The organism is Streptomyces sp. NPDC032126, assembly GCF_055580085.1.
On record NZ_JBVIMA010000006.1, the window covers coordinates 404,982 to 624,436 of the forward strand.

At 71.0% G+C, this 219,455-nt stretch carries 191 protein-coding genes and 4 pseudogenes; 109 read left to right on the plus strand and 86 right to left on the minus strand.

Features of this window, described 5'->3' with window-relative positions:
• Window positions 1-114: 114 nt before the first annotated feature.
• Window positions 115-924 carry a L,D-transpeptidase family protein gene (locus ACZ5NW_RS24250; protein WP_468745969.1) on the minus strand — a complete coding sequence of 270 codons (810 nt, stop codon included), beginning with the start codon at window positions 922-924 and terminating at the stop codon, window positions 115-117.
• Between the two features lie 232 nt (window positions 925-1,156).
• Between ACZ5NW_RS24250 and ACZ5NW_RS24255 the strand changes: the two genes are divergently transcribed.
• Both ACZ5NW_RS24255 and leuE read left to right on the plus strand, forming a co-directional pair.
• The gene (locus tag ACZ5NW_RS24255; protein WP_468745970.1) at window positions 1,157-2,737 is read left to right on the plus strand and encodes an acyl-CoA mutase large subunit family protein; all 1,581 of its coding nucleotides are present in this window, start codon (window positions 1,157-1,159) and stop codon (window positions 2,735-2,737) included.
• Window positions 2,738-2,749: 12 nt separating this feature from the next.
• Window positions 2,750-3,391 carry a leucine efflux protein LeuE gene (leuE, locus tag ACZ5NW_RS24260; RefSeq protein WP_468745971.1) on the plus strand — a complete coding sequence of 214 codons (642 nt, stop codon included), beginning with the start codon at window positions 2,750-2,752 and terminating at the stop codon, window positions 3,389-3,391.
• A 1-nt stretch (window position 3,392) separates the two neighbouring features.
• Here leuE and ACZ5NW_RS24265 read toward each other — a convergent pair whose 3' ends face one another.
• Window positions 3,393-4,706: an FAD-dependent monooxygenase gene (locus ACZ5NW_RS24265; RefSeq protein WP_468745972.1), complete on the minus strand. Its 1,314-nt coding sequence runs from the start codon at window positions 4,704-4,706 to the stop codon at window positions 3,393-3,395.
• Window positions 4,707-4,776: 70 nt separating this feature from the next.
• Here ACZ5NW_RS24265 and ACZ5NW_RS24270 point away from each other — a divergent pair, with 70 nt between their 5' ends.
• Window positions 4,777-5,427, plus strand: coding sequence for a TetR/AcrR family transcriptional regulator C-terminal domain-containing protein (locus ACZ5NW_RS24270; protein ID WP_468745973.1), 651 nt, complete (start codon window positions 4,777-4,779; stop codon window positions 5,425-5,427).
• A 268-nt stretch (window positions 5,428-5,695) separates the two neighbouring features.
• On the opposite strand, the gene ACZ5NW_RS24275 is transcribed toward ACZ5NW_RS24270, so the two are convergent.
• Together ACZ5NW_RS24275 and ACZ5NW_RS24280 are read right to left on the minus strand one after the other, a co-directional pair.
• Window positions 5,696-6,148: a DUF6234 family protein gene (locus tag ACZ5NW_RS24275; protein ID WP_468745974.1), complete on the minus strand. Its 453-nt coding sequence runs from the start codon at window positions 6,146-6,148 to the stop codon at window positions 5,696-5,698.
• Window positions 6,149-6,170: 22 nt separating this feature from the next.
• Window positions 6,171-6,341 (minus strand): hypothetical protein, encoded by a 171-nt coding sequence (locus ACZ5NW_RS24280; protein ID WP_468745975.1) that lies wholly within the window; start codon window positions 6,339-6,341, stop codon window positions 6,171-6,173.
• A gap of 430 nt (window positions 6,342-6,771) precedes the next feature.
• Between ACZ5NW_RS24280 and ACZ5NW_RS24285 the strand changes: the two genes are divergently transcribed.
• Window positions 6,772-8,592: a hypothetical protein gene (locus tag ACZ5NW_RS24285; RefSeq protein WP_468745976.1), complete on the plus strand. Its 1,821-nt coding sequence runs from the start codon at window positions 6,772-6,774 to the stop codon at window positions 8,590-8,592.
• A 34-nt stretch (window positions 8,593-8,626) separates the two neighbouring features.
• On the opposite strand, the gene ACZ5NW_RS24290 is transcribed toward ACZ5NW_RS24285, so the two are convergent.
• Window positions 8,627-9,868, minus strand: a complete 1,242-nt coding sequence (locus ACZ5NW_RS24290) for an amidohydrolase (RefSeq protein WP_468746177.1) — start codon at window positions 9,866-9,868, stop codon at window positions 8,627-8,629.
• A gap of 351 nt (window positions 9,869-10,219) precedes the next feature.
• Here ACZ5NW_RS24290 and ACZ5NW_RS24295 point away from each other — a divergent pair, with 351 nt between their 5' ends.
• A complete protein-coding gene (locus ACZ5NW_RS24295) occupies window positions 10,220-10,525 on the plus strand; it encodes a hypothetical protein (RefSeq protein WP_468745977.1) in 306 nt (101 codons plus the stop codon).
• Between the two features lie 100 nt (window positions 10,526-10,625).
• Here the strand turns inward: ACZ5NW_RS24295 and ACZ5NW_RS24300 are convergent.
• Both ACZ5NW_RS24300 and ACZ5NW_RS24305 read right to left on the minus strand, forming a co-directional pair.
• Window positions 10,626-11,007 (minus strand): annotated as a pseudogene (locus tag ACZ5NW_RS24300) (HAD family hydrolase); the annotation flags it as partial.
• A gap of 63 nt (window positions 11,008-11,070) precedes the next feature.
• Window positions 11,071-11,418 (minus strand): DUF1330 domain-containing protein, encoded by a 348-nt coding sequence (locus ACZ5NW_RS24305; protein ID WP_468745978.1) that lies wholly within the window; start codon window positions 11,416-11,418, stop codon window positions 11,071-11,073.
• A 183-nt stretch (window positions 11,419-11,601) separates the two neighbouring features.
• Between ACZ5NW_RS24305 and ACZ5NW_RS24310 the strand changes: the two are divergent.
• Window positions 11,602-11,982, plus strand: a pseudogene (locus tag ACZ5NW_RS24310) (P-loop nucleotide/nucleoside kinase family protein); the annotation flags it as partial.
• A 54-nt stretch (window positions 11,983-12,036) separates the two neighbouring features.
• On the opposite strand, the gene ACZ5NW_RS24315 reads toward ACZ5NW_RS24310, so the two are convergent.
• Entirely contained in the window at window positions 12,037-12,837 is an 801-nt protein-coding gene (locus tag ACZ5NW_RS24315) for an alpha/beta fold hydrolase (protein ID WP_468745979.1), read from the minus strand.
• Between the two features lie 306 nt (window positions 12,838-13,143).
• Between ACZ5NW_RS24315 and ACZ5NW_RS24320 the strand changes: the two genes are divergently transcribed.
• The 7 genes from ACZ5NW_RS24320 (at window position 13,144) to ACZ5NW_RS24350 (ending at window position 21,742) form a co-directional block, all read left to right on the plus strand.
• Window positions 13,144-14,217, plus strand: coding sequence for a BMP family lipoprotein (locus ACZ5NW_RS24320; protein WP_468745980.1), 1,074 nt, complete (start codon window positions 13,144-13,146; stop codon window positions 14,215-14,217).
• Between the two features lie 357 nt (window positions 14,218-14,574).
• The gene (locus tag ACZ5NW_RS24325) at window positions 14,575-15,621 is read left to right on the plus strand and encodes a BMP family lipoprotein (RefSeq protein WP_468745981.1); all 1,047 of its coding nucleotides are present in this window, start codon (window positions 14,575-14,577) and stop codon (window positions 15,619-15,621) included.
• 344 nt (window positions 15,622-15,965) lie between these two features.
• Window positions 15,966-17,594: an ABC transporter ATP-binding protein gene (locus tag ACZ5NW_RS24330; protein ID WP_468745982.1), complete on the plus strand. Its 1,629-nt coding sequence runs from the start codon at window positions 15,966-15,968 to the stop codon at window positions 17,592-17,594.
• Window positions 17,594-18,718: an ABC transporter permease gene (locus ACZ5NW_RS24335; RefSeq protein WP_468745983.1), complete on the plus strand. Its 1,125-nt coding sequence runs from the start codon at window positions 17,594-17,596 to the stop codon at window positions 18,716-18,718. The genes ACZ5NW_RS24330 and ACZ5NW_RS24335 overlap by 1 nt, the downstream gene beginning before the upstream one ends.
• Window positions 18,718-19,980 (plus strand): ABC transporter permease, encoded by a 1,263-nt coding sequence (locus tag ACZ5NW_RS24340; protein WP_468745984.1) that lies wholly within the window; start codon window positions 18,718-18,720, stop codon window positions 19,978-19,980. Before ACZ5NW_RS24335 ends, ACZ5NW_RS24340 begins: the two co-directional genes overlap by 1 nt.
• Window positions 19,977-20,381 (plus strand): cytidine deaminase, encoded by a 405-nt coding sequence (locus ACZ5NW_RS24345; RefSeq protein WP_468745985.1) that lies wholly within the window; start codon window positions 19,977-19,979, stop codon window positions 20,379-20,381. The genes ACZ5NW_RS24340 and ACZ5NW_RS24345 overlap by 4 nt, the downstream gene beginning before the upstream one ends.
• A gap of 68 nt (window positions 20,382-20,449) precedes the next feature.
• Window positions 20,450-21,742: a thymidine phosphorylase gene (locus ACZ5NW_RS24350; RefSeq protein WP_468745986.1), complete on the plus strand. Its 1,293-nt coding sequence runs from the start codon at window positions 20,450-20,452 to the stop codon at window positions 21,740-21,742.
• Between the two features lie 90 nt (window positions 21,743-21,832).
• Here ACZ5NW_RS24350 and ACZ5NW_RS24355 read toward each other — a convergent pair whose 3' ends face one another.
• Window positions 21,833-22,753: an AEC family transporter gene (locus tag ACZ5NW_RS24355; RefSeq protein ID WP_468745987.1), complete on the minus strand. Its 921-nt coding sequence runs from the start codon at window positions 22,751-22,753 to the stop codon at window positions 21,833-21,835.
• Between the two features lie 67 nt (window positions 22,754-22,820).
• Here ACZ5NW_RS24355 and ACZ5NW_RS24360 point away from each other — a divergent pair, with 67 nt between their 5' ends.
• Window positions 22,821-23,207: an STAS domain-containing protein gene (locus ACZ5NW_RS24360; protein ID WP_468745988.1), complete on the plus strand. Its 387-nt coding sequence runs from the start codon at window positions 22,821-22,823 to the stop codon at window positions 23,205-23,207.
• Here ACZ5NW_RS24360 and ACZ5NW_RS24365 read toward each other — a convergent pair.
• Window positions 23,091-24,107, minus strand: coding sequence for a sigma-70 family RNA polymerase sigma factor (locus ACZ5NW_RS24365; protein ID WP_468745989.1), 1,017 nt, complete (start codon window positions 24,105-24,107; stop codon window positions 23,091-23,093). The two genes, ACZ5NW_RS24360 and ACZ5NW_RS24365, sit on opposite strands and share 117 nt — an antisense overlap.
• Before the next feature lie 148 nt (window positions 24,108-24,255).
• The gene (locus ACZ5NW_RS24370) at window positions 24,256-25,521 is read right to left on the minus strand and encodes an MFS transporter (RefSeq protein WP_468745990.1); all 1,266 of its coding nucleotides are present in this window, start codon (window positions 25,519-25,521) and stop codon (window positions 24,256-24,258) included.
• A 63-nt stretch (window positions 25,522-25,584) separates the two neighbouring features.
• On the opposite strand from ACZ5NW_RS24370, the gene ACZ5NW_RS24375 reads away from it, so the two are divergent.
• A complete protein-coding gene (locus tag ACZ5NW_RS24375; RefSeq protein ID WP_468745991.1) occupies window positions 25,585-26,538 on the plus strand; it encodes a LysR family transcriptional regulator in 954 nt (317 codons plus the stop codon).
• Here the strand turns inward: ACZ5NW_RS24375 and ACZ5NW_RS24380 are convergent.
• Complete coding sequence (locus ACZ5NW_RS24380; protein WP_468745992.1) at window positions 26,527-27,288, minus strand: alpha/beta hydrolase; 762 nt, start codon at window positions 27,286-27,288, stop codon at window positions 26,527-26,529. The genes ACZ5NW_RS24375 and ACZ5NW_RS24380 overlap by 12 nt on opposite strands.
• A gap of 113 nt (window positions 27,289-27,401) precedes the next feature.
• On the opposite strand from ACZ5NW_RS24380, the gene ACZ5NW_RS24385 reads away from it, so the two are divergent.
• Together ACZ5NW_RS24385 and ACZ5NW_RS24390 are read left to right on the plus strand one after the other, a co-directional pair.
• Window positions 27,402-28,565: an adenosine deaminase gene (locus tag ACZ5NW_RS24385; protein ID WP_468745993.1), complete on the plus strand. Its 1,164-nt coding sequence runs from the start codon at window positions 27,402-27,404 to the stop codon at window positions 28,563-28,565.
• 150 nt (window positions 28,566-28,715) lie between these two features.
• Window positions 28,716-29,066 (plus strand): ATP-binding protein, encoded by a 351-nt coding sequence (locus ACZ5NW_RS24390; protein ID WP_468745994.1) that lies wholly within the window; start codon window positions 28,716-28,718, stop codon window positions 29,064-29,066.
• 90 nt (window positions 29,067-29,156) lie between these two features.
• On the opposite strand, the gene ACZ5NW_RS24395 is transcribed toward ACZ5NW_RS24390, so the two are convergent.
• The 7 genes from ACZ5NW_RS24395 to ACZ5NW_RS24425 form a co-directional block, all read right to left on the minus strand.
• Window positions 29,157-29,363 carry a PspC domain-containing protein gene (locus ACZ5NW_RS24395; protein ID WP_468745995.1) on the minus strand — a complete coding sequence of 69 codons (207 nt, stop codon included), beginning with the start codon at window positions 29,361-29,363 and terminating at the stop codon, window positions 29,157-29,159.
• A gap of 92 nt (window positions 29,364-29,455) precedes the next feature.
• Entirely contained in the window at window positions 29,456-30,010 is a 555-nt protein-coding gene (locus ACZ5NW_RS24400; protein WP_468746178.1) for a VanZ family protein, read from the minus strand.
• Between the two features lie 187 nt (window positions 30,011-30,197).
• Window positions 30,198-30,854 carry a hypothetical protein gene (locus ACZ5NW_RS24405; RefSeq protein ID WP_468745996.1) on the minus strand — a complete coding sequence of 219 codons (657 nt, stop codon included), beginning with the start codon at window positions 30,852-30,854 and terminating at the stop codon, window positions 30,198-30,200.
• Entirely contained in the window at window positions 30,851-32,434 is a 1,584-nt protein-coding gene (locus ACZ5NW_RS24410; protein ID WP_468745997.1) for an ATP-binding protein, read from the minus strand. Before ACZ5NW_RS24410 ends, ACZ5NW_RS24405 begins: the two co-directional genes overlap by 4 nt.
• On the minus strand, window positions 32,431-33,108 hold the full coding sequence (gene afsQ1, locus ACZ5NW_RS24415; protein WP_468745998.1) for a two-component system response regulator AfsQ1: 678 nt from the start codon (window positions 33,106-33,108) through the stop codon (window positions 32,431-32,433). The genes ACZ5NW_RS24410 and afsQ1 overlap by 4 nt, the downstream gene beginning before the upstream one ends.
• Window positions 33,109-33,183: 75 nt before the next feature.
• On the minus strand, window positions 33,184-38,676 hold the full coding sequence (locus tag ACZ5NW_RS24420) for a tetratricopeptide repeat protein (protein WP_468745999.1): 5,493 nt from the start codon (window positions 38,674-38,676) through the stop codon (window positions 33,184-33,186).
• Window positions 38,670-40,106 (minus strand): esterase/lipase family protein, encoded by a 1,437-nt coding sequence (locus ACZ5NW_RS24425; RefSeq protein ID WP_468746000.1) that lies wholly within the window; start codon window positions 40,104-40,106, stop codon window positions 38,670-38,672. The genes ACZ5NW_RS24420 and ACZ5NW_RS24425 overlap by 7 nt, the downstream gene beginning before the upstream one ends.
• A 314-nt stretch (window positions 40,107-40,420) precedes the next feature.
• On the opposite strand from ACZ5NW_RS24425, the gene ACZ5NW_RS24430 reads away from it, so the two are divergent.
• Window positions 40,421-41,164, plus strand: coding sequence for a SigE family RNA polymerase sigma factor (locus tag ACZ5NW_RS24430; RefSeq protein WP_468746001.1), 744 nt, complete (start codon window positions 40,421-40,423; stop codon window positions 41,162-41,164).
• 203 nt (window positions 41,165-41,367) lie between these two features.
• Here ACZ5NW_RS24430 and ACZ5NW_RS24435 read toward each other — a convergent pair whose 3' ends face one another.
• On the minus strand, window positions 41,368-42,084 hold the full coding sequence (locus ACZ5NW_RS24435) for a uridine kinase family protein (RefSeq protein ID WP_468746002.1): 717 nt from the start codon (window positions 42,082-42,084) through the stop codon (window positions 41,368-41,370).
• A 59-nt stretch (window positions 42,085-42,143) separates the two neighbouring features.
• On the opposite strand from ACZ5NW_RS24435, the gene ACZ5NW_RS24440 reads away from it, so the two are divergent.
• The 5 genes from ACZ5NW_RS24440 to ACZ5NW_RS24460 all read left to right on the plus strand — a co-directional run bounded on the left by ACZ5NW_RS24440 (window position 42,144) and on the right by ACZ5NW_RS24460 (window position 55,124).
• Window positions 42,144-42,551, plus strand: a complete 408-nt coding sequence (locus ACZ5NW_RS24440) for a hypothetical protein (RefSeq protein ID WP_468746003.1) — start codon at window positions 42,144-42,146, stop codon at window positions 42,549-42,551.
• 591 nt (window positions 42,552-43,142) lie between these two features.
• A complete protein-coding gene (locus tag ACZ5NW_RS24445; RefSeq protein WP_468746004.1) occupies window positions 43,143-46,688 on the plus strand; it encodes a LamG-like jellyroll fold domain-containing protein in 3,546 nt (1,181 codons plus the stop codon).
• Between the two features lie 3,821 nt (window positions 46,689-50,509).
• Window positions 50,510-53,809 (plus strand): polymorphic toxin-type HINT domain-containing protein, encoded by a 3,300-nt coding sequence (locus ACZ5NW_RS24450; protein ID WP_468746179.1) that lies wholly within the window; start codon window positions 50,510-50,512, stop codon window positions 53,807-53,809.
• Window positions 53,810-53,893: 84 nt separating this feature from the next.
• Complete coding sequence (locus tag ACZ5NW_RS24455; RefSeq protein ID WP_468746005.1) at window positions 53,894-54,259, plus strand: DUF2750 domain-containing protein; 366 nt, start codon at window positions 53,894-53,896, stop codon at window positions 54,257-54,259.
• A gap of 505 nt (window positions 54,260-54,764) precedes the next feature.
• Window positions 54,765-55,124 carry a hypothetical protein gene (locus ACZ5NW_RS24460; protein WP_468746006.1) on the plus strand — a complete coding sequence of 120 codons (360 nt, stop codon included), beginning with the start codon at window positions 54,765-54,767 and terminating at the stop codon, window positions 55,122-55,124.
• Between the two features lie 850 nt (window positions 55,125-55,974).
• Here ACZ5NW_RS24460 and ACZ5NW_RS24465 read toward each other — a convergent pair.
• The 4 genes from ACZ5NW_RS24465 to deoC form a co-directional block, all read right to left on the minus strand.
• Window positions 55,975-56,229 (minus strand): type II toxin-antitoxin system prevent-host-death family antitoxin, encoded by a 255-nt coding sequence (locus tag ACZ5NW_RS24465; RefSeq protein ID WP_468746007.1) that lies wholly within the window; start codon window positions 56,227-56,229, stop codon window positions 55,975-55,977.
• A 73-nt stretch (window positions 56,230-56,302) separates the two neighbouring features.
• A complete protein-coding gene (locus ACZ5NW_RS24470) occupies window positions 56,303-57,217 on the minus strand; it encodes an aldehyde dehydrogenase family protein (RefSeq protein WP_468746008.1) in 915 nt (304 codons plus the stop codon).
• The gene (locus ACZ5NW_RS24475) at window positions 57,210-58,646 is read right to left on the minus strand and encodes an aldehyde dehydrogenase family protein (RefSeq protein WP_468746009.1); all 1,437 of its coding nucleotides are present in this window, start codon (window positions 58,644-58,646) and stop codon (window positions 57,210-57,212) included. The genes ACZ5NW_RS24470 and ACZ5NW_RS24475 overlap by 8 nt, the downstream gene beginning before the upstream one ends.
• Before the next feature lie 5 nt (window positions 58,647-58,651).
• Complete coding sequence (gene deoC / locus ACZ5NW_RS24480) at window positions 58,652-59,605, minus strand: deoxyribose-phosphate aldolase (RefSeq protein WP_468746180.1); 954 nt, start codon at window positions 59,603-59,605, stop codon at window positions 58,652-58,654.
• 203 nt (window positions 59,606-59,808) lie between these two features.
• On the opposite strand from deoC, the gene ACZ5NW_RS24485 reads away from it, so the two are divergent.
• Window positions 59,809-60,501 carry a PH domain-containing protein gene (locus ACZ5NW_RS24485; RefSeq protein ID WP_468746010.1) on the plus strand — a complete coding sequence of 231 codons (693 nt, stop codon included), beginning with the start codon at window positions 59,809-59,811 and terminating at the stop codon, window positions 60,499-60,501.
• Window positions 60,502-60,550: 49 nt separating this feature from the next.
• On the plus strand, window positions 60,551-62,194 hold the full coding sequence (locus ACZ5NW_RS24490; protein ID WP_468746011.1) for a hypothetical protein: 1,644 nt from the start codon (window positions 60,551-60,553) through the stop codon (window positions 62,192-62,194).
• Between the two features lie 118 nt (window positions 62,195-62,312).
• On the opposite strand, the gene ACZ5NW_RS24495 is transcribed toward ACZ5NW_RS24490, so the two are convergent.
• The 4 genes from ACZ5NW_RS24495 to ACZ5NW_RS24510 all read right to left on the minus strand — a co-directional run bounded on the left by ACZ5NW_RS24495 (window position 62,313) and on the right by ACZ5NW_RS24510 (window position 66,978).
• Entirely contained in the window at window positions 62,313-63,560 is a 1,248-nt protein-coding gene (locus ACZ5NW_RS24495) for a hypothetical protein (RefSeq protein WP_468746012.1), read from the minus strand.
• Between the two features lie 195 nt (window positions 63,561-63,755).
• On the minus strand, window positions 63,756-65,387 hold the full coding sequence (locus tag ACZ5NW_RS24500; protein WP_468746013.1) for a phospho-sugar mutase: 1,632 nt from the start codon (window positions 65,385-65,387) through the stop codon (window positions 63,756-63,758).
• A 160-nt stretch (window positions 65,388-65,547) separates the two neighbouring features.
• On the minus strand, window positions 65,548-66,372 hold the full coding sequence (locus ACZ5NW_RS24505; RefSeq protein ID WP_468746014.1) for a purine-nucleoside phosphorylase: 825 nt from the start codon (window positions 66,370-66,372) through the stop codon (window positions 65,548-65,550).
• Window positions 66,373-66,540: 168 nt separating this feature from the next.
• Window positions 66,541-66,978, minus strand: a complete 438-nt coding sequence (locus ACZ5NW_RS24510) for a gamma-glutamylcyclotransferase (RefSeq protein WP_468746015.1) — start codon at window positions 66,976-66,978, stop codon at window positions 66,541-66,543.
• Window positions 66,979-67,075: 97 nt separating this feature from the next.
• Between ACZ5NW_RS24510 and ACZ5NW_RS24515 the strand changes: the two genes are divergently transcribed.
• Both ACZ5NW_RS24515 and ACZ5NW_RS24520 read left to right on the plus strand, forming a co-directional pair.
• Window positions 67,076-68,524: an NAD(P)H-quinone dehydrogenase gene (locus ACZ5NW_RS24515; protein WP_468746016.1), complete on the plus strand. Its 1,449-nt coding sequence runs from the start codon at window positions 67,076-67,078 to the stop codon at window positions 68,522-68,524.
• A gap of 123 nt (window positions 68,525-68,647) precedes the next feature.
• On the plus strand, window positions 68,648-69,589 hold the full coding sequence (locus tag ACZ5NW_RS24520; protein WP_468746017.1) for a DeoR/GlpR family DNA-binding transcription regulator: 942 nt from the start codon (window positions 68,648-68,650) through the stop codon (window positions 69,587-69,589).
• Between the two features lie 153 nt (window positions 69,590-69,742).
• On the opposite strand, the gene ACZ5NW_RS24525 is transcribed toward ACZ5NW_RS24520, so the two are convergent.
• Window positions 69,743-71,515 carry an acetyl/propionyl/methylcrotonyl-CoA carboxylase subunit alpha gene (locus tag ACZ5NW_RS24525; protein ID WP_468746018.1) on the minus strand — a complete coding sequence of 591 codons (1,773 nt, stop codon included), beginning with the start codon at window positions 71,513-71,515 and terminating at the stop codon, window positions 69,743-69,745.
• Window positions 71,516-71,891: 376 nt separating this feature from the next.
• Between ACZ5NW_RS24525 and ACZ5NW_RS24530 the strand changes: the two genes are divergently transcribed.
• The gene (locus tag ACZ5NW_RS24530; RefSeq protein WP_468746019.1) at window positions 71,892-72,407 is read left to right on the plus strand and encodes a hypothetical protein; all 516 of its coding nucleotides are present in this window, start codon (window positions 71,892-71,894) and stop codon (window positions 72,405-72,407) included.
• On the opposite strand, the gene ACZ5NW_RS24535 is transcribed toward ACZ5NW_RS24530, so the two are convergent.
• From ACZ5NW_RS24535 to ACZ5NW_RS24550, 4 genes are all read right to left on the minus strand, one after another.
• On the minus strand, window positions 72,376-72,993 hold the full coding sequence (locus ACZ5NW_RS24535; RefSeq protein WP_468746020.1) for a Maf family protein: 618 nt from the start codon (window positions 72,991-72,993) through the stop codon (window positions 72,376-72,378). The genes ACZ5NW_RS24530 and ACZ5NW_RS24535 overlap by 32 nt on opposite strands.
• Before the next feature lie 37 nt (window positions 72,994-73,030).
• On the minus strand, window positions 73,031-73,159 hold the full coding sequence (gene mmpB / locus ACZ5NW_RS24540) for a morphogenic membrane protein MmpB (RefSeq protein ID WP_468746021.1): 129 nt from the start codon (window positions 73,157-73,159) through the stop codon (window positions 73,031-73,033).
• A gap of 105 nt (window positions 73,160-73,264) precedes the next feature.
• Window positions 73,265-73,474, minus strand: coding sequence for an acyl-CoA carboxylase epsilon subunit (locus tag ACZ5NW_RS24545; protein ID WP_468746022.1), 210 nt, complete (start codon window positions 73,472-73,474; stop codon window positions 73,265-73,267).
• Between the two features lie 9 nt (window positions 73,475-73,483).
• Window positions 73,484-75,094, minus strand: a complete 1,611-nt coding sequence (locus tag ACZ5NW_RS24550) for an acyl-CoA carboxylase subunit beta (protein ID WP_468746023.1) — start codon at window positions 75,092-75,094, stop codon at window positions 73,484-73,486.
• A 110-nt stretch (window positions 75,095-75,204) separates the two neighbouring features.
• Here ACZ5NW_RS24550 and ACZ5NW_RS24555 point away from each other — a divergent pair, with 110 nt between their 5' ends.
• Window positions 75,205-76,083 carry a biotin--[acetyl-CoA-carboxylase] ligase gene (locus ACZ5NW_RS24555; RefSeq protein WP_468746024.1) on the plus strand — a complete coding sequence of 293 codons (879 nt, stop codon included), beginning with the start codon at window positions 75,205-75,207 and terminating at the stop codon, window positions 76,081-76,083.
• A 209-nt stretch (window positions 76,084-76,292) separates the two neighbouring features.
• Window positions 76,293-77,426 carry an adenylate/guanylate cyclase domain-containing protein gene (locus tag ACZ5NW_RS24560; RefSeq protein WP_468746025.1) on the plus strand — a complete coding sequence of 378 codons (1,134 nt, stop codon included), beginning with the start codon at window positions 76,293-76,295 and terminating at the stop codon, window positions 77,424-77,426.
• 67 nt (window positions 77,427-77,493) lie between these two features.
• Here ACZ5NW_RS24560 and ACZ5NW_RS24565 read toward each other — a convergent pair whose 3' ends face one another.
• Complete coding sequence (locus ACZ5NW_RS24565) at window positions 77,494-78,168, minus strand: hypothetical protein (protein ID WP_468746026.1); 675 nt, start codon at window positions 78,166-78,168, stop codon at window positions 77,494-77,496.
• Window positions 78,169-78,393: 225 nt separating this feature from the next.
• On the opposite strand from ACZ5NW_RS24565, the gene ACZ5NW_RS24570 reads away from it, so the two are divergent.
• The 3 genes from ACZ5NW_RS24570 (at window position 78,394) to hutH (ending at window position 82,168) form a co-directional block, all read left to right on the plus strand.
• On the plus strand, window positions 78,394-79,194 hold the full coding sequence (locus ACZ5NW_RS24570; RefSeq protein ID WP_468746027.1) for an enoyl-CoA hydratase/isomerase family protein: 801 nt from the start codon (window positions 78,394-78,396) through the stop codon (window positions 79,192-79,194).
• A 201-nt stretch (window positions 79,195-79,395) separates the two neighbouring features.
• Window positions 79,396-80,553 (plus strand): GGDEF domain-containing protein, encoded by a 1,158-nt coding sequence (locus tag ACZ5NW_RS24575; RefSeq protein ID WP_468746028.1) that lies wholly within the window; start codon window positions 79,396-79,398, stop codon window positions 80,551-80,553.
• Window positions 80,554-80,629: 76 nt separating this feature from the next.
• Window positions 80,630-82,168 (plus strand): histidine ammonia-lyase, encoded by a 1,539-nt coding sequence (hutH, locus tag ACZ5NW_RS24580; protein WP_468746181.1) that lies wholly within the window; start codon window positions 80,630-80,632, stop codon window positions 82,166-82,168.
• 92 nt (window positions 82,169-82,260) lie between these two features.
• On the opposite strand, the gene ACZ5NW_RS24585 is transcribed toward hutH, so the two are convergent.
• Window positions 82,261-83,061, minus strand: a complete 801-nt coding sequence (locus ACZ5NW_RS24585; RefSeq protein WP_468746029.1) for a hypothetical protein — start codon at window positions 83,059-83,061, stop codon at window positions 82,261-82,263.
• Window positions 83,062-83,123: 62 nt separating this feature from the next.
• The gene (locus ACZ5NW_RS24590; RefSeq protein ID WP_468746030.1) at window positions 83,124-83,459 is read right to left on the minus strand and encodes a hypothetical protein; all 336 of its coding nucleotides are present in this window, start codon (window positions 83,457-83,459) and stop codon (window positions 83,124-83,126) included.
• A 108-nt stretch (window positions 83,460-83,567) separates the two neighbouring features.
• Here ACZ5NW_RS24590 and ACZ5NW_RS24595 point away from each other — a divergent pair, with 108 nt between their 5' ends.
• From ACZ5NW_RS24595 to ACZ5NW_RS24610, 4 genes are all read left to right on the plus strand, one after another.
• Complete coding sequence (locus ACZ5NW_RS24595; RefSeq protein WP_468746031.1) at window positions 83,568-83,912, plus strand: hypothetical protein; 345 nt, start codon at window positions 83,568-83,570, stop codon at window positions 83,910-83,912.
• A 226-nt stretch (window positions 83,913-84,138) separates the two neighbouring features.
• The gene (locus ACZ5NW_RS24600) at window positions 84,139-85,404 is read left to right on the plus strand and encodes a L,D-transpeptidase (RefSeq protein ID WP_468746032.1); all 1,266 of its coding nucleotides are present in this window, start codon (window positions 84,139-84,141) and stop codon (window positions 85,402-85,404) included.
• Window positions 85,405-85,572: 168 nt separating this feature from the next.
• The gene (locus ACZ5NW_RS24605; protein WP_468746033.1) at window positions 85,573-87,024 is read left to right on the plus strand and encodes an ABC transporter permease; all 1,452 of its coding nucleotides are present in this window, start codon (window positions 85,573-85,575) and stop codon (window positions 87,022-87,024) included.
• A 33-nt stretch (window positions 87,025-87,057) separates the two neighbouring features.
• The gene (locus ACZ5NW_RS24610; protein WP_468746034.1) at window positions 87,058-87,738 is read left to right on the plus strand and encodes an ABC transporter ATP-binding protein; all 681 of its coding nucleotides are present in this window, start codon (window positions 87,058-87,060) and stop codon (window positions 87,736-87,738) included.
• Between the two features lie 40 nt (window positions 87,739-87,778).
• On the opposite strand, the gene ACZ5NW_RS24615 is transcribed toward ACZ5NW_RS24610, so the two are convergent.
• Window positions 87,779-88,705, minus strand: coding sequence for a helix-turn-helix domain-containing protein (locus ACZ5NW_RS24615; protein ID WP_468746035.1), 927 nt, complete (start codon window positions 88,703-88,705; stop codon window positions 87,779-87,781).
• Window positions 88,706-88,890: 185 nt separating this feature from the next.
• Between ACZ5NW_RS24615 and ACZ5NW_RS24620 the strand changes: the two genes are divergently transcribed.
• Window positions 88,891-89,934 carry an NAD(P)-dependent alcohol dehydrogenase gene (locus ACZ5NW_RS24620; protein WP_468746036.1) on the plus strand — a complete coding sequence of 348 codons (1,044 nt, stop codon included), beginning with the start codon at window positions 88,891-88,893 and terminating at the stop codon, window positions 89,932-89,934.
• A gap of 56 nt (window positions 89,935-89,990) precedes the next feature.
• Here the strand turns inward: ACZ5NW_RS24620 and ACZ5NW_RS24625 are convergent, their stop codons facing one another.
• The 3 genes from ACZ5NW_RS24625 to ACZ5NW_RS24635 all read right to left on the minus strand — a co-directional run bounded on the left by ACZ5NW_RS24625 (window position 89,991) and on the right by ACZ5NW_RS24635 (window position 93,576).
• The gene (locus tag ACZ5NW_RS24625; RefSeq protein ID WP_468746037.1) at window positions 89,991-91,403 is read right to left on the minus strand and encodes an FAD-binding protein; all 1,413 of its coding nucleotides are present in this window, start codon (window positions 91,401-91,403) and stop codon (window positions 89,991-89,993) included.
• 309 nt (window positions 91,404-91,712) lie between these two features.
• The gene (gene msrA / locus ACZ5NW_RS24630) at window positions 91,713-92,381 is read right to left on the minus strand and encodes a peptide-methionine (S)-S-oxide reductase MsrA (RefSeq protein ID WP_468746038.1); all 669 of its coding nucleotides are present in this window, start codon (window positions 92,379-92,381) and stop codon (window positions 91,713-91,715) included.
• A 76-nt stretch (window positions 92,382-92,457) separates the two neighbouring features.
• Window positions 92,458-93,576 (minus strand): hypothetical protein, encoded by a 1,119-nt coding sequence (locus ACZ5NW_RS24635; RefSeq protein WP_468746039.1) that lies wholly within the window; start codon window positions 93,574-93,576, stop codon window positions 92,458-92,460.
• Window positions 93,577-93,688: 112 nt separating this feature from the next.
• Between ACZ5NW_RS24635 and ACZ5NW_RS24640 the strand changes: the two genes are divergently transcribed.
• On the plus strand, window positions 93,689-94,846 hold the full coding sequence (locus tag ACZ5NW_RS24640) for a cystathionine gamma-synthase (RefSeq protein WP_468746040.1): 1,158 nt from the start codon (window positions 93,689-93,691) through the stop codon (window positions 94,844-94,846).
• A gap of 8 nt (window positions 94,847-94,854) precedes the next feature.
• On the opposite strand, the gene ACZ5NW_RS24645 is transcribed toward ACZ5NW_RS24640, so the two are convergent.
• The 3 genes from ACZ5NW_RS24645 to ACZ5NW_RS24655 form a co-directional block, all read right to left on the minus strand.
• Window positions 94,855-95,109 carry a hypothetical protein gene (locus ACZ5NW_RS24645; RefSeq protein WP_468746182.1) on the minus strand — a complete coding sequence of 85 codons (255 nt, stop codon included), beginning with the start codon at window positions 95,107-95,109 and terminating at the stop codon, window positions 94,855-94,857.
• 40 nt (window positions 95,110-95,149) lie between these two features.
• On the minus strand, window positions 95,150-95,653 hold the full coding sequence (locus ACZ5NW_RS24650; RefSeq protein ID WP_468746041.1) for a sigma factor-like helix-turn-helix DNA-binding protein: 504 nt from the start codon (window positions 95,651-95,653) through the stop codon (window positions 95,150-95,152).
• A 153-nt stretch (window positions 95,654-95,806) separates the two neighbouring features.
• On the minus strand, window positions 95,807-96,331 hold the full coding sequence (locus ACZ5NW_RS24655; protein ID WP_468746042.1) for a MarR family winged helix-turn-helix transcriptional regulator: 525 nt from the start codon (window positions 96,329-96,331) through the stop codon (window positions 95,807-95,809).
• A 162-nt stretch (window positions 96,332-96,493) separates the two neighbouring features.
• Between ACZ5NW_RS24655 and ilvA the strand changes: the two genes are divergently transcribed.
• The 3 genes from ilvA to ACZ5NW_RS24670 all read left to right on the plus strand — a co-directional run bounded on the left by ilvA (window position 96,494) and on the right by ACZ5NW_RS24670 (window position 99,763).
• Window positions 96,494-97,723 carry a threonine ammonia-lyase gene (ilvA, locus tag ACZ5NW_RS24660; protein WP_468746043.1) on the plus strand — a complete coding sequence of 410 codons (1,230 nt, stop codon included), beginning with the start codon at window positions 96,494-96,496 and terminating at the stop codon, window positions 97,721-97,723.
• Window positions 97,724-97,931: 208 nt separating this feature from the next.
• Window positions 97,932-98,909 (plus strand): ATP-binding cassette domain-containing protein, encoded by a 978-nt coding sequence (locus tag ACZ5NW_RS24665; protein WP_468746044.1) that lies wholly within the window; start codon window positions 97,932-97,934, stop codon window positions 98,907-98,909.
• A complete protein-coding gene (locus ACZ5NW_RS24670) occupies window positions 98,906-99,763 on the plus strand; it encodes an ABC transporter permease (protein WP_468746045.1) in 858 nt (285 codons plus the stop codon). Before ACZ5NW_RS24665 ends, ACZ5NW_RS24670 begins: the two co-directional genes overlap by 4 nt.
• 92 nt (window positions 99,764-99,855) lie before the next feature.
• On the opposite strand, the gene greA is transcribed toward ACZ5NW_RS24670, so the two are convergent.
• Window positions 99,856-100,356 carry a transcription elongation factor GreA gene (gene greA, locus ACZ5NW_RS24675; RefSeq protein WP_468746046.1) on the minus strand — a complete coding sequence of 167 codons (501 nt, stop codon included), beginning with the start codon at window positions 100,354-100,356 and terminating at the stop codon, window positions 99,856-99,858.
• A 177-nt stretch (window positions 100,357-100,533) separates the two neighbouring features.
• The gene (locus ACZ5NW_RS24680) at window positions 100,534-100,935 is read right to left on the minus strand and encodes a DUF4307 domain-containing protein (protein ID WP_468746047.1); all 402 of its coding nucleotides are present in this window, start codon (window positions 100,933-100,935) and stop codon (window positions 100,534-100,536) included.
• Between the two features lie 146 nt (window positions 100,936-101,081).
• Here ACZ5NW_RS24680 and mca point away from each other — a divergent pair, with 146 nt between their 5' ends.
• Both mca and ACZ5NW_RS24690 read left to right on the plus strand, forming a co-directional pair.
• A complete protein-coding gene (gene mca, locus ACZ5NW_RS24685; protein WP_468746183.1) occupies window positions 101,082-101,942 on the plus strand; it encodes a mycothiol conjugate amidase Mca in 861 nt (286 codons plus the stop codon).
• Entirely contained in the window at window positions 101,935-102,207 is a 273-nt protein-coding gene (locus tag ACZ5NW_RS24690; RefSeq protein ID WP_468746048.1) for a hypothetical protein, read from the plus strand. Before mca ends, ACZ5NW_RS24690 begins: the two co-directional genes overlap by 8 nt.
• Before the next feature lie 392 nt (window positions 102,208-102,599).
• Here the strand turns inward: ACZ5NW_RS24690 and ACZ5NW_RS24695 are convergent, their stop codons facing one another.
• Window positions 102,600-105,797 carry a tetratricopeptide repeat protein gene (locus ACZ5NW_RS24695; RefSeq protein WP_468746049.1) on the minus strand — a complete coding sequence of 1,066 codons (3,198 nt, stop codon included), beginning with the start codon at window positions 105,795-105,797 and terminating at the stop codon, window positions 102,600-102,602.
• 236 nt (window positions 105,798-106,033) lie between these two features.
• Here ACZ5NW_RS24695 and ACZ5NW_RS24700 point away from each other — a divergent pair, with 236 nt between their 5' ends.
• The 5 genes from ACZ5NW_RS24700 (at window position 106,034) to ACZ5NW_RS24720 (ending at window position 114,746) form a co-directional block, all read left to right on the plus strand.
• A complete protein-coding gene (locus ACZ5NW_RS24700) occupies window positions 106,034-108,061 on the plus strand; it encodes a thioredoxin domain-containing protein (RefSeq protein ID WP_468746050.1) in 2,028 nt (675 codons plus the stop codon).
• Window positions 108,062-108,263: 202 nt separating this feature from the next.
• The gene (locus ACZ5NW_RS24705; protein WP_468746051.1) at window positions 108,264-109,532 is read left to right on the plus strand and encodes a glycosyltransferase; all 1,269 of its coding nucleotides are present in this window, start codon (window positions 108,264-108,266) and stop codon (window positions 109,530-109,532) included.
• Window positions 109,529-111,178, plus strand: a complete 1,650-nt coding sequence (locus tag ACZ5NW_RS24710; protein WP_468746052.1) for an ArnT family glycosyltransferase — start codon at window positions 109,529-109,531, stop codon at window positions 111,176-111,178. Before ACZ5NW_RS24705 ends, ACZ5NW_RS24710 begins: the two co-directional genes overlap by 4 nt.
• Window positions 111,175-112,341 (plus strand): glycosyltransferase, encoded by a 1,167-nt coding sequence (locus tag ACZ5NW_RS24715; RefSeq protein ID WP_468746053.1) that lies wholly within the window; start codon window positions 111,175-111,177, stop codon window positions 112,339-112,341. The genes ACZ5NW_RS24710 and ACZ5NW_RS24715 overlap by 4 nt, the downstream gene beginning before the upstream one ends.
• Complete coding sequence (locus tag ACZ5NW_RS24720; RefSeq protein ID WP_468746054.1) at window positions 112,338-114,746, plus strand: galactose oxidase-like domain-containing protein; 2,409 nt, start codon at window positions 112,338-112,340, stop codon at window positions 114,744-114,746. Before ACZ5NW_RS24715 ends, ACZ5NW_RS24720 begins: the two co-directional genes overlap by 4 nt.
• Here the strand turns inward: ACZ5NW_RS24720 and ACZ5NW_RS24725 are convergent.
• The 4 genes from ACZ5NW_RS24725 to trhA form a co-directional block, all read right to left on the minus strand.
• Entirely contained in the window at window positions 114,734-115,465 is a 732-nt protein-coding gene (locus ACZ5NW_RS24725; protein ID WP_468746055.1) for a Mut7-C RNAse domain-containing protein, read from the minus strand. The genes ACZ5NW_RS24720 and ACZ5NW_RS24725 overlap by 13 nt on opposite strands.
• Window positions 115,466-115,498: 33 nt before the next feature.
• Window positions 115,499-116,128: a TetR/AcrR family transcriptional regulator gene (locus ACZ5NW_RS24730; RefSeq protein ID WP_468746056.1), complete on the minus strand. Its 630-nt coding sequence runs from the start codon at window positions 116,126-116,128 to the stop codon at window positions 115,499-115,501.
• A gap of 22 nt (window positions 116,129-116,150) precedes the next feature.
• A complete protein-coding gene (locus ACZ5NW_RS24735; RefSeq protein WP_468746057.1) occupies window positions 116,151-117,728 on the minus strand; it encodes an MFS transporter in 1,578 nt (525 codons plus the stop codon).
• 156 nt (window positions 117,729-117,884) lie between these two features.
• Window positions 117,885-118,634: a PAQR family membrane homeostasis protein TrhA gene (gene trhA, locus ACZ5NW_RS24740; protein ID WP_468746058.1), complete on the minus strand. Its 750-nt coding sequence runs from the start codon at window positions 118,632-118,634 to the stop codon at window positions 117,885-117,887.
• A gap of 278 nt (window positions 118,635-118,912) precedes the next feature.
• On the opposite strand from trhA, the gene ACZ5NW_RS24745 reads away from it, so the two are divergent.
• Window positions 118,913-120,736 (plus strand): phosphoenolpyruvate carboxykinase (GTP), encoded by a 1,824-nt coding sequence (locus ACZ5NW_RS24745; RefSeq protein WP_468746059.1) that lies wholly within the window; start codon window positions 118,913-118,915, stop codon window positions 120,734-120,736.
• A gap of 183 nt (window positions 120,737-120,919) precedes the next feature.
• Here the strand turns inward: ACZ5NW_RS24745 and ACZ5NW_RS24750 are convergent, their stop codons facing one another.
• From ACZ5NW_RS24750 to ACZ5NW_RS24775, 6 genes are all read right to left on the minus strand, one after another.
• Complete coding sequence (locus ACZ5NW_RS24750) at window positions 120,920-121,507, minus strand: hypothetical protein (protein ID WP_468746060.1); 588 nt, start codon at window positions 121,505-121,507, stop codon at window positions 120,920-120,922.
• Window positions 121,494-123,038 carry a vWA domain-containing protein gene (locus ACZ5NW_RS24755; protein WP_468746061.1) on the minus strand — a complete coding sequence of 515 codons (1,545 nt, stop codon included), beginning with the start codon at window positions 123,036-123,038 and terminating at the stop codon, window positions 121,494-121,496. Before ACZ5NW_RS24755 ends, ACZ5NW_RS24750 begins: the two co-directional genes overlap by 14 nt.
• Window positions 123,035-124,210, minus strand: coding sequence for a toxic anion resistance protein (locus ACZ5NW_RS24760; RefSeq protein ID WP_468746062.1), 1,176 nt, complete (start codon window positions 124,208-124,210; stop codon window positions 123,035-123,037). Before ACZ5NW_RS24760 ends, ACZ5NW_RS24755 begins: the two co-directional genes overlap by 4 nt.
• 16 nt (window positions 124,211-124,226) lie before the next feature.
• Window positions 124,227-125,291, minus strand: a complete 1,065-nt coding sequence (locus ACZ5NW_RS24765; protein WP_468746063.1) for a hypothetical protein — start codon at window positions 125,289-125,291, stop codon at window positions 124,227-124,229.
• A 171-nt stretch (window positions 125,292-125,462) separates the two neighbouring features.
• Window positions 125,463-125,879, minus strand: a complete 417-nt coding sequence (locus tag ACZ5NW_RS24770) for an SCO4983 family protein (protein WP_468746064.1) — start codon at window positions 125,877-125,879, stop codon at window positions 125,463-125,465.
• A gap of 103 nt (window positions 125,880-125,982) precedes the next feature.
• Window positions 125,983-127,194, minus strand: coding sequence for a pyridoxal phosphate-dependent aminotransferase (locus tag ACZ5NW_RS24775; protein WP_468746065.1), 1,212 nt, complete (start codon window positions 127,192-127,194; stop codon window positions 125,983-125,985).
• Window positions 127,195-127,320: 126 nt separating this feature from the next.
• Between ACZ5NW_RS24775 and ACZ5NW_RS24780 the strand changes: the two genes are divergently transcribed.
• Window positions 127,321-128,037, plus strand: coding sequence for a hypothetical protein (locus tag ACZ5NW_RS24780; RefSeq protein ID WP_468746066.1), 717 nt, complete (start codon window positions 127,321-127,323; stop codon window positions 128,035-128,037).
• A 220-nt stretch (window positions 128,038-128,257) separates the two neighbouring features.
• The gene (locus ACZ5NW_RS24785; protein WP_468746067.1) at window positions 128,258-129,157 is read left to right on the plus strand and encodes a S1 family peptidase; all 900 of its coding nucleotides are present in this window, start codon (window positions 128,258-128,260) and stop codon (window positions 129,155-129,157) included.
• Window positions 129,158-129,163: 6 nt separating this feature from the next.
• On the opposite strand, the gene ACZ5NW_RS24790 is transcribed toward ACZ5NW_RS24785, so the two are convergent.
• Together ACZ5NW_RS24790 and ACZ5NW_RS24795 are read right to left on the minus strand one after the other, a co-directional pair.
• On the minus strand, window positions 129,164-130,780 hold the full coding sequence (locus tag ACZ5NW_RS24790; protein WP_468746068.1) for an N-acyl-D-amino-acid deacylase family protein: 1,617 nt from the start codon (window positions 130,778-130,780) through the stop codon (window positions 129,164-129,166).
• 31 nt (window positions 130,781-130,811) lie between these two features.
• Entirely contained in the window at window positions 130,812-132,089 is a 1,278-nt protein-coding gene (locus ACZ5NW_RS24795; RefSeq protein ID WP_468746069.1) for an amino acid deaminase, read from the minus strand.
• A 226-nt stretch (window positions 132,090-132,315) separates the two neighbouring features.
• Between ACZ5NW_RS24795 and ACZ5NW_RS24800 the strand changes: the two genes are divergently transcribed.
• The 3 genes from ACZ5NW_RS24800 (at window position 132,316) to ACZ5NW_RS24810 (ending at window position 134,153) form a co-directional block, all read left to right on the plus strand.
• Window positions 132,316-133,077, plus strand: a complete 762-nt coding sequence (locus ACZ5NW_RS24800) for an IclR family transcriptional regulator (protein ID WP_468746070.1) — start codon at window positions 132,316-132,318, stop codon at window positions 133,075-133,077.
• Entirely contained in the window at window positions 133,074-133,484 is a 411-nt protein-coding gene (locus tag ACZ5NW_RS24805; RefSeq protein ID WP_468746071.1) for a RidA family protein, read from the plus strand. The genes ACZ5NW_RS24800 and ACZ5NW_RS24805 overlap by 4 nt, the downstream gene beginning before the upstream one ends.
• 102 nt (window positions 133,485-133,586) lie before the next feature.
• Window positions 133,587-134,153 (plus strand): hypothetical protein, encoded by a 567-nt coding sequence (locus ACZ5NW_RS24810; protein WP_468746072.1) that lies wholly within the window; start codon window positions 133,587-133,589, stop codon window positions 134,151-134,153.
• Window positions 134,154-134,162: 9 nt separating this feature from the next.
• Here ACZ5NW_RS24810 and ACZ5NW_RS24815 read toward each other — a convergent pair whose 3' ends face one another.
• On the minus strand, window positions 134,163-135,500 hold the full coding sequence (locus tag ACZ5NW_RS24815) for a M14 family metallopeptidase (RefSeq protein ID WP_468746073.1): 1,338 nt from the start codon (window positions 135,498-135,500) through the stop codon (window positions 134,163-134,165).
• A 258-nt stretch (window positions 135,501-135,758) separates the two neighbouring features.
• On the opposite strand from ACZ5NW_RS24815, the gene ACZ5NW_RS24820 reads away from it, so the two are divergent.
• The 3 genes from ACZ5NW_RS24820 to ACZ5NW_RS24830 all read left to right on the plus strand — a co-directional run bounded on the left by ACZ5NW_RS24820 (window position 135,759) and on the right by ACZ5NW_RS24830 (window position 139,879).
• Window positions 135,759-138,380, plus strand: coding sequence for an ATP-binding protein (locus tag ACZ5NW_RS24820; protein WP_468746074.1), 2,622 nt, complete (start codon window positions 135,759-135,761; stop codon window positions 138,378-138,380).
• 18 nt (window positions 138,381-138,398) lie between these two features.
• Window positions 138,399-139,316, plus strand: a complete 918-nt coding sequence (locus ACZ5NW_RS24825) for an anti-sigma factor RsbA family regulatory protein (protein ID WP_468746075.1) — start codon at window positions 138,399-138,401, stop codon at window positions 139,314-139,316.
• A 152-nt stretch (window positions 139,317-139,468) separates the two neighbouring features.
• Window positions 139,469-139,879: an ATP-binding protein gene (locus tag ACZ5NW_RS24830; protein WP_468746076.1), complete on the plus strand. Its 411-nt coding sequence runs from the start codon at window positions 139,469-139,471 to the stop codon at window positions 139,877-139,879.
• A gap of 77 nt (window positions 139,880-139,956) precedes the next feature.
• Here ACZ5NW_RS24830 and ACZ5NW_RS24835 read toward each other — a convergent pair whose 3' ends face one another.
• The gene (locus ACZ5NW_RS24835) at window positions 139,957-141,201 is read right to left on the minus strand and encodes a hypothetical protein (protein WP_468746077.1); all 1,245 of its coding nucleotides are present in this window, start codon (window positions 141,199-141,201) and stop codon (window positions 139,957-139,959) included.
• A gap of 67 nt (window positions 141,202-141,268) precedes the next feature.
• Window positions 141,269-141,775: a SigE family RNA polymerase sigma factor gene (locus ACZ5NW_RS24840; RefSeq protein ID WP_468746078.1), complete on the minus strand. Its 507-nt coding sequence runs from the start codon at window positions 141,773-141,775 to the stop codon at window positions 141,269-141,271.
• 144 nt (window positions 141,776-141,919) lie between these two features.
• Here ACZ5NW_RS24840 and ACZ5NW_RS24845 point away from each other — a divergent pair, with 144 nt between their 5' ends.
• A complete protein-coding gene (locus ACZ5NW_RS24845; protein ID WP_468746079.1) occupies window positions 141,920-142,294 on the plus strand; it encodes a hypothetical protein in 375 nt (124 codons plus the stop codon).
• A gap of 81 nt (window positions 142,295-142,375) precedes the next feature.
• Here ACZ5NW_RS24845 and ACZ5NW_RS24850 read toward each other — a convergent pair whose 3' ends face one another.
• Window positions 142,376-144,067, minus strand: a complete 1,692-nt coding sequence (locus ACZ5NW_RS24850; RefSeq protein ID WP_468746080.1) for a chitinase — start codon at window positions 144,065-144,067, stop codon at window positions 142,376-142,378.
• A 281-nt stretch (window positions 144,068-144,348) separates the two neighbouring features.
• Here ACZ5NW_RS24850 and ACZ5NW_RS24855 point away from each other — a divergent pair, with 281 nt between their 5' ends.
• From ACZ5NW_RS24855 to ACZ5NW_RS24925, 15 genes are all read left to right on the plus strand, one after another.
• Window positions 144,349-145,182 (plus strand): hypothetical protein, encoded by an 834-nt coding sequence (locus tag ACZ5NW_RS24855; RefSeq protein WP_468746184.1) that lies wholly within the window; start codon window positions 144,349-144,351, stop codon window positions 145,180-145,182.
• An 83-nt stretch (window positions 145,183-145,265) separates the two neighbouring features.
• Complete coding sequence (gene cpaB, locus ACZ5NW_RS24860; RefSeq protein ID WP_468746081.1) at window positions 145,266-145,973, plus strand: Flp pilus assembly protein CpaB; 708 nt, start codon at window positions 145,266-145,268, stop codon at window positions 145,971-145,973.
• A gap of 13 nt (window positions 145,974-145,986) precedes the next feature.
• Complete coding sequence (locus ACZ5NW_RS24865; RefSeq protein ID WP_468746082.1) at window positions 145,987-147,228, plus strand: AAA family ATPase; 1,242 nt, start codon at window positions 145,987-145,989, stop codon at window positions 147,226-147,228.
• A gap of 1 nt (window position 147,229) precedes the next feature.
• Complete coding sequence (locus ACZ5NW_RS24870) at window positions 147,230-147,610, plus strand: TadE/TadG family type IV pilus assembly protein (RefSeq protein WP_468746083.1); 381 nt, start codon at window positions 147,230-147,232, stop codon at window positions 147,608-147,610.
• 1 nt (window position 147,611) lies between these two features.
• Window positions 147,612-147,983: a TadE/TadG family type IV pilus assembly protein gene (locus ACZ5NW_RS24875; RefSeq protein WP_468746084.1), complete on the plus strand. Its 372-nt coding sequence runs from the start codon at window positions 147,612-147,614 to the stop codon at window positions 147,981-147,983.
• Window positions 147,984-147,999: 16 nt separating this feature from the next.
• The gene (locus ACZ5NW_RS24880) at window positions 148,000-149,337 is read left to right on the plus strand and encodes a CpaF family protein (protein WP_468746085.1); all 1,338 of its coding nucleotides are present in this window, start codon (window positions 148,000-148,002) and stop codon (window positions 149,335-149,337) included.
• A 6-nt stretch (window positions 149,338-149,343) separates the two neighbouring features.
• A complete protein-coding gene (locus ACZ5NW_RS24885) occupies window positions 149,344-150,285 on the plus strand; it encodes a type II secretion system F family protein (protein WP_468746086.1) in 942 nt (313 codons plus the stop codon).
• A gap of 8 nt (window positions 150,286-150,293) precedes the next feature.
• On the plus strand, window positions 150,294-151,181 hold the full coding sequence (locus tag ACZ5NW_RS24890) for a DUF5936 domain-containing protein (RefSeq protein ID WP_468746087.1): 888 nt from the start codon (window positions 150,294-150,296) through the stop codon (window positions 151,179-151,181).
• A gap of 12 nt (window positions 151,182-151,193) precedes the next feature.
• Window positions 151,194-152,468 (plus strand): sensor histidine kinase, encoded by a 1,275-nt coding sequence (locus tag ACZ5NW_RS24895; RefSeq protein ID WP_468746088.1) that lies wholly within the window; start codon window positions 151,194-151,196, stop codon window positions 152,466-152,468.
• 23 nt (window positions 152,469-152,491) lie between these two features.
• The gene (locus ACZ5NW_RS24900; protein ID WP_468746185.1) at window positions 152,492-153,187 is read left to right on the plus strand and encodes a response regulator; all 696 of its coding nucleotides are present in this window, start codon (window positions 152,492-152,494) and stop codon (window positions 153,185-153,187) included.
• 135 nt (window positions 153,188-153,322) lie between these two features.
• Window positions 153,323-153,532 (plus strand): Flp family type IVb pilin, encoded by a 210-nt coding sequence (locus ACZ5NW_RS24905; protein WP_468746089.1) that lies wholly within the window; start codon window positions 153,323-153,325, stop codon window positions 153,530-153,532.
• Window positions 153,529-154,131, plus strand: coding sequence for a pilus assembly protein TadG-related protein (locus ACZ5NW_RS24910; RefSeq protein ID WP_468746186.1), 603 nt, complete (start codon window positions 153,529-153,531; stop codon window positions 154,129-154,131). The genes ACZ5NW_RS24905 and ACZ5NW_RS24910 overlap by 4 nt, the downstream gene beginning before the upstream one ends.
• A 34-nt stretch (window positions 154,132-154,165) precedes the next feature.
• Window positions 154,166-154,750, plus strand: coding sequence for a hypothetical protein (locus ACZ5NW_RS24915; protein ID WP_468746090.1), 585 nt, complete (start codon window positions 154,166-154,168; stop codon window positions 154,748-154,750).
• Window positions 154,751-154,763: 13 nt separating this feature from the next.
• Window positions 154,764-155,372, plus strand: coding sequence for an OmpA family protein (locus ACZ5NW_RS24920; RefSeq protein WP_468746091.1), 609 nt, complete (start codon window positions 154,764-154,766; stop codon window positions 155,370-155,372).
• Window positions 155,373-155,461: 89 nt separating this feature from the next.
• Window positions 155,462-156,136: a hypothetical protein gene (locus tag ACZ5NW_RS24925; RefSeq protein WP_468746092.1), complete on the plus strand. Its 675-nt coding sequence runs from the start codon at window positions 155,462-155,464 to the stop codon at window positions 156,134-156,136.
• On the opposite strand, the gene ACZ5NW_RS24930 is transcribed toward ACZ5NW_RS24925, so the two are convergent.
• Window positions 156,133-156,510, minus strand: a complete 378-nt coding sequence (locus tag ACZ5NW_RS24930) for a DUF192 domain-containing protein (RefSeq protein WP_468746093.1) — start codon at window positions 156,508-156,510, stop codon at window positions 156,133-156,135. The genes ACZ5NW_RS24925 and ACZ5NW_RS24930 overlap by 4 nt on opposite strands.
• 116 nt (window positions 156,511-156,626) lie before the next feature.
• Here ACZ5NW_RS24930 and ACZ5NW_RS24935 point away from each other — a divergent pair, with 116 nt between their 5' ends.
• The 6 genes from ACZ5NW_RS24935 to ACZ5NW_RS24960 all read left to right on the plus strand — a co-directional run bounded on the left by ACZ5NW_RS24935 (window position 156,627) and on the right by ACZ5NW_RS24960 (window position 164,051).
• Window positions 156,627-157,505, plus strand: coding sequence for an LLM class flavin-dependent oxidoreductase (locus tag ACZ5NW_RS24935; protein ID WP_468746094.1), 879 nt, complete (start codon window positions 156,627-156,629; stop codon window positions 157,503-157,505).
• A gap of 732 nt (window positions 157,506-158,237) precedes the next feature.
• Window positions 158,238-159,011, plus strand: coding sequence for an isoprenyl transferase (locus tag ACZ5NW_RS24940; RefSeq protein WP_468746095.1), 774 nt, complete (start codon window positions 158,238-158,240; stop codon window positions 159,009-159,011).
• 333 nt (window positions 159,012-159,344) lie between these two features.
• Window positions 159,345-160,670: a PhoH family protein gene (locus tag ACZ5NW_RS24945; RefSeq protein ID WP_468746096.1), complete on the plus strand. Its 1,326-nt coding sequence runs from the start codon at window positions 159,345-159,347 to the stop codon at window positions 160,668-160,670.
• 412 nt (window positions 160,671-161,082) lie between these two features.
• Complete coding sequence (locus tag ACZ5NW_RS24950; RefSeq protein ID WP_468746097.1) at window positions 161,083-161,757, plus strand: aggregation-promoting factor C-terminal-like domain-containing protein; 675 nt, start codon at window positions 161,083-161,085, stop codon at window positions 161,755-161,757.
• 58 nt (window positions 161,758-161,815) lie between these two features.
• Window positions 161,816-162,520, plus strand: a complete 705-nt coding sequence (locus ACZ5NW_RS24955; protein ID WP_468746098.1) for an aggregation-promoting factor C-terminal-like domain-containing protein — start codon at window positions 161,816-161,818, stop codon at window positions 162,518-162,520.
• A gap of 136 nt (window positions 162,521-162,656) precedes the next feature.
• Window positions 162,657-164,051 (plus strand): AI-2E family transporter, encoded by a 1,395-nt coding sequence (locus ACZ5NW_RS24960; RefSeq protein ID WP_468746099.1) that lies wholly within the window; start codon window positions 162,657-162,659, stop codon window positions 164,049-164,051.
• A gap of 25 nt (window positions 164,052-164,076) precedes the next feature.
• Here ACZ5NW_RS24960 and ACZ5NW_RS24965 read toward each other — a convergent pair whose 3' ends face one another.
• Together ACZ5NW_RS24965 and ACZ5NW_RS24970 are read right to left on the minus strand one after the other, a co-directional pair.
• The gene (locus ACZ5NW_RS24965) at window positions 164,077-164,616 is read right to left on the minus strand and encodes an alkyl hydroperoxide reductase (protein ID WP_468746100.1); all 540 of its coding nucleotides are present in this window, start codon (window positions 164,614-164,616) and stop codon (window positions 164,077-164,079) included.
• A 3-nt stretch (window positions 164,617-164,619) separates the two neighbouring features.
• Window positions 164,620-165,174, minus strand: a complete 555-nt coding sequence (locus ACZ5NW_RS24970; RefSeq protein WP_468746101.1) for a peroxiredoxin — start codon at window positions 165,172-165,174, stop codon at window positions 164,620-164,622.
• A 136-nt stretch (window positions 165,175-165,310) separates the two neighbouring features.
• On the opposite strand from ACZ5NW_RS24970, the gene ACZ5NW_RS24975 reads away from it, so the two are divergent.
• From ACZ5NW_RS24975 to ACZ5NW_RS24990, 4 genes are all read left to right on the plus strand, one after another.
• Window positions 165,311-166,267, plus strand: a complete 957-nt coding sequence (locus ACZ5NW_RS24975) for a LysR substrate-binding domain-containing protein (protein ID WP_468746102.1) — start codon at window positions 165,311-165,313, stop codon at window positions 166,265-166,267.
• A gap of 173 nt (window positions 166,268-166,440) precedes the next feature.
• Window positions 166,441-167,313, plus strand: coding sequence for a MarR family transcriptional regulator (locus ACZ5NW_RS24980; protein ID WP_468746103.1), 873 nt, complete (start codon window positions 166,441-166,443; stop codon window positions 167,311-167,313).
• A gap of 110 nt (window positions 167,314-167,423) precedes the next feature.
• Window positions 167,424-167,810, plus strand: coding sequence for a roadblock/LC7 domain-containing protein (locus ACZ5NW_RS24985; RefSeq protein ID WP_468746104.1), 387 nt, complete (start codon window positions 167,424-167,426; stop codon window positions 167,808-167,810).
• A 3-nt stretch (window positions 167,811-167,813) separates the two neighbouring features.
• A complete protein-coding gene (locus ACZ5NW_RS24990; protein WP_468746105.1) occupies window positions 167,814-168,242 on the plus strand; it encodes a hypothetical protein in 429 nt (142 codons plus the stop codon).
• 67 nt (window positions 168,243-168,309) lie between these two features.
• Here ACZ5NW_RS24990 and ACZ5NW_RS24995 read toward each other — a convergent pair whose 3' ends face one another.
• From ACZ5NW_RS24995 to ACZ5NW_RS25015, 5 genes are all read right to left on the minus strand, one after another.
• Window positions 168,310-170,649 (minus strand): ABC transporter permease, encoded by a 2,340-nt coding sequence (locus ACZ5NW_RS24995; RefSeq protein ID WP_468746106.1) that lies wholly within the window; start codon window positions 170,647-170,649, stop codon window positions 168,310-168,312.
• Window positions 170,646-171,335, minus strand: coding sequence for an ABC transporter ATP-binding protein (locus ACZ5NW_RS25000; RefSeq protein WP_468746107.1), 690 nt, complete (start codon window positions 171,333-171,335; stop codon window positions 170,646-170,648). The genes ACZ5NW_RS24995 and ACZ5NW_RS25000 overlap by 4 nt, the downstream gene beginning before the upstream one ends.
• On the minus strand, window positions 171,332-171,859 hold the full coding sequence (locus tag ACZ5NW_RS25005; protein WP_468746108.1) for a PadR family transcriptional regulator: 528 nt from the start codon (window positions 171,857-171,859) through the stop codon (window positions 171,332-171,334). The genes ACZ5NW_RS25000 and ACZ5NW_RS25005 overlap by 4 nt, the downstream gene beginning before the upstream one ends.
• Window positions 171,860-171,964: 105 nt before the next feature.
• Window positions 171,965-172,210, minus strand: coding sequence for a type II toxin-antitoxin system antitoxin (locus ACZ5NW_RS25010; protein ID WP_468746109.1), 246 nt, complete (start codon window positions 172,208-172,210; stop codon window positions 171,965-171,967).
• On the minus strand, window positions 172,207-173,154 hold the full coding sequence (locus tag ACZ5NW_RS25015) for an SPFH domain-containing protein (protein ID WP_468746110.1): 948 nt from the start codon (window positions 173,152-173,154) through the stop codon (window positions 172,207-172,209). Before ACZ5NW_RS25015 ends, ACZ5NW_RS25010 begins: the two co-directional genes overlap by 4 nt.
• Before the next feature lie 277 nt (window positions 173,155-173,431).
• Between ACZ5NW_RS25015 and ACZ5NW_RS25020 the strand changes: the two genes are divergently transcribed.
• Complete coding sequence (locus ACZ5NW_RS25020) at window positions 173,432-175,849, plus strand: transglycosylase domain-containing protein (RefSeq protein WP_468746111.1); 2,418 nt, start codon at window positions 173,432-173,434, stop codon at window positions 175,847-175,849.
• Between the two features lie 94 nt (window positions 175,850-175,943).
• On the opposite strand, the gene ACZ5NW_RS25025 is transcribed toward ACZ5NW_RS25020, so the two are convergent.
• From ACZ5NW_RS25025 to ACZ5NW_RS25040, 4 genes are all read right to left on the minus strand, one after another.
• Window positions 175,944-177,959, minus strand: a complete 2,016-nt coding sequence (locus ACZ5NW_RS25025) for a SpoIIE family protein phosphatase (RefSeq protein ID WP_468746112.1) — start codon at window positions 177,957-177,959, stop codon at window positions 175,944-175,946.
• Window positions 177,960-178,235: 276 nt separating this feature from the next.
• Entirely contained in the window at window positions 178,236-178,937 is a 702-nt protein-coding gene (gene fomD, locus ACZ5NW_RS25030; protein ID WP_468746113.1) for a cytidylyl-2-hydroxypropylphosphonate hydrolase, read from the minus strand.
• Between the two features lie 74 nt (window positions 178,938-179,011).
• Window positions 179,012-180,397, minus strand: a complete 1,386-nt coding sequence (locus ACZ5NW_RS25035) for a class II fumarate hydratase (protein WP_468746114.1) — start codon at window positions 180,395-180,397, stop codon at window positions 179,012-179,014.
• A gap of 107 nt (window positions 180,398-180,504) precedes the next feature.
• Window positions 180,505-182,172: a fumarate hydratase gene (locus ACZ5NW_RS25040; RefSeq protein WP_468746115.1), complete on the minus strand. Its 1,668-nt coding sequence runs from the start codon at window positions 182,170-182,172 to the stop codon at window positions 180,505-180,507.
• Between the two features lie 145 nt (window positions 182,173-182,317).
• On the opposite strand from ACZ5NW_RS25040, the gene ACZ5NW_RS25045 reads away from it, so the two are divergent.
• Window positions 182,318-183,022 (plus strand): DUF1707 SHOCT-like domain-containing protein, encoded by a 705-nt coding sequence (locus ACZ5NW_RS25045; RefSeq protein ID WP_468746116.1) that lies wholly within the window; start codon window positions 182,318-182,320, stop codon window positions 183,020-183,022.
• 213 nt (window positions 183,023-183,235) lie between these two features.
• On the plus strand, window positions 183,236-183,613 hold the full coding sequence (locus ACZ5NW_RS25050; protein WP_468746117.1) for a WhiB family transcriptional regulator: 378 nt from the start codon (window positions 183,236-183,238) through the stop codon (window positions 183,611-183,613).
• Window positions 183,614-183,727: 114 nt separating this feature from the next.
• Here ACZ5NW_RS25050 and glpX read toward each other — a convergent pair whose 3' ends face one another.
• Complete coding sequence (gene glpX, locus ACZ5NW_RS25055) at window positions 183,728-184,759, minus strand: class II fructose-bisphosphatase (protein ID WP_468746118.1); 1,032 nt, start codon at window positions 184,757-184,759, stop codon at window positions 183,728-183,730.
• A 124-nt stretch (window positions 184,760-184,883) separates the two neighbouring features.
• Here glpX and ACZ5NW_RS25060 point away from each other — a divergent pair, with 124 nt between their 5' ends.
• A complete protein-coding gene (locus ACZ5NW_RS25060) occupies window positions 184,884-185,408 on the plus strand; it encodes a DUF4245 domain-containing protein (RefSeq protein ID WP_468746119.1) in 525 nt (174 codons plus the stop codon).
• A 119-nt stretch (window positions 185,409-185,527) separates the two neighbouring features.
• On the opposite strand, the gene ACZ5NW_RS25065 is transcribed toward ACZ5NW_RS25060, so the two are convergent.
• The 3 genes from ACZ5NW_RS25065 to xseA form a co-directional block, all read right to left on the minus strand.
• Window positions 185,528-186,118, minus strand: a complete 591-nt coding sequence (locus tag ACZ5NW_RS25065; protein ID WP_468746120.1) for a malonic semialdehyde reductase — start codon at window positions 186,116-186,118, stop codon at window positions 185,528-185,530.
• Window positions 186,119-186,245: 127 nt separating this feature from the next.
• The gene (locus ACZ5NW_RS25070) at window positions 186,246-186,485 is read right to left on the minus strand and encodes an exodeoxyribonuclease VII small subunit (RefSeq protein WP_468746121.1); all 240 of its coding nucleotides are present in this window, start codon (window positions 186,483-186,485) and stop codon (window positions 186,246-186,248) included.
• Between the two features lie 10 nt (window positions 186,486-186,495).
• On the minus strand, window positions 186,496-187,704 hold the full coding sequence (gene xseA, locus ACZ5NW_RS25075) for an exodeoxyribonuclease VII large subunit (RefSeq protein ID WP_468746122.1): 1,209 nt from the start codon (window positions 187,702-187,704) through the stop codon (window positions 186,496-186,498).
• A gap of 150 nt (window positions 187,705-187,854) precedes the next feature.
• On the opposite strand from xseA, the gene ACZ5NW_RS25080 reads away from it, so the two are divergent.
• A complete protein-coding gene (locus ACZ5NW_RS25080) occupies window positions 187,855-188,871 on the plus strand; it encodes a 4-hydroxy-3-methylbut-2-enyl diphosphate reductase (protein WP_468746123.1) in 1,017 nt (338 codons plus the stop codon).
• Between the two features lie 29 nt (window positions 188,872-188,900).
• Window positions 188,901-189,647, plus strand: coding sequence for a polyphosphate--glucose phosphotransferase (gene ppgK, locus ACZ5NW_RS25085; protein WP_468746124.1), 747 nt, complete (start codon window positions 188,901-188,903; stop codon window positions 189,645-189,647).
• A 4-nt stretch (window positions 189,648-189,651) separates the two neighbouring features.
• Here the strand turns inward: ppgK and ACZ5NW_RS25090 are convergent, their stop codons facing one another.
• Entirely contained in the window at window positions 189,652-190,371 is a 720-nt protein-coding gene (locus ACZ5NW_RS25090) for a DUF6542 domain-containing protein (protein ID WP_468746125.1), read from the minus strand.
• A gap of 186 nt (window positions 190,372-190,557) precedes the next feature.
• Between ACZ5NW_RS25090 and ychF the strand changes: the two genes are divergently transcribed.
• Window positions 190,558-191,646: a redox-regulated ATPase YchF gene (gene ychF, locus ACZ5NW_RS25095; protein ID WP_468746126.1), complete on the plus strand. Its 1,089-nt coding sequence runs from the start codon at window positions 190,558-190,560 to the stop codon at window positions 191,644-191,646.
• A gap of 611 nt (window positions 191,647-192,257) precedes the next feature.
• Here ychF and ACZ5NW_RS25100 read toward each other — a convergent pair.
• Entirely contained in the window at window positions 192,258-192,557 is a 300-nt protein-coding gene (locus tag ACZ5NW_RS25100) for a hypothetical protein (RefSeq protein ID WP_468746127.1), read from the minus strand.
• 139 nt (window positions 192,558-192,696) lie between these two features.
• On the opposite strand from ACZ5NW_RS25100, the pseudogene ACZ5NW_RS25105 reads away from it, so the two are divergent.
• Window positions 192,697-193,192 (plus strand): annotated as a pseudogene (locus ACZ5NW_RS25105) (CbrC family protein).
• A gap of 126 nt (window positions 193,193-193,318) precedes the next feature.
• Here the strand turns inward: ACZ5NW_RS25105 and ACZ5NW_RS25110 are convergent.
• Window positions 193,319-193,426 (minus strand): DUF6000 family protein, encoded by a 108-nt coding sequence (locus ACZ5NW_RS25110; RefSeq protein WP_468746187.1) that lies wholly within the window; start codon window positions 193,424-193,426, stop codon window positions 193,319-193,321.
• Window positions 193,427-193,477: 51 nt separating this feature from the next.
• Window positions 193,478-194,059 carry a Uma2 family endonuclease gene (locus ACZ5NW_RS25115; protein WP_468746128.1) on the minus strand — a complete coding sequence of 194 codons (582 nt, stop codon included), beginning with the start codon at window positions 194,057-194,059 and terminating at the stop codon, window positions 193,478-193,480.
• A gap of 194 nt (window positions 194,060-194,253) precedes the next feature.
• On the opposite strand from ACZ5NW_RS25115, the gene ACZ5NW_RS25120 reads away from it, so the two are divergent.
• A complete protein-coding gene (locus tag ACZ5NW_RS25120) occupies window positions 194,254-196,437 on the plus strand; it encodes a DEAD/DEAH box helicase (RefSeq protein ID WP_468746129.1) in 2,184 nt (727 codons plus the stop codon).
• Between the two features lie 8 nt (window positions 196,438-196,445).
• On the opposite strand, the gene ACZ5NW_RS25125 is transcribed toward ACZ5NW_RS25120, so the two are convergent.
• Window positions 196,446-197,438, minus strand: coding sequence for an ATP-grasp domain-containing protein (locus ACZ5NW_RS25125; RefSeq protein WP_468746130.1), 993 nt, complete (start codon window positions 197,436-197,438; stop codon window positions 196,446-196,448).
• A 401-nt stretch (window positions 197,439-197,839) separates the two neighbouring features.
• Between ACZ5NW_RS25125 and ACZ5NW_RS25130 the strand changes: the two genes are divergently transcribed.
• The 9 genes from ACZ5NW_RS25130 to ACZ5NW_RS25170 all read left to right on the plus strand — a co-directional run bounded on the left by ACZ5NW_RS25130 (window position 197,840) and on the right by ACZ5NW_RS25170 (window position 208,308).
• A complete protein-coding gene (locus ACZ5NW_RS25130; protein WP_468746131.1) occupies window positions 197,840-198,760 on the plus strand; it encodes a LuxR C-terminal-related transcriptional regulator in 921 nt (306 codons plus the stop codon).
• A 391-nt stretch (window positions 198,761-199,151) separates the two neighbouring features.
• Window positions 199,152-200,018, plus strand: coding sequence for an AfsA-related hotdog domain-containing protein (locus ACZ5NW_RS25135; protein WP_468746132.1), 867 nt, complete (start codon window positions 199,152-199,154; stop codon window positions 200,016-200,018).
• Window positions 200,015-202,750 (plus strand): PEP/pyruvate-binding domain-containing protein, encoded by a 2,736-nt coding sequence (locus ACZ5NW_RS25140; protein ID WP_468746133.1) that lies wholly within the window; start codon window positions 200,015-200,017, stop codon window positions 202,748-202,750. The genes ACZ5NW_RS25135 and ACZ5NW_RS25140 overlap by 4 nt, the downstream gene beginning before the upstream one ends.
• The gene (locus tag ACZ5NW_RS25145; RefSeq protein ID WP_468746134.1) at window positions 202,747-203,634 is read left to right on the plus strand and encodes a hypothetical protein; all 888 of its coding nucleotides are present in this window, start codon (window positions 202,747-202,749) and stop codon (window positions 203,632-203,634) included. Before ACZ5NW_RS25140 ends, ACZ5NW_RS25145 begins: the two co-directional genes overlap by 4 nt.
• Before the next feature lie 61 nt (window positions 203,635-203,695).
• On the plus strand, window positions 203,696-204,322 hold the full coding sequence (locus ACZ5NW_RS25150) for a hypothetical protein (protein WP_468746135.1): 627 nt from the start codon (window positions 203,696-203,698) through the stop codon (window positions 204,320-204,322).
• 14 nt (window positions 204,323-204,336) lie between these two features.
• Entirely contained in the window at window positions 204,337-205,056 is a 720-nt protein-coding gene (locus tag ACZ5NW_RS25155; RefSeq protein ID WP_468746136.1) for a DUF6182 family protein, read from the plus strand.
• 14 nt (window positions 205,057-205,070) lie between these two features.
• Window positions 205,071-205,967, plus strand: a complete 897-nt coding sequence (locus ACZ5NW_RS25160; RefSeq protein WP_468746137.1) for an HIT family protein — start codon at window positions 205,071-205,073, stop codon at window positions 205,965-205,967.
• Entirely contained in the window at window positions 205,964-207,175 is a 1,212-nt protein-coding gene (locus tag ACZ5NW_RS25165) for a cytochrome P450 (RefSeq protein WP_468746138.1), read from the plus strand. Before ACZ5NW_RS25160 ends, ACZ5NW_RS25165 begins: the two co-directional genes overlap by 4 nt.
• A complete protein-coding gene (locus tag ACZ5NW_RS25170) occupies window positions 207,121-208,308 on the plus strand; it encodes a hypothetical protein (protein WP_468746139.1) in 1,188 nt (395 codons plus the stop codon). The genes ACZ5NW_RS25165 and ACZ5NW_RS25170 overlap by 55 nt, the downstream gene beginning before the upstream one ends.
• On the opposite strand, the gene ACZ5NW_RS25175 is transcribed toward ACZ5NW_RS25170, so the two are convergent.
• The gene (locus tag ACZ5NW_RS25175) at window positions 208,206-209,180 is read right to left on the minus strand and encodes a LysR family transcriptional regulator (RefSeq protein ID WP_468746140.1); all 975 of its coding nucleotides are present in this window, start codon (window positions 209,178-209,180) and stop codon (window positions 208,206-208,208) included. The two genes, ACZ5NW_RS25170 and ACZ5NW_RS25175, sit on opposite strands and share 103 nt — an antisense overlap.
• 114 nt (window positions 209,181-209,294) lie before the next feature.
• Between ACZ5NW_RS25175 and ACZ5NW_RS25180 the strand changes: the two genes are divergently transcribed.
• From ACZ5NW_RS25180 to ACZ5NW_RS25210, 7 genes are all read left to right on the plus strand, one after another.
• On the plus strand, window positions 209,295-210,125 hold the full coding sequence (locus ACZ5NW_RS25180) for an oxidoreductase (RefSeq protein ID WP_468746141.1): 831 nt from the start codon (window positions 209,295-209,297) through the stop codon (window positions 210,123-210,125).
• Between the two features lie 240 nt (window positions 210,126-210,365).
• On the plus strand, window positions 210,366-211,637 hold the full coding sequence (locus ACZ5NW_RS25185) for a DUF4190 domain-containing protein (protein ID WP_468746142.1): 1,272 nt from the start codon (window positions 210,366-210,368) through the stop codon (window positions 211,635-211,637).
• Window positions 211,638-211,783: 146 nt separating this feature from the next.
• Window positions 211,784-212,536: a GntR family transcriptional regulator gene (locus tag ACZ5NW_RS25190; RefSeq protein ID WP_468746143.1), complete on the plus strand. Its 753-nt coding sequence runs from the start codon at window positions 211,784-211,786 to the stop codon at window positions 212,534-212,536.
• Window positions 212,537-212,912: 376 nt separating this feature from the next.
• Window positions 212,913-213,146, plus strand: a complete 234-nt coding sequence (locus ACZ5NW_RS25195; protein ID WP_468746144.1) for an SPOR domain-containing protein — start codon at window positions 212,913-212,915, stop codon at window positions 213,144-213,146.
• A 30-nt stretch (window positions 213,147-213,176) separates the two neighbouring features.
• A complete protein-coding gene (locus ACZ5NW_RS25200) occupies window positions 213,177-213,674 on the plus strand; it encodes a (deoxy)nucleoside triphosphate pyrophosphohydrolase (RefSeq protein WP_468746145.1) in 498 nt (165 codons plus the stop codon).
• 117 nt (window positions 213,675-213,791) lie between these two features.
• Entirely contained in the window at window positions 213,792-214,223 is a 432-nt protein-coding gene (locus tag ACZ5NW_RS25205) for an ATP-binding protein (RefSeq protein ID WP_468746146.1), read from the plus strand.
• Window positions 214,224-214,436: 213 nt separating this feature from the next.
• Window positions 214,437-217,097: a SpoIIE family protein phosphatase gene (locus ACZ5NW_RS25210; protein ID WP_468746147.1), complete on the plus strand. Its 2,661-nt coding sequence runs from the start codon at window positions 214,437-214,439 to the stop codon at window positions 217,095-217,097.
• 27 nt (window positions 217,098-217,124) lie between these two features.
• Here the strand turns inward: ACZ5NW_RS25210 and ACZ5NW_RS25215 are convergent, their stop codons facing one another.
• Both ACZ5NW_RS25215 and ACZ5NW_RS25220 read right to left on the minus strand, forming a co-directional pair.
• Window positions 217,125-217,988 carry an immunity 49 family protein gene (locus tag ACZ5NW_RS25215; protein ID WP_468746148.1) on the minus strand — a complete coding sequence of 288 codons (864 nt, stop codon included), beginning with the start codon at window positions 217,986-217,988 and terminating at the stop codon, window positions 217,125-217,127.
• A gap of 12 nt (window positions 217,989-218,000) precedes the next feature.
• Window positions 218,001-219,455 (minus strand): annotated as a pseudogene (locus ACZ5NW_RS25220) (hypothetical protein); the annotation flags it as partial.

Consider the following 219,455-nt stretch of genomic DNA (forward strand, 5'->3'; position numbering starts at 1 on the left):
TCGATGGCCCGGAAAAGGGGTCGGGGTCCCCCCTTGGCTTTTTGTTTGGGGCGTGGGGGGGGGGGGGCCCCCCCCCCCCCCCCCCCCCCCCCGCCCCACACACCTCACCCCGCCTCACCAGGACACGACGACCTTGTCGCCGGTCCGCACCTGGGCGAAGAGATCCGCGATCGCCGCCTCGTCCCGTACGTTCACGCAGCCGTGCGAGGCACCCGCGTATCCGCGTGCCGCGAAGTCCGCCGAGTAGTGCACCGCTTGGCCGCCGCTGAAGAACATCGCGTACGGCATCGACGAGTGGTAGAGCGTGGACACATGGTGGCGTGACTTCCAGTAGACCCGGAACACACCCTCACGTGTGGGGGTGTACTGCGAGCCGAAGCGGACCGACATCGTCGACAGGGTCTGGCCGTCCACCATCCAGCGCAGCGTGCGGGTCGTCTTGTCGATGCACAGCACGCGGCCCGTCAGACAGCGCTCGTCCGGCGGGGCGGCCTCCTGCCCGCCCATGAGATACAGCTCCCACTGGCCGGGCTCGTGCGTCATGCCGAGCAGCCGCTGCCAGGTGACCGCGTCCGTCTTGCCCGTCCTCGGCAGGCCCCGCTTGCCCTGGAAGCCGCGTACCGCCTGCTCGGTGGTCTCGTCGTACCGGCCGCTGGGACCGTCGTAGAGCCAGGCGAGCTGGCGCAGGCGGGCCTGGAGTTCGCGGATGTCGCGGCCCTGGTCGCCGGGCTGCCAGAGGACGCGGGCCGGGGTGGGGGCCGGGGGTTTCGGCGTGGGGGTGGGGGTCGGGGCGGCCGGCGCCGGTCGGGCCGGTTTCGCGTCCGTCTCCGTCGTCCGCACCGTGCAGGCGCAGAGCAGGGCGAGGGCGGTCAGGCCGCCCGCCGTCGCCGCCGTCACCGATCTGCCCATGCCCCTGATACGCATCACGGACCCCCGTCGTCTCGCGGTCTGCACCGATGTACGCAGGGATGCTCCCCCGGCCCGACGGTTCGCGAACGGTCCAGGCGAATGGTTGTGAGCCGCGTGCGTGACTGCTCGCAACGGACGCGGCATCGTGGTGGGTAACCGAAGAGATCACCACGCGGAACAGCACGCGAATCACGACGCGAGACACGACGCGAAACACCACGCGAATCACGAGCGCGGAGGCGACACCATGGCACGCGAGTCCGAGTCCGGACTGCCGATCGAACCGGTCTACGGCCCCGACGCCCTCACCGGCTGGGACCCCGCGGAGAAACTGGGCGAGCCGGGCGCGTACCCCTTCACGCGCGGCGTCTACCCGTCGATGTACACCGGCCGCTCCTGGACGATGCGTCAGTACGCGGGCTTCGGCACCGCGACGGAGTCCAACGCCCGCTACCGCGACCTGATCGCCCACGGCACGACGGGCCTCTCCGTCGCCTTCGACCTGCCCACCCAGATGGGCCACGACTCCGACGCGCCGATCGCGCACGGCGAGGTCGGCAAGGTCGGTGTCGCCATCGACTCGATCGACGACATGCGGGTGCTGTTCGGCGGGATCCCGCTGGACAAGGTCTCCACGTCGATGACGATCAACGCGCCCGCCGCGCTCCTGCTCCTGCTGTACCAACTGGTCGCCGAGGAACAGGGCGTCAGCGCGCACCAGATCACCGGCACGATCCAGAACGACGTGCTGAAGGAGTACATCGCGCGCGGCACGTACATCTTCCCGCCGAAGCCCTCCCTGCGGCTGATCGCCGACATCTTCCAGTACTGCCGGGCCGAGATCCCGAAGTGGAACACGATCTCGATCTCCGGCTATCACATGGCGGAGGCCGGCGCGTCCCCCGCCCAGGAGATCGCGTTCACACTCGCCGACGGCATCGAGTACGTCCGTACGGCGGTCGAGGCCGGTATGGACGTCGACGACTTCGCGCCCCGCCTCTCCTTCTTCTTCGTGGCCCGTACGACGATCCTGGAGGAGGTCGCGAAGTTCCGCGCCGCCCGCCGGATCTGGGCGCGGGTGATGAGGGAGGACTTCGGCGCGCGGAACCCCAAGTCGCTGATGCTGCGCTTCCACACGCAGACGGCGGGCGTCCAGCTCACGGCCCAGCAGCCCGAGGTCAACCTCGTCCGTGTCGCCGTCCAGGGCCTGGCCGCCGTGCTCGGCGGCACCCAGTCCCTGCACACCAACTCCTTCGACGAGGCGATCGCCCTCCCGACCGACAAGAGCGCCCGCCTCGCGCTGCGCACCCAGCAGGTCCTCGCCTACGAGACCGACGTGACCGCGACGGTCGACCCCTTCGCCGGCTCGTACGTCATCGAGCGGATGACCGACGACGTCGAGGCGGCCGCGCTGGAGCTGATGCGGAAGGTGGAGGACCTCGGTGGCGCGGTCGCCGCGATCGAGCAGGGCTTCCAGAAGAGCGAGATCGAACGCAACGCCTACCGCATCGCCCAGGAGACCGACTCCGGCGAGCGGGTCGTGGTCGGCGTCAACCGCTTCCAGCTGGACGAGGAGGAGCCGTACGAGCCGCTGCGGGTGGACCCGGCGATCGAGGCCCGGCAGGCCGAACGCCTGGCCGCGCTGCGCGCCGGGCGCGATCAGCGGGCGGTGGACACGGCCCTCGCCGCGCTGAAGAAGGCCGCCGAGGGCGAGGACAACGTCCTGTATCCGATGAAGGACGCCCTGCGGGCCAGGGCGACGGTCGGTGAGGTGTGCGGCGCCCTGCGGGAGGTCTGGGGGACGTATGTCCCCTCCGACGCCTTCTGACACACTCCTGCCATGTTCGGCGTCATAGATCTCCCCACCTACCTGGCGGGACTCGTCCTCATCGTCCTCCTCCCCGGCCCCAACTCCCTCTACGTCCTCTCCGTCGCCGCCCGCAAGGGCGTACGGACCGGGTACGCGGCGGCGGCCGGGGTGTTCACCGGGGACACCGTGCTGATGACGCTGGCGGCGCTCGGGGCGGCGTCCGTGCTCAGCACCACGCCCCTGCTGTTCCTCGTCGTGAAGTACGCCGGTGCCGCGTATCTGGCGTGGATGGCGTACGGGATGCTGCGGTCCGCGCGGGAGATGTGGAAGGGGCGGGGCGGTGAGGAATCGGCCGTCGTCGACGTGGCCGATGAGCGGCCGTACCGTCGGGCGCTGGTCGTGTCGCTGTTCAACCCGAAGGCGATCCTGTTCCTGATCTCCTTCTTCGTGCAGTTCGTCGATCCGCACTACGCCTACCCGGCGCTGTCCTTCGTCGTGCTGGGCGCGCTGCTGCAGACGGCGAGCTTCCTGTATCTCTCGCTGCTGATCTTCAGCGGGACGCGGTTGGCCGAGGCGTTCCGGCGTCGGCGGCGGCTCGCGGCCGGTGCCACCTCTGCCGCGGGGGCGCTGTTCCTCGGGTTCGCGGTGAAGCTGTCCACGGCCAGTGCGTGAGTCAGGCGCCGACGCGCGTCCGGTACTCCGGCAACCCCTTCTCCGTCTCGCCCGCCCAGCCGACATAGCCGTCCGGGCGGACCAGATACACCCCGGTGCCCAGGGTCACCAGCGTCCACCGCGGGCCCCGCACCCGGTCGGGGTCCGGGAAGCGGTCGCCCGCCCGTAGCTCGCCCGGAGCCCGACGGGTCTCCTCCGACAGTGACGACTCCCGGTAGTTGAGGCCGAGTTGGCGGGTCGCGGCCCCCCGCCTCGCCTCGTCGCGGTGGATCGCCGTGGACAGGCCGAGCATCCTCGCCGCGTTCGGGCGGCGTTCCTCCTCGTAGGTGTCCAGAAGGGCCTCGGGGGCGTCGCCCCCGATGACCGCGGCCAGCTTCCAGCCCAGGTTGTAGGCGTCCTGGACGCTGGTGTTCAGGCCCTGGCCGCCGGCGGGGGAGTGGACGTGGGCCGCGTCGCCCGCGAGGAAGATCCGGCCGGCGCGGAAGCGGTCGGCCAGGGCGGCGCGGGGGCGGAAGTCGGAGGCCCAGCCGAGGCCGGTCACGTCCGCCGCCGCGAGGTGGGTGCGCTCGGCGACGACCTCGCGGATGCCGTCGAGGGACAGGTCGAGCGCGGTCCCGTCGGGGAACTGCGCCACCAGCTGGAAGTCCTCCGTCCCGGCGAGCGGGCACAGCGCGAGGAAGCCGGAGCCCTCCCCGCGCGGCGGGAAGATGTGCCACCCGTCCCGGGCGAGCGCCGGGATCCGCACGTCCGCCACCAGGAACGGGTCCGGGTCCACGGTCTCGCCCGTCATGCCGATCCCCAGCGCCCGCCGCACCGCCGAGCGGCCGCCGTCGGCCGCGACCACGTACCGGGCGCGCACCGGGTCGCCGGTGGTGAAGCGGACGGTGACGCCGTCCGCGTCCTGGTCCAGGGCCACGGCCTCCCGGCCGAACGCGATCCTTCCGCCGAGTTCGGCGAGGCGGTCCCGCAGGATCTCTGCGGTGCGCCACTGCGGCACCATCCACGGGCCGGTGAAGCGGGAGTCCTCCTCGCCGTCCTCGGCCGGGTCGAACATCCGGTGTTCCCCGGCCCGCTCGCCGTCCTGCCAGATCACGCCGACCGGGTAGGGGCCGCCGACCGCCAGTACGGCGTCCAGCACGCCCAGGTCGTCGAACACCTCCAGGGTGCGCGGCTGGATCCCCTTGCCGCGCGAACCGGGGGCGAGCCCCTCGCCCCGCTCCACGATCAGCGCGTCCACTCCACGCCGGGCCAGGTCGATCCCGAGGGCCAGGCCGGTGGGGCCCGCGCCCACGATCAGCACGTCCGTCTGTCGCATCCCACATCTCCTTAACGTTGTTAAGTTCCCGTGCTCAGAGCTTGGCCTTAACAGCGTTAAGCTGTCAAGCGTGAACACCGAACGACGCACCCCCCTCGACCGCGCCCGCGTCGCGGACACCGCGCTGAGACTGCTGAACGAGACCGGCCTCGACGGACTGACCCTGCGCGCCATCGCCAAGGAACTCGACGTCAAGGCGCCCGCCCTCTACTGGCACTTCAAGGACAAGCAGGCCCTGCTCGACGAGATGGCGACCGAGATGTACCGCCGGATGGTCGCCGGCGCCGCCCTCGACCCCGCCGACCCCTGGCAGGAGCGGCTGCGCAAGGTCGGCCGCGGGCTGCGCGGCGCGCTCCTCGGCTACCGCGACGGCGCCCGCGTCTTCAGCGGCTCCCGCTTCACGGGCACCGACCACGCCGTGCAGATGGAGGACAACCTGCGCGTCCTCACCGGCGCCGGCCTCACCCTCGCCCAGGCCGTGCGGGCGGCGGCCACGGTGTACTCGTACACCATCGGCTTCGTCATCGAGGAGCAGGGCGTGCGGCCTCTGCCGGACGAGCGGCGTGAGGGCTTCGACCTCGCGGAACGGGCCCGGCGGATGGCCGACTTCCCGCTCTCCGCGGCGGCCGGCGCGGAGATCTTCGAGGATTACGAACAGCATTTCGAGGAAGGTCTTGAGGTGGTGATCTCGGGAATTGAGGCGAGATATACGCGGCAATAGGCGGCCCCTCGATTCGCCGCATGCCCCCGCTCACGGCGCGTTCGGGGCGCGTTCACGCCCCGTCAGCGGTCCGTCATTTCCAGGCGGAACTCGTGGCGGCCCTCGGTGAACGCCCCGAGTTCGCCTACGAGTTGATCTACGTCAATGACGGATCCGCCGACGGCACACTCATCGTCGACCTCGCCCGCGACTTCGGGCACCAGATGGCCATCACGGCCGGAATCGACGAGGCGCTCGGCGATGCCGTGATCGTCATGGACACCGACCTCTACCTGGCGATGGCCCTCGCCGACACGGAGGTCCGGGGCGTAGCGGCCCGGTCCTCATGGGTCTGCGCGGCGGCGCCGCCGAAACAGAGGGTGGCGACGAGCAGCACCATGAACCCCTGGGAGACGACGGTGACGAGGGCCCGCGCCCGCGCGGCGATCACGGCGGCGAGAAGGGCGAAGGCCCCGACCCCGCCGGCGGCGGCGAGATACCCCCACAGGGAGTCGGCCTCGACGGTCCTCCCGGGATCGAAGTTCACCCCGGACAGAAACCACATCCCGAAGATCACCCCCAGGGCGACCAGCTCCACGAACACCAGCCCACACCCGGCCCCCACATCCGCCCCGAGGTCAGCCCGCCGCCCCTCCCGGGACCCCTGGGTGGCATCAAACGCAGGCGGCGCGACAGGCAGTTCCATGCCCTCACCGTCCCGCACTCCTGGAACAGCCGTCATGAGTACGCGTACTCAGCAGCCCCTACAACTGATCCCGCCACCAGGGCACTCCCCCGAGACCGTCGACCTGGATGCCCATCGCCCGCCGGAGAATCCTGTCGTCGAGAGCGGCGACGAGCACCCGCAGCTCACGCGCGCTCTTCTTGGGCAGGGCGTGCAGCACGGCCTCCAGGTGATCCCGGAAGTACGCCACGTCACAGCAGCCGGGGCTCCCGCACCGCTGAGCCGTCGGGGGATCCGCGATGAGCCGAAGCGGCCCGTGAGCGAGGTCCCGCCACCGCCGAAACGCCTCCACGGTCTCGTCGAACGGGAACCGGGAACGCTCCAGCCGCCGCAGATCGGCGACACACGCTCCGGACAGCCGATCGATACCCCGACGCCTTCGCTGCCCCGCGCTGTCACGCGCACGGACCGGCCTCTCACGCCGCAGGGCGGAAGGGCGCCTACGCGGCATCGCCCCCTGAGAAGTTGGTCATCCGCCCAAGCTACAGCGCACCCGCGCCGCGCTGCCATCGGATAGGCGGGCGCTCGGGTTGTCACCCGTTCGCAGTAGTGGAGGTGCTGCCGGCGGGCGGGGGTGGGGGGAGTGGCCTATCAAGGCAGGTGGGGTGGCTTATCGGAGGGTGGCTGAGAGCGTGGTGATCAGCGGGAATCCGGACTTCACACTCAAGGCGCTGGGGCTGGACGTCGACCCGAAGGGTGACCCCCTGACCTATCCGGGAGCGCAGCCGGCGGGTTCGGGGCTGCTCGTCGAGGGGTTCTACTACCCGTTGCGCCCCGAGGAGGGGCGTCGGCTCGGGCAATGGGTCGTGGACGCACCGATGGAGGACGCGGCGGGCGAGAAGCGCTGCGGCCGTCTCGACCATGTGCTGCTGTGCCACAACCACGCGGCGTCCGGGCAGCGCTACCCCGTGCTGGCGATCGGCTCCAACTCCTCGCCCCAGCAACTGAAGAACAAGCTGGCGTCGAACGACGTGTCGTCGACCGTCCTGCCCATGACCGAAGCGACGGTCTCCGGTCTCTCGCTGGCCGTGTCGGCGCACATCAGCCCGCCCGGGTACATCCCCTTCACGCCGGTCGCCGACCCCGAAAGAGTGGGAGCCCGGCATTTCATCGCCTGGTTCACCCAGTCGCAGCTCGCGACGATGGACGAGACGGAGCCGAACTACATCCGGGTCCGCATCCCGGGAGACCGGTTCCGGGTGACCCTGTCCTCCGGCGAGACCCTCGGATCCTGCTACGTCTACGTCAGCAAATGGGGCTACGTCCGGGGCGAGAACGGCTCTCCGCTCACACCCGGCAAGAACCAGTCGGAGATCCTCTACGGCCTCTTCGGCCGCTCCCGCCGGCTCTACGACGCGTTCGGTCCGGACGTCGAGTCGGTGACCCGCAGATGGGCCGGGAACAAGAGTGACCGCGACCTGGCAGCCGCCATCCTCCGAGAAGAGGGCCTGGTGGGGAACGAGCGCCACGTGAGGGGAGAGCAAGGCATCTTGATCCCCTACGACGGGATCCAGCCCCTCGACCCCTTGGGGGACGCCGGATATCGCGTCGCCGCCACTCCGGCAGAGCACTTCGACCGTCACGGCCAGGCCAGCGTGAGACTCCCGTCCGACTGGGCCGACGCCCACGACCCGTACCCGGAACTGGTGGCGGTCCGTCCCGCGAACCATGGGACGCCCGGCATTTCCGTCGTCGCCCGTGTCTCCGACGAGCGCGTGGACGGTGGCGACCTCGTCGAGTTGGACCAGATCGTGAGGAACGCGATCGGGGTCGAGGTCGGTGAGTCCGTGGAGATCCTTCCGGTCGCCCTGAAGCGGGTCAGATGGATGGACCGGATCATCGGCGGTCCGACATACGTGACCTGCAGGGTGCAGAGCGCCGATCTCACCTCGGTGGAGATCGAGGTCTGCCTGCTCGACGAACTGACCATGGACGTGCTCGGTATAGAGAACGGGGACGAGGTCATCGTCGAAGGCGACCCCCGGCAGGCACGCCGGCAGGAGATCCCGCAGATCAGGGTGAAGGCGTTCAAGAGCGACAGCGTGCGCGAGAGGCGCGAGCAGCTGCACGGCGGCGGAATGGAGTCCAGATTCCCCAGCGCCCTGGACGCACTCGGCGTATTCCCCGACCTGCCGTGGGTGTTCCTCGACGAGGCGAGCCGCGCGGCCCTGGGGCTCACGAGCAAGCTCGGCGCGGTGCGCATCAGGCCCAGCCGGTCCTACCAGGCCCAGAAGGAACTCCGGGAGATGCTCCTGCTCCTCGCGGTGGCCTTCCTCGGCGTGGCGACGATCATCACGAACTCGGTCCAGCGGAGCTTCACGCTGGCTGTGCTGGTCCTGATAGCGGCCTTCACCGTCGCCGTACGGATGCGAGGCCGCCTCAGGCGGTACATGAAGCCACTGAAACGAAGGGGACGGGGGCCCGACCGGCACGCCCGGTGACGAGCCCCGACGCGCGGGCCGGTGTCCTTGCCCCTCAGGACTCCCTGGTCGCCGTGTCCAGCAGCGCCGCCGCCGTGAACAGCTCCACGCCGACCGTGATCGCGTGCTCGTCGGCGTCGAAGTCCCCCTGGTGCAGGTCGCGGACCGTGCGCTCACCCGGCGGGCGGACGCCGAGACGGGCCATCGCGCCGGGCACATGCTCCAGATACCAGGAGAAGTCCTCGCCGCCGAGGCTCTGCTCGGTGCCCTCGACCGCGTCCTCACCGAACCGCGTGGTCATCGCCCCGCGCAGCAGTTCGATGACGTCCGGGTGGTTGACGACGGGCGGCACGCCACGGACGTAGGTGATCTCGGACTTCGCCCGGTGCAGGTTCGCCACCTCGTCGATCGCGGCGACGACGATGTCCGGCGCCTGCCGCCACGCCTCGATGTCGAGGCAGCGCACGGTGCCGGAGAGCTCGGCGTGCTGCGGGATGACGTTCGGCGCGTGGCCGCAGTCGATCCGGCCCCAGGTGACCGCCAGCCCGGCCCGGGTGTCCACCCGCCGCCCGACCAGCGCCGGCACATCGGTGACGACCCGCGCCGCCGCCGTGACCAGGTCGGTCGTCAGATGGGGGCGGGCGGTGTGGCCGCCGGGACCGTCCAGCGCGATCTCCAGCCGGTCGCAGGCCGAGGTGATCGCGCCCACGCGCAGCCCGATCCGCCCCGCGTCGACCCGCGGGTCGCAGTGCACGGCGATGATGCGCCCGACGCCCTCCAGCGCCCCGCCCTTGATCGCGTCGGCGGCGCCGCCCGGCAGCACCTCCTCGGCCGGCTGGAAGATCAGCCGTACCGGACGCGGCAGCAGCCCCTTGCGGTGCAGGTCGGCGAGGATCAGTCCGGCGCCGAGCACCACGGTGGTGTGCACGTCGTGACCGCAGGCGTGGGCCCGGTCGGGCACGGTCGAGCGGTACGAGCACTCACTCTTCGTGTCCGGGATGGGCAGCGCGTCGATGTCGGCGCGCAACGCGAGCATGGGCGCCCCGCCGGCCCACGTCCCGTCGTCGGTGCCGATGTCACAGATGAGCCCGGTGCCTACGGACAGTACGCGCGGCGCGAGCCCCGCCTTCTCCAGGCGGGCCTTGATCGCGGCCGTCGTACGGAACTCCTGGTTGCCGAGCTCGGGGTGCATGTGCAAGTCGCGTCGGAACGCGACGAGTTCGGCGCGCAGGGCTTCCGGAAGGGTGCCGGGGAGCAGCGCTGTTCCGGCGGAATCGGCCTCGGACTCTCGGGACATCAGTTGCTTCACCCTCTGAAGGGTAGGACGCCGGGACGGTCAACTGACCCACGATCAACAAAAGTTCAACCCGTTAGGGGAAGAAAAGTTGGCCGCACGGCGCATGTCTGCTGTCTGGGGTGGGTAAACTCGCCCGCTCTCGCGGCCGAGTCGATCATGGGATCCACCTCTTCCTCTCTCTCACGGATACCACGGTCCGCTCCAGGAACGCTGGAGTTGTCCACGGACCGGGATCGAGCGGCCCCGGCGGGGGCGGCGGACGATCACCGCCCGGTTCCGGAATCATTACCGCCACGCGGCGGTTCGGCCACACAGCGTGACCATTCGGGGGGTGTGGGGCACGGTCCCCTCATGACGACCCCTACGACGGCACCGCCCCCGGATCAGCTGTGGGCGTGCGGCTGCGGCGAGGAGAACATCCCCGGCTTCCTGGCCCGCGTCGGCGTCCTCGGCACGGTCGCGCTCGTCTTCGCCATGCTCTTGACCATGGGTTTCGTGGCCGCGCTGCTCGCGGGCGCGGTGTGGCTGGCCACCCTGCCCGGCCGCCGGTCCCGGGAGAGACGGTCCCGCCCGGTCCCGCCCCACGAGGCCCCCGAGACGGACGCGGGCCGACTGCTGTCCCGCTTCACCTGGCAGGAGGACGAGCCACCGCCATGAGCGGCCACCGATGCCGTACGACGGCTGCGGGCCGGCGAGAGCGATGTGACCCCCGCCGGTCGGCAGGTGGGCAGGCCGGGGAGGGCCACGCCGACGGCACCTACGCGTCGCACACCCGCATTCCCTCCGTCGTGCGGCCCGCAATGGCGACCAACTGTGTGAGGCTGCCGATGCGCCCATCGGCCGCTGCGATCACGTCCGGATCATGCGCCCACAGATACCCCCACGGGCCGCCGACGTGCACGGTCGCGTCCGGCGGAGCCTGCGCCACCTCCAGCAGTCGACGGAAGAACTGCGGCTGCGGCTTGGCCCCCCAACTCTCCCGACGCGACCACGAGGTCTGCGGGCAATTCCAGGGCGCGCAGGAGTTCAGCCGCCCGTACTGTCTGGTTCCCGGCGATGATCACCCGTACCCCGGCTTCTCGCAGAGCGGTCAGAGCCGGGCGCACATCGTCGTAGAGATCGCTCTCGTCGAGGTCATCCCGCGTGATCGTCTCGCCGACATCGCCGGCGGCAGCCGCAGAGCCGCGCTCCGCAGCGCCTGATCAGCCGGCCGTGTGGACCGCACGGAGTTTGGTGGCCAGCTCGCTCGGGTCGTAGCCCAGGGGCACGCCGTCCACGAGGATGAGGTCGCCGGGGATGTGGTCGGTGCGCAGGCGCAGGATCTCCTGGTAGGCGGGCGAGGCGTACCACTCCCGGGCCTCGGCGATCCCGGGGAAGCCGATCACCACGAGATTCCCGGGCCAGCTCCCCTCCATCACCTCGACCCGGGCACCGTGCACGAGAAATCGCCCGCCGAAGGGGTCGAGGGTGGCCTGGATGCGCTCCATGTACTCCAGGATGTCGGCGTGCAGCGGGCTGTCCTGGAGGTGAGCGAGGGCGTAGGCGGTCATGCGAGGCTCCTTCGTTTCTCCGCTTCCTGCGGGATGCCTCGAACGTAGAGGGGCATGCGGGGGCGGTGCGATTACCTCGGGGGTAAGGCGCCGGCCGTGGTGCGGGATGCGCTGTCCGGCCACCCCCACCGTCATAGCCGGAACCCGTGGCGGAGCCAGTGAGCACGGTGGACCACCTACGCGCGGGAGTCGGTGCGGCGCGGGTTCGTTCGGTTGTCCATCGACGAGGTCGTGTGGGAGCGGCTCGGCGGGCGGGAGGCCGGGGTGGTGCTGGACGTGGACGCGTTCGACCGGCTCAAGGAGGACGTCCGGAGCGAACAGCAGGGGCAACTCGCCGAGTTGATGCGCGCGGGGCGGGACGTCGTCGTGGACTACAGCTTCCGGAGCCGCGCCGCCCGCGACGACTACAAGGCATTGGTCGAGGCGCACGGGTGCCGCTGGGAGCTCGTGTACCTCAAGGCCGACCGGGCCAGGCTGGAGCGAGGGCTCCAGGTGCGCAACGGTGAGGACGGCGCCAACTCGGTGACCGTGGAAGGGGAGTTGTTCCGCCGCTATCTGTCCCTCTTCGAGGAGCCGGACGGCGAGGGCGAGCAGGTCCTCACGCAGCCCCCGCCCCGCCTACACCTCACTCGTCGCCCCCGCCCGCCGCACCGGGAACATCGTCGGTGTCGGTTCCTTCCCCAGGAAGTCCAGGATCAGGCGGTTGACCAGGTCCGGCTTCTCCAGTGGGACCGCGTGGGACGTGCCGGGCAGGATGGCCAACTCGGCGTCGGGGATGGCCTCGTAGAGGGTCGTCGTGTGGTCCAGCGTCATCATGTCGTCGTCGCCGGCCAGGATCAGCGTGGGCGCGCTGATGCGGCCCAGGTCGGCCGTCGTGAGCGTGGGCTCCCTGCGGAACATGTCGACCAGCTTGCCGACGACCACCGGCCAGTGATCGGGGCCGTCGGGCGAGACCGACCCGTACATCTCGCGGAACATCGCCAGGAAGGGGCTGTCCGGCTCCATCTGGTCGAGCATCCCGGGCTGCACCGCGCACTCCGGCGTGGGCCGGAAGTTGGCGCCGATCGCCACCACCTTGCGCACCAGCTCGGGTCGGGCGAGCGCGACGAGCAGCGCGACGATCCCGCCGTCGCTCCAGCCGACGAGGTGCGCGGGGCCACCCACGATCACCTCGATGAAGTCGGCGGTGTCGTCGGCCATGTCCTGGTAGGAGAGGGGGCCGTCGACGTCCGGCGTGTGGCCGTGGGCCCGGCGCTCGGGGAGGAAGAGGTGGTGGCGGCCGGCCAGATCGGACCGCTGGGCGTGCCAGCTCTCGTTGGTGACCATGCCGCCGTGCAGCAGGACCAGCGGCGGATCCCCGATCTCGCCGTCGGTCTCGTACCACGTTCGTACGCCGGGGAGTTCCACGTAGTCGCCCATGGCGGTTCCGGGCCTTTCCGATCGCCCCCGCACCCCTTCAGCCAGTGTCTTCCGTCCACCGGGAGACCGCCACAGCACCGACCGGCCCGGCGTCCCCTACACCCCCCTTCCTCCCCTTGTGACATTCGGCCGTAACCGCCAGGACTCGCCTGTAACGCAAGGGCGGCACGAATCGATAACGGCCCGCAGAAACACCGTTCCCCTCCCCTTCTACGCGCGTTACTGTGCGCCGGAATCGCCACCGTCGGCGGCGGAACGGGGATGCGGGCCGGTGTTCGGTGCCGTGGGGATGAAGGGGTGCAGCACATGCGTCTGATAGCCCGGAGGACGAGGTTCTCCCAAGCAGCGGTGGCCGTCGCGGTCGTCGCGTTCGCGGCCGCCGGCTGCGGTGAGTCCAGCAGCAAGTCGAGCAGCAGCACCGCGAGCGAGTCCGGCAAGTACTCCGGCAAGGGCATCGGTCTGGCGTACGACATCGGCGGCAAGGGCGACCAGTCCTTCAACGACGCCGCGTACGCCGGTCTGCAGAAGGCCGAGAAGGACTTCAACATCAGCGGCCGGGACGTCGAGCCGGCCGAGGGCGAGACCGACGCGGACAAGATCCAGCGCCTGACCCAGCTGGCCCAGGCCGGCTACAACCCGGTCATCGGTGTCGGCTTCGTCTACGCGCCGGCCGTCAAGGAGGTCGCCGCGAAGTTCCCGAAGACCACCTTCGGCATCATCGACGACGAGCAGATCAAGGCCGACAACGTCGCCGACATGGTCTTCCACGAGGAGCAGGCGTCCTACCTCGCGGGCGTCGCCGCCGCCAAGGCCTCCAAGGCCGGCCACATCGGCTTCATCGGCGGTGTCGACATCCCGCTGATCCACAAGTTCGGCGCCGGCTACATCCAGGGCGCCAAGTCGGTCAACCCGAGCATCAAGATCGAGTCGCAGTACCTGACCCAGACCCCGGCCGAGGGCGGCTTCTCCAGCCCCGACAAGGGTGAGAGCGCGGCCGACGGCCAGATCGACGCGGGCGCCGACGTGATCTACCACGCGGCCGGCCTGTCCGGTCAGGGCGTGATCAAGGCCGCGGCGAGCAAGAAGATCTGGGCGATCGGCGTCGACTCCGACCAGTACAGCCAGAGCTCGCTGGCCGCGTACAAGGACTACATCCTCGGCTCCGCCCTGAAGAACGTCGGCGGCGCGGTCTACGACCTGGTGAAGTCCGTCTACGAGGGCAAGCCGCTCAAGGGCGTGGTCCGCGGCAGCCTCTCCAACAACGGTGTCGGGTTCGCCGACTCCAACCCGAAGTACAAGGCCATGACCGATGTCGTCGCGGCCGTCGAGAAGGCGAAGAAGGACATCGTCGACGGCAAGGTCACCGTCAACACCCAGTGACGTCCCGCGTCGCACATCGCCCGCGATAAGGCCGACTTTTTCCGGGCGACCCCCGCGTCCTTATTAAGTAGGACTTTTTCGGGGTCGCCTCTAGGCCCTCCGGGTGTCACTCTCTAGGCCCTACGGGTGTCACCCGCTAGGCCCTCCGGGCGTCGTCGCCCCCTTGCGCCCCCTGCCTCCCGCAGGGGGCGCACTGCTTTCCTTAGTCTGACAAGAGTCTGGCAACAGTCGGACAAGCAACTGCGGCCACAGCTCGATAACGGACCGGACAGATGGGTTTTTCCTACCGGTCTACGCGCGTTACGCTGCGGCGGAACCAGCGCCTGGTTGGGCGCTTGCACAAAGGAGTCTCGTTCCATGCGCCGGGTGTCCCGTATCGCGGTCGCGGGTGTTGCGACCGCAGCCCTTGCCGTCACTGTTTCCGCCTGTGGAAGCTCGTCCTCGTCGTCCTCCTCCAGCGGGGACAAGAACCTGGGCCTCGCGCTCGCGTACGACGTCGGTGGCAAGGGCGACCAGTCCTTCAACGATGCCGCCACCGCGGGCATGGAGAAGGCCGACAAGGAGTTCGGTTACAAGTCCACCGCGGTCGAGCCCCAGGACGGAGAGTCCGACGCGGACAAGGTCCAGCGCCTGGAGACCCTCGCCAAGCAGGGCTACAACCCGGTCATCGGTGTCGGCTTCGCCTACGCGCCCGCCGTCAAGGAGGCCGCGGCCAAGTTCCCGAAGACCACCTTCGGCATCATCGACGACGAGCAGACCAAGGCCGCCAACGTCGCGGACATGGTCTTCTCCGAGGAGCAGGCGTCCTACCTGGCCGGCGTCGTCGCCGCCAAGGCCACCAAGACCAACGTCGTCGGCTTCATCGGCGGTGTGGACGTCCCCCTGATCCACAAGTTCGAGGCGGGCTTCAAGCAGGGCGTCCAGGACACCAAGAAGGGCGTCACGGTCAAGTCGCAGTACCTGACCCAGACCGCGGCCGAGGGTGGCTTCTCCAGCCCGGACAAGGGTGAGAGCGCGGCCGAGGGCATGATCGACGCCAAGGCGGACGTCGTCTACGCCGCCGCCGGTCTGTCCGGCCAGGGCGTCATCAAGGCCGCCAACGCCAACAAGGTGTGGGCGATCGGCGTCGACTCCGACCAGTACAAGCAGGACGCGCTGGCCGCCTACAAGGCCTCGATCCTGACCTCCGCCATGAAGAACGTCGAGGGCGCGGTCTACGACCTGGCCAAGTCGGTCAAGGACGGCAAGCCGCTGTCCGGCGTCGTCCGCGGCGACCTGAAGAACGGTGGCGTGAGCCTCGCGACCTCCAACCCCGCGTACTCCTCCAACAAGGAGATCACGGACGCCGTCGCGAAGGCCGAGGAGGCCATCAAGAACGGCACCATCACGGTCAAGACCTCTTGATCCCCCGGTGGTCGCGGGCCGGTTCCCGAACGGGCCCGCAACCGCCTCCGGGGCCGGTCCCACGGCCGCCCCGGGCCGCTCGGCCCATGGCCGAAAGTACGCTGTGATGGCAGCGTTACGACATCGGAACGGGGTGCCTGGAGGATCACCTCCGTGCACCCCGTTCGCGCGGCAGAATGCTCGGAACGGATCGAGAATGAGTCCGACTGCGACTCGACGTCGGTCAGGTCCGGGCACTATTTAAAGCAGGGGCGCTACGCGCGTAGAGCGGCCCCTTTCCCTGAGGAGAGTGCGCCATCGACGCGTCCAGCAGCCCTCCGCTCACCGCTCCGTCGACCCTCGCGGTGGAGCTCGCGGGCATCACCAAGCGATTCCCGGGTGTCGTCGCCAACCACGACATCCATCTGACGGTCCGCAAGGGCACCGTGCACGCCCTCGTCGGCGAGAACGGCGCCGGCAAGTCGACCCTGATGAAGATCCTCTACGGCATGCAGAAGCCGGACGAGGGCACCATCGCGATCGACGGCGAGCAGGTCAGCTTCTCCAGCCCCGGCGACGCCATCGCCCGCGGCATCGGCATGGTCCACCAGCACTTCATGCTGGCCGACAACCTGACCGTCCTGGAGAACGTCGTCCTCGGCAGCGAGAAGCTGTACGGCATCGGCGGCGGCGCCCGTAAGAAGATCAAGGAGATCTCCGACCGCTACGGCCTCGGGGTGCGCCCCGACGCCCTGGTCGAGGACCTCGGTGTCGCCGACCGGCAGCGCGTGGAGATCCTCAAGGTCCTCTTCCGCGGCGCCAAGACCCTCATCCTCGACGAGCCGACCGCCGTGCTCGTCCCGCAGGAGGTCGACGCCCTGTTCGACAACCTGCGCGAGCTGAAGTCCGAGGGCCTGTCCGTCATCTTCATCTCCCACAAGCTGGGCGAGGTGCTGTCCGTCGCCGACGACATCACCGTCATCCGCCGCGGCACCACGGTCGGCACCGCGATCCCCTCGCAGACCACCGCCCGCCAGCTCGCCGAGATGATGGTCGGCAGCGAGCTGCCCACCCCGGAGACCGCCGAGTCCACGGTCACCGACAAGCCCGTCATCGAGGTCCGCGACCTCACCGTCTACGCCAGCGGCGGCGCCTCCCTCGGCGTCGAGGCCGAGCCCGCCGTCGAAGGCGTCACCGGCTCGCTCGCCGAGGCCGGCGGCGAGATCAAGAAGGCCCTCGACGGCGTCACCTTCACCATCCACGCCGGCGAGGTCATGGGCATCGCCGGTGTCGAGGGCAACGGCCAGACCGAGCTCATCGACGCCCTGATCGGCACCAAGAACGCCGACTCCGGCACCATCGCCTACCTCGGCGAGGACATCACCGGCTGGGCCACCCGCAAGCGCCGCGAGTCCGGCATCGCGTACATCCCCGAGGACCGCCACCGCCAGGGCCTGCTCCTGGAGGCGCCGCTGTGGGAGAACCGCATCCTCGGCCACGTCGGCGAGAAGCCCAACTCCCGTGGCAAGCGCGGCTTCTGGCTCGACCCGAAGGGCGCCCAGGCCGACACCCGGCGCATCATCGAGGAGTACGACGTCCGCACCCCGGGCATCGACGTCACCGCCTCCTCCCTGTCCGGCGGCAACCAGCAGAAGCTGATCGTCGGCCGCGAGATGAGCCACAGCCCCAAGTTCCTGATCGCCGCCCACCCCACCCGCGGTGTGGACGTCGGCGCCCAGGCCGCCATCTGGGACCACATCCGCACGGCCCGCCGGGAGGGTCTGGCCGTGCTGCTGATCTCCGCCGACCTGGACGAGCTGATCGGCCTGTCGGACACCCTGCGGGTCATCTACGACGGCAGGCTGGTCGCCGACGCCGACCCCGCCACCATCACCCCGGAGGAGCTCGGCTCGGCCATGACCGGCGCCGCGACCGGGCACCTGGAGCACGAAGAAGTCAGCGCGGACGAAGCCGCCCCGGAGGACGAGGCCTGATGAAGAAGTTCGACAAGGAGCGGGTGCTCCTCGCCCTCGCGGGCCCGGTCCTCGCGCTCGTGTCGGCGATCCTGCTGACGTCCATCGTGCTGCTGGCCTCGGGCCGCAGCCCGATCGAGCCGTACCGGCTGATGCTGGAGCAGATCGGCTACTCCGACGTCCAGGTCCTGATCGTCAACCAGGCCACGCTGTACTACATCGCGGCCATCGCGGTGGCCATCGGCTTCCGCATGAACCTGTTCAACATCGGCGTCGACGGCCAGTACCGCCTCGGTGCCCTGATGACGGCGATCGTCGGCGCGAACGTCGCCCTGCCGTCCTTCCTCCAGGTCCCGCTGCTGCTGCTGGTCGGCGCGCTGACCGGCGCCATGTGGGCCGGCATCGCGGGCGTCCTGAAGGTCACCCGCGGCGTCAGCGAGGTCGTCGCGACGATCATGCTGAACGCGATCGCGACCAGCGTCATCAGCTACCTCACCCTCACCGACCAGTTCGGTGTCCTGGTCGGCGACAACGTCACGACCGGCATCATGCACAAGTCCGGCTGGGTGCCCGGCATCGACCTCGGCGAGGACGTCGGCGAGATCTACGGCCTGGTCTTCCTCGCCATCGCCATCGGCATCGGCTACTGGGTCATCCTCAACCGGACCCGCTTCGGCTTCGACCTGCGCGCCACCGGCGAGTCCGAGACCGCCGCCGCGGCCTCCGGCGTCGACGCCAAGAGGATGGTGCTCACCGCGATGCTGATCTCCGGCGGCCTGTCCGGCCTCGCCGGTCTGCCGCTGCTGCTCGGCGACGCCCACACCTACAGCCTGAGCTTCCCGGCCGGTGTCGGCTTCACCGCCATCGGCATCGCCCTCCTCGGCCGCAACAACCCCGGCGGCATCGCGCTCGCCGCCCTCCTGTGGGCCTTCCTCGACAAGGCGTCCCCCGCTCTCGACTACGCCACCCCGACGGCGTACGAGAAGGAGATCGCCACGATCATGCAGGGCGTGATCGTCTTCACCGTCGTCATCTCCTACGAGTTCGTACGGCAGTGGGGTCTGCGCCGCCAGCAGAAGCGGGTCGGTGAGCAGCTCGCCGCCGAGGCCGCCAACAACAACGCCCACAAGGAGGTGGCTGCCTGATGAGCACCGCGACCGTCGCGAAGACGCAGGCGAAGCAGCCCGGCAAGGGCAGCCGCCGTATGTCCCTCCCGGTACTCCTGCTGGTCATCTCGGGTGTACTGGTCCTCGTCTCGATCACCCGGCTGATCTCCGGCGCCGACGGCATCACCTCCGTCGGCCAGACCTCCACGGCCCTCCGCCTCGCCGTGCCGATCGGCCTCGCCGGTCTCGGCGGCCTGTGGGCCGAGCGCGCGGGCGTCGTCAACATCGGCCTTGAGGGCATGATGATCCTCGGCACCTGGTTCGGCGCCTGGGCCGGCTACCAGTGGGGTCCGTGGACCGGTGTCGTCTTCGGCATCATCGGCGGCGCGCTGGGCGCCGTCCTGCACGCCATCGCCACCGTCACGTTCAACGTCAACCACATCGTCTCCGGTGTGGCGCTGAACATCCTCGCCCTCGGCACCACCCGCTACCTGTCGAAGTTCACCTTCGAGGACGCCCCGCAGGGCTCCGCCAAGCAGTCCCCGCCGATCGACTCGCTGGGCACCTTCGACATCCCCGGACTGTCCGACTGGCTGCAGACGCTGAACGACAAGCACTGGTTCCTGATCTCGGACATCGCCGGCCTGCTCGGCGGCCTGGTCACCAACCTGTCGCCGCTGACCGTCATCGCCGTCGCCCTCGTCCCGGCCACCTGGTGGGTGCTGTGGCGGACCCCCTTCGGCCTGCGGCTGCGGTCCTGCGGTGAGAACCCGGTGGCGGCCGAGTCCCTCGGCGTGAACGTCTACAAGTACAAGTACATCGCCGTGATCATCTCGGGCGGCTTCGCCGGCCTCGGTGGCGCCTTCCTGTCGATCGTCGCGTCGAACATCTACCTCGACGGCCAGACCGCCGGCCGTGGTTACATCGGTCTCGCCGCGATGATCTTCGGCAACTGGATGCCGGGCGGCCTCGCCCTCGGCGCCGGTCTGTTCGGCTACACCGACAGCCTCAACCTGCGCGGCGGCACCACCAACGTGCACGCGCTGATCCTGCTGCTGGCGATGCTGCTGGTGGTGGGCGCGGTGTACCTGCTGTGGCAGAAGAAGTACATCAGCAGTGCCATCACGATCGTCATCTCCGCGCTGATGTTCCTCTGGTACACCGGCACCGACGAGGTCCCGAGCCAGGTCGTGAAGGCCGCCCCGTACGTCGTCACCCTGCTGGTGCTGTCGCTGTCCGCGCAGCGGCTGCGCATGCCGAAGGCCGACGGTCTGCCCTACCGGAAGGGACAGGGCAAGTGACCCCGTCGACGGACGGCTGCGACTGGGAGACGCTGCGCGCGGTGGCCCGCGAGGCCATGACCCACGCCTACGCCCCCTACTCCGGCTACCCCGTCGGGGTCGCGGCCCTGGTCGACGACGGCCGCACGATCTCCGGCTGCAACGTCGAGAACGCCTCCTACGGGCTCGGCCTGTGCGCCGAGTGCGGGCTGGTCTCGGAACTCCAGCGCACCGGCGGCGGCCGACTGACGCACTTCACGTGCGTCGACGGCAAGGGCGAGATCCTCGTCCCGTGCGGCCGCTGCCGCCAGCTGCTGTACGAGTTCGGCGGCCCCGAGCTCCTGCTGGAGACACCGGCGGGCATCCTGCCGCTGTCGGAGATGCTCCCCCAGGCCTTCGGCCCGGACCATCTCACCAAGTAACTCCCGTGCGGCCCCTCCGAAGTGATCGGAGGGGCCGCGCACTTCCCGGAACTTTCGGAAGGAACGCCATGACTGGCTTTTTGGCGGACGCCGTCTCCGTCATCCGCACCAAGCGGGACCGCGGGGAACTCAGCGACCAGCAGATCGACTGGGTCATCGACGCGTACACGCGCGGCGAGGTCGCCGACGAGCAGATGTCGTCGCTCGCGATGGCGATCCTGCTCAACGGCATGAACCGCCGTGAGATCGCCCGCTGGACGGCCGCGATGATCGCCAGCGGCGAGCGGATGGACTTCTCCTCCCTCTCCCGCCCCACGGCCGACAAGCACTCCACCGGCGGCGTCGGCGACAAGATCACCCTCCCGCTGGCCCCGCTGGTCGCGGCCTGCGGTGCCGCCGTCCCGCAGCTGTCGGGCCGCGGCCTCGGCCACACCGGCGGCACCCTGGACAAGCTGGAGTCCATCCCCGGCTGGCGCGCCCTGCTCTCCAACGAGGAGATGCTGCACGTCCTCGACACCACCGGCGCGGTGATCTGCGCGGCGGGCGACGGCCTGGCCCCCGCCGACAAGAAGCTGTACGCCCTGCGCGATGTGACCGGCACGGTCGAGGCGATCCCGCTGATCGCCTCCTCGATCATGTCGAAGAAGATCGCCGAGGGCACCGGCTCCCTGGTCCTGGACGTGAAGGTCGGCACGGGCGCCTTCATGAAGACGCTGGAGGACGCCCGCGAACTGGCGACGACGATGGTCGGCCTGGGCACGGACCACGGCGTGAAGACCGTCGCCCTCCTGACGGACATGTCCACCCCGCTGGGCCTCACGGCCGGCAACGCCCTCGAAGTCCGCGAGTCCGTGGAGGTCCTCGCGGGCGGCGGCCCGGCGGACGTGGTCGAGCTGACGATCGCGCTGGCCCGCGAAATGCTGGACGCCGCGGGCGTGCGGGACGCCGACCCGGCGAAGGCGCTGGCCGACGGCTCGGCGATGGACGTCTGGCGCCGCATGATCGCGGCGCAGGGCGGCGACCCGGACGCGGCCCTGCCGGTGGCCAAGGAGCAGCACGTGGTGAAGGCGACCGCCTCCGGCGTCCTGACCCGCCTCGACGCCTACGACATCGGCATCGCCGCCTGGCGCCTCGGCGCGGGCCGGGCCCGCAAGGAGGACCCGGTGCAGGCGGGCGCGGGCGTGGAGATGCACGCCAAGCCCGGCGACACGGTCACCGAGGGCCAGCCCCTGCTGACCCTCCACACCGACACCCCGGAGCGCTTCGACTACGCCCTCCAGGCGGTCGAGGGCTCCTACGACATCGCGGCCCCGGGCACGGAGTTCACCGCGTCGCCGGTGGTGCTGGAGCGCATCGCCTGACCCGCCCCGCGGCCGGAGGCCGCTGAGGGTTCTTGCGGGTGAACGGGACCGGTGGATCGCCACCGGTCCCGTTCGGCTACCGGGGCGGCCTCACCCCAGCACCGTCGCCACCCCCGCCAGCACCGGTACCGACACCACCGTCGACAGCAGGATCGACTCCCTCGCCAGGGACTCCGCCACGCGGTAGCGGCTGGCGTAGGTGAAGAGGTTCTGGGCGGCCGGGAGGGCCGAGGTGACCACGACGTCCAGCAGGGGCGCGCCGCGCAGACCGAAGAGGGTCGTCGCCAGCGCGTACGCCGCCAGGGGCTGGCCCAGCGACTTCAGCGTCACCGCCAGCAGGACCGGACGGCGGTCCCGTCCCCGTGCGGGGGCCGCGCTGCCGTGCAGGGACATGCCGAAGACCAGCAGGGCCGCCGGGACCGACATGTTGCCGATGAGGGTCAGCGGATCCATCACCGGGCCCGGTACGCGCAGGCCCGCCGCGGACACCGCCACGCCCGACAGCGAGCCCACCGCGATCGGATTGCGCAGCGGGGTCAGCAGCCGCCGCCCCACCGTGCCCTTCTCGCCCTTGCCGGACAGGTCCAGCACCGTCAGCGCGACCGGCGTGACCAGCACGACCTGGAAGAGCAGCACCGGCGCCACCAGGGACGCGTCGCCGAGAACGTACGCGGCGATGGGGATGCCCAGGTTCCCCGAGTTGACGTAGCCCGAGCACAGGGCGCCGATCGTCGTGCGGCCCACACCCCAGCCCCGTAGCGCACCGACCGCGATGAAGGCCCCGGCGGCGGCGAAGGTGCTCAGCGCCGTCACGAGCAGGCGGCCGGAGAACAGCACCCCCAGGTCGGCCCGCGCCAGCGTCGTGAAGAGCAGCGCCGGTCCCGCCACGGTGAACGCCAGCGCGGTCAGCACCTCACCGCCCCGCTCGCCGAGCGAACCGAGTCGCCCGAGCACATACCCCACCCCGATGACGACCGCGATCACCGCGAACCCGCTCAGCACCCCCTGCACACCGCCCACCCTCAGGGGCGGGCCGGAAACGGGTCAAGGTGATCCGCGCCGCAGCGGCCGGTCCCCGATGAGTTCACCGCGCGCCGTCGGTCTACAGCACGTGGACCCCATGACACCGCCCGTGCTCACACTGACCGGCCCCGCCACCCGGACCGAGGTGGCGGGACTCTGCGACGAGCTGCGCGCGCTGCTGACGGCGAGCCGCGCCGGGGTGGTCGTCGTGGACGTCGGCGGGGCCGGGCCGCCCGGGCTGACGACCGTCGACCTGGTGGCCCGGCTCCAGCTGGCGGCCCGCCGGGCCGGGGGACACATACGCCTGCGCGCCCCCGACCCCGGACTACGCGCCCTGCTCGATCTCGTCGGCCTCCCCGTCCAGGTGGAGGGGGACCCCGAAGAGCGGGAACCACCGCTGGGTGTCGAGGAAGAAGTGGAAACCGGTGAGGCGGCCCTCTGATATCTCCAGGATCTGGATCGACCAGGGGGAGTAGCCGCCCTTCTCCGGGTCGGGCTTGTACTGGGCGAACCCCGGCAGGCCGTTGACCTGCACCGGCAGCAGCCGCGAGCCCTCGCAGGCCGCGCCGTGCGTGGTCATGAAGCCGGTGATGTCGTCGTGGCCGGTCAGCCACAGGTCGAACGGCGGCATCGTCATGACCGCGTCCTCGTGCAGCAGCGCGGTCAGGGCCGTCATGTCATAGCCCTCGAAGGCCGCGACATAGCGCTCCAGCAGCTTCTGCTGTTCCGCGTCCAGGGGGTCGGAGACCGCCGCGTCCGCCGCCTTGTCCGAGCGCTCCGCGAGCGTCGCCCGCGCCCGCTGCAGCGCGCTGTTGACCGACGCGACCGAGGTGTCCAGCAGTTCGGCCACCTCACTGGCCCGCCACGCGAGGACCTCGCGCAGGATCAGCACCGCCCGCTGCTTCGGCGGCAGTTGCTGAAGGGCCGCCATGAAGGCCAGCCGGATCGACTCCTTCGCCACGGCCGCCTCCGCCGGGTCCCCCACGGTCGGGAGCACGCGCGTGTCCGGCACCGGCTCCAGCCAGGTGTGGTCCGGGCGGGGCGCGAGGGCCGCCTGGGCGAGCGGCGTCGACTCCGTCAGGTCCATCGGCCTGGCCCGCTTGTTGCCCGCGTTCAGCATGTCCAGGCACACGTTCGTCGCGATGCGGTACAACCACGAGCGCAGGCTGCTGCGGCCCTCGAACTTGTCGTAGCTCCGCCAGGCGCGCACCAGGGTGTCCTGCACCGCGTCCTCGGCCTCGAAGGTGGAGCCGAGCATCCGGTAGCAGTAGCCCGTCAGCTCCACCCGGTGCCGCTCCAGCCTCGTGTCGAGGTCCTCGACCGTCGCCGTGCCGTCAGTCATCGTCGTCCACCCACCCCTGGGGCCGTTCCGTCCGTACCTCTCAGCACTTCGGAAGCTACCGCAGCCCACTGACAACGGCCCCCCGAGTGGGGGAAACAGCAGGTCGGAGCAGGTGATTCACGCAGGTCGGAGCACGTGATTCACGGCCTCAGTGCGCGGCGACCGGCTGCCGGCGGGCGGCCCGCGTGCCGAACACGGTGATCGTCACGACGCCCAGCACCGCCAGGACGCCGACGCCGACCGTGCCGGCCCAGCCGCCCGAGTGGAAGGCCATCGCACCGATCGTGCTGCCCGCGCTGGAACCGATGTAGTACGCCGACTGGTAGAGCGCCGACGCCTGGGCGCGGCCGGTCGTGGCCGTCCCGCTGACCGCCGAGGACGCCACCGCGTGGCCCGCGAAGAAGCCCGCGGTGATCAGGACCAGGCCCAGCAGGACCAGCGGCAGCGCGTCCGCGAGGGACAGCAGCAGGCCCGCCGCCGTCGTACCGCCGGCCAGGTACAGGGCGCCCCGGCGGCCGAGGCGGCCCACCAGACGGCCGGACGTCGACGCCGACACCGTACCGACCAGGTACACCAGGAAGATCGAGCCGACGACGCCCTGCGGCAGACCGAAGGGCTCCTCCGTCAGGCGGTAGCCGATGACGGTGTACACGCCGCCGAAGACGGTCATGAACAGCGCGCCGATCGCGTACAGCCGGCACAGCAGCGGGTCGGCGAGGTGCTCGCGGACCGTGTCGAGCAAGGCCCGGGGGCGCAGCGAGCCCGGTGTGAAGTGCCGAGGTGCCGGCAGCAGCACCCGGAAGGCCACCGCGCAGACCACCGCGAGGACGCCGATCACGCCCACCGCCACCCGCCAGCCCCACTCCTGCGCGACCCAGCCGGTGATCACCCGGCCGCTCATCCCGCCCACGCTGTTGCCCGCCACGAACAGACCGATCGCCGTGACCAGCGCCTTCGGGCGGACCTCCTCCGCGAGATACGCCGTCGCCGACGCCGGAAGTCCCGCCAGCGCCGCGCCCTGCACCGCCCGCAGCACCACCAGCGCGCCCAGCGACGGCGCGAAGGGGACCAGCAGACCGACGCCCACCGCGACCGCCAACGACGCCGTCATCACCGTGCGGCGGCCGTAGCGTTCGGACAGGGCGCTCATCGGCAGCACGAACAGCGCGAGCCCACCGGTCGCCGCCGCCACCGTCCAGCTCGCCTCGCCGGCCGCGACCCCGAGATCGCCGGAGATCAGCGGCAGCAGCGCCTGGGTGGAGTACAGCAGCGCGAAGGTGGCGACGCCCGCGAGGAACAGCGCGAAGCTCATCCGGCGGTAGCCGGGACCGCCAGGGGCCATACGGGAGTCGGGGAGGGGAACGGACGAAGCGGCGCCCACGACGGTGGACGCCCCGGTACTGGCGGGATTCATGTCCCCGACGCTAGGGCCGCCTGCCTCATGCGTCCAATGCACGGAATCGCGATAATCGTTCCCATGGAGCATCAGCAGAGGTCACAGGCTCGACTGTCACCGTCCGGTGACACAGAAGACATGGTCATGTCGCTGGCGCCGCGCCTCGCCTACTTCGCCGGCGTGGCCCGCCACGAGCACGTCACCCGCGCCGCGCAGGAGATGAACGTCCCGCAGTCCACCCTCTCCCGGGCGATGGTCCGCCTCGAACAGGACCTGGGCGTCGACCTGTTCGCCCGGCACGGCCGCACGGTGTCCCTCACCCCCGCGGGCCGTACGTTCCTGGCCTCCGTGGAACGCGCCCTCGCCGAGATCGACCGCGCCGCCGACGAGGTCCGCGCCGACGCCGACCCCGCCACCGGCAAGGTCGCCTTCGGCTTCCTGCACACCATGGGCGCGGAGACCGTCCCCGGCCTCCTGCACGCCTTCCGCGCCGACCATCCCGGCATCCGCTTCAGCCTCGTCCAGAACTACGGCGAGGCCATGCTGGAGCGGCTGCGCGCCGGCGAACTCGACCTGTGCCTGACGTCCCCGGTCCCGGACGCCCCCGACCTGGTCGCCCGCCGCCTCGACGAACAGAAGCTCCGCCTGGTGGTCCCGGCGGACCACCGCCTGGCCTCCCGCCGCCGCATCCGCCTGGCCGAGGCGGCCGACGCGACCTTCGTGACGCTGGAACCCGGTTACGGTCTACGGCGCATCACCGACGACCTGTGCCGGGAGGCCGGCTTCAAGCCGAGGGTGGCCTTCGAGGGCGAGGAGGCGGAGACGCTGCGGGGTCTGGTGGCGGCGGGTCTGGGGGTGGCCCTGCTGCCACCGCCCGCCGTACCCCGCCCGGGAGTGGTGGAGCTGACGGTGACGGCGCCCCGGGCGGTACGCGAGATCGGCGTGGCCTGGCTGGCGGGCAGACCGGACACACCCCCGGTGGCGGCCTTCAAGAAGTTCCTGCTGTCGAAGCGGGGCTCCTTGCTACCTGCCTAGCCCCCGCCCGAACCCCGCGGCCAACGGCATCCGCAACCCGATCGGCGGCGGAGCGGCGAACGCGTCCACCACGGGCCGGGCGAACCCCCTGCCGAACAACACCCCCATCACGAAGTCCTCGGCCAGCGCCAGGACTTCCCCCCGGTGCTGATGCAACCCGTGCCCGTCGCTGTGCACCTCGAACCGGCACACGTCCCGGTTCACCTTCTTCGCCCGTGCCGCCAAGCGAAACGACAACTCCGGATCGGTGCGCTGGTCGTTCGTCCCGTGCACGATCAGCACCCGCCGCCCCACCAACTGCTTCACCGGTTCGGGTGGCGCGGCCACGTCCTCCTCCGGCAGCCACGGAGCCAGCACCAGCACGGAGTTGACGGCCTCGTGCCCGGCGGAGCGCAACGCCGCCCGCCCGCCCATGTCGAACCCGGCCAGACACACCGGCACATCGCCGTACCGCCGTACGACCTCCTCGACGGCCCAGTCCGCGTCCTCGGCGAGATGCGCCGCGCCGCCGTTCCAGCCGCGGTAGCGGTAGTGCACGACATGCACGGCCAGCCCCTCCGCGCGGCCCGCGCGGGCGAGCCTGCGGCCGAGGGCGCGGACGGCGGGGGACGCCCACACGGGCGACGGTCTGCGCGCGGAGACCTCGTCGCCGCCGGGGAGCAGCAGCACCGCCCCGCTGATCGCCGTCGGTTCGGGGCCGATCGCCCTTCCCAGGCGGGCCGTTCGAACCGCCGTCGCATTGTGTGCCATGACAGAACAGTGTCAGAAGCGCCGGGGTTCCCGACCCGTCCGTGCGGTCACCGTTGGGTATCGACGCCGTGCGGCGCCGCGCCGTCTACGCGCGTAGGAGTTACAGTGCGGAAATGACGAGCCAGAGCATCGCGACGGGCGCCACTCCCAGCTCGGACCAGATCCGCCGGGCGCCCAAGGTTCTGCTGCACGACCATCTCGACGGCGGGCTGCGTCCCGGCACGATCGTCGACCTCGCCCGTGAGACGGGCTACCCCCATCTTCCCGAGACCGACCCCGACAAGCTCGGCATCTGGTTCCGCGAGGCCGCCGACTCCGGTTCCCTGGAACGGTACTTGGAGACCTTCTCGCACACCGTCGGCGTGATGCAGACCAGAGACGCGCTGGTCCGGGTCGCCCGCGAGTGCGCCGAGGACCTCGCCGAGGACGGCGTCGTCTACGCCGAGGTGCGCTACGCCCCCGAGCAGCACCTGGAGGGCGGACTGAGCCTCGAAGAGGTCGTCGAGGCCGTCAACGAGGGCTTCCGGGACGGCGAGCGCATCGCCCGCGAGTCCGGCCACCGCATCCGGGTGGGCGCCCTGCTCACCGCCATGCGGCACGCCGCCCGCGCCCTGGAGATCGCCGAACTCGCCAACCGTTACCGCGACCTGGGGGTCGTCGGCTTCGACATCGCGGGCGCCGAGGCCGGCCATCCGCCCACCCGTCACCTCGACGCCTTCGAGTATCTGAAGCGGGAGAACAACCACTTCACCATCCACGCCGGCGAGGCGTTCGGACTGCCGTCCATCTGGCAGGCCCTCCAGTGGTGCGGCGCCGACCGGCTCGGGCACGGGGTGCGCATCATCGACGACATCGAGGTCGGGGCCGACGGCAGCGTCAAGCTCGGCCGGCTCGCCTCCTACGTCCGCGACAAGCGGATCCCGCTGGAGATGTGCCCCAGTTCCAATCTCCAGACCGGCGCGGCGGACTCGTACGCCGGACACCCGATCGGGCTGCTGCGCCGGCTGCACTTCCGGGCGACCGTGAACACCGACAACCGGCTCATGTCAGGCACCAGCATGAGCCGCGAATTCGAGCACCTTGTCGATGCATTCGGTTACACGCTCGACGACATGCAGTGGTTCTCCGTCAATGCGATGAAATCAGCGTTCATTCCTTTCGATGAACGACTCGCCATGATCAATGACGTCATCAAGCCCGGATATGCCGAGCTGAAATCCGAATGGCTGTTCCAGCAGACCTCGTCCACCAGCGGTTCTGTGGGTGGCGAGAGGTAGTCGCCGGGGTTTCCTGGGCGCGGAATGCGGACGGGCTTTCACAATCCGTCCGCATTTCGATGTTTGCGGTGGGTGGGTGCACGTGTTTACGGTCGAGAACCGCTCAGTTCCGTGTATCCCATCCCCGATCCATTCGAGGACGCATTCATCATGAAGCAGTCTGCTGCCAAGACCCTCGGCGTCGCCGCTCTCGGTGCCGCTATCGCCGCTGTGGGCGCCGGTGCCGCGAACGCCGCCCCGGCCGAGACCGCGGGCCAGGTGCTGGACACCGTCAGCCAGGCGCTCCCCGCCGAGAAGGTCGACCAGGTCGTGCCGGGTGCCGGTCAGGCGCTGGAGGCGGCCAAGCCGGCCCTCGGTGCCGGGGTCGCCGCGGCGCAGCCGGCCGCGCAGAAGGTCCTCGCCGAGGGTCCCACCGCGCCGGTCGCCGGTCTGCTCGGCGGTCTGCCGCTGCAGGGCCTGCCCACGCACGGCCTGCCCGTGAACGGGCTCCCGCTGGGCTGACCGCTCGCCGAGACCCCGTCGGGGCGCACCTGGTGACTCCGGGTGCGCCCCGACGGCGTTCCCGCACGGCACGGACCCGCCCCCGCTTGCTCACCAGGCGGCGCGGGCGTCCTTCGCCTCCTCCGACGGCAGCAGGATCCACAGGGCTATGTAGAGCAGGAACTGCGGTCCCGGCAGCAGACAGGACAGCAGGAAGATCACCCGCATCGTCGTGGCGGAGGTCCCGAAACGGCGGGCCAGCGCGGCGCACACGCCGCCGATCATGCGGCCGTGGGTGGGGCGGGCGAGGCTGGACATCTGCGGCTCCTCGGTGAGCGTGGCGGGAGGGGCCCGCGTGGCCCCTCATCTCTGACTCCACGCTACGGAGACGAACCGGACGAAGCGTCGCTCTACGGGGCGATCCCGACCCTGGGAATCGTCGGGGTCCTACCCTGAGCCGGCTCCTCCTGACGCGGGGCCGCCGTCGTGCCGCCCCGCCGCGAGCCGCGGCGCAGCGCCGCGCGGGCGGCCGGGACGACGGCCAGATGGGCCAGGGCCACGCCGAGCGTGTTCAGCAGGATCGAGTCGACGTCCACCACCCGGCCCGGTACGCCGGTCTGGAGCAGCTCGATGTTCAGGGACAGCAGGCAGCTCGCGGCGACCGTACGGATCAGGGAGACCGGCGCCGAGACCTGGAGTCTGCCGTGCGCGAGCGGCAGCAGGACGCCCAGCGGGGCCAGCAGGGCCAGCTCACGGCCGATCCGGTGCGCCGCCTCGGGCCAGCCCGCCCTCAGGTCGGCGCGGATACCGGCGAAGGGGTGCAGATTGGCGGGCATCACCCAGGGGACGTCCAGGGGACGCAGCGTGTACCAGGCGACGAAGACGAGATGCGCGGCCAGGAGGACGATCCCGGTCGCGCGGAGCCGGACGCGCCGCGCTCGAAGCGCTGTTCGGAGGCCGCGGATGGTCCGTGGCTGGTCGCGCAGTTCCCCACGCCCCTCGCGGGCCGCTGTACCGCACCGGACTCCACCGGCTCCGCTCACACGCTGCACGCCCCCCAAGACGCCACCGCCGGGAGGATCGGTTCCGGCGCCGCCGCAATCGGGTTCCGGGCCCCCGCTTTCGGATGTCGCCGGGGTCGAGAGAAGGGTCCTAGGCCCCCGCCACTTCCTTCGACGGCGGTTGCTTGGTGCCCGGGCGGGAGCGGACCTCGTCCGTGCACTCGTAGCGGCGCAGCGGCTTGTCGTCGGGGCCGCCGAGGACCACCGAGCCGTCGCCGTCGGCGGCCGCCGAGTCGGAGAACGTGCAGACGATCTGGGCGAGCGCGGAGGAGGTCAGGCTCTGCGGGGCGGCGCTCAGCCGGAGCGCGTCGTCCGGGTCGCCCTGGCGGGGGCCGCCGACGGTCATGCCGTCGCGTACGTCCGTCGTGTAGCCGGCCTCCTTCTCGGCCGCCGTGGGGACCCGCGCGAGCTGGTCCAGCAGCCCCTGCGCGACCAGCCCGCGCCGGGCCGCGTCCGAGGCGCCCTCGGGTACCGACACCACCCGGTCCACGGCCACCAGCGACGACCCGCACAGCAGGAACACCTGCACGGGCACCCCGCGCCCGGCCTGCGTCGCCACATCCGGCTCGGACAGCGAGCACCGCACCCGGGACGGCGCCGGCCCGAAGTCGGTCGGAACCTCGGTCGCCCGGATCCCGCACCCGGCGAGCACAACCGGCAGAGCGACCAGGGCGAACAGCCCCCGCACAAGGGCACGCCGCCCCCGATGGTCCCCCCGGTCGTTCGGGTGGTGTGACCGTGCGGTCATGAGGGGTTCCCCTTGTCGTTCTCGGGCTGCTGCGGCCGCTCGGGCTGTTCCGTCAGCGGGGAGGCGTCCCGGGGCAGGCGCAGGGTGAACACCGCGCCGCCCTCGGGCGAGTTGGCCGCCGTGATGTCGCCGCCGTGGATGTGGGCGTTCTCCAGGGCGATCGACAGGCCGAGCCCGCTGCCCTCGGAACGCGGGCGCGAGGCGCTGGCCTTGTAGAAGCGGTCGAAGACATGCGGCAGCACGTCCTCGGGGATGCCCGGCCCGTGGTCGCGCACGGCGATGACGATGTCGTCGTCGGTCTGCCGCACCGACACCCGCACCGGGGACCCGCCGTGCTTGAGGGCGTTGCCGATGAGGTTGGCGAGGACGACGTCGAGGCGGCGCGGGTCGATCCGGGCGTGCATGCCGCGCTCGGCGTCCAGGTCCACCGCGTCCAGCCAGGCGCGGGCGTCGATGCACGCGGTGATCTGGTCGGCGATGTCGACGTCGTCGAGGACCAGCCGGGCGGTGCCCGCGTCGAAGCGGGTGACCTCCATGAGGTTCTCGACGAGGTCGTTGAGGCGGCGCGTCTCGCTGACGACCAGCCGGACGGCGGGCTCGATCATCGGGTCCATCGACCCCGTCTCCGCCTCCAGTTCCTCCTCCAGGATCTCCGTGACGGCGGTGATCGCGGTGAGGGGCGTCCGCAGCTCGTGGCTCATGTCGGCGACGAACCGCCGGGACGCCTCGTCCCGCGCGGCCATGTCGTCGACCCGCTTCTCCAGCGCCTCGGCCGCGTCGTTGAACGTCCGTGACAGATCGGCGAGTTCATCGGTCCCGGACACCCGCAGCCGGGTGTCCAGCTTGCCCTCGCCGAGCCGCCGCGCCGCGACACCCAGCCGGTGCACGGGCTTGAGCACGGTCGTGGCGGCGGCCTGCGCGAGCAGCGCGGCGCCGATCAGCGCGAGCCCCGTCGCGATCCCCAGCGACCAGGCGAGGGAGTTGAGGTCCTTGGCCTCCGGCTCCAGCGACTTGCGCAGATAGCCGGTCGGCCCGCCCCCGATCACCCGCGTCCCGGCGACGAGATACGGGGTGCCGTCCTCGACGACCCGCTGCCAGTACAGGTGGTACGGCGACTTGTTGCCGTCGGTGACCTCCTGCTGCTTGTTCACCGCCGTACGCAGCGACTTGGGCACGTCGTCCAGGGAGAACCCGCTCAGACCGCCGGAGTTGCCGTACACCGTCCTGCCGCCGTCGTCGGTGGCGACGAGCAGCACGCTGAAACGCTGGCTGCTGTTGGCCATCTGCCCGGCGGTGTGCTGCAGTTCGTCCTGCGAGGGATGCTCGGGCAGCGCACCGGCCCGGTTCTGCATCTCCTGCTGGAAGTCCCGCAGCACCGCGCTCTGGGTACGGGTGAGCACGGCCTCGCGGTTGAGCCAGTACGCGATGCCGGACGCGGAGACGGCGGCGGTCAGCGCGACGAGCCCGAAGACCACGACGAGCCGCAGGCGCAGGCTGGTGAAGCGCAGCCGTGACAGATGTGACAGGTGTCCCTTGCGAGCCGCGGACTCGCCGCGGACCCCCCCTTGCGCTTCGGTCACTGAGGCGCGTCCAGGCGGTAGCCGACGCCACGCACGGTACGGATGAGGGTCGGCGACGAGGGCACGTCCTCGACCTTGGCCCGCAGCCGCTGGACGCACGCGTCCACCAGCCGGGAGTCACCGAGGTAGTCGTGCTCCCACACCAGCCGCAGCAGCTGCTGCCGGGACAGCGCCTGCCCCGGCCGCCGGCTCAGCTCAAGGAGCAGTCGCAGCTCGGTCGGCGTGAGCTGCAGGTCCTGCCCGTTCTTGGTGACGGTCATCGCGGCCCGGTCGATGACCAGGCTGCCGAAGGTGGCCGAGTCGTTGGACTCGCGCTCGCCGCGGCGCAGCACAGCGCGGATACGGGCGTCGAGCACCCGCCCCTGGACGGGCTTGACGACGTAGTCGTCCGCGCCCGACTCCAGCCCGACCACCACGTCGATGTCGTCGCTGCGCGCGGTCAGCAGAATGATCGGCAGCTGGTCGGTGCGCCGGATGCGGCGGCACACCTCGAAGCCGTCGATGCCGGGCAGCATCACGTCCAGAACGATCAGATCAGGCCGCTGCTCGCGCAACAGCTTCAGACCGTCCTCACCGCTCGCAGCGGTCGCCACGCGGTGCCCCTGGCGCGTCAGTGAGAGCTCCAGGGCCGTACGGATGGCGTCGTCGTCCTCGATCAGCAACAGGGAAGGCACGGGCTCATTCTGGCCCATGGGGGTGCTCCGGATCGACCTGTGGGGTGGAGAAGGGGAGTGCGGGCGGTTTCGTGGTCATTCGGGAACAGCGCTCTCCGCCTCCGCCTCCGCCTCCGCCTCCGGCGATCCGGCCGGGGCGGCGGCCAGGGCGTCGGCCAGCTCGGTGAGTACGGCGGCGTCCTCGGGGCGGCGCCTGGCGAGCCGTCGGAGGCGGTTGACGCCGGCCACCCGCTGGACCTCGGTGCCGTGCGGGGCGGCCTGTCTCAGCAGGTCGGCGGGGGCCGGGAGAGCGGATTCGGGGTCCGCGACGTCGAGGAACAGCGCGACGTGGACGGCCAGCAGGTACGGCGCGTAGAAGGGTTCGCCGTACAGCTCGGGCACGGCGAGGAAGAGGGGCTGCAACGCCCCGAAGTCGCCGCGGTCCAGGAGATCGGTGGCGGTGTCGATCGCGGTCGCCAGGTCCAGGACGGCGTCGTAGACCTGGTGCGCTGGGAGCCGGTCGAGCAGTTCCAGGATCCCCAGGTGCCGCAGCGCTTCCAGGTCCTCCGGGTCGGCGGCCAGGAGCCCCCGCACCTCGGGGTCGCCGGACAGCCGCACCCGGTGCTCCTGGAGGAACGCCAGGTCCTCGCTCCAGGAGGGGGTGGCCAGCCACCGCCGCACGAGATCCGTGCGCTCGTTGCCGGCCCGGACTCCCGACAGCGTCCGCTCCAGCCCGTACTCCCGGCTCATGGCGAGCAGCTCGACGAGCAGATCGAGCCGTCCGGAATCGGGGCGCAGTGCCCGCAGCACCTCCAGCGAGGCCGGCCCGTCGTCGCCCTCCAAGAGGGGGAGAGCCTCCCGGAACAGCGTCTCGTACTCCTCCCAGCCGTTCGCGTCGTCCCACGCCGTGAGGAAGGTCTCGATGCCGGCGTTCACCGGTGTCGCGGCCCATGATGGCAGCTCGGGCAGGACCCGGTCGTACGCCTCGCGGGCCGCTGCCTCCTCCTTGAGGACGTCGGCCAGCCAGCGCACGAATCGTCGGGCCACGCCCGCCCACTCGGGGCCGCTCTCCTCCTCGCTCCGCCGGGCGGCCCGCAACAGGTCGTCGGCCGCTCCCTCCGGATCGCCCGTGTCGAGCCGCCAGAAGGCCCGCGCCGTGAGCAGCTGCGCCTGCGGTCCCGCCGGGAACCCGGCCATGCACCGCTCCATGAGGCCCAGGGCCGCGTCGGTGCCCGAGACCTCCCGCTGGCGGGTGGCGAGGTTGGTGAGGGTGCCGGCCAGCTGGGGGAGGTGGGCGACGGGGTTGGCCAGGGCCAGGGTGCGGTAGTGCTCGACGGCTTCCGAGCCGGCGGTGATCGCCTCCTCGCGATGCCCGTCGCGGGAGTGCTGGTTGGAGAGGTTGTTCAGGGCCAGGGCGAGCTTCGGGAGGAACACGGCGGGGTCGGTGCCGGCCAGGGTGCGGTAGTGCCGGACGGCTTCCGTGGCGGCCGCGAGCGCCTCGGCACGGTGCCCGTTCTCGCCCTCCCAGGTGGCGAGGTTGTGGAGGGATCCGGCGAGGTCGGGGAGGTGGGCGCCGGGGTTGGCGGCGGCCAGGGCGCGGCGGATGGCGACGGCTTCGGTGATGGCGGCGAGCGCGGCCTCGGGGTGTTCGCCCCGGCCCTCGTGGAAGGCGAGGTTGTTGAGGCACATCGCGAGGCTGGGCAGGAAGGCGCCGGGGTTGGCGGCGGCCAGGTCGCGGCGGATGGCGACGGCTTCGGTGATGGTGCGCAGGGCCTCCTCGTGGAGTTCGCTGTCGCCCTGCCGGTTGGCGAGGTTGTTGAGGGCTCCGGCGAGGTCGTGGCGGTACGCGCCGGAGTTGGCGGCGGCCAGGGTGCGGTAGTGGGCGACGGCCTCTTCGGCGGTGGCGAGGGCCGCGTCGTGGAGCCCGTTGTCGGCCTGGTTGTTGGCGAGGTTGTTCAGGGACAGGGCGAGGTCGGCGAGGTGGGCGCCGGGATTGGCGGCGGCCAGGGTGCGATAGAGGTCGGCGGCCTCGATGACCGTGGCCAGCGCTTCCTGGTGGAGGCCGTTGCCGTTCTGCTGGTTGGAGAGTGTGTTGAGGGCGCTGGCGAGAGGGGGGCGGAACGCGCCGGGGTTGGCGGCGGCCAGGGCGCGGAAGTGGCCGACGGCCTCGGTGGCGGAGGCGAGTGCCTCCCCGCGGTGGCCGTTCTCGCTCTGCTGGATGGAGAGGTTGTTGAGGGCCAGGGCGAGGTCGGGGCGGAACGCGCCGGGGTTGGCGGCGGCCAGGGCGCGGCGGATGGCGATGCCTTCGGCGGCGGTGGCGAGGGCCGCTTCGTGGTCGCCGTTGTGGCTGTACCGGTTGGACAGCGTGTTGAGGGCTCCGGCGAGGTCGGAGAGGTAGGCGGTGGGGTTGCCGGCGGCCAGGGTGCGGTAGTGGCCGACGGCCTCCTCGGCGGTGGCGAGGGCCGCTCCCCGCAGGCCGTTGTCGCTCTGCTGGATGGACAGGTTGTTGAGGGTCATGGCGAGGTCGTGCAGAAAGATGCCCGGGTTGGCGGCGGCCAGGGTGCGGTAGTGGTCGACGGCCTGGGAGATGGTGTCGAGCGCCGCTTCCGCCTGTCCGTTGGCGCTCTGGAGGTTGGCGAGGTTGTTGAGGGACCCGGCCAGTTCGTGGAGGTGGACACCGGGGTTGTCGTCGGCCAGTTCGCGGCGGATGGCGACGGCCTCGGTGATGGTGGTGAGCGCTTCCTCGCGGTGGCCGTTGTCGCCCAGCTGGTTGGCGAGGTTGTTGAGGGACATGGCCAGGTCGGGCAGGAAGATGTCCGGGTTGGCGGCGGCCAGCGTGCGGTAGTGGCCGACGGCCTCCGCGCCGGAGGCGAGACCGCCCTCACGATCCCCGGCCCTGCTCTGCTGGACGGCCAGATTGTTGAGGGAGCCGGCGAGGGTGGGGAGATGGGCGGCGGGGGCGTCGGCGACGAGGGCGCGGCGGATCGCGACGGCCTCGGTGACGGCGGCGAGCGCTTCCTCGTGGTGGCCGTTGTCGCTCTGCTGGATGGACAGGTTGTTGAGGGTCATGGCGAGGTCGGGGAGATAGGTGTCGGGGTCGGTGACCGTCAGGGTGCGGTAGTGGCCGACGGCGTCGGTGATGGAGGTCAGCGCCCCCTGCCAGTCCCCGACCTCGCTCTGCCGGTTGGCGAGGTTGTTGAGGGCCCCGGCGAGGGGGGAGCGGAAGGCGTCGGGGTCGGCGGCGGACAGGGTGCGGTAGTGGGCGACGGCCTCGGTGATGGTGGCCAGCGCCCCCTCGCGGTCGCCCGCCTCGCCCTGCTGGACGGCCAGGTTGTTGAGGCTGGTGGCCAGGTCGGGCAGGAAGGCCTGGTCGGTCTCGACCAGGCGCCGGTGGAGGGCGACGGCCTCGCTGGACGAGGCGAGTGCCGCCCGCCACTCCCCGGCCTCGCTCTGCCGCACGGAGAGGTTGTTCAGCCAGGTGGCGCGGGTCGCCAGCCCCATCTCGGAGCCGTCGTCGGCCGCCTGCGGCCCCGACCGCTGGGTGGCGATCAACGCGAACCGCCGCAGGTGCGTGTTCGCCGACGGCAGGGTCGCCGCCAGCTCCGCCAGAGGCAGCCATGTCTCCTCCGCCGAGGCGACCTCCTCCAGCGCCGCCACGAACGGCCCGCCCTGCGCGCCGGCCACCAGCAGGGCCGGCATCCACAGCCGCTGGACGCCGGTGAGCGCGGCCTTCGCCAGGCTCTCCGCCGGCGCCCGGTCCTCCGGCGTACCCATCCGCGACAACGCGACACAGGCGTTCAGCAGCTCGGCGTCGTCCGCCTGCTCCAGGCACCGCCCCAGCAACTCCCGGTCCGCCCCGAACTCCCGCCCCGCCAGATGCGCCCCCACCGGGTCCGGCCGCACCGCGAGCGTCCCGTCCTCCGGGGTCACCGGCAGCAGGTCCGCGAAGAGTTCCGCGACCTCGCTGCGCCACTTGGGGGCCCCCGCTAGGACGTCGACCGCCTTCAGCGTCTCCGCCAGCCGCTCCTCGCGCGGTGTCAGCAGGCTGATGCACGCCCCGGCCGCCCGCAGCAGCTTCTCCGACGGCTTGCCGATCTCCGCCGCGTAGGCACGCTTCCAGTAGCTCAGCTCATGGCCGAGCACCTTCTCGTACAACTCCTCCTCGGAGGTGGGCGGTTCGCCCGCGTTCTGCCGCGCCGCCAGCCAGCCCAGCATCACCAGGTCCAGGGTCGTCCAGCGCCGGGCGTACGGGTCGGGCGGCGGGGTGCTCTCCTGCGCCCGCTCCCGTGGCACGCCGAAGCTGCGCAGCGCCGAACGGTAGACGTCGTTCTGCCGGGGGTGGCGGGGCAGCAGCGCGGCGTCCCTGAGGTCGTACGGATGGCCTTCCTCCCGCAGCGCCTGCGCGATCTTCTCGTCCCACCAGTCGCTCACCGTCCGCGCCGTCAGCAGCAGACACGTCGGCGCCTCCCGTCCGCGCAGCTCCCGCAGCAGCCGGATCACGTCGTCGGACTTCGCGTCCTCCGCGTAGTCGACGACCACGAGCAGCGGTGACACCACGCCGGCCAGCCACTCCAGGTCCGCGTCCTTGGGGGAGCGGACCAGGAAACCCGCGTACCAGCCCTCGCCGGCCAGCCGGCTCGCCAGCTCCGCCGCCAGCCGCGTCTTGCCCGCCCCGCCCTGTCCGTGCAGCAGCGCGATCCGGGTGCGCGGGCCCTCGTCCGCCTCCGGGGACTGGAAGAAGTCCTGGAGATAGTCCAGTTCGTCCCGGCGCAGGAACGTGATCACGTCATGCCGGGCCCACAGCTGCTGCAACGGCCCCTTCTCGCCGTCCAGCGGCAGGTACGGCGGCGTCAGCAGGTCCGTGTCCGGGCTCGGGCCGTACGGCAACGGGTAGGGCTCGTTGAGGCTGTACCCGAGACCCACGTCGATCGTGACGCTCCAGCCCGCCGGGTCCGAGGCGCGCAGCAGCTCCGTGCCGTACGCCACCGCCTCCGCCCAGCTCTGCCGCTCGCGCCGCCGTGGATCGCCCGCCCCCGCGCGCGAGGAGACCCCCGTGACGTCGATGGCGAGATACGCGCCGGGCGCGTCCGCGTCGTCGGCCAGATCCGCCACGAAGTTCGGCGGGAGAGTGTCCCAGTCCGCGTTCTCGCCGCGCCGGTAGGCCGCGTCGGCCCGCCCCGACCAGCCCCCGTACCGCCACACCGCCACCACCGCGTGCGCGGGCGCGCCCGGAGTGGCCCCCGGCAGCACGATGATCAGCGGATGCAGACCGGCGTACAGGCACGCGCCCGCGAAGGTGACCGCCAGGTCCAGGCAGGTGCCGTGCCGGGGGCCGCCCAGCACCTCGTGCGGCGGGCGGATCGCCTGCAGGCCCTGCCCGCTGCTGGTCGGCTCGTCGACGTACTGGACGCCGCGCGCCGCGAACGCCTCGTACAGCGCGCGGGCCCGCACCGCGACCGGGTCGTCGGACGGGCCCGGCATCCCCGTGCCCAGGTAGGCGGTCGCGGCGTCCCGCCGCACGTACTGGATGAGCGACCTCGACTGGTGCGTGGGCGACCAACGCGGCCAGGACACCGACGACTTCACCATGACCCGCCCTCCGTCCCGGGACCGACCACACCCAGGCTGTCCGTCACACGGACCACCTCCCCACCCCGCACCCCGGACGCCTGCGCCTCCACGGTGTACAGGCCGGGCGGCAGCGGCCCCGTGAACTCCGCCACCCAGCCGGTGCCGTCCGTGCCCACGGGGACGGCGGGCACCCACCGGGTGTCGTACGGCGGACGCCCGGCCGTCGCGACCGCGCGCACATGCACCCGCGTGCTCTCCTCGGGCGGCGCGCCCAGCAGGGTGACACCCACCGGCACCGGCGCGCCCGCCGGCACCGACTCGTCGAGGTCCAGGCCGAGCCACGGCCGCTCCGGCTGCTCGCCGCCCCGGATCGCGGCCATCGACCCGCCCGAGTAGCTGGTCAGGACGTCCACCACCGCCGAGCAGGAGGCCAGCGGGAGATGCCGCTCCGGCTGCCCCCGCCAGGTCGCCCGCCGCTCGTCCTGCTCCAGCGGCACCGCCGAGTACGCCGGCACCGAACCGTCGCCCAGCCAGGCGGAGTTGGGCAGCCAGGGCGCGGCGTCCTTCGTCACCGTCAGCGTGCCGTCGGCGTTCAGCACCGCCTGGTCGGGCGTGGCGTGACCGCGCGCGTAGGCCGGGATCACGTCGGGCAGCGCGCGCGGATCCGGCGCCTCGCTCCACGCCGTCTCGATGTCGAGATGCGCCTGGTACGACGCCTTCGCCTGCGCCGGCCCGGGGAGTAGGCCGTCGAGTTCGTACGGGTACAGCGTCCGCCCGTCGTCCGCCCGCCGCACCGCCGGAAACCGCGGCAGCAGGTCGTACACCCCCGGCCAGCCGCGCAGCAGCCGCGTCAGGTCGTCGAACCGCAGCGAGCCCGCCCGCACCCCGTTGACCAGCAGATCGAGCGCCTTGGGCGCGCCGCGGTGCGGGGTGCCCAGGGTGAGCAGCAGGGCGCAGTCGGGGGCGCCGCCGAGCGGGCCCAGCCAGTAGCGGGCGACCAGACCGCCCATGGAGTGCGCCACGACGATCACCCGCCGGCGCCGCCCCTCGGCACTGAGGGCGCGCAGCCGCGCGTCGATGTCCGCCGCCAGCCGCCGCGCCGCCCGTACGACGCCCTGCCGGAAGTCGTACGGGAAGAGCACCAGGTCGGCGTACGGGTCGGGCTCCTTGCCGGGGACGGCGACGTCGGTGCGCACGTCGGCGAAGGAGTCCTGGATCTGCCGTACGAGACCGTCGTAGCCGGGAAGCACGAAGGGGCCGGCGAGCCGGATGTCCGGTAACAGGCCGACCGGGACCAGCTCCGTGTCGAGGGACAGCGACTCGGGCCGCCGCGCCGCCCGCCCCAGCCGGCGTCGGTGCTGGTCCCAGCGCGCGGTCCCGTCCGGGGCGCGCAGCACGCTGCCCCCGATGCCCGGGACCACGACCACGACATGCCGCAGCCGCTCCATCGCGACCTCCCCCGTTCCCCGGGCCTTTGCCCGGCGCCGTTCGTCACTCTGTGCGAAGTCCGCTGCCGGCCCAGGCCGTTGAGACCACGACGATAGACCCGCGAAGGCCGCGTCCGGGAGCTTTCCGGCACTACTCGCCGTCGCCGTGCGGCCGCTGTGTCCCGGCGGCGACCGACCCCTGTGACAGCTCTGTGACAGTCGGCGGACACGGCCATGAAGGTCCCCCGGCAAGCTTTTCGGCACAGGCGGGGAAACACGCCGAAGCAGGCCGCACACAGGCCGAACACCTGGAAGTCCACGACGGGGGGCGCGAGATGAACACGCTGCACAGCATGAGCAACAGCGCAGTTGTCACGCGTCTGCACGACGTGCACCGGGGTTCCGAGAAGTCCGGTGTCGTGAGCGGGCGGGGGTGCGCTCGCGGCACCGGGCGGCAGCACACCACCTCTTACATGACGGTGGTGGACGCCGGTACGGGGGAATCGGCTCACGGGGGAGCCGCGTACAGGGAGGACTCGGGGGAGCGCCGCTCGCTGACGGAGGCGGAGTTCACCGCCTACGTCCAGGAGCGCCGCGCCTCCCTGTACGCCACCGCCTACCACCTCACCGGTGACCGCTTCGAGGCCGAGGACCTGCTGCAGAGCGCCCTCTTCTCGACGTACCGGGCGTGGGACCGCATCAGCGACAAGGCCGCGGTCGGGGGCTACCTCCGCCGCACCATGACGAACCTGCACATCAGCGCGTGGCGCCGCCGCAAGCTGAACGAGTACCCGACCGAGGAACTGCCGGAGACGCCCGGCGACACGGACGCGATGCGCGGCACCGAACTGCGCGCGGTCCTGTGGCAGGCGCTGGCCCGGCTGCCCGAACTCCAGCGGACGATGCTGGTCCTGCGCTACTACGAGGGCCGCACCGACCCGGAGATCGCGGAGATCCTCGACATCAGTGTCGGCACGGTGAAGTCCAGCATCTGGCGGTCGCTCCGCCGGCTGCGCGAGGACGAGGTCCTCAGCTTCGGCCGTGACGAGGAGGACGCCTTCGGGGAGCTTGTCGCCTGAGGGTCATGGGGGGCACGGGGGAGCCGTAACGGGGGTTACGGGGACAGCGGTACCGGGACCTGACGGGGGACGTCGAGGGAGCGGTACCGCGGTGGTACGGGGGAGCACCGAGGAGAGCGGGACTGGAGGGCCGGGGGGTCCGTCCAGTCCCGCTTTTCTTTGTGCCTCTGCTTCTTATTACGTGGTCTGCTTACGTGGTCTGCTTACGTGGTCTGCGCGGCCGGGCGGGAAGCGGCCGTGCACCGGCCGGCGGCCGCTGCCGCGAGGCGGCCCATCGCCTCGTCGCGGTCACAGGCGTAGGCGCCCAGCGCCGTCTGACGGGCCACGATCGACCGCTCGGCGCGCATCAGTCGCCAGCCGCGCCGCAGCAGGAAGGGCACCGACTTGCGGCCCTCGCGCAGATCGCGCAGGAAACGGCGGCGGAACGTCTTCACCGCGCCCCGGTTCAGGCACAGCGCGTCGGCCAGCACACCCAGCTCACGGCAGCGCTCCACGATCTCCGCGGCGAAGATGCCCTCCGCGATGAACAGCGGGGTGCGCCCGATGTCGATGGCGTCCGCGCCGGTGCGGGCGCTGAGGGAGATGTCGTAGACGGGGACGTTCGTACGACCCGTGCGGCACAGCTCGGTGATCGCCGCGACGGCGACGTCCGCGTCCCATGACTCGGGGTGGTCCCAGTCGATGTCGGAGCTCCCCGCCACCAGCGGCAGCGTGGGGTCGTCGCCTTCCTTGTAGAAGTCGTCGAGGCGCAGCACCGGGAGGCCGGAGCGGGCCGCGAGAAGGGACTTGCCGGAGCCGGAGGGGCCGCACAGCAGCACGACGCGCGCAGGTATGGACGAAGGGGAACTCACGGGACACCAGTGTGAGGCATTCACCTGCTGTTCAACGACCCCGCGGGTCGGCTTTGAAGCGCGCGTCACATCTCAACTACCCTCTGCGTCGACCTGATTACCCAGCGCAGCAGAAGGTGGCACCGCCGATGGCCCGACACGCTTCCCCCCACACCTCCAACGGCCGACGCGCCCTGGCCGCCCTCGCGACGGCGGGTGTGGCCCTGGCCGCGGGCGCGGGCGCCGCGGCCGCCGACGACGCGCTGCCCGGCGTGAGCGCGGTACAGAGCAGCCCGACGTCCCTCGGCCACATCGATCCGCAGGCGGGCCTCCAGGGCGCGGTGGCGGCGTTGCCGTACGCCACGGGAGCGATCTCCGGCCTCAAGCCGAACCCCCTGGCCGGCACGGGCGTAGACCCCCTGGACAACGGCGTAGGCACCCAACTGGCCGACTTCCAGCCCCTGACGTCCCAGGCCCTGACGGGGCCGGTGGCCCAGGCGCAGTCGATCGGGAGCATGCCGTTGGTGGGGCAGGTTGCGGGGTTGTTGGGGGGCTGAGGGGCGCGCCGATACGGGGCCGGAGGGAATGGTTCACGCCCGCTCCCTCCGGCCCCGCCGTGGTGCGGCCGCGGCTGTGTCGCTGGTGGCTGAAAGTGGGTGGGTGCGGGGCGGTTCGAGGGGGTGACGGGCGGGCGGTCGCCGGGGGCAGGGTGTTGTGCGCCCGGGGCTGTTTTCCGTTGTGCCGGTGGGGTGTTGATCTCTTGACAGGCGACTCGGTGATGCCGCGCCCGGTGGCTGGCGCTCGCCCCACGTCCAGCACGTCATTCGAACGTAGATTCAATTTGGCTGGTTCGCGATGCCTCGAGGGCGAGGTTGTTTGGGTGGCTGTGAGGCAATTGGACGCTGTTGCGCACAGTGCTAATTCGTTGACGGAAGGTAAGGGCGAAGTTTGAATGTGAGCCGAATTTGAAGATCTTGTGAGCGGGGGGCGGGGCTGTCGTGATGCGTGGAGTGTGGCGTCGCAGGCGTCGGAGAACGGTCGTGTGCGCGGCCGTGGCGATCGTGGCCTCGCTACTTCCCCCCTTGGCGGGCCAGGCCTCTGCGCGGCCGCCGGCGGCTTCCACGGCTTCGGCTCAGGACGCTTCGGCGTTGGCGGCCGAGACAGGTGCGCCGGTCGAGGTGGTTTCGGAGCGCACCGAGTACTCCAGGACCGAGGCGAACCCTGACGGAACGTTCACGCTGACGCAGTCGACGACGCCTCAGCGGGTCAAGGCCAAGGACGGCTCCTGGCGCGCTGTGGATCTGACGCTGGAGCGCCGGGCGGACGGGACCGTCGGGCCGAGGGCTTCCGTGGTGGACCTGTCGTTCTCCGCGGGCGGCAGCGGCACCGGCATGATCCGTATAGCCGAGCCGCAGGGCTCGGTGACGCTGGGATGGCCCGGTCAGCTGCCGAAGCCCACGCTGCAGGGTCCGACGGCCACCTACCCGGAGGTCTTCAAGGGTGTGGACCTCCAGCTCACGGCGACATCCGAGGGCTACCGTCAGGTGCTGGTCGTCAAGACGGCAGAGGCGGCGGCGAACCCGCAGCTGAACGAGGTGAACCTCACCACCACCAGCGCCGGTCTGACGCTCGCCCCGAGCGGCGGCGGAGGACTGCGCGCGTTCGACGGGAACGGCAACACCGTCTTCAACGGTCCGGCCGGCCTGATGTGGGACTCGGCCGCCGACGCCGGCGTCCAGACGCAGTTGCTCACCACCTCTGCCGCGAGCGCTTCCGGTGAGCCTGCCGAAGGAGACATGCCGGAGTCGCAGGCGCCGGACAAGGGCGACGCCACCGCCGTCCTGCCCGTACAGGTCACGGACGGCGAGATAGCCGTGAAGCCCGACGCGAAGGTGCTGCGGGGCGCGGACACCGTCTACCCCGTTTACATCGACCCCTCCATGGGGCTGACGGTCTCCGAGCGCACGGTGCTGTCCTCGGACGGGGACACCTTCTGGAACTTCAGCGGTGACTACGGTGTCGGCAACTGCAGCCACTTGGGCCCCTGGTACTGCGGTACGGACTACACCAACCGCATGTACTTCGAGTTCTCGCCGACCAAGCTGACGGGCAAGTACGTCATCGACGCCACCTTCCGTGCCTATGAGACGTGGTCGTTCTCCTGCTCCCCGCAGTGGCTGGAGCTGTGGCGCACGAACAACATCTCCAGCGCCACCCATTGGCCCGGGCCGTCGCAACTGGACCTGATGGGTGACCGGCAGGTTTCCGCAGGACGGGGCGATCTCTGCTCGCCCTCCCAGGCGGACTCCTGGGTGGAGTTCAACGACAATCCCGATGAGACGGACGAGAACCTGACCAAAACGGTCCGCTCGTTCGCCGACGGCAACTTCTCCCGACTGACGCTGATGCTGCGGGCCAAGGACGAGAACGACCCGGACGCCTGGAAGCGTTTCAAGGAGAACGCCGACCTTCAGGTGGTCTACGCCCCCAAGCCCGGATACCCGATCAACGTCGGTGCGATACCGGGAGACGGCACCGAGGCGCACTGCTCGGTCGACGGCAACAACCCTGATGTCGCCACCCGTGTCGACCCCACGCTGCAGGGCAGGGTCCGAACTCTGTACCCGCCTGGGTCGGATGCCGAGAAGGGCTCCCTGCGATCCCACTTCTACGTGGAGAAGAAGACATCCTCAGGCTTCGTCCAGCACTGGCAGGTCAACGCACCAAGCGCCGGCTACGACATCAACGGCGACCTGGAGAAGGTGCTGCTGGCCGGGGGCGCCGACGGCACGGTGTATCGCTTCAAGGTGCTCACACAGTCGTTCTGGACGTACGAGGGCGTCACCACGGCGATCTCCTCCGGCTACTCCCACTGGTGCTACGTCAAGATCGACCTCGACGCCCCCAAGCCTCCCGTGATCGAGCCGGGCACCCCTTACACCGCATCCTGCGTGGATACGGGCTGCGGCGAGCCCGGCGTGGCCGGTTCCTTCACCTTCAAGCCCAACCCCGAAGACGCCAGTGACACCACCGACCCGGACATCACCGGCTACCGCTGGAGCCTGTCGACCCAGGCAGGGGCCAAGGAGGTGGGCTCTTCTGACGCCAACGGGGATGTCGTCACCGTCAATGACGTGATACCGCCCGTGGCCGGTACCACCGTGCTCAGCGTTGCGGCCAAGGACGTCCGTAACCGGTACGGGCCGGTGTCGACCTTCACGTTCAAGGTGGAGCAGCCGAGCGGGCCTGTCGGACGCTGGCACTTCGACGACGGCACCGACAGCGCGACTGAAGGAACCAGCCGCCACAAGATGTTGCTGCAACCGCCGGGAGAAGGGGCCGCAATCTGGCAGGGCCAGGGGCGCCGCGGGAAAGGCGATCACTCGCTGCGGCTCAACGACCACGTCACGGACCCAGCCCGGCAGATCGGTTACGCCTCCACTGAGGGCGGCGCGCCTGTCGACACCGCCAAGTCGTTCACCATTTCGGCATGGGTGATGCTGACCGACGCCACCAAGACCAGAGTGGTTGCCTCGGCTCCCGGCACCTACTCCTCGGCCGCGTTCAACCTCTTCTACTCGGCCACTGCCAAGAAGTGGGCGTTCAACAAAGCGGTCGCCGACTCCTCGACCCCGGCCTACGTCAGCGCTGTCGCGGATACCTCGAATCCGCCCACCGGAGTATGGACGCACCTTGTCGGCGTTTTCGACACCAAGAGTGACCAGGACAAGACGAACGACACGATCCAGTTGTTCATCAACGGCCGCCCTCAAGGGCCCGCGGCCGGCGTGGTTCTGTCGAGCGTGAGCGCCGCGTACGCGCCGTGGACATCGACGCAGAACATGCGGGTGGGGGCATCGAAGGCCGGCGAGTACTTCATGGGCAAAGTCGACGAACTGGCGGTATGGCAACGTGCCCAGTCACGCCCGCTGATCTCGGACGAGGCCAAGTTGAAGGAGAACAGCGAGGAAGCCACCGCCCTCATAGCTTTGTGGGATGCGGCTGGTGCCACCGACGGCGTGGTCAAGGACACTTCCGAATACGAGAAAGCGGCCTTGAACCTGGCCGACGGCGCGAATCTTCAGGGCGATCAGGGCATCGTGCTGAACGGCAGCTCCGCTTACGCGTCGACCCCCGGTCCGGTGGTCGATGAGACGGGTTCTTTCACCGTCTCAGCCCGGGTCAGCCTGGACAAGTCGAACCTTGATACGAAGCCGGTCGGCTACAAGGCGCAGATCGCCGGACAGCGCATCGGCGGGGAATCCTCGTGGGCCCTGTGGGTGATCAAGCTTCCCGACGGGGGCTACCAATGGATGTTCACCAGAACTGCCGTGGATGGCGCGGGTCGGGTGGTGCAGAGCGCGCAGGTTGCGCGGCTCCTCGAAGAGACTGACCTCGCTGGCCAGCCGGTCGAAGTGACCGGTGTGTTCGATGCCCAGGAGATGGATCCGCAGCTGAACGATGCCTACGGCAAGCTGCGCCTCTACATCGGCACCTCACCCGTGACGGACGGCGATGCCCAAGACACCTTCACTGCGGTGCAGCAAGGCAGCGGTGAACTGGCTGTCGGCCGTGGCATCACAGGAGGGACCACCGGGCACTTCCTGCCCGGAGCACTGCAGAAGCTCCGCGTCTGGACCGGAGCTATGTCGTGGGCACAGATCGTGAATCAGATTCCGGATCCCATCGTCTAGCGGCTCAGGAAACACGGCGGGACCGGGCCCAGGGCTGCCCGGTCCGCCTCGACCAGCGCAGGCACACGCATCGACTTGGCCCGTAGGACCGTGCACAAGCCGCAGCCCACCGGGGCCGCACTCAACAGGGGTAGGGGATGACGAACTTCGGTAGGGCTCGGTCAAGCGCACACATACGGGGTTTCAGAAGACGATGGCCACGGCTGGTTGCCGCGCTCGTCGGTTTCACCATGGTCCCCGGATTTCTCACCCCGGTGGCCTTCGCCGCCGATCCGAAACGACTGGGCGCCCCCGACCTGCCGAAGTTCACGCCCGCCAAGGTCTCGCCGTTCACGCCCAAGGTGGACAAGAAGATCGACGCGACCATGAAGAAGGCTGCGGCCGCCGACAGAACAGAGATAGCCCGCGCAAAGAAAGACCAGGCGAGAAACGTAACTTGGCCTACGGCTGGACAGGCCGAGCTCACCCTGCCGACCACCGGATCCGCGAAGGCGGCCCCCGGGGCCCTCCCCGTGACCCTCGCGCGTCCTGAACTCCGCAAGGGTGACGGCAAGAAGCAGCTCCCGATAGCCTCCTCCGTCAGCGTCAGCGTTCTGAACCAGAAGCAGGCCGCTGAGCTGGGCGTCAAGGGCGTAGTGCTGACCGCGACCGGGCCCACCTCCGGCGGCGCGGCCGAACTCGGCATCGACTACTCAGCCTTCGCCTCCGCCTACGGCGGCGACTGGGCCGGCCGACTGCAAGTGCTGCGCCTGCCCACATGCGCACTCACCAACCCCTCGGCGACGCAGTGCCGTACCCGCACCCCGCTCGAGTTCACCAACCACCGCAAGAGGCAAAGCCTCGACACCCGGCTGACGTTCACCGCTACGACCGGCACCGCGGCGAAGTCCGTTGCGGTTGCCGCAGGCAGCCAGACCATGGTCCTGGCGCTCGCGGCCGGCACGAAGTCCGGCGGCGGCGACTACAAGGCCACCTCCCTGGCCTCTTCCTCCACGTGGGAAGCGGGCGGTTCCTCGGGCACCTTCACCTGGTCCTACCCGCTGCGGGTTCCGCCCGCCGCGGCCGGACCCACGCCGCAGGTGTCCATCTCCTACGATTCGGGTGCCGTCGACGGCCGGACCGCGTCCACGAACAACCAGGGCACGGTGATCGGCGAAGGCTTCGACATCACCTCCTCCTACGTCGAGCGCAAGTACGGCGTCTGTGACGACGACGGCCAGACCGACAAGTTCGACCTGTGCTGGAAGTACGACAACGCCTCTCTCGTCCTGAATGGCAAGGCCACCGAGCTCGTCAAGGACGACACCAGCGGCAAGTGGCGGCTGAAGAACGACGACGCCTCCACCGTCACCGTGGCCACGGGAGCGGACAACGGCGACGACAACGGCGAATACTGGACCGTCACCACTGGCGAGGGCACCAAGTACGTCTTCGGCCTGAACAAGCTCGACGGCGCCGGAGCCAACGACCGCACCAACTCGGTGTGGACCGTTCCGGTCTTCGGCGACGACGCCGGCGAGCCCGGCTACGCCGACGGCAGCACCTTCGCCGACCGGTACAAGGAGAAGCAGGCATGGCGGTGGAACCTCGACTACGTCGAGGACACCCACGGCAACGCCATGTCGTACTGGTACACCGCCGAGGCCAACCACTACGACATGCTCGGCGATGACACCAACGGCACCGCCTACATCCGTGGCGGCTACCTGAACGAGATCCGCTACGGCCAGCGCGCCGGAGCCCTCTTCTCCGCCACCCCCGCCGCCTCGAACAAGGTCGTCTTCGGCTATGCCGAGCGGTGCGAGACGGACTGCGGTTCCCTGACCGACGCGACGCGTGACAACTGGCCCGACGTGCCCTTCGACGCCGAATGCAAGGCCGACCAGAAGTGCACGGGCAACGTCAGCCCCACCTTCTACACCCGCAAGCGCATGACCGGTATCGCCACCCAGGCATGGGAAGCCGCTGCCGCCACCCCCGCCTACGCCTCGGTGGACGCGTGGGCCCTGAAGCAGCACTACATCGACCCCGGTGACACCGGCGACTCCACCGACCAGACCCTGTGGCTCGACGAGATCCGGCACACCGGCAAGCGCGGTACGGACCTTACGCTCGACCCGGTCAAGTTCGACCACGAGTCCCGTCCGAACCGGGTCGACGGCGCCACCGACGACATCCTGCCGCTGACCAAGCCCCGTCTGAAGGCCATCACTTCGGAGACCGGCGCGCAGACGACGATCAGCTACATGCAGGCGGACTGCCTCGCCGGCCAGAGCATGCCGAAGGTCGACGCCAACACCCGCCGCTGCTACCCCGTGTACTGGTCCCCGAACGGCGAGAAGGACCCGATCCTCGACTGGTTCCACAAGTACCCCGTCGAGGTCGTCTCCACGAAGGACACCTACGGCGGCGCAGTGGCCGTCCAGCACACCTACAGCTATTCAGGTGCCGCCTGGCACTACAACGAGGACCCGCTCGTCAAGGAGAAGGAGCGCACCTGGTCGGTCTGGCGCGGATTCCAGAAGGTCACCCACCTCACCGGCCAGTCCGGCAAGACCCAGTCCAAGACCGTCTCCGTGTACCTGCAGGGCATGAACGGCGACCGCGTCCTCGGCACGGGCGGCAAGCTGCCGGACCCAGACGCACGCAAGAGCGTCCAGGTCACCGGCATCAAGGCACCGGCGGTCACCGACGCCGACCAGTACGCCGGTTTCGCCCGCGAAGTCGTCACCTACAACGGGTCCCAGGAAGTCTCCGGCACTGTCAACGACCCCTGGTCCAAGCGCACTTCGACTCAGCACAAGTCGTACGCCGACACCGAGGCGTACTACGTCCGCACCGCCGCCAGCCACGCGCGGACCAACATCACCACAAGCGGCACCTCGGTCGACCGGGTCCGCTCCACGGTGACCACCTACGACGACTACGGCATGGCCGTGAAGGTCCTGGACAAGGGCAACGACACCACGCTGGGTGACGAGACCTGCACCCGCACGTGGTATGCCCGCAACAGCACGGCGGGCATCAACGGCCTTGTCTCTCGCATCCGGGTCACCTCCAACGTCAAGCCGACCCCGGTAGCCGACCCCTGCGCCCTCACCGACGATGAACTCGACCTGCCCGGGGACTCGTCCCGCTCCGGTGACGTCATCGCCGACACGGCCACGACGTACGACGCGGCCACGGAGTGGACCGAAGCCCAGACGCCGACAAAGGGCGAGGTGCGCTGGACAGGCCGGGCGGCCGGCTACGGATCGCTGCACCAGCCGATCTGGCAGAAGGTGTCCACCACCGACTACGACACCCTCGGGCGCCCCCTGACCGTCAAGGACGCCAACGACACCACGACCGCCACCACCACCTACACCCCTGCTACGGCCGGGCCGCTGACCTCGGTGGCGGTGGAGAACGCCAAGCTCCACAAGGCCACCACACTGATCGACTTCGCCACCGGCGCCACGACGAAGGTCACCGACCCGAACGGCAAGGTCACCGAATCCACGTATGACGCGCTCGGCCGGGTCAGCAGCGTCTGGCTGCCAAACCGCCCGCGCGTGTCGAACGCATCCCCCAACTACACCTACACCTACAGCATCACAGCCACCGCTGTGCCGTGGGTGGCCACCGCAACAGCGCGTGGCGACGGTTCCGGCTACAACACCACTTACGAGATCTACGACTCGCTTATTCGCCCCCGGCAGGTTCAGAAGCCCTCTCCGTCCGGCGGCACCATCGTCTCGCAGACCGTCTATGACGACCGCGGACTCGCGGTGATGGAGTCGGGCGATTTCTGGGCGAACACCGTCAACCCATCCGGAAAGATGGTTCAGCTCGACGGCGGCCAGGCACCCATCGAGACCGTCACGACGTACGACGGCGCGGCACGCCCGATCAGCACGATCACGCAGAGCCACAACGTCCGGCTCTGGGCGACGAACGCCACGTACACCGGTGACACCGTCACCACCAGCGCCCCAGCTGGCGGCCAGGCCGTCGCCGTAGTCACCAACGTGCTGGGCCAGACCACCGAGCGCCGCGAGTATGCCGGTCCCCAACCCACAGGCGACTTCACCAAAACCGTCTTCACATACACGCCCGCGGGCCAGCAGAAGACGATCACCGGCCCCGACCAGACCACCTGGTCCTACGGCTACGACCTGTTCGGCCGTCAGGTGAGCGCGAGCGACCCTGACAAGGGCGCCTCCGCCACGGAGTACAACAACCTCGACCAGGTCATCAGCAGCACCGACTCCCGTCCTGGCAAGAAACTCCTCTACGAGTACGACGTCCTCGGCCGTCAGACCGGCCTGTGGGACGGCACCAAGACGGACGCCACCAAGCTGGCCGCCTGGACGTTCGACGTCCTGAAGAAGGGCCAGCTGGATACCGCCGTCCGCTATGACGGCGGCCTGACCGGCAAGGCGTACACCAACAAGGTCACCGGGTACGACAACCTGTACCAGGTCACCTCAAGCCAGCTGATCCTCCCCGACAGCACCAAGGAACCCCTGGTCGCCGCCGGCGTCCCGCAGACGCTGTCGTTCTTCACCAACTTCAACCTCGACGGCACCGTTGCCTCGTACAGCAGTCCGGCTGTCGCAGGACTGCCCTTTGAAGGCATTGAGAACGACTACAACTTCACTGGCGTCGGCCTGCAGCAGACGGCCAAGGGCATCCTCCAGGCCGGGTATTACTCACCGCTCGGCGACCCGATCCGCCTGGACCTCGCGACCGACCTCACGTCCACGAAGAAGGCTTACCTCAACTACGCGTACGAGGACGGCACGCGCCGTCTGACGAACTCCTTCGTCACGACCAACATCCACAGCTATCGCCTGCAGGACCTGGCCTTCACGTATGACGAGGCAGGCAATGTCACCAAGCTCTTCGACAACAGCACCCTTGGCGGCACCGGCAAGGCCGACTACCAGTGCTTCACCTACGACGGCCACCGCCGTCTGACCGAGGCGTGGACCCCGAAGACCGCTGACTGCGCCTCATCCGGCCGCACCGCGGCCAACCTCGACGGCGCAGCCCCGTACTGGAGCAGCTATACATACACGGCCTCTGGCCAGCGCAACACGGAAACCCAGCACACCACCACGGGCGACAAGGCCACCACCTACGCCTACACCACCCCGAACCACCCGCACGCGCTGTCCGCGACGACGGGTGCCAAGGCCGCGACGTACACCTACGACGAAACCGGCAACACGCGAACCCGCCCCGGCACCCAGGCCCAGCAGACCCTGACCTGGAACACCGAAGGCCGACTCGCCGCCACGACCGAACCCGCCGCAGGCACCAAGCCGGCGCTCGGCACGAGCTACCTCTACGGCGCGTCCGGCGATCTCCTGATCCGCCGCACCACCACGCCGGACGGCGACACAGTCCTGTACGCCGGCGACACCGAGATCCGCCTCACCACCAAGGGCACCACCAAGACCCTCACCGGCACCCGCTACTACACCGCCGCAGGCCAGACCATCGCCATGCGGACGGCAACCGCCGGCGTCACCGGCAACAAACTCAGCTTCCTGGCCGCCGACCACCACGGCACGTCCAGCCTCGCCCTCGACGCCACCACCTTGGCGATCACCAAGCGCTACACCACCCCCTTCGGAGAAGTCCGCGGGACGCCGCTGTACGGCCCCTGGCTCGACGACAAGGGCTTCCTCGGCAAGACCAGGGACACCACCACCGGCCTGACCCACATCGGCGCCCGCGAATTTGATCCGATCATCGGCCAGTTCATCAGCGTCGACCCCATCCTGGACGCCACAGACCACCAATCCCTCAACGGCTACAGCTACGCCGACAACAGTCCCGTCACCAACAGCGACCCGTCGGGCCTGTGGCTTGACGACGGAACCGGCAAGAGCGAGCCGCGCAGCGACGGTGCAACCGGCGCACAGAATCCGACGCCAGGAGTTCCTCGGGGTGGGACTGGCAAGAGCAATGATGAAGGGCTTCTCGGGCAGACCCGCGATGAGGTACGTGACGCGCAAGAGCAGATTTACGACGCGGTCGACCTCTACAGCACTACACGGAGCCAAAGGGAGGCCTGGTACGACGCATACCGGTCCGAGATGCAAGAGCAGTACGAGCAGTATAGAAATTATGTCGATGCGAATTCAGCCGTTGCGACAGCTGCGAATATCTGTTTCTCTCACGCGGAGATTAAATGCTCCAAGGAGATGAAGAGGTACTTCAGTGACGTCAACCTCGCACGCATGGCTCAGATTGGCGCAGCACCAAACGGCCCCCTTCAGGCTGGAGTCAGGCTGAGCGTCGGGAAATCGAGCGAGCTGGGGCGAGCCCTGAGGGTCCGGCCTTCCGGACGTTTGGTCGGCTGCAAATGCTTCTTGGCTGGCACGGACGTCCTCATGGCTGATGGCACAACCAAGGACATCGAAGACGTAAAGCTGGGTGACGAGGTCCTGGCGACAGACCCGGAGACCGGCGAGACGGCCCCCAGGATTGTCACGGGCCTGATACGCACCGAGGGCGACAAGAACTTCAACGAGCTCTCCATCGCGACTGAAGACGGAATCGAGAAGCTCACCGCGACGCATGAGCACCCCTTCTGGTCCCCGTCGGAGCACGACTGGGTGCCGGCTGGAGAGCTCAAGCCCGGCATGACCCTGCGGACGGATGAAGGCGGCACGGTGATCGTCACCGGCAACCGGTCCTTCACCAAGCAGGCGCGCACCTACAACCTCACCGTCGACGAACTCCACACGTACTATGTGCTGGCGGGCGAGACGCCGGTTCTCGTTCACAACAGCAGCTGCGGTGGGCGTTGGAAAGTGGGCGAAGATTATTCCAAGCCCAATAAGAATGGCGTCGCTCCATCCATGTCCACCATGCGTAAGCGGTTTTGGAAGAACGAAGCGGCGGAGCCAGACGCCGCGGACCAATACGGTGTCGCGAACATCAGTCGCATGAAGCGCGGGTTGGCTCCACAGCGACAGCGTCCGGACGGTTCGTGGGAATCAATGGAGCTGAGCCATGAACCTATTCCCGAACGGGATGGCGGCATGTTGCTAACACCGCGATGGCCAGAGGACCATGTCCTCATGGATCCTGGCGGATACCGTAGGCTCCCGCCTGGTTACTAACGTTTGCGAACGGGCGCGGCGCTGGGGCCTCCAGCGCTGCGCGCAAGTGTGACGCGTAAGGCGGGACGATCTAGGAGGAATCAGGTGAGCGTAAGCGGGGCTCAGGCAGCGGCCTTCTTCCGTGAGATCGTTCAAACTCGTACCGTTTGGTGGGTTCGGGACGACGATGGCAGTCCAACCCCGGTCTCAAGTTCTGGGCGACCAGCTTTTCCCTATTGGTCGTCGGAGGCCCGGGCGCAGCGCGCTGCTCAGCTTTGGGGACCTCAATTTCGTGCTGTTTCAATGCCGCTGGATCATTGGCGAAGCGCGGCTTTGCCGGATCTAGCCAAGGATGACTTCCGGGTCGGGATTAACTGGAGTGGACAGCGCCTAACTGGATGGGACTTCACTGTCGACGAAGTGATCAATCGTCTAATTCACGCGATCGGCGAGCCACCGTACAACCGGTAGATTTCGGGCGAGTGACGACTGTCGTGGCTGGGGGGCGTCCGGTGATGGTGAGGCCTGCGCCGTAGGCTGAGCGTCCCCTTGTCTGCGAGTCTCGCCCGACACCCATCTTCGTCGAGACAGCAAATCTGACGCCCTGCCAAGTGAGACTGGTGGGGCGTCAGTGGTGTTGCCAGCAGACGGCGACGGACTGACAACTCAGGGCCGACCTGCGAAAACCTAGCTCGGAAGAGCACGTCTTCCACACGTACTGGCAACACGCCCGTCCTCGTTCATAACGCGGGCTGTGATGAATGGGCCGCGAAATTTACAGCTAAGAATGGTGGAGAAATTAAGACCTTTACTGGCCCTGACGGTAAGGATTGGCCGTTGAGGCCGTATAAGCCAGGGGGAAGGGAGGTTGAGGAAACCTGGTTCCATCACACCGTGGTAGTCAGGGACGGGAAGGTGTTTGATCAGTGGCATCCTGATGGTATCGATAGCGAAGAATTCAAGGGCTTGTGGACCTATGGAGATGATATCGATTTCGGATTCTGAGAGCGGTCGCGCCATGTTTGAATTCATTTCCACGCTCAAGAAGTATCACGGCGTCTATGTGATGCAAAGAACCTATGAAGGAACCTGCGCCTTCCTGGATGGGTATGAGAAGGGGGCTGGGTCTCGGATTCTAAAGGAGTTCCATGAGTGGCTGGTCGCTCGCGGGAAAGGGCGCCCCGAGCTGTATTGGCCGCTGCTGGTCCTGTGTGAAATTTATGAGGACGGTGCGTTGCCGGATCTCCGCTATTTCACTCCGGAGGAAGATGAGCGAGCGGTTGCCGTACTGTTCGTTCTGCTTGACGAATTCGCCGAATCCTGCTGCGATCGATAATCGCCGCACGGCGTTCGTTCGAGTCGCGTGCTGCGTGAGGGGATGCGGGAGTAGGCTACTGGTGGTGACACCTCTGACGGTCTAAGTTCGCGCGGCTGTGGACAAGCGACTAGGCGGCGCTGGCAGCGAGCTCCTTTGAGGTGAGTATTTCGGCCTGAAGAGTCCTGCCATTCGCCCCGTGTCAGCGGGCCGTAACGAGCTGGCGGGATTCTGACTGAAGAAGTCAGGTGAAAAGCGAGGAGCCTCGCCGGAGTTATCTGGCGAGGCTTCTGTGGTTCTTGACGGCGACGCTGACGTTGAGGTCGAAGGGGTGGGGTGACCTCGTTACAGAGGCGCCGTACAGGTCGCGGGCGGAGTGGAAGGGGTCGAGATCACGGGCGGCTGGGTCATGGGCCGTGCTCACTTGCTGTTCCGTGTATCCCAAGGGAACGGGTCGCCCCTCCAAGGTAGTTGCGCTTGGTGACAGTCTGGGCGCGACACCGAAGTGGAGCAGGTGGGAGTCGTTCCGTTGCTCAGTCTGGAAGACTGTCATCCTGTCCAACGGCGGCCTCCGGCCCCCTGGCTGTTGCCGTGAACAGTGAGTACGTGCAGCGCGTCGCGTTGGATGAAGTCCGGCTCTCTGTCGATCAACTCGCCCATGACACACGGCGGGAAAGGCGTGGGGCGTCATGGATCATCTCGAGGGGTTCGTGTGGCTGCGTCCGGAGCGGGGCGGTACGGAGGGGACGGCGCTTCCCCATGTGCAGCCGCTGCTCAGAGTTAGGGAGCAGGCCAAAGCCCTGATGTGGGCGCGGGTGGCCAGTGCGAATGCCCGAAGTAAGGCGAGGTCTTGTTGGGGGAAGATGGCAGGTCACTGCTGTTCCAGCCCCAGCCGCCTGCGCACCTCCTCCCTGGGGATGCCCGGTTCAAGCGTCCCCTCCGCCTTACGGAGCCGATAGTCGATGACTGCCAGGGCGTCCTCGTAGTCCTGTAGGACGTGCGGGGAAATCAGTAGGGCGGCGACTTGGCCCTGATCGGTCAGGGTGATGACCTCGCGGTCGTAGGCGACTCGGCGAACCAGTTCGTCGAGTTGGGAGGCGGCGGCGCTGACGGTGATCTCGACCACGCGCCCACGCTTGCACAGCAAGAAGCCGCGCCACCCCCGGACGGAGGGGTGGCGCGGCTCGTTCAGGGGCGGCTCAGTACGACGAGCCCGAGGCGCCCAGGGAACCTGTCGGGTGCCAGACCGTCTTGGTTTCCAGGAAGGGCGTCATGCGGTCGATGCCCGGGTCCGCCGACCAGTCGTCCACAGGCTGTGGACGCAGGACTCGCTTCAGGTTGTCCGCTGCCGCGATCTCCAACTCCTTCGCCAGGGCCTCGTCCGCGCCCGCCAAGTCGATCGCGTTGACGTCCTGGTGTGCGGCCAGGGGTGTTGCGATCTCCGATGTGCGGCCGGAGAGGATGTTGACCACTCCGCCCGGGAGGTCCGACGTGGCCAGGACCTCGCCCAGGGACAGGGCCGGGAGCGGGGCCTTCTCGGAGGCGATGACGATCGCCGTGTTGCCGGTCGCGATGATCGGGGCGACGACCGACACCAGGCCCAGGAACGACGACTCCTGGGGGGCCAGGACCGCGACCACGCCCGTCGGCTCCGGGGAGGACAGGTTGAAGTACGGGCCCGCCACCGGGTTCGCGCCGCCCACCACCTGGGCGATCTTGTCCGTCCAGCCCGCGTACCAGACCCAGCGGTCGATCGTCGCGTCGACCACCGCCGACGCCTTCGACTTCGACAGGCCCTCCGCGTCGGCCACCTCACGGATGAACTGGTCCCTGCGGCCTTCCAGCATCTCCGCGATGCGGTACAGGATCTGGCCCCGGTTGTACGCCGTCGCGCCGGACCAGGCGCCGAATGCCTTGCGGGCGGCGACCACCGCGTCACGGGCGTCCTTGCGGGACGACAGCGGGACGTTCGCCAGCCAGTTGTCCTTCGTGTCGGTCACTTCGTACACCCGGCCGCTTTCGGAACGCGGGAACTTCCCGCCCACGTACAGCTTGTAGGTCTTGAAGACCGACAGACGGTCCACACGCTCGGTCTTCTCGGACTTCTCAGACATCGAGGTACGCCTCCAGGCCGTGGCGGCCGCCCTCGCGGCCGAAGCCCGACTCCTTGTAGCCGCCGAACGGCGAGGTCGGGTCGAACTTGTTGAACGTGTTGGACCAAACGACGCCTGCGCGGAGTTTGTTCGCCACTGCCAGGATCCGGGAGCCCTTTTCCGTCCAGATGCCGGCGGAGAGGCCGTACTGGCTGTTGTTGGCCTTGGCCACCGCCTCGTCCGGCGTGCGGAAGGTCAGGACGGACAGGACCGGGCCGAAGATCTCGTCGCGGGCGATCCGGTGCGCCTGGGTGACGTTCGTGAAGAGCGTCGGGGCGAACCAGTAGCCGGACGTCGGGATCTCGCAGGCCACGGACCAGCGCTCGGCGCCCTCCGCCTCGCCCTGCTCGACGAGCGAGGTGATGCGCGAAAGCTGCTCCTCGGAGTTGATCGCGCCGATGTCCGTGTTCTTGTCCAGCGGGTCGCCCAGGCGGAGGGTCGAGAGCCTCCTCTTCAGGGAGTCCAGCAGCTCTTCCTCGATCGACTCCTGGACCAGCAGACGGCTGCCCGCGCAGCACACCTGGCCCTGGTTGAAGAAGATCCCGTTGACGATCCCCTCGACCGCCTGGTCGATCGGGGCGTCGTCGAAGACGATGTTCGCGCCCTTGCCGCCCAGTTCGAGCGTCAGCTTCTTGCGGCTGCCCGCGACCGTGCGCGCGATCTCCTTGCCCACCGCCGTCGAGCCCGTGAACGCCACCTTGTTCACGTCCGGGTGCGCGACCAGCGCCGCGCCCGTGTCGCCGTAGCCGGGGAGGATGTTGACGACGCCCTTCGGCAGGCCCGCCTGGCGGCAGATGTCCGCGAAGAACAACGCCGAGAGGGGTGTGGTCTCCGCCGGCTTCAGGACGACCGTGTTGCCGGTCGCGAGCGCCGGGGCGATCTTCCACGCCAGCATCAGCAGGGGGAAGTTCCAGGGGATGACCTGGCCCGCCACGCCCAGCGGACGCGGATTCGCGCCGAAGCCCGCGTGGTCGAGCTTGTCCGCCCAGCCCGCGTAGTAGAAGAAGTGGGCCGCCACCAGGGGGAGGTCGGCGTCCCTCGTCTCCTTGATCGGCTTGCCGTTGTCCAGGGTCTCCAGGACCGCCAGCTCACGGCTGCGCTCCTGGATGATCCGGGCGATGCGGAACAGGTACTTCGCGCGCTCGGCGCCGGGCAGCGCCGACCACTTCTCGAACGCCTTGCGGGCGGCCCTCACCGCACGGTCCACGTCCGCCTCGCCCGCCTGGGCGATCTCGGACAGGACCTCCTCCGACGACGGCGAGACCGTCTTGAAGACCTTGCCGTCGGCCGCCTCCGTGAACTCGCCGTCGATGAACAGGCCGTAGGAGGGCGCGATGTCGACGATCGAGCGGGACTCGGGCGCCGGCGCGTATTCGAATGCGGATGCCATGGTGATCAGTCCACCGTCACGTAGTCGGGGCCGGAGTAGCGGCCGGTGGCCAGCTTCTGACGCTGCATCAGCAGGTCGTTCAGGAGCGAGGAGGCGCCGAAGCGGAACCAGTGGTTGTCCAGCCAGTCCTCGCCGACCGTCTCGTTCACGAGCACCAGGAACTTGATCGCGTCCTTGGTCGTGCGGATGCCGCCGGCCGGCTTCACGCCCACCTGCACGCCGGTCTGGGCGCGGAAGTCGCGGACCGCCTCCAGCATGAGCAGGGTGTTCGCCGGAGTCGCGTTCACCGCGACCTTGCCCGTGGACGTCTTGATGAAGTCGGCGCCCGCCAGCATGCCGAGCCAGCTGGCCCGCCGGATGTTGTCGTACGTCGACAGCTCGCCGGTCTCGAAGATGACCTTCAGCCGGGCGTCCGCCCCGCAGGCCTCCTTCACGGCGACGATCTCGTCGTACACCTTCATGTAGTCGCCCGCGAGGAACGCCCCGCGGTCGATGACCATGTCGATCTCGTCGGCGCCGGCCGCGACGGCGTCGCGCACGTCGGCCAGCTTCACGGAGAGGGCGGCGCGGCCCGCCGGGAAGGCGGTGGCGACCGAGGCGACCTTGACGGTCGAACCCGCGACGGCCTCCTTGGCGGCGGCCACCATGTCGGGGTAGACGCAGACGGCCGCGGTCGCCGGGGTCGTACGGTCGGTCGGGTCGGGGTGGACCGCCTTGGCGCCGAGCGCCCGGACCTTGCCCGGGGTGTCCGCGCCTTCCAGCGTCGTCAGGTCGACCATCGAGATGGCGAGGTCGATGGCGTACGCCTTCGCGGTGGTCTTGATGGAACGGGTGCCGAGCGAGGCGGCGCGCGCCTCCAGGCCGACCGCGTCGACGCCGGGCAGCCCGTGGAGAAAGCGGCGCAGCGTGCTGTCGGACGCGGTGACGTCAGCGAGAACAGCGGGTGCAGTACTGGGCATGGTCACCAGACGAGCATATCTACGCGCGTAGCGGCTGTACACCCCCGCATGCTCATCCGTGCTCGGACGCCACGTATGAGCGTGCCGGACGCCACGTATGAGCGTGCGCGGGCACCTTCCCGGATGTGGGCGGGCACCTCCCCCGGGCGTGCCGCGGGCACCTCCCCGGGGGGCGGGCCGACGGGTCGTGCAGAATCGGGGCCATGACGACCCCCGATCAGCAGTCGCCCGCGCCGCAGCCCCCGGAGTCCGTGGACCAGGTCCACCGCTCGTCCGGCGGTATCGCGGGTGGCGTGGTGCTCCTCGGCATCATGGCCTGGCTCGGTATCGACGCGATCGTCACCGGTGACGGCCGGACGCCCTGGCTCGCGCTGGCCGCGCTCATCTTCACGGTGCCCCTGGTGGTGGCCTTCACCCTGCGGCCCGCGGTGTACGCCAACCGGGAACGGCTGCGGGTGCGCAACCCCTTCCGGCTCATCGTGCTGCCCTGGGGGCAGGTCGGCGCGCTGAAGTCCGGCTACTCCAACGAGGTCGTCGCCGCGGACGGGAAGAAGTACCAGCTGTGGGCCATCCCGGTGTCCCTGCGGGCCCGCAAGCGGGCGGCACGGCAGGAGACCCGGGCCGCCGCCGACCGCGCGGACGGGCGGGGCGGGCTGTCCCGGGGCGGCCTCGGTGGGCTGCTGCGAGGCGGCGCGGGTGCGGGTGCCGGTGCGGCCCAGGCCGGGCCTCCGCGCGCCTCCACCGACAAGGTCATGGACGATCTGCGCCAGCTCCAGGAGGAGCGGGGCGGGGCCGAGAGCGCGCAGGGCGAGGTGACCGTGCGCTGGGCCTGGGAGATCCTCGGGCCGGCGCTCGCGGGTGCCGTGGTGCTGGCGATTCTGCTCGCGGTGGGGTGAGGCGGGGCCGCCTCTGGCCGGGGCCGACGAGGGGCGTAGGAGTGGGTGGATGAGTGTGTCTTCCGGTGAGCCGGCGCGGCTGCCCGCTTCCGTCGTGCCCGCCGGGTGCCGGGACTGGGACGGGGCCGCGGCAGCGGAGTGGGCGCGGGTCGCCGGGCCCTGGTGGCTGCCCGTGGGGGACCGGCTCGGGCTGGTCGTGGGGTTGCTGGTCGCCGGTGCGGGGGCGGGCTGGGGGCTGACCGAGTACGCCGCGTTCCCCGCGTGGGCGGCCGCCGTGATCGCCGTTCAGCCGATGTGGACCGCGCTGCGGCCGGAGTCGGCGCGGTTCGCGGCGCCGGTCGCGGTGGGGTCGGCCCTCGCCGCGCAGGACGCCACCTGGCCGCTACGGGCCGCGGTCACCGTTCTCCTGCTCGCGCTGTGGGCCGTCACCGAGGTCCGCCTGGCCGCCGGACGGCGACAGAAGGCCGCGGCCCTCGCGGCGGCCGGGGGCGTTACGGCACCCGTGCCCAGCGTGGGGAAGCTGCGGCGAGGCGCGCTGCTCGGCGCCGTCGGAGCGGTGGTGTGCGCGGCCGGTGCCGGGGTGCTCGCGCTGACCGGGCCGGACATTCTCGGCTGGTATCCGGTCGCCCTCGGCGTGACCGTTCTGCTCTCCGCCGCCGTCGCCCGCCTGCGCACCCGACGGCTCGTCGGCGCGCCCGCCCCCGTCCTGCGCGTCCTCGCCCGCGACAACGCCGACCTGGACGTCGAGATCTACGCCGTCGACGACCCGGCCGGCCTGCACCCGCTCCTCGTCGTTCCCACCTTCGAGGTGCCGGACGAGGACGAGGGGACGTACGAGGGCGGCGGGGCGGACTTCCTGAACGACGGCGTCAGCGCCGAAGAGTCCGACGCCGACGACGAACCCGACCTCGACGACCTCCTCGACTCCTTCGGCGCCGGGCCCGTGGGCGAGGCGCTGCTGTACGGCGTGCCGTACGACGGGGCCGAGCTGGTCCTCGTCCGCGCGGCCGAGGACGCCGGCGACCCGCCCACGACCGAGCGGTCGACCGGGCCCGTACGACCGGTCTCGGCGTTCGCGGCGCGGCGCCGGAGCGCGGCGGCCGGCGCCGAGGCGGCCCATCGGGCGCGGCTGGCGGACCGTGCGGCCGCCGCGGCGCGGGCCCGGGCGATACGGCGGTGGCGTGCGGGATGGGGCGACCGGGTGACCGTGCTGCTGCTCGCGCTGTGGGCCCTCTCCTACGCCACGGACGAGCCCGGCCTGTGGACGTTCCTCGCCGGCGCCGTGCTCGGCTCGGCCGGGGTGCTGCTGGTGCCGCGCCGGCTGGCCTGGCGGGTGACGGCCGACCGGCACGGACTGTGGTTCAACGGGCTGCGCGAGCCCCGGCTCGTCACCTGGGAGCAGCTGCGGTCCGTGCAGGTGCGGGGCGCGCGGCTGAGCATCGCCGGCTGCCGGGGCGACGCCCGGGACTGGACCGTGCACAGTCCCCGCTGGCCCTGGCTGGAACGGCGGCTGGGGTTGCCGCACCCGTACGAGCGGATGGCCGCCGAGATCACCGAGATGTGGCGCGACCCCGCTCTGCGGCCGGACGAGGAGACCGACGCGGCGGAGCGAGGGCGCCCGCTGTGGCCGCTGGCGGTGGTGCTGGGCGTGGTCTGGGTGACGGCGGTGGGGCTGGCGGCGCTGGCGGCCTGAGGGCGGGTGGGGGCGCCGCTGTGTGTCTCACGCGGGCTCGGTCGCCCGGCGCCATGGCCGCGCCGAGGGCGCTGTGTGTCTCACGCGCGCTCGGCCACCAGCGCCCTGGACGGGCCGATCACGGTGCGCTCGGCCACACCAGCACCATGTAGGCGCCCCCGTACGCGCCCACCGCCACCGCCAGCGCGAGCGCCTGCGCGCGGAGGCGTCGGGGGGCCCGGTTGAGGTGCAGGGCGAGGGGCAGCAGCAGCGGGAAGCCGGGCAGCAGGAAGCGGGCGCGCGGGAAGTACACCCCGCCGCTGCCGAGCACGATGAGCAGCAGCACGCCGGTGAAGACCAGCAGGGGCAGCGGCTGGCGGTCGGCCAGCGACAGGCCGTAGAGGACGACCGACGCCAGCAGGGTCACCGTCACCATCACCAGGAACAGCGGGGGTGTGGGGTTCTGGCCGAGGAACTCCCGGACGCGGCGCAGGGTCTCGCGGCCGCCGTCCCACTCGTTGTGCCACAGCCGCTGTACGGCGAAGTAGCCGTCCCAGCGGTGCAGCCGCAGGCCCACCCAGCCGATGTAGCCGCACCAGCCGAGCGGGGCGAGCAGGGCCGCGACGAGCGCCCGGGGCTGGCGGCGCGCGGCGAGGAGGGCGGCGACGGTGACCGCCGCCGCCACGGCGACGCCCGTCGGCCGGGTCAGACCGGCCAGGGTCGCCAGCGTCCCCGCCGCCACCCAACGGCGGGTGAGGACGGCGTACAGCGACCAGGCGGCGCAGGCCGTGAACAGGGACTCCGTGTAGCCCATCCACTGGACCAGGCCGACCGGGAGCGCCGCCCAGAGGGTGGTGAGCAGGATGCCCGTACGGCGGTCGCGGAGGTGCTCGCCGACGGCGAAGACGCCCCACGCGGCCACGAGGGAGGCGATCACGGCCAGGCCGAGGCCCGTGGTGGCGCGGCTGCCGGGGGTGAGGACGGCCAGCGCCTTCACCAGCAGTGGGTAGAGCGGGAAGAACGCCAGGTTGTTCGCGTCGTAGGCGGTGCCGAGGGTGTGGGTGTAGCCGTGGTCGGCGATGCCCAGGTACCACTTGGCGTCCCAGTGGGCCGCCAGGATCGGCCACACACCGTGGTGGCGGCGATGTGCCCAGACGGTGAGGACCAGCAGGCCCACGAGGCGTACGGCGAGGTACGCGCGCAGGGCGGGGGCGGCGCGCCGGAAGGAGTCGCGGACGCCCAGGACGGCCCGCATGACGGGGGAGGCCAGCGAGGCGCACGCGGCGCACGGGACCGGGGAGGGGGCGGCGGGCCCGGGGGGCCGGCGGGAGCCCGGGACGGTGCCGGGGTGGGTCCCGGGGACGGTGCCGGGGGTGGCGGAGGACACGGCGGCGGCTCCGGACGAGGGGGGCGGGGCTTACCGTCCCACCGTTGCCCGCGGCCGCCGCCCTGAGGGGCGCGCGGCCGCGCTGTCGGCCCGAAATCACCCGATGGGGTGCCCCCTGTCCGGCCAGGAGTCACCCCATCGAGGGAACAGCGGGTCGCTACGGCTCACACACCGACCCAGCCGCTGTCCTACGACTCAGATGCCGGCCGCCGTCGACAGGTCCCGCTTGATCGTCTCCAGCAGGTCCGCCGCCTTCGCGCGGGCCGCCGGGAGGTCGGCGTGCGTCGCGACGGGGACGACGACCTCCAGGTAGCACTTCAGCTTCGGTTCCGTGCCGCTCGGGCGGACGATGACGCGGGCGCCGTCGAGGGTGTAGCGCAGGCCGTCCGTGGGCGGGAGCGTGTCCGTGCCCTTCGTGAGGTCCTCGGCCCGGGTGATGGGCAGGCCGGCGAGGGCCGTCGGGGGCTGCTCGCGCAGCCGGAGCATCGCGTTCGCGATGACCGACAGGTCCTGGACGCGGACCGAGAGCTGGTCGGTGGCGTGCAGACCGTGCTCCACGGCGAGGTCGTCGAGGAGGTCGAGCAGGGTGCAGCCCTCCTCCTTGAGGACCGAGGCCAGCTCGGTGATCAGAAGGGCGGCGGTGATGCCGTCCTTGTCGCGCACACCCTCGGGGTCGACGCAGTAGCCGAGGGCCTCCTCGTAGCCGTAGCGCAGGCCGTCGACGCGGGCGATCCACTTGAAGCCGGTGAGGGTCTCCTCGTAGGGCAGCCCGGCCTTCTCGGCGATCCGGCCCAGGAGGGAGGAGGAGACGATGGACTCCGCGAAGGTGCCCTGGGCGCCGCGCCGGACGAGGTGCGCGGCGAGCAGCGAGCCGACCTCGTCGCCGCGCAGCATGCGCCACGCGCCGGCGTCCTGCACGGCCACGGCGCAGCGGTCGGCGTCCGGGTCGTTGGCGATGATCAGGTCCGGGTCCGTCTCGCGCGCCTTGGCGAAGGCCAGGTCCATCGCGCCCGGCTCCTCCGGGTTGGGGAAGGAGACGGTCGGGAAGTCCGGGTCGGGCTCGGCCTGCTCGGCGACGAGGACCGGCTCCGGGAAGCCCGCGCGGGCGAAGGCGGCGAGCAGGACGTCCTTGCCCACGCCGTGCATCGCGGTGTACACCGTGCGGGCCGTGCGCGGGGAGCCCTCGGCGAGCACGGCGTCGGTGCGGGCGAGGTAGGCGTCCAGGACCGCGTCGTCAAGTGTCTCCCAGCCCTCCGTGGGGCGGTCGACGGTGGTCAGGCTCGGGATCGCGGCGATCTCGGCGGCGATGTCCACGTCGGCCGGCGGGACGATCTGGGAGCCGTCGCCGAGGTAGACCTTGTAGCCGTTGTCGCGGGGCGGGTTGTGGCTGGCGGTGACCTCCACGCCGGCGACCGCGCCGAGGTGCCTTATGGCGTAGGCGAGGACGGGGGTGGGGAGCGGGCGGGGGAGCACGGCGGCCCTGAGCCCCGCGCCGGTCATCACCGCGGCGGTGTCACGGGCGAAGTCGGCGGACTTGTGGCGGGCGTCGTAGCCGATGACGACGAGGCCGTCGGTGTGGCCCTGCTTCTTCAGGTACGCGGCGAGGCCGGCGGCGGCGCGGATCACGACCGTGCGGTTCATGCGCATCGGGCCGGCGCCGAGTTCGCCTCGCAGGCCGGCGGTGCCGAACTGGAGGGTGCCGGAGAAGCGGGCGGCGAGTTCCGTGACGTCCCGGGCCTCGATGAGCTTGGCGAGCTCGTCGCGGGTCTCGGGGTCGGGGTCCTCGGCGAGCCATGTCCTGGCCTTGGTGATGAGGTCGTCGTGCACCGGGTCAGCCTCTCGTCGTCGTGTTCGGTGCGGGTGCGTGGGGGTTGCTGTCCCTGGGGCTCTGCCCCAGACCCCGTTTCCCACCCGCCCACCCGACCGAGACGGGTGGGTGTGGTGGGCAATCGGGGGTCCAGGGGGCGGAGCCCCTGGGACGGCCCAGTCAGATGCGGCCCAGCACCTGGGCCAGGAGAGCGCCCATCTGCGTCGCCGAATCCCGGCCCGCCTGGAGCACCTCTTCGTGGTTCAGCGGCTCGCCCGTCATGCCCGCGGCGAGGTTCGTCACCAGGGAGATGCCCAGCACCTCGGCGCCCGCCTCACGCGCCGCGATGGCCTCCAGCACCGTCGACATACCGACCAGGTCCGCGCCGATGACCCGGGCCATGCGGATCTCCGCCGGCGTCTCGTAGTGCGGGCCGGGGAACTGGGCGTAGACGCCCTCCTCCAGGCTCGGGTCGATCTCCTTGCACAGCGCCCGCAGTCGCGGCGAGTACAGGTCGGTCAGGTCCACGAAGTTCGCGCCGACGATGGGGGAGGTCGCCGTGAGGTTGATGTGGTCGCTGATCAGCACCGGCTGGCCGGGGCGCATGCCCTCGCGCAGGCCGCCGCAGCCGTTGGTCAGCACGACCGTCTTGGCGCCCGCGGCGACGGCCGTACGCACGCCGTGCGCGACCGCGGCGACGCCCCGGCCCTCGTAGTAGTGCGTGCGGCCCAGGAAGACCAGCGCGCGCTTCTCGCCGATCTTGTACGAGCGGATCTTGCCGCCGTGGCCCTCGACCGCCGGGGGCGGGAAGCCGGGCAGCTCGGTGACCTGGAACTCGGCGTCGGGCGCGCCGAGGGCGTCCACGGCCGGTGCCCAGCCGGAGCCCATCACGAGGGCGACGTCGTGGGTCTCGGCGCCCGTCAGTTCGCGCAGGCGAGCGGCGGCGGCGTCGGCGGCGGCGTGGGGGTCGCCCTGGATGTCGTCCGGAAGAAGAGATGCGTTCACGCCGACGAGCGTAGCCGGTCCCGGCCTACGCGCGTAGATGACAGGACGGACGGGATGGCGATCGTTGTCTTGTCGTTTCCAACGAGGCGCTGTGACGTGCCCGACGAGGGTGTGTGACGCGTGCCCGACGAGGCCAATGTGACACCAGGGGCATCTGTGGCCCATGGGTCAGCAGGGACGCTTGCGCAGCTCCATCACATAGTCGTGCGGGGCGCCCGCCGACTCCGCCGCGTCGGCGACCTCGCCCAGGTAGCGGGCCGACGGCAGGCCGCCCTCGTAGCCGTTGAGCACGTACACCCACGCGCTCTCCTCGCCGTCGAGCGTGTGCACGCGTACGCGTACCCGGCGGTAGACGCCGAGGCCGACGCCCTCCCAGCGGTCCAGCGACTCCTCGTCCATGGGGGCGATGTCGTACAGCCCGACGAACACCTGGGCGCCGGGCTCCTCGACGATCGTCGCCAGCGCGCCGTCCCAGCCCATCTGCTCGCCGCCGAAGGTCAGCCGCCAGCCGTTCAGCCAGCCGGTGGCGCGCAGCGGCGAGTGGGGGGCGCGGCGGGACATCAGCCGCGCGTCGAGATTGCCGGCGTACGCGGCGTAGAGCGACATGCGACGAGGGTACGGCAGGCGGCACAGGCGTCTCTCAGGTAACGGTGCCGCTTCGGGCTCCGCCCCGGGGCGGTACCACCGGGGCGCGTGCGGGACAATGGAGTACGTGACTCGGATCGTGATCATCGGTGGCGGACCCGGCGGATACGAAGCGGCGCTGGTCGCCGCGCAGCTCGGCGCGGAGGTGACCGTCGTCGACTGCGACGGCCTGGGCGGGGCGTCGGTGCTGACCGACTGCGTGCCGTCGAAGACCCTCATCGCCACGGCCGAGGTGATGACCACCTTCGACTCGTCGTACGAAGAGCTCGGCATCATCGTGGCCGACGACACCCCGTACATCGACACCCCCGCGCGGGTCGTCGGCGTCGACCTGGGCAAGGTCAACCGCCGGGTGAAGCGGCTCGCGCTCGCGCAGTCGCACGACATCACCGCGTCGGTCACGCGCGCGGGCGCCCGGGTCATGCGCGGCCGCGGCCGCCTGGAGGGCATGCAGGCCCTCGACGGGTCGCGCAAGGTCGTCGTCACCTCCGCCGACGGCACCGAGGAGACCCTGGTCGCCGACGCGGTCCTCATCGCCACCGGCGGTCACCCGCGCGAGCTGCCCGACGCCCAGCCCGACGGCGAGCGCATCCTGAACTGGACCCAGGTCTACGACCTCACCGAGCTCCCCGAGGAGCTCATCGTGGTCGGCTCCGGTGTCACCGGCGCCGAGTTCGCCGGCGCCTACCAGGCCCTCGGCTCCCGGGTCACCCTCGTCTCGTCGCGCGACCGCGTGCTGCCCGGCGAGGACCCGGACGCCGCCGCCGTCCTGGAGGACGTCTTCCGCCGCCGCGGGATGAATGTGATGGCCCGCTCCCGCGCCGAGTCCGCCAAGCGCGTCGGCGACCGCGTGGAGGTCACCCTCTCCGACGGCCGGGTCATCTCCGGCACCCACTGCCTCATGGCCGTCGGCGCCATCCCCAACAGCGCGGGCCTGGGCCTGGAGGAGGCCGGCGTCCGGCTCCGGGAGTCCGGCCACATCTGGACCGACAAGGTCTCCCGCACCACCGCGCCCAACGTGTACGCGGCCGGCGACGTGACCGGCGTCTTCGCCCTGGCGTCCGTGGCGGCGATGCAGGGACGTATCGCCATGTACCACTTCCTCGGCGACGCGGTGGCCCCGCTGAACCTCAAGACGGTCTCCTCCAACGTCTTCACCGACCCCGAGATCGCCACCGTCGGCTACAGCCAGGCCGACGTCGACGCCGGCAAGATCGACGCCCGGGTCGTCAAGCTGCCGCTGCTGCGCAACCCGCGCGCCAAGATGCAGGGCATCCGCGACGGCTTCGTCAAGATCTTCTGCCGTCCGGGCACGGGCATCGTCGTCGGCGGTGTGGTCGTGTCGCCGCGCGCCTCGGAACTGATCCATCCGATCTCGATCGCCGTCGACAACAATCTGACGGTCGAGCAGATCGCCAACGCGTTCACCGTGTACCCGTCGCTTTCGGGCTCGATCGCCGAGGTGGCGCGGCAGTTGCACACGCGGAAGACCGCCGCCGAACTCTGACGCACGCGGGCAGGGTGCGGGAATTGGTCCCCTATACCACTTCCCGTCCTGCCGTGCGAACAACTTCTGTTATTCGGCGCAAAGAGCTGAAAGCAGACGGTCGCCCGCGTTACTGTCAGTTTCGTGTTCGCTGCAGAACGTCGCCAATTGATCCTCGAAATGGTGCGAGCGAACGGAGCCGTGTCGCTCCGAGAACTCGCCCGCGTCGTCCAGACCTCCGAAGTGACCGTACGGCGGGACGTGCGTGCACTGGAGGCAGAAGGACTCCTCGACCGCCGGCACGGCGGTGCGGTACTGCCGGGCGGGTTCACGCGGGAGTCCGGCTTTCCGCAGAAATCCCATCTCGCGACCGCCGAGAAGACGGCCATCGCCGACCTCGCCGCGAATTTCGTGGAAGAGGGCGAGGCGATCGTCGTCGGAGCGGGTACCACCACCCAGGAGCTGGCGCGCCGGCTCGCCCGGGTGCCCGGTCTGACCGTCGTCACCAACTCCCTTCTCGTGGCACAGGCGTTGGCCCATGCCAACCGGGTCGAGGTCGTGATGACCGGCGGTACCCTGCGCGGCTCCAACTACGCGCTCGTCGGCTCCGGAGCGGAGCAGTCCCTGCAAGGGCTGCGGGTCTCGCGGGCCTTCCTCTCCGGCAGCGGGCTGACCGCCGAGCGGGGGCTGTCCACGTCCAACATGCTGTCGGCGTCCGTCGACCGGGCGCTGGTGCAGGCCGCGTCGGAGGTCGTCGTCCTCGCCGATCACACCAAGCTGGGCACGGACACGATGTTCCAGACCGTGCCGACGGATGTGATCACCCGGCTGGTGACCGACGAGCCGCCCGTGCATGACGACCGGGCGCAGACCGAGCTGCAGGCGCTCGCCGATCAGGGGGTGCAGATCGCTGTGGCGGGCGCTTCGGGAAACGGTGAGAGTCCCTCCGGGCGGCAGCAGCAGCGGAGGGATGTGCCGCCGTTGCCTGGGCCTCGGCGGGGGCAGATGCCGGGGTTGAGGGCGGCGAATGTGTTGGCTGAGCCTGGGGCTGAGCGGGCTCGGGTTGCTGATCTGCGCCGGCGGTAGGGGCTGGTTCGGATACGTCGGCGGGTGCGGGTTCGTCGTGGCTTGTCGCGCAGTTCCCCGCGCCCCTTTCGCGGTAAGCGCCTTGCCCGGGACATGAGAAGCGCCCGGAGACGGGGTGAGCCAGTCTCCGAGCGCCTCTGAGAGTCGGGTCGGTCAGTCCTTGATCTCGCAGATCGGGGCGCCCGACGTGATCGAGGCGCCTACCTCCGCCGACAGGCCCTTGATGGTGCCGGCCTTGTGGGCGTTCAGGGGCTGTTCCATCTTCATGGCCTCCAGGACCACGATCAGGTCGCCCTCGTTGACCTCCTGGCCCTCCTCGACCGCCACCTTCACGATCGTGCCCTGCATCGGGGACGCGAGGGTGTCGCCCGAGGCGACGGGGCCCGACTTCTTCGCCGCGCGGCGCTTCGGCTTGGCGCCCGCCGCGAGGCCCGTGCGGGCCAGGGTCATGCCCAGGCTGGCCGGGAGGGAGACCTCCAGACGCTTGCCGCCGACCTCGACGACGACCGTCTCACGGCCCGCGTCCTCGTCGGCCTCCGCGTCCGCGGGGGCGGTGAAGGGCTTGATCTCGTTCACGAACTCCGTCTCGATCCAGCGCGTGTGGACCGTGAACGGGTCGGTGGAACCGTCGAGTTCCGGAGCGAACGCCGGGTCGCGCACCACCGCGCGGTGGAACGGGATCGCCGTGGCCATGCCCTCGACCTGGAACTCCTCCAGGGCGCGGGCGGCCCGCTGGAGCGCCTGCTGACGGGTCGCGCCGGTCACGATGAGCTTGGCGAGCAGCGAGTCCCACGCCGGGCCGATGACCGAGCCGGACTCCACACCGGCGTCCAGGCGGACACCGGGGCCGGACGGCGGGTTGAACGTGGTGACCGTACCCGGGGCGGGCAGGAAGTTGCGGCCCGGGTCCTCGCCGTTGATGCGGAACTCGAAGGAGTGGCCGCGCAGCTGCGGGTCGCCGTAGCCGAGCTCCTCGCCGTCGGCGATGCGGAACATCTCGCGCACCAGGTCGATACCGGCGACCTCCTCGGTGACCGGGTGCTCCACCTGGAGACGGGTGTTGACCTCCAGGAAGGAGATCGTGCCGTCGTTGCCGACGAGGAACTCGACCGTGCCGGCGCCGACGTAGCCGGCCTCCTTCAGGATCGCCTTCGACGACGAGTACAGCTCGGCGACCTGCTCGTCGGAGAGGAACGGCGCCGGGGCCTCCTCGACCAGCTTCTGGTGGCGGCGCTGCAGCGAGCAGTCACGCGTCGACACGACGACCACGTTGCCGTGGGTGTCGGCGAGGCACTGGGTCTCCACGTGGCGCGGCTTGTCGAGGTAGCGCTCGACGAAGCACTCGCCCCGGCCGAACGCGGCGACCGCCTCGCGGACCGCCGACTCGTACAGCTCGGGGACCTCTTCGAGGGTGCGGGCGACCTTCAGGCCGCGGCCGCCACCGCCGAAGGCGGCCTTGATCGCGATCGGCAGCCCGTGCTCCTCGGCGAAGGCGACGACCTCGTCGGCGCCGGAGACCGGGTCGGGCGTGCCGGCGACCAGCGGGGCGCCCGCGCGCTGCGCGATGTGGCGGGCGGCGACCTTGTCACCGAGGTCCCGGATGGCCTGCGGCGGCGGGCCGATCCAGATCAGGCCCGCGTCCAGCACCGCCTGGGCGAAGTCGGCGTTCTCCGAGAGGAAGCCGTAGCCGGGGTGGATGGCGTCCGCGCCGGACTCCCGGGCGGCGTTGAGCACCTTCTCGATATCGAGGTAACTGGTGGCCGGTGTGTCACCGCCCAGGGCGAACGCCTCATCCGCGGCGCGGACATGCAGAGCGTCCCGATCCGGGTCGGCGTATACGGCCACGCTCGCGATACCGGCATCCCGGCAGGCCCGGGCCACGCGGACAGCGATTTCGCCACGGTTGGCGATGAGCACCTTGCGCACGATTGAGGCTCCCTCCTTGAAACAAGCCGAGTTTAGGGACTGCCGACACGGCACTTCGAGGCGTCCCCAAAGGTGAGCTTGCCCACACGGAGTGTGATGCGAGGCTCGCTCGACCCGCGAAATCCCTAGTGGCACGGCGGTGCGCGGGACTCCTCGGGGCAACCCTAGCCCTCCGATGTGGTCAAGGTCTCTGTGAGGGCGTGCTGCGGCCCACTCTGTTTCTTTGTGGAGTCCCTACGAATGGCCCAACGATTCTTTGCCCTCGCCGGAACCCTTGTCCCTGGGTTTACCCGTTAGTAGCGTTCGCGATGTCTCGAACCTACTGGGGGTAAGGGCACTTCCGCACGAGCAGCGCGGTCGAAAGGGTGGGGACCTGATGGTGCGCAGGCCGGTGGCGTGGATCCTGGCGGTCGTCCTGTTCATGGAGGCGTTCGTCATCGCCGTCGTGAACTGGACCCTCGGCAGCCTCGTCGACCGGCAGAACATGTCGCTGGCCGGTCTGGACCCGGACATGATGTCGACGTCGTCGAAGGCCGGCGGGATCGTCTTCGGCCTCTACTTCGCCGGGTGCGGCGTGGTGGCCCTGCTGGTGGGCATACGCGGGCGGCGGCCGGCCGGCTTCGGCCGAGTGCTGCTGATCAGCGCGGCGGTCGTGCACGGGCTGCTGGGCGCCTTCGCCTGGGGCCTGATGGGCTGGCCGGCGTTCCTGTTCATGATGGTCGTGCTCGCGCTGATCGTGCTGCTGCTGATGACCTACGACCCCGAGGAGCGCAAGGCGGCCGCGGCCGGTCCCGCCGAGGGGAACGGCGACGGGGACGGCGGCGCGTCCCCGGGCGAGGCGCCGCAGGGCGGAACCCCGCTCACTCCGCCGCCGGCGCCCACAACTCCGTGATGCCGACGCCCAGTCGGGCCAGCAGCTTGCGTACGAGGGGCAGGCTGATGCCGATGACGTTGCCGTGGTCGCCGTCGATGCCGTCGATGAACGGCGCCGAGCGGCCGTCGAGGGTGAACGCCCCGGCGACATGGAGGGGTTCGCCGGAGGCGACGTACGCCGCGACCTCCTCGTCCGTGGGCTCGCCGAAGCGGACCACCGTGGACGCCGTGGCGGAGGCGTAGCGCCCGGTCGTGGTGTCGTAGATGCAGTGGCCGGTCTGCAGGGTGCCCGCGCGGCCGCGCATCGCCTTCCAGCGGGCGGTGGCCTCCTCCGCGTCGGCGGGCTTGCCGAGCGCCTGGCCGTCCAGGTCGAGGACCGAGTCGCAGCCGATCACGATCGCGCCCTTGACCTCCGGCCGCGCCGCCACGACGGACGCCTTGGCCTCGGCGAGGGCGAGGGCCAGCTCGGCCGGGGTGGGGGCGTGGACCGCGTCCTCGTCGACGCCGCTCACGATCACCTCGGGGTCCAGCCCGGCCTGCCGCAGCAGGTTCAGACGGGCGGGGGACTTCGAGGCGAGCACGAGGCGGCGGCGCTGAGCAGTCATGCGGTCAGCCTAGCGGCGTACGAGTCCCTCCGGGGGTCTATCGGAGGCCGGCGACGATCATCGCGAGGACCATGGCGACCGCCATGAAGATGCCGAGCCTGCGCAGCATGTCCTGCATGTCGCGGAGTTCTTTGGGGGGCTCGTCTTCGGGGTCGGACCACAGCATGCCACCAGCGTGGGGCTTGGCCGTGCCGGGCGCCTGAGTATGCGTACCTAAATAGGCGCCCGGCGTTGTCCTACTGTGCGCGGTTCCTCGCGCCCCTTTCTGTCCTTAGGCAGGCCAATAAGTGCGGGTCCATGCTGTTCGGCCCGGGCTCGGCAGGCGGTGTGATGCGATGCGGGACGGGTCCGACCAGGAGTCGCGGTCCGTGGGGGCGCCGGGCGGGATCGAGGCTGCCGCCGCGGCGCGGGCCCTGACCACCGCCAGGGCGGCGGCCAGCTCCTCCGGGGTCGGGTTGCCCCGTACGACCTTGATGTTCATGGACGGCTCCTACAGAGGGATGTTGCCGTGCTTCTTCGGGGGCAGGGATTCCCGCTTGGTGCGCAGCTGACGCAGGCCGCGTACGACGTGCCGGCGGGTGTCCGACGGCATGATCACGGAGTCGACGTACCCGCGCTCGGCCGCGATGTACGGGTTGAGGAGGGTGTCCTCGTACTCCTGGATCACCCGGGCCCGGGTGGCTTCCACGTCGTCGGCCTCGGCGATCGTGCGGCGGTGCAGGATGTTGACCGCGCCCTGGGCGCCCATGACGGCGATCTGGGCGGTGGGCCAGGCAAGGTTGAGGTCGGCACCCAGGTGCTTGGAGCCCATGACGTCGTAGGCGCCGCCGAAGGCCTTGCGGGTGATGACGGTGATGAGAGGGACGGTCGCCTCGGCGTAGGCGTAGATCAGCTTGGCGCCGCGGCGGATGATGCCGGTGTGCTCCTGGCCGACGCCCGGGAGGAAGCCGGGGACGTCCACGAAGGTGATCACCGGGAGGTTGAAGGCGTCGCAGGTGCGCACGAAGCGGGCGGCCTTCTCGGACGCGTCGATGTCCAGGCAGCCCGCGAACTGCATCGGCTGGTTGGCGACGATGCCCACCGGGTGGCCCTCGACCCGGCCGAAGCCGGTGAGGATGTTCGGCGCGAACAGCGGCTGCGTCTCGAAGAACTCGGCGTCGTCCAGGATGTGTTCGATCACCGTGTGCATGTCGTACGGCTGGTTCGCGCTGTCCGGGACGAGCGTGTCCAGCTCGCGGTCCTCGTCCGTGACGGAGAGGTCCGCCTCCTCCGGGAAGGCCGGGGCCTCCGAGAGGTTGTTGGACGGCAGGTACGACAGCAGCTGCTTGACGTACTCGATGGCGTCCTTCTCGTCGCCCGCCATGTGGTGGGCCACACCGGAGACGGCGTTGTGGGTGCGGGCGCCGCCCAGCTCCTCGAAGCCGACGTCCTCGCCGGTGACGGTCTTGATGACGTCCGGGCCGGTGATGAACATGTGCGAGGTCTGGTCGACCATGACCGTGAAGTCGGTGATCGCCGGGGAGTACACGGCTCCGCCCGCGCACGGGCCGACGACCAGCGAGATCTGCGGGATGACACCGGAGGCGTGGGTGTTGCGGCGGAAGATCTCGCCGTAGGCGCCGAGCGAGGCGACGCCCTCCTGGATCCGCGCCCCGCCCGAGTCGTTGATGCCGATGACCGGGCAGCCGGTCTTCAGCGCGAAGTCCATGACCTTGACGATCTTCTGGCCGTAGACCTCGCCCAGCGCGCCGCCGAAGACGGTGAAGTCCTGGGAGAACACGGCCACCGGGCGGCCGTCGACGGTCCCGTAGCCGGTGACGACGCCGTCGCCGTAGGGGCGGTTCTTCTCCAGGCCGAAGTTGGTGGAGCGGTGCCGGGCGAACTCGTCGAGCTCGACGAAGGAGCCCTCGTCGAGGAGCAGGTCGATGCGCTCACGGGCCGTCAACTTGCCCTTGGCGTGCTGCTTTTCGACGGCGCGTGCGGAGCCGGCGTGCGTCGCCTCGTCGATGCGCCGCTGGAGATCCGCGAGCTTGCCCGCGGTGGTGTGGATGTCGATCCCTTGGGTCTCTTGGATCTCGTGACGCTCTTCCGGCTCGGACATCGGGATGCGGCTCCCTGCCTGCTCAAAAGGGGGGACGGTTACTCATCCGTAGCGTAGTGCGGTGCCATCGACTCAGCGATGCGGCGTTTCCCACACCTAGGGTGGCTTGCATGACGCCGCGAGATGCATCAGACAACAGCCGTTGGTCCGATCTGGACCGCCCGCCGCTGAACGCGGGGGCCCTGCGCAGGGGCCTGCTGCGGGAGGGCGGGCTGTGGTCGGAGGTGGAGGTGGTGCAGCGCACCGGGTCCACCAACAGCGACCTGGTGGCCCGGGCCGCCGCGGGCAAGGCGGCCGAGGGGGCGGTCCTCGTCGCCGAGGAGCAGACGGCCGGGCGGGGCCGGCTGGAGCGGCAGTGGACGGCACCGGCGCGGTCGGGGCTGTTCTTCTCCGTGCTGCTGCGGCCAGCCGAGGTCCCGGTGGCCCGCTGGGGCTGGCTGCCGCTGCTCACCGGGGTCGCGGTGGCGACGGGGCTGTCGCGGGCCGCGGGAGTGGACACGGCACTCAAATGGCCCAACGACCTGCTGGTCACCGTGGGGGGCGAGGAACGCAAGGCCGGCGGGATCCTCGCCGAGCGGGCCGGTGAGGACGGGGTGGTCATCGGCGTCGGCGTCAACGTCACCCTGCGCGCGGAGGAACTGCCGGTGCCGCAGGCGGGGTCGCTGGCGCTGGCCGGGGCGGTGAGCACGGACCGGGATCCGCTGCTGCGGGCGGTGCTGCGGGCCCTGGAGGAGTGGTACGGGCGGTGGCGGGCGGCCGGGGGCGACCCGGTGGCGAGCGGCCTCCAGGAGACCTACGCGGCGGGCTGCGCGACGCTGGGCCGGGTGGTGCGGGCGGAACTCCCCGGCGACCGTTCCGTGGAGGGCGAGGCAGTGGCCCTGGACGCCGACGGCCGCCTGATCCTGGCCACGGAGGAGGGGGTCAGGGAGCCGGTGGGAGCGGGCGACATCGTGCACCTGAGGGGTGCCACGGGAGGGGGCGGACTGTGAGGCGGAACGCGCGCGGGCTCTGAAAGCGACGCGCGTCTGAAAGGGGCGCGGGGAACTGCGCGATCAGCCCCCACCGCCCCGCAGACGACACACGGCGCAAAACCCACCGCACCCCCGCGGCCCAACCCAACGGAGTGAGCTGGCGCACACCTGCCGTAGAGTTGAGGCCGGTCGATACCTGACCGCGGTAGATCGGAAGGGCAGCAGGCGTGACCGTCGACGACACGGGCGGCTCCGGCACGGACGCTCGCGGCCGAGTGGACATGCCGTCGGCCGCCGACCCCGGCGAGGACCCCCTCGCCCTGCGCCTGGAACAGCTCATCCTGGGCGCCGAGCGCCGCTACACCCCGTTCCAGGCGGCCCGCAGCGCCGGCGTCTCCATGGAACTGGCCTCGCGCTTCTGGCGCGCCATGGGCTTCGCCGACATCGGCCAGGCCAAGGCCCTCACCGAGGCCGACGTCCTCGCCCTGCGCCGCCTCGCCGGCCTGGTCGAGGCCGGGCTGCTCAGCGAGGCCATGGCCGTGCAGGTCGCGCGGTCCACCGGACAGACCACCGCCCGGCTGGCCGAATGGCAGATCGATTCCTTCCTGGAGGGCCTGACCGAGCCGCCCGAGCCCGGCATGACCCGCACCGAGGTGACGTACCCGATCGTCGAGCTGCTCCTGCCCGAGCTGGAGGAGTTCCTCGTCTACGTCTGGCGCCGGCAGCTCGCCGCGTCGGCCGGCCGGGTCGTCCAGACCGGTGACGACGAGGAGATGGTCGACCGCCGGCTCGCCGTCGGCTTCGCCGACCTCGTCGGGTTCACGCGACTGACCCGCCGTATGGAGGAGGAGGAGCTCGGCGAGCTCGTCGAGGCCTTCGAGACCACCGCGGCCGACCTCGTCGCCGCGCACGGCGGCCGGCTCATCAAGACCCTCGGCGACGAGGTCCTCTACGCCGCCGACGACGCCGGTACGGCCGCCGAGATCGGGGTGCGGCTCGTCGAGACGATGGCCAGCGACGAGACGATGCCGGAGCTGCGCGTCGGCATGGCGTTCGGCACGGTCACCACTCGTATGGGTGATGTCTTCGGTACGACCGTCAACCTCGCCTCCCGGCTCACGTCGATAGCGCCCCGGGACGCCGTCCTCGTCGACACCGCCTTCGCGGAGGAGCTGATCCGTACCGGTGACGCCCCCGCGTCGGAGTCGGAGGCCGCCGAGGCGGCCGCGGCCGCGGAGAAGGAGGGCGAGGAGCCGCCGACGTACCGTTTCGCGCTCCAGCCCATGTGGCAGCGCCCGGTCCGCGGCCTCGGCGTGGTCGAGCCCTGGCTCCTCAGCCGCCGCGACGGCACCACGGGCTGAGCGTCCTGGCGCCGCTGCGGCGTGGCGTGTCGTTACGGCGTCGGCGTGTCCTTCGTCGCGCGTGTCGCTACGGCTTCGGCGTGGCGAGCACGTTGTCGACGCACAGGCCGATCACCGGGACGCACAGGCCGTGGTCGGCCGGTGGCTGTGGCGGGGCGGGGGCGGTGGTGGTGGGCGCGGGGTCGGTGGGCGGTGTCGGGGCCGTCCCCGTGGGGCTGGTCGACGGTTCCCGTGGCTCGCGTGTCTCTGCTGTCCCGCCGGACGCGCCCGAGTCCGCCGCCCTCCCGGCCCCGCCCCGTGGCAGCACGGTCACCGATGTGTCTCCCGCTCGCGGGGACGGGGACGCGGCGCCGGTGCCGACCTTGGGTGAGCCGGCCGTGGGGCCGGGGGCGGCCGCCGTCGGCGTGGTGGCGGCGGGGAGGGTGACGGCGGCGGGCGTGGCGCGTCCGGTGCTGGTGCCCGTACCCACACCCGTACCGGAGTCCAGGTCCGGGCCGGCCTCGGCGGTCCCGATGCCGCCGATGCCCGAGTCCGGGGACAGGCGCAGCAGGCTCAGTACGCCGGCGGCGACGGCGAGGCCGCCCGCGGCGAGGAGGATCTTGCGGGGCCGGGGGCGGCGGTGCCGGCCGCGTGGTCCACGGATCCGGAGGGCGCCGGGGCCGGCGTCATGGGCCCGCGCCTCCTCGTCCTGACGTGCCGCGTCTCGCGGTCCGGTGTCCGTACTCGTCGGCGTGTTCGCCATCGTGTTCCCTCCCCGATGCGTTCGCGCCCCCGATGCGCCGTGGCTGTGGCACGTTATGCGCTCCTGTGGGTGATCGGGGTGGAGTCGGGCGAGATGTCACTCGAACGGGTTGTCGGTGGGGGATTTCGGGAACGAACGGCGGGGCTTTCCCCCGCGGGGTCCGGCTGCGATGATCGGGCGAGCTGGAGTTGTTAACCCGCGTTAACGCGTCGTCCGGAGGGTGTCATGAGCGAGGAGCGGTTCGGGGAGTTCGTGCTGGTGCGGCGGCACGGGGAAGGGCATGTGGCGGAGCTCGCGCTCGACCGGCCGAAGGCGATGAACGCCGTGTCGAGCGAGATGGCGCGATCGATCGCGGGGGCGTGCGCGGCGCTGGGCGCGGACCGGGACGTACGGGTGGTGGTGCTGACCTCGACGCATGAGCGGGCGTTCTGCGTCGGGGCGGACCTGAAGGAGCGGAACTCCTTCAGTGACGCCGATCTGGTGCGGCAGCGGCCGGTGGCCCGGGGGGCGTACACCGGGGTGCTGGAGCTGCCGGTGCCGACGGTGGCGGCGGTGCACGGGTTCGCGCTGGGCGGCGGGTTCGAGCTGGCGCTGTCGTGCGATGTGATCGTGGCGGACCGTACGGCGGTGGTGGGGTTGCCGGAGGTGTCGGTGGGGGTGATCCCGGGCGGGGGCGGTACGCAGTTGCTGCCGCGGCGGGTGGGGGCGGCGCGGGCGGCCGAGCTGATCTTCACGGCGCGGCGGGTCGAGGCGGCCGAGGCGCGGGAGCTGGGGCTGGTGGATGTGCTGGTTGAGGAGGGGCGGGACCGGGAGGAGGCGCTGGCGATGGGGGCGCGGATCGCCGGGAACTCCCCGGTGGGCCTGCGGGCGGCGAAGCGGGCGCTGCGGCTGGGGCACGGGCTGGACCTGCGGGCGGGCCTGGAGGTGGAGGACGCGGCATGGAGGTCGGTGGCGTTCTCGGGAGACCGCGCGGAGGGAGTGGCAGCCTTCAACGAGAAGCGCAAGCCGGAGTGGCCGGGGGAGTGAGACGGCGCAGTGTGAGGGGCGTGACTGTCCCGACCCGAAGGGGGCGCGGGGAACTGCGCGACCAGCCCCCACCCACCCGTCACCCGACCGACGACCCCACCACCCCCCACCCGCCCGGCACCCCACCCGCCCCCACCCCCTCTTCACCCCTTGCGCCGCATCAACGCCCCTTTTCCACGCAAATATCCCTAGCCTGGAGTGATGGGTGAGGACAGACGCCTCGCGGCCGTTGTCGCGCTGGCGCAAGGGATGGCCGCGGCGCACAGCCCGAGGGAGACCTGGCGGGCCGCCGCCTTGGGCGCCTGCCGCGCCCTGGCCGGAAGTTTCGCCGCGCTCTCCGTCTGGGAGCGCGACCTCGGGTGCCTCCGGGTCCTCGTCAACGTGGGGGACCGCGCCCCCGGCGAGGAGGAGTTCCCCGAGGACGAGGCGTACCCGGTGCACCGATTTCCCGAGATCACCGAGTTCCTCCATGAGCGCTGGGTCGAGGGCGGTGAGCCCAACGCCTGGGTGGAGACCGCCGACGGCCCCGATCCCACCGCCGGCGACCCGGGCTTCTGCCATCAGCGGGTCGCCGCCCTCCGCCGCCGCAACCGCGGCTCCTGCGTCGTCGCCCCCGTCGTCCTCAACGCCCGCGCCTGGGGCGAGCTCTATGTCGCCCGTTCGACCGGCACCCCCGTCTTCGACCGCGCCGACGCCGACTTCGCCACGGTCCTCGCCTCGGTCGTCGCCGCGGGTCTCGCCCAGACCGAGCGCCTGGAGGAGGCCCGCCGCCTCGCCTTCACCGACGCCCTCACCGGCCTCGCCAACCGCCGCGCCGTGGACGTGCGCCTGGACGAGGCGGTCGACCGGCACCGGCGTGAGGGGGCCGTGGTCAGCCTCGTCGTGTGCGACCTCAACGGGCTCAAGCGGGTCAACGACACCCTCGGGCACGCCGTCGGCGACCGTCTCCTGGAGCGCTTCGGCTCGGTGCTGTCGCTGTGCGGCGCCATGCTGCCCGGCGGGCTCGCCGCCCGTCTCGGTGGTGACGAGTTCTGTCTGCTCGCCGTCGGCCCGCCCTCCGACGACGTCGTGAAGGTCGCCGACGAGCTGTGCCGCCGCGCCGCCGAGCTGGAACTCGGCGACGGGGTCGCCTGCGGGGTCGCCTCGACCGGCGACGCCATCGGACCCGTGCGTTCCGCCCGCCGTCTCTTCCGGCTCGCCGACGCCGCCCAGTACCGCGCGAAGGCCGAACGCGCCGACCGGCCCGTCGTCGCCGGGCGGGCCGGCCCCGACGACCCGGTCGTCCGCCTCGCCGACGAGCCCTCCCCCGAGGCGCCCCCCGAGCGCCGCCGCTTCCGGGGGCACCGGCCGCCGGTGTGACGCAATCGGTAAGGGGCGGACCCGCGCCCCACTGGTGACATCTTCGAATTCACTGCGTACGCTCCTGAATATGGATATGCACACTGTGGTGGTGGGGACGTCCGGAGTGACCGCGTCCGACGTTCTCGCCGTGGCGCGCGACAACGCCCGGGTCGAGCTCTCCGCCGAGGCCGTGGCCGCCCTCGCGGCCGCCCGCGAGATCGTGGACGCGCTCGCGGCCAAGCCCGACCCCGTCTACGGCGTCTCCACCGGGTTCGGCGCCCTCGCCACCCGGCACATCAGCCAGGAGCTGCGCACCCAGCTCCAGCGCAACATCGTCCGCTCGCACGCCGCCGGCATGGGCCCGCGCGTCGAGCGCGAGGTCGTCCGGGCGCTGATGTTCCTGCGGCTGAAGACCGTCTGCTCGGGACACACCGGCGTCCGCCCCGAGGTCGCGCAGACCATGGCCGACATCCTCAACGCGGGCATCACCCCCGTCGTCCACGAGTACGGCTCCCTCGGCTGCTCCGGCGACCTCGCGCCGCTGTCCCACTGCGCCCTGACGCTCATGGGCGAGGGCGACGCCGAGGGCCCCGACGGCACCGTACGGCCGGCCGCCGCGCTCCTCGCCGAGCACGGCATCGCCCCCGTCGAACTGCGCGAGAAGGAGGGCCTCGCCCTCCTCAACGGCACCGACGGCATGCTCGGCATGCTGGTCATGGCCCTCGCCGACCTGGACACCCTCTACAAGTCCGCCGACATCACGGCCGCCCTGAGCATGGAGGCCCTGCTCGGCACCGACAAGGTCCTCGCGCCCGAGCTGCACGCCATCCGCCCGCACCCGGGCCAGGGCGCCAGCGCCGCCAACATGCTCGCCGTCCTCAAGGGCTCCGGCCTCACCGGCCACCACCAGGACGACGCGCCCCGCGTCCAGGACGCCTACTCCGTGCGCTGCGCCCCGCAGGTCGCCGGCGCCGGACGCGACACCATCGCGCACGCCCGGCTCGTCGCCGAACGCGAGCTGGCGTCGGCCGTCGACAACCCGGTCGTGCTGCCCGACGGACGCGTCGAGTCCAACGGCAACTTCCACGGCGCACCGGTCGCCTATGTGCTGGACTTCCTCGCCATCGCCGCCGCCGACCTCGCCTCCATCGCCGAGCGCCGCACCGACCGGCTGCTGGACAAGAACCGCAGCCACGGCCTGCCGCCGTTCCTCGCGGACGACGCCGGCGTCGACTCCGGCCTGATGATCGCCCAGTACACGCAGGCCGCGCTGGTCAGCGAGATGAAGCGGCTGGCCGTACCGGCCTCCGCGGACTCCATCCCGTCCTCCGCCATGCAGGAGGACCACGTCTCCATGGGCTGGTCCGCCGCGCGCAAGCTGCGTACCGCCGTCGACAACCTCGCCCGGGTGATCGCCGTCGAGCTCTACGCCGCCACCCGCGCCGTGGAGCTCCGCGAGGGACTGACCCCCGCTCCGGCCACCCGGGCGGTCATCGAGGCCGCCCGCGCGGCGGGCGTGGCCGGCCCCGGCCCCGACCGCTTCCTCGCCCCCGACCTCGCGGCGGCGGACGCCTTCGTCCGCGACGGCCACCTGGTCACCGCGGCGGAGACGGTCACGGGACCGCTCCAGTAGGACGACCGGGACCGTTCCCCAACGCGGGCGGACGACAGGAGCCCTGCCGTGGCGCTACGGCAGGGCTCCTCGCGGTTCTACGGGCGGACCGGCTACTTCAGCTTGCCCACCTGCGCCTTGAGCACGGCGGCCGGGATCTGCGTGGCCTTGCCGGACTCGAACGCCGCGAAGTCCACCGTGTAGAACGTGGCGAGGGTGCCGCCCTTGCGCACCACCTCGGCGGTGAACCGGGCCGTGCCGTCGCCGTCCATGTCGACGGACTCGACGAACGCCACCGACTCGTCACCGAGCCCGCTGCCCTTCGCCGGGGCAACCTTGGTGACCTTCGAGGTCTCGCCCCCGGCCGCGATGCCGTAGCCGCCGGCGCAGGCCGTCACGCCGTCGGAGACCGCCTTCAGCGCCTTCGCCGCGCCGTCGCCGTCGTACGAGGAGAGGCCCACGAAGGTCATGCTGACGTTGAAGCCCTTGGCGAAGTCGTCCTTGCCGATGTCCTCCAGGGAGGTGGGCGCGGACGACGCCTTCGCCTCCGTCACGGTGTTGCCGGCGTTGGCGTCCGTGTCGCCCGGGGCGAGCGTGGCCGTCGCCCAGGCGAGCGGGTCGCAGGCCGGCTTGTCGGTCTTCACCGCGCTCTTGGACTTCGGGATGGTGTCGTCGCCCGAGTCGACGGTGAAGCCCTTGACGTCGCCCGTGGTGAGCAGCAGCTTCTCCAGCTCCGCCGAGGTCAGCGCCTTCGTGCCGGGAGCGGCCGAGGCGCTCGCGGAAGCCGGGCCGGAGGCCTTGTCCTTCGTGTCCTTGGAGTCCGAACCGTTGTCGGAGCAGCCCGTGATGAGGGCGAGCGACAGAACGCTCACCGCGGCCGTGGCGCACAGCCGCGCCCCCGAAGATCTCTTCATGGGGGGACTATGAAGATTCCGTCAAAGGAACGTCAAGTTAAATCAAAAAACCGGGCGTTGGTCTAAAAACCCAGACGTTCCCGGCGAACGGAATACGCCACGAAGCACGCGCCCAGGGCGAGCAGACCGGTGCCACCGACCACGTACGGGGTGGTGTCGAAGCTTCCGGTGTCGGCGAGCCGGGTATCGTCCGCGGACACCTGGTCGGCGCTCCGCGCGCTCTCCCGCACGGCCGTGGACGCGACCCGCGCCTGCGTCGTGACCTGCGAAGTCACCTGTACGGGCGTGGAGTTGCCGGTCGCGTCCTGGGTCGCGTCGGCGTTGGGGACGAACCACAGGGCGCACAGCAGCGTGCCCGCGGCGGTGGCGGTCAGCAGTGGACGGCGAGCGGATGACACAGAATCGATCCCCTTGTGGCGCTGGCGAATTGGGGCCTGTGGGCAGATGTTAGTGAAAGCCGCGGGTCACGGGAAAGTCACGGGAGCCATGAGCCTTACGCTCGCGGCATGAGCACTGAAGAGACATCACGGTTTGTACGGCTTCGGGTGGAGCTGGTCCTGGAGATCGAGGAGGCGGAGGCCCTCACCGAGGCCGCGGTGCGGCGTATCGCGGAGGATCCGGAGCTGCCGGACGACGAGCGTACCCACGCGGAGAGCGCTGTGACGGAAGACACCGCGGAGGCGCTCGCGTACCTCGTCGATCCCTTCGACCTGGTCGGAGACGTCCCCGGGGTCGTGCTCCAGCAGGCCTCCTGGTCCAGCGAGCAGATCGACTACGACCCCGATTCGCCGGACTGGGACCTGGATGACGATGATGTCCGGGAAGATGACGACGAGGACGACGTCGGCTGAGTGTTCGGGGAACTGGTGACCCCGGACGGCAACCGCCGACCGGGGTTTCGTCGTCTCAAGGGGGGCACTGAGTCCCAAGGGGCGCACTGACCGACACCCGCACCACCCGCCGCGCGCCGGCCGGACGTGGTGTGCCCCACACATCCGCGCGATGTGGAACGGGAGGCACCGGTCGTAGCGTTGAAGGTCTTGACGGGGACTCTCGGGTATTCGGGAATCGGCAACGATGGAGAAGCGTGTGATGACGAACAGTAAGCGGCGCAAGGGTCTGATGGCCGCGTCCGCGCTGCTCGGCGGCGTACTGGTGCTCTCCGCGTGTTCGGGCGGCGACGACAACGCCTCCGACAGCGGCGGCAACGGCACCTCGCAGGCCAAGGTCGACGAGGCCGCGGCCCAGAAGACGTCCGAGGCCCAGATCAAGATCACGCCCGCGGACGGCTCCAACAACGCCTCCATCAACAACTCCGCCACCGTCACCGTGAGCAAGGGCACCCTCACCGAGGTGACGATGACCACCGCCGACGGCACCGCCGTCAAGGGCGAGCTGTCGGCCGACAAGACCAGCTGGAAGCCCAGCGGCCAGCTGGAGCGCTCCACCACCTACAAGGTGGCCGCCAGCGCCAAGGACGCCAACGGCCGCGAGGCCCACGAGAACTCGTCCTTCACCACCGTCTCCCCGGCGAACAGCTTCATAGCCAACTTCACCCCGGAGAACGGCTCCACGGTCGGCGTGGGCATGCCGGTGTCGATCAACTTCAACAAGTCGATCGCCAACAAGGCCGCGGTGCAGAAGGGCATCACCGTCACCTCCAGCAGCGGTCAGGAGGTCGTCGGCCACTGGTTCAACGCCAACCGCATCGACTTCCGCCCCGAGAAGTACTGGGCGGAGAACTCCACCGTCACCCTCAAGCTCGCGCTCGACGGAGTCGAGGGCGCCCACGGGGTCTACGGCGTACAGCAGAAGACGGTGACCTTCCACATCGGCCGCAACCAGGTCTCGTACGTCGACGCGAAGACCAAGCAGATGAAGGTCACGCACAACGGCCAGGTCGTCAAGACCATCCCGATCTCCGCCGGTTCGCCGGAGAACAAGACGTACGAGGGCATCATGGTGATGTCGGAGAAGTTCAAGGAGACGCGCATGAACGGCGCGACCGTGGGCTTCACCGACGACGACGGCAAGGGCGAGTACGACATCAAGGACGTGCCGCACGCCATCCGCCTCACCAACTCCGGCACCTTCGTGCACGGCAACTACTGGGGCAACAAGTCCATCTTCGGCAGCGTGAACACCAGCCACGGCTGCGTGGGCCTGTCCGACACCAAGGGCGCCAACGACACGGGCACCGCGGGCTACTGGTTCTTCACCCACTCGATCGTCGGTGACGTGGTCGTGGTCTCCAACACCGGCGACAAGACGGTCGCCCCGGACAACGGCCTGAACGGCTGGAACCTGGACTGGGCCACCTGGAAGGCCGGTTCGGCCGCCTGAGCCGGCCGGGCCCACAGCCGCCCGTCCACAGCTGACACAGCTGACCGATGCCGCCCGCAGGGGCGGCATCGGTGTTTTCCGGGGGCCTCGAGGTCCGGCCAGGGCCTTCTCATGGTTCTTTTATGCCGGCCTTATCGCGTCATCACGGTGCGTCCCTAGCTTGCGGCCATGTTCTTCACCTACCTGAGGCGCGAACTGCGCCGCCGCAGAAGGGCGGCCCTCGTCGTCGCCTCCGGACTCGCGCTGGGCATCGCGCTGGTCATCGTGGTCAACTCCGTGTCCTCCGGCATGGGCAAGGCCCAGGACAAGGTCCTCCAGTCGCTGTACGGCCTCGGCACGGACATGACGGTCACCAAGGCCGCCGCGCCGGCCGCGTCCTCCTCCGAGCGCCCCCGCTTCCAGTTCGACGCCAGTCAGGACGGCGACGACGCGGAGCAGAGCAGCGACCGGGTGCTGGTGCGGGGCTTCCAGACCCTGACGGCGTCGACCGTGACGGAGGTCGGCCGGCAGAGCGGTGTCGCGGACGCCGTCGGCGGGCTCAGCCTCCAGGTCATCAAGGTGAGCGGACAGTTCACCCGCGGCCAGTTCCAGCAGAACGGCACCGGCGGGCAGCAGGGCGGCCCCGGTGGCGGCCAGGGCGGCCCGTCGCAGGGCGAGGTCCAGGGCGGCGGCGCCGACTTCGACGTCAACAGCTACTCCGTGTACGGCACCGACGTCGCCAAGCCCGACCTCGGCCCGCTCACCTCGTCGACGATCACCGGCGGCCGTACGTTCAAGACGACGGAGACCGCCGCCAAGGTGGCCGTCGTCGACTCCGCGTACGCCAAGGAGAAGTCCCTCAAGGTCGGCTCCACCCTCACCATCAAGAGTGTGACGTTCTCGGTGATCGGCATCGCCACCGCGGACAGCGGCGACGCGGCCGCCAACGTCTACATCCCGCTGAAGCAGGCGCAGACCCTCAGCGACTCGGCGAACAAGGTCACCACGATCTACGTCAAGGCGACCGACTCCCAGAAGATCGACTCCGTCAAATCGGCGATCCAGAAGAACGTGTCGGGAACGACGGTGACGACCTCCGCCGACCTCGCGGACACCGTGTCCGGCTCCCTCTCCACGGCGTCCTCGCTCGCCTCCAGCGTCGGCAGGTGGCTGTCCATCGCGGTGCTCGTGGCCGCGTTCCTCGTGGCCGGCCTGCTGACCTCCTCGGCGGTCTCCCGCCGGGTCCGGGAGTTCGGCACGCTGAAGGCGCTGGGCTGGAAGTCGGGCCGGGTCACCCGGCAGGTCGTCGGCGAGGCCATGGTCAACGGCCTGCTGGGCGGCGCCCTGGGCATCGCCCTGGGCCTGGCGGGCGCGTACGCGGTGACGGCGATCAGCCCGAGCCTGGAGGCCCAGCTGGGCGGCGGCGGTGGTGGTGGCGGCCTGGGCGGCCCCGGCGGCTTCGGCGGTCCCGGCCGGGCGACGCAGAAGACGCTGGAGGTGGCCCTGACGGCCCCGGTGAGCGTGACCACCGTGTCCGTCGCGGTGGGCCTGGCGGTGGCGGGCGGCCTGATCGCGGGCGCGTTCGGCGGCTGGCGCGCGTCGCGACTGCGCCCGGCCGACGCGCTGCGCCGCGTCGAGTAGTCCCCACCCCCGACCTCACCCAGGAGTCACCCCATGTACGAACTCAAGAGCGTCACCAAGCACTACACCCGCGGCAAGGAAGCCGTCCACGCCCTCGACGGCGTCGACCTCACCATCGCCGACGGCGACCGCCTCGTCATCCAGGGCCCCACCGGCGGCGGCAAGTCCACCCTCCTGCAGATGCTCGGTGGGCTCGACCGCCCCACCTCCGGCGAGGTCGTCCTCGACGGCGTCGACATGGCCCGGCTGTCCGAGGCCCAACTGACCAAGGTGCGCGGCGAGAACATCGGCTTCGTCTTCCAGTCCTTCAACCTCGTCCCCACCCTCACCGCCCAGGAGAACGTCGAGACGGCCCTCGTCCCCCTCGGCGTCAAGGGGGGCGAGCGGCGCGAGCGGGCCGCCGAGGCGCTGCGGTCCGTGGGTCTCGGCGAACGCCTCGGACACCTCCCGGGTGAGATGTCCGGCGGCCAGCAGCAGCGCGTCGCCATCGCCCGCGCCCTGGTCAAGCGGCCGAAGGTGCTGCTCGCCGACGAGCCCACCGGCAACCTCGACGAGGGCATGCGCGACGAGATCATGGAGGTCCTGGACACCCTGTGGAAGGAGCAGGGCCTCACGTTCATCATGGTCACCCACGACTCCGCGATCGCGCGGAAGGCCCCGCGCCTGGCGACGATCCGCAAGGGCAAGCTGACGATCAAGGAGAACGCGCTCTGAGGGCGCACGGCGTGTGCGCCTGAGCCCCGGCCCGGGCCCGTCAGGCGGACGGCGTCTGCGCCTGCGTCCCGGCCCGGGTCGCGTCCGTCCCCCAACTGGCCAGCAGCCGCAGCGCCTCCGCGGACGCGGAGTCCGGTTCGGGGTGGTAGGTGATCAGGGACTGATCGGTGCCGTCCGTCAGACGGAACGTCTCGAAGGACAGGGTCAGTTCACCGACCAGCGGATGCCTCAGCCGCTTGACGCCGTAGCTCTTCTCCTTGACGTCATGGGTGGCCCACAGCTGTCTGAACTCCTCGCTCTTGAGGGAGAGTTCACCGACGAGCGCGGACAGCCGGGGGTCGTCGGGGTGGCAGCCCGCGTCCATCCGCAGATAGCTGACCATGTCCGAGGCCTTCCGGTCCCACTCCACGAACAGATCGCGGGACTCCGGCCTGAGGAACACCAGCCGCGCCCAGTTCCGCTCCTGCGCCGGCAGCTCGGACCAGTCGCCGAACACCGCCGCCGCCATGCGGTTCCACGCGAGGATGTCCGAGCGCCGGCCCACGATGTACGCCGGGACGCCGTCGATCGTGTCCAGCAGGTGCCGCAGCGCCCCGCGCACCTGCTGGGTGCGGCCCGCCGGCTTCTTCCGGTGCTGCTTGGGCTTCGCCAGATGCGTGAGGTGCGCGTGCTCGGCCTCGGTCAGCCGCAGCGCCCGCGCGATGGAGTCCAGCACCTCCGCCGACACATTCCGTCCGTTGCCCTGCTCAAGCCGCGTGTAGTACGCCACCGACACCCCGGCCAGCTGCGCCAGCTCCTCGCGCCTGAGGCCCGGCACCCTGCGGTGCCGGCCGAAGTCGGGCAGCCCGACGTCCTCCGGCTTCAGCCGGGCCCGCCGGGTGCGCAGAAACTCGCTGAGCTCCGCCCGCCGGTCCAGACCGGCGCCGGGCTCCGGGGTGGAGACGGGGTGCTCGGGGTGCTCGTCCATGCGTCCAGTATTCCTGTGCGTGCGTGGTCGTACGTTCCCGAGCCTGACCCCGCCAGTGGTAGGCACGGCAGTCGTACGCAAAGCCGTGGTCTGGGTGACCGCCCCTCGTTTCGGCAGGCTGGAACCGTGCCCGGCCGAGAAGACAGGCGCCGGGCGTACCTCCCCCTGCTAGGAGATCCCCCGGCATGACCACTGTTGCTGCCTACGCCGCGCCCGCCCCCAAGGCTCCGCTGGAGCGCACGACGATCGAGCGCCGTCCGGTGGGCGAGCACGACGTCCTGATCGACATCAAGTTCGCCGGAATCTGTCACTCCGACATCCACCAGGCCCGCGAGGGCTGGGGCGAGGCGATCTTCCCCATGATCCCCGGCCATGAGATCGCCGGAATCGTCACCGAGGTCGGCCCCGGCGTCACCCGCTACGCCGTCGGCGACCGCGTGGGCGTCGGCTGCATGGTCGACTCCTGCCGCACCTGCGACAACTGCAAGGCCGGCCAGGAGCAGTACTGCACCGGCGGCGGCATGGTCGGCACGTACAACGCGCTCGACAAGAACGGCGAGCCCACGTACGGCGGCTACTCCCGCGCGATCGTCGTCGACGAGAACTACGTCGTGCGCATCCCCGACGGCCTGTCCCTCGACGTGGCCGCGCCGCTGCTGTGCGCCGGCATCACCACGTACTCCCCGCTCAAGCACTGGAACGCCGGCCCCGGCAAGAAGGTCGCGGTCCTCGGCATGGGCGGCCTCGGCCACATGGCCGTCAAGATCGCGCACGCCCTCGGCGCCGAGGTCACCGTCCTCTCGCAGTCCCTGCGCAAGAAGGACGACGGCCTGAAGCTGGGCGCCGACCACTACTACGCCACCAGCGACCCCAAGACCTTCCAGGAACTGGCCGGCGGCTTCGACCTCATCCTCTCCACGGTCTCCGCCCCGCTGGACTTCGGCGCGTACCTCTCGCTGCTGAAGACCGACGGCGCGCTGGTGAACGTCGGTGCCCCCGAGGAGCCGATCTCCCTCAACCTCTTCTCGGTCATCGGCGGCCGCAAGACGCTCGCCGGCTCCATGATCGGCGGCATCGCCGAGACGCAGGAGATGCTGGACTTCTGCGCCGAGCACGGCTTCGGCGCGGAGATCGAGCTGATCGGCGCGGAGGAGATCAACGAGGCGTACGAGCGGGTCCTGGCGAGCGACGTGCGCTACCGCTTCGTGATCGACACGGCGACGATCTGAGTCCGACGTGCGGTGGGCCCCGGTCGAGCAGGACGACCGGGGCTCCCGTCGTCGCCTCAGAAGATGGCCTGACCCGGGGTCAGGAGACCCTTCGGGTCGTAGGTGCGCTTCGCCGACTCCAGCGCCGGCCACGCCTCACCGAAGTGGCTCCGCCAGTCCGCGCGGGTGAGCGGGATGCTGCCGATCGGGTAGTACGTCCCGCCGGCCGCGACGGCGCTCTCGTAGGCGGAGCGGTTGGCCGCGAGGAGGCGGTTCACGGCGGCCGTGTCGTCCGCCGGCACCGCCCGCAGGACGTCGAAGAGGTACGACATGTCCTCGCCGGAGGTGCGCAGGAGAGGGGTGGTGAGGCGCTCCCTGGGCAGGGGGTAGAAGAGGATGACGCCGGGGCCGAGGTCGGCCGGGGTGAGGGCGTCGAGGATCTGTCCGCCGACGGTCGCGGCGGAGGTCCCCGGGAGCATCAGGTCGAGCCAGGGGTGGGCGTAGTTCCAGACACCGGCCTCCTTCTGCGCGGCGACCCAGGGGGCCAGCCGGTTCAGGAAGTCGAAGTAACCGTGTTCCTCGGACCGGACGGTGGCCGGGTCGTGGCGCAGCCCGCGCAGCAGGGCCGCGTCGTCCGGCGCGGGGCCGACCGGCGGACCGTAGGCCACGACCTCCAGGGCGTACCCGCGGAAGGCGCCGTCGGCGTCCGGATGGACCTGGCCCACGACGGAGCCGAAGCGGCCGTCCCGAGCGAGGACGCGCTGGTCGTCGAGGAGGGTGCCGAGGTCGCCGTAGGTCAGCTGGTAGACGCGCACGGTGTCCGGCGCGGGCACCAGACGGACGGTCGCCTCGACGATGATGCCGCACTGGCCGAGGCCGGCGAGGACCGCACGGAAGAGATCGGGGCGCCGGGAGGGGGAGCAGCGCAGGAGCTGGCCCGCTCCGGTGACCACGCGGAGCTCGGTGACGTTGTCGACCTGCGCGCCGTGCCGTTGGACCTGGCCGCTCAGACCGCCGACGGCCAGGGTGCCGCCGACGGAGAGCTCGATGAAGTCCGTGAAGACGGGCGGGGTGAGACCGTGGGCGAGGGTCGCCCGGGCCAGCTCGCTCCAGCGGGCGCCCGCGCCGACGGTGACGGTGGTGCTGCCCGGCGCCACGGCGCCGATGTCCGCGAGGGTCGCCATGTCGATGACCAGGCCGCCGCCCGCCTGCGCCTGACCGTACGAGCCGTGGCCCTGGCCGCGGGGCGCGACCGGCAGGCAGTGCGTGTTGCAGAACCGGACCATGGCGACGACGTCGCTGACCGAGCCGGGGCGCAGGACGGCCGCGGGACGGTGGTGCACGATGTGCCCGTAGTCGTCGGCCGCGGCGTCGAGCGACGCGTCGTCCGTGACGAGGGTGCCGTCCAGCGGGGGAACCAGGGCCGTCTCGACACCGGCCCCCGACTCGGTGGTGGCCCAGCTGCGGGTACCGGGATCGAACCCGATCACCGCGGCGCCGGCGATGGTGATCCCCCGAAGAACAGCACGTCTCGATGGCGTACGGGACATACGCATTTCCCCCCAATGATCAACACGAAATCTTCAAATCCACGACAGCGTAGGCCAATTGACGCGGTCGAGGACCGTTTTCGATGTTGACGGGGTGGGGCAGCGCAGGGGGGCGCGCTTCAGCGGCCCGCGGAGCGTTTCGCTTCGAGGGGGCGGTGAGGACGACGCGGACACCTCGTCGCCGCACACGGACCGCCGGCGCCGAGAGCCACGAACAGCCGCGTGATTCTCGCCGCCGCTCACACCGGATCAGCCGTCAGCCTGGGCCACACCGATCGGGCAAGAGACCCCCGTCCCGCCCAGGCCGCAATAGCCTGCCGGGTTCTTGTCCAGGTACTGCTGGTGGTAGGCCTCCGCCGGGTAGAAGGGGCGGCCTTCCGCGGGGAGGAGTTCGGTGGTGATCGTGCCGTGGCCCGAGGCCGTCAGGACGGTCTGGTAGGTGTCGCGGGACGCCTTCGCCGTGGCCGCCTGGGCGGGGGTGTGGGTGTAGATCGCCGAGCGGTACTGCGTGCCCACGTCGTTGCCCTGGCGGAAGCCCTGCGTGGGGTTGTGGGACTCCCAGAAGGTCTTCAGGAGGCGGTCGTAGGAGATCAGCTTCGGGTCGTAGACCACGCGGACCGCCTCGGTGTGGCCCGTGAGGCCCGAGCAGACCTCCTCGTAGGTCGGGTTCTCCGTGTAGCCGCCCTGGTAGCCGACCAGGGTCGTCCAGATGCCCGCCGGGAGCTGCCAGAACTTGCGTTCCGCGCCCCAGAAGCAGCCCAGGCCGAAGTCGGCCACCTCCAGGCCCTCGGGGTAGGGGCCGAGCAGCGGGTTGCCGAGGACGGTGTGGCGGTCGGGGACGGAGAACGCGGGCTCCGGGCGGCCCCGCAGAGCCTGCTCGGGGGTGGGCAGCTGGGGCGTACGGCTGTGCAGGAACATGTGGTCTCCACGTCTCCGATGCTGAGCGGTCGGGGGTCCGCTCAGCTCAACGTGCCGGAGCCGCCCGGAATTCCGGTCAGTGCGGGAGGGTCGCCGGGCTGCCGCCGTTCGCCTCGTACCCCGCCACCGCCAGCGCGCGGCACACCGCGAACGCCGCCGCCGGGTCCGCGGACAGGGTCCAGGGGAGGGCGCCGACATGACCGTCGACGTGTATCAGCTGGTCCATCGCCTCCGACCAGCGCTCGGCCGGCACCAGGAAGGCGACCAGCATGTGGCGCACATGCGCCTGCACCGGGTCGTCGGGTGCGGCCGCGTGCACCGCGTGCAGCGCGCCGTGCACCGCCTTCGTCACGACCTCGCTCCGGTAGAGGCTCTGGACGAGGTTCACCTCGGGGAGGTGCTCGAACACCGCGAAGAGGGGCAGCGCCGCCAGGAGCGAACCCTCGGGTGCCCTGGCCGCCGCCGTCTCGGCGAAGGAGTACGCCAGCTCGCGCGAGCCGTGCCACTTCTCGCACCAGTAGTGCAGGGCCGCCAGATGCGCGCCCATGTGCGCCGGCGCGCGGTCCAGGATCTTCAGCCACAGCTGCTCGAACTCGTCCCGCGGATACGCCAGGCCACGCGCCACCGACAGCTCGACGATGTACGGGACCGGGTCGCCCGGCGCGAGCAGCGCCGCCTCGCCGCACGCCGCCCTCGCCTCGTCCATGATGATCCGGAAGTCCTCCGCGCCCGGCGTCGACGTCCGCCACGCCTGCTGCACCAGGAACTCCGCGTACACCGCGGCACCGCCCGCGTCCTTGGGCGCCTCCGCGCGCCACACCCGCAGCCACTGCCCGCCGGGGGTCTCGCTGACGCCGCCCGGCCGCTGCTGCAGCTCCAGCGCCGCCGCGCCCGCGAACGCCTGCACCCGCTGCCAGCGCAGTTCGCCCTGCGCCTCGGTGCCGGCCAGCAGCTGCTGCGCCGCGCGGTAGTCCCGCGTGCGCTGCACCAGGTCCAGGACCTTCAGCAGGTCCTCGTCGGGGCCGGGCATACGGATGTCCAGCTCCTCCTCGCGCACAAAGCCGTACTTCGCCGGATCCGCGGCGTCCGGATGTCCCGGCGCGACCCGCTCGATCCGCCCGCGCCTGCGCAGCACGAACGGGCCGAGCACGAAGCCCAGCATGGCCAGCGCCATCAGGATCCAGAGAATCTCCATGCCTCCAAGCGAACCAGACGGCACTGACAAACGCCCAACCCCACCCCCGCGACGGCCGCCGACCCGGCCGCCCGTGAGCACCGGGGCCGCGGGCGCACTACGCTCGGTGCACATGAGCCACAGGCAGATCAGTCAGCACTTCGAGACCCTCGCGATCCACGCGGGCAACACCGCCGACCCCCTCACCGGTGCGGTGGTCCCCCCGATCTACCAGGTCTCGACCTACAAGCAGGACGGCGTGGGCGGCCTGCGCGGCGGCTACGAGTACAGCCGCAGCGCCAACCCGACCCGCACCGCCCTGGAGGAGAACCTCGCCGCCCTCGAAGGCGGCCGCCGCGGCCTCGCGTTCGCTTCCGGACTGGCGGCCGAGGACTGCCTGCTGCGTACGCTGCTCAGCCCCGGCGACCACGTGGTCATCCCCAACGACGCATACGGCGGCACGTTCCGCCTGTTCGCGAAGGTCGTCGCCCGCTGGGGCGTGGAGTGGTCGGTCGCCGACACCAGCGACCCGGCCTCCGTACGGGCCGCGATCACCCCGAAGACCAAGGTCGTGTGGGTGGAGACGCCCTCCAACCCGCTGCTCGGCATCACCGACATCGCGGCCGTCGCCCAGATCGCCCGGGACGCGGGTGCCCGCCTCGTCGTCGACAACACCTTCGCCACGCCGTACCTTCAGCAGCCGCTGACGCTCGGCGCGGACATCGTCGTGCACTCCCTCACCAAGTACATGGGCGGCCACTCCGACGTCGTCGGCGGCGCGCTGATCACCGGTGACGAGGCGCTCGGCGAGGAGCTGGCGTTCCACCAGAACGCGATGGGCGCGGTCGCCGGGCCCTTCGACTCCTGGCTGGTGCTGCGCGGCACCAAGACGCTGTCGGTGCGCATGGACCGGCACAGCGAGAACGCCACGAAGATCGCCGACATGCTCACCCGCCACGCGCGCGTGACGCGGGTCCTCTACCCAGGTCTGCCCGAGCACCCCGGCCACGAGGTCGCCGCCAAGCAGATGCGGGCCTTCGGCGGCATGGTCTCCTTCCAGGTCGAGGGCGGCGAGGAGGCGGCCGTCGAGGTCTGCAACCGCGCCAAGGTGTTCACGCTCGGCGAGTCCCTGGGCGGCGTCGAGTCGCTGATCGAGCACCCGGGCCGGATGACGCACGCGTCCGTCGCGGGTTCCGCCCTGGAGGTGCCGGCCGACCTCGTCCGCCTCTCCGTGGGCATCGAGAACGTCGAGGACCTCCTGGAGGACCTGCAGCAGGCGCTCGGCGGCTGAGCGGGGATTCACCAGCCGGTCAGGGGTGGGGTCGTGTCCGACGGCGGCTCCACCCAGGGGTGGACGGTCAGCGCCCACACCACGAAGGCCAGGCTCGCGGCGAGGAGCAGCAGCCACAGCGTCCGGTGCGTCAGCCGTCGCCGGCGCAGCAGCCGCGTCCCGTGCCGTACGACCTCGGCGTAGACCTCCGGCGGCACGGTCGGTGGAGCGCCGTCGCCGTCCAGGAGCCGTCGTACGGCCGCGTCCCGCTCGGGCCGGCTCACCATGACCGCCGCCTCACGACTGTCGTATCTCGCGGCCCGCTCATGACGGTGCCACCTTCGGGCTGGTCACCGGCGCGGAGGGGGCGGGCGGCGGATGCAGCAGGGTGGTCGTCGCGCGTTCGCAGATCGCGTGGACGCGTTCCGGGGGCAGCGCCAGCAGGGCGCCGACCTGCTCGTCGGCCACGCCCTCGTGCATGCGCAGCACCAGGATCAGGCGTTCCTGCGGGGTGAGCCGGGCCACCGGGCTGTCGGGGTGCGGGCGGGCGCGGCCGGGGGCGCCGTACTGGTGCCAGGCGCCGCGCGCGAAGCGGGTGACCAGGTACTGGCGTGCGCGGTCGTAGGGGTCCTCGCCGTGCAGCCCGTCCCAGCATGCGTACGTGTGCGCGAGCGACAGCGTCAGCAGGCGTCGCGCCCGCGGGTTGTCGTCCGGGGACTCGCCGGTGAACAGCGTGGCGGTGTGCAGGAGCCTGCCGCCGGCTCCCGCGACGAACGCCTCGAACTCGCGGGCCCGGCGCGCGTCCTGGGCCTGTCGCCTGTCTCGCACCGCGCCTCCCCCCGACGCCGATCCGTGAGCACGGTCGCATCCGGTCGTCGCCGGGCGTACCCGATTTCATATGAGGCCAGGGGTGGGCTTTCGGTCAAGAGCCGCGCACGGGGCGATCACGCGGGTACGCACGCGTGGCCGCCCCGTACCAGGTCAGGACGTGGGTGCCGCCGCCGGCTCGGGGGCCGCCTCGGCGCCGGACAGGCCCCCTACGGCCATCCGCGCCGACAGCGCGCCATTGAAGCGCGTGAGGAGCGCGCAGAACGCCTCGCGCTCCTCCGGCGCCCAGTCGTGCGTCAACTCGGCCATCAACTGACGCCTTGAGGAGCGCACTTCCTCCAGCCGGGACTGACCGCGCGGGGAGAGCTGGAGCACCACGGCCCGCCCGTCCTCGGGGTGCGAGGTGCGCTTGACGAGACCGGTCTCGACGAGCGGCGCCACCTGGCGGGTGACCGTCGAGGAGTCGATGCCCATGCTCGAGGCGAGCGCCTTGACGCCCATCGGGCCCTCGTTGTCGAGGCGGTTGAGCAGCAGATACGCGGCGCGGTCCATGGAGTTGCGGACCTGCCCGACCCCGCCGAGCCGGGTCTGTTCGGCACGGCGCGCGAAGAGCGCGACCTCGTGCTGCAGCGTGTCGAGAAGACCGGTGTCACCGACGGTCGTCATGTCCATCGACATTTCAGGCGTTGTGGGCATGGCCGGGGGCTCACTTCATGAAGGGGTGCTGGTGGGGGAAACAGGTTACGCGGCCGGAAGCCGCCCCGTACCGGCCCCGCGCAAACCCGTCTCGACGGTTGGTCACAGCGGTCCTCCGCGCCTGTGAACTGCGATGCTGGAGTCATGAGCTACAGCACGGCTGACTCCTTGCGGCCCGTCACTCTCGACGATGTGCGGGGCGCCCAGAAGATGCTGTCGGGCGTGGCACGGGTGACCGCGATGGAGGGCAGCAGGCATCTGTCCCAGCTCGTCGGGGCGCCGGTGCACTTCAAGTGCGAGAACCTCCAGCGGACCGGCTCGTTCAAGCTGCGCGGCGCGTACGTCCGTATCGCCGGGCTGCTGCCGGAGGAGCGGGCCGCCGGAGTGGTCGCCGCGAGCGCGGGCAACCACGCGCAGGGTGTGGCGCTGGCGTCGTCGCTGCTGGGGGTGGCCTCGACGGTGTTCATGCCGCAGGGCGCCCCGCTGCCGAAGATCAGCGCCACCCGGGACTACGGCGCCCAGGTGCGCCTGCACGGTCAGGTGGTCGACGAGACGCTGGCCGCCGCGCAGGAGTACGCGGCCGCGACCGGGGCGGTGTTCATCCACCCCTTCGACCACCCGGACGTCATCGCCGGGCAGGGCACGGTGGGCCTGGAGATCCTGGAGCAGTGCCCGGAGGTGCGCACGATCGTCGTCGGGGTCGGCGGCGGGGGGCTCGCGGCGGGCATCGCGGTCGCGGTGAAGGCGCTGCGGCCGGACGTGCGGATCGTCGGTGTGCAGGCGGAGGGCTCGGCCGCGTACCCGCCGTCGCTGGCCGCCGGGCACCCGGTCGCGCTGCGCAGCCCGGTGACGATGGCCGACGGCATCAGGGTGGGCCGTCCCGGCGACGTGCCGTTCGACATCGTGCGCGAGCTCGTGGACGAGGTGCGCACGGTGACGGAGGACGAGCTGTCCACCGCGCTGCTGCTGTGCCTGGAGCGGGCCAAGCTGGTCGTCGAACCGGCCGGGGCGAGCCCGGTCGCCGCGCTGCTGCACGATCCCGGGGCCTTCGAGGGTCCGGTCGTCGCCGTGCTCTCCGGCGGCAACGTCGACCCGCTGCTGCTCCAGCGCGTCCTGCGGCACGGCATGGCCGCGCAGGGCCGCTATCTGGCCGTCACGGTCCGGCTGACCGACCGCCCCGGCGCCCTCGCCGCGCTCCTCGGGGTGTTGTCGGTGGCCGACGCCAACGTCCTCGACGTGAGCCATGTGCGGACCGACCCCCGGCTCGGGCTCACGGAGGCGGAGGTGGAGCTGCACCTGGAGACGAAGGGTCCCGCCCACTGCGCCGAGGTCGGCCAGGCGCTGCGCGACGCGGGCTACATCGTCATCGACTGAGGCGTCATCGGCTGAGGCGCACGTTCACCCGTTCGAGCGCACACCCGACAACTCCATTGAGACTCGCGATACATCGCGTTATGGTGAATCCCGTGGCCGCCACCGTGCGCCGCGCACTGCCCCATACCTAGGCTTTTCCGGAGCACGCGAAGTGCACCGGGCCCCTGAAGCACCCAGAGACGCATCCCCGACGACGTGGAGAACTCTTATGCCAGGCGCCATCTATGCCGAAGGGCTCGTGAAGTCCTTCGGCGACGTAAAGGCTCTGGACGGCGTCGACCTCGACGTACCGCAAGGCACGGTCCTCGGCCTGCTCGGGCCCAACGGCGCGGGCAAGACCACCACCGTCCGCTGCCTGACCACCCTGCTGCGCCCCGACCGGGGCCGGGCCGTCGTGGCCGGTGTCGACGTCCTCGAACACCCCGACCGGGTGCGCCGCTCGATCGGCCTGTCCGGCCAGTTCGCCGCGGTCGACGAGTATCTGACCGGCCGCGAGAACCTCCAGATGGTCGGCAGGCTCTACCAGATGAGGGCCAAGGACGCGAAGGAGAGAGCCGCCGAACTGCTCGACCGGTTCGACCTCGCGGACGCCGCCGACCGCCCCACCAAGACGTACTCCGGCGGTATGCGCCGCCGCCTCGACCTCGCCGCCGCCCTCGTGGTCTCCCCGCCCGTGATGTTCATGGACGAGCCGACCACCGGCCTCGACCCGCGCAACCGTCAGCTGCTGTGGGACGTCATCAAGCAGCTCGTCTCCGGCGGTACGACCCTGCTGCTGACGACGCAGTATCTGGAGGAGGCCGACCATCTCGCGCACGACATCGCGGTCGTCGACCACGGCCGTGTCATCGCCCGCGGCACCTCCGACCAGCTCAAGGCCCGCACCGGCGGCGAGCGCGTCGAGGTCGTGGTGCACGAGCGCGAGGAGATGGCCGCCGCCGTCGAGGTGCTGCGCGGCTTCGGCAAGGGCGAGGCCACCGTCGAGGAGCACATCCGTAAGCTGACGGTGCCCGTCACCGGTGGCGCCAAGCTCCTCGCGGAGGTCATCCGCGAACTCGACACCCGAGGCATCGAGATCGACGACATCGGGCTGCGCCGGCCCACCCTGGACGACGTCTTCCTGTCCCTGACCGGACACGCCGCCGAGGACAAGGACGAACAGAGCGGCAAGGAGGCCGTGAAGTGAGCGCACTCACCGACACCGTGCGGGTCGCCCCGGCCGGGAACCCCGTCAGCCAGTCCATCAGGGACTCACTGGTCGTCGCCCAGCGGAATCTGATTCGCATGTCCAGGATTCCCGAGATGTTGGTGTATGGGCTGATACAGCCCATCATGTTCGTGGTGCTGTTCACCTACGTCTTCGGTGGGTCCATGCAGATCGGCGGCAGTACCAGCGCCACCGACTACAAGAACTTCCTGATGGCGGGCATCTTCGCGCAGACCGTCACCTTCGCCACCGCCAGTTCCGGTGCGGGCATCGCCGACGACATGCACAAGGGGCTCATCGACCGCTTCCGCTCGCTGCCGATGGCGCGCGGCGCGGTGCTCACCGGGCGGACGCTCGCCGACTCCGTGCAGACGGCCCTGACCCTGGTCGTGCTCGCCGTGGTCGCGCTGCTGGTCGGCTGGCGGGTCGGGTCGGACGGTGACACCAACGCCGGCAAGGTGCTGGGCGCCTTCGGGCTCCTGCTCCTGCTCGGTTACGCCTTCACCTGGATCGGCGCCCTGATCGGCATGTCCGTGCGCACGCCCGAGGCGGCCACCTCCAGCGGGCTGATCTGGCTGTTCCCCGTCACCTTCATCTCGAACGCGTTCGTGGACACCAGCCATATGACCCCGTGGCTGCGCCATATCGCCGAGTGGAACCCGTTCAGTGCCACGGTCCAGGCGTGCAGGGTGCTCTTCGCCAACCCCGGGCAGTCCACGTCGGACGCCTGGCCGATGCAGCACCCGGTCTGGGCGTCGCTGATCTACTCGATCCTGATCATCGCGATATTCAGGACCCTCGCGGTCCGCAAGTACCGCTCGGCCCACTCCTGACCCGCCTGCCTGACCGGCATGACAAGGCCCCCGGCGTCAGCTGGACGCCGGGGGCCCCGGATCAGGATCGTCGGTCGGGTGAGCGCGGACGCTCAGCCGTTGTAGGGCTCGGCCTTGAGGATGCGGACCGACGCCTTCTTGCCGTTCGGCAGTTCGTAGTCCGCGTCCTCGCCGACCTTGTGACCGATCACGCCGGCGCCGAGCGGCGACTGAGGCGAGTAGGTCTCGATGTCGGAGCTGGCGTACTCACGGGAGGCCAGCAGGAAGGTCAGCGTGTCGTCCTCGTCACCGTCGAAGGCGATCGTCACGACCATGCCGGGCGCCACCGCGCCGTCCGCCGAAGCCGGAGCCTCGCCGACCTTGGCGCTTTCGAGCAGCTGGGTCAGCTGGCGCACACGGAGCTCCTGCTTGCCCTGCTCCTCCTTGGCCGCGTGGTACCCGCCGTTCTCGCGCAGGTCGCCCTCCTCGCGCGCGGCCGCGATCTTGGCGGCGATCTCGGTGCGCGCAGGACCAGTAAGGTACTCAAGCTCATCCTTGAGCTTGTTGTACGCCTCCTGGGTCAGCCAGGTGACGTTCTCGCTGGTCTGGGTCACAGGGTGCTCCTCGTCGGTACTGGGAATACAAAGCATCGCCCTACCCAGAAGCATGTTCCTCCACGGGAGGGCGAAACCACGAGCCTAACAATTCACCGGCCGAAGGGGGAGGACAAAAGCCACCGGAATTACGTCAACGCAGGTCAGCGACTACGTAATCCGGGTAACATCCGGCACTCAGTCGGCGTGGCAGCCCAGCAGCTCGGCCGTCGTCCCCTTCGCCGTGGTGCGCAGCGTGACCACCTTGTCGATCCGGGTGTCCGAACCGGAGAAGCGGAAGTCGGCCCGGCCCACCTCGGAGCCGTCCTCGGCCTGGGAGCGGATGGTGCAGTAGCCGTCGGTCCCGGCGTCCTTGTGGACCTCCAGATGCACCTTGACGGCGTCGTCCGACGCCTGGAAGGTGATCACCTGGGCGCTGATCTCGTTCTGGCCGATGTAGTGGTAGGCGAAATAGCCGATGAGGCCCAGCAGGGCCGTGCCGAACACGATCCCGGCGATCTTGAGCTTGCGGTCGGCACGCTCGTCCGAGGACCGGCCGTAACGGCCCTCGGGAACCCGTGAGCTCGCCGTCGCACTCATGATCGTCCTCTCGGCTGAGGCCGCTCCACCGGCGGTCCCGGAATTATTCGCCCCCCGATTCGGTCACTATAGAAGCCGCCGATCGCACCCCAAGACCCGGGGCGCCGACACATGAGGATTGAGTCTTGACTGACCAGTTGCGACTGATGGCCGTTCACGCCCACCCCGACGACGAGTCGAGCAAGGGCGCGGCCACCATGGCGAAGTACGTGTCCGAGGGGGTGGACGTGCTGGTCGTGACCTGCACGGGCGGGGAGCGCGGCTCCATCCTCAATCCGAAACTTCAGGGCGACAAGTACATCGAGGAGCACATCCACGAGGTACGCAAGAAGGAGATGGACGAGGCCCGCGAGATCCTCGGGATCAAGCAGGAGTGGCTCGGCTTCGTCGACTCCGGTCTGCCCGAGGGCGACCCGCTGCCGCCGCTGCCCGAAGGGTGCTTCGCGCTGGAGGACCTCGACAAGGCGGCGGGGGAGCTGGTGAAGCAGATCCGCTCGTTCCGTCCCCAGGTGATCACCACCTACGACGAGAACGGTGGCTATCCGCACCCCGACCACATCATGACCCACAAGATCTCGATGGTGGCGTTCGAGGGCGCCGCGGACACCGAGAAGTACCCCGAGGCCGAGTACGGGCCCGCGTACCAGCCGCTGAAGCTCTACTACAACCAGGGCTTCAACCGTCCCCGCACCGAGGCGCTGCACCAGGCCATGCTCGACCGGGGCATGGAGTCCCCCTACGGCGACTGGCTGAAGCGCTGGGACGAGTTCGGTATGAAGCAGCGCACGATCACCACGCACGTTCCGTGCGGCGACTTCTACGAGATCCGTGACAAGGCCCTGATCGCCCACGCCACGCAGATCGATCCCGACGGTGGCTGGTTCCGGGTTCCGCTGGAGCTTCAGAGGGAGGTCTGGCCGACGGAGGAGTACGAGCTCGCGAAGTCGCTCGTGGACACCTCCCTCCCCGAGGACGACCTCTTCGCGGGCATCCGCGACAATGCCTGATATGAGCGCAAGCGTGAGCGTGGCAATGACACACCTCGTCCCTCTCGCCAAGGAGGTCGACGAGAACAAGGTCACTCCCGGTGTCCTCGGCTTCATCGTGTTCGCGGTGATGGCGCTGGCCGTGTGGGGCCTGATGAAGTCGATGAACAAGCACATGGGCAAGGTCGACTTCGAGGAGACCCCGGAGGGGGACACCGAGAAGGCCGGCCAGACCGGCAAGGCCGAGGCCAAGGCCTCCGGCCAGGCCAAGCCGCAGCAGGGCTGAGGCGGGGTGAGCGGCCCACCCCGCTCACCCCGAGCCCGCCCGGCGCACCTCCGCGCACCCCGCCCGCGCCCGGGGCACTTCCGCGCATCCGGCTCCCGCCCGGGGCCCTCTGCGTGTCCGGCTCGCCTGGCGCACTTCCGCGCACCCCGCCCGCGCGCGAGGCACTTCCGCACGCCCCGCCCGCCGCTCGGGGCACCTCCGCACGCCCCGCCCGCCGCTCGGGGCACCTCCGCGCATCCCGCTCCCGCCCAGGGCCCTCCGTGCACCCCACCCCTGCCCCCAGGCACCTCGGCACACCCGCCCCCGCCCAGGGCCTCGGCGCACCCGCCCCCGCCCACGGCACCTCCGCAAACCCGCCCCCACCCCCACCCCCCTCACCCCCCGCACCCCCCTCACCCAATCTCCACCCCCATCACCTCCCGAGAGTGGCGGTCCGGGATCATGCCCAGTCGCCAGGCCTGCCAGCCTGCCTCCAGGGTGACGCCGCGCTCCAGTAGCAGGCGGTAGGCGCCCAGGTACTCGGTGAGTTTCTCGTCGCGCAGGGGGTGGGGCGTCTGCGTCAGGCGGGTCAGTTCCTCCTGGGCGACCACCGCGCCCACCTCCGCCCCGCCCGGTGAGGCGTACGGCAGGAGCGTGCCGCGCAGGAAGCGGGACCAGTCCTCGCCGCGGCGGTCGCCGTAGGACGCGAAGAGGGCCGTGGCCTCGTCGCACAGCGTCAGCGCCTGCTCGACGCGGGCGTTCCCCGCGTCCACCACGGCCAGCTCCAGGCAGGTCCACGCCTCGCCGTGCGGGACGCCGATGCGCTGGAAGTCGGCGCGGGCGTCGACCAGCAGCTGGCGGGCGAAGCCGGAGTTGCGCAGGGAGCCGGTCTGCGCGGCCCGCTGGTCCCGGGTCACGCGGGCCGAGTGGTGGCGGGCGCAGGCCAGCCCGTAGACGTCCCGCATCCGGGAGAACAGCGAGCGGGAGCGCTCCAGCTCGCGCACCGCCTGGTCCAGGTCGCCGCTCTCCTCCAGGGCCAGGCCCAGGTAGTACACCGTCCACGCCTCGCCGCGCGCGTCCTCGTTGTCGCGGTGCCGGGCGGCGGCCTGCCGCAGTCCGTCGACCGCCGGTGCCGCGTCGCCCCCGATCAGCAGGGCCCGGGCGAGCTGGGTCAGCGCCCACGCCTCGCCGCGCGCGTCGCGGGTGCGGCCGTACAGGTCGAGGGCCAGGTCCAGCTCGGCGCGGGCGCGCGGGACGTCGCCGCGCCGCAGATGCACCTGGCCCAGCTGGAAGTGCGCCCACGCCTCCCCGTGCACGGAGCCCCCCTGGCGGTGCAGGACGAGGGAGCGTTCCAGCAGGTCGAGGGCTTCGCCGAGGCGGGCGCGGTCCCGTTCCACGGCCGCCAGCGCGTGCATGGTCCAGGCGCGGTCCGTCGCGAGTTCGGGCGGCGACTGGAGGTCGAGGGCCTCGCGCAGTTTCGCCGCCGCCTCCGTCAGCTGCCCCTGGTGGTGCAGGGTGATGCCGAGGGAGCACAGGGCGCGGGCCGCGCCGGCGTCGTGGTGGGCCTGGAGGTAGAGGTCGACGACCGAGGTCAGCGTGGTGCGGGCCTTGTCGAGCTCGCCGAGCTGGCGGGCCGCGATGCCGGTGCGCCACTGCACGGAGCGGATCAGCAGGCTGCGGTCGACGGACTGCGCCAGCTCGCTGATCTCGCCGAGGCGGTAGAGGTCGCCGCGCAGCAGGCAGTAGTCGCACAGGGCGCCCAGCAGGCTCAGCACGGCGGCCTCGGCGACGCCCTCGCTGTGCCGCAGGGTGGCGGTGATGAAGCTCGACTCGTCGTCCAGCCAGCGCAGGGCCTCGTCGAGGGAGGTGAAGCCGTGCGGGGTGAAGCGGTCGGAGCGGGTCGACATGTTGCCGTCGACCAGCCGGAGCACGGAGTCGGCGAGTTCGGCGTAGCTCACGATCAGCCGCTCCTGGGCGGCGGTGCGTTCGGCGGGTTCCTCCTCGTCGAGGAGGCGGGCCTGGGCGAAGGCGCGGATCAGGTCGTGCAGCCGGTAGCGGTCGCCGCGGACGTGGTCGACCAGGCCGGCCCGGGCGAGCGCGACGAGGTGCCGGGTGGCCTCCGCGCGGTCGGTGGCCAGCAGGGCGGCCGCGGCGGCGGCGCCGAGCGAGGCCCGGCCGGCGAGCGCCAGCCTTCTGAGGAGCCTGCGGGTCATGTCCGGCTGGTCGGTGTAGCGCAGCCACAGCGCCCGTTCGACCGGGTCGACGGGTCCGTACGCCGCCAGGTCCGCGGCGAGGCGGCGCGGTGAGCGCGGGCCGAGCGAGGAGCCGGCGACGCGCAGGGCCAGCGGCAGTCCGCCGCACAGCTCGGTGATCCGGTCGGCGGCCTCGGCGTCGTAGGGCGCGGAGCTGTCCTGGGCGACCGCGCCCAGCAGTTCCTCGGCGCCCGCCGGCTCCAGGGGCGTGACGGCGAGTTCGTGCGCCCAGGCGGCCAGTTCGGGCGGCAGGTCGAGCGGGGTGCGGGTGGTGACCAGGACGAGGCTGTCGGAGCGTTCGGGGACGAGGGTGCGCACCTGTTCGGCGTCGTGCGCGTCGTCCAGGATCACCGTGACGGGCAGCCCGGTCAGATGCTGGTGGTAGAGCTCGCTGAGCCGTTTGATCTGCTGGTCGGGGGAGGACCGCTCCCGGAAGAGCAGCTGTTCGCGCGGGGCGCCGAGCCGGTTGAGCAGGTGCAGCAGGGCGTCGCGGGTGGACAGCGGGGCCTCCTGGGCGCTGCCCCCGCGCAGGTCCACCACGCAGGCGCCGCGGAACTGGTCGCGCAGATCGTGGGCGGCCCGGATCGCCAGCGTCGTACGGCCGCTGCCCGGCTCCCCGTGCAGGACGACGACCGTGGGCCGGGTCCGGGTGCCGGCCCGGGCGGCCTGGACCCACTGCCGGATCCGGGTCAGCTCCTGGCGCCGGCCCGCGAACGGGCCGGTCGCGTCGGGCAGTTGGCCGAAGGACTGCTCCAGCACCGTGCGGCCGCGGGCCGCCGCGCTCTTGTCCGCGCCGCGCAGCTGCGGCCCCTTCTTCCTGCCGACCGGGCCGGTCGACGCGGCCAGCACCCGCTGCTGGTCGAGGAAGGGGCGGATCCCGCGCACCTCCAGCGCGGTGAGCCACTGCAACCGCAGCTGTTCGGGCCCGCCCGGCTGGCCCTGGGCGCCGGCGCGGTGGTGCTCGGCGGGCAGATGGGTCCCGGCGACCTTCACCACGGTGGCGGCCGCGCCGACGACCCCGACGGTGACCCCGGCGCCGAGGGCGGTGCCCGGACCGGTGCCCAGGGCCAGGTCGGCGACGGCGGCGGTGACCGCGGCGACCCCCGCCACCAGCAGGGGAGTCCGGCCGCCCTCGCGGGCGTAGCGCTGCGCGAAGCTGAGGCGGCCGGCCTCCGTCTGCGCGAGGGCGCGTTCGTACGCCTCGTATTCGGCCGCCGCGGTCTGCGCCATCGCGTCCAGCGCGCCACGGGCCCGGCCGAGCAGTGCCTTGCCGTCCGTACGGCCCCCCGAGCGCCGTACCTCCTCCTCCACGGCTCGTGCCAACAGCCGCTCGGCCTCGGCCCGATGACTGTCCCTCATGTCCCGTCCCCCTCCGGCGCCGTCATCACTGCCTATGAGTCTGCGGCCGGGCGGGCGGCGAGGCGAGGGGGCGGCGATCACCGGCCGGCGATCGTGAAGACTCCTCCACATCCGGTCATCGAACGCCCACGGAGAGTGCTCCGATGCGCGGCCGACCCGGGGGTACTCCGTAGAGTGAGCCTCAGCGGCCGGGCGGCAGGCGCCGGGCCGGTCCCAGGGGAAGGTACGTGCCCACCGTGTCGAACCGACTCGCCCATGAGACGTCCCCGTACCTCCTCCAGCACGCGGACAACCCCGTCGACTGGTGGCCCTGGTCGGACGCGGCGTTCGAGGAGGCCCGCAAGAGCGGCCGGCCGGTGCTGCTGAGCGTCGGATACTCCAGCTGCCACTGGTGCCATGTCATGGCGCACGAGTCCTTCGAGGACCAGGCCACCGCCGACTATCTCAACGAGCACTTCGTCAGCGTCAAGGTCGACCGGGAGGAGCGCCCGGACGTCGACGCCGTGTACATGGAGGCCGTCCAGGCCGCCACCGGGCAGGGCGGCTGGCCCATGACGGTGTTCCTCACCCCGGACGCGGAGCCCTTCTACTTCGGCACCTACTTCCCGCCCGCGCCCCGGCACGGCATGCCGTCCTTCCGGCAGGTGCTGGAGGGCGTGCGGCAGGCGTGGGAGGAGCGGCGCGAGGAGGTCACCGAGGTCGCCGGGAAGATCGTGCGCGACCTCGCCGAGCGGGAGATCGCCTACGGCGGCACCGAGGCGCCCGGCGAGTCCGAGCTGGCGCAGGCGCTGCTGGGCCTGACCCGGGAGTACGACGAGCGGCGCGGCGGATTCGGCGGGGCGCCGAAGTTCCCGCCGTCGATGGTCGTGGAGTTCCTGCTGCGCCACCATGCCCGGACCGGGTCCGAGGGCGCGCTGCAGATGGCGGCGGACACCTGCGAGCGGATGGCCCGCGGCGGGATCTACGACCAGCTCGGCGGCGGCTTCGCCCGCTACTCCGTCGACCGGGAGTGGGTGGTGCCCCACTTCGAGAAGATGCTGTACGACAACGCGCTGCTCTGCCGGGTCTACGCGCACCTGTGGCGGGCCACCGGCTCGGAGCTCGCGCGTCGGGTGGCGCTGGAGACGGCCGACTTCATGGTGCGTGAACTGCGCACCGCCGAGGGCGGGTTCGCCTCCGCGCTGGACGCCGACAGCGACGACGGCACCGGCAAGCACGTCGAGGGCGCGTACTACGTGTGGACGCCGGAGCAGCTGGCCGAGGTCCTCGGCGACGACGCCGGCCTCGCCGCCCGGTACTTCGGCGTCACCGCGGAGGGCACCTTCGAGCACGGCGCCTCGGTGCTCCAACTCCCGCAGCAGGACGAGGTGTTCGACGCCGGGAAGGTGGAGTCCGTCAGGAGCCGGCTGCTGGCCGCCCGTGCGGCCCGCCCCGCCCCCGGCCGGGACGACAAGGTCGTCGCCGCCTGGAACGGGCTCGCCGTCGCCGCGCTCGCCGAGACCGGCGCCTACTTCGACCGCCCCGACCTGGTCGAGGCCGCCGTCGCCGCCGCCGATCTCCTCGTGCGGCTGCACCTGGACGACCAGGCCAGGCTCTCCCGCACCAGCAGGGACGGCCACGTCGGCGCGAACGCCGGTGTGCTGGAGGACTACGCGGATGTCGCCGAGGGGTTCCTGGCCCTCGCCTCCGTCACCGGCGAGGGCGTCTGGCTGGAGTTCGCCGGGTTCCTGCTCGACCACGTCCTGGTGCGCTTCACCGGGGAGGACGGCACGCTGTTCGACACCGCCGCCGACGCCGAGCGGCTGATCCGGCGGCCGCAGGATCCGACCGACAACGCCACGCCGTCCGGGTGGACGGCGGCCGCCGGCGCCCTGCTGAGCTATGCCGCCCACACCGGCGCCGAGCCGCATCGGGCGGCTGCCGAGAAGGCGCTCGGTGTGGTGAAGGCGCTCGGGCCGCGGGTCCCGCGCTTCATCGGGTGGGGCCTCGCGGTGGCCGAGGCGGCACTCGACGGGCCGCGCGAGGTGGCCGTCGTAGGGGCGGCGCTGGACGATCCGGCGGCTCGGGCGCTGCATCACACGGCACTTTTGGCCACCGCGCCCGGGGCCGTGGTGGCCTATGGCGTCACCCAGAGTGATGAATTTCCGTTGCTTGTTGACCGGACGCTGGTCGGCGGTGAGCCCACCGCGTACGTCTGCCGGCACTTCGTCTGCGATGCGCCGACGACCGACAGCGAGCGCTTGCAGGCCGCACTGAACAGGTGAAAGGGAACAGGAGGGGCTAATTCCACACGGAGAACGTGAGCGAGTGTTCGCATAAGTCCGAGTAGTGACGCGTCGGTTCGGAAACACGCAATTTATCGGAAGACTCCCCGCGCTTCACAGAATCCCCCTAGCCTCTGCACAGTGGCGCGACGGCTGTGACTCACCGTCGCGACAGGGGGTTTCTGGATCTGGGGGGATCTGTTTGCTCACATCTGTCTTCATCGCCGCTGTTTCACTCGCTCTGTTCTGGATGGCGGCTTTCACCCTGTGGTGGCAGATGCACGCGTGGCGTACGCCCGAGGTGCTCGCCTCCACCCGGTTCAGCAGACCCGACGGGGACGAGCACGTGTCGTTCTCGTTGCTGCTGCCCGCGCGGCACGAACAGGCCGTGCTCGACCACACGATCCAGCGGCTGCTGGAATCGACCCACACCGACTTCGAGATCATCGTCATCGTCGGCCACGACGACCCCGAGACCACCGAGGTGGCCCGCCAGGCGGAGGAACGCGATCCGCGCGTCCGGGTCGTCGTCGACACCCACGAGAAGAAGAACAAGCCGAAGGCCATGAACACGGCGCTGCCGCACTGCCGCGGTGACGTCGTCGGGGTCTTCGACGCCGAGGACCAGGTCCACCCGGAGCTCCTCGCCCACGTCGACCACGCCTTCCGGACCACCGGCGCGGACGTCGTCCAGGGCGGTGTGCAGCTCATCAACTTCCACTCCAGCTGGTACAGCCTGCGCAACTGCCTGGAGTACTTCTTCTGGTTCCGCTCCCGGCTGCACCTGCACGCCCAGAAGGGGTTCATCCCGCTCGGCGGCAACACCGTCTTCGTCCGGACCGAGGTGCTCAGGGACGCCGACGGCTGGGATCCCGACTGCCTCGCGGAGGACTGCGATCTCGGGGTGCGGCTGTCGTCCGTCGGCAAGAAGGTCGTGGTCGCCTACGACTCCGACATGGTGACGAGGGAGGAGACCCCCGGCAGCCTGATGTCCCTGCTCAAGCAGCGCACCCGCTGGAACCAGGGCTTCCTTCAGGTCTACCGCAAGAAGGACTGGAAGCAGCTCCCGGGATTCGGGCAGCGGCTGCTCGCCCGCTACACCCTGATGACCCCGTTCCTCCAGGCGTTCTCCGGGCTGATCATCCCGCTGAACGTGGCGATCGCGCTCTTCCTCGACGTGCCCGTCGGCATCGCCTTCGTCACCTTCCTGCCGGCCGTGACCGCGCTCGTCACCTTCGTCTTCGAGGTCGTCGGACTGCACGACTTCGGCCGGCAGTACGGGCTGCGCGTCCGCCTCGTCCACTATCTCAAGCTGATCGTGGGCGGCCCCTTCTACCAGGTCCTCCTCGCCGGGGCGGCGCTCCGCGCCGTCTGGCGCGAGCAGCGCGGCCGCAACGACTGGGAGCTGACCCACCACGTCGGTGCGCACCTCACCGCAGCCGAGACGATCCGAGAGGACGTGCCTGCGTGACCTCCACCCTTCCCGCGGTGACCACTCCCCAGGTCCCCGCGCAGAGCCGGCCTGTGCCGGAAACGCGTTCGACCGGTCGGACAGGCCCGCCGCGGCGGCTGCGTTCGTCCCGCCCCGACCTCCTGCTGTGCGGGGCGCTCCTGACGGCGATCCTCGTCGTCCAGGGCTGGAACATCGCCGACTACCCCACCTTCAGCGACGACGAGGGCACGTACCTCGCCCAGGCCTGGGCCGTCCAGGAGGGCAAGGGCCTCGCCCACTACACGTACTGGTACGACCACCCGCCCTTCGGCTGGATCCAGATAGCCCTGCTCACCTGGATCCCCAAACTGATCAGCCCGGACTCGATGACCGTCGGCACCATGCGCGCCGTCATGCTCGTCGTGAGCGCCGTCAGCGCCGTCCTCGTCTACGTCATCGGCCGGCGGCTGTCCCTGCCGCGCTGGGCGGCCGGCCTCGGCATGGCCCTGTTCGGGTTCTCCCCGCTCGCGGTCGTCCTCCAGCGGGAGATCTTCCTCGACAACCTCGCGGTGATGTGGACGCTCCTCGCGTTCGCCCTGGCCGCCTCGCCCAGCCGTCACCTCTGGCACCACTTCGGGGCGGGCATCGCCGCCGCGACGGCCGTGCTCACCAAGGAGACGATGCTCTTCGTCCTCCCGGCGGTCTTCGTCACCATGTGGCGGCACAGCCACCGCGACACCCGCAAGTTCGCCCTGACCGGCGCGGTCACCGCCTGCGCCCTCATCGGCTTCTCGTACCCGCTGTTCGCCCTGCTCAAGGGCGAGCTGGTGCCGGGCAGCGGGCACGTCTCCCTGTGGGACGGCATCAAGTACCAGATGACCAGGCCCGGTTCGGGGTTCGTCCTCGACGACGGCTCCGGCTCGCACGGCGTCCTGCACTCCTGGCTCTACTACGACCGCGTCCTGATCGTCGGCGGCCTCGCGGGCGCCCTGCTGCTCCTGGCCACCTGGCGCTGGTCGGTCACCGCCCGCGCCTTCGCCGGACCGTCGCTGGCCGTCGCGATCCTCGCCGTGGTCGCGATGCGCCCCAGCGGCTACCTGCCCGCGATGTACGTCATCCAGGCTCTGCCCTTCCTCGCGCTGGTCCTCGCCGGGGGGACCGCGAGCGTCGCGCACGGGGTGCTGCACCGCCGGCGCGGCGAGCACGAGAAACGCTGGGTGACCGGCGGCCGGTACGCGCTCGCCGCCGTCCTCGTCCTCGCCGCCGGGTCGTACGTCGTCCCGCGCTGGTACGACGGCGACCGCACCGCCGTCACCGCCGACGCCAACGCCCCCTACCGGTCGGCCTCGACGTGGCTGGCCACCGAGGTGGACGACCCCGGCGACACCCGCGTCCTCGTCGACGACGCGCTCTGGCTGGACCTCGTCCACAGCGGATACCGGCCGGGTCTCGGCGCGATCTGGTTCTACAAGGCCGACCTCGACCCGGCCGTCATCAAGACCCTGCCGAAGGGCTGGCAGGACCTCGACTACGTCGTCGCCTCCCCGACCGTGCGGCGCGACGCCGACGACCTGCCCAACGTCAGGGCGGCCCTTGAGCACTCGACACCGGTCGCCGTCTTCGGCACCGGCGAGGACCGGATCGAGATCCGCCAGATCCAGACCACTTCCGGAGGCGCGCGATGAGCAAGGAGTACCAGGAGTACACCGCACCCGTCCCGCCCCTGAAGGCGACCGAGGTGCCCGAACCCGGCGCCGTCACCATCGTCGTGCCGACCTACAACGAGTCGGCGAACATCCGCCAGCTCCTGCACCGGATCACCGAGTCGGTGCCCGGCCGGCTGCCCTGCGAGGTCGTCTTCGTCGACGACTCCACCGACGACACCCCCGAGGTCATCCGGGACGCGGCGAAGGACTGCCCGTTCCCGGTGACCGTGCTGCACCGCGAGGAGCCGGTCGGCGGGCTCGGCGGCGCGGTCGTCGAGGGCCTGCGGGCGGCCGGGTCCGACTGGGTCGTCGTCATGGACGGAGACTGCCAGCATCCCCCGTCCCTGGTCCCGGAGTTGGTGGCCACCGGCGAACGGGCGAACGCCGGCCTCGTGGTCGCCTCCCGCTACATCAAGGGCGGCAGCCGGGCCGGCCTCGCCGGCGGCTACCGGGTCGCCGTCTCACGCGGCGCGACCTGGCTGACCAAGGTGCTCTTCCCGCGCAGGCTGCGCGGCATCAGCGACCCGATGAGCGGCTTCTTCGCGATCCGCCGCAGCGACATCTCCGCCGAGGTGCTGCGCCCCCTCGGCTACAAGATCCTGCTGGAGCTGGCGGTGCGGAGCCGGCCGCGCACGGTCACCGAGGTGCCGTTCGTGTTCCAGGAGCGGTTCGCGGGCGAGTCCAAGTCCACGGCGGCGGAGGGCCGGCGCTTCCTGCGGCACCTCGCCGGGCTGCGCACGGCGAGCCCGCTGGCCCGGATGGTGGTGTTCGGGCTGATCGGCCTGACGGGGTTCGTGCCGAACCTGGTCGCCCTGTGGGCCCTGACCGGGGCGGGGCTGCACTATCTGCCCGCCGAGGTCGTCGCCAACCAGTTCGGCGTGGCCTGGAACTTCCTCCTCATCGAGAAGCTCCTCTTCCGCGACCGGCGCCGGCACCGTCACTGGGCCGACCGGACCGTGCGGTTCGGGCTGCTCGCCAACGCCGATCTGGTGCTGCGCATCCCGCTGATCGCCCTGCTCGTCACGTACGGCGGGCTGACCGCCGTACCCGCCACCGCACTGGCCCTCGTCATCACGTTCGTCCTGCGCTTCGTCGGGACCGAAGCGCTCGTCTACCTTCCCCGCAGGAGCCGCACAGCATGAGACACAACCGGAGAACGGCCCTGCTGGCGGTGGGCACCCTCACCGTCGGCCTCCTCCTCAGCACACCCCAGTCCGCCTCCGCCGCCAACCTCATCAAGAACCCCGGTTTCGAGACCGCCGGCACGGACGGCATGCCGTACTGCTGGGAGAAGTCCGGCTGGGGCGACAACGACTTCACCTTCACGCACACCACCGACGCCCACTCCGGCTCCCGGGCCATGAAGGTCGAGCTCACCCGCCGGGTCAGCGGCGACCGCAAGGCCCTGATCACCGAGTCCACCGAGTGCGCGCCGGGCGTGACGCCGGGCAAGCAGTACGACCTGGGCCTCTGGTACAAGACGACGACACCGGACGCCGCCGTCACCCTCTTCCGGCACGACACCACCGCCGGCTGGCAGTACTGGACGGACCTCAAGACCCTGGAGCTGGCCGGCACCTGGACGCAGGCGAGCGTCCGTACGCCCGAAGTCCCCGCCGGCACCGACCGGATCACCTGGGGCGTCTCCGTCTACGGCACCGGCTCGGCGACCACCGACGACTACACGATGGAACAGGTCCCCGACGTCGTGCCGCCCCCGGCCTGCACGGGCACCGCCGACCAGTGCGCCAACGGCCGGTGGCAGGTGCTGCCCACGCAGAACCCGGTGCGCTCCATGCACTCCGTGGTCCTCAAGAACGGCAAGGTGCTGCTGATCGCGGGCTCCGGCAACAGCGAGGAGAACTTCAACGCCGGTACGTTCACGAGCGCGGTCTACAACCCGGCGGACGGCTCCTACAAGGTCATCCCGACCCCGAAGGACATGTTCTGCTCCGGACACATCCAGCTCCAGGACGGCCGGGTCCTGGTGCTGAGCGGCAACAAGGCGTTCCCGGTCGCGGGTGGGCACGGCTACGAGGGCTACAAGGACTCGTACATCTTCGATCCGACGACCGAGACCTACAGCAAGACCAACGATCTCAACGACGGCCACTGGTACCCCTCGGCGACCGAGCTCGGCAACGGTGACGTCATCTCCTTCGGCGGTCTGCGCGAGGACTCGTCCGGTTCGGTGACCGCCGAGTACTGGTCCGAGGCCCAGCAGAAGTGGCTGGCGCTGTGGCAGGTCAACCAGACCTGGTCGTTCTGGGGCCTGTACCCGTCGATGATCCTGATGCAGGACGGCCGCCTCTTCTACTCGGGCAGCCATGTCTTCGGCAACAACATCCCGGGCACCGGCTCGGCGGTCTACGACTACAACGCCAACACCGTCACACAGATCCCGGGCCTGCAGAACAAGGACCAGCGCGACCAGTCCGCGAGCGTGCTGCTGCCCCCGGCGCAGAACCAGAAGGTCCTCACCCTCGGCGGCGGCAACATCGACTCCAACCCGGAGGGCAACCGCCTCACCGACGTCATCGACCTCAAGCAGGCCAACCCGGCGTACGTCGCCGGCCCCCCGATCCCGCAGGGCACGGTCGACCTCGGCAACGGCAAGGTCCCCGAGACCGGCGACCAGGGCAAGATGTACGTCTCCGCCGTGCTGCTGCCCGACGGCAAGGTGCTGGAGACGGGCGGCGGGCTGCACAACCGGGCCAACCCCGTCTACGAGTCCTCGCTGTACGACCCGGACACCAACACCTTCGACCCGGTGGCCGCCGACCCCGAGGAGCGCGGCTACCACTCCTCGGCGTTCCTGCTGCCCGACGGCCGGGTCATGGCCACCGGTGACAACCCGGGCAACGGCACCTGGAACCACGACGTGTCGATCTACACCCCGCCCTATCTGTTCAAGGGCGCCCGCCCGGCGATCACCTCACTCATCAACACCGAGTGGAAGTACGGCGACACCCAGCGCATCACGGTCGACCGGCCCATCGCCAAGGCCGAGTTGATCCGCCCGGCCGCGGTCACCCACTCCTCCGACCCCAACCAGCGCTTCGTCGACCTGCCGCTGTCCGTCGCCGGCAACAACGTGGACCTGAATGTGACGAGCAACCCCAACCTGGCGCCGCCCGGCTGGTACATGCTCTTCGCGGTGGACGCCAACGGGGTGCCGTCGGTGGCGAAGTGGGTGCATCTGACGGGCCCGGCGGCCCTGAGCGCGGCCACCGCCGCGCCGCATGTCCACACGTTCGCCGACGCCCTGTCGGGCAAGGTCGTCCAGCCCGGCGAGAAGCGGACCTCGCAGCCGGTCAGCCCCACCCTCTCCGGCTGCGACCGGCACTACGGCTCGATCAACGTGTGCGTGCCGACCGCCTTCCCGAAGGAGGTGAAGAAGACGACGGCCGCCCGCTGCGCCTGGCTGAAGAAGAACGACTACGGCCGCCTGAAGGTCAACGGCAAGGACGATCCCCTGGGGCTGGACCCGAACAGGAACGGAACCGCCTGCGACCGAAGCGATGTGATCGTCCGTCAGCTCGGCTGACCGTGCTCCGCGAGGGCGCGCACCACGATGGCCTCCAGCTGGTCGTGGTGCGCGCCCTTCCAGTACGCGCGCCCGCAGTCCACGCACTGCGCGAAGACGTCGTACGACCGCTGCGTGCCGCCCTCCAGCTGGTCGGCCACCTCCTCCTTCGTGGCCTCGCGCAGCAGACCGTTGCAGGCGGTGCAGCGGGTCCACGGGCGCAGCTCGGGGCGGAAGCGCTCCAGGACGTCACGGAGCTGGTCCTCGGGGCGGGTGCTGTAGATGTAGGCGCCGGCCCACAGTTCGCGGCGGCGCAGCAGTCCCCGGTCGCGGCTGAGCAGGACGCGCCGCTCGGCCGCCGACCGCGCGGCCAGCGCCGGGTCGCCGATGTCCGTCGACTCGTAGGCCGCGTCCACTCCGAGCAGGCGCATCCGGCGGGCGAGGGTGCCGAGGTGGACGTCGAGGAGGAAGCGCAGCGGGGCGCCGGGGACCCGCTGGGGGCGGGCGACCGGGCGGACCCGCACCGACTCGCCGTGCGCCGGGATGTGGGAGACGGCCACCTCGCGGCCGTCGACGACCAGCGCGCCGACCTCCGTCAGCGGCACTCCGAGGGATTCGACGACATGGCCGAGGGTGGAGACGCCGTCGACGGCGAGCGCGGTGGGGCCGCCGCGGCGGGCGTGCGGGACGAACAGCGCGAGTTCGGGAGCGACGTCGACGTGGATCTGCGGTGCGGTCACCCGGCCAGGATGTCACGGCCGGGTGAGCCGGCTTCAGTGCTTTTTCGGGGGCAGGCCGCGCTCGATCACGCCGAGGGCGCGCTCGACCAGGGCCTCCTGGTCCTCCGGGTAGCCGTTCTCCGCCCAGTAGATGGAGATCTCGTGCAGTCCGCCGATCAGGGACATGGTGAAGACGCGTACCTCCAGGCTGTCCGGGTCCCAGCCGGAGCGCTCCCCGATGGCCCGACACATCATGCGGCCGGTGGCCGACATGATCTCCATCATCCGGGAGTGCACGGCCGGGACCTCGACCATGAGCCGGGCCCGCAGCCGTGTCACCTCCGGATCCTGGGCCTGATCGAGGCCCAGGGCCTTCTTCACCACATGCCGCACGGAGTCCCACAGCGGCTCGTCCGCGGGCCGGGCGAGCAGCTCCTCCAGCATGATCGGGTCGTACTCGTCCGTGAGGACGATGTCCTCCTTGGTGGGGAAGTACCGGAACACCGTCGACGGTGAGATCTCCGCGCGGTCGGCGATCTGATCGATCGTCGTGGCCTCGTACCCCTGCTCCTCGATCAGCGCGTACGTCGCCGCGCGGATCGCCTCCCGGGTCCTGATCTTCTTGCGCTCGCGCAGACCCAGCTGGGAGTGGTCGGCGGGGGCGGGGGGAGATGCGGCCGTCATGAGGTCATTGTCCGGCATCCTCCTAGGCTCGGGCCAAAGGCTGGTCATCCGCCTTCGTGTCCTCCTCCGCCTCGGCGGCCCGGACCGCCGGCGTCGACGGCAGGAACGCGGCCGCCAGCAGGGCGGCGATGAGGGCGGCGACCCCGCAGACCAGCAGCACCAGGTTCATGCCGTGGACGTAGGAGCTGTTCGCGGAGGCGGCGAGCTGGGCGGAGTGCGCCTTCTCGGCGATCACATGGGCGGCGACCACGGAGTCGCCGGCTTTGTCGGCGATCCCGGAGGGCAGGCCGGTGACGTCCAGGCGGTCGCGGAAGGTGTTGGACAGCAGGCTGCCCAGCAGGGCGATACCGACCGCCGCGCCGACCTGGCGCAGCGTCAGCAGCAGGCCGGAGCCGCTGCCGGCGCGGTCGGCGGGCAGGGTGGCGAGGGCGTTGGTCATGGCCGGGACGAGCGCGAGGCCGAAGCCCAGGCCGGCCAGGACGAGCCACAGGGCGGTGAAGCCGTAGCCGCTGTCGGTCGTCGTGCGGGAGCCGAGGAAGGCGGCGAAGGCGAGGATCACCATGCCCGCGCTGACCGTGCCCCGCCCGCCGAACCGGTCGGCGGCCGCCGGGGCCGCCTTGGCGGAGACGGACAGGCCGAGGACCATCGGCAGCAGCTTCACGCCGGTGGCCAGGGTGTCGTTGCCGAGGACGGACTGGAGATAGGGCGGCAGCACGAACAGCAGCCCGGACAGCACGAACATCACCAGGGTCGCGGCGAGCGTGTTGAAGAGGAAGCCGCGGTGGGCCAGCAGGGACATGTCGAGCATGGGGCGCTCGACCTGGCGCGAGCGCAGGACCAGTCCGGTGAGCAGGATCGCGGCGATGCCGAACATGCTCAGGATCAGCGGGTCTCCCCAGCCGCGCTCGGGCGCCTCGATGATCGCGTAGACGAGGGCGCCGAGGCCGCCCGCGGTGCACGCGGTGGAGACGGTGTCGATGCGGGGGGAGGCCGGGTCGCGGGTCTCCGGCAGCAGCAGGACGCAGGCGGTGATGCCGATCAGGACCATGGGGACGTTCAGCACGAAGACCGAGCCCCACCAGAAGTGCTCCAGCAGATAGCCGCCGATGATCGGGCCGAGCGGCAGGCCCAGGGCGGAACCGGTGGAGACCAGGCCCATGGCCTTGCCCTGCTCCTCGGGAGCGAACAGTGAGGGCAGTACGGAGATCGCGAGCGGGGTGATCAGCGCCGCGCCGACGCCCATGAGCGCGCGGGCGGCGATCACCCAGTTCACGTCGTCGGCCAGGGCGCCGGCCACCGAGCCGACGAGGAAGACGCCGAGTCCGGCGATGAGCATCCGGCGGCGTCCGAAGCGGTCGCCGAGGAGGCCCGCCGGGAGCATCAGCGCGGCGAAGACGACGACATAGGCGTCGGCCATCCACTGCTGTTCGCCGGTGGTGGCGCCGAGCTGCTCGGCCATCGTCGGGAGCGCCACGTTGAGGATCGTCGTGTCGAAGCCGAGCGTGAGCATGCTCGCGACCAGGGCGCCGAGGGCCAGCCAGCGGCGGGGGTCGCCCCCCGCCGCGGGCGTGTGTGTGTCGGTACGGGTGACAGTAGCCATGAAATGAGAGTAACTCTCAAAATCTAGGAGCTGTCAATCGACATCAGCTTTCAGGGTGGCGAACTTCCGTCGACAGGGGTGAACATCCGCCGACGGGCATGAAAAATCCGGCCACGGCTCGGGTGAGCCGTGGCCGGATGGGCGCGCGTGGTGGGGCTATGCGTGCTGGTACGCCACCAGCGAGATGCCGACGTAGTGCACGACGAACGCGGCGAGGGTGAAGGAGTGGAACACCTCGTGGAAGCCGAACCAGCGCGGTGACGGGTTCGGCCGCTTGATGCCGTAGATCACGCCGCCCGCGCTGTACAGGACGCCGCCCACGATCACCAGGACCAGCACCGCGATGCCGCCGGTGCGCATGAAGTCCGGCAGGAAGAAGACGGCCGCCCAGCCCATCGCGATGTAGCAGGGGGTGTAGAGCCAGCGCGGGGCGCCGACCCAGAAGACGCGGAAGACGATGCCGGCGGCCGCGGCACCCCAGATGCCCCACAGCAGCCACTGCCCCTTCGCACCGGGCAGCAGCAGCATCGTCAGGGGCGTGTAGGTGCCCGCGATGATCAGGAAAATGTTGGCGTGATCCAGCCTGCGCAGGATGCCGTCCATGCGCGGGCTCCAGTCGCCGCGGTGGTACAGCGCGCTCACGCCGAACAGCAGGCAGGCGGTCAGGGCGTAGATCCCGCAGGCGATCCGGCCGCGGGTGGAGTCCGCCAGCGCGGTGAGCACGAGGCCGGAGATCAGCGCGGCCGGGAACATGCCCAGGTGCAGCCAGCCGCGGAGCTTGGGCTTGATCGGGTCGGTGAGGTGCTGGGTGACCTGTTGCCGGATCTGGTGCGGCAGAGAGGGCGCGTCGGGCGTACGGCCTGCGGCCGTCGGCTCCATGGGCGCGTCGGGGGCGGGCGCAGTCATGCGCGAAATCGTACCTACGGAACCGTAAGTTACGGATCAATCCGACGGGATGACCGTCGAAGAGTGGCCATCATCTCACGCCCCCGGGCGACGTGGCGATCCTCACGCTGCTCATCTGTGACGCCCTCTGGACATATGCGCCCGCCAGTCGGATGATCAAATGAGTGCGGTCGGCACCGGATGAGCGCGGAGGCACCTCTCCCGCGCGGCGTTCGGGTCGCAGCCCCCACGGGGTACCAAGTGCATAGCAGGACAAAATCCCTCACTTAGGAGCAATCGTGGCGCGCGACATCGCGGCTCCCCCCGTCAGCACGACCAACCACCAGGAACTGATCTCGTGGGTCCACGAGATCGCCGAACTGACCCAGCCGGACAACGTGGTCTGGTGCGACGGATCCGAGGCCGAGTACGAGCGCCTGTGCGGGGAGCTCGTCGCGAAGGGCACCTTCCGCAAACTCGACCCCATCAAGCGCCCGAACTCCTACTACGCCGCCTCCGACCCGACCGACGTCGCCCGCGTCGAGGACCGGACCTTCATCTGCTCCGAGAAGGAGGAGGACGCCGGCCCGACCAACCACTGGAAGGCCCCCGCCGAGATGCGGGAGATCTTCGCCGGTGAGAAGGGCGTCTTCCGCGGCTCCATGCGCGGCCGGACCATGTACGTCGTCCCGTTCTGCATGGGCCCCCTCGGCTCCGACCTCTCCGCGATCGGCGTCGAGATCACCGACTCCGCCTACGTCGCGGTCTCCATGCGCACCATGACGCGCATGGGCCAGCCGGTCCTCGACGAACTGGGCTCCGACGGCTTCTTCGTCAAGGCCGTCCACACCCTCGGCGCGCCGCTGGAGGAGGGCCAGGAGGACGTCCCCTGGCCGTGCAACTCCACCAAGTACATCTCGCACTTCCCCGAGACCCGCGAGATCTGGTCCTACGGCTCCGGCTACGGCGGCAACGCGCTGCTCGGCAAGAAGTGCTACGCCCTGCGCATCGCCTCCGTCATGGCCCGCGACGAGGGCTGGCTGGCCGAGCACATGCTCATCCTCAAGCTCACCCCGCCCACCGGTGAGTCCAAGTACGTGGCCGCCGCCTTCCCGTCCGCCTGCGGCAAGACCAACCTCGCCATGCTGGAGCCCACCATCTCCGGCTGGACCGTCGAGACCATCGGCGACGACATCGCCTGGATGCGCTTCGGCGAGGACGGCCGCCTGTACGCCATCAACCCCGAGGCCGGCTTCTTCGGCGTCGCGCCCGGCACCGGCGAGCACACCAACGCCAACGCGATGAAGACGCTGTGGGGCAACTCGGTCTTCACCAACGTGGCGCTGACCGACGACGGCGACGTCTGGTGGGAGGGCATGACGGAGGAGGCCCCGGCCCACCTCACCGACTGGAAGGGCCAGGACTGGACGCCGGACTCGGACACCCCGGCCGCCCACCCCAACGCCCGCTTCACCGTGCCCGCCGCCCAGTGCCCGATCATCGCGCCCGAGTGGGAGGACCCCAAGGGCGTGCCGATCTCCGCGATCCTCTTCGGCGGCCGGCGCGCGAGCGCGGTCCCGCTGGTCACCGAGTCCTTCGACTGGAACCACGGCGTCTTCCTCGGCGCGAACGTCGCCTCCGAGAAGACCGCCGCCGCCGAGGGCAAGGTCGGCGAGCTGCGCCGCGACCCCTTCGCCATGCTGCCGTTCTGCGGCTACAACATGGGCGACTACATGGGCCACTGGATCGACGTCGCCAAGGGCAGGGACCAGGCGAAGCTGCCGAAGATCTACTACGTCAACTGGTTCCGCAAGGACGCCGACGGCGCGTTCGTCTGGCCCGGCTTCGGCGAGAACAGCCGCGTCCTGAAGTGGATCGTGGAGCGGCTGGACGGCAAGGCGGAGGGCGTTCAGACGCCGATCGGTGTCCTTCCGACGCCCGCCGCGCTGGACACCGCGGGGCTCGACCTCAGCGACGACCAGCTGGAGTTCCTGCTCACCGTCGACAAGGACGTGTGGCGCGAGGAGGCCTCGCTGGTGCCGGACCACTTGAACACCTTCGGCGATCACACGCCCAAGGAGCTGTGGGAGCAGTACCGGGCGCTGGTGGAGCGGCTGGGCTGAGCCCTCCTCCCCCTGAACTCCGCGGCCGGTCTACCGAGTGTGCCCTGACCAGTACTTCGTCACGGGCCGGCCGCGGTGCCAGTCGGCGAAGCCGCGTACAACGGCGTGCGTGGTGGCCTGCCGCCGGCTTCCTCGCCCGCCCCGGCGAGGGAGCCGGGGGCAGGCCTTCGCCTGTTTCACGGCTCACCTCTCCTCCAAGTAGCGGGTGTGGGTCTCCTGGCGCCTCGCCTCGGCGTCCCTGAGGTTCTGCGCCAGTTCCACGCCCTCCCGGTGGAGCGCGGTCAGCTGGCGTTCCAGGTGGTTCTCCGGAGGGTCCTGGCCCGGCGCCATCCGGTGCCACCAGCGGGTGCGTACGAAGGCGTCGACCGCTTCCGGGAGGTCCTGGCGGACCGCTCGGGAGAGGATGTGCAGGGCCTCCGGGTCCTGGGCCGACGCGTCCTCGTCGAGGAGGGCGCTCAGGAGGCCGGTCAGCTCGGTGACGCGGCGGGAGACCGCCGACGGGAGGTCGACCTCCGTCAGGTACTGCTTCAGGCGGCCGAAGTCGGTGCGCAGTTCCTCCAGCTGGGCCGACGGGGTCGGGAAGTCCGGCGGGGCGGGGCGCTCCGGCGGGGCGATCAGCGCGCCCGCGCCGTAGAGGCCGAGCACGACCACCGGCCAGTACGGGCCCGCCACGCCCGTGAACGTCAGGATCAGGCCGATCAGGCCGCAGGCGCTGCCCGCGATGTTCTTGCGGGACTCCAGGTAGGCCAGGAGACGGTTACTGGTAGCCACGGATCTCCTCGAAGGCGCCGTCCAGGGAGCCCTTCCGGGCGTCGAAGAGGCGGCCGCCGGTCAGGTCGGCGATATGGGACAGCTCGGCCTGGTCGGAGTCGCCGAAGAGGATCGGGAAGACCGGGATCCGCTGCCGGTCGGCCGGCAGGCCCCGGTAGAAGGCGTCGAACTCGCCCGCCTTCGCGCCGGTCGTGTTCTCGCCGTCCGTCATCAGCACGATCGACGTGAACGTGTCGCGGTCGGCGCCGAGATGGTCGTAGGCCCGCTCCAGGGAGCTGTAGATCGCCGTGTCGCCGTCGGCGGACAGGCCGTCGGCGTCCTTCCGGATCGCGTTCACGCCGTCCTGCGGTGACGCCGGGTCCACCACATGGGTGCGGACCTCCTTCACCTCCGAGCCGAACGGCATCAGCGTCACCTCCTCCCGGTCGCGGAAGTCGCCGGTCAGGTCCTTCAGCGCCCGCTGGAGCCGGTCGAGGCGGTCGCCCTCCATGGAGCCGGAGGTGTCGAGGACGTACACCGTCCGCGAGGGGCGGCGCAGTTCGTTCTCGTACGCGTCGAGCAGGCCGTCGGCGACCGAGCGGGTGCCGGGGAAGGGGAGTTCGCGGCGGCGGGCCGTGTCGAGGCCGGCGGCGGGCGGTACCGTCGCGACCACCGGGCGGCGGTGCGTGGAGCTGGTGATCAGCTGCTGCATCGGCCCGGAGCGCAGGGCGTCGGTCAGCCGGCGGACGTCCTCCCGGGTCGCCGCGTCCGTGGCGGCGAGGGAGGACAGGGGATAGTCGGCGGTGACCACGCCGTCCTTCGGGCGGATCACGGTCAGGCCCGGGATGCCCTTGAGGACGGACTCGTAGTTGAGCAGCGCGTCCACATCGCCCCGGCGCTGGTAGGCGGTCGCCAGCCAGCCCGAGGAGCCCGACGTCAGCTTCTGGCCCGTGAAGAACTCCTTCAGCCGCGGCGTCGCCTTCCTCACGTCCGCGTCGGTGAGGGCGGACTGGGCGCCGGAGAGCGCGGAGGCCACCGAGACGAGGGTGGAGAAACCGGAGTTGGAGCGGGCCGGGTCGGACATGCCGTAGGTCAGTCTGCCCTGCTGGACGGCCTGTTCGACGTCCGCCCAGGTGACGTCGGCGGGCTGCCAGCCCAGGGCCTGGACGGTGGCCGGCTTGACGCCGATGGCGACCGGGCTGGACATCACCGGCGTCTCCGAGACGACCTTCCTCGCCGCGTCGGGGCGCAGCCGCAGATAGTCGTCCGAGGACAGCCACAGCGCGTCGTAACGGCCGTCCGCCTTGCCCTTGGCGAGCAGGTCGACGGCGTCGAGGGTGCCCATGTAGGTGGGGCGGACGGTGATCCCGGTGCTCTTGGCGACCTGGGCGAGGACGGTCGTCATGTCGCTGAGCTCGCTGGAGGCGAGGACGCGCAGGGTGCCGGGCTTGGCGGCGTCCGGGTCGTCGGCGGACTTCTCCGACGTACAGGCGGTCGCGCCGGCCGCCAGGAGGGCGGCCGCGGTCACCGTCAGGGCGAGGAGCCGTCTCATGCGAGGCCCCCGTCCAGCTGTCCCTGGGCGCGACTGCGCTCCAGGTAGGCGCCGGCCGACTGGAGTTCGGCGGTCAGGGACTCCACGGTGGTCGCCATCGCCTCGGTCGCCTGGGCCTTGTAGCTGTCGATGGCGTCGAGGGTGCGGTAGATCTGCTGGAAGGCCGTGCGCAGGGTCTCCGCGCCGACCGCCGGGTCGGCGGCGATGCGCTGGATCTCGCCGCTCTGCGTGGCGAGCATCTCCGCGTTGCCCCGGATGAGGTCCTCGGTGGTGCCGCGCAGGGCGTTGACCTGCTCGATGACCTTCTTCTGGCGGTCGAGGGCGGAGGCCAGCATCACGGAGATGCGCAGGGCCGAGACGGTGGTGGTGGCCGCCCGGTCGACGCCCTTGATCAGCTCGTCGTTGTTGCGGCGTACGACGTCCATGGCGAGGTAGCCCTGCGCGCACACCGCGAGCTGGGTGAGCAGGTCCTGGTGCTTCTGCCGGACGGGGAAGAGGACGTCGGCGCGCAGGGTGTCGGCCTGGGCGGGGTCCTGTGCCTCCACGCCGGCGATGTGCTGTTCGACGGCGGTGTCCAGGGCCTCGGTGAGGACGACGTACTCCTGGAGCTTGCCCATGGTCTCCCACAGGCGGGTGCGTTCGGTCTGCAACGCGGCGCTGTCGCGGCGCAGTTCGTCCTGTCCGCCGCGCAGCGAGCCCACGATCCTGTTCAGGGTGCCCTGCGCGGAGGCGTACTTGGCCACGTGGTCGCGCAGCTTGTTGCCACCCGGCAGCCGGGACAGGAGCTTGCGGCCCTTGCTCGCGGGCAGGTCGCGCGGGTCCAGGTCCTCGACGACGCGCCGGAGTTCGACGAGCGTGCCCGCCACCCGGGACTGGGCGTCCCCGCCCTTGTCGGGCAGGGAGCGGACGGTGCGCTCCAGCATGCGGTTGGACTGCGCGGCGGCGCCCCGCATCTCGCCGGCGCCGAGAGCGGTGATCTCGCCGACGCGGCCGGCGAACTCCGGGGAGCGGGCGTCGAGGCGGGCGAGTCCGTCGACGTACTCGGCGGCCTTGCGGGCCATCTCCGCGCGGACCCCGTCGGAGAGCGGGACGAGTCCGCCGGCCTTCTCCCGTGGGACGGGGGCGACGGGCTCGGGCGGGGTGAGCGTGAACTCGTTCTGTTCCGTGGTCATGTGCTGGTTCCCCCTGTCATCCGCGCGCCCGGCGCGCCATCTCGTGCAGCACCGCGGAGGTGGGCACGGGCGCCTGCCGGACACCGGTCAGTTCCTGCTTGAGGTAGGCGGTGGCCGAGCCGAACGCCGCGGCGGCGCCCTGCGGCCGGAAGCCGTGCTTGACGGCCAGACGACGCAACTCCGGGTCGTCGGTGAGGAGTTCGGCGAGCACGCGGCCGGTCTCGGTGAGCGGTACGGCGGTGTGGTCGCTGTTGACGGTGGTGTCCGGGTAGAGGACCACGAGGTCGTCGGGCTGCTGCCCGGCGCCGAGGAGGGCGGCGACCTGGGACTCGTAGGCCAGCACCAGGGGATTGCCGGCCCCGCTGACGAAGTCCCGGAAGACCGCGTCCGAGCTGGACTGCTGGGCGCCCTGCACGGTGACGAGCCTCTTCAGCAGCGGCGCGGTGCGGTTCAGGTCGGCGTCGCCCCCGACGACCCGCCCGCCGTTGTCGACGTAGGAGGCGGCGGCGAGATAGAGGGCGCCGGAGCTGGAGGACTCCGGGTCGGTGCTGGAGACGAAGAGCGTGCCGCTCAACTCGCCATATTTTCCGGCCCCCTTGAGCTGCTGCCAGGTGCGGTCGTGCCGGGCGGCGTCGAGGTAGGCGGCCATCTTGAAGGTGCCGCGGTGCTCGGAGTCGAGGGCGGCGAGGCCGTTGTCCGCGAGCACCTGTGCGGCGCCCCGGTGGGCGACGACGACCAGGGGCGAGTAGAAGGGGCGGGGGAGCGTCCCGCGCACCTTGTAGCGCCCGGCGAGCTCCACGGCGGGCGCCTGACTGGACGGGAACGCGAGGTCGTACCCCTTGAGGTTCAGCCCCTCCATGGCCCAGGACCCGGAGGTCTCGGCCTTGACGGTGTAGCCCTTGGCGGCGAGGGCCTTCACCACGTCCGGATCGGCGAAGTACTCGGCCTTCTCCGACCCGATCACCATGCGCACGGTCTTCGTTGCCGTGCCCGCGTCCTCGTCGCTGCGCCCCGCCACGACGGCCACCACCACACCGACGACGAGCAGAACCGCGAGGACGATCCCTGAAATACGTTTCACGCGAGGGAGATTCCTCGCGGAACCCAACGTTCCCCGGCGGATCGGGTGAACGGGGGGTGACATACCGGCCCCGGCACTGCAACGCCCGACATGGCAACCCGGTCCGCGCGTCGCTGCGGGTGCACGCGGACCGGGGCCGTTGAGGGATCCCTCCGAAAGAGGGGCGAGGGATCAGCCGGCGCTACTCAGTTCCCTGGGTGTAGCCAGCGCAGCGTCATGCGCGTCCATGCGCTCCGCCGCAAGGATCGCCGCTGCCGTGTCCGCACGGGACGCGGCCACGACCAGCGCGCGGCCCGCGAGGGTGTGGGCACGCTGGTGCAGGGCCTGCGGGGCGGCGATGCCGGCGGACGTGGTGCGGACCGGCGGCCTGCCTCCCTTCAGCCGTGTCACCTGCTGGGCGAGTCGATCCGCCGCTGCGTCCAGGTCCTCCGTACGGCCCTGGGCGCGCAGCTCGTCGGTGACCGCGAGGAGTGCCGAAAGGTGCCCGGCGAGCTGGATGTCCAGCTCTTCCTCGCGGGAACGGTGGGGGAAGTCCGAGGTCGTGCCGGCCATCGTGTGGACCGACTTGGTGCGGATCGGTTCGTACATGGGATGGCCTCCTGTGCTCTGACAGTAGGCCAGTCTACCTTGGATCCGTTCTAAAGTTGTCGTGATCAAAAAGGGAACATGTTCGACTACACCCCGTGAGCCCTCAGGGTTGGCTGTAGCCGTCCAGGAAGCGGGCGATCCGGCCCACCGCGTCCCGCAGATCCGTCACCGTCGGCAGGGTCACCACCCGGAAGTGATCCTGCTCCGGCCAGTTGAAGCCGGTGCCCTGGACGACCATGATCTTCTCGCTCCGTAGCAGGTCCAGGACCATCCGCCGGTCGTCCTTGATCTTGAAGACGGCGGGGTCGAGGCGCGGGAAGAGATACAGCGCGCCCTTCGGGCGGACACAGCTCACGCCCGGGATCTGGGTCAGCAGCTCGTACGCCGTGTCCATCTGTTCCTTCAGGCGCCCGCCCGGCAGGACCAGGTCGTTGATGGACTGCCGGCCGCTCAGCGCGGCCACGACACCGTGCTGGCCCGGCATGTTCGCGCACAGCCGCATGTTCGCCAGGATCGTCAGACCCTCGATGTAGGAGTCGGCGTGCGCGCGCGGCCCCGAGATCGACATCCAGCCCACCCGGTAGCCCGCCACCCGGTACGCCTTCGACATGCCGTTGAAGGTGAGGGTGAGGAGGTCCGGGGCGACCTTGGCGGTCGGGATGTGCCGGGCGTCGTCGTAGAGGATCTTGTCGTAGATCTCGTCCGAGCAGACCAGCAGGTTGTGGCGGCGGGCGATGTCGGTCAGCCCCTTGATCATCGCCTCGTCGTAGACCGCGCCCGTGGGGTTGTTCGGGTTGATGATGACGAGCGCCTTGGTGCGGTCGGTGATCTTCCGCTCGACGTCCGCGAGGTCGGGCATCCAGTCGGACTGCTCGTCGCAGCGGTAGTGCACCGCCGTGCCGCCGGACAGGGACACCGCGGCCGTCCACAGCGGGTAGTCCGGGGCCGGGACCAGGACCTCGTCGCCGTCGTCCAGCAGGGCCTGCATGGCCATCACGATCAGCTCGGACACGCCGTTGCCGATGAAGACGTGCTCGACGTCCGTCTCGATGCCGAGTGTCTGGTTGTGCATCACGACCGCGCGGCGCGCCGCCAGCAGGCCCTTCGCGTCGCCGTACCCATGGGCCGACGACACATTGCGGAGGATGTCCTCCAGGATCTCCGGCGGGCACTCGAAGCCGAAGGCGGCCGGATTGCCGGTGTTGAGCTTGAGGATGCGGTGGCCTGCCGCCTCCAGCCGCATCGCCTCTTCGAGAACCGGGCCCCGGATCTCGTAACAGACATTTGCGAGCTTCGTGGACTGGATCACCTGCATGTCTGGGAGCTTACGGCGGTGTAACCCGTCTCGGGGCGTGTTTTCCGCCACGTGAGACGCGTCGGTTTGGGTGGTTATCGCCGGTGGCTGTCCCAGGGGCCACCCTCGTCCCTACAATGCGCGGCCATGTCCAGGCCACCTCAGCACCAAAACGGGGCATACGACGCGAACCCCTCGCCGCCGGTCTACCACCCGCAGGCCGAGCCCGCCCCGGCGTACGACGCGTACGCCGATCCGGCCGCCGCCCACGGGTGGCAGAACGCCTACGACGAGACCGCCCGGCTGCCGCGCGTCGCCGCCGGCCAGGACGCCGTGGGCTGGGAGCCGGAGCCGGAGCCGGAGCCGGAGCCGGTGCCGGTGCCGGAGCGGGAACCCGTGCCGGACTGGCGGGAGGCGTGGGAGGGCGGCCGCGCCGAGCGCCGGCGCGCACAGCGCAAGAGCGCGGCCTGGCGCTCGCCGCGGGTGCTCGCCGCCGCCGGTGCCGTGGGTGTGGTGTCCCTGGCCGCGCTGGTCGCCGGCGTGTCCTTCGGGTCCTCCGACGCGCCGGAGGGCAAGCGCGGGGGCGGGACGCGGTCCGTGCCGGACTTCGCGGGCACGTCGGGCCCGTCGGACGCGACGGATTCCGGCACCCCTTCCGACGGGTCCGGCGAGCCGTCTCCCGCCGCGTCCGCGAGCGGCTCCTCCGGCGCGTCGCCGACGAACCCGGCCTCGCCCTCCGCGTCGAGTACCCCTGGGGCCGGCGCTTCCAGCCCTGCGGCCTCGACGCCCTCGACACCCTCGTCGGACGGCGGGCCCGGGAACTCCGGCGGCAAAGGGAGAGGGAAGACCAAAGGGCCCCGGTAGGGGAGCCCGCGCCCGCTGACGGGCGGATTCCGCCTTGTACGCGTCTGGACCGTTGTGCGGGCCCGCCGCTCGGCACGCCCTGCCCTCGGGCGGAGCCGGTCCTTCCGGCGGCCGAAAACCACTGCTTGTTCCGGGGCCCCTCTGCGCCAACAATGCGCATGACAAATCAGCGGGCGGCCGGAAGATCTCCGGTCGCCTCGTCGCAAGAGGGGACCCCCACATGAGAAAGCCTCTCGTCGCCGCGCTCTTCGCCCTGGCCATCGCCGGGGCCGGCGCGGCGCCCGCGGTCGCCGCGCCCACGACCGCGGACCGGGCCGACGCCACGTCGGCCACCGCCTCGGCCGCCACCACGGGCACGGCCGCCAAGGCCGCCTCGCCGACGCTCCGGGCCGTCAACTTCGCCGGCACCGTCTCGCTCAGCAACTGCTCCGGCTCCGTCATCCGCTTCCCGAACTCCGTCGACACCGACCCGGCGCTCGTGCTCAGCAACGGGCACTGCCTGGAGACCGGCTTCCCGGAGCCCGGCGAGGTCATCGTCGACCAGGCGTCCAGCCGCTCCTTCGGCCTGCTGAACTCCGCCGGCACGCGGGTCGGGACCCTGCGCGCCAGCAAGGTCGCCTACTCGACCATGACGGACACCGACATCACGATCTACCAGCTCACCCGCACGTACGCCTCGATCAAGAGCACGTACGGCATCAGCGCCCTCACCGTGCAGGACACCCACCCCGTCGCCGGTACGGCCATCACCGTGGCCTCCGGCTACTGGAAGCGGCTGTACAGCTGCAACATCGACGGGTTCGTGTACCGCATCAAGGAGGGCGACTGGACCTGGAAGGACTCCGTCCGCTACACCTCCGCCTGCCAGACCATCGGCGGCACCTCCGGCTCGCCCGTCATCGACCAGACCACCGGCAAGGTCGTCGCCGTCAACAACACGGGCAACGAGGACGGCCAGACCTGCACGGAGAACAACCCGTGCGAGGTCGACGAGACCGGCAAGGTCACGGTCCGCAAGGGCATCAACTACGCGCAGGAGACCTACCAGATCCCCGCCTGCTTCGACGCCGGCAACCGGCTCGACCTGACCAACAGCGGCTGCATCCTGCCCCGGCCGTAACGCGGTTCACGCGCGGGCGGTCGACCGCCGCACCGCCCGCCCCGCCAGCACATCCGTGCGCCGCCCGTCCTCGACGACGAACCGCCCGTCGATCAGGACGTGCGGAATGCCGACGGGAAGCGCGCGCGGCGCGTCGTACGTCGCGCCCGCCGCCACCGTCCGGGGGTCGAACAGGACCAGATCGGCCCGGTACCCCTCGCGCACCAGCCCACGGTCCGGCAGACGCAGCCGGGCCGCGGGCCGCCCCGTGAGATGGGCGACGCACTCCTCCAGGGACAGCACCCCCGACTCCCGTACGTAGTGCCCGAGATAGTGCGGGAAGGTGCCGTACGCGCGCGGGTGCGGCTTGGCGCCCTGAAGGATGCCGTCCGAGCCGCCCGTGTGCACCCGGTGGCGCATGATCGTCCGCACGTTCTCCTCGTGGCCGACGTGCATCAGGACGGTCGGGGCGAGACGGTCGGCGAGGAGCAGCCGGCGGGCCGTCGTCCACGGGGTCTCGCCGCGCCGGCGCGCCGACTCCAGGACCGTACGGCCGACGACGTCGCCCAGCGCCGGGTCGCCGGTGCCCGAGATCTCGATGGTGTCCCAGTCGACGGGGACGCCGTGGCAGCCGTCCGCGCCGGTGACCTCCAGGTCGTGGCGGATCCGCTCGGCCGTGTCGTCGTCGGCGAGACGGCGCAGCACCGCCTCGGGGCCGCCCTCGTTCGCCCAGCTGGGCAGGAGGGCGACGAGCGTGGTGCTGCCGGGGGTGTAGGGGTAGGAGTCCAGGGTGATGTCGGCGCCCGCCGCCAGCGCCTCGTCCAGCAGGGCCAGCAGCTGGGGCGCCCGGCCCTCGTTCACCCCGAAGTTCATGGTGGCGTGGGCGAGATGGAGCGGGCAGTCCGCCTTTCGGCTCAGTTCCACCATCTCCGCGTACGCCTCCAGCGCACCGGCGCCGTACGAGCGGTGGTGCGGGCAGTAGTAGCCACCGTGCCGGGCCACCACCCGGCACAGCTCGGTCAGCTCGGCGTCCTCGGCGTACATCCCCGGCGTGTACGTCAGCCCCGACGACAGGCCGACGGCGCCCTGCTCCAGGCCCTGCGCGACCAGCTCCCGCATACGGTCCAGCTCGCGCGGCGTCGCCGGACGGTCCTCCCAGCCGACGACCAGCGCCCGCACGGTGCCCTGCGGGACCAGATAGGCCGCGTTGACGGCGACGCCCCGGTCGAGGCGGTCCAGGTACTCACCGACGGTGCGCCAGTCGAAGTCGACGTCGTCGCCGTGGCCGTTCCAGCCGGCGATCGCGTCGCGGACCTCGGCGAGGGTGCGGTCGTCGACCGGGGCGTACGACAGCCCGTCCTGGCCCAGGACTTCGAGGGTGACCCCCTGGGCGGCCTTGGCGCTGTGGTCCGGGTCGCGCAGCAGGGCCAGATCGCTGTGGGCGTGCATGTCGATGAAGCCGGGGGAGAGGACCAGACCCTCCGCGTCCAGCTCGCGCACCGCCCGGGGGCGCTGGCAGCCGGCGGCGGCCGCCTCCTTGACGATCGCGGTGATACGGCCGGCGTCGATCACCACATCGGCGCGGTAGGAGTCGGCGCCGCTGCCGTCGACGACGTCGGCGTCCCGGACGACCAGGTCCTCCATGCCATGCCTCCCGGCTCCTGGAAAGCGGCTCCTAGAAGTACGTACGGATGCAGTCGACCACCGTGCCGTCCGCCTCGGCCAGCGGGATCACCGGCCACTTGTCGAACGTGGTGCACGGGTGGGACAGGCCCAGGCCCACCCAGTCGCCGACCTCCAGATCCGTCCCCGGGTCGGTGCGCAGCCAGATGTGCTGGTCGGACAGGGCGGTGACCTCGATGCCGGTCGCCGGGCGCTCGACGCCGTCCCGGCGGACGACCTGGGCGACGGGCAGGTCCAGGTCGTGCGCGGCGTCGCGCTTGCCCGCGTTGACGAACGCCTGCCCGGGCGTCGGACGGGACACCACCTGGGTCCACAGCCGGAACGCGGGCTCCAGGGCGCCCTCCTCGGGGACCCGGTTGAAGGGGGTCAGCTTGCGGTAGTGCACGTCGTCGTGCGAGACGTAGGCGCCGGAGCGCAGCAACTTCAGTACGGGCCGCGAGAGTTCGGGGATCACGGCGAAGACGTCCGCGACCGCGTCGAACCACTCGCTGCCGCCGGCGCTGACGACGATCTCGTCGACGCCCTCGAAGCGGCCCGCCTTGTCGAAGTCGGCGGCGAGCGCCACGAGCCGCCGCAGCCAGGCGCGGACCGTGTCCGGGGCGGCGCCGGGCACCTGGGCCTCGTAGCCCGCGACGCCCACCAGGCGCAGCGTGCCCGCCCCGGCCACCGCGTCGGCGACCACCGCGCACTCCGCCTCCGTACGGACGCCGGTACGGCCGTTCTCGCCGGCGGCGAGCTCGACGACGACGTCCAGCGGGCGGGGCGTCCCGGCGAGCGCCGCGTCCATCAGCTCGACGCCCCGCACGGAGTCGACGTAGACGACGAGACGGAACTCCGGGTCGGCCGCGAGCTCGGCGGCGATCCAGCGCAGGGCTGCGGGGTCGACGACCTCGTTGGCGAGGAAGATCCGCCGGATGCCGAACGCCCGGGCCACGCGCACCTGATGGGGCACGGCGAGGGTGATGCCCCAGGCTCCGTGCTCGATCTGCCGGTGGAAGAGCTGGGGGGCCATGGAGGTCTTGCCGTGCGGGGCGAAGGCGAGGCCGTGCCGGGCGGCGTAGGTCTCCATGAGCCGCAGATTGTGCTCCAGACGCTCGGCGGAGAGGGTGAGGACGGGGGTGGTGAAGCCGCCGGTGAAGAGGTTGCGGCGCTGGGCGGCGAGCTCGTCGAGGGTGAGGCCGTCGGCGTCCGGGGGGAGGCCCTTGAAGCGGTGGTCGACGCGGTCGTCTGTGAGCCGGGCGAGCGCGTCGGTGCCGGTACCGAGGGCCATACGAGCCTCCTGATCTGGGGTGTTGCGTGATGTGCAACGTTCATTGCGCAGGCTGCTTTCGCTGCCTAGCATCCTCGTCGAGACCGGGGCGCGGGGTCAACGGAAGGGGGGTGGGGGCGTGGTGGGTCGTCTGCGGGCCGGTGGGGGCTGGTCGCGCAGTTCCCCGCGCCCCTTTCGGGCCGGTCCGCGCCCGGTGATCACAGCGCCCCCAGGAGGTACGCACGCCATGAGCCAGACCGTCGATCGAGCGCTCGGCATCCTGCCGCTGCTCGCCGAGGGCCCCGCCGATCTCGGTCAGGTCGCCGGCCGTCTCGGCGTCCACAAGTCCACCGCGCTCCGCCTCCTGCGCACCCTCCACGAGCACGGCCTCGTCCACCGCCAGCCCGACCAGCGCTACCGGCTCGGCGCCCGCCTCTTCGCCCTCGCCCAGGAAGCGATCGAGAACCTCGACGTCCGCGAGATCGCCCACCCCCACCTCGTCCGCCTCAACGAGGACTGCGGGCACACGGTCCACCTCGCCGTCCGCGAGGAGGACGAGGTCCTCTACATCGACAAGGTCGACAGCCGCTACCCGGTGCGCCTGTACTCCCGTGTCGGCAGGCCCGTCGCCCTCACCGTCGCCGCCGTCGCGAAGGTGATCCTCGCCGACCTGCCCGAGCCCGAGCGCCGCGCGATCGCCGACCGGCTCGACTACCCCCGTTACACGCCCCGCTCGACGCCCGACGCCCCCGCTTTCCTGCGGGAGTTGGAGAAGGTGCGCGAACAGGGCTGGGCCGCCGACCTCGGTGGCCACGAGGAATCCGTCAACTGCGTCGCCGCGCCGATCCGGGGTGCGGACGGCCGGGTGGTCGCCGCGATGTCGGTCTCCGCCCCCACCGTCGTCGCCACCGCCGACGAACTCCTCGCCCTCCTCCCTCAGGTACGCCGTACGGCCGACGCCATCAGCGGCGAGTACTCCGGCAGAACTCCCGTAAAGGACCCCGTATGACCGACAAGATCGCGCTCACCCCGAAGACCCACACCGCGCCGCCCGCGAAGTTCTCGCACGGTGTGCGCAAGGGCAACATCCTCCAGGTGGCCGGGCAGGTCGCCTTCCTCCCGGCGGAGGAGGGCAAGCCCCGCGCGCTCGCCGGACCGGGCCTGCGCGAGCAGACCCTGCAGACCCTCGACAACGTCAAGGCCGTCCTCGACGAGGGCGGTGCCTCCTGGGACGACGTGATGATGATCCGCGTCTACCTCACGGACACCGGCCACTTCGCCGAGATGAACGAGATCTACAACTCCTACTTCGAGGAGCAGGGCCTGACCCAGCCGCCCGCCGCCCGGACCACCGTCTACGTCGGCCTTCCCGCCGGGCTCCTCATCGAGATCGACGCCCTCGCCGTCCTCGGCTGACGGCGTCTCACCCCGGCGATCCGGCGCGCTCGGGTAGGAGTCTGATAACGAAGTCAGGGGCTGGCTGTGTCCGGCACAGGATCGTCGACCATACTGCCCGCTGTGGAGCAGCGCATAGGTACGAGCAGCCAGCCCCTGAAGGGCGAGCCCGTCAAGGGCGCCGGATTCGACCCGGCATTCATCCCCGGGCTCACCACGCCGACGGCGGCGGAGCCGGAGGACGCGAAGCCGACCGGTGCGGAGGACGGAGAAGCCGCCGCCGAGTCCGCCGAGCCGGCCGGGTCCGCCGAGTCCGTCGAGCCTGCCGAGTCCGCGGACGCGGACGGGACGCCGGAGGAGGAGGCCGAGGCGTCGCAGGACGAGGCTTCGGAGGAGGCCGACGGACCCGTCGACGGCCCCGTCTTCGAGGCGTCCGACCGCCGCGCGAGGATCGTCGCGGACCACAAGGGCGTCCGGCTCAGCCTCGACGACCAGGAGTGCGAGTTCCGCTGGGACGAGATCGGCGCCGTCGAGACGGAGATCCCCCGCTTCGGCAAGCGCCTCACGATCACGGTGCACACCCCTGACCGCCGCTGGTACCCGATCGAGATCGAGGCGACGGCCAGGTCGCGCTTCAAGGAGTGGGACGAACAGCTGGACGCCGTACTGGACGCCTACTTCGAGGAGTAGGCGCCGGCGCTACGAGCAGTACTGGGCGGCCTTGCCGATCGAGCGGTACATGCAGTCGGCGTTCTCCAGCAACTGCAGTACCGCGTCCCGGTTCCGTGACGTCTCCCGCTCGATGACCTCGTCGGGCGGGTAGAACCCGCCGCCGGAACTGGACGTCGGATACATCTCGAAGGTGAAGTCGAAGATCTTCTGGCTACCCCAGAGATAGTCGTCGATCGTGCCGTCGGTGATGTACAGGTCGCTGGACTGCTCGGCGGTGTAGCCGTTGCTCGCGGCCATCTTCTGCCCGACCGCCTTGAACGCGGCGTTGTCGTCGGCCGTCATGCCCGTGGCCGTGTCGGAGTAGGTGTAGCCGAACGGCCACAGCACCAGCTCGCTGTATGTGTGGAAGTCGATGCCGGCCTTGATCTGCTGCACACCGCCGACGACCCGGCTGCGCGCGAAGTCCGCGACGACCTTCACCTCGGGCGCCGACTCGGCGGAGGCTCCGCGGTAGGTCTCGGAGGACGTCGACCCGGACGAGCCGCCGCAGCAGCCGAAGCGGTAGTTCCAGTTGCGGTTGAGGTCGGTGCCGACGTACGAGGAACCGGGGTTGGGCTGCCGGTTCTTGCGCCACGACCGGTACGAGCCGGTGGCGATGTCGTACTCGCCGCCGTCCGGGTTGAGATCGGGCACGATCCAGATCTCACGGTTGTTCACCATGTTGGTGACGCGGGAGTCGCTGCCGTACCCGGCGCCCAGCTCCCGCAGCAGGTACAGCGCCATCTCCACCGTCAGGTGCTCGCGCGCGTGCTGGTGGAAGGTGAGGAGAACCTCCGGCTCGTTCTCGTCCGTCGCCACGTTGTCGCTGACCTTGATGGCGACGATGTCCCGGCCCTGGTACGACTTGCCGATCACCCGCTTGTTCATGATGTTCGGGTAGGCGGCGATCCGCTGGTCGATCTCCGCCGTCATCTCCGCGTAGTTGTGGTACTTGGAGTCGGCCGACGGGAAGTCGTACAGCCGTGTCTCACCCGGGGCCACGCGGTTGGGCGCGGAGCCCACGGGGGAGACGTCGTAGCCGAGTCCGCGCAGCTTCTTGATCTGGTCGGCCCGCCCGGAGACCACCACGGTCTCCTCGTCGGCCTCGTCGACGCTCACTCCGGCCGCCGCGATCGCGGTGCGGGTGACGGGGGTGTTGTGGTCGACGTGGATCTCGTACTGGCGGATGTCGTCGGCGGAGGCCGTCGGTTTCGGGGCGCCGTCGGCGGCCGCGTCGGTCACGGTCGCCGAGAGGGGGGCCGCCAGGGCCAGGGCCAGCAGGGCGGCGAGAGCGGCAGAGCGTCTGCCGCGGACACGAAGTCGCATGAAATCTCCTTGTGGGAGGTGGGGTTGTTCCGTGCGACGTACAACGCGCGAGGTGTGCTGCTCGCTGTGCGTTTGCTGTGTGCGGGTGTCGCTCATGGTCCGGCGCTGACATGGTCAGGTCAATAGCGCCTTCGCGGTCGCTGGCCGGAAGTCAATGGAAATCGGCAAAGTGCACTCACGGGAGTGAGCCGTGCGTGCGCCGCGGTTCGAGGCGGGGGAAAGTGAACACCCCACCCCACTCCAAGGACTGAGCTGATCATGGGCGGATCAGCGCCACCGCGGGACACCCGCCTGCCCGCGGAGACGACCAGCTTCGTCGACCGGCGGGCCGAACTGGCCGAAGGCCGAGAGCTGCTGGCGCGGGCCAGGCTGGTCACGCTGACCGGTCCCGGCGGCGTCGGCAAGACACGCCTCGCCGGGCGGATCGCGGCCCGGGTCGCCCGGGCCTTCCCGGACGGCGTACGGTTCGTGCACCTGTCCGGGCTGCACGACCCGGCCCTCGTCCCGCTCGCCGTCGCCGACGCGCTCGGCCTGCACGACCACTCCGAACGGCCCGCCCTGGACGCCCTGGTGGAACGGGTCCGGGACCGGCGGCTGCTCCTCGTCGTCGACAACTGCGAGCACCTGGCCGCCGCGTGCGCCCGGCTCGCCGCCGCCCTGCTGCGCGGCACCGGCGGGGTCCGCGTCCTCGCCACCAGCCGGCACCGGCTCGGGCTCACCGAGGAACACCTCATGGACGTACGGCCGTTGCCCGTGCCCGACCCGGACGGCGACCTGTCCGCCGCCCACGGCCACCCGGCCCTCGCCCTCTTCGCCGACCGCGCCGCCGCCGTCGTCCCCGGCTTCCGCCTCACCGCCGCGAACCGTTCCGCGGTCGCCCGTCTGTGCCGCCGCCTCGACGGGCTGCCCCTCGCCATCGAACTGGCCGCCGTACGCCTGCGCGTCCTCGACCTCGAACAGCTCCTCGAACGCCTCGACGACCGCTACCGCCTCCTCACCGCCGGCAGCCGCGCCGTCCCGCCCCGCCACCAGACACTGCGGGCCACCGTCGACTGGAGCTACGACCTGTGCACCGGGGCGGAACAACTGGCGTGGGCGAGACTCTCGGTGCTGTCGGGGAGCTTCGACCTGGAGGCGGCGGAGGCAGTCTGCGCCCCCCGACCGACCGCCCGGCCCCTGACGCCCCCACATGTCGAAGCCCCCGCCGCCCCCGCCGCTCCCGTGTCCGTCCCGGCCGCCCCCGACGCCCTCGAAGCCCCCGCCGTCCCCGCCGCTCCCGCCGCCCTCGAAGCCACCGCCGCCCCCGCCGCTCCCGTGCCCGCCCCCGCCGCCCCCGCTGCCCTCGAAGCCACCGCCGTCCCCGCCGCTCCTGTGTCCGTCCCGGCCGCCCCCGACGCCCTCGAAGCCACCGCCCCCACCGCTCCCCACGCCCTCGAAGTCGTCGCCACCCCCACCGCCCCCGACGCGCTCGAAGTCGTCGCCGGGCTCGTCGACAAGTCTGTTCTCTGTCGCGAGGCCGGGCCCGATGGTGTGCGGTATCGGATGCTCGACACCCTCCGGCAGTACGGGCTGGAGCGGCTCAGGGCGACCCCTGGCGCCGAGGCCGCCGCGCGCTTGCGGCAACGCGACTGGATGCAGCGGCGGGCCGACGCCTGCGAACAGGCCTGGTTCGGGCCCGACCAGCCCGCCATCGCCGCCCGCCTCCACGCCGACCGGGACAACCTTCGCGCCGCCCTCGACCACAGCCTCCGCACCCCCGGCGAGGAACACGCCGCCCTGCGCCTCGCCGGCACCCTCTGGTTCCACTGGCACGCCTGCGGCGCCCCGCGCGAGGGCCGCTACTGGCTCGACCGCGCCCTGGCGGCCAACCCCGACCCCACCCCCGAACGCGCCCGCGCCCTCTGGGTGTCCGGCCTCCTCGCCGGCTGCCCCGAGGACCTCACCCGAGGCCGCCGCCGCGGCGAGGAGGCCCGCGACCTCGCCCGCCGCCTCGGCGACCCCGCCGAGGCGGCCCACGCCGACTACGTCGTCGGCGTCACCCGCCTCTTCGCCGACGACCTCACCGGCGCCCTCGACCACTTCCGGGCCGCCGCCGCCCGCGGCCGCGTCCCCGGCCAGCACCTCGGCCTCGTCGGCCTCGACCGCGTCGAACTCGCCTGCGCCCTCGGCTTCCTGGGCCACGCCGACCAGGCCATCGAGGTGTGCGAGGAGACCCGCCTGCTCTGCGCCGAGCACGGCGAACGCTGGGTGCTGTCGTACGTCGAGCGGATGGTCGCCCTCGCCCACACCGTGAAGGAGGACTGGCCGCGCGCCGACCGGCACGCCCGTGAGGCACTGCGCCTCAAGCACGCCGTGCACGACGTCGTCGGCATCGGCCTCACCCTCGACCTGCTGGCCCGCATCGCCGCCGGACGCGACGCGCCCGAACGCGCCGCCGTCCTCACCGGCGCGGCCGACCGGGTCTGGGCGGACGTCGACCGCGACCGCTGGGGCTCGGCCGCCCTGAACGCCACCCGCCGCGAGAGCGAGACCCGCGCCGCCGGAGCCCTCGGCCGGCCCGCCTGGCGGCGCGCGTACGAACAGGGCGGCGCAATGCCCCTGGCGGACGCCGTGCGCTACGCGCTGAGCGAGCGGCGGGCGGAAGCCGCGCCGCCCGCCGCGCGAAGCGTCCCGCGTGTCCCGCGGGTCCCGCTCTCCCGCCGGGAGACCCAGGTCGCCGAACTCGTCGCCCAGGGCCTCGCCAACCAGCAGATCGCCGACCGCCTGGTCATCGCCCGCCGCACGGCCGAGGGCCACGTGGAACGCATCCTCAGCAAGCTCGGCTTCAGCAACCGCGTCCAGATCGCGGCCTGGGTGGCCGGGCAGCAGCGCCCCCGGTAACCGTTCAGAAGGGACCCCATGACCGCGACGACCGCCCAGCCCACCGACGCCCCCGGCCGGTTCACCCACCGGATGAGCGTGGTGAGCGGCGACGACGACTTCCTCGCCGCCGCCCTCCCTTTCCTCGCCGAGGGGCTCGCCGCCCCCGACGAACCGCCGCCCGTCGCCATCGCCGCGCCGGACAAACTGGAGGTGCTGCGCGACGCGCTCGGCGGCGACGCCCGGTCCGTCGGGTTCGTCCCGCACACCGACTGGTACACCGGCTCCGCCGCCAACGCCGTGGCCCGGGCCGCCGGTCATCTCGCCGCGCACGCGGGCCCCGGCGGCCGGACCCACCTCCTCATGGAACCCGTGTGGGAGGGCCGCGCGGGCCGCTCACCGCGCGGGAGCGCCGAGTGGATCCGCTACGAGGCCCTCGCCAACCTCCTCTTCGCCCCCACGGCCACCACCGCGCTGTGCGTCTACGACACCCGCACCGCCGGCCCCGCCGTCATCGAGGCGGCCCGCCGCGCCCACCCCGGCACCGGCGTCTACGAGGACCCGCTCGTCCTCTCCGCCGAACTGGACGCCGTACCGCTGCCGGCGCCCCCCGCCGGTGCCGAGCGGCTGGCGCGGCCGGACGCGGGGTCCGTGCGCGCCTGGGCCGAGCGGTACGGGCTGCCGGCGGCCGACGCGGAGCTGTTCGGGACGGCCGTGGCCGAGGCGGCCGCGCTCGGTCCGGTCACCGATGTCCTGCTGTGGGGCGAGGGGCCGCACTGCGTCTGCGAACTCTCCCTCGGTCGGCGCGTCGACGACCCGCTCGCCGGGTTCGTCCCGCCCCGCGCCGGCGACCTCGCACCCGGCCAGGGGCTGTGGTACGCCCGCCAGGTGTGCGCCTACGTCGACGTGCGCGCGGCCGACGGCGGGGGAACGACCGTACGGTTGCAGTACGCGTAGTCGTACGGACCGGGTAGGGGCGGGTACGGAAACGGGTAGTCCTCCCCGTGCGCCGACGCGGACGGGGAGGACATGCTCGACCCATGCTGGAACTCTCCGGGGGACCCCTCCCGGACCCCCACCCTCGATACGGTGCCCCGCTCCAACCGCCCATGCGCGCGGGGCACCTGAGTGTCGAGTACGACCCCCGCCCGGCCGTCGTCCGGGAGGCTCGCGCGGAGGTCCGCCGGCAGTTGGAAGGGTGGGGGCTGGGGGAGCGGGACGACGAACTGGTGGACACCGCGGAACTTCTCGTCAGCGAGCTGGCGACCAACGCGCTGCTGCACTCGGCCGGCCGCTTCCGGCTGACGCTGTCGGCCGCGCACGGTGTGCTGCGTTGCGAGGTCGCCGACGCCGGTCTCCGCCGGCCCCGGGTGCTGGAGTCGGGAGGCGCGGAGAACGGGCGGGGGATGTTTCTGGTGGCGGCGCTGGCCCGGCGCTGGGGCTGTCACCGGGATGGGCCGGGCAAGATCGTGTGGTTCGAGCTCGGCACGTGCCGGTGCGGCGGCTGTGGTCGGCGATAGCCGTCGCACCGGCCTTGGCCGGTCTCCGGGAAGCGCGGTGAGCTTCTGGAGACCGGCCGCCGTGTGCGGGTTTGTTGCTACTTCCACCACTGGGGGTTCAGGGCGATCTGGCGCAGCTGGGCGATCGTCAGTGCGGGGGTCTCACGGGTCGCCGCCGTGTTCTGGGTGCCCGCGTTGAAGGCGCTGATCACCACCCGCTTGCCGTCCTTGCGCAGGGTGTCCACCGTCCACATGACCACGCCCTTGCCGCCCTTCTCGCCCGGCCCCTGGCGGACCGCCACGCGGGTGCCGTCGGGGAGGGTCTCGGAGCCGGACCCGAACAGTTCACCGGCCACGTCCAGCATGTTGGGCTGCACATTGACCTGGACCAGGCTCTTGCCCTTGCCGTCGTCGACCACGGCGTAGGCGGAGTCGCCGTCATCGGAGCTCTTGTCGACCACCTTCAGGCCCTTGGGCAGCAGGGCCAGCAGCGTGCTTCGGGCGTGCAGGTCCGAGCCCGGCAGCTCCGGGTCGGGCTGCGGCTTCGGAAGGGCGTTCGCGATGTCCCGCCACTCCTTCGCCGCCGCCAGCTGCGTCAACTGGGCGGGCGAAAACGGCGGTTCGGGACGGCTGATCGGCGCGTCCTTCTCCTTGGCCGCGTTCCACTCGCCGACGCTGACATGCTGTCCGGTCGGGGTGACCAGTTCGGCGGTCCACAGCTTGGTGTCCACCCGGCGGTCGGGATACTCGTATCCCTGGAGCACCCTGACCACCGAGCCGTCGCCGAGCCGCGTGGTCTTGCAGCTGTCGTAGGGGATGTACACGCGGTCGGGGCACTGGGCCGCCTGCCGGGCGTCGATGCCGCCGGGCTGGACCCGGCTCACGTCGACGGAGATCGCCGCGGCGCCCTTGCCGTCGTTGTAGACGAGGGAGGCGTACGGCGACGCGCCCTTTCTGCCACCGGTCGGCTCGGTGCCCTGCCCGCGCGTCTGGCTGACGTCGCCCTTGGGCAGCAGCCGTTCGAGGGTCTTGATCATCTGGTCGGCGGTGACATGGGTCGCCGTGGCGGCGCGTGTGGTCTTCGGGGCGGCCGCCACCGACGACTGGAGCGGCTCGGCCGTGCCGTCGGCGGGGCGCAGGACCGCGACCCCGCCCACGCAGGCGAGGACGACTCCGGCCGCGCCGCCGACGACGGCGGTCCGCCGCAGCAGCCGCTTGCGCCGGCCCCGGGCCGCGCCGCTGGACGCGAGGGCCAGGCGGTCGGTGTCGAAGTCGCCGCCGGTCTCGTGCAGGGCGGCGGAGAGCCGGCCCTCGAAGGGGTCGTTGTGCAGGTCCTCGGACATGAGGCACCACCGTTTCAGGTCGGGTGAGTGAAGAGGCTGAAGGGGGCGGGGGCGGATGAGGCAGGCGTCAGGGGCGGGCGTACTCGCCGATGTCCTCGCCGAGCAGCTCCCGCAGCCGGGCGAGGGCCCGGACGCACCGGGTGCGCACGGCCGCGGAGCTGGTGTTCATCGCGTCGGCGGTCTCCTGGATGGAGCGGTCCTCCCAGTACCGCAGGACGACCACGGCCCGGTCCTTGGCGGGCAGCCGTCCGAGGGCGTCGAGAAGGGTGAGCCGCAGCGGGGTGTCGGACCCGTGGGCGGCTCTCTCGGGGAGGACGGCGGTGGTGCGTTCCGTGCTGCTGCGCCGCCGTTGATGGGCGAGGAAGGTCCGGGTGAGGACGGTCTGCGCGTAGCCGGCGGGGTTGCCGACCCGGGAGACCCGACGCCAGCGGACGTAGATCCGTCCGAGCGTCTCCTGCACGAGGTCCTCGGCGAGATGGGTGTCGCCCGCCGTGAGCAGACAGGCCGACCGGTACAGATGTCCGGCCCGTGCCACGGCGAACTCCGCGTACTCGTCCCCGCGGGCCTGCCTCATACGTTCCCCCTGTTGGTTGTGCGCCGGCTGTCGAAGAGGTCCTCACTTCACTGATGCGGTGGGGCGGGGAGAATGTTTCACACGACTTCGGACGAGACGAAGACGGCCGAAGACAGCTGAAGACAGATGAAGAGGGATCACGGGATGACCGAACAGCCACCGCCGCCCGGCTTCGGACCGCCGCCGCCGATGCCCCCGCCCCCTTCCTACGCGCCGCAGGTGCCCCAACCGGCCCCGGTGGGCCCCGAGTTCGTGGCCGTGGACACCCGCAACGCGATCGTGGTCGACGCGGAGGGCGTGACGCTGGACGTGAACGGCGTACAGGCGGAGTTCCCCTGGCCGGAGATCCGCAGCGTCCACTACAAGGCGAGCCCCAACGGCAAGTCCCTGATGGTCGCCGTGGTCCATCTGGACGGCCAGTTCTACGAGGGCGTGGTGGACGCCAAGCCCCGGGCCCGGCTGTCGGAGTGGTTCACGCAACTGGCGTGGGTGCTCGCCCACTACCGTCCGGCGGGCTGAGGGACGTCGAGGACCACGCAGTGCGACGCGGGTCCACCGGAGTGGGCCCGCGTCGCGTGGGGCGGTGTCTTACGTCGTGTCTTACGGCAGTGCGTGGACGTGCGGGCCGACCGTGTTCGACCAGGCGTTGCCCGCCGCCGCGTCCCAGTTCGTCGACCAGGTCATCGCGCCGCGCAGGTCGGGGTAGGTCCGCGACGGTTTGAAGGTGCCGCAGTTGGTGCCCTTGGCGAGGCAGTCGAGCGCGTTGTCGACCACCGTCGGGGAGACATAGCCGCTGCCCGCGCCCCTGGTCGAGGCGGGCAGGCCGAGGCCCACCTGGGACGGGGACAGACCGCCCTCCAGCTGGATGCAGGCCAGGGCGGTCAGGAAGTCCACCGAGCCCTGTGAGTACACCCTGCCGTCGCAGCCCAGCATCGAACCGCTGTTGTAGTACTGCATGTTGACGACCGTCAGGATGTCCTTGATGTTCAGCGCCGTCTGGAAGTAGGCGTTCGACGTGGACTGCATGTCGATGGTCTGGGGCGCCATGGTGATGACGAGGGACGGGCCGGCCTTCGCCGACAGCGACCGCAGCGCCTGTGTCATGTAGGTGGCGTTGAGGCCGTTCTCCAGGTCGATGTCCACGCCGTCGAAGCCGTATGTCTGCATCAGCGCGTACACCGAGTTCGCGAAGTTCGCCGCCGATGTCGCGTCGCTGACCGACACCGTGCCGTTCTGGCCGCCGACCGACACGATGACCTTCTTGCCGGCCGCCTGCTTCGCCCTGATGTCCGCCTTGAACTGGTCGACCGTGTAGCCGCCCAGGCCCGCGGAGTCCAGGTTGAAGGTCACCGCGCCCGGTGTCGTCGTCGCGTCGGCGAAGGCCACCGCGATGATGTCGTACGCGGACGGGACGGCCGCGATCGTCTGGACCGTCGCGCCGTTGTTGAAGTTCTGCCAGTAGCCGGTCACCGCGTGCTTGGGCAGGGTCCCGCCCCCGCCGCCCGTCCCGGACGTCGTGGTCGCCGTCACCGCCGTCGACTTCGGGGACTCGCCCGCCGCGTTCGTCGCCGTCACCTGGAACGAGTACGACGTGGACGCCGCGAGACCGGTGACCGTCGCGGAGGTGCCCGTGACCGAGGCGACCTTGGTGCCGGCCCGGTAGACGTTGTAGCCCGTCGCGCCCGGCACGGCGTTCCAGGACAGGGACACGGACGAGGACGTCGTCCCCGACACGGTCAGTCCGGCCGGTGCGCCCGGGACGGTCGGGGCCGGGTCGCCGCCTCCGCCGCCGTCGGGGCCGTAGACGGACACGTCGTCGGCGTAGTAGGGCTGCTGGCCGTACCAGCCGTGCAGGTACACCGTGACCGACGTCGTGGCGGCGCCCGTGGTGAAGGTCGTCGACAGCTGCTTCCAGGACGGCGAGTCCGGGGTCCACGTCGATACGTCCGTGGTGCCCGTGCCCGTCACGCCCAGGTACGTGTAGCCGCCCTGGACCCAGGCGCTCAGCTTGTACGTCGCGTTGGGCTTCACCGCGACCGTCTGGGCGCACCGGGCGTTGTCCTGGCCCGCCGGGGTCGCCTTCAGCGCGGCCGCGCCGGAGTGCGCCGGGGAGGAGACCGTCGTACCGCTGCCCGCCGTGCAGGTCCAGTTGGCCAGGCCGGACTCGAAGCCGGCGTTCTTCGCGTTGTCGATGTCCGCGGCGGACGCCTGAGCCGCGCCCGTCAGGGAGAGGGCGAGGGCGGCGGTCACCGCACCCGACCAGAGCCGGATCGATCTTTTGTGTGGGGACATGACAACACGTTGGTCCAGACCAATTCTGTTGTCAAGGGTGCGCGACGGCATCGGTGGCCTGTGTGCAACATGCCCTGGTTTGGCGTGACTTGCGCGAAGAAACCGCGAAGGCAGTTGCGCTCTAGTCACCGAAAGTTGTTCTCCGGCCACAGGGGCGTCGATACAGTGCTGAGGTAGTCACGCAATGAAGTCACCCCGGTGCACCGGAGTAACGCCGGTGGACCGGACGCGGAATCGGGGAGCTGCGCGTGCCAACAGCCATTGCCGTGACCGGCGCCGACATGGCGCTGCCGCCGCAGGACGAGCGCACCCTGCCCGCCGCCGTGCTCGACGGCCTCGACCGCCGGCCCCTCGACCAGGCCGTGGAAGCCGTCCGGACCCTGATCGAACAGCACGGACATGTCGTCGTCGTGTACTCCGCGGCCGTGCCGAAAGCCGTCGAACAGCGGCTGCACACCGTCCGTTCCCTCCTGGAGAGCGACCGGATCGCGCTCTTCCGGCCCGATCTGCCGCCCCTCGGCCTCGCCGTGCTCGCCCGCCAGCTGCGCCAGCTCGCCTCCTGCGACCTCAGCCCCGGCGTGCTCGCCTCCGCCGGCCGGCTGCTCACCCACTACATCCACGCCGGTGCGCTCCTCGGCTCCGTCGCCCGCCTCGACCGCGTCCCCGTGAACCTCACCTCGCACGCCCGCTCCTGGGTCCCCGGCAGCCAGTTCGCCGTCCTCGCCCACCCCCAGCCGCAGATGGTGCGGGCCGCGCCCGGAGTCCCCCTGCCCGGACCGGAGTTCGGCACCTGGCTGCTGGTCGCCAAGGGCCAGCTGCCCGCCGACTGGGTCACCGGCACCCTCGCCCCGTCCTGGCGCGCCCAGGGCCTGCGGGAGATCGAGGCTCCGGCCGAGTCCGCCGCCTGGTGGGGCACGCCCAAGCTCGTCGAGTTCTGCGCCTACCTGCCCGACCTGTCCGTCCTCTACCAACTGGTCACGTCCGTACGGCAGACCGTCTGCCACTGGTGCGGCATCGACGTGATCGGCGACCGCTGCGTCTTCTGCCGCGCCACCCCGCCGCCCGCCGCCGAGATCACCGCACGCCCCGTCCGCGCCCTCACCGCGGGCGGCTGACCGACCCCAGCACCGCCCGACCGTCCCCGGCCCACCAGAAGAGCACCGCTGTTCCCCGACCCCCAACGAGGTTGCACGGTTTCATGAACTCCCGTCAGCGCCGCGGCGTGATCCTCCTGCTCCTGTCGGTCCTGGGTGCCCTCGGCGCCTTCGCCGGCGTGCTCTCCGTCATCAGCGACGTGCAGTCCAAGGTGGGCCCCGAGGTCACCGCGTACCGGCTGAGGTCCGACGTGAAGCCCTACACCGCCCTGAGCGCCGGACAGTTCGAGAAAATAGACATGCCCAAGCGATGGCTGTCGAAGAACGCGGTCCGGAATCTGGCGGAGATCCGCGGCAAGATCGCCGTGACCACCCTGCGCGAGGGCTCCCTGCTCCAGCGCGACATGATCGTCGACCAGCCCGCCCTCCAGCCCGGCCAGCAGGAGGTCGCCATCATGATCGACGCGGCCACCGGCGTCGCCGGAAAGATCACCCCGGGCTCGACCGTCAATGTCTACGCCACCTTCGAGGGCGCCCGCGACACCGACCCCGACGTCTCCAAGATCATCGTGACGAACGCCCGGGTCCTCGACGTCGGCGAGCTGACCGCCCTCAAGCCCGACGCCGACGAACGCGGCCGCGCCACCACCGACGCCGTCCCCATCACCTTCGCGCTGTCCACCCTCGACGCCCAGCGCATCACCTACGCCGAGTCGTTCGCCAAGCGGGTCCGCCTCGCCCTGGTGGCGCCGGGCACCGACACCACGGTCCCGGAGCAGGACCGCACGTACCAGCTCGCCAAGGACAAGTGAGAGGCGGCCGCCCATGCCCACGAGGATCCTCCCGGCCGTCGGCGACGCGGACGCGGTCCGCTCCCTCACCACCCTGCTCAGCCAGCTCCCCGACGCCGAACCCGTCACCCCCGTCACCGACTCGACCCAGCTCGTCGACACCCTCGGCCGGCTGGCCGCCGAATCCGTGGACGAACTGCCCGAGGTCGTCGTCGTCCACGAACGCATCGGGCCCGTCCCGGCGCTGGAACTCGTCCGCGAGGTCGCCCTGCGCTTCCCGTCCGTCGGCGTCATCCTCGTCACCACCGACGCGAGCCCCGTCCTCTTCGCCGCCGCCATGGACTCCGGCGCCCGCGGCCTGGTCACCCAGCCGCTCAGCTACGAGGAACTCGCCAGCCGCGTCCAGGCGGTCGCCCAGTGGTCGGTCGGTGTACGGCGCCATCTCGGCCACGGCGCCGACGTGTTCACCGGCGTCGGCGGCACCGTCGTCACCGTCTGCGGGGCCAAGGGCGGCGTCGGCACCACCCTCACCGCCGTCCAGCTCGCCCTCGCCGCCCAGGCGTCGGGCCGCTCCACCGCCCTCGTCGACATGGACCTCCAGACCGGCGACATCGCCTCCTACTTCGACGTCCAGTTCCGCCGCTCGGTCGTCGACCTCGCCGCCATCACCGACATCACGCCCCGCGTCCTCGACGAGGCCGTCTTCCGCCACGACAGCGGGGTCGCGCTGCTGCTCGCCCCCGGCGAGGGCGAACGCGGCGAGGAGGTCACCGACCGCGCCGCCCGCCAGATCGTCAGCGCCCTGCGCTCCCGCTACGAGGTCGTCGTCATCGACTGCGGCGCCCAGCTCGGCGGCGCCGGCGCGGCCGCCGTGGAGATGGCCGACACCGCCCTGCTGGTCACCACCCCGGACGTGGTGGCCGTACGCGGCGCCAAACGCACCGTCCGGATGTGGGACCGGCTGCAGATCCGCAAGGCCGAGGAGACCACCGTCGTGGTCAACCGCGCGAGCCGCACGACCGAGATCCAGCCCGCCCTCATCCAGAAGATCACCGGCACCGGCATCGCCGGGACCACCGTCCCCGCCAACTTCAAGGAACTCGCGGCCGCCGTCGACGCGGGCCGCATCCACGCCCTCGACGGCAAGGGCACGGTACGGCAGGCGCTGTGGGCGCTCGCGGGCGAACTGGGCCTGCTCAAGGTGCCCGAGGGCACCGTGGCGCGCAGAGGCTCGCGCGACCGGGGCGCGGTGAGCTTCCGGCGGCGGAGGGAGTGACATGAGCGGACGCAGGGACGACCGGGGTCAGGTCACCGTCGAGTTCCTCGGCATGACCCCGCTGATCATCGTCACGCTGGTGCTGGTGTGGCAGTTCGTCCTCGTGGGATACACGTTCTCCCTCGCGGGGAATGCTGCCGACGAGGCGGTGCGGGCCGGCACGGCCGCCGCCCCGGGGGAGCGCCAGAGCGCCTGCGAACAGGCGGGCCTGGACAAGCTGTCGGACGCGTGGAAGGGAAGCGCCGAGGTGGGCTGCACCACTGCGGGCGGCTATGTCACCGCCGACGTCTCCCTCCACGTTCCCGTCCTCTTCCCGGGCGCGATCGACTTCCCGTTCACGGTGCACGGCCACGCCGGCGCCGTAGAGGAGGAGGACGACTGAGATGGCGTACCCAGCGGCCCGCTCCCGCGCCCGTGTCCGCGTCCGTGACCGTGGTCAAGTCGCCCTCGAATACCTGGGGTTCGTCCCGATCCTGGTGCTGGTCGCGCTCGCCGCCGTCCAGCTCGGCCTCGTCGCCTACGCCGCCCAGCAGGCCGGCACCGCGGCGCGCGCCGGAGCCCGGGGCGCGGCGCTCGACCGGGACTACCAGGCCGACTGCCAGAACGCGGTCAGCGACTTCCTGACCGCCAGCTGTTCCAGCACCGATCTCGGCGACGACGTCAGCGTCACATCCTCCGTGCACATCCCCTCCGTCGTCCCCGGCTGGGACTTCGGCGACGCCCACCGGACCGCCACCATGCCGGTCGACCACTGAAGGAAGGCGCGAGACGATGAGTCTGCGGTCCCGCATCACCTCCCCCGACCAGGCGTCCGGCCGCGGCGAGGACGGCCACCTCGTGGCCACCTACCGCGCCAAACTCCTGCAGGAGATCGACCTCGCGGAGATGAGCTCCCTCGCGGCGGCCGAACGCCGGGCCCGGCTGGAACGCGTCCTCGGGCACATCATCAGCCGCGAGGGCCCCGTCCTGTCGACCGTCGAACGCTCCCAGCTGATCCGCCGCGTCGTCGACGAGGCCCTCGGCCTGGGCATCCTCGAACCGCTCCTCGAAGACGCCTCCATCACCGAGATCATGGTCAACGGCCCCGACGCGATCTTCGTCGAACGGGCCGGCCGCGTCGAACAGCTCGCCCTGCGCTTCGCCTCCCACGACCAGCTGATGCAGACCATCGAACGGATCGTCTCCACCGTCAACCGCCGCGTCGACGAGTCCAACCCGATGGTCGACGCCCGGCTGCCTTCCGGCGAGCGCGTCAACGTCATCATCCCGCCGCTCTCCCTGACCGGCCCGATCCTCACCATCCGCCGCTTCCCACGCTCCTTCACCCTGCACGAACTGGTCGGCTTCGGCTCCCTCGACGAGCACATGCTGTTCCTGCTCGCGGGCCTGGTGCAGGCGAAGTTCAACGTGATCGTCTCCGGCGCCACCGGCACCGGCAAGACCACCCTCCTCAACGCCCTGTCCGGACTCATCCCCGAGGGCGAACGCATCATCACCATCGAGGACTCCGCGGAACTCCAACTCCAGCAGCAGCACGTGGTCCGCCTGGAGTCCCGCCCGCCGAACGTCGAGGGCAAGGGCCACATCTCCATCCGCGACCTGGTCCGCAACTCCCTGCGCATGCGCCCCGACCGGATCGTCGTCGGCGAGGTCCGCGGCGGCGAGTCCCTCGACATGCTCCAGGCCATGTCGACCGGCCACGACGGCTCACTGGCGACCGTCCACGCCAACAGCGCGGAGGACGCGCTCACCCGGCTGCAGACCCTCGCCTCCATGTCCGACGTGGAGATCCCGTTCGTCGCCCTGCACGACCAGATCAACAGCGCGGTCGACGTGATCATCCAGCTCACCCGCTTCGCGGACGGCGCCCGCCGGATCACCGAGATCGCCCTGCTCGACAGCCACGGCGGAGAGCCCTACCGGCTCGCGACCATCGCCCGCTTCGAGGCCCGGCCGATGACGTCCGACGGCCGGATCCACGGCACCTTCCGCTACTTCCCCCTCCCGCGCCGCACCGCCGACCGCCTCTACATGGCGAGCCAGCCCATCCCGCAGGCCTTCGGCGTGGCCCGCACGGCAGACGAACTCGCGACCCGAGAAGCCCGGTAGGCGACCATGGACCTGAACCTGATCACCCTCACGACCGGCGTCACCCTGCTCGCCCTCGTCCTCGCGGTCGCGGGCATCCACAGCTACGCCCTCGGCCGCGCCCAGCGCTCCGCCCTCGTGGACCGGCTGACCCACGAGGGACAGCTCCGGCCCGCGGGCCGCCGGCGCCGCTTCCGCGACCTGGACCGCCGGCTGCGCCGCACCCGGCTCGGCCGCACCCTGGAACGCAAGCTCGCGGCGACCGGCCTGGACGTCACCCCGGGCGAGTTCTTCGCGTACATGCTGACCGGGGTCGCCGGCCTGTGGCTGATCGGCCAGGCCACCCTGGCGCCCTTCTTCGGGCCGCTCGCCGGGCTGCTCGGCATCTGGGCGGCCTGGCAGTTCCTCAACTGGCAACGCCAGAAACGCATCGAGCGCTTCATCAACCAACTCCCCGAACTCGCCCGCATCCTGGCCAACGCCACCCACGCCGGCCTCGCCCTGCGCACCGCGATCGCCATGGCGGCGGAGGAGCTGGAGGCCCCGGCCGGCGAGGAACTGGCCAAAGTTGCCGACCAGTTGGCGATCGGCCACTCCATGGACGACGCCCTCGGCGAACTCGCCGACCGGCTCCCCTCGCGCGAACTCGTCGTCCTGGTCACCACCCTGGTGCTGTCCAACCGCGCGGGCGGCCAGGTCGTCGGCGCCCTGCGCAACCTGACGGAGACCCTGGAGGAACGCAAGGAGACCCGGCGCGAGATCCGCACCCAGCTCTCCCAGGTCAACATGACCTCGTACGCCGTCCCCGTCCTCGGCGTCGGCTCCCTCTTCCTCATGAACGGCGTGAAGGACGGCGCCCTCGACCGGATGACCGGCTCCCCGCTCGGACAGGCGGCCGTGATCATCGCCTTCGGCCTCTACGCCGTTGGCTTCGTCCTCATCCGCCGCATGTCCCGCATCGACGTCTGAGGTGTGAGATGGGCCTTCTGCTCGCCTTCGTCATGGGCCTCAGCGTCTGGGGCGTCTTCGCCGGCATCCGCATGTACCGCGCGGACGTCAAACTCCCCCCCGACCTCGCGCTCGCCCTGGAGGTCGGCGCCACGCGCACCGGCGCGGTCGACTCCCTCGTCGACCGGCTCGGCATGCGGTACGCGCCCGCCGTGCTGCGCCTGATGGGCCCCCGCCTGGTCGCCACGTACCGCCGCAGGATCGACCTCGCGGGCAACCCCGGCGGCCTGACCATAGACCGCTACGCCGCCCGCCGCGCCGTCTACGGCTTCCTGGGCGCCGTCGGCGGCCTGGTGTTCGCGCTGCGCGGCCAGTGGCTCGTGGCGCTGCTGATGGTCGCCTTCGGCGCGCTGTGGACGGAGGTCGGCATCTGGTCGGCGATCCGCGTCCGCAAGGACGTCATCGAGCGGACCCTGCCGGACTTCCTGGACGTCCTCGCCGTGGTGGTCAGCGCCGGCCTCGGCTTCCGCCAGGCCCTGGACCGCGTGGCCAGCCACTACGAGGGCCCGTGGGCGGACGAGATCCGCATCACCCTGCGCCAGATGGACCTGGGCATGAGCCGCCGCCAGGCCTTCGCGGAACTGCGCCGCCGCAACGACTCCGAACAGGTCGCCATGTTCGTCACCGCCCTCCAGCAGGGCGAGGAGCTCGGCGCGCCGATCGTCGACACGCTGGTGGCGATCGCCAAGGACATGCGCCGCACCGACGCGCAGAACGCCCGCCGCAAGGCCGCGCGGGCGGTGCCCCGGGCCACGCTCGTGATCACCACGTTCATGGTCCCGGCGACGATGCTGCTGCTGGGGGCCGGACTGCTGCTGGGGTCCGGGACCGACTTCGGGACGATCGCGGGGAAGTAGGGGGAGGGGAACATGGTCCGCTTCCGGCGCTCAGGGACACCGGCCGCGGTGCCGGCACCGGCGCCGCTGACGCTCCAGGTCAACGCCCTTCAGGCGATGAGCCGGCAGGTCTTCGGCTTCCGCCTCGCGATGATCGCGCTGGCGGCCCCGGCGGCCCTGCTGAACGCCTCACCCGGCCTCGGCGTCCGCCTCGTCGGCGCGGCCGTCGTCGTCACCTTCATGAGCTCCTACGTCCTCTTCCGCGACTGGGAGCGCTTCGGCCCGCTCCTCCTGCGCCACCCCGCCCTCCTCGCCCTGGACACCCTGCTCTGCTCCCTGCTGCTGTTCTCCGCCGGCCCCGACACCACCCTCGCCTACGTCAGCGTCTGCACCCCGCTCCTCGCCGGCATCGTCTACGGCTGGCGCGGCGCCGCCTGCTTCGCCTCGCTCCAGTCGCTGATCCTGCTGCTGGCGTACGCGACCACCCGGACGGAAGGCGGCGTGGCCGAACGGCTGCTGCTGCCCGGCTTCTGCGTCATCACCGGCGCGCTCGGCTCGGCCCTGCGCGGCCTGATGCTCCGCTTCGGCGAGGCCACGGAAGCCCTGACGGCGACCCGGGCGCGCCTGGCCGCGGCCGAGGCGGCACAGGCGGAACGGGACCGACTGGCCCGGGAGATGCACGACTCGGTCGCCAAGACCCTGCACGGCGTGGCCCTGGCCGCGGAGGCCCTGTCCCAGACGGCGGCCACCCCGGACGCGAACCCGGCCCGACTGCGCCAGCAGGCGGAACTGGTGGCCCGCGCGGCCCGCCGCGCGGCGGCGGAATCCCGCGAACTGCTGACCGACCTGCGGGGCGGGTCCGCGCCGGACGCCACCGACGTGCTGTCCGAACTCGCCACCGAGGCACGGGACTTCGCCCGGCGCACCGGTCTGCGCACCGCCTACCACCCCACCGGTGACCGGCCGTCCGTGGCGCTTCCGCCCGCCGTCGCCCGGCACCTCCTCACCATCACGGCGGAGGCCATGGAGAACGCCCACCGCCACGCCTCGGCGACCCAGGTGGACGTGAGCGCGGGCGTCCGGGGCGACGCACTGCACGTGAGCGTCCACGACGACGGCCGGGGCCTGCCCCGGGACACCACGCTCGACGGACTGCGCCGCTCCGGCCACTTCGGACTCCTGGGCATGGTGGAACGGGCGGCGACCGTGGGCGCGAGCATCGAGATCGGGCCGGGGAGACAGGCCCGGGGGACCGAGGTCCACGTCGAACTCCCGTTGCGGGCACGGGGATCGGGGGCCGGCGAGTGAGCGACACGCGGGTGCTGCGGGTGATGGTGGCGGACGACAATCCGGTGGTCCGGGCCGGGCTGACGGCGGTGCTGTCGGGCCGCGAGGACATCGAGGTCGTGGCGGAGGCGGCGGACGGGCAGGAGGCGTGCGACGCGGCGCGGGCGCACCGGCCGGACGTGATCCTGCTGGACGTGCGGATGCCGGGCATGGACGGCCTGACGGCCCTTCCGCACCTCGTGGCGATCGCGCCGGTGATGATGCTGACGTACAGCGGCGAGTCAGAGATCGTCCGGGAGGCGCTGCGCAGGGGGGCCGGCGGCTATCTGGTGCACGGCGAGTTCACGGTGGAGCAGTTGGTGGCGGCGGTACGGGGGGTGGGCCGGGGGCGGGCCCATATGACGCCGACGGCGGCGGGGGCGCTGCTGGACCATCTCCGAGCCACGGCGACGACCGATGCGAATGCATATCAGAGATCCGAACCCCCAGCAATATCAGGGGGATTCACTCTCTCCGCATCTTCACAATTGCAATCAACTATGGCACAGTCGAGGTCCCGGCTCAGTCGGAGGGAGGCGGAGATCATGGACCTCATCGCATCCGGGATGAACAACCAGCAGATCGCCGCCGCCTGCTTCATCAGCGAGAAGACGGTCAAGAACCACATCAACCGCATCTTCGCCAAGCTCCACAGCACCAGCAGGACACAGGCGACGGCGACATGGCTGGGGGTGTCATGAGCGCACACCACACCCCGCTCTGGGCCCGGATTTGGGCCCGGGGACCCTGGGCAACCTTCGCACCCCGCCCCTACGCTCACGCCGAGGAAGACGGCGACAGCGTCAGCGGCGGCACGGCTACCGGAGGACACCCCCATGAGCAACTGGTTCAACACCACTGCGACGCACCTACGCTCCCGCCTCACCCGCAGGCCCGGCCGGGGGGACGCGGGGCAGACGGCGGTGGAGTACCTGGGGATCATCGCGGTGGTGGTGGCGATTGTGCTGGCCATTACGGGGACGGACATCGGCAACACGATCTACACGGCGATCACCGACAAGATCGCCGAGGTCACCGGCGGCTGACGAGCGCACGAGGGCTGGGCGACGCAGGGCAGGCTTTCCCCATCTACATCACGGTGGTGGCGGGTCTGCTCTTTCTCGCGTTGGCCTACCTCGCGGTCGGCCAGGCGGGTGCGAACAGGAACGGGGCACAGACCGCGGCCGACGCGGCGGCGCTGGCGGCGGCCCTGGACACCCGGGACCAACTTGCCGGCAAGTGGGTGGAGAACGTCCTCGATCCGAAGAAGTGGGGAGAGATCTTCGCCGGTGACGCCGAGGGTGTGATGTCGTCGTGCCCCCGGGCGTACGAACTCGCCGAGGAGAACCACGCGAGCGCGGAGTGCACCCCCGAAGGTCTCCTGCGCTATCACGTCGAGGTCCGGACGAACGAGTCGGTCGGCCACAGCGTCGTCCCCGGTACGGAGAAGTTCCGGTCCAGGGCAACCGCCACCGCCACGATCGAGTCGCTCTGCACGTTCGACCCCCCTGACGAGAACTCGGGTGATCACGTTCTGCCGGAACTCACCTGTGGTGACGACGGAGTTGTCTGGCGACTCGATCCGGAGAAACTGACCGATCTCCCGGAGCCCCAGGATCTCTTCGACGTCCACCTGGTCGACTGACATGCGAACGACGAGTGACGAAGGAAGCAGAGGCATGAGGATTCGGTTCACGGCGAAGGCCCAGAGGGGGGTGGTCGCCTTGACAGTCGTGGCCGGTCTGGCCCTCGGCGTGGCCGGTTGCGGAGGCTCCGGCGGCCATGACGACAAGAAGTCGGGCTCTTCGGCGTCCACTTCCCGGGAGGGCGGGTCCAAGCCGAACACCCAGGAAGGCAGCGATGACGAGCCCTTGGCGGAGTTGAAGGGGGCCGACGGCCTGATCTTCCAGGTGACGTCCGCCCAACGCGACTCCGGAGGCTTCGTCACCGTGAGCGGCACCCTCAAGAACGACGGTGCCCAGCGGATCACCGTGCCGGCGGCGGTACGGGGGAACGAGACGGAGATCCTGCGTCACGGCATGTCGCTCGGCGGTGCGACCCTGGTGGACAGCAAGGCCAAGAAGCGCTACTACGTGCTGCGGGACACGGACGGCCGACCGCTCACCACCACGGGGTTCTCCTCCCTCAAGCCCGGCGAATCCCTGGCCGTCTTCATGCAGTTCCCCGCACCCCCCGCCGGCACCACCGAAGTCACCTTCCAGCTCCCCACGTTCGCCGCCGCCACCATCCAGATCTCCGGGTGAGGGTGAGTCACCCATGACCCGTAACCGCCTGACCCTGATCCTCGCGACGACCACCCTGCTCCTGCTCCCGAACGCCGCCCGAGCGGACGACTCGCCGAGCGTCCCCCCCGGCACCGAACCCACCCCCACCGCCCCCGTCCAGGTAGACCCCAACGACCCCGACCTCAAGCTCCCCGAAGGGGCCACGCTCGCGCAGGCCAAGGTGTTGGACATCAAGCAGGTCGTGGAGGACCAGGGCGGTGAGGAGCGGCGGGAGGACACCAACGCCGATGTGAAGTTCGCGCTCCAGGCCGAGGTGCTGTTCGCCAAGGACAGCGCGACGCTGAGCGGCGATTCGAAGGCCCGCGTCGCGGCGATCGCCGAGGAGATCAGGAAGCAGAACGCCACCCGCGTCAGGGTCTTCGGCTTCACCGACAACCTGGGCTCCGCCGCCCACGGCGACATCCTGTCCCGTCAGCGGGCCAACGCCGTCCAGGCGCTCCTGGACGAGCAGCTGAACGACCCCCGCGTCACCTTCGACGTACGCGGCTACGGCGAGCAGTACCCCATCGCGTCCAACACCACGGAGGAGAGCCGCAGAAAGAACCGCCGCGTGGAGATCACCTTCCCCCGCACGAGCTGAGCCCCGCCCGGAATTGAGTACGGGTACTCACCGTGCCCCAGGCGCCCGCGCCCATCCGCCGCCCCCACCACCCGCCCTACCGTCCTCGTATGCCAGAGGACACCACCCCGCAGAGCACCCCCGCCCACCCCGCCCTCAGGGCCGCCGGCTGGGGCTGCGCCGCACTCATCGGCATACCCCTCCTCGCCGTCCTGGTCCTGATCGTCACGCTCGCCTGGCACGCGCAGGGATCGACCGACTTCCCCCGCGCCGCCCCGGAGGAGATGGCCGACCGCGCCTTCCAGCGCTCGCAGGAGGCGTACGACGTCATGGGCTTCCGGCGCACCGTGCGGCCGGGTGTCGAGCGGGTCGGTGTCACCCCGGAGAACACGTTCGACTCGGGCTACTGCTACGACGGCGGCCCGCTGGGCCTGGACGACAAGACGGTCGACGGCGCTTATCAGCTGAGCCACAGCTGGGCGCTGGACCACGTCCCGGCGAGCGAGGCCGTCCCCGGGCTGCGCCGGCTGCACCGGCATCTGAAGGACTCCGGCTGGACGATCACGTCGTACCGCGAGGCCGCCGCGCAGGGCCAGGACTGGGCCCTGTACGCGCAGCGGAACGACGGCGCCGAGCGCATGGCCTTCTCATGGGACCCGGAGAGCGAGTACTTCACCGGCGGCGCGTCCGCGCCCTGCGCCTACGACCCCGAGTGGGACACCGACGACGTGGTCCCGTCCGGCGACCACCTCAAGCCCCCGGCCCTCGGCCCCACCACCTCCTAGACGGCGTCCTGTGCCTGGACCGACACCCGCACCCCGGCCCGCAGCCCCCACCCCGCCATGGCCCCCGCCTCAGCCTCCAGTACGTGCCGCGCCCGCAGCCGGGGCATCCCCAGCCGTCCCGGCCGCATGGTCCGTACCGCGACGACCCTCAACCGGCGGTCCAGATAGGCGACATCGATCGGCATCCGCATCCGGAAGGTGTGGATGCTGTTGGCGGGGGAGAGGAGCAGCGCGCCGGTCAGGGCGTCCCGCCCCAGCAGGCCCCGCGTCCTGGCCCGGTACGACGTGGCGATCTCGAGGGGGACCACCGCCACCTCCGTCGCCCCGTGCACGATCAGCGTCCCCCGCCCGTCGACCCAGCGCCGTCGCCCCACGCCCACCCCACCTCTTCCTCTTCCCGTTCCTCAGCAGCTTCCTTCCCTCATCCGGTGATTGACACCAGGTCATAAACGGCTTGAACCCGTTACGGACGCCCGATAGGAAGGCGTCCATGACTGTCATCGGCGCCATCTTCCGCCCCCAGCTGCCTCCGGAGCGTCTGCGCGAGGTCGCCCGGATCGTCGACGAGGCCGGGCTGGAGGAGCTGTGGTTGTGGGAGGACTGCTTCCGGGAGGGCGGTATCTCCTCGGCCGCCGCCGTGCTCGCCTGGACGGAGAGGGCGCGGGTCGGGGTGGGACTGCTCCCCGTGCCGCTGCGGAACGTCGCCATCACCGCGATGGAGGCCGCCACCCTGCACCGGATGTTCCCCGGCCGCGTCGTCCTCGGCGTCGGGCATGGCGTGCAGGACTGGATGGGCCAGGTGGGAGCCCGCGTCGAATCGCCGATGACGCTGCTGCGGGAGTACGTCGTCGCCCTGCGGGCGCTGCTCGCCGGCGAGCGGGTCACCACCAAGGGCCGGTACGTCACGCTGGACGACGTCGCCCTCGACTGGCCGCCGGGGGAGCCCGCCGAGATCCTCGTCGGCGCCATCGGGCCCCGTACGATCCGCCTCTCGGGCGAGGTGGCCGACGGCACCGTGCTCAACGAGGTCGTCACACCGGAGCGCGTCCGCGAGGCCCGCAGGACCATCGACGAGGGGCGCGCCGCCGCCGGGCGGGACGCCGGAGCGCACAAGGTCGTCGTCTATCTCCTCGCCGCCACCGGTCCCGACGCCCGCCCCCGGCTCCGCCGTGAACTCGACGCCGTCGGCCTCGGCGCCACGCCGGGTCTGGGAGTCGCCGGGGACGCGTCCGACGTTGCCGAGGCCGTCCAGCGCTACGCCGAGGCCGGCGCCGACAGCGTGATCCTCCTCCCCACCGCCGACGAACCCGACCCCGAGGGCTTCCTCCGTTTCGTCGCCGAGGACGTACGGCCCCTGGTCCGGTCGTAGCCGAGCCCCGGCCCGGGTCCTGGGCGGGCGGGCAGGGCCCCGCGTGGGCGCCGTGTCCATTTCGGCCGGATCCGTACCCCGGGGCCCCGGACCGGTGAGGAGCCGCCGCTCCCGTCCCCGCGCACCGGCCCGCCGTAGGCAGATCCGCCGGAGCCTGCGTGCCATAACCCGACGCCGGACCGCATCGACGACCCTCCCGCGGTTAAAGGGAACAATCGCCTCACCTGCCCGGGGAGCCATCCCCAGGGCTTCACGGGGTGTCCACATCGTTATCAGGAACCCCTCGCGTCACATCAGGACCATCACGTAGGTTCAGACCAAGGCAATTCGCGTAAGCAAAGCTGCGCGGGCGTCACCGCGCAGAGGAGGGGGCTGCGCGGTGGCGCGCCCGTCAAGCGATCGTTCGCGACTGGGGTCGCCCATCGGAGGGACCCCGGGATTCGGCTGAGTTTCGGCCATGAACACCCTGTGAACAGCCCTTTTCACCCCCCTCAGCGCGTCGCCGCGCGACTCCGGAGAGTAGTTGTCGGGCGGCAATGCACGCAGCATCACTTACGAAGGGTTATGGTGGAAGCCCCCCCTCGGGCCGGTCCGTCTCCCCCCCACGGACCGGCCCGTTTTTTCGCCCCCGTTTCCGAGGCCCTCGGGTCGGCGCCCGACACCGCGCGGCCCGACCCCCGGGGTAACCTCGGCACCGCGGGGGCCGCATCCGCACAGGAGGGGTTGAAACACGTGAACCTGCGCGACAGCCTGCGCAGCCTCTTGGTCAGGCTCTACGCCCGCCGGGTGGAAGGCCATCTGGACCACACCCAGGTGCCCAAGCACATCGGCGTCATCATGGACGGCAACCGCCGCTGGGCGAAGGCCGCCGGCTCCTCCACCGTGCACGGCCACCGGGCCGGCGCCGACAAGATCGAGGAGTTCCTCGGCTGGTGCAGTGAGACCGAGGTCGAGGTCGTCACCCTCTGGATGCTGTCCACCGACAACTTCGAGCGCGCCCCGGAGGAACTCGCCCCCCTCCTCGGCATCATCGAGGACGTCGTCCGCACCCTCGCCGCCGACGGCCGCTGGCGCGTCCACCACGTCGGCACGCCCGACCTCCTGCCCGCCGACATGCAGCACACGCTGAAGGAGGCCGAGGAGGCCACCGCCCACGTCGACGGCATACTCGTCAACGTCGCCATCGGATACGGCGGCCGGCAGGAGATCGCCGACGCCGTCCGCTCGATGCTCCTCGACGCCCACGACAAGGGCATCGGCATGGCGGACCTCGCCGAGTCCGTCGACATCGACATGATCGGCCGGCACCTCTACACCGGCGCCCAGCCCGACCCCGACCTCGTCATCCGCACCAGCGGCGAGCAGCGGCTGTCCGGATTCATGCTGTGGCAGACGGCGCACTCGGAGTACTACTTCTGCGAGGTGTTCTGGCCGGCCTTCCGCAAGGTCGACTTCCTGCGCGCGCTGCGCGACTACGCGGCCCGCCACCGCCGCTACGGCGGCTGAGGACCCACCGGGGCACCCCGCGTACCCCCTTTCACCGGGGACGTAACCCGCGGACGTCACAAGGAGTTCATCGCGGCGCCGTCATATGTGCTGGCATGGCACCGCATGTTCGAGGGCATAAGCCAGTCAGGTCGACGCCCGAACCACGGGTGTCGCATCCTCAGCGGACGGCACGGGGCCGTCCGCCCGGGAGGCCCTTTGCACCAGCCCGAACGTGCGGTCAGCACGGACGCAGCGAAGGGCCGGTCCTCGGCCCGCGGTGCAGCGGGACCAGAGACCGGTCCAGTTACTCCTCGTCGCTCCCCGACCTCATCCGAGGGGGTACGTCCTTCCGTGGTGACCAGCACAAAGCGCCACAAGCCAGACCGGCGCACCTACGTTCTCGACACCAGCGTCCTGCTGGCCGACCCGAGCGCCCTGACCCGTTTCGACGAGCACGAAGTGGTGCTCCCCATCGTCGTGGTCACGGAACTGGAGGCCAAGCGGCACCATCCCGAACTCGGTTACTTCGCCCGGCAGGCCCTGCGCCTGCTCGACGACTACCGGGTGCGGTACGGCCGTCTCGATGCCCCCATCCCGATCGGGGAACTCGGCGGGACCGTCCGTGTCGAGCTCAACCACTCGGACCCCAGCGTGCTGCCCACCGGCTACCGCCTGGGGGACAACGACTCACGCATCCTCGCGGTCGCCCGCAATCTGCAGGCCGAGGGGTTCGACGTCACCGTCGTCTCGAAGGACCTTCCGCTCAGGATCAAGGCGTCCTCGGTCGGCCTGCTCGCCGAGGAGTACCGCGCCGAGCTCGCCATCACGGAGAACTCCGGCTGGACCGGAATGTCCGAGCTGACCCTGCCCGGCGAGCAGGTGGACATCCTCTTCGAGGAGGGACACCTCTATGTACCGGAGGCCGCGGACCTTCCCGTGCACACCGGACTGACCATCCAGTCCGAGCGCGGCAAGGCGCTCGGCCGGGTGACACCCGAGGGCAACGTCCGTCTGGTGCGCGGCGACCGGGAGGCGTTCGGCATCAAGGGCCGCAGCGCCGAGCAGCGCATCGCGCTCGATCTGCTGCTCGACCCGGACGTCGGCATCGTCTCGATGGGCGGCCGGGCCGGCACCGGAAAGTCGGCGCTGGCGCTGTGCGCGGGTCTGGAGGCGGTGCTGGAGCGCCGTCAGCACCAGAAGGTGATGGTCTTCCGGCCGCTGTACGCGGTGGGCGGGCAGGAGCTCGGCTATCTGCCCGGCTCCGAGGCGGAGAAGATGAGCCCCTGGGCGCAGGCGGTCTTCGACACGCTGTCGGCGGTCACCAGTCGGGAGGTCATCGAGGAGGTCACCGCCCGCGGCATGCTGGAGGTCCTTCCGCTGACCCACATCCGGGGCCGCTCCCTGCACGACGCGTTCGTGATCGTCGACGAGGCGCAGTCGCTCGAAAGGAACGTCCTGCTGACCGTTCTCTCCCGAATCGGCGCGAATTCACGGGTCGTTCTGACCCATGACGTGGCACAACGGGACAATCTGCGCGTCGGCCGCTACGACGGTGTCGTCGCCGTCGTCGAGAAGCTGAAGGGACACCCGCTCTTCGCCCATGTCACGCTGACCCGGTCCGAGAGGTCCCAGATTGCCGCCCTTGTGACCGAAATGCTCGAAGAGAGCAGTATCTAAAGGGGTATTGGCAAGGCATCGGCACACCGTCGGCGCCGTCCCGCAAAGGCCGAGAGCCTAGCGGGGCGGCGCCGACGCATGTGTGCGTTCGATGAAATCCCCAGGGCCAAACGGGATGTGAGCTTTCACACTCACCTCGGAATTGCCTTGCGATGGATGGTTACGGCAGAGTCTCACTCCTGTCAGGCCCCGCATACGACACAGCCGTACCCCCAGCGGTCCGGCGCCACAGCAGCATCAGCACCAACTCCATAGCGACGTCGTATGCCGCCCGAGCACCACGCGGCACTTCCGTCCAGGGAGTTGTCCACCGGGCCCGCGCCTCCGTGACCCCGTAGTTGGGAGGCCAGCGCCAGGGGCACGATTGCGTCCGCCAGGGTCACCGAAGCGGGCGATGCTGGAAGGAAACCGTGTGAGCCGGATCTCGGTCCGGGGATTCGCAGTGGCCTCGGCCACGGCGGTCACCGCTGTCGGAAGCGTCGTCGGCGTTGCCTCGGGCAGCGTCGCCCAGAACAACGACGCGGAGGCGGCAGGAAGCGACGCCACCCTCCTCGCGGACATACCCGAGGGCCAGCAGGCCCAGGTGCAGGCCGCGTCCCTGACGCAGCAGGCCAGCTTCCAGGCCATCGCCGCCGACGAGAGCGCCAAGAAGGACGCCGAGGCACTGGCCCGCAAGGCCGCGGCCGAGACCGCCGTCGCGAAGAAGGAAGCGGCCGAGAAGCTCGCCAAGGAGCGCGCCGAGGCCAAGCTCAAGGCCAGCCGCAGCGCCGGTGACTTCCCGATCCAGAGCTCCTACTCGGTCAGCGAGATCCAGGCCATGGCGCGCCAGATGGTGCCCAGCGGCCAGTTCCAGTGCTTCAGCAACATCGTGGACCACGAGTCCAGCTGGAACTACCACGCCGTCAACGCCTCCTCCGGCGCCTACGGCCTCTTCCAGGCCCTGCCCGCGTCCAAGTACTCCTCCGCGGGTGCCGACTGGCAGTCCAACCCGGCCACGCAGATCAAGTGGGGCCTCAACTACATGAACGGCCGCTACGGCAGCCCCTGTGGCGCCTGGTCGTTCTGGCAGGCCAACCACTGGTACTGAGCCCGCGCGGCTCCGGCCGCACCTCCTTTCATCTGTCGCCTCAGCAGAAGGAACCAGTGTGAGCCGGAATTCCGCCCGCGGATTCGCCGTGGCCTCGGCCGCCGCGGTCACCACGGTCGGCGCCGTCATGGGAGTCGCCCAGGCGGGCGCCCAGACCGACGCCGACGCCCAGGCGACCGCGGATGACGGCGTCCTCCTCGCGGACTTACCTGTAGGCCAACAGGCGGACGTGCAGTCGGCCTCCCTCAGCGGGCAGGCCGACGCCCAGGCCGTCGCCGCGGACGCCGTGGCGAAGCGGACGGCGGAGGAGACGGCCCGCAGGCAGGCTGCCGTGGACGCCGTGGCGAAGAAGAAGGCCGCCGAGGAGAAGGCGCGGGCCGAGAAGGAAGCCAAGGAACGCGAGAAGGCCGAGACCGAGGCCCAGACCGAGACCAAGGCCACCAGCGGCAGCTTCCCCCAGCAGGCCTCGTACACGGCCGCCGAGGTCAGGGCCATCGCCCAGCAGATGGTGCCCGGCGGTCAGTTCCAGTGCTTCAGCAACATCGTGAACCACGAGTCCGGCTGGAACTACCAGGCCGTCAACCCCTCCTCCGGCGCCTACGGGCTCGTCCAGGCCTACCCCGGCTCGAAGATGTCGTCGGCCGGCGCCGACTGGCGCACCAACCCCGCGACCCAGATCAAGTGGGGCCTGAACTACATGAACGAGCGCTACGGCAGCCCCTGCGACGCCTGGGCCTACTGGCAGGCCAACGGCTCCTACTGAGCCTCCGTTCTCTCTCAACCCTCGACAGCCCCTCCCCGTCCTAAGGGGAGGGGCTGTCGCCCTGTACGGTCGAGACCGACGACTCCAGGGGGGAGTGGTGGGGAGCACCCGGGGACACGGGGGAAGAGGGCGGATCATGTCGCGAGTGCCAGGGTGGCTCGGCCGGCTCGGAGCGGGGCTCACCGAGATGGGTGAGCGGCTCGACGAGCGCCGCGCCGAGGTCGAGCGGGAGACCCGGGAGCAGACCGAGCCCCCGGCTCCGGCTCCGTCCTCCCCCGTGACGCCCCCCGAGGACCGCAGACCGCCCGCCGACCCCCGGCCGCGCGCACCGCGCACCGACCCGGCCGACGCCGTGCCCTGGGGCGTCCGGGTCGCCGCCGAGGCCGGCTGGCGCCTGCTGGTGCTCGCCGGCACCGTGTGGGTGCTGATGCGCGTCATCAGCGCCGTCCAGCTGGTCGTGCTGGCCTTCGTGGTCGCCCTGCTGCTGACCGCCCTGCTGGAGCCGACGGTGGCCCGGCTGAAGCGGGCCGGGGTGCCGCGGGGCCTGGCGACCGCGCTCACCGCGATCCTCGGCTTCGTCGTCATCGGCCTGCTCGGCTGGTTCGTGACCTGGCAGGTCATGGAGAACATCGACAATCTCTCCGACCAGGTCCAGGACGGCATCGACGACCTGCGCCGCTGGCTGCTCGACAGCCCCTTCCACGTCACCGACAAGCAGATCAACGGCATCGCCAAGAACCTGCGCGAGGCGATCGGCGCCAACACCGACCAGATCACCTCGGCCGGCCTGGAGGGCGTCCAGGTCGTCGTCGAGGCCCTCACCGGCATCCTGCTGGCGTTCTTCTCGACGCTCTTCCTGCTCTACGACGGCAAGCGCATCTGGGAGTGGACGCTGAAGCTGGTTCCCGCGGCCGCCCGCCCGGGTGTCGCAGGCGCCGGTCCGCGCGCGTGGGCCACGCTCACCGCGTATGTGCGCGGCACGGTCCTGGTCGCCCTGATCGACGCCACCTTCATCGGCATCGGCATCTACTTCCTCGACGTGCCGATGGCCGTCCCGCTCGCCGTCTTCATCTTCCTGTTCTCCTTCATCCCGCTCGTCGGCGCGGTGGCCTCCGGCGCGCTCGCCGTGGTCGTGGCCCTGGTGACACAGGGCGTGTTCACCGCGGTGATGACCCTGGTGGTCGTGCTGGCGGTGCAGCAGATCGAGGGCCACATCCTCCAGCCGTTCATCCTGGGCCGCGCGGTACGGGTCCACCCGCTGGCGGTCGTGCTGTCCGTGGCCGCGGGCGGCATGATCGCGGGCATCGGCGGCGCGGTGGTCGCGGTACCGCTGGTGGCGGTGACGAACACGGTCGTCGGATATCTACGGGCGTATGCGCTGGAGCAGGAGCAGTCACCTGCCGACGCCGGCCCGGAGAATTCAGCCCGTCCGGCGTTTGAGGACGAGGCCGTTCAGGCCGAAGGGGGGCCCGGGGGCGCAGCCCCCGGAGACGGCGACGCAAACGCGCAGGACCCCGCCCACCAGGGGTGAGCGGGGCCCGTAAGAGCGACGGCGCCTACTCGACGTCCGCCAGCACAGCTTCCGCTTCCAGGGTGGACCCCACCGCCTGGATCACCGAGGCGATCTTGAACGCCTCCTGGATCACCTCGCGCTCCACGCCCGCCTTGCGCAGCACCTGCTCGTGCGAGTCCAGGCACAGCCCGCAGCCGTTGATCGCGGAGACCGCGAACGACCACAGTTCGAAGTCGACCTTGTCGACCCCGGGGTTGCCGATGACGTTCATCCGCAGACCGGCGCGCAGGGTGCCGTACTCGTGGTCGGAGAGCAGGTGGCGCGTCCGGTAGAAGACGTTGTTCATCGCCATCACCGCGGCGGCGGCCTTCGCGGCCATGTACGCCTCGGGCGACAGGTTCTCCTTCGCCTCCGGCGCCAGCTCACGCAGCACGCGGGGGGAGCGGGCGGCGATCGCGGTCGCCAGCACGGTGCCCCACAGCTGCTGCGCCGGCAGGTCGGAGTTGCCGATGACCGAGCCCAGGTTGAGCTTCAGGTCCTTGGCGTAGTCCGGTATGGCGGACTTCAGGGAGTCGAGGGACATGCCTCACTCACCGGCCAGCAGCTTGACCGGGTCGAGCGTCTCGTCGCCCTTGCTCCAGTTGCACGGGCAGAGCTCGTCGGTCTGCAGGGCGTCCAGGACCCGCAGGACCTCCTTGGGGTTACGGCCGACGGAGCCGGCGGTCACCATGGAGAACTGGATCTCGTTGTTCGGGTCGACGATGAAGACCGCGCGCTTCGCGAAGCCGTCCTCGCCCTCGATGCCCAGGTCGCGCATCAGCTCGTGCTTGGAGTCCGCCATCATCGGGAACGGCAGGTCGCGCAGGTCGTCGTGGTCCTTGCGCCAGGCGTGGTGGACGAACTCGGAGTCACCGGAGAAGCCGAGGATCTGGGCGTCACGGTCGGCGAACTCTTCGTTCAGCTTGCCGAAGGCCGCGATCTCGGTCGGGCACACGAAGGTGAAGTCCTTCGGCCAGGCGAACACGATCTTCCACTTGCCCTCGTAGGTCTTGTGGTCGATCGTCGCGAACTCCTTGCCCTTCTCCAGCGAGACGCAGGCGGTCAGTTCGAACGCGGGGAACTTGTCACCGACAGTGAGCACAGGCTCTCCTTGCAGCGGGGAAACGTCCGATTGTGTCGGGGGTCTCCCATGGGTTGGACGGTTTCCGATCCTGGCACAGGGTGCATTGATTAGGGAAATAGCTACACTTGGTCGTGTTGATCGGAGGTAGCTATCAGTGACCGTTGGTAATACGAGCAGGCGGCGACAGCCCAGCCTCGCGCAGCTGCGCGCCTTCGCGGCCGTCGCCGAGCATCTGCACTTCCGGGACGCGGCCGCCGCCATCGGCATGAGCCAGCCCGCCCTGTCGGGCGCCGTCTCCGCCCTGGAGGAGACCCTCGGCGTGACCCTCCTGGAGCGCACCACGCGCAAGGTGCTGCTCTCGCCCGCCGGGGAGCGCCTCGCCGTCCGCGCGAAGGCGGTGCTCGACGAGGTCGGGGCGCTGATGGAGGAGGCGGAGGCGGTCCGGGCCCCGTTCACCGGCGTGCTCCGGCTCGGCGTCATCCCCACCGTCGCGCCGTACCTCCTGCCCACCGTCATCGACCTCGTCCACGACCGCTACCCCCACCTCGACCTCCAGGTCCACGAGGAGCAGACCGCCACCCTCGTCGAGGGCCTGACCACCGGCCGCCTCGACCTGCTGCTGCTCGCCGTGCCCCTCGGCGTGCCCGGCGTCGTCGAACTCCCGCTGTTCGACGAGGACTTCGTGCTCGTCACCCCGCTCGACCACCGGCTCGGCGGCCGCGAGGGCGTCCCCCGGGAGGCCCTGAAGGAGCTCCATCTGCTCCTCCTCGACGAGGGCCACTGCCTGCGCGACCAGGCCCTCGACATCTGCCGGGAGGCGGGCCGCGAGGACGCCCCGGTGACCACGACGGCCGCTGGACTGGCCACCCTCGTCCAGCTCGTGGCCGGCGGCCTCGGTTGCACCCTGCTGCCGCGCACCGCGCTCCGCGTGGAGACCACCCGCAGCAGCCAGCTCCTCACCGCCTCCTTCGCCGAGCCCGCCCCCACCCGCCGGGTCGCCCTCGCCATGCGCACCGGCGCGGCACGCGGCGCCGAGTACGCCGAACTGGCCGCCGCCCTGCGCGAGGCACTGCGGCCGCTGCCGGTGCGGGTGCTCGACGGCGACGCGTGAGTTTTCTTTCAAATGGGCTTACGGCGAAGCTCAATTGGGCGCCGCCGCGATCCAACTTCCGTCAACTGACGTCAGGAAGCGAGGAACAGAGGCTGCATATGCCGAACCGCTGATACACCTACACCCCTCAGCGCTACGCCTCAGGCGCATGTGCGAAAAGTCCAAGGGGAGTGATGTCGGGGTTGGCAGCAGCGCTGGCCGCGTGCGGGCGCGAGGAGTTCACCGGGGAGCTGCGGGTGTCCGGCTCCCCCGGCGGCATCTTCCATCTGCGCGGGGGACTCGTCGTCGCCGTCGAGTCGCCGGGCGCGCCCGGACCCGAGGCACTCCTGCTGCGCTCCGGACGCGTCGGCGGCGAGGAGTGGGCGGGTCTGGTGCGTGAGGCGGGCGGGGCGCGCTGGCCCGTCGCCGGGCTCGTCGCCCATGGCTACGCGGGCGCCGCCCAACTGCGGGTGGTGTGCGCGATGGCGCTCCAGGACGCCGCGTTCGCAGTCGTCGCGGGCAGCGTGGACGGCTGCGAACGCGGTCCTGAGCGCCGGCCGGGCCCCGCCCGGATCGCCGTCGGCGAACCGCCCACCCGAGTGCTCCAGGACGCCTGCCGCAAGCTCACCGCCCTCGCCGAACTGCCGTACCCCGTGGCGCCCGACCGGGAACGGCCGGTGCCCGCGCTGCCGTCCTGGGCCGGGGAGCGTCTCTCCGCGCTCCAGCGCGAGCTGCTCGCCCACGCCGACGGCCGACGCACCTGCCGCGACCTGGCCTTCCGCACCGGGCGCGGGGTGTACACGGTCACCGTCGAGGTGTCCCGGATGCTCGCCGAGGGATTCCTGGGGTGCGTGACGGCGCCCCACCCCATCCCGGTCCGGCTGCCCCCGGGCGGCGACGGGGTCCGCCCCCGCACCCCGCCCTCGCCCCCCGCCCCGCCCCCGGGACCCGCCGAGCTGCCGCGCCGCAGCCCGGGGGCGAGCGGGGTCAACGAGGTCCTCGCACCGGAGCGCTCGGGAAGCGGCTGGAAGGAGTTCTTCCGGCTACGGAACCACCCGGCGAGATAGCGAGCGACAGCTCACGCGAACCCACGCCAGAGACCCCACGAAAACCGCCACTCGAACCCCCCACGGAAACCGCCCGATCACATGCGATCAGATTCAGGGGAGTTGCACCCATGGACCACAAAGCCCTCGCGCGGGAGATGCGCGGCCTGCGCGAGCAGGTGACCGGCGTCACCGATACGGCCCTCGCGGCGGCCGACGGACTGCTCATCGCCGCCGACACCGCCGACTCCATCGACCCGGAGGGCCTCGCCGCCCTCGCCGCCGCCGGCCTCGGCCTCGCCCGCCGTACCGCCGAGGCGACCGACCGCGGCTCCCTGCACCGGACGGTGACCTACGGCAGCCACGGCTGCGCCGCCTTCTACGCGGTCGGCGACACCGCGCTCATGGTCGTCCTCGGCGACGAGGGCGTGGACATGGACCGGCTGCACACGGCGACCCAGCCGGCCTTGGACAGGATCGGCGCGATCCTCACCGACCGCGCCACGGAAGGGGTGTGACCGATGGCCACGAAGCGGATGACGGCAGGTTTCTCGGACCAGGTGATGGGCCTGGTGAAGTCGCTGCGCTCGGACGCCCCGGACTGTGTCGCGGCCGGTGTCGTCGACATGTCCACCGGCATGCTGCTGTCGTACGAGACCGTCGACAACCACCCGCCGGAGGTCCTGGACCTACTCGCCGGCGCGACCCTCGACCTGTTCCAGGGGCGCACGGTCGTGATGATCGAGGACGTCTTCAAGGAGCGGCGCGGCATCAGCAACGACAACCACTTCTTCCAGGAGATCCTCGTCAACAGCGAGAACCTCACCCATCTGTTCGTGCGGATGAACGAGCAGCAGGACGTCGTCGCGGTGGTGGTGTGCCGCAAGTCCGTGAACGCGGGCATGCTGTTCGCGCAGGTGCGGAGGGTGGTGCGGGAGTACCAGCTGTGAACGACGGCGAAGGGCCCCTCGGCGGCGGAGCCGAGGGGCCCTTCGGGCACATGCGCTGTTCCGTGCGCTATTCCGTGCGCAGTCCGTCCGGCCGCAGCAGCCGCAGCAGCGGCGGCAGGCTGAGCAGGGTCACCGCCATGACGACCGCGGCGCCGACGCCGACCATGGACAGCACGCTCACCCAGTCCACCCCGATCGGCGTGTCCGTCATCTTGAGCAGCACCGCGCCGAGCGTCATCCCCACTGCGGACGCCAGCAGCAGCCCCAGCGCGATCGGGATCGCCGTCTGCCACAGCACCGACAGGGACAGCGTGCGCCGCCGGGTGCCGAAGGCGACCAGGGACGACAGCAGCTTCCTGCGTTCGCGCAACTGCTCCAGCTGGGACACCAGCAGGCTCGCCCCGATCAGGACCAGGACACACACGGCGCCGACGAACAGGCCGGTGCGGATGGATGCGTACCGGTTGGACGTCTCGGTCGAGGACCAGGTCCAGGGCCGCGACATCGGGTCCAGAGCGGCCGCGGTGTTGCGGATGTGGTCCTCGGCGTCGGGCACGGACCTGTCGACCTGGAGGTAGATCTGCCCGCGGATGGCCGGCGCGACCGAGGCGGCCAGCGCCTTCGGTGTGACCAGGAAGCCGGCGCGCTCCCGGCCCGACATGTCCTCGCGGGACACCGCCTGCTTCATGCCCCGCGGCACGGTCCAGACGTAGTCCGGGTGCTTCGGATCGTCCGCGTACCTCGGGTCCAGGTACAGCGCCCGGCCGGGCTGCTGCGCCAGCTTCCGGGTGTACTCGTCGTCCCCGGGCTTCTTGACGACGAACACGTCACCGTCCTCGCACGAGGGCAGCGTGACCGTCTCACGCAGCGACGCGCAGTCGCCGACGGTGAACTCGGCGGTCATCTCGGGTTCCACGGCCCGATCGCCCAGGTACGACTCGCCGAACGCGTAGACCTTGCGCACACCCTGGGTCCCCTCGAACTTCGCGACCGCCGGAGTGAGGGGCACGTCGTTCGACAGGGCCACCTGCATCTGCGCCTTCGTGACGTCGTACGGCGTGTCCTTCGTGTAGTCCGCGTCCACGCCGGCGAACAGCATCTGCAGGGCGATCGCCCCGGCGACGGCGACGGCCACGCCGTTGACCAGCCGGGCCGCCGTGCCGCTGCTCAACTGGAGCCTGCGCACGGCGAGTTGCCAGGCGACGCCGCCCGAGCCGAGCCGGGCGACGACCGCCTCCACCACCCACGGCAGCAGCGCGGTCACGCCGATCAGCAGCAGGAGGACGCCGCCGATGACCTGGTACTCGTTGAAGGAGCCGCTGTCGCGGCCCATGCCCGTCATCGGCAGGAGCAGCCCGAGACCGGCCAGGGGCAGCACCAGTCGCCACCACAGCCTGCGGCGGGCGGGCTTCGCTGCGCGCACCACGCCGAGCGGTTCGATGACCACTCCGCGCATCGCGAACAGCGTGACCACCACCGCGGCCACCATGACCGCGAGGGCGACCAGCAGGGCGAGGGCGGGGGAGGGGTTGAGGTCGCTCGGGAACACACTGACGTCGAACACCTCGACCGAGCCCACCAGTTGGCGGGCGATCAGGAAGAAGACCGTGCCGAGGGCCAGCCCCAGCACCGCGCCCGCCAGCGCCTCACCGGCGGCGATCCGGCGGACCATCCGCCCGTCGGAGCCGACCAGCCGCAGCGCCGCCAGCCGCCGGTCGCGCCGCTCGCCACCGAAGCGCACGGCGGCGGTGATGAAGACGGCGACGGGCATGAGCAGCACGACGAACACGACGAGGATCAGCAGGACGAGAACGGGATCGGTCCCGTCGTCGACCGGCTTAGGGTCGCCGTACCGGTCGATGCGGGCCACCTTGGAGCCGTCGACCAGCGGCGCGAGCCCCTTGGCCCCCCGGTAGAAGGTGAGTTCCTGGGAGCCGACCAGCCCGGGCTCGGCGATGGTCCCCACGATCTTGTCGGGCAGCCGCTCGCGCAGCAGCTTTCCGCTGTCGGACTCCAGTAGCCGCTTCAGCGCGGGCGACACGAACATCTCACCGACCGCGGGGAACTCGCTCACTCCCGGCGGCAGCGGCGCCCGCTTCCCCTCGGGCTCAAGACCCCGCCCCCGGATCTCCTTGTTCCGGAAGGTGGTGTCGGCGTCGGAGACGAGCAGCGTGTTGTCGGCGGCCCGGTTCGGCCCGGTGCTGCTGTAGGTGATGTCGGTGCGCGCGTTGCCCCGCGCGTCCCGGGCGTGCAGCATGTTCGGGAACGCGGCCGTGAGCAGCAACAGCGCCACCCCGAGCCCGACGCCGACGGCCGTCAGAAGGGCCCGCACCCATCCCTCGCGCCCCCCGGCGAAGGCGAACCGCACCCCCATGCCGAGATCCCGGGCCCAGACCCGCAGGTTCATACGATCCGCTCCATGTCCCGGGACCGGCCGTCCCGTACGACGATCTCGCGGTCGGAGTAGGCGGCCACCCGCGCCTCGTGCGTGACGAGGACGACGGCCGCGTTGGTGGAGCGGGCCGCGTCGGTGAGCAGCTCCATCACGCGCTCGCCGTTGAGCGAGTCGAGCGCGCCGGTCGGTTCGTCCGCGAACAGCACACGCGGACCGGTCACCAGCGCCCGGGCGACGGCGACCCGCTGCCCCTGGCCGCCGGAGACCTCACCGGGCCGCTTCTTGCGGAGGTCGTCGACCTCCAGGCGTTCCATCCAGCCGAGGGCGGTCCGCTCGGCCTCCTTGCGCGGGGCGCCGTTCAGCCTGAGCGGCAGGGCGACGTTCTCCACGCAGGTCAGCTCGGGCACCAGCTGCCCGAACTGGAAGACGAACCCGAACTCGGTGCGCCGCAGGGCGCTGCGCTCGGTGTCGCTCATCGTGGCCAGCTCGCGCCCGTTGTAGAGGATCGACCCGGCGTCGGGCGTCACGATCCCGGCGAGACAGTGCAGCAGCGTGGACTTGCCGGACCCCGAGGGGCCCATGACGGCGACGACCTCGCCGGGGTGGATGGAGAACTCGGCGCCGTCCAGGGCCGTGGTGGGCCCGTACGTCTTGCGCAGCCCCTCGGCGACGAGGAGGGATCCCGGAGGTGCGGTCACGGCGTCACCACCGCCTCGCGCAGCTTGTCGAGGCGGGCCGCGGTCAGCTCCAGCCAGCGCAGGTCGGCCTCCAGGTGGAACAGGGCGTGGTCGCAGATCAGCTGGTCCGCGAGGTCGCCCTTGCGCTTGCGGTCGGTGAGGATCCGCATGCTGCGCAGATGCTCGGCACGCTGGGTGTCGAGGATGTCGGCCGCGTCGCGGTGGGTCAGCAGGGCCAGGACGACCTTGGTGTAGAGGGTCGACTGGAGGTACTCCTCCGGCTTCTCCGGGGTCGCGAGCCAGCGCTCGACGTCCGTGACGCCGGCGTCGGTGATGGCGTACCGCTTGCGCTCGGGCCCGCCGCCCGCCTCGACCGCGTCGACTTCGACGAGTCCGTTCTTCAGCAGCCGGGACATCGTCGAGTAGACCTGGCCGTAGTGCAGTGGCCGGTCATGACCGAACTTCTCGTCGAACGCCCGCTTGAGGTCGTAACCGTGGCGGGGCCCGGATTCCAGGAGCCCTAGAAGGGTGTGGCCGATGGACATGGGGAGGACTCTACACGCGGTGTATACGCCCCGTGTATACGCGCCGTGTGCAGTGGTCAGCGAAGGGTGGCGGTGCGCAGGTGAGGGCCGATTGTCACCGTTCTGCTACAGGCCCGGATCCTTCCCCGGCGGGCGGCCGCGGCGCGGGATCGGCCCGGCGTCCCCCGGGAGCCGCCCGGCCTCCTTCAGCGCCTTGCGCAGCAGGAACTCGATCTGCGCGTTCGCCGAGCGCAGCTCGTCGCCCGCCCACCGCGCCAGTGCGTCGTACACCAGCGGATCGAGCCGCAGCAGCACCTGCTTGCGCTGCTGCGGCCGACGCCGAGGGGCCGGGCCCTCTTCGGGCGAGGTCACTGGTAGAGCGTTCCCGTGTTGAGCACCGGCTGCGGTGCCCGGTCCCCGCACAGCACGACCATCAGGTTGGACACCATCGCCGCCTTCCGCTCCTCGTCCAGTTCCACGATGTCCTGCTCCGTGATCCGGGCCAGCGCCGCCTCGACCATGCCGACGGCGCCGTCCACGATCTGCCGCCGCGCCGCGACCACCGCACCGGCCTGCTGCCGCTGGAGCATCGCGGAGGCGATCTCGGGAGCGTACGCGAGGTGGGTGAAGCGTGACTCGATGATCTGCACACCGGCCGCCGCCACGCGCGCGTGCAGCTCGGCGGCGAGCTTCTCGGTGATCTCCTCGGCGTTGCCGCGCAGCGAGAGCCCGCCCTCGTCGTGGGCGTCGTAGGGGTACTCGATCGCGATGTGCCGGACGGCCGCCTCGGTCTGGGTGGAGACGAACTCCAGGAAGTCGTCCACCTCGAAGGTGGCCTGCGCGGTGTCCCGCACCTTCCACACCACGACCGCGGCGAGCTCGATGGGGTTGCCGTAGGCGTCGTTGACCTTGAGGACGGCGGTCTCGTGGTTGCGTACCCGGGTGGAGATCCTGGTGCGCGAGGTGAACGGATTCACCCAGCGCAGCCCGTCCTCGCGGATGGTGCCCCGGTAGCGCCCGAAGAGCTGTACGACCCGGGCCTCGCCGGGCGCGACCGTGTTCAGCCCGCACATCGCGAGGAACGCGGCGAAGGCGACCAGCACTCCGACGGTGATCAGCGCCGCCTTGGCGCCGGTGGCGGTGGCCACGGCCCCGGCCGCGATCAGCCCGGCGCCGGCCAGCAGCCCGAGCAGCCCGAGGAGGAGCGCGAACCCGCCGCCGATGCTGTGCGCGGGCAGCTCCCGGACCTGGGATTCGGTTATGACGGGCGCGTCGGCGTCGGCGTCGGCGTCGGCCGGAGTGTCGTATGCGGACATGAGAGGTCCCCGTTCTCGGTTGCACTGGCTTGGGTCCGCCAGCTGTGGAGCTACTAGCTTGGGTCTAGCCAAGTGATATCACATTATCGCGCCGCAGCAACCCTCGCCGTCTCTCGTACGTCGGTTCCTTTGAAGGGCGTGCTGATTCTCACGCCGTACCCGCCCGGAAAAGCCCGGATCGCGGGCCCTTTGTCATAGAGGGCGGTGTTAGCTTTCTGAGCTGACCTCACCCGGGCACTGGTGTGACTGCCGAGCAGAAAGCGGAGCGAGCGGACTCATGGGACGAGCGGAAGAGAGACGAGCGCGACAGCGCGGTGGCCGCCGCGCCGCGCCCAGGAACCGCTCGTCGGAGCAGACCGCGAGCCACAGCGCGTCGGCGCCGGACGCCTCCTCGCCGGCGGTCGCCGAGGGCGGCCGCGCGGCCGCGCGCCGTGCCGCCCAGCGCGGCAGGGGCAAGGGCAAGGCCGCCCCGGGCGGCAAGAACGGCAAGAAGAACAAGAGCCTCATACGCCGGATCTTCACCTGGAAGAAGATCCTGGGCGCGTTCCTAGGCTTCTGCCTGCTCGGCATCGGCGCCTTCATCGTGCTGTACATGATGATCGACATCCCGAAGGGGAACGCCGACGCGCTCAAGCAGAGCAACATCTACCGGTACAGCGACGGCGCGCTCCTCACCCGCGACGGCGACCTCAACCGCGAGAACGTCGACCTCGCCAAGATCCCCAAGCCCGTCCAGCGCACCTTCGTCGCCGCCGAGAACAAGAGCTTCTACGAGGACGCCGGCGTCGACCTGAAGGGCACCGCGCGCGGCATCCTCAACACGGTCATGGGCCGGGGCGCGCAGGGCGGTTCGACGATCACCCAGCAGTACGTCAAGAACTACTACCTGACCCAGGAACAGACGGTCACCCGCAAGCTGAACGAGCTGGTCATCTCGCTGAAGCTGGACCGGGAGAAGTCCAAGGACTACATCCTGGCCGGCTACCTCAACACCAGCTACTACGGCCGCGGCGCGTACGGCATCCAGGCCGCCGCCCAGGCGTACTACCGCGTCGACGCCGAGAAGCTCAGCGTCGAGCAGGGCGCCTACCTCGCCGCGCTGCTCCAGGCCCCCAGCCAGTACGACTGGGCCGCCGCCAGCGACACCGGCAAGCGCCTCGTGCAGAACCGCTGGAACTACGTCCTCGACAACATGGTCGAGCAGGGCTGGCTCGACAAGACCAAGCGGGCCGCGATGAAGTTCCCGGTGCCCAAGGAGCCGAGGGAGGCCCCGGGCAAGGCCGGACAGGTCGGCTACCTGGTGAACGCCGCCAAGGCCGAGCTCAAGCGGCAGCTGGTCGCCCAGGGCAAGGCGGAGAACCTGGAGGACGCCGAGGACCTGGTGGGCCGCGGCGGCTGGACGATCACGCTCAACATCGACCGGAAGAAGCAGAAGGCGCTGGAAGCGGCCGTCAAGGACCAGCTCACCAGCAAGCTGAACCCGAAGAAGCGCTCGGTGGACGCCGACGTCCAGGCCGGCGCCGTCTCGGTGGACCCGAAGACCGGCGCGGTCGTCGCGATGTACGGCGGCGTGGACTACCTCAAGCACTACACGAACAACGCCACCCGCGTGGACTACCAGCCCGCCTCCACCTTCAAGCCGGTGATCCTCGCCGCGGCCCTCGACAAGAAGGCCAAGACGCAGGACGGCAAGGAGATCACGGCGAACACGGTCTACGACGGCACCAGCAAGCGCCCGGTCGTAGGCAGCGACATCGGCTTCGCCCCGGAGAACGAGGACGACCAGGACTACGGCGACATCACCGTGCAGACGGCGATGAACAAGTCGGTCAACTCCGTCTTCGCGCAGCTCGGCGTCGACGTCGGCATGAAGGAGGTCCTCAAGACCGCCTCCGACCTCGGCATGGACACCGAGAAGCTGCCCGCGGTGCCCGCGCAGACCCTGGGCACCATGGGCGCGAGCCCGCTGCAGATGGCCGGCGTCTACGCCACCCTCGACAACCACGGCAAGAAGGTCACCCCGACGCTGATCAAGTCGGCGGAGAACAGCGCCACGCCCCTGGAGGCCCCGGACCCGATCGGCGACCAGGTGATCAGCCGTGACGCCGCCGACGCCGTCACCTCGGTCCTCACCGGCGTGGTCGACGACGGTACGGCGAAGAAGTCCGTACGGGACAACCCCGAGCGCAACGGTCAGAAGGTCGCCGGCAAGACCGGTACGTCCGACAACAACAAGTCGGCCTGGTTCACCGCGTACACCCCGGACCTGGTCACCTCGGTCGGCCTGTTCGGCGAGTCCGCCAAGCCCCCGCACCCCCAGGTCACCCTGACCGGCGCGACGGGCCTGATCCCGGGCAAGGGCCGTATCAACGGCGGTGGCTACCCGGCGCAGATCTGGGCGGCGTACACCTTCGGCGTCTCCACCAAGGTCTCCAAGTTCGACCTGGAGACGGACCAGGGCGCGGCGGTCCAGCCGACGGTGACGGCCTCCCCCTCGCAGTCCCCGTCCTCGACCCCGTCGCAGTCCCCGACGACGCAGGCCCCGACGACGAAGCCCCCGACGACGGCCCCCACGACCCAGCAGCCGACGACGCAACCCCCGACTACGGCCCCGACCACCCAGGCCCCCACGACCCAACCCCCCACAGGCCCGCCCAGCACAGACCCGGCCAACCTCTTCAACCCCGGTCAGTAACGAAAGGGGCGCGGGGCCGCATTCGATATGCGGCTCCGCCGCGTGGGCGCGACAAGCCACAACGGACCCGTCGCCGCAGAACAACCCGCGCCCCCTACGGCCTCACAAGCTCGAACCACACAACCTTGCCGGTACTGAGCCGAGTAGCCCCCCACCGCCGAGCGAGTCGATTCACCAGGTACAGCCCGCGCCCACCCTCATCGGTCGCCCGAGCCTGCCGCAACCGCGGCAACTGCGGCACGTCGTCCCCCACTTCGCACCGCAGCACATCGGTCCGCAACAACCTCAGCGTGATGGGCCGCGAGGCATACCGCACCGCGTTGGTGACCACCTCGCTCACCAGCAGCTCCACGGAGTCGCTCAGCTCCTCAAGACCCCACCGGTCCAGCGCGCGCCGCGCCAGCCGCCGGGCCTGCCCGGGCGCGGTCTCCTCCGGCTCCAGGAACCAGTACGCGACATCACTGGGCGCGATCCCGTCGAACCGCGCCGCGAGCAGCGCGATGTCGTCGTCCCGGTCACCCGGCCCCAGCATGTCGAGCACCTCGTCGCACAGCGCCTCCAGCGGCGGCGGATGATCCGGCCCCGTCAGCTGCGCGGTCGCGGCCAGCTTCTCCCGCAACTGCTCTATCCCGGTCGCCACGTCCCGCAGGCGGGACTCCACCAGCCCGTCGGTGTAGAGCAGCAGCGTCGCCCCGGCGGGCGCGTCCAGCTCGACGGCCTCGAAGTCGACACCGCCCACCCCGATCGGCGCGCCCGGCGGCACCCGCAGCACCTCGGCCCGGCCGCCCAGATGCAGCAGTACCGGCGGCGGATGACCGGCGTTGGCGATCGTGATGCGGTGCGAGACCGGATCGTAGACCGCGTACAGGCAGGTCGCCATGCGGTCGGTGCCCAGCCGCTGGGCCTGCTCGTCGAGGTGGTGCAGCACCTCCTGCGGCGGCAGATCGAGCCCGGCGAGCGTCTGCGCCGTGGTCCGCAGCTGCCCCATGATCGCCGCGGAGGTCATCGAGTGCCCCATGACGTCACCCACGACCAGCGCCACCCGGCTCCCGGGCAGCGGAATGGCGTCGTACCAGTCGCCGCCCACCCGCGCGGTCTCGGCGGCCGGCAGATACCGCGAGGCGAGCCGCACACCGGTGGGCCGGGGCAGCGTCTCGGGGAGCATGGTGCGCTGCAACTCGTCCGCGATGTACGCCTCACGGTCGTACAGCACGGCCTTGTCGATGCCGAGCGCGCTGTGGGTCGCCAACTGGGCGGCCACCAGCAGATCGTCGCCCTCGAAGGCGATCCGGTCGGGGCGCCGGATGAACACGGCCGCGCCGATCACCCGACGCCGTCCCCGCAGCGGGGCGAGAATCGCCCGCTGCCCGCACGGGACGACCAACTCGCCCTCTTCCCCGAGGAGTTCGGGCAGCGCGGCACGGGCGGCGGGCGCGTCGGCGAACACCGGCCGCACCCCGCGCAGCACCTCCGCGAGCGCCCCGCCGGGCCGCACCTCGCACAGCTCGGCGATCGCCGCCGACAGCTCGGACAGCTCCGGCGGCTCGGGCGGCACCATGGGCTGGGCGAAACCGGCCTCGGTGTCCCGCTCCAGCGGGATCCGGTCGGTGCGCCGCAGCCGCAGCACCATGGGCCCCGCGGGCCGCTCGTCGCCGACCGGCAGCGGGTCGCGCAGATAGACGAGGATCGCGTCGGAGAACGTCGGCACGGTGGCCCGGCACAGCCCCATCACGATCTCGTCCAGGTCCAGACCGCGCGCGATCCGCCGGGTGGCGGCACCCACGAACCGCAGCCGGTCCCCGTCCCGCCGCATCGGCGTGGGCCGGCCCGGCTGCACGCTCTGCCCCGTGCGCCGCTCCTGCCCGGTTCCGCGCTCCTCGGTGCCCGGCTGCGCCGGGATGCTCTCGGGCGCGGGCCGCGGCCGGTGGGCGTCCTGTTCGGCGGACGCGGGCTGCGAGTGCTGGGAGTGCTCCGGCTCGGAACCCGCCGGTAAGGCGGCGCTCGCGGCCGGCGCCGGGGTATGCAGGAGCGCCCCGCGGGGATCCGTGGGGTCGACGCCCTGGGGGCGCTCGTAGGAGGTCGGGTGCTCCGTCACGCGTGTCGAATCCATCCGTCAGGGCCCCTGTGCGGTTCCGCCCGCCGAAATGCCGATACCCGCAATACGTGTCCCAGGAACGGATTGGCGGCGTGAACAGAGGCTGTTCCTGTGTCGCCGGAGGACGACGTCCTGCCGGTACTGCCCTCGTACCCCTCGCTCACGTCCTGCCGCCCCTCGGTGACGATCGGTCAGACTCGGCGCCTGCTCCAGGAGTTGCCCCAGGGATGTTGGTTCGCGCCCTTGCGGAGGACGATCCTACGTTTCATGCCCGGGGGCGCATCAAGGGTCTCATGCGGACACGTGCGCGGGAGTACGGTCCCAGTCGTCCGGCAATGCCGGGACCGTCCACGCCGGATCGGGGCGCCAGTCCTGCCAGCCGTCCGAGAACGGCGGGCCCCAGGCGCCGATCACCTCCACCGCCGACCGGCCCGCCTGCCGTACCCGCTCGGCGAGTTCGGCGCCCATCAGGCCGTCCCGCTGGGCCTGCGCGAACTCGTCCTCGTCCCGCCAGTGCCAACTGCGGTCCGGGTGCACCGAGATGTCCAGGAAGTGGTCCTCGGAGTCCACTCCGCCCGCCCAACGGACCAGCGGCTCCTCCAGATTGACGTACCAGTTCTTGAACTGCCAGCCCGGATCCCAGAACAGCCACACCGACCACGGCTCGCCGGGCCGGGCCAGCTTCAGCACGCCGGTGCCGAACCAGTGGTCGTACTGGACGGATCGGGGCTTGGTGTAACGGGTGGTGAGCGGTTCGTGGTGCAGCGGGGTGCCGTCCGCGAGGACCGGCTTCACACACCGCGTGCCCGGCGCCATCCACACGGCGAGCAGCTCGGCGTCGTCACGGACGACGGTGACCGGGCGGGCGATGTGGAAGCGCGTCGCGCTGCCGTTCTCCCGGTACCGCCACAGGATCTGACTCCCCGGCGCCCAGAACCCCGTGGCCCCGCCCGCCGCTTCCGTACCCGTCGTCACCGCTCCACCGTCTGCCATGGACAGATATTAGGTGCCCGCGGCATACGACGCTGCGGCGCGTGTCACGGTTCGCGCCGCAGCGCCGAAGGGTTTTACGGCCGTGTCATCCGCAGGACATCGAGCGCCTCGTCGAGCTGCTCCAGGGTGAGGTCGCCGCGCTCCACATAGCCGCCGGCCAGCACGACCTCGCGGATCGTCCGGCGCTCCGCCAGCGCCTTCTTGGCGACCTTCGCGGCCTCCTCGTAGCCGATGTACTTGTTCAGCGGTGTCACCACCGAGGGTGACGACTCGGCGTACTCACGGGCCCGTTCGCGGTGCGCCACGATTCCGTCGATCGTGCGGTCGGCCAGCAGCCGGGAGGCGTTGGCGAGCAGCCGGATCGACTCCAGGACGTTCTTGGCGATGACCGGCAGCATCACGTTGAGCTCGAAGTTGCCGGCCGCGCCGGCGGTGGCGACGGTCGCGTCGTTGCCGATGACCTGGGCGGCGACCATGAGGACGGCCTCGGGGATCACCGGGTTGACCTTGCCGGGCATGATCGACGAGCCGGGCTGGAGATCGGGCAGGGAGATCTCGGCGAGGCCCGTGCGCGGCCCCGAGGACATCCACCGCAGATCGTTGGCGATCTTCGTCAGCCCCACGGCGATGGTCCGCAGCTGCCCGCTCGTCTCCACGATGCCGTCCCGGGCGCCCTGGGCCTCGAAGTGGTCGCGGGCCTCGGTCAGCGGCAGGCCGGTGACCCGGGCCACCTCCGCGATGACGGCGGCGGAGAAGCCCGGCGGGGTGTTGATGCCGGTGCCGACGGCGGTGCCGCCCAGCGGCAGCTCGGCGAGCCGGGGGAGCGAGGACTCCAGGCGCTCGATGCCGTACCGCACCTGTGCGGCGTACCCGCCGAACTCCTGGCCCAGCGTCACGGGGGTGGCGTCCATGAGGTGGGTCCGCCCGGACTTCACCACATCGGCGAACTCCTCGGACTTGCGCTCCAGCGAGCCCGCGAGGTGCTCCAGGGCCGGGACGAGATCGCGGGTGACGGCGGCCGTGGCGGCGATGTGGATCGAGGACGGGAAGACGTCGTTGGACGACTGCGAGGCGTTGACGTGGTCGTTCGGATGGACGTCCCGGCCGAGCCGCTCGCTCGCCAGCGTGGCGACGACCTCGTTGGTGTTCATGTTGGACGAGGTCCCGGAACCGGTCTGGAAGACGTCGATCGGGAAGTGCTCGTCCCAGTCGCCCCGGGCGACCTCCTCGGCCGCCTCCTGGATCGCCCCGGCGATGTCCTTGTCCAGCACCCCGAGCTCGGCGTTGACCTTCGCGGCCGCCGCCTTGACGCGGGCCAGCGCCTCGATGTGCGCGCGCTCGATGCGCTGGCCGGAGATGGGGAAGTTCTCGACGGCGCGCTGGGTCTGGGCCCGCCACTTGGCGTCGGCGGGGACGCGGACTTCGCCCATGGAGTCGTGCTCGATGCGGTAGTCGCTCATGCCGGGTACAGCGATCGGCGGACGCCGGATGTTCCGGACGTTGCGCCGATCGCGGGACCGGATCGGGGGGGGGCGGCGGGGAGAAGTGTGCCCGCCGCCCTCGGGGACTACGCCAGCCCCGGGCCCCGCACGGGGATGGTGGTGAACGTCGGTGCGGGCGCGGGATCCTGGAAGAAGTCGTTGCCCTTGTCGTCGACGACGACGAACGCCGGGAAGTCCTCGACCTCGATCTTCCAGACGGCCTCCATGCCGAGCTCCTCGTACTCGACGACCTCGACCTTCTTGATGCAGTCCTGGGCGAGGCGGGCGGCCGGGCCGCCGATGGAGCCGAGGTAGAAGCCGCCGTGCGCGTGGCACGCGTCCGTGACCTGCTTGCTGCGGTTGCCCTTGGCGAGCATCACCTTGGAGCCGCCGGCGGCCTGGAACTGCTCGACGTAGGAGTCCATACGGCCGGCCGTGGTCGGCCCGAAGGAACCGGACGCGTAACCCTCCGGGGTCTTCGCCGGGCCCGCGTAGTACACCGGGTGGTCCTTCAGGTACTGCGGCATCTCCTCGCCCGCGTCCAGCCGCTCCTTGATCTTGGCGTGCGCGATGTCGCGGGCCACGACGAGGGGGCCGGTGAGCGAGAGACGGGTCTTCACCGGGTACTTGGTGAGCTCGGCGAGGATGTCGTCCATCGGCTGGTTGAGGTCGATCTTGACGACGTCCCCGGCCTCGTCGAGGTGCTCGTCCGTCGTCTCCGGCAGGAAGCGCGCCGGGTCGGTCTCCAGCTGCTCCAGGAAGACGCCCTCGGCGGTGATCTTCGCGACGGCCTGGCGGTCGGCCGAGCAGGACACGGCGATGGCGACCGGGCACGAGGCGCCGTGCCGCGGAAGGCGGACGACCCGCACGTCGTGGCAGAAGTACTTGCCGCCGAACTGGGCGCCGATACCGATCTTCTGCGTCAGCTCGAAGACCTTCTCCTCCAGCTCCTTGTCCCGGAACCCGTGCCCGAGCTCGGAGCCCTCGGCGGGGATCTCGTCCAGGTAGTGCGCGGAGGCGTACTTGGCGGTCTTCAGCGCGTACTCGGCGCTCGTACCGCCGACGACGATCGCCAGGTGGTACGGCGGACAGGCGGCCGTGCCCAGCGAACGGATCTTCTCCTCCAGGAACTTCATCATGGAGGCCTCGTTCAGGACGGCCTTGGTCTCCTGGTACAGGAAGGACTTGTTGGCGGAGCCGCCGCCCTTCGCCATGAACAGGAACTTGTAGGCGCCGCCGTCGGTGGCGTACAGCTCGATCTGCGCCGGGAGGTTGGAGCCGGTGTTCTTCTCCTCCCACATGGTGAGCGGAGCCATCTGCGAGTAGCGCAGGTTGAGGTTCTTGTACGCGTCGTAGATGCCCTTCGACAGGGCCTCCTCGTCGCCGCCCTGGGTGAGGACGTTCTGCCCGCGCTTGCCCATGACGATCGCCGTGCCGGTGTCCTGGCACATGGGGAGCACGCCGGCCGCCGCGATGTTCGCGTTCTTCAGCAGGTCCAGGGCGACGAACTTGTCGTTGCTGGACGCCTCGGGGTCGTCGATGATGCGGCGCAGCTGCGCGAGGTGGGCCGGGCGCAGATAGTGCTGGATGTCGTGGATGGCCTCCTCGGCGAGCTTGCGAAGCGCCTCGGGCTCCACCTTGAGGAACGTCCGCCCGTCGGCCTCGAAGGTGGAGACACCTTCGGAGGTCACCAGCCGGTACGGGGTGGTGTCCTCTCCCATGGGGAGCAGATCGGTGTACGCGAACTCAGGCATGTCGCCCATTCCTCACTCACGACAGACAGCGGCCGGCCTCCGTTGGCGGGCCTCACCAGCGTAGAACCTGCGACCGGCACGGAGCTTGTGAGGTAAGGCTCAGTTGGGGGTGTCGCGATCTATCGTGTTTCGCTACGCTACCGATGTGGACCTTCAGAAGCAGACCGCCCCCACGCCCACACCCGCCCCCACGTCGGCGGCGCCCGGCACCGAGCTGCGCGCCTCGGACGCCGACCGCGACCGCGTCGCCGACATCCTGCGCGAGGCCCTGGCCGAGGGCCGGCTGACCGCCGAGGAGCACGCCGAGCGCGTGGAGGGGGTGCTGGCCGCCAAGACGGTCGGCGAGCTGGAGGTCTTCATCCGGGACCTGCCGGCCGCCCACGCCCGCCGGTCCGCCCCCGCCGCCACCCCCAACCGCCCGGCCGCGGGCACGATCCCGGCCGACCCGGATGACAGCGTGGTGGCGGTCTTCAGCAGCGCCTCCCGCCGGGGCCGCTGGCGCGCGGGCCGCCGTCTGCACGCGTACGCGATCTTCGGCAGCGTCGAGATCGACCTCAGCGAGGCACTGTTCGAGTACCAGCAGGTCGTGATCAAGGTGGTCTCGGTGTTCGGCAACATCGAGGTCCGCGTCCCGGAGAACGTGTCACTGCGCGGCACGGGCGGCGGCGTCCTCGGCAACTTCGAGGTGGAGACTCTCGACGCGGCCGAGCCCGAGGCGCCCGTGGTCTACCTCGACGGCTGGGCGATCCTGGGCAATGTCGAGGGGCGGCCCAAGCGCGGCAAGCGGGTCGCGGACATCCTCGACAAGGTCCAGCGCAAGGTCGACCGGAGTTTGCGCAAGCATCTGTAGCCGTTGACGGGTGTGAATCCCGTTCGGTCCGAAAAGTGGGACCCCCGGATCCGGTTCGATCCGAAACGAGTCGGATGACGACCGATCCGGTCACCCGGCCCGACGTGACCGCACGAAAACCAGCGCTTGGAAACTCCCTGCATAGGCGCGCGCACAGCGGGTAGACCTTGCTGCATCGCCGCTCGCTCGCGAAGCCGTCGTCAGGAGTAGACCGTGCTGCAACCGCCGCATTCGTCCCTGCAGGTAGCTGCCCTTCCGGCCCAGCGGGTGCCATCGCGAGACAGGGATCAAGACGCGCCCTGGCACACCGAGGCCGTGTGCCGCCGCGACGAGGCAGGCCTGTTCTTCGCCCCCTCCAAGGAGCCGACGGCCGCGCGTCTGTCCCGTGAGGAGGCCGCCAAGCGCGTCTGCGCGCGCTGTCCCGTCATGGTCGAGTGCCGCGAGCACGCGCTCCTCCAGCCGGAGCCCTACGGCGTCTGGGGCGGCCTCACGGCGGCCGAACGCCGCGTGGTCCTGGCCCGGCGCCGCCGCAGGGACCTGGAGCTGAAGAAGACCGCGCGGGTCACCGACCGCATAGCGCAGGCGGGTTAGGGCCTCTCCGCGGGTTCTGGCGCACGGACGAAGAGGGCGCCCTCTCCGCACCGGGGGCGCCCTCTTGTTCACCGCGGTCCGGGCCGCGCGGGCCGGAGCCGCTCGCGCGGGGGTCTACTTGGCGCGGTCGAAGTCGATCGCGCTGTAGGCCCGCAGCTTGCTCAGCCGGTGCTCGGAGTCGATCCGGCGCACCGTGCCCGACTTCGACCGCATCACGATCGAGTCGGTCGTCGCGGTCTCCGACCGGTACCGCACACCCCGCAGCAGCTCACCGTCGGTGATCCCGGTCGCCACGAAGAACACGTTCTCCCCGGACACCAGGTCGTTCGTCGTCAGCACCCGGTCGAGGTCGTGCCCGGCGTCGATCGCCCGCTGCCGCTCCTCCTCGTCCTTGGGCCACAGCTTGCCCTGGATGGTCCCACCGAGGCACTTCACGGCACAGGCCGAGATGATCCCCTCGGGGGTGCCGCCGATGCCGAGCAGCAGGTCGACGCCGGTGCCCTCGCGCAGCGCGTAGATCGACCCGGCGACATCGCCGTCGGAGATCAGCTTGATGCGCGCCCCGGCCTCCCGGACCTCCTTGATGATCCCCTCGTGCCGGGGCCGGTCGAGGATCACGACGGTGACGTCCTCCGGCGTGGACCGCTTGGCCTTGGCGATCCGCCGGATGTTGACCGCGACGGGCGCGTCGATGTCGACGAAGTCGGCGGCTTCCGGCCCGGTGACCAGCTTGTCCATGTAGAACACCGCGGACGGGTCGAACATGGACCCGCGGTCGGCGGCGGCCAGCACGGCGATCGCGTTCGGCATGCCCTTCGCGGTCAGCGTCGTACCGTCGATCGGGTCGACGGCGATGTCGCACTCCGGTCCGGTGCCGTCACCGACCCGCTCCCCGTTGAAGAGCATCGGCGCCTCGTCCTTCTCGCCCTCGCCGATGACGACGACGCCGTTCATCGAGACGGTGGAGACGAGGGTCCGCATGGCGCGCACCGCGGCACCGTCGGCGCCGTTCTTGTCACCGCGCCCGACCCAGCGGCCAGCGGCCATCGCGGCGGCTTCGGTGACCCGGACGAGCTCCAGGGCGAGGTTGCGGTCGGGGGCCTCTGAGGGGACTTCGAGTTCGGACGGCAGATGATGCTCGGTCATCGGAGCGCACCTTTCTGATACGACGACGGCCGGATGAGGGTTCGATCCGACTGTATCGTCAGTCCGACAGAATGAGCAGGGGACCCCACGGATGAGCGCGCTGGCCACCTGCGACCATAGGGGCGTGGCAGGCGCGAACGGCAAGCAGAAGACGGTCCGGGATCTGATCCTCTCCCTGGGTCTCATCATGGTCGCGGCGGCGGTGATCTACATCTTCGTCCCGCACGACGACAAGGAACCCGACCTCAAGCGGGTCGACTACACCGTCGAACTGTCCACGGCCCGCCGTGCGGCGTCGTACCCGGTGGCCGCGCCCGAGGGGTTGTCCGAGAAGTGGAAGGCCACCTCCGTCCGCTTCCAGGGCGCCCACCACGACTCCTGGCACCTCGGCTTCCACGCCCCCGACGGCGAGTACGTGGCGATCGAGCAGTCGACCGACAAGCCCTCCGCGTTCATCGAGGAGGCCACCCAGGGCGGCACCGCGTCGCGGCAGACCGAGCAGATCGACGGCCGCATCTGGACGCACTACACCGGCGGCCGCTACGACGCGCTGGTCCTGAAGGGCACCGACGGCTCCACGACGGCCGTCGTGGGCACGGGCTCGTACGACCAGCTGACGGCGATGGTGAAGGCGCTGAGGATGGCGTGAGGCGGCGCGACCGAACACGACCGCGCGACTGAGACGCGACCGCGCGACTGAGACGCGACCGCGGACGCGCAAAAGCCCCCGGCGGGTGTGCCGGGGGCTTTGCCGTGCTGGGGCGGGGCTCAGACGGTCGTGACGACCTCGTCGTACGCCAGGCGCGGGGAGCGCGGGTAGGAGGCGCCCTCGCCCGGCTTGCCGATGTTGATCACCATCAGCGGGGTGTGGTCGTCGTCCAGGAACTCCTTGCGGACGCCCTCGAAGTCCAGGCCGGTCATCGGGCCGGCGGCCAGACCGGCGGCGCGGACACCGATGATGAAGTACGCGGCCTGGAGCGCGGCGTTCATCCCGGCGGCACCCTCGCGGACCGCGCGGTCGGCGAAGAAGACGTCCTTGGCCTGCGGGAAGGCCGGGAACAGGGTCGGCAGCTCCTCGTGGAACTCGTTGTCCGCGGAGAGGATCGCGACCAGCGGGGCGGTGGACGTCTTCGCCTGGTTGCCCTCGGCCATGTGCTGGACCAGGCGCTCGCGGGCCTCGGCCGAGCGGACCAGGGTGATGCGCAGCGGGGTCTGGTTGAAGGCGGTCGGGCCGTACTTGACCAGGTCGTAGATCGCCTGGATCTGCTCGTCGGTCACCGGCTCGTCGGTGAAGGTGTTCGCGGTGTGGGCCTCGCGGAACAGCAGGTCCTGGGCGGCGGGGTCAAGAACGAGGGACATAAGAACCTTCTCGGGGGAGCGGTGGTACGTACTCCAACGTTAAACCAATAAATTTCAAGGTTCAACAAAAAGCGGGGTGGAGTGATCCGCTTCACAGCACACCGCCTCTGCCCCGCTCAGTGCCCGGCTACTCGCCGGCGGGCTCCGGGGCCCCCTCCGCGGCCTCCTCCTCGGCCAGGGCCGCGTCCAGCCGGGCCCGCGCGCCCTCCAGCCAGCGCCGGCAGACCTTGGCCAGCTCCTCGCCGCGCTCCCACAGGGCGAGCGACTCCTCCAGCGTCGTACCGCCCGCCTCCAGGCGTCGTACGACGTCGATCAGCTCGTCGCGCGCCTGCTCGTACCCGAGCGCCTCGTCGGCCTTGCTCGTCATGCACCCATCCTCAACCGTCGACTCGAACAACGAACTCGCCCTCGGCGACCCGCGCGCGCAGCGCCTCGTCCGCCGTGACCTCCCCCGGATCCCGCACCACGTGCCCGTCCGCCCGCTGGAGCACCGCATAGCCCCGCCGCAGCGTCGCCGCGGGGGACAGGGCCACCACGCGCGCGTGCGTGTGCGTCAGCTCGGAGTCCGCGCGGTCCAGCAGATGGCCCAGGCAGCGGCGGGCGCGGTCGGCGAGGGAGGCGATGTGGTCCGCCCGCTCGTCGATCATCCGGTGCGGATCCTGTATCGCCGGGCGCGCCAGCGCGTGCGCGAGACCCCGCTCCTCCCGCTCCACGAACGCCTCCACGCACCGCCGCGCCCGGTCGCGCAGCAGCTGCACGCGCGCGATCTCCTCGCCGACGTCCGGCACGACCTTCTTGGCGGCGTCGGTCGGGGTGGAGGCCCGCAGGTCGGCGACGTAGTCCAGCAGCGGATTGTCCGGCTCATGGCCGATGGCGGACACGACGGGCGTACGGCAGGCCGCGACCGCCCGGACGAGCTGCTCGTCGGAGAACGGCAGCAGATCCTCCACGCTGCCGCCGCCCCGGGCGACGATGATCACGTCCACGTCGTCCAGCGCGTCCAGCTCCTTCACCGCCTGGACGACCTGCGGCACCGCGTGCACGCCCTGGACGGCGACATTGCGGACCTCGAAGCGGACGGCGGGCCAGCGGTGCCGGGCGTTCTCCAGCACGTCCCGCTCGGCGGCCGACGCACGGCCGCAGACCAGGCCGATGAGCTGCGGCAGGAACGGCAGCGGCTTCTTGCGCTCGGCCGCGAACAGCCCTTCGGCGGCGAGGGACTTCTTCAGCTGCTCCAGCCGGGCGAGCAGCTCACCGACCCCGACGGGGCGGATCTCGGCGGCCCGCAGGGAGAGCTGGCCCCGTGGCGCGTACCACTCCGGCTTCGCGAGGACGACCACGCGCGCGCCCTCGCCGACGACATCGGCGACCGCGTCGAACACCTGCCGGTAGCAGGTGACGCCGATCGAGATGTCGTACGACGGGTCGCGCAGCGTCAGGAACAGGACGCCCGCGCCGGGGCGCCGCGACAACTGGGTGATCTGTCCCTCGACCCACACCGCGCCGAGCCGGTCGATCCACCCCCCGATGAGCCGCGAGACCTCGCCGACGGGCAGCGGGGCGTCCGCGGACGTGTTCACAGCCATGCCGGTGAGCGTAGTCGCAGGCACCGACAACGGGGCGGGGTGCGGGGCGAGGGGTGCCGGTGTGGCGCTACGCGCGCGTGACCCCCGCCGGTCGTGTCCCGGCGCCCGGGGTGGGGCGGCCCGCCGGTCGCGTCCCGGCGCGGCCTTACGATGGGACCCATGACCGCTTCGCCTGGCCGCCGTGTCCTGCTCGCCGCCCCTCGGGGCTACTGCGCCGGCGTGGACCGCGCCGTGATCGCCGTCGAAAAGGCCCTCGAACAGTACGGGGCCCCCGTCTATGTCCGGCACGAGATCGTGCACAACAAGTACGTCGTGCAGACCCTGGAGAAGAAGGGCGCCATCTTCGTCGAGCGCACGGAGGAGGTGCCGCCCGGGAACATCGTGATGTTCTCCGCGCACGGCGTCGCCCCCGTCGTCCACGAGGAGGCCGCGCGCGGGCGCCTCGCCACCATCGACGCGACCTGCCCCCTCGTCACCAAGGTCCACAAGGAAGCCGTCCGCTTCGCCAACGAGGACTACGACATCCTCCTGATCGGTCACGAGGGCCACGAGGAGGTCATCGGCACCTCCGGCGAGGCGCCCGACCACATCCAGCTCGTCGACGGGCCGGGCGACGTGGCCAAGGTCGAGGTCCGGGACCCGTCGAAGGTGGTGTGGCTGTCGCAGACCACGCTCTCCGTCGACGAGACCATGGAGACCGTCGACGCCCTGAAGGAGAAGTTCCCGCAGCTGATCTCCCCGCCCAGCGACGACATCTGCTACGCCACGCAGAACCGCCAGCTCGCGGTCAAGCAGATGGGCGCGGAGGCCGAGCTGGTCATCGTGGTCGGCTCGCGCAACTCCTCCAACTCCAAGCGGCTCGTCGAGGTCGCCAAGCTCGCCGGCTCGCGCGCGGCGTACCTCGTGGACTTCGCCGGCGAGATCGACGAGGCGTGGCTGGAGGGCGTGACCACCGTCGGCGTCACCTCCGGCGCCTCCGTCCCGGAGGTCCTCGTCGAGGAGGTCCTGGAGTGGCTCGCCGAGCGCGGCTACGGCGACGTGGAGATCGTCAAGGCGGCCGAGGAGTCGATCACCTTCTCGCTGCCCAAGGAACTCCGCCGTGACCTGCGCGAGGAGGCGGCGGCACTGGTGGCCCAGCGCGGCGGAAGCGGCGCCTCGGGGGAGTGACGGTCAGTGGTCCGTCGTAACGTGGAGCCATGCAGATCTTCGGCGTGGACATCGGCGGATCCGGGATCAAGGGCGCCCCTGTGGACCTGGACAGGGGCGACCTGACGGAGGAGCGCTTCAAGGTGCTCACCCCGCACCCCGCGACACCTGACGGCGTGGCCGACGGCGTGAGAGAGGTCGTCGGTCACTTCGGCTGGACGGGCCCGGTCGGGCTCACCTTCCCGGGTGTGGTCACCGGCGGCTCCACGATCCGTACGGCGGCCAACGTCGACAGGAGCTGGATCGACACCGACGCGCGCGCGTTGTTCAGCGAGCGGCTGGGCGGCCTGCCGGTGACGATGGTCAACGACGCGGACGCGGCCGGCATCGCGGAGATGAACTTCGGCGCGGGCCGGGACCGCCGGGGCACCGTCATCCTGCTCACCTTCGGCACCGGCATCGGCAGCGCCGTCTTCGTCGACGGCGTCCTGCTGCCCAACACCGAGCTCGGCCATCTCGAACTGAGCGGGCACGACGCGGAGAAGCGCGCCTCCAGCAAGGCCAAGGAGGACGGCGAGCTGACCTGGGAGCACTGGGCCCGCCGCGTCCGTAAGTACCTCGCCCACGTCGAGATGCTGTTCTCGCCCGAGCTGTTCATCATCGGCGGCGGAGTCAGCCGCAAGGCCGACAAGTTCCTGCACTACATCGACGGCCTCAAGGCCGAGGTCGTCCCGGCCCAGCTGCAGAACAACGCGGGAATCGTGGGTGCGGCGATGCGGGCGGCGAAGGGGGAGTGACGGTTCAGCGGGGCTGAGGCTGTCCCGGTCCCGGCGTGGCCGGCCGGTCGGCTCCGGCGGCGGCCCGTGCCGCCCGGGCCCGGCGGCGGCCGGCCAGGACCACTCGGCGGACGAGCACCAGCACAGCGGCGCCGAGCGTTCCGCCGTAGAGCCACACGGCCTGTGAGGCCAGGGCGGTGAGCAGGCCCATCAGCCGTGCCCCGAGTCCGCCGTCGCCTTCGGCCACCGGCAGCAGGCCCACGGCGAAGGCGATCGGTACGACCACGGGCGCGGAGATCAGATCCCCCGGCCGCACCCACAGCGCCGTCAGCAGACAGACGGGCACGAACAGCACGCCGTACACGATCGTCGAGGCCCCGAAGAGCCACTGGTCCAGCAGCCCGACGAGAAGCATCAGCGTGGCGCTGAGGAGCCCGCTGCCGAGACCGGTGAGACGGGGGTTGGGAAGCCGGCGGGGCGGGGCGGCGGGCGGAGCGGGACGTCGTGGCGCGGGGGAGGACGGCCGACGCCGGGGCGCGGCGCCACGGGCCTGCGGAGGCGCCGTGGGGCGAGAGGATCGGAGGCCGTCCGGAGAGGTGCGGCGGCTTCCGGGCGCTCTCGTAGTTCCCTGTTGTGTCCCTTTCGAGCGTGCCGCGTCGACCCCGTTGCGGGCCGCCTGCGGCGGCAAGGGAGGCTTGCTCTGTCGCGTTCCGTGGTGCGGGGGCCGCGTTCCGTGTTGCTCCACTGCACCAACTTAGGTCTGTTTATGTGCCGAATCGGGCGTCAGACACGCCGGGGGACGGACGTTGGCCACGCGTTCGAGCGGTCCGCCGGGCCGGGCCCCGACACGCCGTAAACTGGTGGATCGGCCGGTCCTCTGGCCCCCTGGCCCTCTGGCCCCCTGGCCCTCTCACGTACGGGAAGTCGCAACGTGTCGCTCACGATCGGAATCGTCGGTCTGCCGAATGTCGGCAAGTCGACCCTGTTCAACGCCCTGACCAAGAACGACGTGCTGGCGGCCAACTACCCGTTCGCCACGATCGAGCCGAACGTCGGCGTCGTGGGTGTGCCGGACGCCCGCCTCACCCAGCTGGCCGAGATCTTCGGCTCGCAGCGCATCCTCCCGGCGACCGTCGACTTCGTCGACATCGCGGGCATCGTGCGCGGCGCGTCCGAGGGTGAGGGCCTGGGCAACAAGTTCCTCGCGAACATCCGTGAGTCGGACGCGATCTGCCAGGTCATCCGCGCCTTCAAGGACGAGAACGTCGTGCACGTCGACGGCAAGGTCTCGCCCAAGGACGACATCGAGACGATCAACACCGAGCTGATCCTGGCGGACCTCCAGACGATCGAGAAGGTGCTTCCCCGCCTCCAGAAGGAGTCGCGGATCAAGAAGGACATCGCGCCCAAGGTCAAGGCCGTCGAGGAGGCCAAGGAGATCCTGGAGAAGGGCGACACCCTCTTCTCCCAGGGCGTCGTCCAGGGCAGCGAGCGCGCGGAACTCCTGCACGACCTGCACCTCCTCACGACGAAGCCCTTCCTCTACGTCTTCAACGTCGACGAGGACGAGCTGACCGACGACACCTTCAAGGACGAGCAGCGCGCCCTGGTCGCCCCCGCCGAGGCGATCTTCCTCAACGCCAAGCTGGAGGCGGACCTCGCCGAGCTGGACGAGGCGGACGCGATGGAACTCCTGGAGTCGGTCGGCGCGGAGGAGCCCGGCCTCGCCACCCTCGCCCGCGTCGGCTTCGCCACCCTGGGCCTGCAGACCTACCTGACGGCCGGCCCCAAGGAATCCCGCGCCTGGACCATCAAGAAGGGCGCGACGGCCCCCGAGGCGGCCGGCGTGATCCACACCGACTTCCAGAAGGGCTTCATCAAGGCGGAGGTCATCTCCTTCGACGACCTCGTCGAAACCGGCTCGGTAGCCGAGGCCCGCGCCAAGGGCAAGGCCCGCATGGAGGGCAAGGAGTACGTCATGCAGGACGGCGACGTGGTGGAGTTCCGCTTCAACGTGTGATACGTCCGGCGAGGCCGTCTGACCTGCGGTGAAGCGGGTTGGGCGGCCTTTGCGGTCCGCGCAGAGTCCGCGGCGTGCTGGATGCGTCCGGCGTGGGGGGAGCGGCTACGCCCCTGCGACCCGCAGCCGAGACAAGATCAAACGACAAGGCCAGCCATCACCGTTCACGCCTCCTCGCAGTGCCCACTCGTCGAGGACGGAGTAGGTCACTGCGATGCGGCCCCTGGAGAAGTCGAAGAACGAGGCATCCCCGCTAGAGAGCCACCAGTGCATCGGGCCCTGTCCATCAGGTGTCCGCCAGCCCACCACCTCGCGCACCGGCGCATAGCCGTTCAGGTCGATGCCATCGGCGACTCCGGGGCGGACGCTGAAGGTAGCCCAAACGCCCCGGCACGCTGGCGTGGTGCTCCAGCCCCTCTACGCCTTGCCCCGGATTCCTCGGGCGGGGCGCTGTCGCACAGTCCTTGCACGAGCGGCGCGTCCATCCACGTGCCGGGCGAGCGCGTCGTGAGCGGGACGACGCCCTGTTGCTCTGCCGCGGGTTTCGCCATGTACAGGGCACGGACCTGCGACAGGTCATCGCCCGGTACTGACGTCAAGCGCTGGTTTCGCTATGCAGGGCGGCTCGGAAACAGAATCTCGTACGGCAGGTGATCGTCGTCCAGTACGCGCGGCACGTAGTCCGGGGCCGTGCGTGCAGCCACAGCCAGCAGGCGAGCGGCAGCCGCCTCCTCGGAGATGGGGGCAAGCCCGAGTGCGTGCAGAAGGCGGTCGCGCTCGGCGTCGAAGTCCGGGTGGTCGGCCCGAAGGTCCGAGCCAAGCTCGCTGATCGCGAAGCCCTTTGCCAGGTCGCGCCAGAAGGGCAGTACGGCGATGAGCGTGACCGCCTCGACGAGGTCGGCGCCGATCAATGTGGCCTGGCCCTCGGAATCGGCGTACAGGACGGGCTTCTCGGCGACCCCGGTTTCCCCGCACAGGAAGTACGTGCCGCCGGCGCCGCATCCGGCTATCGGGTGTAGGGGGATTCCGGTGGGAAGGGCAAGGTCCTCAATGGGGTTCCGGCGCTCGACGTCGAAGTCGCCAGGCCAGGCGAGTGCGGCAGCAAGGGAAGGGTCCTGCTCGATCCGAAGGAGTAGATCGTCTGAGTTGCCCGGTTTTCCCTACCACCCCGACCCCTTGGCGACCGGGGCGGTCGTTGCATCCAGCACGACGTGCCTCTGTTGCGGGAGGGCGCGGGGGTTCATCTACACAGGCCCGGTGTACGCGGTCGAGAGCGTATACGCCGGGTTTCTCCTCCTGGCAGGACCCGCGGTGGTTCTTTCACTGCGGTGACGGCGCGGCGTTCATGGGGGCGGTGGGGGCGGCCGAGCTGCTCGCGTTCCCGGATGCCCGGGAGGAACTGCGCAGCCAGGCCGGTGCGTGGGGGTGGTCTGCCGAGGCAGTGGAGAGCTATCTGGGTGCTCTGGACAAGGACGGTCAGCCCACCGGCTACCTCTTCATGTGCCGTACGTGCGGCCGGTACATGGCGTACGCGGACTTCACGTAGCCCCGGTCAGGCCGCTGCGGCTACGGCCGGGTTCCAGTCGTCAGCGAAGTCGCAGTGGGTCCGTCCAGCGGTGATGCTCGATGGGGTGTAGGCGGGGTGGTCGCGGAGGTGGGCCAGGGCATTGACTCAGTGGTTCCAAAGACCGCCAGGCTGGGTGAAGTGGTCCGCATGGTGGGTGCCGAGGAGTGTGTCGAGGCGGGGGAGGGCGCCGAGGGCTGTGGGCTGGTCGAGCAGAAGGGACCGGGCTCCGTGAGTCCGGTCCCTTCTGCGTTTCCGTGCCGACTTCTACGCGGTCCTCGGCGGGATGAGTCCGTCGAGGTCCAGGCTGATCTTGAAGGGGACAGGGCGTTCGAGGGTGCCCCGGAAGATGCCGGCGGGCGCGTAGGCGCCAGTGGGTTCGTCGAGTTCGTAGACGTGGACGACAGGGGCGCCGTTCTCGTCCTCGATGCACCAGTAGTGCGGGATCTTGGCGTCCGCGTACTTGTGCAGCTTCACCGTGCGATCACGGTGGGCGGACTCCGGCGAGACGACCTCGATGACCAGCTGGACCTCTTCCGGCGCGTACCACGTGCGGTCCGGATCGTAGGGGGCGGTCGTCACGAGCAGATCCGGCTCCGGTCGGTTGCGCTCGTCGAGGCGGATCGTCATCTCCCGTTCGACCTCAAAGCCAGCGGGCGCGGTCGCCATGAGCGTGGTGGTGAGGGACGTGACAAGGCGGCCGTGCCAGGACCGCTGGGGCGACAGCATGAAGACGAGGGCTCCGTCGATGAGCTCGGTGTGGCGGGGTGCCTCGGGGAGGCGGTCCAGGTCCTCCGCGAACCAGCCTTCCTCGCGCGGTGGGCGCATCCAGTCGGGCAGTGCCGTCATGGCTCAACCGTAGCGAGTCGGCGTGACACGGGCCGCGAGATCGTCAAGGCGTGGCCGTCCCGCCACCCTCGGCCCGCCGGCCGTGGCGGTGCTCTGCCGACGTGGGTGTCTCAGGAACCCGTTTCCGTGCTGCGTACGGGCGTGGTGTCGGTGGGCGGTGGGAGGATGCGGGGACGGTGAGAGGGGGCGGGGGCGTGGGGCGTGGGGAGCGGGGGGTCGTTGCCGGCGGGGGGGGGCTGTGGGAGGCGGCGGAGGCGCTGGTCGGTGATCACGGCCGGGCGGTCGAGGCCGTGCGGGCGGCGCTCCGGCCGATCCACGACGAGATGGTCGAGCGGGAGCTCGACGCCCTTCCCGTGGCCCGGTTGCAGGACGTCACCGAGGGGCGCCTTCGGCTGGGCGGTGTCGAGCAGAGCGGGCTGAGCACGGTGGGCCGGGTGCTCGAAGCCGGTCCCTATCGGCTGCGGCAGATTCCCGGCGTCGGGCAGCGCACCGCCGACCAGATGCTCGCCGCCGCTCGTCGGCTGGCCGAGGCCGTGCGGGAGACGGTGGCCGTCCATATCGACGTGGACCGGCCGGAGCCGAGAACCACCGCGCTCGTCGGCGCTCTGCACGTACTGGTGGAAGCCGGCCCGGACGCCCGGCGCGCGGTGGACCGGGCCCGGGCCCTGTCACGGCGGCTCGGCCCACTGCTGGCCGAGGCCAGGCCCGCCGCCGGGCGGTTCGGGATGCTGCTGGCGGGCCGGGAGAAGCGGACGCGCGTCCTCGCGTCGGTCGCCGAGATCCGCTCGCTGGTGGACGACGCGAGGCAAGAGGGCCTGCCCGAACTGCTGGCCCAGGCCTCGGTGGATCTGCTGCGCGGAGCGACGTCCGACCTCGCCGCCTGGGTGGACTTCGAGCTGCGTTCCGCCGAGTACTACGGCCTGCTCGCCGAGATCGACGGGCGGCAGCCGGACGCGGCCGCCGCCGAGGGCTTCCTGCCGGAGGAGATCGCCGAGCGGGTACGGACCCAGCAGATCGACGACTCGCACCGGCGGGTCTCCCTGCGCGGCTACCAGGCGTTCGGCGCGCGCTTCGTGCTGGCGCAGCGCAAGGTGATCCTCGGCGACGAGATGGGCCTGGGGAAGACCATCCAGGCGATCGCCGTGCTCGCGCACCTGGCCGCCGAGGGGCAGACCCACTTCATGGTCGTCTGCCCGGCGAGCGTCCTCGTCAACTGGACCCGGGAGATCGAGGCCCGCAGCGCCCTGCGGGTCACGGTGCTCCACGGCCCCGGCCGGCAGGACGCGTTCGCCGACTGGAAGGGGCGGGGCGGGGTCGGGGTGACGACGTTCGACGCGCTGCGCGGCTTCCCGGTGCCGGGCGGAGGGGAGGTCGGGCTGCTCGTCGTCGACGAGGCGCACTCCGTGAAGAACCCTGAGGCCAAGCGGTCGCAGGCCGTCGCCGCGTGGGCGGGGCACTGTGAGCGCGCGCTGTTCATGACCGGAACTCCGATGGAGAACAGGGTCGTCGAGTTCCGCAACCTCGTCGGGATGCTCCGCCGTGACATCGCGGAGCTCCTGGGCGAGGGGGGCACGCCGGCCGGATCGGTCGCGTTCCGCGGCGCCGTCGCCCCGGTCTACCTGCGACGCAACCAGGTGGACGTGCTGACGGAACTGCCGAGTCTCCAGCAGACCGACGAATGGGAGGAGTTGAGCGCCTCGGACGCGGCGGCGTACCACGAGGCCGTCCGCGCGGGCAATTTCATGGCGATGCGCAGGGCCGCCTACGCGCGCCCCCAGAAGTCGGCCAAGCTGCACCGGCTCCGCGAGATCGTTCGGGAGGCCGGCGAGAACGGGCAGAAGACAGTGGTCTTCTCGCACTTCAAGGACGTGCTGGAGGTGGTGGGGGAGGCGCTCGCCGGGCGTCGAGCGGGGGGAACCGCGGTGTTCGGTCCGCTCACGGGCGGCGTTCCGGCCGCGCGACGGCAGCAGGTCGTCGACGACTTCACCGCGTTCGCGGGCCCCGCGGTGCTTCTGGCGCAGATCCAGGCGGCCGGGGTCGGGCTCAACATGCAGGCCGCCTCCGTCGTCATCCTCTGCGAACCTCAGATCAAGCCGACCCTCGAACACCAGGCGGTCGCCCGGGCCCATCGCATGGGCCAGGTCAGGCCGGTACGCGTGCACCGTCTCCTCGCCACCGGCGGTGTGGACGCACGCATGGTGGCGATGCTGGAGGCCAAGACCCGTCTGTTCGACGCCTACGCCCGCCGCAGCGCCGTGGCCGAGGCCGACCCGGACGCGGTCGACGTGTCGGACACCGAGCTGGCCCGGCGGATCGTCGAGGAGGAACAGGCCCGCCTGGCCATGACGGACGCGGACGCGCCTCACCGGGACGAGTGAGCGAGGCCTCAGCGGGGCGTGGCGCGTTCCGGCTCCGGCTGGGGCTGGGTCGGGTGCAGGGTGTGGCCCGCCCGTTGGTGCAGGGTTCGGGCCACTTGGGCGAGGACCGAGGGGACGGTGTTGCCCGGCCAGCCGGCGGGGTCGAGTTCCGGGTAGGGGACCGCGTCGAGGACCGAGTAGCCGTCGGGGGCGAGCGGGTCCTCCGTCAGGTGGACCAGGGCGAACTGCTGCCCCACCACGGCCGACGCGCTCGCGGCCAGGGCCGCCGGAACCTCGGGGATGCTCTCCAGGGCGGCCAGGCCCGGGCCCGGCAGCGCGGAGTCGCCGCCCGACGCGTCGCCGTAGCAGCTCAGCAGTGGTGTGCCGTTCACACAGAGCACCTGGAGGGTGCTGCCGCCGGTGTGCGCGTGGACGTAGAAGTGCTCGGTGGCCACCTGGTGCGAGAAGAACCAGCGCAGCGACTCCTCGTCGTCGAAGACGAGTGAGCTCTGGGCCACGCGGCCGTGGGAGCGGTGCGGGACCAGGGGGTAGGCCGTGACCGGGTAGCCGATCTCGGCGGCCAGCGACAGCGCCGCGCGTGACTCATGACCGGAGAAGAGGGTCGGGTGGGGCAGGCCCGAGGCGTGTAACAGGACGCTCCGGTAGAACGGGTTCGACGCCAGGAACATGCTGCTCCAGCCGTTGACCACGTCCAGGCCGAGCCGCTCCAGCGCCCAGAACTTGGCCATCGTCGCGATCCTGGCCTGGCCGCGTATCCAGCCGATGAGGAGACTGGCGCTGTGCGGCTCGTCCTCGCACCACACCTGCGCCCTTCCGGGGGCCGAGCTGATGGTCATCGCGTCCGGGTGGAACACCTTCGAGGTGGCTCCCAGATGCTTGATCTCGTCCCGCAGCACACGCAGGTCCTCGGCGTCGGGCTCGTCGCACAGGAACACGATGTCCCGCTCGCCGCCGACCACCGGCACCACTGCGGCTTCGTTCAGGGATCTTGAGTAAACCACTCAGTCAACTCCGTCATAGTCTCGGCTTGGACGTGCAGTAGTTTGCATGGTGGTCTCGACTCTTTCCAGGATCCGCAGGACAGCGTCTCAATACGGATCCACCGGCGTCCAGTCGTGCGGTGATTCAGGAAAATGCAGTGACAGGAAGCGGAAAGCGTACCGGTCGCCGGTGCGGGCGGAGTCCGTCAGCAAAAGTCGCCGTTTGTCATCTTTGTTCCGTTTCATGGATTCCTCATGGATTCAAGGCCGAGCTTGACTCCCTGTGGCCGGGCGACTGAAACTACTGAGCTGGTGGCGACGGGTCGCGTGGGTATCCGGGGGGTGGAATGGCGGCCGAATTACACGGTTCTCGAAGCGTACCGAAAATGGATCACACAAGCTCCCTTGTGTACCGTTTCGCATTGGAAAGAGGGCAGTGCACGAGGGATTCCCTCCAGTCCGCTCTCGGGCTTTCCGCCGAGCAGATCGAGCGGTCGATCGACGCGCTTCTCGCCCTGCGGCTCATCCGGGGCGTGGTGGATGACCCGGACCTCTTCGTCCCGGTGAGCCCCGAGACCGCCGCCGCGCAGCTGGTCACCCCGATCGAGGCCGAGATACGGCAACGGCAGAGCGCCATCGAGCAGGTGCGGTCGGACCTGATGACCTTGCTGCCCCTCTATCACGAGCACCGGCGGCGACGGCGTTCCAAGGAGGCCATCGACGTCGTCGACGACACCGGCGCCGTGCTGTCCGTCCTCACCGACATCGCGCAGAAGTGCAAGCGCGAGGTCCTCACCGTCCAGCCCGGGGGCGGGCGCCCCGCGGCCGTGCTCGAAGAGGCGTTCCCCCGCGACGCGGCCATGCTGGAGCGCGGCATCGCGATGCGGATCCTGTACGAGGACACCGCCCGTTTCAGCGCGCCCACGCAGCAGTACGTGCGGGCCATGGAGAAATCCGGCGCCCAGGTGCGGACGGCACCGGAACTGCCCAGCCGGCTGCTCATCTTCGACCGCGAGACGGTGGTCATCCCGCTGGAGCGCTCCACGACCGGAGCCGTGCTGAGCCGGGAGCCGTCCATCGTGGAATTCATGCTGCGGGTGTTCGAGCAGTACTGGAAGACGTCCACGCCGTTCGCCGAGGAGCTGAGCGGAAGCGAGAGCCTGGACCAGGTGAAGCAGGCGATCACCCAGCTCCTGGCCGCCGGCCACAAGGACGACCTCATCGCGCGCCGGCTGGGCATGTCGGTGCGCACCTGCCGCAGGCACATCGCCGAAATCATGCAGCAGCTCGACGCGGAGAGCAGATTCCAGGCCGGCTACATCCTGGCGCGGCTGGACTCCTGACGACAGCGATTCCCCGAACACCCCGCACGTGCCATCGAGCCGGCGGGGCGGTCGTGTGCGGTCATCCCTGAGCCGCCTGAGCGGACGGTCGCGTTGCCCACTTGTTGCACTGCAGTTTGCTGACGCCGCCGGCGCTGTCGCGCTTGCGAACCGGCGACCTATAGTCAGAGTGCGTAAATAACCGAAGGGGGATCGGTATGGAAAACGACACCGGATGGGGATGACCCTCCGTAGAACGTTCTGTACATCGGCACACTGACGTTTCTCGACACAGCGACGTTTCAGTGGTTTCTTGCCGCTGACTTTTCTTGGCTCGGTGCGGGCGTTTCGCGCTGCCAATTTCCGGGACCGCTTGTCCCATGCCTGAATTCCATGCGAGAGGTGGGTAGTTGTGGTTGACAGCAGTGTTCTGACCACGGCACGAACGCAGAAGTCCGGAAAGTCGACCGCCGTACTTCAGGTGGACACGGAGGACACCTTCTTCTTCGACCACCCGCTGGACCACGTCCCGGGCATGCTCATCGTCACCGGCCTGGTGGATCTGGTCCGGCAGGAGGTCGGGGCCGTCGAGCCCGATCAACGGCTCAGGCTCGCCCTGGACTTCGGCAAGTTCTGCGAGCACGGCCAGGAGATCACCCTCGCCCTCGGCGGGCCGACCGAGGCGGCCGGGAGTGACGCCGGCTGGGATCTCACCGCCGAGGTCGGCTCCCTCGCCCTCTGCACCGGCCGTGCCGTCCCGCACCGCGAGCGCCCCCAGCGGGTGCCGTTCAGCGCCGCCGGCTCGCCCGTCGACTCGCCCCTGCCCACGGCCCGCCTGGTCCACCGGGTCCGGCCGGAGAACGTCCTCGTCGACGAGGTCCGGCAGGCCCAGGGAACCCTGAGCGCCCGCCTGCGGCAGCTCCCCGAGGGCCACCCGATCGAGTGGCGGCCCTTCGAGCAACTGCTGGAGGCCGCCCGCCAGTTCGGCACCCTCGTCGCGCACGTCGTCCATGGCAAGCCCCTCGACACGACGTTCGTCCTGAGCAGCATCGAGGCCGACCTCCCGATGCCGCACCCGTCCGGCGAGGTGTACCTGAAGTGGGTACCGGAGGTCTGCAAGGGCCGCAAGATCCACACCGAGGTGCGGCTGTACGCGAACGCGGCCGACGGCTCGGCCGACGAGATCGGGCGCGTGTCCTTCGACGCGCTGGGCGTGAATCCGCGGGAGTACGAGGTGGTCCGGTTCCGGCGCGCACGTACGAGGGAGCGCGCTTCGTGACGTCCGGAATGATTTTCGCCGACACCGCTCCGGAGGCGGCGAACCCCCAGCTCGTCGGCCATAAATTCGCGCGTCAGGCGGCGCTGCGGACGGCCGGGTACCGCGTCCCCGAATTCGTCTGTGTGTCGGTCGCCGCCTTCGACAAGATGATCGCCGGAACCGATATCCCCGAGGTGACGGACCGCGATCCCGCGGGGCTCACCGCCTGGGCGGAACGGGCGAGCGGCGCGGTGCTGAAGGCCGGGGTGCCGGAGGAACTCGCCGCGTCGCTGTTGCGGCATTTCGACCGGCTCGTCGGCGAGGACGGGGTCGTCGCCGTTCGCTCCTGCACCGCCGCCACCGAGAGCGGCGGGGGCGAGGACTCCGCCGAGGACCCCTTCGCCGGACTCGGGAGCAGTTTTCTGGAGGTGACCCGGGACGAGCTGATCGCCAAGGTCTCCGCCTGCTGGGCCTCGGCGTTCACCACGGAGGGAGTGCTCTACCGCTCCGCGCGCGGCGGCGACCCGGCCGCGCCGAGGATGGCCGTCGGCATCCAGAGGATGGTCACCGCCGACCGGTCGTTCGTGGTCTTCAGCCGTGACCCGCGTGACGGCGGGAACGACCGCCAGTGCCTGGTGGCGGCGGCCTACGGGCTGGGCGAGGGGGTCGTCCAGGAGCAGGCGGACATCGACCACTTCACGGTCGACCGCGCCACCCGGGGCACCCCTGCCGTGACCTCCCACATCACCCACAAGAAGCGTCGGGTGGTCCCGGCCGCATCCGGCGGCACCGTCGTCGGCGCGGTCCCCGCGGAGCTGGCGGACCGTCCCGTACTGGACGAGTCCACGGCACAGCAGGTCGCGGAGCTGGCGATCTCGCTCGAAGAGCACTTCGGTGAGGCCCAGGACGTGGAGGGCGCGATCACCGCGAGCGGCGAGATCCACCTCCTCCAGGCCCGTCCGATCGTCTTCGCCACCGACCGGCCGACCACGCGCGAGCTGCACTGGAGCAACGGAAACATCTCCGAGAGCTACGCGGGCGTCACCTCCGTGCTGACGCACTCCGTGGCCGCCGAGCTCTACGCGGTCGGGCTGGAGGGGCTGTACCGCAGCATGGGCGTCCCCGAGCGGACGCTCCGCCACGACCGCTACGAGCTGCGGCGCCTCGTCGCCCATCTCGACGGACGCGTGTACATGCGGCTGGAGAGCTGGTACCGCCTGCACGGTCACGTACGGGCGTTCGCGGCGCTGCGGCGGCAGTGGGAGAAGGCGGTGGTGACGGCCAACACCGGCGTGGCGCCCGCCGAGCCGGGCCTGCTGCGGCGCGCCGCGGTGACGGCACGGGAGGTTCCGGCCGCGCTGGTCAGGCGGTGGCGTCATCCCGCCCGTATGGCCCGCTTCTTCACCTGGTGGGAGGAGCGACGGGAGGCGCTGCCGGACCCGGCCGACCGCTCGCCCGCCCAGATCGTGGACGACTACCGGGAGTTGTGGGCGGACGTCGCCCTGCACTGGGGCGGCACGCTCGTCAACAACACCTATGTCCTGGCGGAGTTCGGCCGCGCGGAGCGGCTCATGAGCCGCTGGGCGCCGAACGCCGACCGGGGTGTCCTCAACGGCATGCTGTGCGACGGGCCGGTCAACCGCTCCGTCCTGGCGATCCGCTCCCTCATCGAACTCGGGGAAGCCGTCGGCGCCCATCCCGAGGCGCGCGAGGCCGTGCTGGGCGACGCCGGAGCGCACGAGGTCTGGCGCCGGCTGTCCGGCGCCGAGTTCGGCCCGCGTCTCGCCGAACTGGCGCACCGGCACGTACGGCGCTACGGCTACCGCGGCCTGCACGACCTCAAGATCGAGACGCCGGTGATCGCCCAGCGCCCCCACCTGCTGATCGACCAGGTGCGTTCGGTCGTCGCGTCCGGTCGCACGGTCGCGGACAGCGTGGCGGAGGAGCGGCGGGTGCGCCGGCAGGCGGAGGAGGCGCTGCGCGCAGCCGTCCGCGATCCCGTGCGCCGTGCGGTCCTGCGGCGGGTCCTCGGGTCGCTCCGCGGCCGTCTGCGGGTCCGGGAGGATCTGCGGTTCTGCCGTACCGAACTGATGGGCGTGACCCGCCGGATGGTGCTGGCGCTCGGGGAACACCTCGTCGCGGCCGGGCAGTTGGACGCCGTCGAGGACGTCCATCACCTCACGATCGACGAGGTGCTGGGCGTCTACGAGGGCACGGGGTCCGGCGTGGACCTGAAGGCGCTGGCCGGGCTGCGCGCGGCCGCCACCCGGGCCGCCGCCGATCGCGCCGATCCGCCCGGCGTCTTCGCCACGGACGCGGACCTGCCCGCCGCCGCGGCGCTTCCCCGGGCCGGGGCGGGCGGGGACGGCGCGGTGCCCGTCCTCACCGGGCTGGCCTCCAGCGGCGGCCGGGTGCGCGGCCGGGCCCGGGTCGTGACGGATCCGCAGACGGACCCCGAGTCCTGCCGGGGCAGGATCCTGGTCGCCCGGGAGACCGACCCGGGGTGGCTGTATCTGATGCTGGCGGCCAAGGGGCTCGTCGCGGAGCGCGGGACCGTGCTGTCGCACACGGCGATCACGGGCCGGATCTTCGGCATCCCGACGGTGGTCGCCGTGGCCGGAGCGGTCCAGCACATTCCCGACGGCGCCTGGATCGAGGTGGACGCCGACCTCGGCACGGTCACCGTCCTGGACGGCCCCGGGGACGACGGACCCGACGCCGGCGAGGACGAGGACGAGGTGGCGGCACCGTGATCACCCGGCTCGCCCGGTACGCGAGGCGCTATCCGCTCTGGTTCTACGCCGCCGTGGGCATCGGCTGGTCGTACGGCCTCACGTCCCTGCTCCAGGCGGCCCACCGCACCGGCGACGGCCCGTCCGGGACCGGCCTCGCGATCACCGCGGCGACGATCGCGATCACCCACTTCCTCTTCCGGGCCGCGGACGACGCGCGCGACGTCGAGTACGACCGGGCCCACAACCCCGACCGCCCCCTGGTCACCGGGGAGGTGCGGGTGACCGATCTGCTGCTGCTGTTCTTCTCCGGCATGTTCGCGCTGCTCCTGCTCAACGCGCCCCGTGGAACGCCGGCGGTGGGCTTCGCCGGGTTGTGCCTGTACGCGTTCCTGATGCTGGGGGTGGAACGGCGGTTCAACTGGCCGCATCCGGACAAGCTGCCCCTGCAACTGGCGGTGAACATTCCGCTGCAGGCGCTGTTCGGGGCGTACGTCTACCTCGGGTTCGCGCGCTCCGCCGACGTCGGCCTCACGGCGTTCGACGCCGCGGCGATCGCGGCCTGCATGCTGTGCGTGGTCCATCTCGAATTCGCGCGCCGGCTCGTCCGCGATCCGGCGCCGACGGCACGGACGTATGTGCACTCGATGGGCGTGCACGGCACCGCCGGTGCCGCTCTGGCCAGCGCGGTCGTGGGCACCGCGCTGGCGCTCGGGGCGACCCGTCCCTGGGCGGCGGACGGGCGGGCGGCGGGGTGGCTCGTACTGATCGCGCCGCTGATCCCCGCGATCGCCGCGCGGCGTTTCCTCAAGGGGGCACCCCGGTGGTCCATCGGCCTCGCCGTGCTCTACGTGCTGCTGTCCTTCGCCGGATTCGCGGTCGTGGGCCCACTGAGCCGCGTCTGACGAACGCCACCGCACCGGAAGAACACCGACGGAAGAACCGACGGAAGAAGGGAGTAGGGGTTTGACCGGCTTCTGGACCTTGCTGGGACCGGATTTCTCCGGGAAATCAACGATCCTGACGCGTCTTCACCGCGAGTACGACTGGCAGGTGATCTCGCACGACGACCGCGCTCTGGCCTCGGCTCCGCTGATCCGCCGACTCCGTGACACCTGGATGTCCGAGGCGTTCCCCGGGGCCGGCCGCCGGTACTCGGCGGAGCTGGTGCTGGCCGCACTGCACCCCGTCGTCCTGCATCTGCGGGACGAGCTGGCCCGGGCGGCCGATCGGGAGCGGGTGATCGTCGACTCGTACTACTACAAACTGCTCGCCAAATGCGCCCTGTTGGGCATCGAGGATGAACGTATGTTTGATTATTGGCGATCGTTTCCCTCCCCACGCGGCGTGCTCTACCTGGACGCCGCCCCGGAGGTGACGTGGGCCCGCAGCGGCGACGGCACCAGGGTCAATGCCTTCGAGCACTTCGGCGAGCGGCCGGGCTTCCCCGGATTCGCCCGGCTCCAGTCCGAACTGCGGGGCGCCCTGCTGAAGGAGGTCGCCGAGCTGCCGGTGACCCTGATCGACGCCACCGCGCCCGAGGACCGGGTGCTGGCCGATGTGCTCGCCGTCATCGGCCCGCGCACGTCATGAGGTCGCCCGCGCCGGTGGGCGCGCCACCGCGAAGGGACCTGGCCGCCCTGTTCGACGAGCGTGCGCGGTCGGTGTCCGGGGCGGCGGCGGCCGAGCAGGTCTGCGTCCAGGTCACGCTGCACCGCCTGGACATCGCGGACGTCGTACGCGGCGCACGCGCCTTCGCGGCGGGGCTGACCGAGGAGGAGGCCGGGGCGTGGCTGGGTTCATGGACCCGGACCCGCTTCCTGTTCGGCAACCCCAGGAACCTGCCCGAGCACACACCGCCCCGGGTCGTCTCCCCCGGGGGCACGACGGCCTGGCTCGGCCCCCATCCACACGGCCACGCGCCCGGGGCGAGCCGTCTCCTGCGCCCCCTGACCGGCTCCCTGCCACAACCGCCGCCCACGCTCGACGTACCGCCCCCGCCCGGCGCGGCGTCCTCGGCACCCGCCGCGCCCCGGCGCCTCTACCTCGCCACCCGCCATCTGACCCTCGTGCGGTACCTCGTCCATCTGCATCACACCGTCACCGAGGCCACCCTGCTCGGCCACCTCGACCCGGCCGAGCCGCTCCGCCTCCTCCACCACCCCGACCTCGACGCGGACCTCCCCCGCGACAGCGAAATCAACCGGCACGGCGACAGCGGGACAGACACCGGCGGCGGCGTCGGTCACGGCCCCGGATACGCCCGGGTCCACTACGCCACCGACCAGCCGTCCGCCCTCCGCCTCTACGCATGGCTCGCCCCCTGACCCAGGAGTGAACGATGGAAAACCCGCCCTTCTCCGACGCCGACCTGGCCCGGCTCGCGCTCTCCGTACGACTCAAGGACCTGTCCGACGCGCTGCGCCAGGCCGTCGCCGCCCCCGACACACCGCCGGGGCAGGACGCCGCGGCCGGCCGTGACGGCTCGCTCGCGCAGGGCATCCACCGGCTCCTCGGCAGCGAGGTCCCGCGACTGGAGGACGCCCTGATCGCCTACCTGCGCACCCGAGGCACCGCGTGGGACCAGGTGGCCGAGCTCACCGGCGTGAGCGAGGGCGACGCCCGCGCCCGCTGGGGCACGGTCGGACCGGACACCTTCCCGGACCCCGACGCCGTGCTCGGCTCCCTCGACGAGTGGTACGTCCGGCACGCCCAGCTGGAACCGCTCGCGCACGTCGGCGACCCGGTCAGCCGGCTGATGGGCCACACCGGCGACGCCCAGGAGCAGCGCTGCCTGATCTGCGCCAAGTACGCCGGCGAGCCGGTGCCCGCCTGGGCCGGCCGGCCGCAGCCGCCCGGCGGTCATCTCGTGGACGACGGGATCTGGCGGGTCGGACACGGCCCGACGGCGTTCTGGCCGGCCGGCGCCCTGCTGATCGAGTCCCACCGGCACTTCCTGGACTACGCCGACTTCACCGACGAGGAGGCGGCCTCGCTGGGAGCGCTGATCCGCCGGCTCATCGGGCCGCTGAAGCAGGTCACCGGGGCGCCGCGCGTCCACGTGTGGTCGTGCATGGAGGGCACCCCGCACTTCCATCTGTGGCTGGTGCCCCGGATCGGGGACGTGCCGAGCGGCCGCGCCTTCATCGCCGACCCCGGCCGCGGCACCGACGCGGAGGCCGAGGAGATCGTCCACGCGGTGCGCAAGCTCCTGGAAGAAGAGGAGGGCGAGCAGTGACGGCACCCGTGGGAACAGGAGGAGAGCGAGCGGCGACGGCGCCGGTGCTGTTCCCCTTCCCGGACCACGAGGGCACGGAACCGGCTCCCGGATTCGCCGCCCTCACCCGGAGCGGCCGGCTGGTCCCCGTACGGTTGCGCAGCGGCGCCCCCGCCCTGGTCGTGCACCGCTACGAGGACGTGTGCCGGGTGCTCACCGACCCGGCGTTCGTCCGGTCGCCGGCGGCCCGCTTCGGCCTCACCGGCCGGTCGACCGAGTCCCTGGCGCTGAACGCCGTGGATCCCCCCGACCACACCCGCCGACGCCGCGTCGTCGCCCAGGACTTCAGCCACCGCCGGGCCGGACTGCTGCGCCCCGAGGCGGAGGCGATCGCGGAGAGCCTGCTGGACCGCATGATGGGGCAGCCGGCCCCGGCCGACCTGCTGGCCGACTTCGTGAGGCCGTTCACCACCGCGATGACCAGCCGTGTCCTCGGTCTGCCCGAGGACGACGTGACCCGGCTGCTGCCCCTGGTCGAGCGGATGATGTCGACGACCGCCTTCACCGGGGCGGAGGTGGAGTCCGCGCACCGGGCGATGTTCGAGGAGATGGAGAAGCTCCTCGACGCGCGGCCGGCGGACTCCGGCGGAATGCTCGGCACGGTGGCCGACGCCATGCGCGCCGGCGAGGACCTGACCCCGCACGAGGCGGTGCACCTGGCCTACGGCCTGCTGATCGCGTCCCATGAGACGACGACCAATCAACTCACCGTGTGCGCGCTCATGCTGCTGAGGGACCCGGAACTCGCCCAGCGGCTGCGCGACCGCCCCGCCTTGCGCCACACCGCCCTGGCGGAGATGCTCCGGATCGCCTCGCTGAACGCCACCGGCGGAGTCCCGCACCACGTACGGGAGCCGGTCACGCTCGCCGGAGTGCGGCTGGAGCCCGGCACCATCGTGGTCCCGCTGGCCGACGGCGCCAACCGTGATCCGGAGGTGTTCCCCGACCCGGAGACGTTCCGCCTGGACCGGTCCGGCGCGTCGCACGTCTCCTTCGGGCACGGCCGGCACCGCTGCCCGGGCGCCCACCTCGCCCTCATGGAACTGGACGTCGGCATGAGCGCCGTACTGGGACGGCCGCGGCTGCGCCTGGCTACAGGGGAGGAGGAACTGCAATGGCGTACGGGCATGTACGTCCGGGGCGTGCGGAGCCTGCCGGTGACCTGGTAGCCGCCGGGCCGCCCCGCAGGATCCTGCTCGCGCCGGTGACGGTGAGCCCCACCAAGCCGCTGACCCCCACCCACCTGAAGTACCTGCTCTCCCTCGACATGATCCAGCGGGCGACCGGCGCCTTCGCCACCGTCGACTGCGCCTATCACCACTCGGTCTACACGGGCAGCCGGCAGGTGGCCGGGTTCTGGGACTTCCTGGAGCGCCACCACCCCGGTATCGCCGCCGCGGAGCTCTCCGAGGAGGACATCGGCCGCCTCTACGTCGCGTACCACCGGAGCGAGCCCCGGAGCTTCGACGCGATCCGGCCCATGGTGAGCCGGGCCGAGGCGGGCTGGACGCATCCCGTCACCGCGCGGATCCTCGACCTGTGGGAGGCGCACTACCGGCGCCTGGGCCTGCTCGATCCGCAGCTGGGCCGGGCACACCCCCGGTTGGCCACCGTCGACGAGGTCGTCGACCTGCTCGTACGCCACGACCTGTGCATCGACGGCCGGCCCTACGGCGCGCCGGTCTACGTGGACGCCACCCGCAAGGGCCTTCCCCTGCGACCCGTGCTGAGCGCCGAGGGCCAGGCCAACTACCTGCTCTACCTCCTGCGGGAACTCCTGCCGGTCGTCGCGGACTACGACCTGGTCGTGCTGGCCCATGACACCGAACTGCGCACCGACTACCGCACGGTCGCCCACGTCCTGGAGACCCTGGGCGCACGGGTGACGCGGTTCGAGGTGCCGCGCGTTCCGCTGGACGGCCGGACCGGCTCCGCCCGGACCGGCGGCTGGGAGGGCTACACGCTCGACGCGATCGAGGAGGCGGTCGGCGGGGGGAGCGAGGAGGCCGCCTTCCGGCTGGGGTTGAGGCTGTACCTGGTGGCCGGACTCGGCCGGACCGCCCGTGAGTCCTTCTCGGCCGACCTGCTGCGCCGCTGGATCCGGCGCACGGAACGCCTGTTGGCGGACACCACCAGGGATGGCGAGATCCCCGCCGGGTATCTGGGCCGGCTGGCCGGACGCCGTGGTTACGTGGAGCCCTACCGCCTGGCCACGTCCGTGCTCAGCCGGGACAAGGACGTGCCGGTGGCGGGCCTGATCCGGGTGGCCGGGGGAATTGCCCTGCCGCAGGCCTCGGCGTAGCCGCGCACCAGGGGCCGGTCGGCGTCCTCGGTCCGCCACGCCAGGGCGTAACGGCTCGGCGTGATGCCCCGTACGGGCCGGGTGGTCACCCCGCCCAGGGTGATCAGCGGCGCGTTGCCCGTGGCGACCAGGCAGACGCCCTGCCCGGCGACCAGGGCCTCGTACGTCTCCTCGGTGCTCGCCACCTCCGCGCCGATGCGGGGCGGGCGGCCCGCGCGGGCGTCCAGGGCGAGCCAGTGGTCGCGCAGGGGGCCGGCGCTCGCCGGGAGGGCGAGGAAGGGCTCGTCGGCGAGGTCCGCGAAGTCGACCTCCTCACGGGCGGCCAGCGGATGTGTGTCGGGGAGGGCGACCAGGCGGGGCTCCTCGGCGAGCACCGTCCAGTCGTACCGCTCCGCGCCGGGCAGCGGCAGCCAGACGAAGGCGACGTCCGAGGTGCCGTCCGCGAGGCCCGCCGTCGGGTCCTGCCAGGTGATCTGGCGCAGGCGCAGCTCCGCGCCGGGGTGGGCGGCGGTGAAACGGGAGCGGATCGCGGGTAGCAGACCGCCCCGGCCGGGGCTGCTGCTCATGCCCACGACCAGCGTGTTGCGGCCCGCCGCCCTGGCCGCCTCCACCGCGGCATGGCCGGCCTCCCAGGCGGCCAGCACCCGCCGGGCGTGCGGGAACAGGGCCTCGCCGGCCGGGGTGAGCGCCACTCCGCGGCCGTCGCGGTCGAACAGCTCGGTGCCCAGCTGCCTCTCCAGCGCCCTGATCTGTTTGCTCAGCGCCGGCTGCGACACGTAGAGGCGTTCCGCCGCGTGCGTGAAGTGGAGTTCCTCGGCGACCGCCGCGAAGTAGCGCAGGTCCCGCACATGGACGTCTCTGGTCATGCCCATCGGTTATCACCGAGGGTCTTGGACCTTCAACCCGCTTTCCGTGCAGGCTGGTTCCTGTCAGAAGTGAGCCAGACAAGTGAACCGAGCGAAGCAAGTGAACGAGGGGGAGTACTCATGAACAAGGTGTGGCTGGTGACGGGGGCCAGCAGCGGCTTCGGGCGGGCCATCGCGGAGGCCGCCGTCGCCGCCGGCGACGTGGTCGTCGGCGCGGCCCGGCGGCCCGAGGCGCTCGACGACCTCGTCGCCGCGCACCCCGACCAGGTCGAGGCCCTGCGCCTCGACGTCACCGACACGGCGGCCGCCGAGAGCGCCGTGCGGGACGTGGTGGCCCGGCACGGACGGATCGACGTGCTCGTCAACAGCGCCGGACGCACCCATGTCGGCGCCTTCGAGGAGACCACCGACGCGGAGCTGCGCGAGCTGTTCGAGCTGCATGTCTTCGGGCCCGCCACCCTCACGCGGGCGGTGCTGCCGCACATGCGGGAGCGGCGCTCCGGGGCGATCGTCCAGCTCAGCAGCATGGGCGGGAAGATGTCCTTCGCCGGGTTCTCGGCCTACAGCGGGACGAAGTTCGCCCTGGAGGGTCTGTCCGAGGGGCTCGCCGACGAGGTGCGGGACTTCGGCATCAAGGTGCTGATCGTGGAGCCGGGTGCCTTCCGCACCTCGCTGTTCGAGCCCGGCCGGGCCGGCGTCAGCAGCGACAGCGGGCTGTACCCCAAGGTGAGCGAGACCCGCGGGTTCGTGGCCGGCGGCGACGGCAGCCAGCCCGGCGATCCCGCCAAGGCGGCCGCCGTGATCCTCGCCGCCCTCGACGCCGAGGAGACCCCGCTGCACCTGCCGCTGGGCGACGACGGGGTCACCGCGGTCCTCGGCGCCCTGGACACCGTCCGCGCGGAGATCACCGCGTGGGAGAAGACGGCCAGGGCGACCGGCTTCGACGACTGACACCCCGCCTCACCCCTACGCCTCCTCGTCCCCGTGGCGGGCCGGGTCACCCACCCGGTCCGCCGCGGGGACGAGCCATGTCCGCCCCGGCTCCCGCGCCCGTACGCGTCGACCGCCCGTATCGCCGCATTCGTGACCCGCGTTCCCTGCCCGCCGGTCACGCGCTTACCATGCGCCCAGTCGCCTGTCGTACGTCGTACGCCAGTTCTCACCCCTGTCCGAAGCAGGAGCACGGTACTCGTGTCCATACCCCCGCCTCCCGGTCCCCGCGAACCCGAGGACGACCCGTTCCGGGCACCGCGCGAGCCGCAGGGCCCGACCGCACCAGGCCCGAGCGCACCGGCACCCGGGGCGGCACCCGCGCCCGGGGCCTACCCGCCGCCCGGCGGGGCGTACGGGGCACCCGCGCCGGGGCCCTACGGGGTGGCGCCGTACCCGACCTGGGGGCAGGGCTACACGCCGGTCAACCGGCAGCCGGCCGTCAACGGGGTGGCCATCGCCGCGCTCGTGCTCGGCGTCATGTGCTTCCTGCCCGCCGTGGGTCTGATCCTCGGCGTCATCGCCCTGGTGCAGATCCGCAAGCGAGGCGAGCGCGGCAAGCCCCTGGCGATCGTGGGCATGTCGCTGTCGGCGCTCGGGCTCGCGCTGTGGATCCTGTCGCTGTCCACGGGCGTCGTCTCCGGGGCGTGGGACGGCTTCAAGGAGGGGTTGCACGCCGACTCCAGCCTGGCGCTGAAGCAGGGCGAGTGCTTCGACATCCCCGGCAGCGACTTCGACGAGTACGTCGACGATGTCGACAAGGTGCCCTGCTCCGGCGAGCACGAGGCCGAGGTGTTCGGGGTCGTGCCGCTGCCGGGGCGGTCCTTCCCCGGCGACGGCTATGTGAGCGACCTGGCCGAGAAGCGCTGCTGGGACCTGCGCGACCAGTACGCGATGGACCCCTGGGCGACACAGGGCGACGTCGACGTCTCCTATCTGACGCCGACCCGCGACAGCTGGGACTACGGCGACCGGGAGATCACCTGTGTCTTCGTCCCCCGGGACGACTCGGACACGTTGACCGGCTCCCTCCGGGCCGACGAGACGACCCTGAACGCCGATCAGATCGCCTTCCTGAAGGCGATGAAGGGCGTCGACGACGTGCTCTTCGACGAGCCCGAGGACTACGCCGAGGACGACCTGGAGACCAACAAGGACTGGGCCGGGGACGTCCACGAGGCGCTGGCCGAGCAGATCTCGGCGCTGCGCGGGCACACCTGGCCCGCGGCCGCCAAGCCGTCCGTCGACGCGCTGGTCAAGGACATGGCGAAGGCGCGCGGCGAGTGGTCCAAGGCATCCTCGGCCGGTGACGTGGACACGTACTACCAGCACTACGACGCCGGGTACGAGTACGTCGACGGCGACACCACCGTCGCCGCCCGCCGGGCCCTCGGCCTCGCCACCACCCCGCCCTCGTACGACGAGGACTCCGGGGACGGCAGCTCCGACCGCGAGGGCAGTTCCCAGGTGTGAGTCCGGCCGTAGCGGGAGAAAGTGCCTGCGTAAAGCCTTTCCCCGGCAGAAGTCATCACATCGAGTGATTCTCTGGCCTTTGCTTGCACGGGCCAACCCACGGTTGCCACGCTGTTGCTGTCTGTACAACCTGATGGGAGCGGCCAGTGACTTTCGGTGAGCAGCCGGCGTATCTGCGTGTCGCGGGTGATCTCCGCAAGAAGATCGTCGACGGTTCGCTGCCACCGCACACCCGCCTCCCGTCACAGGCCAGGATCCGCGAGGAGTACGGCGTCTCCGACACCGTCGCCCTGGAGGCCCGCAAGGTGCTGATGGCGGAGGGGCTGGTGGAGGGCCGCTCCGGCTCCGGCACCTATGTGCGGGAGCGGCCCGAGCCGCGCCGGATCGCCCGTTCGGGGTTCCGGCCCGCCGGCGGGGCCACACCCTTCCGGCAGGAGCAGGCCGACGCGGAGGCGCGCGGCACCTGGGAGTCCAGCAGCGAGCAGGTCGCGGCCGGCGCCGCGGTCGCCGAGCGGCTCGGGATCCCGGCCGGCGACCGCGTGATGTGCACGAGATACGTGTACCGGGAGGCCGGCGAGCCGATGATGCTCTCCACCTCCTGGGAACCCCTCGCCGTCACGGGCCGCACCCCCGTGATGCTGCCCGAGGAGGGCCCGCTCGGCGGCATGGGAGTCGTCGAGCGGATGCGCGCCATCGACGTCATCGTCGACAACGTCACGGAGGAGGTCGGCGCCCGCCCCGGCCTCGCCGAGGAACTGCTCGCCCTGGGCGGCGTCCCCGGCCATGTGGTCCTCGTCGTCCAGCGGACGTACTACGCATCGGGCCGCGCGGTGGAGACCGCGGATGTCGTGATCCCGGCCGACCGGTACCGGGTGGCGTACCACCTGCCGGTGCGCTAGAGCCTTCCTTCGGGTCGCGGGGGTCTGGAGGCACGGGAGTGCGAGGGTGTGCGCAGGCGCACACTCTTGCGGTCGTCACCCCCGTTGAGGGGCGGCCACGCCATGGCCGACGGCCCCTCGGAGCCGGTCGTTTCCGGTCGTTCTCGCAGGTCGTCCCCGATGTTGTCGGTGTGCCGCCGACAGGAGGCCTCGCAGGGCGTGCCCGGCGTGTTCGAGGTCGTGCGCCCCCTGCGTCCTGGCTGGTTGCGTACCTCTTTGTGAAAAGCCGTGTTCGCTGCGTAAAGGTAAGGCGTACGCTCGGGCATATGCGGATTGCGGTTTCCTTAGAGGGTGGGGCGCGGGGCGGGCCGCGGACGGAAAGGGGGCGTGGAGCGCGATGACCGACGGGACCATCTCTCTCCCCTGGCTCGTCATACGGCAGGACGACAACGGCAATCGCTACCGCGTGGGCAGATACGCCACCCGCGCCGAGGCCCAGAAGGTCGCGGACAGCCTCGACAGCCGCGGACACAAGCAGCTCTACTGGGTCGAACGCGTCAGCCAGGCCCAGGCCAACGGGCAGCAGCAGAGCGTGCAGAACACTCAGAGCGGGGACGGCACCCGGAACTGACCGTCACCACCGTCCCGTAGGCTCCCGCGCATGACCGAACGGATCGTGGTCGTCGGAGCCGCCCTGTTCCACGATGGCCGTCTGCTCGCCGCACGCCGCAGCGCGCCCCCCGAGCTGGCCGGCCGCTGGGAGCTGCCCGGCGGCAAGGTGGAACCCGGCGAGCGGCCCGAGGCGGCCCTGGTGCGCGAACTGCGCGAGGAGCTGGGCGTCGACGCCGAGGCCCTGGACCGCGTACCGGGGGAGTGGCCGCTGAAGCCGCCGTACGTCCTGTCGGTGTGGACCGCCCGCCTGCGCCCCGGCTCCGCCGCCCCCGAGCCGCTGGAGGACCACGACGAACTGCGCTGGCTGGGACCGGAAGAGCTCTGGACCGTCGACTGGCTGCCCCAGGACGTACCAGCGGTGACCCGCCTCACGGCCCACTGGGACGAAAGGGATGCGGGGCGAAGCCCCGAAAGGGGCGCGGGGAACTGCGCGACCAGCCACAGCGCACCCGCAGCCGCCCCACCACCGCGCCCCGAGAGCACATGAGGCGCACGGCCCACCCGGCGGAGCCACTCGTACGCCGTTCGTGCCACAGTGCGCCCTCCGGTACGGTACTGCCCCCGCGATATCGGGTATGTGCCCATTAACCCCATGAAACCGGACATGGCTGATCCGCTGGCCTGGGAAGTGATGGGCGTGATCGACACCGAAGGCGACTGCGCCGAGTGGACGTTTCCCGCGGACCCCGGAGCGGTGCGCACCGCCCGGTCGGTCGTGCGGGGCCAATTGCGCGGCTGGGGTCTCGACAGCGTCACCGACATCACGACCCTGCTGGTCAGCGAGCTGGTCACCAACGCCCTGCGGCATGCCACCGGCCCCATCGGCGTCCGTCTGGTCCGCCCGCCCGGCCTCGGTGACGTCCTGCTCGTGGAGGTCTCCGACCCGCTCCCCGACCCGCCCCGCGAGCGCCCCGCCCGCCCCGAGGACGAGAGCGGCCGCGGACTGCAACTGGTCGCCTCCTCGTCCCGCCGCTGGGGCAGCAGACCCGGGGACACGGGCAAGACGGTGTGGTTCGAGCTGGCGCTCCCGCGCTGAGGGGCCGTGCCCCGGGAAGTGTCGGACTGAGTGATTCGACGGTGTGTCCGCTGGTTAGAAGACTGGAAGTGTTCTGGCAGGACGGTCCAAAAAACGCCTGGACCGTGCTGTGATCGTGAACATCGTGTCGTGCGGCGCCGTAGTGCTGGATACTGCGGGCAGCCGCCTCCGGTGACCGGTGCCGGGCGCGGTGAGCTGGAGGGGACGGTTCGCGTGAGCGAGATACCAGCGAGGGCCACGGAGTCCGAGGACCCGTCGGGCGGCGCGAGGGCGACGTCCGCGGGTGCGGGGAGCGCCGCCGGCGGTGCGGACGCGCCCGCGGCAGCCGTGAGCACGTTCGCCTCCACAGAGGCAGCGCCCGGTGACGCTCTGTGGCAGAGCAGCCCTCCCGGCTCGATATACGACTACATCAGGGTCGCCTCCTTCTCCATCGGCCCCGACGGACTCGTCGACCAGTGGAGCCTGCGCGCCGAGCAGATCTTCGGCGTCCCGGCCGAGCGGGCCGTCGGCATGGACCCCATCGACGCGTTCGTCGACCCCGATCTGCGCGACCAGGGCCAGCGCAAGATGGCCGAGATCCTCGACGGACGCGAGTGGACCGGAACCGTCCCCTTCCGCATGCCCGACGCGGCGGACGGCACGCGCGGGGAGGAGGGGCTCGCCGAGGTCTACGTCATGCCGACGCTCACCCCCGACGGCGACCGGGCCGCCGTGTGCATCATCGTCGACGTGCGAACCCTGCGCAGCATCGAGACCGACCTCGCCGCCTCGCAGTCGATATTCGGCCAATCTCCCTTCGGCTTCCTGCTCATCGACACCGACTTCAGAGTGCGCCGCGCCAACGAGCGGTTCGCCTCCCTCTTCGGCGGGACCCCCGAGGACCACCGCGGCAAGGGCGTGTACGACTACCTGCCCCGGCCCGAGGCCGAACGGGTCCAGGCCGTGCTGCGCAGAGTGCTCCAGACCGGCGACTCCGTGACGGACATGCACGTCACGGGCTTCGTGCCCGGCTCCGACGACCGCCGCCACTGGTCCATCAACCTCTACCGGGTGAAGAGCGGCAGCGGCCGCCCCATCGGCATCGCCTGGCTCGGCATCGACATCACCGCCCGCCGCGCCGCCGCCCGCGAGGCCGCCGCGGCCCGGCGCAATCTCGCCCTCCTGAACGAGGCGGGCGCCCGCATAGGGAACTCCCTCGACCTGGAGACGACCGCCCGCGAACTCCTCGACGTCGTCGTCCCCGGCTTCTGCGACCTCGCCACGGTCGACCTCTACCAGGGGCTGCTGGCCGGCGACGAGACCCCGCCCGGCCTCGCCGACGGCAGCGCCGAACTGCGCAGAGTCGCCTTCTCCAGCGCGGTGTCCGACGTCCCCCTCGCGGGCGCCGACACGCCCGTCGCGGTGGGCGCGGTCCACCACTTCCCCTTCAACTCACCCTGCGCGGACGCCCTGCGCACGGCACGCCCGCAGGCCATCCCCGGCGAGGAGGGCGGCCTGGTGCAGTCCACGCTGGCCGTGCCGATGGTCGCCCACGACACGGTCGTAGGACTGGCGCGGTTCTCGCGGACCAAGGGCAGCGAGCCGTTCGGGGACCGGGACCGGGATCTGGCCGTGGAACTCGCGGCGCGGGCGGCGGTGTGCATCGACAACGCGCGCCTGTACCGGCGGGAGCACGAGCGGGCGTTGATACTGCAACGGTCCCTGCTGCCGCCCGGTGACCCGGTGGCGTCGGGCCTGGACATCGCCTGTCGCTATCTGCCCGGGAACGTCTCGACGGGCCGCCCGAGCGAGGTGGGCGGCGACTGGTTCGACGTCATCGAACTGCCAGGCCACCGTACGGCGTTGGTGGTCGGCGATGTGATGGGCCGCGGTCTGCGCGCGGCGGTGGCGATGGGCGAACTGCGCACAGCGGTACGCACCCTGGCCCTCCTCGACCTCGAACCGGCGGAAGTCCTCTCGGCGTTGGACGAGATCGCCCGTGGCCTCGGCACGCCCGGCGGTGTCCAGCAGGCCACCCGCGCGGCCCGCCGCCCCCGCGAGGCGGACCTGTCCGAGGTGTACCTGGCGACCTGCGTCTACGCGGTCTACGACTCCGTCACCCGGCGCTGTACCTTCGCCAACGCCGGCCATCTCCCGCCGGTGCTGGTGGAACCCGGCGAGGCGGCGCTGATGCTGGACGTGCCGCCGGGCATGCCGCTCGGCGTCGGCGGAGAGCCCTTCGAGGAGGTGGAGGTCGAACTCCCCGAGGGCGCGCTCCTCGCCCTCTACACGGACGGCCTGGTCGAATCCCGCGACCACCCGCTCGACGAGGGCCTGCAAGCCTTCGTGGGCGCGCTCACGGACCCCTCCCGCCCCCTGGAGGACGTCTGCGACCACGTCCTCAACACCCTCGACACCCACCACGGCGAGGACGACATCGCCCTGCTGATGGCCCGTGTCCAGGGACTGCCCGCGGAGTCGGTGGGCGACTGGACGCTGCCTCGGGAGCCGCGCAGTGTGGGGCGCGCGCGGGAGTACGCGCGCGGGCAGCTCCTCAGCTGGGACATGGAGCCGCTCGTCGACACGACGGAACTCCTCGTCAGCGAACTGGTCACCAACGCGCTGCGGTACGGCGAGGGCGAGATCAGACTCCGCCTCCTGCTGGACCGCACCCTGGTCTGCGAGGTCTGGGACTCCGGCCTCGTCCAGCCCCGCCGCCGCCGGGCCCGCGACACGGACGAGGGCGGCCGCGGCCTGCAACTGGTCGGCCTCCTCTCGGCGGCCTGGGGCTCCCGCCGCACCCCCCGAGGCAAGACGGTCTGGTTCGAACTCCCCCTCCCCGACGGCGAAACAGGCCTGACCGACCCGGCGGAGGCGTTGCTGAGCCTGTTTTAGAGCCGATCCGCGGGCCGCCTGCGGCGGTCAGTATTCGATCTCGCCGATCCAGGAGTACTGGAGAAGTGCCTTGGGCAGGTAGTCGGACTCGACCTCCACCGGGATGCCCTGGTCGCGGGCGAGGCAGGCCATCGCCAGGGGGCCGAGGGCGACGAGCCCGTCGGCGTGCTCGGCACGGTCCTCGTCGGCGGTCCAGTAGTCCTTGTGCCAGCGCAGCGCGTCGGCCAGCGCCTTGTTGAACTGTTCGGCATCGCGGCGGATGACGCGGAAGAGCAGGATCATCGGCGGATAGAGGATCTTCGCCATCAGATCCCTGTCCGCGTACCGCAGCGCCTCCGGAGCGGTGCCGTCCACCGCGGCGACGAGCTTCTCGCCCACGTCCTGGCGGCCGAGCCAGAAGCCCTGCAACGCCTCCACCCAGGAGTAGATGTACTCGTCGAACACCGCGCCCGAGTCACGCAGCAGGGCGATGGGCACCTCGGCCAGCCGGCGCAGACGGTCGTTGTCGCGGCAGATCATCGCCAGATAGAAGGAAGTGACCCAGGCGCCCGCGTTCAGATGCGACTCGGGACCGATCGCGGGCAGCGTTCGCTCCCGCTCCTTGATCCGGCAGGTGACGGTGGTGCCCTCGGGTGCGGTCGCCGCGGCGAACAGCGCGGACCCGGTCTGCATCGCCGTGACCCAGGCCTGCCACGTCTCGAACTTGACGGCCTGCGGGTCCGTCGCACAGCGCTGCTGCGCCAGGGTGAGCGCCGTGCTCAGCGCCTGTGGCCGCAGCACGGGCGAGTCGGGGAACTCGTCGAGGATCCAGTCCGCGGTTTCGCCGAGGGCGTCGAGAGTGTCCGGCACGTCGTCCGTGGAGTACTCGTGTCGGGGAACGGTCGTGACCACTGACGCTCTCCTCTAGGGCTCGTACTTGATCGGGAACTGCTCCAGGGTCGCCCCGGCGTAGCTGCCCGCGTTCTCATTGGCCTTCACCAGGACGTAGTCCAGCTTGCCATCCTTCCACGCGCGCAGGATGGCGCCGGCTATGCGGGCGTCCGCTCCCTTACGGCCGATCATCTCGGCGATGATCGTGTGGACGTATTCCGAGGTGCCCTGCCGGACCATCCAGCCCTTCGCGGGGCCGGCGCCCTGGCGCCAGATCAGGTCGCTCTTGGGCGCCTTCGCCTCGACGATCAGATAGCGGCCGTCCTCGTGCTTGTACAACTGGTCGAACATGTTGGCGCCGTTACGCGTCTTGGGCAACGTCACCGGCTCGAAGTTCGCGAACTCCTGCGGCACGACATGGACACTGGCCGCCTCCTCGCCGAGCCGCTCTGCGATCGCGCTGTTGTTCGGCGTACCGGGAAGCTGCTTGTCGTACGCCTCCTTGGCGTCGGCGAGAGCGTCCTGGAGCGCAATGTCCGCCGGGTTCGCCTTGACCGCCTTCTCCGCGGCGGTGAGTTCCGCGGCGACGTGGCGGTCCTTGGCCACCCTGTCGAGGTGGTCGACCTGGGTGTCGGTGAGGGAATCCGTCTTCACCGGCACCGGGTCCAGCCTCGGCGGTGGCTGCTTGGACGGCATGGAGTCCCGGGCAATCCAGTTGCCGTCCGCGTCCTTGGCGAGGATGGGCAGGGGTTCGCCGTGCTCGTCGACGATGTCGGTGCTGTGCCGGTGGCCGTCCGAGCGGTAGTGGTCCTTGAACCAGTCCGGGTCGGTGTTGGCCTTGTGGATCTGGTCGTCGATGATCCGCTGCTGCTCCTCGGGCGTCCGCTCCGGCCGGGTCTCGTCGCCGGTCCCCGCGCCGTCGTCCGCCTGGTTCGCGGGCGCGTCCGTTTCGTCGGCGTTCCGGCCGACGTCGCCCAGGTCGTCGCCCGTGTGGCCGAGGTCGCCGAAGGCGTCGTCACCGAACCGGGCGGCCAGGTCGTCGAGGGCGCTCGAGGAGATCGGGCCGCCGGGGCCACCGGGGCGCGGTCCGGTGTCCGCCGCGCCGGTGGCGCCGTTGTCGAGGCTGCCGGACGGCGAGATGTGGTCCTGCCCGCCGGGCAGTTGGTCGCCCGAGCCCGGGGTGTGGGTGCCGGGGACCGTGTTGTCCGTGCCCGTCGGGATGCGCTCGTCCAGTGCGTTGGTCGGCATGTGGTCGCCGACTCCGCCGCCGGGGAGGTGGTCCGCGGTGCCGCCCGGGAGGTGGTCGCCGATGCCCGCGGCGTTGTCACCGATGCCGGCCGCGTTGTCGGGGACGCGGCCGATGTCGCCGAGGTTGTTGCCCAGGTTGATGTGTTGGGCCGCGTCGGCGGTGTGGGTGGCCGCGCCCGACATCGCCGGGACCTTCGCCGGGTCCGGGGTGTGCGGGACGTCCGCGCCCGCCGGACCGGT

Bases quoted from the DNA above. Each gene is read 5' to 3' on its own strand.
- ACZ5NW_RS24255 (WP_468745970.1), top strand. From the start codon at position 1,157: ATGGCACGCGAGTCCGAGTCCGGACTGCCGATCGAACCGGTCTACGGC.
- ACZ5NW_RS25170 (WP_468746139.1), top strand. From the start codon at position 207,121: ATGGCGTACGGGCATGTACGTCCGGGGCGTGCGGAGCCTGCCGGTGAC.
- ACZ5NW_RS24730 (WP_468746056.1), bottom strand. From the start codon at position 116,128: ATGACGGCCGCATCTCCCCCCGCCCCCGCCGACCACTCCCAGCTGGGT.
- ACZ5NW_RS24800 (WP_468746070.1), top strand. From the start codon at position 132,316: ATGAGCCAGACCGTCGATCGAGCGCTCGGCATCCTGCCGCTGCTCGCC.
- ACZ5NW_RS24350 (WP_468745986.1), top strand. From the start codon at position 20,450: ATGACTGGCTTTTTGGCGGACGCCGTCTCCGTCATCCGCACCAAGCGG.
- ACZ5NW_RS24620 (WP_468746036.1), top strand. From the start codon at position 88,891: ATGACCACTGTTGCTGCCTACGCCGCGCCCGCCCCCAAGGCTCCGCTG.
- ACZ5NW_RS24265 (WP_468745972.1), bottom strand. From the start codon at position 4,706: ATGCGACAGACGGACGTGCTGATCGTGGGCGCGGGCCCCACCGGCCTG.
- xseA (WP_468746122.1), bottom strand. From the start codon at position 187,704: ATGGCTGTGAACACGTCCGCGGACGCCCCGCTGCCCGTCGGCGAGGTC.
- ACZ5NW_RS24585 (WP_468746029.1), bottom strand. From the start codon at position 83,061: ATGAAGAGATCTTCGGGGGCGCGGCTGTGCGCCACGGCCGCGGTGAGC.
- ACZ5NW_RS24695 (WP_468746049.1), bottom strand. From the start codon at position 105,797: ATGAGGGACAGTCATCGGGCCGAGGCCGAGCGGCTGTTGGCACGAGCC.
- ACZ5NW_RS24735 (WP_468746057.1), bottom strand. From the start codon at position 117,728: ATGGCTACTGTCACCCGTACCGACACACACACGCCCGCGGCGGGGGGC.
- ACZ5NW_RS24490 (WP_468746011.1), top strand. From the start codon at position 60,551: ATGAGTGTGTCTTCCGGTGAGCCGGCGCGGCTGCCCGCTTCCGTCGTG.
- ACZ5NW_RS25115 (WP_468746128.1), bottom strand. From the start codon at position 194,059: ATGACGGCACTGCCCGACTGGATGCGCCCACCGCGCGAGGAAGGCTGG.
- ACZ5NW_RS24340 (WP_468745984.1), top strand. From the start codon at position 18,718: ATGAGCACCGCGACCGTCGCGAAGACGCAGGCGAAGCAGCCCGGCAAG.
- ACZ5NW_RS24370 (WP_468745990.1), bottom strand. From the start codon at position 25,521: ATGAATCCCGCCAGTACCGGGGCGTCCACCGTCGTGGGCGCCGCTTCG.
- ACZ5NW_RS24565 (WP_468746026.1), bottom strand. From the start codon at position 78,168: ATGGCGAACACGCCGACGAGTACGGACACCGGACCGCGAGACGCGGCA.
- ACZ5NW_RS24515 (WP_468746016.1), top strand. From the start codon at position 67,076: ATGGAGTACGTGACTCGGATCGTGATCATCGGTGGCGGACCCGGCGGA.
- ACZ5NW_RS24440 (WP_468746003.1), top strand. From the start codon at position 42,144: ATGGCCCGACACGCTTCCCCCCACACCTCCAACGGCCGACGCGCCCTG.
- ACZ5NW_RS24920 (WP_468746091.1), top strand. From the start codon at position 154,764: ATGACCCGTAACCGCCTGACCCTGATCCTCGCGACGACCACCCTGCTC.
- mmpB (WP_468746021.1), bottom strand. From the start codon at position 73,159: ATGCTGTGGTCCGACCCCGAAGACGAGCCCCCCAAAGAACTCCGCGAC.
- ACZ5NW_RS24600 (WP_468746032.1), top strand. From the start codon at position 84,139: ATGGAGAAGCGTGTGATGACGAACAGTAAGCGGCGCAAGGGTCTGATG.
- ACZ5NW_RS24935 (WP_468746094.1), top strand. From the start codon at position 156,627: ATGACTGTCATCGGCGCCATCTTCCGCCCCCAGCTGCCTCCGGAGCGT.
- deoC (WP_468746180.1), bottom strand. From the start codon at position 59,605: ATGCCCAGTACTGCACCCGCTGTTCTCGCTGACGTCACCGCGTCCGAC.
- ACZ5NW_RS24615 (WP_468746035.1), bottom strand. From the start codon at position 88,705: ATGGACGAGCACCCCGAGCACCCCGTCTCCACCCCGGAGCCCGGCGCC.
- ACZ5NW_RS24635 (WP_468746039.1), bottom strand. From the start codon at position 93,576: ATGGAGATTCTCTGGATCCTGATGGCGCTGGCCATGCTGGGCTTCGTG.
- ACZ5NW_RS24610 (WP_468746034.1), top strand. From the start codon at position 87,058: ATGTACGAACTCAAGAGCGTCACCAAGCACTACACCCGCGGCAAGGAA.
- ACZ5NW_RS25070 (WP_468746121.1), bottom strand. From the start codon at position 186,485: ATGACGAGCAAGGCCGACGAGGCGCTCGGGTACGAGCAGGCGCGCGAC.
- ACZ5NW_RS24900 (WP_468746185.1), top strand. From the start codon at position 152,492: ATGGTGGCGGACGACAATCCGGTGGTCCGGGCCGGGCTGACGGCGGTG.
- ACZ5NW_RS24825 (WP_468746075.1), top strand. From the start codon at position 138,399: ATGACCGCGACGACCGCCCAGCCCACCGACGCCCCCGGCCGGTTCACC.
- ACZ5NW_RS25195 (WP_468746144.1), top strand. From the start codon at position 212,913: ATGACCGACGGGACCATCTCTCTCCCCTGGCTCGTCATACGGCAGGAC.
- ACZ5NW_RS24320 (WP_468745980.1), top strand. From the start codon at position 13,144: ATGCGTCTGATAGCCCGGAGGACGAGGTTCTCCCAAGCAGCGGTGGCC.
- ACZ5NW_RS24835 (WP_468746077.1), bottom strand. From the start codon at position 141,201: ATGTCCGAGGACCTGCACAACGACCCCTTCGAGGGCCGGCTCTCCGCC.
- ACZ5NW_RS25080 (WP_468746123.1), top strand. From the start codon at position 187,855: ATGGGACCCATGACCGCTTCGCCTGGCCGCCGTGTCCTGCTCGCCGCC.
- ACZ5NW_RS24805 (WP_468746071.1), top strand. From the start codon at position 133,074: ATGACCGACAAGATCGCGCTCACCCCGAAGACCCACACCGCGCCGCCC.
- ACZ5NW_RS24605 (WP_468746033.1), top strand. From the start codon at position 85,573: ATGTTCTTCACCTACCTGAGGCGCGAACTGCGCCGCCGCAGAAGGGCG.
- ACZ5NW_RS24475 (WP_468746009.1), bottom strand. From the start codon at position 58,646: ATGGCATCCGCATTCGAATACGCGCCGGCGCCCGAGTCCCGCTCGATC.
- ACZ5NW_RS24360 (WP_468745988.1), top strand. From the start codon at position 22,821: ATGAGTTCACCGCGCGCCGTCGGTCTACAGCACGTGGACCCCATGACA.
- ACZ5NW_RS24530 (WP_468746019.1), top strand. From the start codon at position 71,892: ATGGTGCGCAGGCCGGTGGCGTGGATCCTGGCGGTCGTCCTGTTCATG.
- ACZ5NW_RS24785 (WP_468746067.1), top strand. From the start codon at position 128,258: ATGAGAAAGCCTCTCGTCGCCGCGCTCTTCGCCCTGGCCATCGCCGGG.
- ACZ5NW_RS24550 (WP_468746023.1), bottom strand. From the start codon at position 75,094: ATGTCCGAGCCGGAAGAGCGTCACGAGATCCAAGAGACCCAAGGGATC.
- ACZ5NW_RS24470 (WP_468746008.1), bottom strand. From the start codon at position 57,217: ATGTCTGAGAAGTCCGAGAAGACCGAGCGTGTGGACCGTCTGTCGGTC.
- ACZ5NW_RS24655 (WP_468746042.1), bottom strand. From the start codon at position 96,331: ATGTCGATGGACATGACGACCGTCGGTGACACCGGTCTTCTCGACACG.
- ACZ5NW_RS24555 (WP_468746024.1), top strand. From the start codon at position 75,205: ATGACGCCGCGAGATGCATCAGACAACAGCCGTTGGTCCGATCTGGAC.
- hutH (WP_468746181.1), top strand. From the start codon at position 80,630: ATGCACACTGTGGTGGTGGGGACGTCCGGAGTGACCGCGTCCGACGTT.
- msrA (WP_468746038.1), bottom strand. From the start codon at position 92,381: ATGTTCCTGCACAGCCGTACGCCCCAGCTGCCCACCCCCGAGCAGGCT.
- ACZ5NW_RS25180 (WP_468746141.1), top strand. From the start codon at position 209,295: ATGAACAAGGTGTGGCTGGTGACGGGGGCCAGCAGCGGCTTCGGGCGG.
- ACZ5NW_RS24545 (WP_468746022.1), bottom strand. From the start codon at position 73,474: ATGAACATCAAGGTCGTACGGGGCAACCCGACCCCGGAGGAGCTGGCC.
- fomD (WP_468746113.1), bottom strand. From the start codon at position 178,937: ATGGCAGACGGTGGAGCGGTGACGACGGGTACGGAAGCGGCGGGCGGG.
- ACZ5NW_RS24425 (WP_468746000.1), bottom strand. From the start codon at position 40,106: ATGGAGCGGCTGCGGCATGTCGTGGTCGTGGTCCCGGGCATCGGGGGC.
- ACZ5NW_RS25160 (WP_468746137.1), top strand. From the start codon at position 205,071: ATGGAAAACCCGCCCTTCTCCGACGCCGACCTGGCCCGGCTCGCGCTC.
- ACZ5NW_RS24390 (WP_468745994.1), top strand. From the start codon at position 28,716: ATGAAGCAGTCTGCTGCCAAGACCCTCGGCGTCGCCGCTCTCGGTGCC.
- ACZ5NW_RS24450 (WP_468746179.1), top strand. From the start codon at position 50,510: ATGGTTCAGCTCGACGGCGGCCAGGCACCCATCGAGACCGTCACGACG.
- ACZ5NW_RS24830 (WP_468746076.1), top strand. From the start codon at position 139,469: ATGCGCGCGGGGCACCTGAGTGTCGAGTACGACCCCCGCCCGGCCGTC.
- ACZ5NW_RS24595 (WP_468746031.1), top strand. From the start codon at position 83,568: ATGAGCACTGAAGAGACATCACGGTTTGTACGGCTTCGGGTGGAGCTG.
- ACZ5NW_RS25035 (WP_468746114.1), bottom strand. From the start codon at position 180,397: ATGAGCGACTACCGCATCGAGCACGACTCCATGGGCGAAGTCCGCGTC.
- ACZ5NW_RS24990 (WP_468746105.1), top strand. From the start codon at position 167,814: ATGGCCACGAAGCGGATGACGGCAGGTTTCTCGGACCAGGTGATGGGC.
- ACZ5NW_RS24965 (WP_468746100.1), bottom strand. From the start codon at position 164,616: ATGTCCCTCGACTCCCTGAAGTCCGCCATACCGGACTACGCCAAGGAC.
- ACZ5NW_RS24870 (WP_468746083.1), top strand. From the start codon at position 147,230: ATGAGCGGACGCAGGGACGACCGGGGTCAGGTCACCGTCGAGTTCCTC.
- ACZ5NW_RS24250 (WP_468745969.1), bottom strand. From the start codon at position 924: ATGCGTATCAGGGGCATGGGCAGATCGGTGACGGCGGCGACGGCGGGC.
- ACZ5NW_RS24535 (WP_468746020.1), bottom strand. From the start codon at position 72,993: ATGACTGCTCAGCGCCGCCGCCTCGTGCTCGCCTCGAAGTCCCCCGCC.
- ACZ5NW_RS24855 (WP_468746184.1), top strand. From the start codon at position 144,349: ATGGCGCTGCCGCCGCAGGACGAGCGCACCCTGCCCGCCGCCGTGCTC.
- ACZ5NW_RS24780 (WP_468746066.1), top strand. From the start codon at position 127,321: ATGTCCAGGCCACCTCAGCACCAAAACGGGGCATACGACGCGAACCCC.
- ACZ5NW_RS24335 (WP_468745983.1), top strand. From the start codon at position 17,594: ATGAAGAAGTTCGACAAGGAGCGGGTGCTCCTCGCCCTCGCGGGCCCG.
- ACZ5NW_RS24325 (WP_468745981.1), top strand. From the start codon at position 14,575: ATGCGCCGGGTGTCCCGTATCGCGGTCGCGGGTGTTGCGACCGCAGCC.
- leuE (WP_468745971.1), top strand. From the start codon at position 2,750: ATGTTCGGCGTCATAGATCTCCCCACCTACCTGGCGGGACTCGTCCTC.
- ACZ5NW_RS24770 (WP_468746064.1), bottom strand. From the start codon at position 125,879: ATGTACGAACCGATCCGCACCAAGTCGGTCCACACGATGGCCGGCACG.
- ACZ5NW_RS24760 (WP_468746062.1), bottom strand. From the start codon at position 124,210: ATGACCACGGAACAGAACGAGTTCACGCTCACCCCGCCCGAGCCCGTC.
- cpaB (WP_468746081.1), top strand. From the start codon at position 145,266: ATGAACTCCCGTCAGCGCCGCGGCGTGATCCTCCTGCTCCTGTCGGTC.
- ACZ5NW_RS24315 (WP_468745979.1), bottom strand. From the start codon at position 12,837: ATGGGCGACTACGTGGAACTCCCCGGCGTACGAACGTGGTACGAGACC.
- ACZ5NW_RS25205 (WP_468746146.1), top strand. From the start codon at position 213,792: ATGGCTGATCCGCTGGCCTGGGAAGTGATGGGCGTGATCGACACCGAA.
- mca (WP_468746183.1), top strand. From the start codon at position 101,082: ATGGCCGTTCACGCCCACCCCGACGACGAGTCGAGCAAGGGCGCGGCC.
- ACZ5NW_RS24905 (WP_468746089.1), top strand. From the start codon at position 153,323: ATGAGCAACTGGTTCAACACCACTGCGACGCACCTACGCTCCCGCCTC.
- ACZ5NW_RS25175 (WP_468746140.1), bottom strand. From the start codon at position 209,180: ATGGGCATGACCAGAGACGTCCATGTGCGGGACCTGCGCTACTTCGCG.
- ACZ5NW_RS24720 (WP_468746054.1), top strand. From the start codon at position 112,338: ATGAGACACAACCGGAGAACGGCCCTGCTGGCGGTGGGCACCCTCACC.
- ACZ5NW_RS25065 (WP_468746120.1), bottom strand. From the start codon at position 186,118: ATGTCCCTCGTTCTTGACCCCGCCGCCCAGGACCTGCTGTTCCGCGAG.
- ACZ5NW_RS25040 (WP_468746115.1), bottom strand. From the start codon at position 182,172: ATGCCTGAGTTCGCGTACACCGATCTGCTCCCCATGGGAGAGGACACC.
- ACZ5NW_RS24570 (WP_468746027.1), top strand. From the start codon at position 78,394: ATGAGCGAGGAGCGGTTCGGGGAGTTCGTGCTGGTGCGGCGGCACGGG.
- ACZ5NW_RS24405 (WP_468745996.1), bottom strand. From the start codon at position 30,854: ATGACCGCACGGTCACACCACCCGAACGACCGGGGGGACCATCGGGGG.
- ACZ5NW_RS25200 (WP_468746145.1), top strand. From the start codon at position 213,177: ATGACCGAACGGATCGTGGTCGTCGGAGCCGCCCTGTTCCACGATGGC.
- ACZ5NW_RS24380 (WP_468745992.1), bottom strand. From the start codon at position 27,288: ATGGCACACAATGCGACGGCGGTTCGAACGGCCCGCCTGGGAAGGGCG.
- ACZ5NW_RS24795 (WP_468746069.1), bottom strand. From the start codon at position 132,089: ATGGCCCTCGGTACCGGCACCGACGCGCTCGCCCGGCTCACAGACGAC.
- ACZ5NW_RS24715 (WP_468746053.1), top strand. From the start codon at position 111,175: ATGAGCAAGGAGTACCAGGAGTACACCGCACCCGTCCCGCCCCTGAAG.
- ACZ5NW_RS24375 (WP_468745991.1), top strand. From the start codon at position 25,585: ATGGAGCATCAGCAGAGGTCACAGGCTCGACTGTCACCGTCCGGTGAC.
- ACZ5NW_RS24510 (WP_468746015.1), bottom strand. From the start codon at position 66,978: ATGTCGCTCTACGCCGCGTACGCCGGCAATCTCGACGCGCGGCTGATG.
- ilvA (WP_468746043.1), top strand. From the start codon at position 96,494: ATGAGCTACAGCACGGCTGACTCCTTGCGGCCCGTCACTCTCGACGAT.
- ACZ5NW_RS24875 (WP_468746084.1), top strand. From the start codon at position 147,612: ATGGCGTACCCAGCGGCCCGCTCCCGCGCCCGTGTCCGCGTCCGTGAC.
- ACZ5NW_RS24960 (WP_468746099.1), top strand. From the start codon at position 162,657: ATGTCGCGAGTGCCAGGGTGGCTCGGCCGGCTCGGAGCGGGGCTCACC.
- ACZ5NW_RS24980 (WP_468746103.1), top strand. From the start codon at position 166,441: ATGTCGGGGTTGGCAGCAGCGCTGGCCGCGTGCGGGCGCGAGGAGTTC.
- ACZ5NW_RS24395 (WP_468745995.1), bottom strand. From the start codon at position 29,363: ATGTCCAGCCTCGCCCGCCCCACCCACGGCCGCATGATCGGCGGCGTG.
- ACZ5NW_RS24485 (WP_468746010.1), top strand. From the start codon at position 59,809: ATGACGACCCCCGATCAGCAGTCGCCCGCGCCGCAGCCCCCGGAGTCC.
- ACZ5NW_RS24305 (WP_468745978.1), bottom strand. From the start codon at position 11,418: ATGACCGCCTACGCCCTCGCTCACCTCCAGGACAGCCCGCTGCACGCC.
- ACZ5NW_RS24430 (WP_468746001.1), top strand. From the start codon at position 40,421: ATGAACACGCTGCACAGCATGAGCAACAGCGCAGTTGTCACGCGTCTG.
- ACZ5NW_RS24690 (WP_468746048.1), top strand. From the start codon at position 101,935: ATGCCTGATATGAGCGCAAGCGTGAGCGTGGCAATGACACACCTCGTC.
- ACZ5NW_RS24845 (WP_468746079.1), top strand. From the start codon at position 141,920: ATGACCGAACAGCCACCGCCGCCCGGCTTCGGACCGCCGCCGCCGATG.
- ACZ5NW_RS25025 (WP_468746112.1), bottom strand. From the start codon at position 177,959: ATGGATTCGACACGCGTGACGGAGCACCCGACCTCCTACGAGCGCCCC.
- ACZ5NW_RS24295 (WP_468745977.1), top strand. From the start codon at position 10,220: ATGACGACCCCTACGACGGCACCGCCCCCGGATCAGCTGTGGGCGTGC.
- ACZ5NW_RS24995 (WP_468746106.1), bottom strand. From the start codon at position 170,649: ATGAACCTGCGGGTCTGGGCCCGGGATCTCGGCATGGGGGTGCGGTTC.
- ACZ5NW_RS24815 (WP_468746073.1), bottom strand. From the start codon at position 135,500: ATGCGACTTCGTGTCCGCGGCAGACGCTCTGCCGCTCTCGCCGCCCTG.
- ACZ5NW_RS24385 (WP_468745993.1), top strand. From the start codon at position 27,402: ATGACGAGCCAGAGCATCGCGACGGGCGCCACTCCCAGCTCGGACCAG.
- ACZ5NW_RS24290 (WP_468746177.1), bottom strand. From the start codon at position 9,868: ATGTCCCGAGAGTCCGAGGCCGATTCCGCCGGAACAGCGCTGCTCCCC.
- trhA (WP_468746058.1), bottom strand. From the start codon at position 118,634: ATGACTGCGCCCGCCCCCGACGCGCCCATGGAGCCGACGGCCGCAGGC.
- ACZ5NW_RS24865 (WP_468746082.1), top strand. From the start codon at position 145,987: ATGCCCACGAGGATCCTCCCGGCCGTCGGCGACGCGGACGCGGTCCGC.
- ACZ5NW_RS24755 (WP_468746061.1), bottom strand. From the start codon at position 123,038: ATGAGACGGCTCCTCGCCCTGACGGTGACCGCGGCCGCCCTCCTGGCG.
- ACZ5NW_RS24925 (WP_468746092.1), top strand. From the start codon at position 155,462: ATGCCAGAGGACACCACCCCGCAGAGCACCCCCGCCCACCCCGCCCTC.
- ACZ5NW_RS24790 (WP_468746068.1), bottom strand. From the start codon at position 130,780: ATGGAGGACCTGGTCGTCCGGGACGCCGACGTCGTCGACGGCAGCGGC.
- ACZ5NW_RS24885 (WP_468746086.1), top strand. From the start codon at position 149,344: ATGGACCTGAACCTGATCACCCTCACGACCGGCGTCACCCTGCTCGCC.
- ACZ5NW_RS24890 (WP_468746087.1), top strand. From the start codon at position 150,294: ATGGGCCTTCTGCTCGCCTTCGTCATGGGCCTCAGCGTCTGGGGCGTC.
- ACZ5NW_RS24575 (WP_468746028.1), top strand. From the start codon at position 79,396: ATGGGTGAGGACAGACGCCTCGCGGCCGTTGTCGCGCTGGCGCAAGGG.
- ppgK (WP_468746124.1), top strand. From the start codon at position 188,901: ATGCAGATCTTCGGCGTGGACATCGGCGGATCCGGGATCAAGGGCGCC.
- ACZ5NW_RS24640 (WP_468746040.1), top strand. From the start codon at position 93,689: ATGAGCCACAGGCAGATCAGTCAGCACTTCGAGACCCTCGCGATCCAC.
- ACZ5NW_RS24985 (WP_468746104.1), top strand. From the start codon at position 167,424: ATGGACCACAAAGCCCTCGCGCGGGAGATGCGCGGCCTGCGCGAGCAG.
- ACZ5NW_RS24820 (WP_468746074.1), top strand. From the start codon at position 135,759: ATGGGCGGATCAGCGCCACCGCGGGACACCCGCCTGCCCGCGGAGACG.
- ACZ5NW_RS24915 (WP_468746090.1), top strand. From the start codon at position 154,166: ATGAGGATTCGGTTCACGGCGAAGGCCCAGAGGGGGGTGGTCGCCTTG.
- ACZ5NW_RS24895 (WP_468746088.1), top strand. From the start codon at position 151,194: ATGGTCCGCTTCCGGCGCTCAGGGACACCGGCCGCGGTGCCGGCACCG.
- ACZ5NW_RS24420 (WP_468745999.1), bottom strand. From the start codon at position 38,676: ATGGTGAAGTCGTCGGTGTCCTGGCCGCGTTGGTCGCCCACGCACCAG.
- ACZ5NW_RS24365 (WP_468745989.1), bottom strand. From the start codon at position 24,107: ATGACTGACGGCACGGCGACGGTCGAGGACCTCGACACGAGGCTGGAG.
- ACZ5NW_RS24460 (WP_468746006.1), top strand. From the start codon at position 54,765: ATGGAGATGATATCGATTTCGGATTCTGAGAGCGGTCGCGCCATGTTT.
- ACZ5NW_RS24665 (WP_468746044.1), top strand. From the start codon at position 97,932: ATGCCAGGCGCCATCTATGCCGAAGGGCTCGTGAAGTCCTTCGGCGAC.
- ACZ5NW_RS24275 (WP_468745974.1), bottom strand. From the start codon at position 6,148: ATGACGGCTGTTCCAGGAGTGCGGGACGGTGAGGGCATGGAACTGCCT.
- ACZ5NW_RS25020 (WP_468746111.1), top strand. From the start codon at position 173,432: ATGGGACGAGCGGAAGAGAGACGAGCGCGACAGCGCGGTGGCCGCCGC.
- glpX (WP_468746118.1), bottom strand. From the start codon at position 184,759: ATGACCGAGCATCATCTGCCGTCCGAACTCGAAGTCCCCTCAGAGGCC.
- ACZ5NW_RS24775 (WP_468746065.1), bottom strand. From the start codon at position 127,194: ATGCAGGTGATCCAGTCCACGAAGCTCGCAAATGTCTGTTACGAGATC.
- ACZ5NW_RS25005 (WP_468746108.1), bottom strand. From the start codon at position 171,859: ATGTCCATCGGCCACACCCTTCTAGGGCTCCTGGAATCCGGGCCCCGC.
- ACZ5NW_RS24850 (WP_468746080.1), bottom strand. From the start codon at position 144,067: ATGTCCCCACACAAAAGATCGATCCGGCTCTGGTCGGGTGCGGTGACC.
- ACZ5NW_RS25015 (WP_468746110.1), bottom strand. From the start codon at position 173,154: ATGTCCGCATACGACACTCCGGCCGACGCCGACGCCGACGCCGACGCG.
- ACZ5NW_RS24840 (WP_468746078.1), bottom strand. From the start codon at position 141,775: ATGAGGCAGGCCCGCGGGGACGAGTACGCGGAGTTCGCCGTGGCACGG.
- ACZ5NW_RS24880 (WP_468746085.1), top strand. From the start codon at position 148,000: ATGAGTCTGCGGTCCCGCATCACCTCCCCCGACCAGGCGTCCGGCCGC.
- ACZ5NW_RS24680 (WP_468746047.1), bottom strand. From the start codon at position 100,935: ATGAGTGCGACGGCGAGCTCACGGGTTCCCGAGGGCCGTTACGGCCGG.